223 protein-coding genes and 2 pseudogenes are annotated in these 230,686 nt (G+C 49.8%); 127 read left to right on the forward strand and 98 right to left on the reverse strand.

The annotated features are described in order from the left end of the window. Together B0475_RS00005 and B0475_RS00010 are read left to right on the forward strand one after the other, a co-directional pair. The coding region (locus B0475_RS00005) for a tetratricopeptide repeat protein (protein WP_157892529.1) at positions 1-1,401 on the forward strand (1,401 nt) is incomplete at its 5' end. 13 nt (positions 1,402-1,414) lie between these two features. Continuing rightward, positions 1,415-2,248: a hypothetical protein gene (locus tag B0475_RS00010; protein WP_157892531.1), complete on the forward strand. Its 834-nt coding sequence runs from the start codon at positions 1,415-1,417 to the stop codon at positions 2,246-2,248. Between the two features lie 63 nt (positions 2,249-2,311). On the opposite strand, the gene B0475_RS00015 is transcribed toward B0475_RS00010, so the two are convergent. Then, on the reverse strand, positions 2,312-3,877 hold the full coding sequence (locus B0475_RS00015) for an amidase (RefSeq protein ID WP_077409373.1): 1,566 nt from the start codon (positions 3,875-3,877) through the stop codon (positions 2,312-2,314). 234 nt (positions 3,878-4,111) lie between these two features. Here B0475_RS00015 and B0475_RS00020 point away from each other — a divergent pair, with 234 nt between their 5' ends. The 3 genes from B0475_RS00020 to B0475_RS00030 all read left to right on the forward strand — a co-directional run bounded on the left by B0475_RS00020 (position 4,112) and on the right by B0475_RS00030 (position 6,073). Continuing rightward, a complete protein-coding gene (locus B0475_RS00020) occupies positions 4,112-4,975 on the forward strand; it encodes an SPFH domain-containing protein (RefSeq protein WP_077409839.1) in 864 nt (287 codons plus the stop codon). 3 nt (positions 4,976-4,978) lie between these two features. After that, entirely contained in the window at positions 4,979-5,152 is a 174-nt protein-coding gene (locus B0475_RS00025; protein ID WP_077409374.1) for an Arc family DNA-binding protein, read from the forward strand. A 162-nt stretch (positions 5,153-5,314) separates the two neighbouring features. Continuing rightward, positions 5,315-6,073 (forward strand): DUF4097 family beta strand repeat-containing protein, encoded by a 759-nt coding sequence (locus B0475_RS00030; protein WP_157892533.1) that lies wholly within the window; start codon positions 5,315-5,317, stop codon positions 6,071-6,073. A 51-nt stretch (positions 6,074-6,124) separates the two neighbouring features. On the opposite strand, the gene B0475_RS00035 is transcribed toward B0475_RS00030, so the two are convergent. From B0475_RS00035 to B0475_RS00045, 3 genes are all read right to left on the reverse strand, one after another. Then, positions 6,125-6,469 carry a nuclear transport factor 2 family protein gene (locus B0475_RS00035; protein ID WP_157892535.1) on the reverse strand — a complete coding sequence of 115 codons (345 nt, stop codon included), beginning with the start codon at positions 6,467-6,469 and terminating at the stop codon, positions 6,125-6,127. A gap of 63 nt (positions 6,470-6,532) precedes the next feature. Continuing rightward, positions 6,533-7,786 carry an inorganic phosphate transporter gene (locus B0475_RS00040; protein WP_077409377.1) on the reverse strand — a complete coding sequence of 418 codons (1,254 nt, stop codon included), beginning with the start codon at positions 7,784-7,786 and terminating at the stop codon, positions 6,533-6,535. 15 nt (positions 7,787-7,801) lie between these two features. Then, positions 7,802-8,476 (reverse strand): TIGR00153 family protein, encoded by a 675-nt coding sequence (locus B0475_RS00045; RefSeq protein ID WP_077409378.1) that lies wholly within the window; start codon positions 8,474-8,476, stop codon positions 7,802-7,804. A 160-nt stretch (positions 8,477-8,636) separates the two neighbouring features. On the opposite strand from B0475_RS00045, the gene B0475_RS00050 reads away from it, so the two are divergent. Further along, positions 8,637-10,358 (forward strand): lysophospholipid acyltransferase family protein, encoded by a 1,722-nt coding sequence (locus B0475_RS00050; RefSeq protein ID WP_077409379.1) that lies wholly within the window; start codon positions 8,637-8,639, stop codon positions 10,356-10,358. Between the two features lie 154 nt (positions 10,359-10,512). Here the strand turns inward: B0475_RS00050 and B0475_RS00055 are convergent, their stop codons facing one another. The 7 genes from B0475_RS00055 to B0475_RS00085 all read right to left on the reverse strand — a co-directional run bounded on the left by B0475_RS00055 (position 10,513) and on the right by B0475_RS00085 (position 17,118). Then, positions 10,513-11,547, reverse strand: coding sequence for an MJ1255/VC2487 family glycosyltransferase (locus B0475_RS00055; RefSeq protein ID WP_077409380.1), 1,035 nt, complete (start codon positions 11,545-11,547; stop codon positions 10,513-10,515). Further along, positions 11,547-12,071: a phosphatase PAP2 family protein gene (locus B0475_RS00060; protein WP_077409381.1), complete on the reverse strand. Its 525-nt coding sequence runs from the start codon at positions 12,069-12,071 to the stop codon at positions 11,547-11,549. The genes B0475_RS00055 and B0475_RS00060 overlap by 1 nt, the downstream gene beginning before the upstream one ends. Before the next feature lie 76 nt (positions 12,072-12,147). Then, on the reverse strand, positions 12,148-13,491 hold the full coding sequence (locus B0475_RS00065; RefSeq protein WP_077409382.1) for a TRAP transporter large permease: 1,344 nt from the start codon (positions 13,489-13,491) through the stop codon (positions 12,148-12,150). After that, positions 13,491-13,985: a TRAP transporter small permease subunit gene (locus tag B0475_RS00070; protein WP_077409383.1), complete on the reverse strand. Its 495-nt coding sequence runs from the start codon at positions 13,983-13,985 to the stop codon at positions 13,491-13,493. Before B0475_RS00070 ends, B0475_RS00065 begins: the two co-directional genes overlap by 1 nt. Positions 13,986-14,050: 65 nt before the next feature. Beyond that, entirely contained in the window at positions 14,051-14,434 is a 384-nt protein-coding gene (locus B0475_RS00075) for an MAPEG family protein (protein ID WP_077409384.1), read from the reverse strand. A 39-nt stretch (positions 14,435-14,473) separates the two neighbouring features. Further along, positions 14,474-15,058, reverse strand: a complete 585-nt coding sequence (locus B0475_RS00080; protein ID WP_077409385.1) for a glutathione S-transferase family protein — start codon at positions 15,056-15,058, stop codon at positions 14,474-14,476. Positions 15,059-15,177: 119 nt separating this feature from the next. Further along, positions 15,178-17,118, reverse strand: coding sequence for a PKD domain-containing protein (locus B0475_RS00085; RefSeq protein ID WP_077409386.1), 1,941 nt, complete (start codon positions 17,116-17,118; stop codon positions 15,178-15,180). Between the two features lie 103 nt (positions 17,119-17,221). Here B0475_RS00085 and B0475_RS00090 point away from each other — a divergent pair, with 103 nt between their 5' ends. Genes B0475_RS00090 through B0475_RS00100 form a run of 3 tightly spaced genes read left to right on the forward strand, consistent with a single transcriptional unit; the run spans position 17,222 to position 18,621 of the window. Continuing rightward, positions 17,222-17,662, forward strand: coding sequence for a hypothetical protein (locus tag B0475_RS00090; protein ID WP_077409387.1), 441 nt, complete (start codon positions 17,222-17,224; stop codon positions 17,660-17,662). A gap of 40 nt (positions 17,663-17,702) precedes the next feature. Further along, positions 17,703-18,119 (forward strand): MAPEG family protein, encoded by a 417-nt coding sequence (locus tag B0475_RS00095; protein ID WP_077409388.1) that lies wholly within the window; start codon positions 17,703-17,705, stop codon positions 18,117-18,119. Positions 18,120-18,135: 16 nt separating this feature from the next. Then, positions 18,136-18,621 (forward strand): DUF4275 family protein, encoded by a 486-nt coding sequence (locus tag B0475_RS00100; protein WP_077409389.1) that lies wholly within the window; start codon positions 18,136-18,138, stop codon positions 18,619-18,621. Between the two features lie 20 nt (positions 18,622-18,641). Here the strand turns inward: B0475_RS00100 and B0475_RS00105 are convergent, their stop codons facing one another. From B0475_RS00105 to B0475_RS00120, 4 genes are all read right to left on the reverse strand, one after another. Next, positions 18,642-19,004, reverse strand: coding sequence for a putative signal transducing protein (locus tag B0475_RS00105; RefSeq protein ID WP_077409390.1), 363 nt, complete (start codon positions 19,002-19,004; stop codon positions 18,642-18,644). Between the two features lie 53 nt (positions 19,005-19,057). Then, on the reverse strand, positions 19,058-22,231 hold the full coding sequence (locus B0475_RS00110; RefSeq protein ID WP_198538043.1) for an efflux RND transporter permease subunit: 3,174 nt from the start codon (positions 22,229-22,231) through the stop codon (positions 19,058-19,060). A gap of 7 nt (positions 22,232-22,238) precedes the next feature. Continuing rightward, positions 22,239-23,231 carry an efflux RND transporter periplasmic adaptor subunit gene (locus B0475_RS00115; protein ID WP_157892537.1) on the reverse strand — a complete coding sequence of 331 codons (993 nt, stop codon included), beginning with the start codon at positions 23,229-23,231 and terminating at the stop codon, positions 22,239-22,241. Positions 23,232-23,361: 130 nt separating this feature from the next. Then, a complete protein-coding gene (locus tag B0475_RS00120; protein ID WP_077409393.1) occupies positions 23,362-24,522 on the reverse strand; it encodes a GGDEF domain-containing protein in 1,161 nt (386 codons plus the stop codon). Between the two features lie 91 nt (positions 24,523-24,613). Here B0475_RS00120 and B0475_RS00125 point away from each other — a divergent pair, with 91 nt between their 5' ends. Genes B0475_RS00125 through B0475_RS17550 form a run of 5 tightly spaced genes read left to right on the forward strand, consistent with a single transcriptional unit; the run spans position 24,614 to position 27,492 of the window. Next, the gene (locus tag B0475_RS00125; protein ID WP_077409394.1) at positions 24,614-25,117 is read left to right on the forward strand and encodes a GFA family protein; all 504 of its coding nucleotides are present in this window, start codon (positions 24,614-24,616) and stop codon (positions 25,115-25,117) included. Beyond that, positions 25,114-25,443, forward strand: coding sequence for a cupin domain-containing protein (locus tag B0475_RS00130; protein ID WP_077409395.1), 330 nt, complete (start codon positions 25,114-25,116; stop codon positions 25,441-25,443). The genes B0475_RS00125 and B0475_RS00130 overlap by 4 nt, the downstream gene beginning before the upstream one ends. 29 nt (positions 25,444-25,472) lie before the next feature. Then, entirely contained in the window at positions 25,473-25,904 is a 432-nt protein-coding gene (locus B0475_RS00135; RefSeq protein WP_109862313.1) for a GNAT family N-acetyltransferase, read from the forward strand. Between the two features lie 28 nt (positions 25,905-25,932). Then, positions 25,933-27,264: an amidohydrolase family protein gene (locus B0475_RS00140; protein ID WP_077409397.1), complete on the forward strand. Its 1,332-nt coding sequence runs from the start codon at positions 25,933-25,935 to the stop codon at positions 27,262-27,264. A gap of 60 nt (positions 27,265-27,324) precedes the next feature. Beyond that, the gene (locus tag B0475_RS17550; protein WP_157892538.1) at positions 27,325-27,492 is read left to right on the forward strand and encodes a hypothetical protein; all 168 of its coding nucleotides are present in this window, start codon (positions 27,325-27,327) and stop codon (positions 27,490-27,492) included. Between the two features lie 33 nt (positions 27,493-27,525). On the opposite strand, the gene B0475_RS00145 is transcribed toward B0475_RS17550, so the two are convergent. Together B0475_RS00145 and B0475_RS00150 are read right to left on the reverse strand one after the other, a co-directional pair. Further along, positions 27,526-28,059, reverse strand: coding sequence for a nuclear transport factor 2 family protein (locus B0475_RS00145; protein ID WP_077409398.1), 534 nt, complete (start codon positions 28,057-28,059; stop codon positions 27,526-27,528). 142 nt (positions 28,060-28,201) lie between these two features. Next, positions 28,202-29,665 carry a hypothetical protein gene (locus B0475_RS00150; protein WP_157892540.1) on the reverse strand — a complete coding sequence of 488 codons (1,464 nt, stop codon included), beginning with the start codon at positions 29,663-29,665 and terminating at the stop codon, positions 28,202-28,204. A 359-nt stretch (positions 29,666-30,024) separates the two neighbouring features. Here B0475_RS00150 and B0475_RS00155 point away from each other — a divergent pair, with 359 nt between their 5' ends. The 4 genes from B0475_RS00155 (at position 30,025) to B0475_RS00170 (ending at position 32,275) form a co-directional block, all read left to right on the forward strand. Continuing rightward, complete coding sequence (locus B0475_RS00155; RefSeq protein WP_077409400.1) at positions 30,025-30,909, forward strand: hypothetical protein; 885 nt, start codon at positions 30,025-30,027, stop codon at positions 30,907-30,909. Positions 30,910-30,979: 70 nt separating this feature from the next. Beyond that, positions 30,980-31,501, forward strand: coding sequence for a GTP-binding protein (locus tag B0475_RS00160; RefSeq protein ID WP_077409401.1), 522 nt, complete (start codon positions 30,980-30,982; stop codon positions 31,499-31,501). Further along, the gene (locus B0475_RS00165; protein WP_077409402.1) at positions 31,498-31,887 is read left to right on the forward strand and encodes a roadblock/LC7 domain-containing protein; all 390 of its coding nucleotides are present in this window, start codon (positions 31,498-31,500) and stop codon (positions 31,885-31,887) included. Before B0475_RS00160 ends, B0475_RS00165 begins: the two co-directional genes overlap by 4 nt. A 28-nt stretch (positions 31,888-31,915) precedes the next feature. Continuing rightward, on the forward strand, positions 31,916-32,275 hold the full coding sequence (locus B0475_RS00170; protein ID WP_077409403.1) for a hypothetical protein: 360 nt from the start codon (positions 31,916-31,918) through the stop codon (positions 32,273-32,275). A gap of 313 nt (positions 32,276-32,588) precedes the next feature. Here the strand turns inward: B0475_RS00170 and B0475_RS00175 are convergent, their stop codons facing one another. The 8 genes from B0475_RS00175 to hisG form a co-directional block, all read right to left on the reverse strand. Next, on the reverse strand, positions 32,589-33,491 hold the full coding sequence (locus B0475_RS00175) for a hypothetical protein (protein WP_077409404.1): 903 nt from the start codon (positions 33,489-33,491) through the stop codon (positions 32,589-32,591). A 317-nt stretch (positions 33,492-33,808) separates the two neighbouring features. Continuing rightward, a complete protein-coding gene (hisD, locus tag B0475_RS00180; protein ID WP_077409405.1) occupies positions 33,809-35,023 on the reverse strand; it encodes a histidinol dehydrogenase in 1,215 nt (404 codons plus the stop codon). After that, positions 35,013-36,257: a phosphoribosyl-AMP cyclohydrolase gene (gene hisI / locus B0475_RS00185; protein WP_077409406.1), complete on the reverse strand. Its 1,245-nt coding sequence runs from the start codon at positions 36,255-36,257 to the stop codon at positions 35,013-35,015. Before hisI ends, hisD begins: the two co-directional genes overlap by 11 nt. A 395-nt stretch (positions 36,258-36,652) precedes the next feature. Next, positions 36,653-37,441, reverse strand: a complete 789-nt coding sequence (hisF, locus tag B0475_RS00190) for an imidazole glycerol phosphate synthase subunit HisF (RefSeq protein WP_077409407.1) — start codon at positions 37,439-37,441, stop codon at positions 36,653-36,655. Continuing rightward, on the reverse strand, positions 37,428-38,009 hold the full coding sequence (gene hisH / locus B0475_RS00195) for an imidazole glycerol phosphate synthase subunit HisH (protein WP_077409408.1): 582 nt from the start codon (positions 38,007-38,009) through the stop codon (positions 37,428-37,430). Before hisH ends, hisF begins: the two co-directional genes overlap by 14 nt. Then, positions 38,006-38,578 (reverse strand): imidazoleglycerol-phosphate dehydratase HisB, encoded by a 573-nt coding sequence (gene hisB / locus B0475_RS00200; protein WP_077409409.1) that lies wholly within the window; start codon positions 38,576-38,578, stop codon positions 38,006-38,008. Before hisB ends, hisH begins: the two co-directional genes overlap by 4 nt. Continuing rightward, a complete protein-coding gene (locus tag B0475_RS00205; RefSeq protein ID WP_077409410.1) occupies positions 38,575-40,212 on the reverse strand; it encodes an aminotransferase class I/II-fold pyridoxal phosphate-dependent enzyme in 1,638 nt (545 codons plus the stop codon). The genes hisB and B0475_RS00205 overlap by 4 nt, the downstream gene beginning before the upstream one ends. A 3-nt stretch (positions 40,213-40,215) precedes the next feature. Further along, positions 40,216-41,064, reverse strand: a complete 849-nt coding sequence (gene hisG / locus B0475_RS00210) for an ATP phosphoribosyltransferase (protein ID WP_077409411.1) — start codon at positions 41,062-41,064, stop codon at positions 40,216-40,218. A 563-nt stretch (positions 41,065-41,627) separates the two neighbouring features. On the opposite strand from hisG, the gene B0475_RS00215 reads away from it, so the two are divergent. From B0475_RS00215 to B0475_RS00230, 4 genes are all read left to right on the forward strand, one after another. Next, positions 41,628-44,189, forward strand: a complete 2,562-nt coding sequence (locus B0475_RS00215; protein ID WP_077409412.1) for a trypsin-like peptidase domain-containing protein — start codon at positions 41,628-41,630, stop codon at positions 44,187-44,189. 299 nt (positions 44,190-44,488) lie between these two features. Further along, positions 44,489-45,934, forward strand: a complete 1,446-nt coding sequence (locus tag B0475_RS00220; protein WP_198538044.1) for a cytochrome-c peroxidase — start codon at positions 44,489-44,491, stop codon at positions 45,932-45,934. Between the two features lie 140 nt (positions 45,935-46,074). After that, positions 46,075-46,857 (forward strand): signal peptidase I, encoded by a 783-nt coding sequence (lepB, locus tag B0475_RS00225; protein ID WP_077409841.1) that lies wholly within the window; start codon positions 46,075-46,077, stop codon positions 46,855-46,857. A 66-nt stretch (positions 46,858-46,923) separates the two neighbouring features. After that, the gene (locus B0475_RS00230; protein ID WP_077409413.1) at positions 46,924-48,573 is read left to right on the forward strand and encodes a serine hydrolase domain-containing protein; all 1,650 of its coding nucleotides are present in this window, start codon (positions 46,924-46,926) and stop codon (positions 48,571-48,573) included. Positions 48,574-48,597: 24 nt separating this feature from the next. On the opposite strand, the gene B0475_RS00235 is transcribed toward B0475_RS00230, so the two are convergent. The 5 genes from B0475_RS00235 to B0475_RS00255 are packed head-to-tail and all read right to left on the reverse strand — an operon-like array spanning position 48,598 to position 51,520. Next, positions 48,598-48,975 carry a phage holin family protein gene (locus tag B0475_RS00235; protein ID WP_077409414.1) on the reverse strand — a complete coding sequence of 126 codons (378 nt, stop codon included), beginning with the start codon at positions 48,973-48,975 and terminating at the stop codon, positions 48,598-48,600. Positions 48,976-48,993: 18 nt separating this feature from the next. After that, positions 48,994-49,707, reverse strand: coding sequence for an arsenical resistance protein ArsH (gene arsH / locus B0475_RS00240; RefSeq protein WP_077409415.1), 714 nt, complete (start codon positions 49,705-49,707; stop codon positions 48,994-48,996). Further along, positions 49,700-50,719 (reverse strand): ACR3 family arsenite efflux transporter, encoded by a 1,020-nt coding sequence (arsB, locus tag B0475_RS00245; RefSeq protein ID WP_077409416.1) that lies wholly within the window; start codon positions 50,717-50,719, stop codon positions 49,700-49,702. Before arsB ends, arsH begins: the two co-directional genes overlap by 8 nt. A gap of 37 nt (positions 50,720-50,756) precedes the next feature. Continuing rightward, positions 50,757-51,185, reverse strand: a complete 429-nt coding sequence (locus tag B0475_RS00250; RefSeq protein ID WP_077409417.1) for an arsenate reductase ArsC — start codon at positions 51,183-51,185, stop codon at positions 50,757-50,759. Then, entirely contained in the window at positions 51,185-51,520 is a 336-nt protein-coding gene (locus tag B0475_RS00255; RefSeq protein ID WP_198538045.1) for an ArsR/SmtB family transcription factor, read from the reverse strand. Before B0475_RS00255 ends, B0475_RS00250 begins: the two co-directional genes overlap by 1 nt. 134 nt (positions 51,521-51,654) lie before the next feature. On the opposite strand from B0475_RS00255, the gene B0475_RS00260 reads away from it, so the two are divergent. The 6 genes and pseudogenes from B0475_RS00260 to B0475_RS00280 all read left to right on the forward strand — a co-directional run bounded on the left by B0475_RS00260 (position 51,655) and on the right by B0475_RS00280 (position 55,533). Next, positions 51,655-52,137 carry a DUF3291 domain-containing protein gene (locus B0475_RS00260; protein ID WP_077409842.1) on the forward strand — a complete coding sequence of 161 codons (483 nt, stop codon included), beginning with the start codon at positions 51,655-51,657 and terminating at the stop codon, positions 52,135-52,137. Then, positions 52,137-52,472 (forward strand): hypothetical protein, encoded by a 336-nt coding sequence (locus tag B0475_RS00265; protein ID WP_077409419.1) that lies wholly within the window; start codon positions 52,137-52,139, stop codon positions 52,470-52,472. Before B0475_RS00260 ends, B0475_RS00265 begins: the two co-directional genes overlap by 1 nt. Positions 52,473-52,590: 118 nt before the next feature. Beyond that, complete coding sequence (locus tag B0475_RS17555) at positions 52,591-52,809, forward strand: hypothetical protein (RefSeq protein WP_157892542.1); 219 nt, start codon at positions 52,591-52,593, stop codon at positions 52,807-52,809. Next, positions 52,793-53,422 carry a peptidoglycan DD-metalloendopeptidase family protein gene (locus B0475_RS00270; protein ID WP_157892543.1) on the forward strand — a complete coding sequence of 210 codons (630 nt, stop codon included), beginning with the start codon at positions 52,793-52,795 and terminating at the stop codon, positions 53,420-53,422. Before B0475_RS17555 ends, B0475_RS00270 begins: the two co-directional genes overlap by 17 nt. Before the next feature lie 132 nt (positions 53,423-53,554). After that, positions 53,555-53,904: pseudogene (locus B0475_RS00275) on the forward strand (MarC family protein). Between the two features lie 279 nt (positions 53,905-54,183). Further along, the gene (locus tag B0475_RS00280; RefSeq protein WP_077409421.1) at positions 54,184-55,533 is read left to right on the forward strand and encodes a mannan-binding protein; all 1,350 of its coding nucleotides are present in this window, start codon (positions 54,184-54,186) and stop codon (positions 55,531-55,533) included. Between the two features lie 179 nt (positions 55,534-55,712). Here B0475_RS00280 and B0475_RS00285 read toward each other — a convergent pair whose 3' ends face one another. After that, the gene (locus tag B0475_RS00285; RefSeq protein WP_077409422.1) at positions 55,713-56,729 is read right to left on the reverse strand and encodes a right-handed parallel beta-helix repeat-containing protein; all 1,017 of its coding nucleotides are present in this window, start codon (positions 56,727-56,729) and stop codon (positions 55,713-55,715) included. Between the two features lie 273 nt (positions 56,730-57,002). On the opposite strand from B0475_RS00285, the gene B0475_RS00290 reads away from it, so the two are divergent. From B0475_RS00290 to B0475_RS00300, 3 genes are all read left to right on the forward strand, one after another. Continuing rightward, entirely contained in the window at positions 57,003-57,290 is a 288-nt protein-coding gene (locus tag B0475_RS00290) for a molybdopterin-binding protein (RefSeq protein ID WP_077409423.1), read from the forward strand. Between the two features lie 3 nt (positions 57,291-57,293). Next, positions 57,294-57,701, forward strand: coding sequence for a gamma-glutamylcyclotransferase family protein (locus B0475_RS00295; RefSeq protein WP_077409424.1), 408 nt, complete (start codon positions 57,294-57,296; stop codon positions 57,699-57,701). 121 nt (positions 57,702-57,822) lie between these two features. Then, entirely contained in the window at positions 57,823-58,236 is a 414-nt protein-coding gene (locus tag B0475_RS00300; RefSeq protein ID WP_232781817.1) for a helix-turn-helix domain-containing protein, read from the forward strand. A 111-nt stretch (positions 58,237-58,347) separates the two neighbouring features. Here B0475_RS00300 and B0475_RS00305 read toward each other — a convergent pair whose 3' ends face one another. Beyond that, a complete protein-coding gene (locus B0475_RS00305) occupies positions 58,348-58,968 on the reverse strand; it encodes a hypothetical protein (protein ID WP_157892545.1) in 621 nt (206 codons plus the stop codon). Positions 58,969-59,043: 75 nt separating this feature from the next. Here B0475_RS00305 and B0475_RS00310 point away from each other — a divergent pair, with 75 nt between their 5' ends. Continuing rightward, positions 59,044-59,271, forward strand: a complete 228-nt coding sequence (locus B0475_RS00310) for a hypothetical protein (RefSeq protein WP_077409426.1) — start codon at positions 59,044-59,046, stop codon at positions 59,269-59,271. 51 nt (positions 59,272-59,322) lie between these two features. Further along, positions 59,323-60,027: an aspartate/glutamate racemase family protein gene (locus tag B0475_RS00315; RefSeq protein WP_077409427.1), complete on the forward strand. Its 705-nt coding sequence runs from the start codon at positions 59,323-59,325 to the stop codon at positions 60,025-60,027. Here the strand turns inward: B0475_RS00315 and B0475_RS00320 are convergent. Further along, a complete protein-coding gene (locus B0475_RS00320; RefSeq protein ID WP_077409428.1) occupies positions 60,024-60,707 on the reverse strand; it encodes an alpha/beta hydrolase family protein in 684 nt (227 codons plus the stop codon). The two genes, B0475_RS00315 and B0475_RS00320, sit on opposite strands and share 4 nt — an antisense overlap. A 78-nt stretch (positions 60,708-60,785) precedes the next feature. Between B0475_RS00320 and B0475_RS00325 the strand changes: the two genes are divergently transcribed. The 5 genes from B0475_RS00325 to B0475_RS00345 all read left to right on the forward strand — a co-directional run bounded on the left by B0475_RS00325 (position 60,786) and on the right by B0475_RS00345 (position 64,300). Then, entirely contained in the window at positions 60,786-61,115 is a 330-nt protein-coding gene (locus B0475_RS00325) for a hypothetical protein (protein WP_077409429.1), read from the forward strand. A gap of 12 nt (positions 61,116-61,127) precedes the next feature. Further along, entirely contained in the window at positions 61,128-61,619 is a 492-nt protein-coding gene (locus B0475_RS00330; RefSeq protein ID WP_077409430.1) for a hypothetical protein, read from the forward strand. Beyond that, positions 61,616-62,830: a winged helix-turn-helix domain-containing protein gene (locus B0475_RS00335; RefSeq protein ID WP_077409431.1), complete on the forward strand. Its 1,215-nt coding sequence runs from the start codon at positions 61,616-61,618 to the stop codon at positions 62,828-62,830. The genes B0475_RS00330 and B0475_RS00335 overlap by 4 nt, the downstream gene beginning before the upstream one ends. A 171-nt stretch (positions 62,831-63,001) precedes the next feature. Further along, complete coding sequence (locus tag B0475_RS00340) at positions 63,002-63,676, forward strand: hypothetical protein (protein ID WP_077409432.1); 675 nt, start codon at positions 63,002-63,004, stop codon at positions 63,674-63,676. A gap of 66 nt (positions 63,677-63,742) precedes the next feature. Beyond that, a complete protein-coding gene (locus B0475_RS00345; protein ID WP_077409433.1) occupies positions 63,743-64,300 on the forward strand; it encodes a hypothetical protein in 558 nt (185 codons plus the stop codon). On the opposite strand, the gene B0475_RS00350 is transcribed toward B0475_RS00345, so the two are convergent. Further along, positions 64,288-65,760, reverse strand: a complete 1,473-nt coding sequence (locus B0475_RS00350) for a sodium:solute symporter (protein ID WP_198538046.1) — start codon at positions 65,758-65,760, stop codon at positions 64,288-64,290. The two genes, B0475_RS00345 and B0475_RS00350, sit on opposite strands and share 13 nt — an antisense overlap. 67 nt (positions 65,761-65,827) lie before the next feature. Between B0475_RS00350 and B0475_RS00355 the strand changes: the two genes are divergently transcribed. The 6 genes from B0475_RS00355 to B0475_RS00380 all read left to right on the forward strand — a co-directional run bounded on the left by B0475_RS00355 (position 65,828) and on the right by B0475_RS00380 (position 73,276). Further along, complete coding sequence (locus tag B0475_RS00355) at positions 65,828-66,292, forward strand: (2Fe-2S)-binding protein (RefSeq protein ID WP_077409845.1); 465 nt, start codon at positions 65,828-65,830, stop codon at positions 66,290-66,292. A gap of 1 nt (position 66,293) precedes the next feature. Next, positions 66,294-68,534, forward strand: a complete 2,241-nt coding sequence (locus tag B0475_RS00360; protein ID WP_077409434.1) for a xanthine dehydrogenase family protein molybdopterin-binding subunit — start codon at positions 66,294-66,296, stop codon at positions 68,532-68,534. Positions 68,535-68,541: 7 nt separating this feature from the next. Further along, positions 68,542-69,441: a hypothetical protein gene (locus tag B0475_RS00365; protein ID WP_198538047.1), complete on the forward strand. Its 900-nt coding sequence runs from the start codon at positions 68,542-68,544 to the stop codon at positions 69,439-69,441. Next, the gene (locus B0475_RS00370; RefSeq protein WP_077409435.1) at positions 69,434-69,775 is read left to right on the forward strand and encodes a hypothetical protein; all 342 of its coding nucleotides are present in this window, start codon (positions 69,434-69,436) and stop codon (positions 69,773-69,775) included. The genes B0475_RS00365 and B0475_RS00370 overlap by 8 nt, the downstream gene beginning before the upstream one ends. An 11-nt stretch (positions 69,776-69,786) precedes the next feature. Then, entirely contained in the window at positions 69,787-71,148 is a 1,362-nt protein-coding gene (locus B0475_RS00375) for a patatin-like phospholipase family protein (RefSeq protein ID WP_157892547.1), read from the forward strand. Between the two features lie 196 nt (positions 71,149-71,344). Next, entirely contained in the window at positions 71,345-73,276 is a 1,932-nt protein-coding gene (locus tag B0475_RS00380) for an MFS transporter (RefSeq protein ID WP_077409437.1), read from the forward strand. Here the strand turns inward: B0475_RS00380 and B0475_RS00385 are convergent. Then, positions 73,210-74,445: a trans-sulfuration enzyme family protein gene (locus B0475_RS00385; protein ID WP_077409438.1), complete on the reverse strand. Its 1,236-nt coding sequence runs from the start codon at positions 74,443-74,445 to the stop codon at positions 73,210-73,212. The two genes, B0475_RS00380 and B0475_RS00385, sit on opposite strands and share 67 nt — an antisense overlap. 160 nt (positions 74,446-74,605) lie before the next feature. Here B0475_RS00385 and B0475_RS00390 point away from each other — a divergent pair, with 160 nt between their 5' ends. The 6 genes from B0475_RS00390 to B0475_RS00415 all read left to right on the forward strand — a co-directional run bounded on the left by B0475_RS00390 (position 74,606) and on the right by B0475_RS00415 (position 80,835). Continuing rightward, the gene (locus B0475_RS00390) at positions 74,606-76,072 is read left to right on the forward strand and encodes a TyrR/PhhR family helix-turn-helix DNA-binding protein (protein ID WP_077409439.1); all 1,467 of its coding nucleotides are present in this window, start codon (positions 74,606-74,608) and stop codon (positions 76,070-76,072) included. A 16-nt stretch (positions 76,073-76,088) separates the two neighbouring features. Then, positions 76,089-77,798, forward strand: a complete 1,710-nt coding sequence (locus tag B0475_RS00395; protein WP_077409440.1) for a bifunctional sulfate adenylyltransferase/adenylylsulfate kinase — start codon at positions 76,089-76,091, stop codon at positions 77,796-77,798. Further along, positions 77,798-78,700, forward strand: coding sequence for a 5'-3' exonuclease (locus B0475_RS00400; RefSeq protein WP_077409441.1), 903 nt, complete (start codon positions 77,798-77,800; stop codon positions 78,698-78,700). Before B0475_RS00395 ends, B0475_RS00400 begins: the two co-directional genes overlap by 1 nt. After that, the gene (locus tag B0475_RS00405; protein WP_077409442.1) at positions 78,697-79,920 is read left to right on the forward strand and encodes a sigma-54-dependent transcriptional regulator; all 1,224 of its coding nucleotides are present in this window, start codon (positions 78,697-78,699) and stop codon (positions 79,918-79,920) included. Before B0475_RS00400 ends, B0475_RS00405 begins: the two co-directional genes overlap by 4 nt. 8 nt (positions 79,921-79,928) lie before the next feature. Further along, positions 79,929-80,207 carry a hypothetical protein gene (locus B0475_RS00410; protein WP_109862314.1) on the forward strand — a complete coding sequence of 93 codons (279 nt, stop codon included), beginning with the start codon at positions 79,929-79,931 and terminating at the stop codon, positions 80,205-80,207. 88 nt (positions 80,208-80,295) lie between these two features. Then, a complete protein-coding gene (locus tag B0475_RS00415) occupies positions 80,296-80,835 on the forward strand; it encodes a cytochrome b (RefSeq protein WP_077409444.1) in 540 nt (179 codons plus the stop codon). 106 nt (positions 80,836-80,941) lie between these two features. Here B0475_RS00415 and B0475_RS00420 read toward each other — a convergent pair whose 3' ends face one another. Then, positions 80,942-81,487: an HNH endonuclease gene (locus B0475_RS00420; RefSeq protein WP_077409445.1), complete on the reverse strand. Its 546-nt coding sequence runs from the start codon at positions 81,485-81,487 to the stop codon at positions 80,942-80,944. Positions 81,488-81,675: 188 nt separating this feature from the next. Between B0475_RS00420 and B0475_RS17560 the strand changes: the two genes are divergently transcribed. Further along, positions 81,676-81,816, forward strand: a complete 141-nt coding sequence (locus B0475_RS17560) for a hypothetical protein (RefSeq protein ID WP_157892549.1) — start codon at positions 81,676-81,678, stop codon at positions 81,814-81,816. A 168-nt stretch (positions 81,817-81,984) separates the two neighbouring features. On the opposite strand, the gene B0475_RS17750 is transcribed toward B0475_RS17560, so the two are convergent. After that, positions 81,985-83,430, reverse strand: coding sequence for a NupC/NupG family nucleoside CNT transporter (locus B0475_RS17750; protein WP_198538048.1), 1,446 nt, complete (start codon positions 83,428-83,430; stop codon positions 81,985-81,987). Between the two features lie 267 nt (positions 83,431-83,697). Between B0475_RS17750 and B0475_RS00435 the strand changes: the two genes are divergently transcribed. From B0475_RS00435 to B0475_RS00445, 3 genes are all read left to right on the forward strand, one after another. After that, positions 83,698-84,528, forward strand: coding sequence for a LytTR family DNA-binding domain-containing protein (locus B0475_RS00435; protein WP_157892551.1), 831 nt, complete (start codon positions 83,698-83,700; stop codon positions 84,526-84,528). A 79-nt stretch (positions 84,529-84,607) separates the two neighbouring features. Then, positions 84,608-85,453 carry a hypothetical protein gene (locus B0475_RS00440; protein WP_157892553.1) on the forward strand — a complete coding sequence of 282 codons (846 nt, stop codon included), beginning with the start codon at positions 84,608-84,610 and terminating at the stop codon, positions 85,451-85,453. Further along, positions 85,450-86,448 (forward strand): pepsin/retropepsin-like aspartic protease family protein, encoded by a 999-nt coding sequence (locus tag B0475_RS00445; protein WP_077409448.1) that lies wholly within the window; start codon positions 85,450-85,452, stop codon positions 86,446-86,448. The genes B0475_RS00440 and B0475_RS00445 overlap by 4 nt, the downstream gene beginning before the upstream one ends. 579 nt (positions 86,449-87,027) lie before the next feature. Here the strand turns inward: B0475_RS00445 and hutI are convergent. Further along, positions 87,028-88,230 carry an imidazolonepropionase gene (gene hutI, locus B0475_RS00450; RefSeq protein WP_077409449.1) on the reverse strand — a complete coding sequence of 401 codons (1,203 nt, stop codon included), beginning with the start codon at positions 88,228-88,230 and terminating at the stop codon, positions 87,028-87,030. 64 nt (positions 88,231-88,294) lie between these two features. Between hutI and hutF the strand changes: the two genes are divergently transcribed. From hutF to B0475_RS00485, 7 genes are all read left to right on the forward strand, one after another. Beyond that, the gene (hutF, locus tag B0475_RS00455; protein WP_077409450.1) at positions 88,295-89,542 is read left to right on the forward strand and encodes a formimidoylglutamate deiminase; all 1,248 of its coding nucleotides are present in this window, start codon (positions 88,295-88,297) and stop codon (positions 89,540-89,542) included. Between the two features lie 52 nt (positions 89,543-89,594). Continuing rightward, entirely contained in the window at positions 89,595-90,143 is a 549-nt protein-coding gene (locus B0475_RS00460) for a shikimate kinase (protein WP_198538049.1), read from the forward strand. 2 nt (positions 90,144-90,145) lie between these two features. Beyond that, positions 90,146-91,231: a 3-dehydroquinate synthase gene (gene aroB, locus B0475_RS00465; RefSeq protein ID WP_077409452.1), complete on the forward strand. Its 1,086-nt coding sequence runs from the start codon at positions 90,146-90,148 to the stop codon at positions 91,229-91,231. Further along, on the forward strand, positions 91,228-92,016 hold the full coding sequence (locus tag B0475_RS00470; protein WP_077409453.1) for an SPOR domain-containing protein: 789 nt from the start codon (positions 91,228-91,230) through the stop codon (positions 92,014-92,016). The genes aroB and B0475_RS00470 overlap by 4 nt, the downstream gene beginning before the upstream one ends. Positions 92,017-92,092: 76 nt before the next feature. After that, entirely contained in the window at positions 92,093-92,614 is a 522-nt protein-coding gene (locus tag B0475_RS00475; RefSeq protein ID WP_157892555.1) for a TlpA family protein disulfide reductase, read from the forward strand. 50 nt (positions 92,615-92,664) lie between these two features. After that, positions 92,665-93,204, forward strand: a complete 540-nt coding sequence (locus B0475_RS00480; RefSeq protein ID WP_077409455.1) for a hydrolase — start codon at positions 92,665-92,667, stop codon at positions 93,202-93,204. Positions 93,205-93,316: 112 nt separating this feature from the next. Next, entirely contained in the window at positions 93,317-95,800 is a 2,484-nt protein-coding gene (locus tag B0475_RS00485; RefSeq protein ID WP_198538050.1) for a B12-binding domain-containing radical SAM protein, read from the forward strand. A 64-nt stretch (positions 95,801-95,864) separates the two neighbouring features. On the opposite strand, the gene B0475_RS17565 is transcribed toward B0475_RS00485, so the two are convergent. Further along, the gene (locus B0475_RS17565; RefSeq protein ID WP_157892556.1) at positions 95,865-96,044 is read right to left on the reverse strand and encodes a hypothetical protein; all 180 of its coding nucleotides are present in this window, start codon (positions 96,042-96,044) and stop codon (positions 95,865-95,867) included. Between the two features lie 113 nt (positions 96,045-96,157). On the opposite strand from B0475_RS17565, the gene B0475_RS00490 reads away from it, so the two are divergent. After that, a complete protein-coding gene (locus B0475_RS00490) occupies positions 96,158-96,382 on the forward strand; it encodes a hypothetical protein (RefSeq protein WP_157892558.1) in 225 nt (74 codons plus the stop codon). Between the two features lie 85 nt (positions 96,383-96,467). On the opposite strand, the gene B0475_RS00495 is transcribed toward B0475_RS00490, so the two are convergent. Further along, positions 96,468-97,040, reverse strand: coding sequence for an energy transducer TonB (locus B0475_RS00495; protein ID WP_077409458.1), 573 nt, complete (start codon positions 97,038-97,040; stop codon positions 96,468-96,470). A 212-nt stretch (positions 97,041-97,252) separates the two neighbouring features. Next, positions 97,253-97,888 carry an energy transducer TonB gene (locus tag B0475_RS00500; RefSeq protein ID WP_077409459.1) on the reverse strand — a complete coding sequence of 212 codons (636 nt, stop codon included), beginning with the start codon at positions 97,886-97,888 and terminating at the stop codon, positions 97,253-97,255. Between the two features lie 195 nt (positions 97,889-98,083). Between B0475_RS00500 and B0475_RS00505 the strand changes: the two genes are divergently transcribed. Beyond that, positions 98,084-98,620, forward strand: a complete 537-nt coding sequence (locus B0475_RS00505) for a pseudouridine synthase (protein WP_077409847.1) — start codon at positions 98,084-98,086, stop codon at positions 98,618-98,620. Positions 98,621-98,690: 70 nt separating this feature from the next. After that, complete coding sequence (locus B0475_RS00510) at positions 98,691-99,359, forward strand: DUF4097 family beta strand repeat-containing protein (RefSeq protein ID WP_077409460.1); 669 nt, start codon at positions 98,691-98,693, stop codon at positions 99,357-99,359. Here the strand turns inward: B0475_RS00510 and folK are convergent. Together folK and B0475_RS00520 are read right to left on the reverse strand one after the other, a co-directional pair. Continuing rightward, the gene (folK, locus tag B0475_RS00515) at positions 99,346-99,840 is read right to left on the reverse strand and encodes a 2-amino-4-hydroxy-6-hydroxymethyldihydropteridine diphosphokinase (RefSeq protein WP_077409461.1); all 495 of its coding nucleotides are present in this window, start codon (positions 99,838-99,840) and stop codon (positions 99,346-99,348) included. The genes B0475_RS00510 and folK overlap by 14 nt on opposite strands. Next, entirely contained in the window at positions 99,837-100,229 is a 393-nt protein-coding gene (locus tag B0475_RS00520; protein ID WP_198538051.1) for a SirB2 family protein, read from the reverse strand. Before B0475_RS00520 ends, folK begins: the two co-directional genes overlap by 4 nt. Positions 100,230-100,275: 46 nt before the next feature. Here B0475_RS00520 and B0475_RS00525 point away from each other — a divergent pair, with 46 nt between their 5' ends. After that, on the forward strand, positions 100,276-101,148 hold the full coding sequence (locus B0475_RS00525) for an SGNH/GDSL hydrolase family protein (RefSeq protein ID WP_077409463.1): 873 nt from the start codon (positions 100,276-100,278) through the stop codon (positions 101,146-101,148). Here B0475_RS00525 and ispF read toward each other — a convergent pair. Genes ispF through B0475_RS00540 form a run of 3 tightly spaced genes read right to left on the reverse strand, consistent with a single transcriptional unit; the run spans position 101,134 to position 102,618 of the window. Then, a complete protein-coding gene (gene ispF / locus B0475_RS00530) occupies positions 101,134-101,607 on the reverse strand; it encodes a 2-C-methyl-D-erythritol 2,4-cyclodiphosphate synthase (RefSeq protein WP_077409464.1) in 474 nt (157 codons plus the stop codon). The genes B0475_RS00525 and ispF overlap by 15 nt on opposite strands. Continuing rightward, positions 101,604-102,338 carry a 2-C-methyl-D-erythritol 4-phosphate cytidylyltransferase gene (ispD, locus tag B0475_RS00535; RefSeq protein ID WP_077409465.1) on the reverse strand — a complete coding sequence of 245 codons (735 nt, stop codon included), beginning with the start codon at positions 102,336-102,338 and terminating at the stop codon, positions 101,604-101,606. The genes ispF and ispD overlap by 4 nt, the downstream gene beginning before the upstream one ends. Then, the gene (locus B0475_RS00540; RefSeq protein WP_077409848.1) at positions 102,328-102,618 is read right to left on the reverse strand and encodes an FtsB family cell division protein; all 291 of its coding nucleotides are present in this window, start codon (positions 102,616-102,618) and stop codon (positions 102,328-102,330) included. Before B0475_RS00540 ends, ispD begins: the two co-directional genes overlap by 11 nt. A gap of 93 nt (positions 102,619-102,711) precedes the next feature. Between B0475_RS00540 and B0475_RS00545 the strand changes: the two genes are divergently transcribed. Genes B0475_RS00545 through ypfJ form a run of 4 tightly spaced genes read left to right on the forward strand, consistent with a single transcriptional unit; the run spans position 102,712 to position 106,982 of the window. Then, positions 102,712-103,623, forward strand: coding sequence for an ABC transporter ATP-binding protein (locus tag B0475_RS00545; RefSeq protein WP_077409466.1), 912 nt, complete (start codon positions 102,712-102,714; stop codon positions 103,621-103,623). A 2-nt stretch (positions 103,624-103,625) separates the two neighbouring features. Continuing rightward, positions 103,626-104,882 carry an ABC transporter permease gene (locus tag B0475_RS00550; RefSeq protein WP_077409467.1) on the forward strand — a complete coding sequence of 419 codons (1,257 nt, stop codon included), beginning with the start codon at positions 103,626-103,628 and terminating at the stop codon, positions 104,880-104,882. A 10-nt stretch (positions 104,883-104,892) separates the two neighbouring features. Next, entirely contained in the window at positions 104,893-106,062 is a 1,170-nt protein-coding gene (locus B0475_RS00555; RefSeq protein ID WP_077409468.1) for an ABC transporter permease, read from the forward strand. A 53-nt stretch (positions 106,063-106,115) separates the two neighbouring features. Next, a complete protein-coding gene (gene ypfJ / locus B0475_RS00560) occupies positions 106,116-106,982 on the forward strand; it encodes a KPN_02809 family neutral zinc metallopeptidase (RefSeq protein ID WP_077409469.1) in 867 nt (288 codons plus the stop codon). A 76-nt stretch (positions 106,983-107,058) separates the two neighbouring features. Here the strand turns inward: ypfJ and B0475_RS00565 are convergent, their stop codons facing one another. From B0475_RS00565 to B0475_RS00580, 5 genes and pseudogenes are all read right to left on the reverse strand, one after another. Continuing rightward, on the reverse strand, positions 107,059-107,820 hold the full coding sequence (locus tag B0475_RS00565) for a class I SAM-dependent methyltransferase (RefSeq protein ID WP_077409470.1): 762 nt from the start codon (positions 107,818-107,820) through the stop codon (positions 107,059-107,061). 77 nt (positions 107,821-107,897) lie between these two features. Next, complete coding sequence (locus tag B0475_RS00570; RefSeq protein ID WP_077409471.1) at positions 107,898-108,200, reverse strand: FmdB family zinc ribbon protein; 303 nt, start codon at positions 108,198-108,200, stop codon at positions 107,898-107,900. Positions 108,201-108,262: 62 nt separating this feature from the next. Beyond that, entirely contained in the window at positions 108,263-109,243 is a 981-nt protein-coding gene (locus B0475_RS18075; RefSeq protein ID WP_449288539.1) for a POT-type proton-dependent oligopeptide transporter, read from the reverse strand. A gap of 45 nt (positions 109,244-109,288) precedes the next feature. Continuing rightward, positions 109,289-110,500, reverse strand: a pseudogene (locus tag B0475_RS18080) (peptide MFS transporter); the annotation flags it as partial. A 31-nt stretch (positions 110,501-110,531) separates the two neighbouring features. Further along, positions 110,532-112,079: a peptide MFS transporter gene (locus tag B0475_RS00580; protein ID WP_077409472.1), complete on the reverse strand. Its 1,548-nt coding sequence runs from the start codon at positions 112,077-112,079 to the stop codon at positions 110,532-110,534. A 479-nt stretch (positions 112,080-112,558) separates the two neighbouring features. Between B0475_RS00580 and B0475_RS00590 the strand changes: the two genes are divergently transcribed. The 3 genes from B0475_RS00590 to ligA all read left to right on the forward strand — a co-directional run bounded on the left by B0475_RS00590 (position 112,559) and on the right by ligA (position 116,117). Further along, complete coding sequence (locus B0475_RS00590; RefSeq protein ID WP_077409474.1) at positions 112,559-113,254, forward strand: SDR family NAD(P)-dependent oxidoreductase; 696 nt, start codon at positions 112,559-112,561, stop codon at positions 113,252-113,254. 254 nt (positions 113,255-113,508) lie between these two features. Continuing rightward, a complete protein-coding gene (locus B0475_RS00595; RefSeq protein ID WP_109862315.1) occupies positions 113,509-114,102 on the forward strand; it encodes a cell division protein ZipA in 594 nt (197 codons plus the stop codon). Continuing rightward, positions 114,099-116,117, forward strand: a complete 2,019-nt coding sequence (ligA, locus tag B0475_RS00600) for an NAD-dependent DNA ligase LigA (RefSeq protein ID WP_077409475.1) — start codon at positions 114,099-114,101, stop codon at positions 116,115-116,117. Before B0475_RS00595 ends, ligA begins: the two co-directional genes overlap by 4 nt. Here the strand turns inward: ligA and B0475_RS00605 are convergent. The 3 genes from B0475_RS00605 to B0475_RS00615 form a co-directional block, all read right to left on the reverse strand. Continuing rightward, entirely contained in the window at positions 116,103-116,492 is a 390-nt protein-coding gene (locus B0475_RS00605) for a hypothetical protein (protein WP_077409476.1), read from the reverse strand. The genes ligA and B0475_RS00605 overlap by 15 nt on opposite strands. Before the next feature lie 82 nt (positions 116,493-116,574). After that, complete coding sequence (locus B0475_RS00610) at positions 116,575-118,740, reverse strand: patatin-like phospholipase family protein (protein ID WP_077409477.1); 2,166 nt, start codon at positions 118,738-118,740, stop codon at positions 116,575-116,577. A gap of 176 nt (positions 118,741-118,916) precedes the next feature. Then, complete coding sequence (locus B0475_RS00615) at positions 118,917-119,996, reverse strand: S1C family serine protease (RefSeq protein ID WP_198538054.1); 1,080 nt, start codon at positions 119,994-119,996, stop codon at positions 118,917-118,919. A gap of 287 nt (positions 119,997-120,283) precedes the next feature. Here B0475_RS00615 and petA point away from each other — a divergent pair, with 287 nt between their 5' ends. The 8 genes from petA (at position 120,284) to B0475_RS00655 (ending at position 129,716) form a co-directional block, all read left to right on the forward strand. Further along, positions 120,284-120,871, forward strand: coding sequence for a ubiquinol-cytochrome c reductase iron-sulfur subunit (gene petA, locus B0475_RS00620; protein ID WP_077409479.1), 588 nt, complete (start codon positions 120,284-120,286; stop codon positions 120,869-120,871). Next, entirely contained in the window at positions 120,871-122,118 is a 1,248-nt protein-coding gene (locus B0475_RS00625) for a cytochrome b (RefSeq protein WP_077409480.1), read from the forward strand. The genes petA and B0475_RS00625 overlap by 1 nt, the downstream gene beginning before the upstream one ends. Then, entirely contained in the window at positions 122,118-122,861 is a 744-nt protein-coding gene (locus B0475_RS00630; RefSeq protein WP_077409481.1) for a cytochrome c1, read from the forward strand. Before B0475_RS00625 ends, B0475_RS00630 begins: the two co-directional genes overlap by 1 nt. 114 nt (positions 122,862-122,975) lie before the next feature. Continuing rightward, positions 122,976-123,608, forward strand: coding sequence for a glutathione S-transferase N-terminal domain-containing protein (locus tag B0475_RS00635; RefSeq protein WP_198538055.1), 633 nt, complete (start codon positions 122,976-122,978; stop codon positions 123,606-123,608). Positions 123,609-123,615: 7 nt separating this feature from the next. Further along, complete coding sequence (locus B0475_RS00640) at positions 123,616-124,029, forward strand: ClpXP protease specificity-enhancing factor (RefSeq protein ID WP_077409850.1); 414 nt, start codon at positions 123,616-123,618, stop codon at positions 124,027-124,029. 7 nt (positions 124,030-124,036) lie between these two features. Beyond that, positions 124,037-125,200, forward strand: coding sequence for a mechanosensitive ion channel family protein (locus tag B0475_RS00645; RefSeq protein ID WP_077409483.1), 1,164 nt, complete (start codon positions 124,037-124,039; stop codon positions 125,198-125,200). A 15-nt stretch (positions 125,201-125,215) separates the two neighbouring features. Next, positions 125,216-129,022 (forward strand): ATP-dependent RNA helicase HrpA, encoded by a 3,807-nt coding sequence (gene hrpA / locus B0475_RS00650; RefSeq protein ID WP_157892562.1) that lies wholly within the window; start codon positions 125,216-125,218, stop codon positions 129,020-129,022. A 58-nt stretch (positions 129,023-129,080) separates the two neighbouring features. Next, positions 129,081-129,716, forward strand: coding sequence for a tetratricopeptide repeat protein (locus B0475_RS00655; RefSeq protein WP_077409485.1), 636 nt, complete (start codon positions 129,081-129,083; stop codon positions 129,714-129,716). Between the two features lie 37 nt (positions 129,717-129,753). On the opposite strand, the gene B0475_RS00660 is transcribed toward B0475_RS00655, so the two are convergent. Both B0475_RS00660 and B0475_RS00665 read right to left on the reverse strand, forming a co-directional pair. Further along, on the reverse strand, positions 129,754-130,971 hold the full coding sequence (locus B0475_RS00660; RefSeq protein ID WP_077409486.1) for a cysteine desulfurase-like protein: 1,218 nt from the start codon (positions 130,969-130,971) through the stop codon (positions 129,754-129,756). Between the two features lie 98 nt (positions 130,972-131,069). Beyond that, a complete protein-coding gene (locus B0475_RS00665) occupies positions 131,070-131,810 on the reverse strand; it encodes a LytR/AlgR family response regulator transcription factor (RefSeq protein ID WP_077409487.1) in 741 nt (246 codons plus the stop codon). 154 nt (positions 131,811-131,964) lie between these two features. On the opposite strand from B0475_RS00665, the gene B0475_RS00670 reads away from it, so the two are divergent. From B0475_RS00670 to B0475_RS00700, 8 genes are all read left to right on the forward strand, one after another. Further along, entirely contained in the window at positions 131,965-132,390 is a 426-nt protein-coding gene (locus B0475_RS00670; protein ID WP_077409488.1) for a nuclear transport factor 2 family protein, read from the forward strand. Positions 132,391-132,400: 10 nt separating this feature from the next. Then, on the forward strand, positions 132,401-132,544 hold the full coding sequence (locus tag B0475_RS17570) for a hypothetical protein (RefSeq protein WP_157892564.1): 144 nt from the start codon (positions 132,401-132,403) through the stop codon (positions 132,542-132,544). 79 nt (positions 132,545-132,623) lie between these two features. Further along, a complete protein-coding gene (locus B0475_RS00675; RefSeq protein WP_077409489.1) occupies positions 132,624-133,841 on the forward strand; it encodes a PDZ domain-containing protein in 1,218 nt (405 codons plus the stop codon). Continuing rightward, a complete protein-coding gene (locus B0475_RS00680; protein ID WP_077409490.1) occupies positions 133,838-134,374 on the forward strand; it encodes a YybH family protein in 537 nt (178 codons plus the stop codon). Before B0475_RS00675 ends, B0475_RS00680 begins: the two co-directional genes overlap by 4 nt. A gap of 63 nt (positions 134,375-134,437) precedes the next feature. After that, a complete protein-coding gene (locus tag B0475_RS00685; protein ID WP_077409491.1) occupies positions 134,438-134,911 on the forward strand; it encodes a DM13 domain-containing protein in 474 nt (157 codons plus the stop codon). A gap of 101 nt (positions 134,912-135,012) precedes the next feature. Further along, a complete protein-coding gene (locus tag B0475_RS00690; RefSeq protein WP_157892566.1) occupies positions 135,013-137,181 on the forward strand; it encodes a mechanosensitive ion channel domain-containing protein in 2,169 nt (722 codons plus the stop codon). Between the two features lie 276 nt (positions 137,182-137,457). Further along, on the forward strand, positions 137,458-138,024 hold the full coding sequence (locus B0475_RS00695) for an RNA polymerase sigma factor (RefSeq protein ID WP_077409493.1): 567 nt from the start codon (positions 137,458-137,460) through the stop codon (positions 138,022-138,024). Beyond that, entirely contained in the window at positions 138,021-140,603 is a 2,583-nt protein-coding gene (locus B0475_RS00700; protein WP_077409494.1) for a serine/threonine-protein kinase, read from the forward strand. The genes B0475_RS00695 and B0475_RS00700 overlap by 4 nt, the downstream gene beginning before the upstream one ends. 9 nt (positions 140,604-140,612) lie before the next feature. Here B0475_RS00700 and B0475_RS00705 read toward each other — a convergent pair whose 3' ends face one another. Further along, on the reverse strand, positions 140,613-141,737 hold the full coding sequence (locus B0475_RS00705; RefSeq protein WP_157892568.1) for a hypothetical protein: 1,125 nt from the start codon (positions 141,735-141,737) through the stop codon (positions 140,613-140,615). 175 nt (positions 141,738-141,912) lie between these two features. Between B0475_RS00705 and B0475_RS00710 the strand changes: the two genes are divergently transcribed. The 3 genes from B0475_RS00710 to B0475_RS00720 all read left to right on the forward strand — a co-directional run bounded on the left by B0475_RS00710 (position 141,913) and on the right by B0475_RS00720 (position 146,088). Beyond that, a complete protein-coding gene (locus tag B0475_RS00710; protein WP_077409496.1) occupies positions 141,913-143,451 on the forward strand; it encodes an AbgT family transporter in 1,539 nt (512 codons plus the stop codon). Positions 143,452-143,671: 220 nt separating this feature from the next. After that, positions 143,672-144,448, forward strand: a complete 777-nt coding sequence (locus B0475_RS00715) for a pilin (protein WP_077409497.1) — start codon at positions 143,672-143,674, stop codon at positions 144,446-144,448. Between the two features lie 149 nt (positions 144,449-144,597). Next, on the forward strand, positions 144,598-146,088 hold the full coding sequence (locus B0475_RS00720) for a PstS family phosphate ABC transporter substrate-binding protein (RefSeq protein WP_077409498.1): 1,491 nt from the start codon (positions 144,598-144,600) through the stop codon (positions 146,086-146,088). 45 nt (positions 146,089-146,133) lie between these two features. On the opposite strand, the gene B0475_RS00725 is transcribed toward B0475_RS00720, so the two are convergent. From B0475_RS00725 to B0475_RS00775, 12 genes are all read right to left on the reverse strand, one after another. Then, the gene (locus tag B0475_RS00725; RefSeq protein WP_157892570.1) at positions 146,134-146,658 is read right to left on the reverse strand and encodes a DUF3592 domain-containing protein; all 525 of its coding nucleotides are present in this window, start codon (positions 146,656-146,658) and stop codon (positions 146,134-146,136) included. 43 nt (positions 146,659-146,701) lie between these two features. Further along, complete coding sequence (locus B0475_RS00730) at positions 146,702-147,190, reverse strand: nuclear transport factor 2 family protein (RefSeq protein ID WP_077409500.1); 489 nt, start codon at positions 147,188-147,190, stop codon at positions 146,702-146,704. 158 nt (positions 147,191-147,348) lie between these two features. Next, on the reverse strand, positions 147,349-149,466 hold the full coding sequence (locus B0475_RS00735) for an AAA family ATPase (protein ID WP_077409501.1): 2,118 nt from the start codon (positions 149,464-149,466) through the stop codon (positions 147,349-147,351). Beyond that, positions 149,463-150,629 (reverse strand): hypothetical protein, encoded by a 1,167-nt coding sequence (locus tag B0475_RS00740; protein WP_157892572.1) that lies wholly within the window; start codon positions 150,627-150,629, stop codon positions 149,463-149,465. Before B0475_RS00740 ends, B0475_RS00735 begins: the two co-directional genes overlap by 4 nt. Then, entirely contained in the window at positions 150,616-151,500 is an 885-nt protein-coding gene (locus B0475_RS00745; protein ID WP_077409503.1) for an alpha/beta hydrolase, read from the reverse strand. Before B0475_RS00745 ends, B0475_RS00740 begins: the two co-directional genes overlap by 14 nt. After that, a complete protein-coding gene (locus B0475_RS00750; protein WP_232781818.1) occupies positions 151,472-152,254 on the reverse strand; it encodes an undecaprenyl-diphosphate phosphatase in 783 nt (260 codons plus the stop codon). Before B0475_RS00750 ends, B0475_RS00745 begins: the two co-directional genes overlap by 29 nt. Beyond that, on the reverse strand, positions 152,254-154,251 hold the full coding sequence (locus B0475_RS00755) for a tetratricopeptide repeat protein (RefSeq protein ID WP_077409504.1): 1,998 nt from the start codon (positions 154,249-154,251) through the stop codon (positions 152,254-152,256). Before B0475_RS00755 ends, B0475_RS00750 begins: the two co-directional genes overlap by 1 nt. Beyond that, a complete protein-coding gene (locus B0475_RS00760) occupies positions 154,248-155,207 on the reverse strand; it encodes a YheT family hydrolase (RefSeq protein WP_077409505.1) in 960 nt (319 codons plus the stop codon). The genes B0475_RS00755 and B0475_RS00760 overlap by 4 nt, the downstream gene beginning before the upstream one ends. Then, a complete protein-coding gene (locus B0475_RS00765; protein WP_157892573.1) occupies positions 155,182-155,940 on the reverse strand; it encodes a lysophospholipid acyltransferase family protein in 759 nt (252 codons plus the stop codon). The genes B0475_RS00760 and B0475_RS00765 overlap by 26 nt, the downstream gene beginning before the upstream one ends. Positions 155,941-156,054: 114 nt before the next feature. After that, a complete protein-coding gene (locus tag B0475_RS17760) occupies positions 156,055-156,360 on the reverse strand; it encodes a hypothetical protein (RefSeq protein ID WP_198538056.1) in 306 nt (101 codons plus the stop codon). Positions 156,361-156,382: 22 nt separating this feature from the next. Then, on the reverse strand, positions 156,383-156,919 hold the full coding sequence (locus tag B0475_RS17765) for an alpha/beta hydrolase (protein WP_198538057.1): 537 nt from the start codon (positions 156,917-156,919) through the stop codon (positions 156,383-156,385). Between the two features lie 35 nt (positions 156,920-156,954). Then, positions 156,955-158,028 (reverse strand): M24 family metallopeptidase, encoded by a 1,074-nt coding sequence (locus B0475_RS00775; RefSeq protein ID WP_077409507.1) that lies wholly within the window; start codon positions 158,026-158,028, stop codon positions 156,955-156,957. A gap of 138 nt (positions 158,029-158,166) precedes the next feature. Here B0475_RS00775 and mpl point away from each other — a divergent pair, with 138 nt between their 5' ends. The 4 genes from mpl to B0475_RS00795 all read left to right on the forward strand — a co-directional run bounded on the left by mpl (position 158,167) and on the right by B0475_RS00795 (position 161,318). Then, a complete protein-coding gene (mpl, locus tag B0475_RS00780) occupies positions 158,167-159,525 on the forward strand; it encodes a UDP-N-acetylmuramate:L-alanyl-gamma-D-glutamyl-meso-diaminopimelate ligase (RefSeq protein ID WP_077409852.1) in 1,359 nt (452 codons plus the stop codon). A 192-nt stretch (positions 159,526-159,717) separates the two neighbouring features. Continuing rightward, positions 159,718-160,200 carry an AAA family ATPase gene (locus B0475_RS00785; protein WP_077409508.1) on the forward strand — a complete coding sequence of 161 codons (483 nt, stop codon included), beginning with the start codon at positions 159,718-159,720 and terminating at the stop codon, positions 160,198-160,200. A 110-nt stretch (positions 160,201-160,310) separates the two neighbouring features. Then, entirely contained in the window at positions 160,311-161,018 is a 708-nt protein-coding gene (locus tag B0475_RS00790; RefSeq protein WP_077409509.1) for an MFS transporter, read from the forward strand. 9 nt (positions 161,019-161,027) lie between these two features. Beyond that, positions 161,028-161,318 (forward strand): hypothetical protein, encoded by a 291-nt coding sequence (locus B0475_RS00795; protein WP_077409510.1) that lies wholly within the window; start codon positions 161,028-161,030, stop codon positions 161,316-161,318. Positions 161,319-161,424: 106 nt separating this feature from the next. On the opposite strand, the gene B0475_RS00800 is transcribed toward B0475_RS00795, so the two are convergent. Both B0475_RS00800 and ppa read right to left on the reverse strand, forming a co-directional pair. Continuing rightward, entirely contained in the window at positions 161,425-163,077 is a 1,653-nt protein-coding gene (locus B0475_RS00800) for a ComEC/Rec2 family competence protein (protein ID WP_077409511.1), read from the reverse strand. Between the two features lie 161 nt (positions 163,078-163,238). Then, entirely contained in the window at positions 163,239-163,787 is a 549-nt protein-coding gene (ppa, locus tag B0475_RS00805) for an inorganic diphosphatase (protein ID WP_077409512.1), read from the reverse strand. A 330-nt stretch (positions 163,788-164,117) separates the two neighbouring features. Here ppa and B0475_RS00810 point away from each other — a divergent pair, with 330 nt between their 5' ends. Both B0475_RS00810 and cydB read left to right on the forward strand, forming a co-directional pair. Then, a complete protein-coding gene (locus B0475_RS00810) occupies positions 164,118-165,530 on the forward strand; it encodes a cytochrome ubiquinol oxidase subunit I (RefSeq protein ID WP_077409513.1) in 1,413 nt (470 codons plus the stop codon). 1 nt (position 165,531) lies between these two features. After that, positions 165,532-166,536: a cytochrome d ubiquinol oxidase subunit II gene (gene cydB / locus B0475_RS00815; RefSeq protein WP_109862317.1), complete on the forward strand. Its 1,005-nt coding sequence runs from the start codon at positions 165,532-165,534 to the stop codon at positions 166,534-166,536. Between the two features lie 143 nt (positions 166,537-166,679). On the opposite strand, the gene B0475_RS00820 is transcribed toward cydB, so the two are convergent. Both B0475_RS00820 and B0475_RS00825 read right to left on the reverse strand, forming a co-directional pair. Further along, entirely contained in the window at positions 166,680-168,185 is a 1,506-nt protein-coding gene (locus B0475_RS00820) for a YifB family Mg chelatase-like AAA ATPase (protein WP_077409515.1), read from the reverse strand. Between the two features lie 153 nt (positions 168,186-168,338). Further along, positions 168,339-169,103: a hypothetical protein gene (locus B0475_RS00825; RefSeq protein WP_077409516.1), complete on the reverse strand. Its 765-nt coding sequence runs from the start codon at positions 169,101-169,103 to the stop codon at positions 168,339-168,341. 384 nt (positions 169,104-169,487) lie between these two features. On the opposite strand from B0475_RS00825, the gene B0475_RS00830 reads away from it, so the two are divergent. Next, positions 169,488-171,632, forward strand: coding sequence for a GGDEF domain-containing protein (locus B0475_RS00830; RefSeq protein ID WP_077409517.1), 2,145 nt, complete (start codon positions 169,488-169,490; stop codon positions 171,630-171,632). 265 nt (positions 171,633-171,897) lie between these two features. Here the strand turns inward: B0475_RS00830 and B0475_RS00835 are convergent, their stop codons facing one another. The 4 genes from B0475_RS00835 to B0475_RS00850 all read right to left on the reverse strand — a co-directional run bounded on the left by B0475_RS00835 (position 171,898) and on the right by B0475_RS00850 (position 175,884). After that, a complete protein-coding gene (locus tag B0475_RS00835) occupies positions 171,898-173,166 on the reverse strand; it encodes a cation:proton antiporter (RefSeq protein WP_077409518.1) in 1,269 nt (422 codons plus the stop codon). Beyond that, on the reverse strand, positions 173,166-173,507 hold the full coding sequence (locus tag B0475_RS00840; protein WP_077409519.1) for a TraR/DksA family transcriptional regulator: 342 nt from the start codon (positions 173,505-173,507) through the stop codon (positions 173,166-173,168). The genes B0475_RS00835 and B0475_RS00840 overlap by 1 nt, the downstream gene beginning before the upstream one ends. Further along, a complete protein-coding gene (locus tag B0475_RS00845) occupies positions 173,500-174,330 on the reverse strand; it encodes an alpha/beta hydrolase family protein (protein ID WP_077409520.1) in 831 nt (276 codons plus the stop codon). The genes B0475_RS00840 and B0475_RS00845 overlap by 8 nt, the downstream gene beginning before the upstream one ends. A gap of 102 nt (positions 174,331-174,432) precedes the next feature. Beyond that, entirely contained in the window at positions 174,433-175,884 is a 1,452-nt protein-coding gene (locus B0475_RS00850) for an alpha/beta fold hydrolase (RefSeq protein WP_077409521.1), read from the reverse strand. A 132-nt stretch (positions 175,885-176,016) separates the two neighbouring features. Here B0475_RS00850 and B0475_RS00855 point away from each other — a divergent pair, with 132 nt between their 5' ends. Continuing rightward, positions 176,017-177,513, forward strand: a complete 1,497-nt coding sequence (locus tag B0475_RS00855; RefSeq protein ID WP_077409522.1) for a LytTR family DNA-binding domain-containing protein — start codon at positions 176,017-176,019, stop codon at positions 177,511-177,513. Positions 177,514-177,574: 61 nt separating this feature from the next. On the opposite strand, the gene B0475_RS00860 is transcribed toward B0475_RS00855, so the two are convergent. After that, the gene (locus B0475_RS00860) at positions 177,575-178,132 is read right to left on the reverse strand and encodes a hypothetical protein (RefSeq protein ID WP_077409523.1); all 558 of its coding nucleotides are present in this window, start codon (positions 178,130-178,132) and stop codon (positions 177,575-177,577) included. A gap of 107 nt (positions 178,133-178,239) precedes the next feature. Here B0475_RS00860 and B0475_RS00865 point away from each other — a divergent pair, with 107 nt between their 5' ends. Further along, the gene (locus B0475_RS00865) at positions 178,240-179,370 is read left to right on the forward strand and encodes a patatin-like phospholipase family protein (protein ID WP_077409524.1); all 1,131 of its coding nucleotides are present in this window, start codon (positions 178,240-178,242) and stop codon (positions 179,368-179,370) included. Positions 179,371-179,378: 8 nt separating this feature from the next. On the opposite strand, the gene B0475_RS00870 is transcribed toward B0475_RS00865, so the two are convergent. Beyond that, the gene (locus B0475_RS00870; RefSeq protein ID WP_077409525.1) at positions 179,379-180,248 is read right to left on the reverse strand and encodes a pirin family protein; all 870 of its coding nucleotides are present in this window, start codon (positions 180,246-180,248) and stop codon (positions 179,379-179,381) included. Positions 180,249-180,401: 153 nt separating this feature from the next. Here B0475_RS00870 and B0475_RS00875 point away from each other — a divergent pair, with 153 nt between their 5' ends. The 6 genes from B0475_RS00875 (at position 180,402) to B0475_RS00905 (ending at position 183,591) form a co-directional block, all read left to right on the forward strand. Continuing rightward, positions 180,402-180,791, forward strand: a complete 390-nt coding sequence (locus B0475_RS00875; RefSeq protein WP_232781819.1) for a VOC family protein — start codon at positions 180,402-180,404, stop codon at positions 180,789-180,791. 554 nt (positions 180,792-181,345) lie between these two features. After that, positions 181,346-181,660, forward strand: a complete 315-nt coding sequence (locus B0475_RS00885) for a hypothetical protein (RefSeq protein WP_077409527.1) — start codon at positions 181,346-181,348, stop codon at positions 181,658-181,660. A 31-nt stretch (positions 181,661-181,691) separates the two neighbouring features. Next, complete coding sequence (locus tag B0475_RS00890) at positions 181,692-181,928, forward strand: hypothetical protein (RefSeq protein WP_077409854.1); 237 nt, start codon at positions 181,692-181,694, stop codon at positions 181,926-181,928. A 49-nt stretch (positions 181,929-181,977) separates the two neighbouring features. Continuing rightward, complete coding sequence (locus B0475_RS00895) at positions 181,978-182,589, forward strand: HD domain-containing protein (protein ID WP_077409528.1); 612 nt, start codon at positions 181,978-181,980, stop codon at positions 182,587-182,589. Beyond that, positions 182,586-183,152 (forward strand): GNAT family N-acetyltransferase, encoded by a 567-nt coding sequence (locus B0475_RS00900; RefSeq protein WP_232781820.1) that lies wholly within the window; start codon positions 182,586-182,588, stop codon positions 183,150-183,152. The genes B0475_RS00895 and B0475_RS00900 overlap by 4 nt, the downstream gene beginning before the upstream one ends. Before the next feature lie 7 nt (positions 183,153-183,159). Continuing rightward, entirely contained in the window at positions 183,160-183,591 is a 432-nt protein-coding gene (locus tag B0475_RS00905) for a thiol-disulfide oxidoreductase DCC family protein (RefSeq protein ID WP_077409856.1), read from the forward strand. Here B0475_RS00905 and B0475_RS00910 read toward each other — a convergent pair. After that, positions 183,572-185,035: a DUF11 domain-containing protein gene (locus B0475_RS00910; RefSeq protein ID WP_077409529.1), complete on the reverse strand. Its 1,464-nt coding sequence runs from the start codon at positions 185,033-185,035 to the stop codon at positions 183,572-183,574. The two genes, B0475_RS00905 and B0475_RS00910, sit on opposite strands and share 20 nt — an antisense overlap. Before the next feature lie 203 nt (positions 185,036-185,238). After that, entirely contained in the window at positions 185,239-185,925 is a 687-nt protein-coding gene (locus B0475_RS00915; protein WP_077409857.1) for an alpha-ketoglutarate-dependent dioxygenase AlkB, read from the reverse strand. Between the two features lie 26 nt (positions 185,926-185,951). Here B0475_RS00915 and B0475_RS00920 point away from each other — a divergent pair, with 26 nt between their 5' ends. The 4 genes from B0475_RS00920 to B0475_RS00935 all read left to right on the forward strand — a co-directional run bounded on the left by B0475_RS00920 (position 185,952) and on the right by B0475_RS00935 (position 193,184). After that, positions 185,952-186,584 (forward strand): hypothetical protein, encoded by a 633-nt coding sequence (locus B0475_RS00920; RefSeq protein WP_077409530.1) that lies wholly within the window; start codon positions 185,952-185,954, stop codon positions 186,582-186,584. An 83-nt stretch (positions 186,585-186,667) separates the two neighbouring features. Beyond that, positions 186,668-187,294: an RNA polymerase sigma factor gene (locus B0475_RS00925; protein WP_198538058.1), complete on the forward strand. Its 627-nt coding sequence runs from the start codon at positions 186,668-186,670 to the stop codon at positions 187,292-187,294. Next, a complete protein-coding gene (locus tag B0475_RS00930; RefSeq protein WP_077409532.1) occupies positions 187,287-190,052 on the forward strand; it encodes an anti-sigma factor family protein in 2,766 nt (921 codons plus the stop codon). Before B0475_RS00925 ends, B0475_RS00930 begins: the two co-directional genes overlap by 8 nt. An 87-nt stretch (positions 190,053-190,139) precedes the next feature. Beyond that, entirely contained in the window at positions 190,140-193,184 is a 3,045-nt protein-coding gene (locus B0475_RS00935) for a hypothetical protein (RefSeq protein ID WP_157892577.1), read from the forward strand. Positions 193,185-193,227: 43 nt separating this feature from the next. Here the strand turns inward: B0475_RS00935 and B0475_RS00940 are convergent, their stop codons facing one another. After that, positions 193,228-194,001, reverse strand: a complete 774-nt coding sequence (locus tag B0475_RS00940; RefSeq protein WP_077409534.1) for a class I SAM-dependent methyltransferase — start codon at positions 193,999-194,001, stop codon at positions 193,228-193,230. 237 nt (positions 194,002-194,238) lie between these two features. Between B0475_RS00940 and B0475_RS00945 the strand changes: the two genes are divergently transcribed. From B0475_RS00945 to B0475_RS00960, 4 genes are all read left to right on the forward strand, one after another. Then, positions 194,239-197,184 (forward strand): HzsA-related protein, encoded by a 2,946-nt coding sequence (locus B0475_RS00945; RefSeq protein WP_077409535.1) that lies wholly within the window; start codon positions 194,239-194,241, stop codon positions 197,182-197,184. A gap of 218 nt (positions 197,185-197,402) precedes the next feature. Next, positions 197,403-197,657, forward strand: coding sequence for a hypothetical protein (locus B0475_RS00950; RefSeq protein ID WP_077409536.1), 255 nt, complete (start codon positions 197,403-197,405; stop codon positions 197,655-197,657). 424 nt (positions 197,658-198,081) lie between these two features. Continuing rightward, on the forward strand, positions 198,082-198,387 hold the full coding sequence (locus B0475_RS00955) for a hypothetical protein (RefSeq protein WP_077409537.1): 306 nt from the start codon (positions 198,082-198,084) through the stop codon (positions 198,385-198,387). Between the two features lie 284 nt (positions 198,388-198,671). Next, positions 198,672-202,547: a hybrid sensor histidine kinase/response regulator transcription factor gene (locus B0475_RS00960; protein ID WP_198538059.1), complete on the forward strand. Its 3,876-nt coding sequence runs from the start codon at positions 198,672-198,674 to the stop codon at positions 202,545-202,547. Between the two features lie 4 nt (positions 202,548-202,551). Here the strand turns inward: B0475_RS00960 and B0475_RS00965 are convergent, their stop codons facing one another. Further along, entirely contained in the window at positions 202,552-203,160 is a 609-nt protein-coding gene (locus tag B0475_RS00965; protein WP_198538060.1) for a TetR/AcrR family transcriptional regulator, read from the reverse strand. A 37-nt stretch (positions 203,161-203,197) separates the two neighbouring features. On the opposite strand from B0475_RS00965, the gene B0475_RS00970 reads away from it, so the two are divergent. After that, entirely contained in the window at positions 203,198-203,683 is a 486-nt protein-coding gene (locus B0475_RS00970) for a pyridoxamine 5'-phosphate oxidase family protein (RefSeq protein ID WP_077409540.1), read from the forward strand. 36 nt (positions 203,684-203,719) lie between these two features. On the opposite strand, the gene B0475_RS00975 is transcribed toward B0475_RS00970, so the two are convergent. After that, the gene (locus tag B0475_RS00975) at positions 203,720-204,160 is read right to left on the reverse strand and encodes an MAPEG family protein (RefSeq protein ID WP_077409541.1); all 441 of its coding nucleotides are present in this window, start codon (positions 204,158-204,160) and stop codon (positions 203,720-203,722) included. Positions 204,161-204,172: 12 nt separating this feature from the next. After that, positions 204,173-204,484, reverse strand: a complete 312-nt coding sequence (locus tag B0475_RS00980) for a YciI family protein (RefSeq protein WP_077409542.1) — start codon at positions 204,482-204,484, stop codon at positions 204,173-204,175. Positions 204,485-204,599: 115 nt separating this feature from the next. On the opposite strand from B0475_RS00980, the gene B0475_RS00985 reads away from it, so the two are divergent. Next, positions 204,600-205,199, forward strand: coding sequence for a TetR/AcrR family transcriptional regulator (locus tag B0475_RS00985; protein WP_077409543.1), 600 nt, complete (start codon positions 204,600-204,602; stop codon positions 205,197-205,199). A gap of 59 nt (positions 205,200-205,258) precedes the next feature. On the opposite strand, the gene B0475_RS00990 is transcribed toward B0475_RS00985, so the two are convergent. After that, positions 205,259-207,799, reverse strand: coding sequence for an adenosylcobalamin-dependent ribonucleoside-diphosphate reductase (locus tag B0475_RS00990; protein WP_077409544.1), 2,541 nt, complete (start codon positions 207,797-207,799; stop codon positions 205,259-205,261). A 444-nt stretch (positions 207,800-208,243) separates the two neighbouring features. Here B0475_RS00990 and B0475_RS01000 point away from each other — a divergent pair, with 444 nt between their 5' ends. Together B0475_RS01000 and B0475_RS01005 are read left to right on the forward strand one after the other, a co-directional pair. Beyond that, a complete protein-coding gene (locus B0475_RS01000) occupies positions 208,244-209,185 on the forward strand; it encodes a GAF domain-containing protein (RefSeq protein ID WP_077409546.1) in 942 nt (313 codons plus the stop codon). Positions 209,186-209,279: 94 nt separating this feature from the next. Then, positions 209,280-210,194: a hypothetical protein gene (locus B0475_RS01005; RefSeq protein WP_077409547.1), complete on the forward strand. Its 915-nt coding sequence runs from the start codon at positions 209,280-209,282 to the stop codon at positions 210,192-210,194. A 78-nt stretch (positions 210,195-210,272) separates the two neighbouring features. Here the strand turns inward: B0475_RS01005 and B0475_RS01010 are convergent, their stop codons facing one another. From B0475_RS01010 to B0475_RS01025, 4 genes are all read right to left on the reverse strand, one after another. Further along, positions 210,273-210,749, reverse strand: coding sequence for a LabA-like NYN domain-containing protein (locus tag B0475_RS01010; RefSeq protein WP_332835493.1), 477 nt, complete (start codon positions 210,747-210,749; stop codon positions 210,273-210,275). A 5-nt stretch (positions 210,750-210,754) separates the two neighbouring features. Next, complete coding sequence (locus B0475_RS01015) at positions 210,755-212,398, reverse strand: DEAD/DEAH box helicase (RefSeq protein ID WP_077409549.1); 1,644 nt, start codon at positions 212,396-212,398, stop codon at positions 210,755-210,757. Positions 212,399-212,626: 228 nt separating this feature from the next. Further along, the gene (locus tag B0475_RS01020; protein WP_077409550.1) at positions 212,627-215,023 is read right to left on the reverse strand and encodes a M14 family zinc carboxypeptidase; all 2,397 of its coding nucleotides are present in this window, start codon (positions 215,021-215,023) and stop codon (positions 212,627-212,629) included. Between the two features lie 11 nt (positions 215,024-215,034). Beyond that, positions 215,035-215,271: an accessory factor UbiK family protein gene (locus B0475_RS01025; protein WP_077409551.1), complete on the reverse strand. Its 237-nt coding sequence runs from the start codon at positions 215,269-215,271 to the stop codon at positions 215,035-215,037. 143 nt (positions 215,272-215,414) lie between these two features. On the opposite strand from B0475_RS01025, the gene rnr reads away from it, so the two are divergent. Genes rnr through B0475_RS01040 form a run of 3 tightly spaced genes read left to right on the forward strand, consistent with a single transcriptional unit; the run spans position 215,415 to position 218,747 of the window. Next, positions 215,415-217,724, forward strand: coding sequence for a ribonuclease R (gene rnr, locus B0475_RS01030; RefSeq protein ID WP_077409552.1), 2,310 nt, complete (start codon positions 215,415-215,417; stop codon positions 217,722-217,724). Then, a complete protein-coding gene (gene rlmB, locus B0475_RS01035; protein ID WP_077409553.1) occupies positions 217,721-218,479 on the forward strand; it encodes a 23S rRNA (guanosine(2251)-2'-O)-methyltransferase RlmB in 759 nt (252 codons plus the stop codon). The genes rnr and rlmB overlap by 4 nt, the downstream gene beginning before the upstream one ends. Continuing rightward, entirely contained in the window at positions 218,463-218,747 is a 285-nt protein-coding gene (locus tag B0475_RS01040; RefSeq protein ID WP_077409554.1) for a GNAT family N-acetyltransferase, read from the forward strand. The genes rlmB and B0475_RS01040 overlap by 17 nt, the downstream gene beginning before the upstream one ends. Before the next feature lie 7 nt (positions 218,748-218,754). On the opposite strand, the gene B0475_RS01045 is transcribed toward B0475_RS01040, so the two are convergent. Then, entirely contained in the window at positions 218,755-219,561 is an 807-nt protein-coding gene (locus B0475_RS01045; RefSeq protein WP_157892579.1) for a DUF5694 domain-containing protein, read from the reverse strand. 212 nt (positions 219,562-219,773) lie between these two features. On the opposite strand from B0475_RS01045, the gene B0475_RS01050 reads away from it, so the two are divergent. The 4 genes from B0475_RS01050 to B0475_RS01065 all read left to right on the forward strand — a co-directional run bounded on the left by B0475_RS01050 (position 219,774) and on the right by B0475_RS01065 (position 222,408). Further along, a complete protein-coding gene (locus B0475_RS01050) occupies positions 219,774-220,343 on the forward strand; it encodes a peroxiredoxin (RefSeq protein ID WP_077409556.1) in 570 nt (189 codons plus the stop codon). A 71-nt stretch (positions 220,344-220,414) separates the two neighbouring features. After that, positions 220,415-220,981 (forward strand): carboxymuconolactone decarboxylase family protein, encoded by a 567-nt coding sequence (locus B0475_RS01055; protein WP_077409557.1) that lies wholly within the window; start codon positions 220,415-220,417, stop codon positions 220,979-220,981. 131 nt (positions 220,982-221,112) lie between these two features. After that, positions 221,113-221,682, forward strand: a complete 570-nt coding sequence (locus B0475_RS01060) for a hypothetical protein (protein WP_077409558.1) — start codon at positions 221,113-221,115, stop codon at positions 221,680-221,682. Between the two features lie 258 nt (positions 221,683-221,940). Then, a complete protein-coding gene (locus tag B0475_RS01065) occupies positions 221,941-222,408 on the forward strand; it encodes a DUF1203 domain-containing protein (RefSeq protein ID WP_077409559.1) in 468 nt (155 codons plus the stop codon). A gap of 72 nt (positions 222,409-222,480) precedes the next feature. On the opposite strand, the gene B0475_RS01070 is transcribed toward B0475_RS01065, so the two are convergent. After that, positions 222,481-223,092 (reverse strand): hypothetical protein, encoded by a 612-nt coding sequence (locus B0475_RS01070; protein WP_077409560.1) that lies wholly within the window; start codon positions 223,090-223,092, stop codon positions 222,481-222,483. 361 nt (positions 223,093-223,453) lie between these two features. Further along, positions 223,454-223,906, reverse strand: a complete 453-nt coding sequence (locus tag B0475_RS01075) for a hypothetical protein (protein WP_077409561.1) — start codon at positions 223,904-223,906, stop codon at positions 223,454-223,456. Between the two features lie 87 nt (positions 223,907-223,993). On the opposite strand from B0475_RS01075, the gene B0475_RS01080 reads away from it, so the two are divergent. Together B0475_RS01080 and B0475_RS01085 are read left to right on the forward strand one after the other, a co-directional pair. Further along, the gene (locus B0475_RS01080) at positions 223,994-224,452 is read left to right on the forward strand and encodes a winged helix-turn-helix transcriptional regulator (protein WP_077409562.1); all 459 of its coding nucleotides are present in this window, start codon (positions 223,994-223,996) and stop codon (positions 224,450-224,452) included. 259 nt (positions 224,453-224,711) lie between these two features. Next, entirely contained in the window at positions 224,712-224,987 is a 276-nt protein-coding gene (locus B0475_RS01085) for a hypothetical protein (RefSeq protein ID WP_077409563.1), read from the forward strand. A 65-nt stretch (positions 224,988-225,052) separates the two neighbouring features. On the opposite strand, the gene B0475_RS01090 is transcribed toward B0475_RS01085, so the two are convergent. From B0475_RS01090 to B0475_RS01110, 5 genes are all read right to left on the reverse strand, one after another. Further along, positions 225,053-225,514 (reverse strand): hypothetical protein, encoded by a 462-nt coding sequence (locus B0475_RS01090; protein WP_077409564.1) that lies wholly within the window; start codon positions 225,512-225,514, stop codon positions 225,053-225,055. A gap of 117 nt (positions 225,515-225,631) precedes the next feature. Then, entirely contained in the window at positions 225,632-226,708 is a 1,077-nt protein-coding gene (gene leuB / locus B0475_RS01095; RefSeq protein ID WP_077409565.1) for a 3-isopropylmalate dehydrogenase, read from the reverse strand. Beyond that, positions 226,705-227,313 (reverse strand): 3-isopropylmalate dehydratase small subunit, encoded by a 609-nt coding sequence (gene leuD, locus B0475_RS01100; RefSeq protein ID WP_077409566.1) that lies wholly within the window; start codon positions 227,311-227,313, stop codon positions 226,705-226,707. The genes leuB and leuD overlap by 4 nt, the downstream gene beginning before the upstream one ends. Beyond that, entirely contained in the window at positions 227,310-228,704 is a 1,395-nt protein-coding gene (gene leuC, locus B0475_RS01105; RefSeq protein WP_077409567.1) for a 3-isopropylmalate dehydratase large subunit, read from the reverse strand. The genes leuD and leuC overlap by 4 nt, the downstream gene beginning before the upstream one ends. Position 228,705: 1 nt before the next feature. After that, positions 228,706-230,322 carry a homocitrate synthase/isopropylmalate synthase family protein gene (locus tag B0475_RS01110; protein WP_157892581.1) on the reverse strand — a complete coding sequence of 539 codons (1,617 nt, stop codon included), beginning with the start codon at positions 230,320-230,322 and terminating at the stop codon, positions 228,706-228,708. Positions 230,323-230,686: the final 364 nt, after the last annotated feature.

Below are 230,686 nucleotides of genomic sequence, written 5' to 3' on the forward strand. Positions count from 1 at the left end.
TCATCGGTGTGGATTTGGCAACAATCACAAACCATCATGGCCGAGCGTGACAAAGCGCTGACTGAGAAAAAAGTCGCCGAAGAGGTGACAGATTTTTTGGTGGAAACATTCAAATCAGCTGACCCCACCCAAACCCTGGGTACTCAAGTGACTGCTGGTGAAGTTTTGAAAAATGCTGAATTGAAGATAGACAGCAATGCCCTGAATAATGTGGTTAAAAACAGATTAAAAATGACATTGAGCGAAGTGTACCTGAATTTATCGGAACTTCCCAAAGCCGGTGAATTGTTGAGCCAGGTTGATGTACCTTCAGCAGATACTGAACTGTATTCTGATTTGTTGTTGTTAAGGAGCAAAGTCAATTTCAATTTGAACCATAATCAACAAGCGCTCGAACTGATCAATGAATTGCTTGAAACAGGGGAACCTGGTGATCAGGACCACTATGCCCATCTGATGCTGAAAACCCAGATTCTTGACGGCATGGATTTAGAAAGTGAAGCAAAACGATTGAGTGCTGAAATCGTTGACCAGACAAAGAAACAGTTTGGGTCTGAACACCTGCTCTATGCCAGGGCATTGATCAATATGGCAGAAATACACAAAGAGAAAGGCAATGCAGAAGCCATGATTGTCTTGCTGGAAAGTGCCGATCAGGTGTTGTCAATCCAGCCTGCTGAAGAAATGCTGTTAAGGGCTGACAATAATTTCAGGTTATCCAGGTTGTATTGGGTGCAAAAAAACCACCAGAAATCATTGGAATATGCTCAAAAGGCGGCTGCAACATACGGGGTGGTTTTTGATGAGAATCACATTCAGATGTCGAACATTGCATTCATGCTAGGTGCCATCAATACCAAACTGAAAAACTTTGATCAGGCCATAGACAACTATAACGATGCAATCGCCATCAAAGCCAGGCTGTTTGGTGACGATTCGGTGAAGTTGGCAACGCTGATTTATAACCTGGGATCGCTGCATCATTTGTATCGCGATGATGTACATAGCGGGCTGCCATATTATGAAAAAGCTTTGAAATTATTGGAGAAAGAAGGTGGGCAAAACAAAAACAACTATCAAATCATGCGGTTGAGTTATTCGTTGGCTTTGATTGAAACAGGCAAACTACAAAAGGCCGAGGAAATGCTGTTGATTTTGGTTCAATACTTTGTAGACAAGAAGCGGATTGCCAAAATCAACGAGTCCACTGCCAAAGCCTATTTGGCCACCATCTACATCGAACAAGGTAAGTACAATGAAGCCGCTATTCTGATGAATGAATCAATAGAGTTCCTCAGAAAAGGTCTGGCAAAAGAACATAAAACATTGAAGTTAGCAGAATCGAACATGAAAAAACTGAACAAAGAAGATGATTCTGCTCACATCACGACAAATTTTTAACAGAGGAACGTACATGAAAAAATTAATGACACTTTCGATGCTGCTGCTGGCGGCAGTTTCTACAGCAGATACTTGTTTGCCAGGAACCGTTGAAGGAAATATGGCCTGGATAAACCCGCCATTTTTGGGCAACATCAAATCAGTATTACCTGATGATTATAAAGGGGGTATTTGTGAAGATCAGGTGTATGTCGATGGGTTCAAAGGAACACGAGCTGATTATGCTTACTTTATGCCCGAGGTGGGAGACACATCGGCTGGGTATATTTATAATTTTTCGATCGATTTTGCTGAAGTTTTGTCCCAGATTGGCACCGGCAACAGGATCCAGTTCTATGAGCTGTTCGCAGATCTCGGTCCCAATGGTACCAGACCATTTGATTCTGAATTCAAGATTCTGAAAATCCGGATCAAGAAAAAGCCTTTGACCAAGGGTGGAATGAAATGGAAGGTTCATTTGTTGTGGCTGGACCGCCCAGATGCATCAGGAAATGTTCAACAATATCCGGGTCATTTTGTTTGGTTGCCAGGAGACATTGATCATGGTATTTTGAATTTTTCTGTTTATTCCAATCCACACACCATTTCAGGAACAATCACCAATGTGTCATTGCGGTCTGAGTTATTCACCCTGGGCAAAGATGGTAACCCAGTGCCGGTGTTGCTGGACAGAGGTCCTGATGCCAATGGAATATCTAATCCTGCAGACTTTGGCCAGACATTTCATTTTGAATCACCCTATCAGATCAAAAGTGCATATATTTCTCAGGCAAAGCTGGGAATCATATCGCATGATTTAGGGGTGAGTTTTGGTGATGGAATCACTTTTTATACACCATACAGGTAACAGCATGTTCAGCTTGCAATGAAAACCCGCTAAAACCGCCTCTTGAGGCGGTTTTTTTGACTGTTATTTTTCTGTCGCTGGTGCTTTAGAGCCAGTTGCTGCGAGGTGCGGATCAAAGCGTAAAGTTTGGCGGTGTAAAGTCAATTGTTCATATGCGTAAGCCACTTCGATGATTGTGGGTTCAGCAAAGGCCTCGGCAAAGACCGATAGCCCAACGGGCAGGCCGTGTACATGGCCCATGGGCACAGTGATATTGGGGTAGCCTGAAATCGCTGCCAGAGAGGAGGAACTGCCCATGAAGTGGTCACCGTTGATCAGGTCAGTGGTCCAGGCAGGTGATCCGGTTGGGGCAATCAATGCGTCAAGTTCATGAGCCTTCAGCAAGGCATCAATGCCGTCAGCCCGGGTGGCCTTTTGTACCAGTTGCAAAGCATCCCGATAGGCTTGATCGGTCAGTGGCCCTTTGGCCTGGGCTTTGCTGAAAATCTCCTGATCAAACCACGGCATTACCTGGTCACGGTTGACTTCATTGTAGGCAATCAGTTGTTCAAGGGTCAGCACATTCAACGCATTGGGTAAGCTGGCCAGATAGCGATTCAGGTCATGTTTGAATTCATACAGCAACACATCATAACTGGCTTGCCAGAATCCGTCAGGTGCTTGCCAGCTGAGCTCATCAATCACTTCGGCGCCGCCTTTTTGCAGGTCTTTGATGGCTTGTTCCAGCAAAGCATCTACTTCACTGTGAAATCCGGCTGTTGAGCGCAACACCCCAATGCGTTTGCCTTGCAGCCCTGCTTTGTTGAGAGACTCACGGTAATCCCGCTGTTGGTATTTACTGACCGTCAGTGACAGCTTGTCCTGATCATCTCCACCCTGCATCATGGTCAGCATCAGGGCGGCATCACTGACCGAGCGGGTCATCGGTCCGGCGGTGTCCTGGCTGTGTGACAAAGGCACCACTCCGGTGCGGCTGACCAGCCCCACCGATGGCTTGAGACCCACTACGCCATTGGCTGATGCTGGACAAACGATTGAACCGTTGGTTTCAGTACCCACAGTCAGTGGTGCCAGTCCCGCTGCAGCCGCAGCTCCTGAGCCGGCACTGGAACCGCAGGGGTTGCGGTGGAGGTTGTAAGGGTTATTGGTCTGTCCACCCAGGCTGCTCCAGCCGCTTGACGAGCGTTCGGAACGGAAATTGGCCCATTCACTGAGGTTGGTTTTTCCAAGGATGAGCGCACCGGCGTCACGCAGCTGTTTCACCAGGGTCGCATCCCGTCCGGTGATGTTGTTCTTCAGTGCCAGTGAACCGGCGGTGGTGGGGATTTGACCAGCGCTTTCGATGTTGTCCTTCAGTAACACCGGTATGCCATGCAAAGGCCCCCTCAGTTGACCCTTTTTACGCTCCTGATCGAGTTGTTGTGCTTCAGTTAGGGCATTCGGATTCACACTGATCACTGCATTCAGGCGGGGGTTCATCTGGCCGATTGCATCTAGTGACTGTTGGGTCAGGCGGACGGCACTGAGTGTGCCTTGCTGCATGGCCTGCTGCAGATCCTGAACGGTGGTTTCGGCGCTGCTGCTGATGGTTACACACAATAAGCAGATCAGTTTGAATGTGTTTGACATGACGATGTGACTCCTGCAGTTGGCTGAAGATGTTGAATCATTGTATACCTTTCGCCTGAATCATGGCGACAATGATCCGGCAACTGCTACACAATTTTCAGCAATTGGGCTTTATGAACAGCTGCGGTAGTGTTCCCTGGCGCCATGTCATAGTGACTTCAGGCACTGTTGAACTGGATCGAATTGATACATAATGATATCATTATGATACTAACAGAGCAGGAGAACCTCATGATTAAAGAAAAGAAAATTAAAGCCCTCAGTGGCATTCCGGTGTTGTTGCTGTTGCTGGCGGCATTGGTTGTCGATGTGTTTATGCTGATTTTTGCCGGCCAGAACAAAATCACCTGGTTATTGGTGGTGGCGATCATCATGATTCCAGTGTTGATCATCATGTTGGCTGGTTTGTTTATGGTCAATCCCAATGAATCCAAAGTGTTGCAATTGTTTGGTAAATACATCGGGACAGTTGCTGATCCTGGTTTGAGATGGGCTAACCCTTTTTACGGCAAAAAAGCAGTATCACTCAGGGTGAGAAATTTTGAAAGTGGGCAGTTAAAAGTCAATGACAGTGCCGGTAATCCAATTGAAATTGCCACTGTAGTGGTGTGGAAAGTGATCGATACCGCAGAGGCTATTTTTGAGGTGGATGACTATGAATCATTTGTCCATATCCAAACAGAAGCTGCATTGAGAAATCTGGCATCAGCCCATCCATATGAATCACACAATGATGAAAAAATCACTTTGCGATCGGACCCGCAGGACATTGCCAATCTGCTACAAAAAGAAGTTCAGGACCGGTTGGATAAGGCTGGTGTGGATGTCATTGAGGCCCGGATTTCACACTTGGCATATGCTCAGGAAATCGCTGCCTCAATGCTGAAAAGACAACAGGCTCAGGCAGTGGTGGCGGCTCGAACACAGATTGTGGCTGGTGCCGTAGGTATGGTTGAAATTGCCCTGGAGCAATTAAGCAGTAAGCAAATCATTGAATTGGATGATGAGCGGAAAGCCGCCATGGTCAGTAATCTGATGGTGGTATTGTGTGGCGAGGAGAATGCCAGGCCAGTGATCAATTCAGGCAGTCTGTATTGAATCATGGCCAAAAAGAAGTCATTTCCCCTCAGGGTGAATGAGGAGATCATTTCAGCAGTCCAGCAATGGGCTGCTGATGATTTGCGCAGTGTCAATGCGCAAATAGAGTATGTACTCAGAGAGGCTTTGCGAAAAGCCGGCCGGATGAAAAAGCCAGATCAGACCAGCAATCGCTGACCAACGGCCCTGGTTCACAGTCTGGATCATCAATGATTCACCATTGATTCATGCTGTTGTGTTGAAATCATCAATCACAGCATTGATCGACAACGGGTATGTAACTTTATTCCCAGTTGATCGTTTATGATCACACAAGCTTATCTGATGAGGAGTAAAACCATGAAAAGAATCGCCTTACTGGGTGCCATATGTGCACTCACTACGCCAGCTCTGGCAGACAAAAAACAATCATTCGAACGCACGCTGACATTGAACACTGACCGTATTTCCGCCATAGAGTTGAACACCGGTGCTGGTTCTCTGGAAGTGGTGGGAACTTCCGGAAATGACATTGTGGTGAATGCCACTGTGGTGTCAGATGATTATGATGACATGACTGAGTTCACCGATGCGTTTGACAAGAAGATGGTGTTTTCTATTGATCGACAAACCGAATATGCCGTCGTGACGGCCAAAGCCAAGAAGTCAATGTACAACTCACCAGACATTCAGATCAATCTGGAAGTCGCTGTACCCAGGGGACTGGATGTACTGATTGATGACGGTTCCGGATCGATCCACGTTGAAAACCTCGACGGTGAGCTGACCGTGGATGATGGATCAGGATCGGTGGTCATCAAAGACATCAATAACGATGTGAACATCGATGACGGATCTGGTTCACTGAGTATCAGCGGGGTTTCAGGAAACCTGGTTGTTGATGATGGATCGGGTTCAGTAGATATGAAAAACATTGCCGGTACTGTTGAAATTGAAGATGGATCTGGCAGCATCTCGGCCAAATTCATCGGCGGGGATTTTATCCTGGACGACGGATCCGGAGATGTGGTGATCAAAGAACTTACCGGTGATTTTGAACTGGTTGATGATGGATCAGGTACCATCAAAGTCAACGGTAAAAAGATCAACAAGCGCTGAGCGGCAGAAACAATCATTGATACCAGGGTGTGCGCTTTGTACACCCTTTTTTTATCGGATTTCGATGTGCCTGATCAGGCCGTCCTCTATAACCAGTCTTTCGGTACCAGATCGTTCAAATGATTCACCGGATTGATCAGTGCCCTCTAAGATGAAGCTGACCTCCACGATGTGTGTCGAAAGTCTGCTTAATTGGCTGACTTGCCAGTGTAATGATGTATGGCTGGAAAAAAAACCTTCCATCATGGCCATGATGTCTGCGATGCCATAATACAGGCCCGTGTGTGTTGAGCTGTAAGTCGCGTTGGGTTGAAAAAGGGCTTCAACGGCTTTCAGGTCTGCCCGGTTGGAAGCCGCAAAATAGCGTTCGGTGATGTCGGTGGTTGAAATGCTCATGTCAGTCATTGTGCCACAAAAAAGCCCGGACACAAGCCGGGCTTAAGAGGAATGGACTGCCGTTTATCCACCAAAAATGGCTTTCAGGATAAAGAAGAAGATGATCGATAAAGTGGCTCCGGCGGGGATGGTCACCACCCAGGAAGCGAAAATATTACGTACCACTTTCAAATCAATGGCTGAGATGCCGCGGGCCATACCCACGCCCAATACCGCCCCAACCAGGGTTTGGGTGGTGGAAATCGGCATGCCTGTTCCTGAGGCCACCACAATGGTGGTTGAAGCAGCCAGTTCTGCCGCAAAACCACGGGACGGTGTCAGGTGGGTGATTTTCTGCCCAACGGTGCGGATCACACGCACCCCGAAGGTTGCCAGGCCAATGACAATACCTATGCCACCCAACAGTAAAATCCATACTTCGACGCCTGCTTTTGCTGAAACAATGCCGGTGTGTGCCGTTGAGACAATGGCGGCTACAGGGCCTACGGCATTGGCCACGTCATTGGAACCATGGGCGAAGGCCAGGCCGGAAGCAGTGATCACCATCAACACAGCAAACACCCTTTCGACGGTGTAAAAGTGAAATTCTTTTTCTTTCTTCTTATCGCCTTTAATTTTGGAGATGAAGAACGCACCGATCAGGGCCACGACCACACCGGACAAGGCGGCATACGAATAGGCCTGAACATCTGACAAATCAAGACCCACGTGTTTCAGGCCCTTTTTAATGGTCACCAGGGTCAACACAAATGCCGTCAGGAACATGTATACCGGTACATAGCGTTTGGCTTTGGCCAGCGGGTCTTCTTGTTTAAGGATCAGGTGATGTACGGTCTGAAAAATCAGGAAAGCAATGAAACCCGCAATCATTGGGGTAATGACCCAACTCAATACGATGTCGCCGACTTTACCCCATTTGATGGCTTCGGTTCCAATACCAACGGCTGCGAAACCGACCACGGCACCGACAATGGAGTGCGTAGTGGAGACCGGCCAGCCGCGTTTAGAGGCCAATAGCAACCAACAGCCGGCGGCCAGCAATGAAGCCAGCATGCCAAATATCAGCAATTCAGGGTTGCCCTCAACCGAAGAGGAGTCAATGATGCCTTTGCGGATGGTGGATGTCACTTCACCACCGGCCAGCACGGCACCAGCGAACTCGAAAATGGCAGCGATGATGATTGCTTGTTTGATGGTGATCGCTTTGGATCCCACCGATGTGGCCATGGCATTGGCCACGTCATTGGCGCCGATACCCCAGGCCATGAAGCCACCGAACACGGCAGCCAGAATGATATAAGTTAATTCATATTCCATTTTTGTCCCCCTGGTTTATTTGGCAAGCAGCAGTTCAAGCCGGCGACCGATGCGTTCAGCCTGGTCAGCCACAGAGCCCATCATGTCGATCAGTTTATATAAAAACATCACTTCCACTGGTGGCAACTCAGCTTCCATTTCAAACAACATTTTCTGGATGTCATTTTGCATGTTGTCGGTTTCGGTTTCGATTTTATCCAGCTTGGCGATCAGTTTTTCAACCACTTTTACTTCGGCACCGCGAAAACCGGTTTCGTACAATTCGTCCAATTCATTGACGCTTTGTTTTGCTTTCTTGGTGGCGTCCACACAGCGTTCTGTAAAGGCCATAAAGGCATCCGACAAACCACCCGGAATTTGCATTTTGCGAAGACTGACCATTGACGCAATTGATTTACTGATGTTGGCTACTTTGTCCTGTACCAGGACCAGTTCCAACAAATCTTGCCGGGGTACTGGCATGAACAGACTTTTGGGCAAGTTAGAACGGATGTCATTCTTTTGCTCGTCAGCTTCATTTTCAAGCTGGTGGATTTGTTCGACCAGTTCATTGACTTTAATCCAGTCATTGAGGTTGGCGGCTTTGATCAGGTCCGGAAGCAAGGCCACGGCATCATAAGCCGTTTTGATGTGTTTTTGTAAAGGGTTGACTGGTGACCGGCCCAGCATGTCTGAGATGAATGATCCCATGATAATCTCCGCTAGTGATTTTGGGGTCACATTATAACCAGTTATATGGTGGTTGTTGGGGGTTTATCCCATCTATTGTCATCAAATCTTCACCCAAATGTCATAATGGCATGAAGCCTGCTGTCTAGAATGGGCGTTTTAATCACCAAACAAACTGCTGATGCTGGACATCCGTAAAAGTATCAAGACCCACTATCCGGCTTTGTCTGGCAAACTGGACAAGTACACTCAATTATTTCAATGGCTCGAAAAATGGCTACACACCAATGAGATCAATCAATTCATCAGCAGCAATCAGCACCTGACCAATTTTTTGTTTCTGGATGCGATCCTGAAGGAATTTGAGTTTGGATACAAACTGGCCAATCATCACCGGGCTCGAATTCCTGCTGAAGGGCGCTTGTTGATCGTGGCCAATCACCCCATTGGTTCACTGGATGGTCTGGCTCTGATGCGCATGATTTATGAGATCAGGCCTGATGTAAAAATCATTGCCACCCCTTTGCTCAGCACCATTGAACCCCTTCGCGAGTTGTTCTTGCCGGTGGATAACATCAGTCAGAACGCTCACCACAAAAATAACCTGGTGAACATCCACAATGCTTTACAGCAAGAACAAGCGGTGATCATCTTTCCGGCAGGAGAAGTGTCTCGGGTAACGGCCAAAGGCATCAAAGACGGTCGCTGGAAAGCCGGTTTCATTAAAATGGCTGAACGGACCAATACCCCGGTCTTACCGGTGTTGATCGAATCGCGTAATTCCGTCTTGTTTTATGCCGCTTCGATGGTGTACAAACCATTGAGCACGCTGATGCTGATACATGAGATGTATAAACAAAAAAACAACACCATTGAATTGATCATTGGCGACCTGATCGAACCGGCCAACTGGCAATCACTGGGCATCAAACGCAAAGCCTTGGCTCAACGGTTTCGACAACATGTTTTTGGGCTCAGGAAAAACAAATCACGGTTCACCACCACTGCGTCCATTGCACAACCGATACAAAGCCGGCGTTTACATGCTGAAATCAAACAACACATGCCGATCGGTAAAACCCAGGACGGCATGAGCATTTACCTGCTGGACTATCGCCCGGATTCGTTGCTGATTCAGGAAATTGGCCGACTGCGGGAACTGTCATTCAGGATGGTCAGGGAGGGGACCGGTTCGCGGGTGGATCTTGATTCATATGATGTGTATTACAAACACCTGGTGTTGTGGAATGACAAAGAGCTGGAGGTGGTGGGGGCTTACCGTCTGGGCTTTTGTGGAGACATCGTTGCTGATCGGGGTACAAGCGGTCTGTATTGTTCTACTTTGTACCGGTTTGATCAGGCATTCACCAGCTTGGCACCTGTCACTTTGGAGCTTGGCCGCAGTTTTGTGCAGCCCAAATACTGGGGGCTGCGGGGTCTGGAATATTTATGGTACGGCATCGGTGCTGTATTGCGGATGCACCCGGAGATCAAATACCTGTTTGGTGCCGTGTCTATTCCCGGTGACTATCCTGATGAAGTCTTGCATCAAATGGTCAGTCATTATGCCAGTCACTTTCCAAAGCCGCCATCAGCGCCTCGGATGACACCCTATCACCCTTACAACAGGCCATTAAAAATTAGTAAGACAGATCAAAAACAGGCGATAAAGCAATTATTGAGGTCACTGAAATCAGCAGGTGTTAAATTACCGGTGTTGTTCAAACAATACACCGATTTATGTGAGCCAGGTGGGGTGGGTTTTATCAACTTTGCCGTAGATCCTGATTTCAATGGTTGTGTGGATGGATTAATCTGGCTGGAGCTGGAACATATGAAAGCCCACAAGCGCAGTAAATACCTGGCTCCTTCAGAACCGGCAACAGCCAGTCAGTCAGCCTGATTCATTGGTTGTTCTGATCGCTGGGTCTTCACTGACTCGGTGATCAACATGGCTCCGCCAATAGTCATCATCAGTACCACAGCCAGAATCACCAATTGATTCATTCTGTATCGGTCAGAAGATTCTGAGCCGTGAGGTTGTTTATGACAGCAGTTCACAGGTGGACCACTTCAACTTGTTGCCACAAGTGTGCATACCAATCGGATTGGCGGTCTGGCAGGCCATTGGCCAACCATTGGCAAATGTGACCGGCCACGTCAGGAAAGGTGATTTTTACCCTGCGGTTTTTGTGTAAAAAGTGAACCAGGTCTTTGAGATTCAGGTCTTGAATGACGTGACCATACTGTAACTGTAACAAAGCCATGGCATTGGCTTGTTGTTCAGTTTGTCCTTTCAGTGGCCGAACCAATAGTTTTTTGCCAAGACTCAGGGCTTCTGAACTCAACTCAAATCCTGCATTGGCAATCACGGTATCACAGCTGTGCAGGTCGGTTTGAAATGTACATCTGGATAAAGGCTTGAAAGTCACGTGTTGGTAGGGTGAGCTGAGTCTTTCCGGGGTGTAAATAATGAACTGATGAGTGCGGATCTGACTGAGCAGATAGGCCACTTTTTGCTGGTTTTCAAAAGGCAGATAGACCAACACCCGATGATCGATGGTTTCACCAATAGGTTCATCGATGGCTATGATGGGTGGCAGGATCGGGGCGTCAAAATGATGCCAGTGTAACGGCACCTTGTGGGTGGTCGGGGCAAACCAGCGGGTGATCATTTTGGCCAGCCAGTGATTTTTGTTTTGTGGCACCGGATAGTCAAACACGTATTGGTGGCCAATACCAACGACGGGGACCTGCTGTCTTCGGCAGGCCCATGCGGTGATCGGTTCGTAATCACTGATGACCCAATCATACCCTGATAAGTCGCAATTTTTGACATCCTGCATAAACTGCCAGAGGTTATTTTTAAAAAGGGTTTTACGGTATTTGATTTCGCCATCAATGATTGCAAAAGTCAGCCCCCTGCGGAAGGTTTTTCGGGCAAACACAGCCATGTCAAAATAAGCAGTTTCCGGCCGACCTGAAAACAGATAATCAACCTGGCAATCGATTTTTTCAAGAGCCCTGGCCATGACCCTGGCGCGGGTGATGTGTCCATTTCCTGTGCCTTGCACACCATATAGAATCTTCATCAGTTTAGAGCGGTCAGCAGCACCGTCAGCTGACCAATGGACAATCCCAGAATGGCCCCGACCAGCGTATCAGTTGGGTAGTGCACGCCCAACACCACACGTGAAAAACCCACCAGTGAAGCCCAGATCAGCATCGGCGCCCACAACAGCGGCAACCAATGACAAACCAGGGTGGTATATAAAAAGGCCGCACAGGTGTGGCCCGATGGAAAACTGAACTGGTCATTTGGTTCCACCTGTTGGTTGATGGTCAAGACCCTGAAAGGCCGGTTGCGTCTCAGCAGGTTCTTCAAAAGCAGGTAAACCGGTCGTTCAATGGCAAAGCCCAGTAACAAACCCAGCAGCATCGGTGCGAAAGGGCCAGACCACAACACAGCCAATGCAGCAGTGCCCAGATACAGCCAGCCATCTGCTGTGGCAGAAATCAGCCGGGCATAGGGTATCAGTCCGGCATGGTGGCGGGCCTGAAATAGGCGTTTAATCAGCGACACAACAAGTGCCTGAATGGAGGCCAGTGGTTTCATGGGCTGTACCGATGTAGATTGGCGCCATTCTAGTGTGCCAATGTGACAGGCCGGTCATGCCCTGATGAATTTTGGGTTACAACCAGTCAACCAGTTGTGGAAACAAATACAGCACCACCAGCATCAACACCTGCAATGCGATGAAAGGCATGACCCCGCGATACAACTGACGCGTAGAAATGTCGGTCACGCCTCGCAGATAAAACAATGCAAAACCAAACGGTGGAGTGAGGAAAGAAGTTTGTAGGTTGATGGCGATCATGATACCCAGCCACACCGGATCAAAGCCCATCATCAGCAAAATGGGTCCGACGATGGGAATCACCACAAAAGTGATTTCAATGAAGTCCAGGATAAAGCCCAATAAAAACAGCACCAGCATCACCAGCAACAGGGCAGTCAGTTCACCCCCGGGTAGATGGGTGAGGAAATGCTGCACTGCCTCATCACCTTTGAAACCTTTGAACACCAATGAAAACAAAGCCGCTCCTATCAGAATCATGAACACCATGGCGGTGACTTTGACGGTTTCTTTCAGCGCTTCATTGAGTACTTCGCGGTTCAATGTGCGGTTAATGGCAGCCAACACCAGGGCTCCGATGGACCCCACCGATGCGGCTTCTGTTGGCGTGGCAACGCCACTGATGATGGAGCCCAGCACCGCCAGAATGAGCAGCAGGGGTGGCAGCAAGGATGCCAGTACAGTGGTCAATGATGGTGGATCACTGACTTCAATCTCTGGCATGGCATCAGGTCGACGCCACCTGACCCACAACAGATAGATGGCATACAGCAACACCAGCATCAGACCAGGTATCAGCGCACCGAGGAACAAGTCTTGTACAGAAACTGTTTTGGGGTTGAACACATTGAGCTTGAGCTGTGCCTGCTGATAGGCATTGGACAACACATCGCCCAGCAAGACCAACACAATGGATGGCGGTATGATTTGTCCCAGGGTGCCAGAGGCACATATGGTCCCGGCAGAAACTGCTGGGTCATAACCATTTTTTTGCATCACGGGCATGGCCAGTAGGCCCAGGGTTACCACTGTGGCACCAACAATACCGGTACTGGCCGCCAATAACATGCCAACGATCAGTAAAGCAAAGCCCAGCCCGCCTTTGCGACCGCCCAGTAAGGCAGCCATGTTTTGTAGTAAAGATTCGGCCAGCTTGGCTTTTTCCAGAACCACGCCCATGAAGACGAAGACGGGTACAGCCATCAGAGTGGCATTGCTGAGAATACCATTGAGGCGGTTGGGCAAGGCTGCAATGAAATCAGCATCAAACCAACCAGTGAGAAACCCAATCAGGGCAAACCACAAAGACACACCACCCAGGGTGAAAGCCACTGGAAACCCAGCCATCAGAACAGCAGTGACGGTAATGAACAGCAGCAAAGCCCACCAGGCTTCCATCACTTACCCTCCGATTGATTGGCTTTGGGAGTGGATCTCAGCCATTGGGTCAACACATAAGCGATCAGGGTCAGGGGCATCAGCACCAGCAGTGATTTGAACAAAAACATCAGCGGCAGGCCCCCGGTTTCACCAGAGCCTTCAAGCCGCAGCCAGGCATTGATCACGTACTCAAAGCAGGACCAAATGATGAAGCCCATCATCGGTAGCATCAGTAACATGGTTCCCCAAAAATTGACGCGGTTTTTTGTGGTGTCAGTATAACCCTGATAAAACACATCAACCCGCACATGCTTGTCATGATGCCAGGCATAGACCATGCCCAGCATCAAGGCTGTGGCATGACAATAAACGGCCAGCTCCTGAACCGGTATGAACACCACATTGAACAGGTTGCGGCTGACCACGGTGAAAAAACTCAGCAGCACCATCAACAAGGTGATGACACCCAGCAGCGCACCGTATTTTTCCATGAATCCGGATCGTTCAGACATGCGTCATTTTCTTCACAACAAGCTGTGCAGTGGTTTGACTGTGCGGGTCAGGTCAGGCGATCAGTTCAGAACAAGCGCCAGACAGCGCCACCCAAGCCGCCCAGTAACATCACGTGTGATGCCAGGAAACCAAGCACAAAGCCCATGCCTCTGGATTTGGGATCTTTCATGTAAGCGGTGAAATAAATAAAGCGGCTGATAAAAAACACCAAGCCCAGTATGGCAGCGGTCATGGGGTGTACATAACTGGCAAACAAAAACATCGAAGGAACCACTATGATGAGTTGTTCGAGGGTGTTTTGTTGAATGCGGTATGCCCTTTCAAAATACCGGTGCCCGCTGACTGCTGGTGCACTGACACTGTATTTGCCACGGGCTGCACCCACCACAAATGAAAAATAAGAGTACTGTAACAGCACCAATGACAAGACGATGGCCACATACAACATAATTCACCTCAATCGAAAAAAAAGAGCAATGATTGTAACCTAAAATGGTGCGCTTTTATTCACAAACTTGATTTCTGACAGGCGTTCCACATGAGCCTGCAGGTGGGGATAAGGCAGGTCAAACATCTGGTACAGTACCAGGTGGTCCCATAAGCTGACCAGATGAAATCCGGTGTAATTGGGTTCAGCAGCAAACAGGGTTGCGTGATTCTCCAGCCATTGCATCCCCTGATCAACAGTGAGTCTGAATTTATCGTAACGCTGGTATTTGTTGGCATCTATACCGGTGCGATCCGCCATCACCAGTTCCACTTCCGCAGTCATCACGCCATTCATAACGGCCCGGGCATTGAGCATGTCAGTATCGTTGGTCAAAACCTGAAAACGATCTTTGCAATCATGTTGCCTGACCAGGTAATCAGCGATGTGGTCCGATTCAAAAATCGCCTGGCCGTTATCGGTGATTAACGTGGGTACTTTCATCAAAGGATTACCGGCAAATAAATCGGGATTATGTGTAGCAACGTTACCGACATCAACCAGTTCCACCGACAGCCCAAGGGCATCAATCAGTATCCGGTTTTTGCGGGCAAAATGAGATTTGGGTGTGTAATGCAATTTCATTCGATTATTCTAACGGATGAAACTGCCCAGTGTCAGGCAGATTGAGCAATGGATGTTGCATTTATAAGCACTCAGGAAAGGAGCGGCCAGGGCCGCTCCTGTTGGGGTGATCTCCTCAGTTACAGGCTGATTTTGTAGGCCTGTGGGTAAGGTCTGGCAACACAGCCGGTGGCGGCACAAATGCGTACCGTGTCACAACTGGTGGTGGTCGATAGGCCACTGTTGTCCGTAACGGTCAGGGTCACCGGATAGCCAGTCATATATGTCACCGGCGGAAAATACTCGGTGATGATGCTGCCACTGCCCGTTGGGGTGCCACTCAAGGTCCATTCATAACTGACAATGCTGCCATCCGGGTCAAAACTGTCGGTGCCGTCAAAGGTTGATGTTACCGGTCCCAGGGAGAAATTCGGGGTGATGTCACAGTCGGCGATTGGATACTTGGGATCATTCATGGTCAGCGTACCGGTGCTGCTGCCACTGGCAGCGGTGCCGGTGTAGCCCAGTTCGGTGGCCAGGAAGGCGTTGATGTTACCAACCATGGTGCCATTGCTCAGTGGTCCGCCGGCACTGGCATAACTCCAGAATCCGGTCCGGTCCGGTGGAATCACCCCATCATCGCAGGAAAAGTTTTTCACCGCACCGGCCAGCCAGTAAGCGCTGTTGTAACGTCCCCAGCTCCAGGATTTGTTGCCACCCCAGCCGCGTGAGTATACCTGGCCTTTGCTGGTCAGTTCGAAGGTGTGGGTTTCTTCAGAATTGAGCAGGTAGGGCGCTGCGGTGTTGCTGTCAAAATCGACATAGAAATTTTCATGGTTTTCACCATCATTGCCGTTGTGTGAGATCAGACCAAGCAAGCCTTTTACGGTCTTGTCCACCAGGTCAAATTCGAGGTCAGCCAGCGTGGCCCCATCGGTGGCGATCAGTGCTGCGATGCCCAGGGCACCTTCCAGAAAAGTCACAAAGGAATCGGTGTTGAACGTGGTGTCCTGCGCCCGGCTCAGAACCACACCTTTGTTGAACAGGGTTTGTTCGCTAACCGGGCCCGGTGGGTCATAGGTCAGCATGCCTGAATCTGAAGCCAGTGAACGGGAGGCTGACAAAGGACCACCGGCAGCCGATGTTTTCACCCAGACTTTGGAACCGTATTCAGCTTGCAAATCCAATTCGCCGGTACAGCTGCCACTTTCACACTGCCCACCACTGCCAGACAGGCACAGGATGGTGGTGCGGGTGCGCAGGTAGCTGGTGTCAATCCGCGACACATCATTGGCGGCGTGCTGAATGTACCTGACCATATCAGCCGAGTGAGCGGCTTTGTTTTTCACTTGTTTGACATAGCGTTTGCGTTTCAGGTTGCCCAGCCAGTTGTGTTCTTCAACATTGGGGTTGATATTCACCGAATACCCTGATTCCTGAAAAGTGGTGACCACATCACAGGCACAATGATCACCGGCACCGCGGTTGGCATAGTGGTTCAGCAGGCGCTGGCCTTCGCCGCGCAACTCAGCCGATGGCTTGCTGGCTGTCAGGTAGTCGGCAAATTGACCATAACGGTTGTGGCTGGTAGGCAGCGCTGCAGCTTGTCGATACTGATTCAATACAGCCGGCTCATGAGTCCGCAGCCAGTTACTTAAATCAAGCCCTTTGGGTGCCAACTGAGACTGTTGCCAATCAAGCAATGTTTGTGGTGCCGAAACCGCTGCCCAATGCATCAGCAGATTGGCATTGACTTCGGTAGACAGGTCTATGCGGGCTGAATCATAAAACTCCGGATGTTGTTGTTTGAAGTAGTGAATGATGGTACGTCCGCCAAGTTGCTCTTCGACCTGTAGCAGCCATTGATCAAACAAGTCGGTGTGTTCGTTCATCAGCAGGTCTTCAAGTGAAACCGTTGTGGCATATCCCATTTGCCATTGTTCGATCACATCAAACAGTTGTGCTGATACTTCGAGTCCGCCAATGTCTGATTGCCGGTTTTCTGCCGCCCGCACTGAATCGGTGTGCAGCAGCCCACAGCCACTGATTGTCAAAGCGGCCAGCAAGGTTAATTTGTTCATACTCATTTCCTCATGGATTGGATTTCAATCACTCAGTCTGATGGTGCAGACTGAGACCCCATCAACCGAGATGAGGCCAATTCATGGTAGGATGTAAAGTGTCATGAGGGCACAACAGTTCTGGACAAAACTGGTATTTTCCAGTTTTTACCACATTGGAAAAACCCTCAATAACAGTAACATGGAGTTGGTGATGGCCCATAAAGCGAAGATTTTTCAAAGGGTACCGGTAACACGTTTAAACAGCCGAATACCGGCTGAATATCATTGTCTGGTCAACCTTGCCAGGTTGAACAAGCCGGTTTACACCCTGGTGGTGTTTCCGGTGTCAGCCAACAACAGCCACACGATTGTGACCTCCGCCCTGTTGCAAAAAACGCTGCGCAAGCGACCTGATTGGGCAGATCCGGTGATTGTGTTGGCTCATGCTTTGACCGATGAAGCGGCCAGCATGATCAGAAATGATGCCGACGTGCTGGTGTTCACCCAAACTGATTTTTTCTGGACCGATGCCTCAGTCAGGCGGGTCAGTCAGCATGGTTGATGTGACAACAAATGTAATTGATCAGATGGAGGATTAAGTGATGTATTCAAACACCATAATTGCCCTGTTGGGTTTCATTGGCTGGGCTTTGTGCCTGTTGCTGCTGATGGAAGTGATTCGCAGCTGGCTGGTTTTGACCGGTCAGCGGGCTGCCAATGACTTCACCCCGGACAACGCCAACCTGTCAACATTCATGCAACGGCTGGCCAGGGCCCATGCCAATTGCGTGGAAGGTTTGCCGATCTTTGGTGGGTTATTACTGGTGGCAACCCTGACCGGACAGTCATCGGTCACCGATGGCACCGCGCTGATTTTTCTGGCAGCACGGATTGGACAGTCTGTGATTCATCTGACATCAGTCACTCCCTCAGCGGTCAAAGCTCGGTTCCTGTTTTTTACCGTGCAATTGATGTTCGCGGTTTTCTGGTGCTGGGGTTTACTCATGGCAATGATTTGAGCCTGGGATGTGCTTGATGAATGATCTGCGAAAATACCGGGGATTTATTGAAGTCACGCCTGGTGCTGTGATTGACGTGTTGAATAAGCAACAGTGTGAGGTCATCCGACTCGGTTGGAAAAAACAATATGCGCCGCGTGCAGAAGGCATGCGTTTATCACAAAATTTGTGGCATGTATTCAGCCATGGTGGCTTTCCATCCGTCAGTGGTTTGGCGGCAGATGATGCGTATCAGTCTGAATTATCAGACAAGTATGTGGTGATGGATGATCAGATGACTGCGGGCCTGGTGACTGATCAGCGACCTGACAACCTGGCATACCATGATGTCCACGTGTTTCCATTGAATCTGGCCTGGACCATGGCCTTCACCCATGAAGACGGCAATCTGGGACCCTATTTTGCCAGGCACGAAAAATATGAAGCATTGTCGGCGGAGAACGCTGCACAGCTTGAAAAACAACAACAGATCAGGCGGGCCAGAGAAAACGGCTGGTTGTGAGACGGTTTATCAGCCCCGGATCACTGCCATACAGTCAGCCCAACCCATAACAACAACCCGCTGGTGATGGTGATCATCAGGACGTTGAGAATGCGTTGAATCATCATTCCCCTGGCGTTTTCGGCCTGTGCTGTCAGCTGTCGCATCTGGTCTTCTGTCAACGGATCAAACACCACATGTTCTGGGTTCTCATACAACAGCCGGGCATCTTCATATTGATCATCCAGAACCACCCACAAACCGACATTCAGCGGTCCGGCGCCGATGGCGCCGAGGTTCCTGGTGTTGCGGTTGGCGATGTGGATCATGATCCCTTTGGCGCGCATCTGATGGGCCACCAGCTCTGCTTCGGTCAGGTCATCAAAGGTCTTGAATAATCGCATCACTTATACTGTATCAAGCTCAGCTGGTGCAAAACATGCACCACAAGTCAGATTCAATGATGCTTCATAAACTGTCGGTACAAAACCGGAATCATAAACAAGGTCAGTAAACTGGAAAACGCCAGGCCAAACACGATGGATGATGCCACCGGACCCCACAACAAAGATTTGCCGCCCAATCCAGCGGCCAATGAGAACAGTCCTGCAATGGTTGTGGTGGTGGTCATCAGGATGGGAATCACCCGCCTTCTGGCGGCATACACCGTGGCATGCAGCGGGCGTTTGCCGGATTGGATTCGCTCGTTGGCAGCGGAAATCAATACAATGGCACCATTAACCGCAATACCGGTCAGTGCAATGATGCCATATAAGGTATACAGACTCAGTGGGTTGTTAGTGATGAACAAACCGAAGACCACGCCGGTGAACGCCATCGGCACCGTGACCATGATCAACAGCGGTTGGAAATAACTGCGCATTTCGGTGGCCAATATCAGGTAAATCAAACCCAGACCCAGAATGAACAAAGCGCCCATAGCCCCCAGGCTTTCATTGACATCATCCAGTTCACCGGAAAAATCCAGGTCGGTGTTGGGGTACTGGTTTTTCACCTGTTCCCAGGCAGCGACGATGTCGGCATTGATTTTCGTGGTGTTGGTCAATTCAGCATTGATTTCTGCCTCAATGGTGATGGCCCGCCGCAGGTTGTAGTGACGGATGGTGCTGCGACCTTTGTCGGTGCTCATGTGAAACAGGTTGGCAAAGGTGGTTTGTTCGCCGCCGGGGAGGGCCACCGGATCGTCCATGATCTCATCAATCGCCTGCAGGTTGCGTTTATGTGCCCGCACCCTGAGTTCAACTTTTTCACCTTCGTCACGCATCAGGGCCACGATTTCTCCGTCCAGGTGCAGTCTCAGCAAACGCGACACGGTTCCGGGATCCAGACCCAACCGGCGGATGTTCTGGTGGTTCAGACTCAACACCAGTTCGGAACGGCCAGGTACATCATTATCGGTGACATCCCGGGCGCCAACCACGCGGTTGGCGACGATGTCCTTGACTTCATCAGCTGCCAGGCGTAATTCAACAAAGTCATCACTGCGTACTTTGACACTCACCGGTTTGCCGGCCGGTGGTCCGCCGGAAATTTCCAGGAATGAAATGATCGCATCACCGGGTGTGTTCACCAGGGTTTCCCGCATGGTTTCCACCACTTCAGCCACCGAACGCATGTCCCCTTCTTTGGGCATCATGGAAACCTGAATCTGACCATACTGATCACCAAAAAGGATTTCCAGCTCAGTAAACTTAATACCGGCCAAAGAAGTGATGGCACGGATTTCATCGTCCTCGACAAAGGTTCTTAAGCGTTTTTCAACTTCGATGGTCTGCGCCAGAGTTTGTTCCAGCGGTGTGTTGGAGGGCATGTCGACATTGACATAGAACAGGCGGAAAGGATCAAAAGTGAAAAATTCAGTTTTGACTTTCTCCTGTTGCATGATTTGAATGGCGCCAACAAAACACAGGAAACCAAAGACCATGATCACATAAGGACGGCGCATCATGAAGCACAATACCTGGGTGTATTTGGTGCGTAGTTTACGGGTCCAGTTATGACGCCAGTTGGTGGTTCTGACTTCCCCGTGGTGTAATATGTTCCTTACTGGACGGGTGGCAACCTGCCAGCCAGCCGCTGCATATTTTACGGGATTGTAGCGGCTGCGGATTTTTTTGGGTTTTGGATGGGTTTTGTTGCGTTCACTGCCAATCACATGAGCCGGTAAAATCCAGAAGGCTTCAATCAAACTGATCGCCAGGCCCAGGGTGACCACGAAGGGAATAACAAACATGAATTTGCCCAGAATACCAGGCAGCAACATCAAAGGCAGAAACGCTGCCATGGTGGTCAGTACCCCGGCGGTCACCGGCGCACCCACTTCCCGCAATGAGTCAATGGCTGCCTGCAGGGCGGTGGCGCCGCGCTGCATGCGATAGTAAATGGCTTCAACCACCACCACCGCATCATCCACCAGCATACCCAGCACGATCACGATACCCAACAACACCGAAACGTTCAAAGTGTTGCCAGTCATGTTCAGTACCCATAAAGTGCCAGTGATGGAAAACACAATGCCCAGGGTGACAAAGAAAGCGATTTTGAAGCCGAGGAACAACCAGCAAACAAACAACACCAAAATCAAACCCAGGCCGGCATTGGTTTGCATGATGGACAGCGCAGCACGGGTTTGTATGGTTTGATCATCGGCCAGTACCAGCTGAATGCCAAGGCTTTCCAGTTGTTGATTTTTGCTGTCAATGTAGGCATTGATGCGATCCACCAGGTCCAGGGTATTGACCATTGATACCTTGGTGACTGCCATAGAAACGGCGGGCTTGCCTTGATAGGCTGCCAGTTGGGCGGCGTCCTCACGGCTGCGTGAAACCGTGGCTACATTGTCCAGAGTCACCGCGCTGACACCTGCCGCCGGCAATTGAATCTGTGCCACCAGTTCGGGCTGATCGGTGGTGCCGGCCACCCGGATCAGCCATTCGTTACCTGCCACTTTGGCACTGCCCGCTGATACGTCACGGAAGGCACCACGCACGGCTTCGGCCAGTTGCGCGGCATTCAACCCGTGAGCGGCCAGCAGATCTGGATCAAATTCCACATGTAACTCTGGATCCTGTAAACCAGATGGTGTGACCTGGTCGACCCCACGAATGCCTTCCAGATCTTCTTTGACTTTGCGGGCCTGTGAACGCAGGGTTTCGTCATCGGCCTGACCAGTAACGACTACCAGGGCAGTGGGAAAACCATTGGAAGTGGTTAACTCAATGATCAGCGGATCATCAGCATCATCCGGTAATTCAGCACTGGCTTTGTTCTGAATTTCACGACGCAGGTCATTGATGCGTTTATCGAAATTCCGTTCACCAATGTCCCGAAAGCGCACCAGGATATTAGACACCGATTCGCGTGAAGTGGAATTGGTGAAGCTGATGTCCTGGACGTTTTTGATGGCATCCTCCAGGGGGGATGTAACCAGTTTCTCAACATCTTCGGCGGATGCACCTGGTAAAACGGTACTGATGTTGACCCAGTAAAAATTGATTTCCGGGTCTTGTTCTCTGGGCATGATGAAATAGGACATCAGACCCATGGCCACAACCACAGTGAACAGGATGTTTACCAGTGGGTGATTGGTGAGCAGTCTGGACAACATCATCAATACCTCACTTTACCCGAATGGCTTGTTGATCCTGTAAGCGTTCGCGCCCACCGATGATGACCTGCCAGTCAGGTACCTCATTCAACGGTACCGGCCGGCCTTCCTGGGCTCCGGCTAAAGGCTGAAAGCGGGCCACTTCACCTTCGGCCAGAAATACCCCCAATTGACCCTCACGTTTAACCACCAGGTCGGCAGGTAATAACCGGCCTTTGAGGATCCAGACCAGTTCGCCGGTCAGGCCAATTTGGACTGACTCAGAGGAGCTGAATCGTGCGGTTTGGACACCGGCCAAATCATCAATCACGGGTGACAATTGCAACAGCTTTACGGGTGTTACCTGCTGTTGCTGAACAAACATCAGTTGATCCGCGTTGGGCAGTTCAGCGGCCAGATGGCTGGGTATTTTGGCCACGATTTGCGGTTCGCTGGTTTGTACCAAAGACAGCATGGGAGCGCCCACAGACAACCATTGACCTAATTGTGCCTGCCGGTCACTGACCACACCCTCAAAGGGTGCCAGGATACGGGTTTTGCTGAGGTTCCTGACGGCCACTTTCTGGGCTATCCTGAGGCTTTGCAAATCGGCTTTCAACACGGCCACATCGGTCTCTCTGGACAACAGGTCGTCGGCAGAGATGTATTGACTTTGATTCAATTGATTGGCGCGTTCCAGACGCAGTTCGGCCTGCGTCAGGCGTGCCCTGGCAGCCTGTAAATTGGCTTGGGCCTGTTCCAGTTGTAATTGGAGGTCTGTGTCATCCAGGCTGATCAGTAGCTGGTCTTTACTGATCGGGTCACCACTGTCCGCGTGAATGGCTTTTACCACCGCATTGACTTCCGCAGACAGGGTACTGGCATTGCGAGCAGTGACTTCGGCATTGGCCGTCAGCCGGCGCTCGATAACCACATCCTGTAATGACTGCGTGGTGACTGGAACAGGTGGGTTGTTTTGGGCCTGTACCGACAGGCTGAAAAGAATTAAAAACAGTTTTTTCATGACAATTCCTGATGACATGCAAGATACATTTTAGGGCTGACAGCTGATGATGTTTGGTGACAACCGGTGGCTGATTCCAGGCTGTATTTTAGCGGATTTGCTGTGACATTATGTTAAGCAAAACACTTTTTTAGCTGGCTGCTTTCAGCTGCAAGCGATTACGGCCCTTTTTCTTTGCGGTATACAAAGCCTGGTCAGCGGTTTTGATGGTTTCATCCGCATTGGCTTTGTGGATCGAATCTGTCAGCCCGATGGAAATTGTCACTTGTACGGTTTTTGGTTTCTGGTTTTTCCGCCGGTTAACCACAAAAGGCGTGTCAGCAACAGCATCAATCACCGCTTGTAAATGGTCTTTGATTTCTTTGGCACTGTGGTTGTTGAACACGATGGTGAATTCCTCACCACCATAACGGTAGGCTTTGCCACCACCGGTCACCTGATTGATTTTAGCGGCAATCATACGCAGTACATCATCCCCCACATCATGACCATAGTTGTCGTTGAATTTTTTGAAATGATCCACATCAACCATCGCCAGCGCATAGATACCCAGGCTGCGCTGTAGTTTTTCCTGTAAAGCACGGCGACCTGGCAGGCCGGTTAATTCATCCACATAAGCCAGATGCCAGGATTTCTGCAGCGCGCTGAATAAGAAACACAACAGGCCTGCAAACTGAGTCATGTCCCGGGCCGAATCGGGCACATGGAACAACACCGCCAACAGCAACAGCCCCAGTAAACTGTCAAATGTCCGTCGTCTTTGTTGTTTGATGAACCACAGCAGCAACAGCATGAATACCATCAACCACAGCAGTAATGACCATTGATTCAAAGATGTCCAGCGAAACCAGTTTGGTGGTAGCCATTGTGGATTCAGCCAACCAGCCACCAAATCCGGATAACGCAATTGCAAACCATAAGCCACCGCAGAGATACCCAGAACCACCAAATGAGTCAACCACCCTGCAAAACTCAGTAAACCTCTTTCACTGATCAATCCCAGCAAAGCCAGGATCACACAGCACGCACTCCAAAGTAACCACAACTGGGCCTCTGTCATGCCCTGAGTCCATCCCGGCAGCAGATATGCCAGCCAGCAAACCCAGGTCAGATAAAACAAACCACCCTGGTTGTAATACATGGCTACCAGCGTCAGGGTGGCCAGCAGCAGGTATGGCATCATCGGTAAAGCCTGTTGCAGAGGTTGAGGTATTTGGGCGATGAACAGCTGAGCCACCACAGCGAACACGCTGATGATCAATGGCGGGATGATGGCTTTATATGGGTTCAATAAATGCGGAGTTGTCAGGTAAATCAGCTATGATAAACACAGCGTGACAAAAATGCTATGATAAGTATGCAGCTGAGTGGAGGATTGTGTCATGGGTAAAGCATCATCAGACTTAACCGGTGGGTGTGGTTGTGGGCAGGTTCGGTATGAATTAACCAACAACCCGCTGTTTGTGCACTGTTGTCATTGTACCTGGTGTCAGCGAGAATCCGGCTCGGCATTTGCCCTCAACGCATTGATTGAAACGACTGAAGTTAACATCACAGCCGGTCAGCCAGTGTTGGTCAAGACACCCAGCGAGAGTGGTCAAGGACAGCTGATGGCCCGCTGTCCGGATTGTCAACTGGCTCTGTGGAGTCATTATGGTGGACGCAACACCCTGATCAGCTTCATCAGAGTGGGTACCCTTGATCACCCGGCTTTGGCTCCGCCAGATATTCACATTTATACCAGGTCTCAACAACCCTGGCTATCCATACCAGAAACGGCGATTCAATGTGAAGGGTATTACCGGCGTGATGAGCATTGGCCGGCAGACAGTCTGCAACGCTTTTACTCAGTGATCAGACAATGGCAGCAGGAAAACCCGTCATGAGTCGGCAAAGGATGACCATTTCTGGTGCCTTACAACAGTTGGACAAGCATGATCAGCCCTTCTTGGAATTGTTCAGTCACGGATCGCTGGTGGTGGAAATGTATCAGCCTGATGGTATTGATCACCAACAACCACACAGTCGAGATGAGTTGTATGTGGTGGCCCAGGGAACAGGTTGGTTCATCAATGGTGTTGATCGTCAACCTGTTGAACCAGGCGAAGTGTTGTTTGTTCCAGCCGGGGTGAAACATCGGTTTGAGGATTTTTCCGATGATTTTGCTACCTGGGTGATGTTTTATGGACCCGAAGGCGGGGAAGAACCATAAACAGCGAGGGCTTGCACATCCGTGAAGTCATGGCAGCGGACCTGGCCGGCTGGGCGCGGTTGCGTGGCCAATTGTGGCCGGCTGATGCGGCACAGCATATCAATGAACTCAATCAGTATTTTACAGGGCAATCAGTAGACATCATCAAGGCCTATGTGCTGGTGGATGACAACAGACAGGTACAGGGGTTCATGGAGCTGAACATTCGTAATTTCGCTGAAGGCAGTCGGTCCCCTCAGGTGCCTTATGTGGAAGCCTGGTATGTCAGTCCGGTGTATCAGGGACAGGGCTGGGGCAAACAATTCATGCACAAGGCTGAACAATGGGCTTTGAAAATGGGGCATCATGAATTGGCCAGCGACACCGAAATAAGTAATCAACTCAGCATCAACATACACAAGCATTTAGGCTTTGTAGAAACCGAACGCATTGTGTGTTTGCTGAAACAATTGAAACCCTGATTATTCAGGTAAAAACCAAGAGGAAGTTATGAAGAAAACCGTGATCATTCTGGCGGCCCTGCTGCTGCAGCTCAATGCACAGGCGGGTGAAGTGAAAGCCCTGGTAGGTGGTATGTTAATTGATGGTTTCAAAGACCAGCCGATACAGAATTCTGTGGTCATCATTGAGGGTGAAAGAATCACCGCAGTCGGTGAAATGGGAAAGTTGGCGATTCCTGAAGGTGCAGAGGTGATCTCCACTGAAGGGATGACGGTGATGCCTGGATTATGGGACATGCACGTGCACCTGCAAATCAATGGTCATGCCGATTATACGCATTGGCACAGCACCTATCCCCCCCGGTTCAAAGATGAGATCATGCCCGCATCAGCTCACCAACTGCTGATGGCCGGCGTGACATCGGCCCGTGATCTGGGTGCACCTTTGGATGACATCATTCATGTTCGTGATGCCATTAATCGCGGTGATATTCCAGGTCCTACCATGTACGTATCAGGCCCATTCATTCAAAAAAGACCTTATCCGGGTACTGATTTGTATCGCTGGGGGATCGATGGTGCCCGTGATGCACGTGCCAAAGTCAAAAAACTGGCCGATGGTGGGGTGGATGTCATCAAATTGATTGATCAGGATCAGATGACTGAAGCTGAATTGTTGGCAGTGGTTGATGAAGCGCATAAACATGGTTTGCCGGTGGTGGCCCATGCCCACCGGCCCAAAGAAATACTCCTGGGTTTGAAGGCCGGGGTGGATAATTTTGAACACACTGGATTATCAACCGCGCCTGAATACCCGCCCGAAGTGGTGGCCGGGCTGAAAGAACGTGCGGCTCAAATGAACATAGGGCCGTTGTTCTGGACCCCAACAGTTGAAGGTTTGTTCAATTATGATTATGTAAAAAACAACACTGAAAAGCTGGACAATGACAGTTGGCACCTGGGGCTTTCTGAGGACATCATAAAAGACATCAGAGCATCCATAGCACACCCGGAACGATTGCCTTATTTTCAGATCACCAGTAAGCGCAAGCCGACTCTGAAACGCAAAATCCATCAGTTGCTGGATGCAGGTGTGGTACTGATGGTCGGCACCGACAGTGGCATCCCATTGAAATTTCACAGTCAATCAACCTGGAATGAACTGGACATCTGGGTTCGGGAAATGGGCATCTCGCCAATGGAAGCCATTCGTGGTGCCACCTACTGGCCTTCAGTGATGATGAAAGTCGACGACCAGGTGGGTACCATCACCGCTGGTAAGTACGCCGACATCATTGCAGTTAAAGGTGATGTGTTGCGATACATCAATTTATTGCAACGGGTTGATATGGTATTCAAGCATGGGCAACGGGTTAAGTGAAACCATACGGTTATTGAATTAACTGGCTGAAAAGGTGGTTCAGGCGACTCACTGAGGGTCGTGGCTTGTGCCATCGTCACCAGATCCATCGGTCAAACGCAGCCAGCGGTGACCAGTGGCTTCGATGTGTATCGGCTTTCCGCAGTGGCATCAATGCCAGTGCTCGGTTTAACGGCTGGTGCAACACCAGGCATGGTCTGCAGTGGTTTATTGGTGATGGCAGAATAACCCACATACCTGGGATGAACAGGCCCCTTTGACCTATTGATCAGTGGCTGGTTTTTCTGTTGCCGGCGCCAATTGTAAACCGACCTGTTGCTGGTAGCTGTGGTAATCGGCATAATCGGTGTGGCTGATGATTTTATCCCCTTCAAACACCAGAATGGTGGTAATAGGAATGGCCACCAGGACAGGCCCAATGGCCCGTTCACCATACCAGTTTTTGGGCAACAGACTCTCAAAAGTTGATTGAATGACCACATGATCACCGGAAACAAAATGTTGACTGATTTTGAACACACTGTATTCAGGCCGTTGTTCAGCAAAGATGCCTTTGAGAAAATCAGCCACTTCCTGTTTACCTTGTTTTGCAAATGATCTTTTGAAGGCTTCGGTGGCGGTGGGGTCATTGAACTGAATGGCTTCATGATGCATGGCACTCATGGCATCAATGTTCCAGTCACTGTACGCCTTCATGTATTGATGAGCCTGCTCCAAAAGCCCGGTTACGCGTTTATCTGCCTGGGCGTTGAGCCCCATCAGCATGAGGGTCAGAATGATCAGTTTTCGGTGCATCGATGGGTTCCTTGGTTATTGAGCAACGATTGTAGAGCCCAATGAGTTTGCCCCCAACTGCCAATGGTCATTGGTTGAGCCAAAAAAAGGCCGGTTGATTTACCGGCCTTGCACTTCACTGGCTCAATAAAAGCATGTCAAATCAACGTTTACAGGCACTGATGGCTGATGACCAATTGCTGCCTTCTTTGATTTTTTTCTTAAAACACACCACGGTGCGGTTGGCATTCAATGTACCCTGACACAGTTTCAGGGCATTTTCCCACTGCCATTGAGTGCCCCCTCCCCAGTTAACATTGCCGTGCATCACCTTGTTAAAGCATTTGGCAGGTTGGTCAGAGTTGGTGGTGCCACACAGACGGTCCATGTTGGCTGTGCCCCAACGTTTATTACCTTTATAGTCCCAGGCCACTTTGTTTTGCAGACTGTTATGACAACGGTTACCAACGGGTCTGACGATGGGCGGTATGGTGGTATTCACTGTGGTGGCAGAGCGGTAATTGAGGTCAATCTGTTTGCTGTGGCGTCCTCCTTTGAATTCATACCAGGGTTGTCCCTCGACTGCTTTCATGTCCACTGCCCGACCATACTCAATGGCCTGTACCTGTACTTTGTTGACTTTCCAGTTGTCACCGGACATGCCACCGCCAAAAGCGGTCATCAGTTTAATGTGACTGATCTCGCTGCGCTCAACGGCCTGCCGGAGGTTCAGTTCAACGGTTTGGGTGTAGTGATCAATCCAGCGTCTGGAATTGTTGACGTTATTGAATCGTTGAGGGCTTTGTCCAAACACGCCAACTTCAATGTCTACATTGTCATTGCCACCCCGCAGGTCGTCGCCACCGGTGGTGATGTGAACGCGCAAGGTGCGGATTTTGCCATCGGTATGAACCCGGTTTTCTTCAATGGTTGGTGGGCTGTGACGACGGTATTTTTTATCCACAAAATATGACTGCCAGCGTTTTTCGCGGTCATCGATGTAGTACCAGTTTTCGGTCTGTGGATTGGCTTTGAGGATGCGTTTGGCGTTTTTCTTGTTGGGGTCATAAACGTGGATTTCAAAATCTGTCTGGTGTGCACCCAGATCACCCCGGTATCGGCCCATCTTGTAGCCAATGGCCAGTACCTGATGGTCTCCGCCTCTGTGATCATCGGCATGGAACAGGCCCAAAGGTACCGGAATACCACGATCAATCGATGAACGCAATTCATCTATGCGACCTCCGCGTTTGCCTTCCAGCCCCCACTTGAAGAATTCGCTGTTGCGCGCACCGCCCGGATTAAAGCCGAGTTCTGCCCATTTATCTACGTTGTCAGCAATGGAGTGAACCTGGCGATCATAAATGTAGTCATGCAACTGACTGTTGACTGCAGGCCGATAATCCTGAGAAGGGATTTTTTTGCCTGCCAGGTAATAATCCAAAGCGGCATAAACCATACCGCCACACAGGCCATTGGTGCGCCAGTCGAGTTCGCTGACAAAATCATTGGTGAAGGTGTTCTCAAAATTAAACCCATGTTCATTGGGGTCAAATGAAGTGTGCCGTTCCTGGGCATGTACCGAAAGGCTTAAAGCCATCAATAAGAAGGACATTAACTTGTTCATGATGTTACTCCGCTAATTAAAGAATGTATTTCATGCTACGGTAAGGTGCACAAATTCATGACACCCCAAAAGCAAATAAATCCATCCAGTTAACTGAATCAGCACACAGTCACAAAATGTTTTTAGGTGATGTTTAGTTTGTGTTCAGTTTCATTCGAATGGACTGAGTATTGGCAAAAATCAGTTGATGAGTCTGCATGTCCATATCACTTGCGAGTTGTCAGCAGCGGGCCGGAAAAAAACATTTGTCATATTGTGCAAAATATGCCAAACTAAAAATGCAAGTGTAAACATTAGTGATGTGTAAATATAATAAAAATCGCAATGGTTAGTTGCGCTGGCGGATAAAGAGGTGACACATGGAAATCAAGATAGCTTGCTCACTGGACGGTCGTGACCTGGCATTGATCCGGTCATTGATTAACATCAATAACATATACGGAGAACTGGTGCTTCAATATACCGAGGACGCCAGGTACTGTCAGATCCTGATTGCCAAGGACTATCACAACCATGGCTCAGTCTATTATGCCATGAATAGGGCGACCGGTGAAAAGACCCACATCAAACCAGAATTAAACCCCCAAACCGTCAGGGCTTTGTTCGAGCGGTTGTCAACTCTGATCCAGCCTCAACCGCTGGATGCCACTGGTCTTTATCGCCTGGAAGAATTGGTATTAAAACACACCGGTTCCTCAACCAATGACAACGTTGTTGTGACCACACCAGAGGTCAGTTTCATTATGGACAAGCTCAACAACACCTTATTCACCGATCAACCCATCACCGATGAGTGGCTGAATGCGTTCATCCAAACCCCACTGGATAAAGTGGAGTTTAGCATCTCCGGGGGCAAGGCCAATACAACGGATCACCCCTACACGGAAACCCTTGAATTGTTCAAATGGCAGTTGGGTTACAGCCTGTCTGACCGGTTAATCAACACAGATCACCAATCGCCCCTGAAAGCCTTTAAACAAATTTCCTGGCCGAATTATGGCGAATATCCTTGCTGCAACGAATTCATCCGGCTCAGTTCCATGTTGTGGAAGCGCAGTGAGTCATATGCTGAACTGATCGAGCACAGCGGATTTGAACAATCAGTCATCAATCGGTTCCTTAATGCCACGCTGATGTCCGGAAATGTGGTGGTGGTTGATGCCGCGCAATCACAGGAAGGACGGGTGATGAAGAACGGCAGCCCGTTTTTGGAGGGTTTGAAAAAACTGTTTAAGTTCAGCTGAATCAACAGCCAGAGCCGAATCAAACCGGTGAACGGCCGGTTGTTATTGACCAACTAAGAAGGAAGACATCATGCATAAGAAAGTGGCTTTTATTGGCTCGGTGGGCTCTGGTAAAACCACCATCATTGAGAGTCTGAGCAACATCCACACCATCAACACCGATGTGCAATCAAGTGTTGATATCGGTAAGGAACTGACCACAGTGGGCATTGATTATGGTCACCTGGTGGTGAATCAGGACACCACGCTGGGATTGTATGGTGTGCCCGGTCAACAACAATACTCCCTGGTTTGGGATTTCGTAAAAAAAGGTCTGTGGGCGATTTGTATTCTGGTGAAAAACAATGAGTCGGACTCATGGCAGGAAGTCAGTTATCTGATTGATTATTTTGAAATTCATAAAGGTATGCCCTGTGTGATAGGCATCACCCATGCAGACCAGGGCTGTGATCAGCACACGGTGCACAACATCAATCAGATACTGGCTAAACACCAGCTGAATATTCCTGTATACACCATTGATCCACGGCAACGAGACAGTGCCAACCTGATCATGCAAACCCTGATTGCTCTGGAGGAAGCCGTAACATGAGTCAGACATTTGAAGCCATTTTTAAAAACCTGGATGCCAAGTTAAAGAACGTCAGGGCGCTGAACCTGACCACCGCAGATGGTTTTCCCTTGTATTCCTACATCAATGGCAGTTTCAAAATTGAGGAAGACAAATTATCTGCCGTGACCAGTTCGCTGACAGCACTGAGCCATGCAGCAGCCAGACAAATCATGAACGATGATTATGAGTCGACGTGCATCGAAACCAGCATGGGCATGATGTTCATGGTGCAAACCAGGTATCAGGATCAGGATTGCATCCTCAGCCTGATCAGTTACGGCCAGCCCAATCTGGGACAGATCAGATACTACCTGCTCAGACTGGCCAAATACCTAACAACAGCCAAGCTGTCTGCTGAAAAATGACAGCCCATAACAAAAAGAGGTAATGATTATGTCAGATATCAATTCAAGTTTAGCGGAATTACTCACCATCGATGGCGCCAAATGTACGTCCCTGGTGGACTCTTCCTCGGGGATGGTGCTGGGAGAAGACGGCAGTGGAGTGGACATGGAATTGGCTGCTGCCGGCAACTCAGAAGTGGTCAAGGCCAAGCTGAAGACCATGAAAAGTCTGGGGTTTAAAACTGAAATCGAGGACATCCTGATCACCCTGGGTGATCAGTACCACATCATCCGGCCGATGGCCAAGCAAAAAGGCTTGTTCATCTACCTGGTGTTGGATAAAGCCAAAGCCAATCTGGCCCTGGCCCGGCGGAAGGTGCAGAATGTCGAAGAGTCAATGAAAGTTTAGGAATGACCTTGGGACTTGATTCACTTTTGTTCTTGACAAAAGTGAAAGCCGACTCTACGGATGGAGGAGTTAGGGTCTCGTCTGGAACAGAGACCGAGGCCTCGGCGATCATGTCGTGTGATCAAGCGCTCGACGCTCTGATTCGCTATCGCTCACGGCTTATCGATCATTCCATTATGGCTTCTTGACTTCGTCAAACCGCCATATCTGCATGATCTGCCTAACCAAGTCGGCGGGTCGAGCTGATCATCAGCTCTCCTGATTCAATGACCAATGCATTGATGTGTGGCGGGGACCGGTTCTTCGTTACACATCAATCCATATTGCTGGCAAAAATCACGTCCCAGCGAAAATCAGTGACGTGATAAATGGCGTTGAGCAGGATTTGCAGGTTGTTGCCGTTGGTGGCATGGGGTTGGTATTCGCCGGGTTGATAGGCCACCACCTTTGACTGCCAGTCAGGGCATTGTTTGGTGTAGCCCAGCAGATGTTGATTGCCCTGATCACTGTAATTGCTTTCAAACAGGGTTTCCAGTACGCACCCGTTGTTGGCGTTGTTGAAATCCATCAGTGGATAGCGTTCATCAGGCGTGTTGTTGAAAAAGGGATAGTTGGCAGCTGCCACGCCATGCGCCGGATTACTGTAGGTGGTGACACCAGAGAAATTGATTTGGTGAGCGCCGATGAAATGATCGCCACCCACGAAAATCACATCCTGACCATTGACGGTATCCCAGGGCACTGCTCCGGTGGCTTCAGCACCCAGCAGATCCTGTATGCCTTGTTTACCTGCGGTAAGATATAGGCCATGATGGAAGGCGATGACTCCCCCGCCATCCTGCAGGAATTGTTCCACGGCATTCACAAAAACCGCCTGTCGTCCGCTGGCATCATTGCCGTTGTTGGGTATACGATGGGCGAAATAGATCAATACGTCTGGCCGGCCCTCATCAAAAGGGTGAAAATTCAATAAAGCAGTGGCTTGTTCCAGGTCATTGGTAGACACTTCAACCACGCTGCTGGTGTGCAGCGATGGTGTATTGCTCAGCAGATCTGATAAATCACCTGGTTGCATGAGGTCACCATCAGGCAAGCCATGTGGGTTCACTTCATCTGAGACAATGAGGATGTCAATGGGGTCATGATCAGGCAATATCTGAGCATCAGCGTCGTGTGCGTTCAGTAAAATGATCAAGAGTAGCCAGCTGGTTTTCATGGTTTTATTGTACCTGATTAAATGCAATTGACATGCGCCTGATTCATCAAGGTGAATCAGCGTCAGTTCAGGTATCGGTATTGGCTTGGTTTTATCTCCTTAAAGGTAACAAAAACACAAGTGACGGCTGGCATCAATATGATCTTTTGCAGTCGCGGATCGGGGTGGCATGATTATTGTCTGTAACTTTTGTGCTGCAGGGTCGTTAATAAAAGTGACCTTGACTCAATGTTGTAAAGAAACCTCTACGCTCTCCTCTTATTTCTTTACACGCAATGAGTCAAAGGCCAAACCAGCGCGCCGGGTCAGGATGATGGTTACAGTTTCCTGATTTCGGCGCTTTGTTCGTGATAGGTCAACCCTTCGGCCGCAGCCAGCTTGGCGGATATGTTAGCCAGCACACCTCGACCGGTGTTGTTGATTTTCTGGGTTGACTGGACTTTCAGAAACTGGTGGACACTCAGCCCGCCGGAAAATTTGGCTGCTCCGGCAGTCGGCAGGGTGTGATTTGGGCCTGCACAGTAGTCACCAAAAGCCACGGCCGAATTTTCTCCGATGAACAATGAGCCATAATTTTTGAACAGTGCGGTTTTCATCGATTCATCGCAAACCATCAGGTGTTCCGGGGCATAGTCATTGATGAACGCCAGGGCTTGTGGTTGATCATCGGCCAGCAACAGCACAATGTTGTCATTGTTCAGCAGTTCTTTGCCTTTGGGGTGTTCATCCAGTAAATCATACAGGTTTTCCAGTAATTCAGGGGTTTCGCTGACCACCACACTGACGGCATTGGCATCATGTTCAGCCTGTGCCAGCGCATCAAACATCAGCCACTCAGGTTGTTTAATCTGGTTGCCGTAAATCAACAATTCGCTGGGTCCGGCAAGGGTATCAATCTGGGTGCGGTGCTGGACCTGCGCTTTGGCCTGGTTGACATAAGCATTTCCCGGTCCGACAATCAGGTTGACCGCAGGGGTTTGATCATATCCATAGGACAAGGCTCCTATGGCCTGGGCACCACCCAAGTGTAAAAACTGAGTGGCGCCGGCCAGGCTGGCAGCTGCCAGCAGTGCCGGGTGATCGGAAGGTGAACAAGCCACACGAACAGGACAGCCAGCGACCTGGGCTGGAATCAAGGTCATCAAAGCAGTTGAAATCAGCGGGAACTGGCCACCTGGAATGTATGCGCCGATGTGTTCGATGGGTTGGTAAACGAAACCAAAATCACCCATTTCATCGCTGAACTGGTCATTTTTCAGGTCTTTGATCTGAAACTGACAAAACTTTTTGATGCGTCGGTGGGCACTTTGGATCGCATCTTTCAATGATTGGTCAATGGGGTATTCATCGAAGGGTAATAAGTCAATGTATTGAGCATCCTGTTGATCAATTTTCTGGCTGATGGCCTGCACGGCGGCATCACCATGGTTTTTGATCTTGTCCAGAATTTTGGCCACGGTCTGTTCTATTTTCGACTGGTCTTTGAAAGCCGGTCTGATATAGTCAGTGACGTGGCTGTATTTATCGCTCATGGTTTCGACTCCGCAGGTCATTGATGATTTCATTGATGCTGACCCCCTTGGATTTGGCCATTACCAGGGTAAAAAACAACAGATCAGCTGCTTCCCAGCGCACGTGGTTGTGTTCGCTGGCTTCTATTAACTCAGCACATTCTTCATTTAATTTCTCAATTTGCAAGTTTTTATCGGTAAACAATTGCTGAGAAAACGATTTTTGTGAACTGTTTTGCGCTGCAGTCTGTCGTTCGGTCAATACTTCATCCAGGTAATCCAATGAGTAATTTTTGGTTTGACTGGCAAAACAGGAGTAACGATCAAAGTGGCAGGCGTGGTCGGTTTGTTCGACCAGAAACAACAAAGTATCACCATCACAATCCACATCCACTTGTGTCAGTTTCTGGGTGTTGTTGCTGGTTTCTCCTTTGGTCCATAATTGGTTTCGTGATCGGGAAAAATAGGTGCCGGTGCGGTGGGTTAATGCATGATTCAGTGATTCAGCAGAAGAATAAGCCATCATCAGTACTTTGCCTGTTTTGACATCCTGTACCACTGTTGGAATCAGGGGCAATTTGTCAAAATCAACCAGACAGCTGAATGCTTCAGTTAATGACATTTTGCCTGAATAGATGGCCATGCCGATCTGAGAATTGGCACCATGGCGATTGATCCATTGCAGATCCTCATAACTGGTGATGCCACCAGCGACCGTCACCGGGATCGGAGAAGCTTTGATGACCTCGCTGATTCGTGGTTGGTCAATGCCCTGCATCATGCCTTCTTTTTTGACCTGGGTGTACAGGAATTCGCCACAGTGTTGTGCCCAATCTGCAATGATGTCCAGTACTTTGATATCCTGGGTTTTCTTCCAGCCATGGGTGGTCAAATAATCATCTTTGGCATCGATGGCAAAAATCAGTGCCTGGCGGGGCAATTTCTTCACCCAGTCCTGGCTGGCGGATGTGCCAAGAATGATTTTGGTGGCACCAGCTGCCAGGTAGTTTTTGGCGGTTTGCAGGTCACGAATGCCTCCACCAACCCGGCAAGGTCGTTTCCTCAATAACTGTTCAATCAGCTCCCGATTGGAGCCCTTACCCATGGCCGCATCCAGATCAATGATGGCCACTTCACCATACATGGCAAACTCGTCCAATAAATCAAACACGTCCTCGCGTTCGATGATTTTTTTATCGCCTTGTTGTAGCTGGACGGCTTTGCCGTTCATCAGGTCGATGCTCGGTATCAACATATTCATTCTCCTTTCGTGATTCTGTCTGAGGCTCATAGCGGCGTTGTGGCAGTGCTCGCATGATCACGTATAAAAATACGCTCACATGCTGTGCGCTGGCATGCCTTGCTCTGAACCACAGCCCGAACCACTTGTTCAACTTTGGTTGTTGTTCATTGTCTGGCATGTCACGATCAGTGCTCGATTCACATGCCTTGCGTTGTCAAACCGGGCCTCGAATCACAGTTCAAAACCCGCATTATATCCATTGGTTCATCTGTCAGGCTCGGCGTTGTGGTTGTACTCGCATGATCACGTATAAAAATACGCTCACATGCTGCGTGCACCCACGCCTTGTCCTGATAAACAGCTCGAACCACTTGTTCAATGTGGTTGAAGTCTGTTGTTCTTGTTCTTCAGGTCTTTCTGATTTTGATGTCGTTGTCAATCAGAAAGTCTTTGATCTCGCCAACGGTGTATTCACCGCGATGAAACAAACCGGCAGCCAACACAGCATCTGCCCCGGCGTGGATTGCATCAAGAAAATCCTGTGGCCCTTTGGCGCCGCCTGAGGCAATCACCTGCACCGGAAAGTCGGCACCGAAATGTGCCAGCAAATCGGTGTCAAAACCACTGCCAGTGCCGTCTTTGTGCATTGCGGTGAGCAGGATTTCACCGGCACCCCGATCCACAATTTCTTCAATCCACTGGTGATAGTCCACATCAACGCGACGTGAACCGCCATGGGTATAAATGGCCAGTTCACCGTTTTCTTCATGATTGACATCAACCGCCACCACAATGCTTTGGGAGCCATATTGAGTGGAAATCTGATTGATCAATTCTGGTTTTTCCACAGCCATGGTATTCAAAGTGACTTTGTCAGCTCCGGCATGAAAAAATTGATGGACATCTTTAAGGGTTTTGATGCCTCCGCCAACAGCGAATGGAATTGACAGGTGAGTGGCCACCTGATAAACCATATCCAGGGCCGATTGCTGTCCATCAACAGAGGCTTTGATGTCCAGGAAAACCAATTCATCGGCGCCTTGTTGTTCATACATTTTGGCCAGTTCAACCGGATCACCCATATCGGTGAGCTGTTTAAAGTTGGTACCTTTGACCACCCGGCCATAAGCCACATCAAGGCAGGGAATGACCCGGGCCGTCAGGTCAGAGTTTGAGTTTGGGCTATTGACATACATATTTGATCAGCTCCCTACCGAATGATCCTGATTTCTCAGGGTGAAATTGAAAACCATACAAATTGCCTTTTTGTACCGAAGCACAAAAGGGTTGGCCATAGGTCACCTTAGAAGTGGCGAAATGACATTCTGTGATGGCAAATGAATTGACGAAATAAGCAAACTGATCTTTCAGGGACAGTTTGTATGAGTCCAGTTGTGCCCAACCGACCATGGGTGTTTTGGGATGCGGCAGTTTGTGACATCGACCAGGAAAAAACCCCAGTCCTTTGGCTTCAGGGTCTTCGTCGCTGCCTTCAAACAGCACCTGCATACCCACACAGATGCCCACCAGGCGCCGACCGTTGCGGTACCACTCAAGGAGAAAATCCCGCCAGCCTGAATCATCGATTTGTTTCATCACATAAGCAAAACGGCCTTGTCCGGGCATCACCAACACATCAATTGAAGTGAACAACGTTTCACTGGGTTGTTTAACCACGGTCAGTTCATTACCCGCCGCTTTAATCGCCGTGTTGATGCTCAGCAGGTTGCCTGAGTCCAGATCAATGACGCCCACCCGGCTCATAAGACCCCCTTGGTTGAGCGTTCACCACTGACCGGTTGTAAGGCTTCTTTGAGGGCGTATGCCAGGGCTTTGAAAGCGCCTTCAACCAGGTGGTGGTTGTTGCGGAAGTATTGGTTTTTAAGGTGCAGACAGATTTTGCTGTTGATTGCCAGGGTGTAAAAAAAGTGTTCCCACATTTCGGTGTTGATGCCGCCCAGCGTGGGCTGTGAAAAGGGCAGATCAATCACCGCATAAGGCCGTCCGCACAAATCAACTGCACATTGGGTCAGGGCTTCATCCATGGGCAGCAGGCGTTGGCCGTACCGCTGATTGGGTTTGGCATCCTGCCAGGCCTGATACAAAGCCTCACCCAGACAAATCGCCACATCTTCTATGCCATGGTGGTCATCGACCTCCAGATCTGCAGTGACTTTGAGGTTGAGGTTCCAGCCAGCATGCGAAGCCAGTTGGTCCAGCATGTGATCAAAAAAGGGCAGGCCGGTGTCTATGTCTTTGTCAGCTGGATTGCCTTTGATGTCAAGTGACAATGCAATCTGGGTTTCTTTGGTTGCTCGTGATACCTGGATCATAAGAGTGTCTCAAGTTGGTTGATGTTTTCAAGGACCACATCGGCCCCTGCCTGAAAGAGGTTGTTTTTGGCTTGCGTGGTTTTGGCACCAATGCCGATGCAAACACACCCCGCTGCCTGGCCGGCCTGCATGTCATCGACTGTGTCACCACAATACCAGGCCCGTTCTGCTGCGGTGTCTCTCATCACCTGCAACAGCCCTTGTGGATCGGGTTTTTGTTGGCTAACGTCATCAGCACTGACCAGCTCATTGGGGTTGATGTCCAGTTGTGCTGTTCCTTGTTCGGCTTCAGCCCGCGGTCTGCCGGTCACCACCGCTGTACGGTATGTGCTTGATTTGAACACCCGTTGGCGCATCGGGTCAAGCAGCAGGTTTTTTTCCTGACTGACCAGGCCCGGTTGTTCAGCCGTGCCCAGGTAAATGGACTGAAAGGTACTGACCACTGTGTCAAAATCCACCGCATTACCGGTTTGTTTGATCAGTTCGGCACAGAGCACCCAGTCATTGTTGAAGCCACCCTTTGCGCGCACCTTTTCGATGTCTTGTTGGGTGACCTGTTGTGGGGTCAAAGTCGCGACCGTTTGTCTGATGCATTCATCATAGCTGGCGGTGGTGTCGATCAACACCCCGTCCATGTCAAAAGCCAGCAGTTGCGGATCAAGAATTAACTGTAATGCATTCATCAGTGCTGTCGTGTTTTCTGGAATGGTCAGCCGCACGGCATTGGGCAGGTCAGCCAATTCAGTTTTGATCTGTATGCCTGATTTTTTCATCACCCGGTCAAACAGTATTTTTTGTCGGGGGTTGGTTTGAAACAACAAAAAATTGCCCCTGCTGGGAAAAGGCTGCAGGCCATTTTTGTCAAGAAATTGAGCAATCTGGGTGCGGTTTTCTGCAATGCGCTGGCAATATACGCTGACCTCATCCCTGGCCTGCCAGGCTGCTGTGGCCAGTTGTAAGTTGGCACGTGACACATTAAATGGCATGGCCAGTCGCCTGAATTCAGCAATCAGCTCCGGTTGGCCAAAGACATAGCCAATCCGTGCGCCGGCCAGGCCAAAGGCCTTGGAAAAAGTTCTCAGGGTTACCAGGTTCTGATGGGCTGCATAATCGATGCCTTCACCCTCATTGGCAAATTCAACATAGGCCTCATCAAGAAAAACCTTTGCGCCCACCTGACTGGCGGCTTTGATCAGCTCCAGCAGCCGACCGGACTCCAGGAATTCGCCCGTGGGGTTGTTGGGACGGGTGAGGATCACCCATTGATTCGGTTTCATGGCTGCGGTAATGGCTTGTGTATCGATCGACAAGTCTTCATTGGCTGGCACAAAAATGGTGTCATTCTGCCAGATCTTTTGGTTATGGGTATATTGGCTGAAACAAGGCTCAGGCACCAGCAGTGACTGATCAGTGAGCTTACATAATTTGTACAGCAGTTCGATGCTTTCATCACCACCATTGGTCAGCAGTACAGCAGATGGTGGCAACTGCAGGTCGGTGGCCAGTTGTTGTTCCAGCGCTGTACGGTCCGGGTAGCGCCACAGCTCATCGCTGTTCAAAGCAAAGGCTGACAACCAGGCGGGTGTGGAATCAGCCCGCTCGTTGAAATCCAGTTTGAGTGACACGTCTTTCATTGTTTACACCACTTTTCTGATGGGCAGCTCAAGGATGTCGGTGGCGCCGGCCTGCTTGAGTTTAGGAATCAGGTCTTTGGTCGCCATTTTGGGAATGGCGGCACGCACTGAATAGGCTTGGGAGTTGAACAGCTGGGCCACTGTTGGTGAGCGCATGGCCGGTAGCAATGCCACAATTTTTTCGATGTTTTCACTTTGGCAGTTCATTTCCAGCAACACCCTTTGACGGGCATTCATCACCCCGTTGATCAGCAGCAGCATGTCGTCAATCACGGCTTTTTTGGCAGGGTCTGCCAGGGCCGCTTTGTTGGCAAAAAACTGGGTGGCACTTTCATAAACCACATCACAGATTTTCAGACGGTTGGCTTTGATGGTGGTTCCGGTACTGGTGTTGTCAATCACCATGTCAGCATCTTCCGGGGGAAACACTTCAGTGGCACCATACGAGCGGATAAGCTGGGCATCGAAACCATTGTCATCAAGGAACTTTTGAGCCAGATTCATGTACTCCGTGGCTACAATGATTTTGCGTTGTTTCAGTGCTTCATAATCCCAGTCTTCTGGGATGCAGGCAACGATCTGTACCGGATTGTATCCAAGGGGTTTGATGATTTCCACATCAGCACCCTGTTCAGCAATCCAATCCAACCCGGCAAAACCAATGTCGTGCTGACCTAATTCCACCAACGAAGGGATGTTTTGACCTTTGAGCAATTTAATCTCAAAACGTTCATCGGAACAATTGGGCCGGTAATTGCGTTCACTGCCCATGATTTTGATGCCGATGTCGGACAACAGCCGGTCAATTTCAATTTGCAGTTTGCCTTTGGGAATGGCCATTTTAATTTTCATGTTTATTCTCAGTTTTTCAGTCTGTTACAGCCACATATCAATGGCCAAAAAAAACCCCGTATTTTCGACGGGGCTTCGTGAATTAAATGCGAACTTCAGCAGCGCCGTCTCCTTATGTCGGTCAAATGATGGTGGTTGGCTGTGATGTTGATGTTCATATAAAAGATCTGTTCGTTAAATGAAGCAAAAAAAAACCCCGTTTCGATGAACGGGGTTTTTAAGAAAACTTTTTTTCAAACCGGCACTAAGCCACCCCGTTGTCAAGCAACAAATGATGGTGGATGTGTGCGATTCGTGATGTCATGCTTGGCATGTTAGTCAGGTTTATTGTTAATGTCAATGCCTGATATTTAAAAAATTGAAGCTAAATTCTGTTTTTACTGTTTGCCGGGTCAGAAAAAGCAAATTGCTGTATATTCTGCTTTAACTTCGGCAGCTTTGGTTGTACTCTTTATTGCTGGGGGAATAATGAGAAGTGGTTGGTCGCAGTATGTGATTGAGCAGGCATGCTGACTGGCACAACCCAAGGATAAAAAATACTACAAAAAAAGAGGCAATGCCACATGAGCAGACATATTTTGATACTGTTGATATTGATGATATCAACTACCGGATTCAGTCAGTTTGAGATATTGGATGAATCCAACCACACCGTTTCTTTACTGGAAACATTTCAAAACAAACCAGCCAAACCCATCCGATCACAAAGTTTGGTGGCCAATGAAGCGGCCATCGTAGGAGAATACATCAAAGGATCTTACCAAACCCCTTCACCTTATCCAGGTAATCCATCCAGACAAGCTGCGCTGGTCTGGACTGATGTCATTCATTATGCCAGTGGTACATACATTGCACCTTACTTCAGTATGATGGATCTGGGACCTGGTGATTATGTGGTCTTACGTTCACCGGACAATTCCAGAAAATGGGTTTATGAAGGTACTGGCATCAATGGCCAGGGAACCAAAGGTGGTTTCTGGGGTATTCCGATTTACGGTAACACTGCAATCGTTGAATTGTATGTGGCTTCAGAAGATGGTGGCAAAGGTTATGCCATCAGTCAGTTTGCCCGTGGGTACACCCGCACAGAAATGGGCTTTGACAATGAGTCGATTTGTACCACTGATGACAGTCAGGAAGCCAAGTGTTTCATGAATTCAGAGCCTGAGGTCTATGACAAAGCCCGTGCAGTGGTCAGGATCATTTCCAATGGCAACGCCCATTGTACCGGTTGGTTGGTGGGTGACGAAGGTCACATCCTCACCAACGAGCATTGTGTTACCGATCAATCAGGCGCCAATAACCTGACATTGGAATTGATGGCTGAGGGCCCTGATTGTGCCACCAATTGTGCGTCATCATTGGGTTGTCCCGGTATCATTGAGGCTTCGGGACCCACCTTTATCAAAGACAGTGCGCCGCTTGATTATGCCCTGTTATTACCCACCAATACGGTCAATGACTTGCCCTCCACATATGGCTTCATGCAATTGCGAGCCACTGGCGCCGTGCTGAATGAACAAATCTACATTCCACAGCATCCGGCTGGTTGGGGTAAACGGGTGGCATTCAACTCATCATATCCAGATGATGTGAATGGCAACGCCGGCCTGGGTCAGGTCAACAGCGTGACGGAAGCAGCCTGTAGTGCAGGCGGTCCACAAGATGTTGGATATTGGCTGGATACGCAGGGTGGTTCATCAGGATCACCTGTTTTGGGCTACAGTGATCACAAGATTGTCGCTTTGCATCATTGTCGAGGCAGTGGTTCATGCACCACAGGTGGTGCTGGCGATGATCCAAACCGTGGTGTACCCATTCAAAACATCATCACTGATCTGGGCGCCGATTTACCCAATGGTGCAGTTTGTGATTCGCCAGACGCGCCTGGCGCGGTGACCGCAGCAGCCAATGGTGATAATCAGATTGATGTGACCTGGACAGCGCCTCCATCCGGCGGCCCATACACTTATGACGTATACCGTTCAGTGGGGAATTGTCAGTCGACTGCATATGAAAAAATTGCTGAAGGCGTTAATGGTACCGCTTTTTCTGACACCGATGTTTCAGGTGGTTCGGAGTATTCATACAAAATCAAAACTTATGATGTGGCAGAGTCATGCAGCTCCTCGTTCTCAACCTGTGATGCGGCAACTGCGACCGGTATTTGTACCCTGGCCCCGGCTTTTGCAGGTGTGGATCAGGCTTCAAACATGAAATCCGGAACCTGTGGCATTCAGGTCGACTGGTCACAATCGACGGCCAGCTGTGGCAATGATGTGGTGTATAACGTGTATCGTTCATCCACAGAGGCGTTCACACCGTCACCAGGGAACATGATTTCATCGTGTGAAACCGGCACTTCTTACAGTGATCTGGGAATTGCTCAAGGTCAGGAATTTTTCTATAAAGTCCTGGCTGAGGACAACAGTGGCAATGGCGATGGCCATTGTGCCAGCGGTAATCACCAGGGTGATTTGCCTGCCATGTCAGCATTGGCCACAGGTCCTGATTTGTTGTTGTTTGCCGATGACATTGAGTCTGGAACCAGTGATTGGAATGTCAATGCAGGTTCAGCCGATACCGGTACCGATCCCTGGGGGGTCACCACCGTGAATGCCAGCTCAGGAGCGAACTCCTGGTTTGTTTCTGATCAACCTGTCACCAAGGACCAAAACCTGGTAATGGATCAGGCGGTCAACATCACTGAGGTGGGTTACTCGCTGAAATTCAACCATTTCTATAACACCGAAGTCACCTGGGACGGCGGTGCCATAGAGTACTCTACCGATGGTGGAACCACTTGGTTTGATATCCTGGATGGCAACGGCGGTTCGGTGCCGGCCAATGCCAATCGATTTGTGCAAAACGGTTATTCGTCAGCCTTGCGAGGTGGACCCATGAGTGGCCGGGATGCCTGGAGTGGCAGCATCGCTGATTGGGAACAGGTGATTGTTAATCTGGATGATTTTGTCGGTGAAGCCGTGTTGTTCAGGTGGCGCATGTCCTGTGATTCATCGGTATCTGGTGAAGGCTGGTATGTGGATGACATCGAAGTGGCTGCACCAACCCAGTGCAGTGCCAACGATGTGATCTTTATGCATGACTTTGGAGCCAATAACTGAAGTCAAGCCAGGATGGAATCAAAGTAACGATTGACCATCTGTCAAATGATAACAGGTACACCTCATCAAAGGTGTGCCTGTTTTTTTTTGTCATTTCATTGGTGAATTCTTGTTTTATCAAGCGCAAGCTCTGTGGATATGGGTTGCTTTGTGGTTGTTGTTATATAAGTAAAAATTAATACTTGATAATCCATCACCATTGGCTCAAAATGATGATGTGAAAAAAGCGTGAAAGTGGCGGCACTGTCCTTCACTGATTAGTCCGAACACAAATCAAATAATAACCAAAAGGGGAAAATATGAAATTCAAAAGATCAGCCATCACTGTGCTGATGGCAGCCATGCTGTTCTCAGCTCAGGCCAATGCACAAACATCATTCTTTCAACAAATGCTTCAGGAGATTGTAGACATCATCAACGCCACCGCCACTCAGGTGCCGACGATGGATACTTTTGCTCAGTTGCCCGAGCCATTAACGGATGAAGACTTTCATTTGTACAGCGCCGAGAAAGTGGCACTGGGAAATCTGTTGTTCTATGACAAAATCCTCAGTGGAAACATGAATGACTCTTGCGCCACTTGTCATCATGGCATGGCGGCCACCGGAGATGGTTTGTCGCTGTCTGTTGGTGAGGGTGGCTCCGGACTTGGGGTTTCCCGGGATACCGGATTTGAGCATGATGAGGTTCATGAGCGGGTGCCCCGCAATGCACCGCATGTATTCAATGCCGGCGCCAAAGAGATGACCGTGATGTTCCATGACGGAAGGGTATTTGCCGATGCCTCTCAACCCAGTGGTTTTGTATCTCCTGCTGGTGATGACTTGCCGTTGGGGTTGGACAATACCCTGGCAGCACAAGCCATGTTTCCAGTCACATCAGGCACCGAAATGGCAGGTCAGACTGGTGAAAATGAAGTGGCTGATCAGGCAGCAGCAGGTAACTTGGCAGGGCCTGGCGGGGTGTGGGATTTATTGGCTACGCGCATTCAGAACATCCCGGAATACGTTGACCTGTTCAAAGGGGCTTTTGATGATGTGAATCAAGCCTCCGACATCACTTATGTGCACATCGCCAATTCACTGGCGGCTTTCGAAGCAGTGATCTGGCGGGCCGATAATTCAGCCTTTGATCAGTACCTGCGTGGTGACAAAGGGGCCATGAGCCCCAATCAGATTGCTGGCATGAATCTGTTCTATGGAGACGCGGGTTGTGCCGATTGTCACTCCGGAAAGCTGTTGGGTCCGGCGGATTCGTTCAAGTCAATTGGCATGATTCAACTGGGGCCAGGTAAAGGTGATAACCTGGATGGTTACAGTGATGGTCAGGACGATTTTGGTCGTGAACGGGTCACTGGTGACCCGGCAGACCGGTTTAAATTCCGTGTGCTGTCCGCCCGCAACGCATTGCTCACCGGTCCCTGGGGTCACGCTGGCGCCTATGATCGTCTGGAAGATTTGATCAAGCATCATCTGGATCCGATTGAAGCCACTGCCAACTATGATCGCACACAGGTTAAACTACCAACCAATGACACGCTCAATGCCATCGATTGGACGGTGCTGGATGATGATAACCGCACCGCTCAAATCCTGGCTTCCAGCGAAATCACACCCCGTTTACTGAGTGATGCGCAAATTGCCAGGTTGATTGACTTTCTGGATGCCGCCACTGACCGACGCAGTTTAAATTTACGCAACGAAGTACCGCTGACGGTGCCCAGTGGATTGCCGGTTTTTGATTAAACCGCCGATCTCAGCTTGAAATCAAAAAACGGTCTTTCGGGACCGTTTTTTTTGTGGGTATAAAGTCAGGTTTTGCTGACCACAAGGAACCTTTTAGTCAAAGCATACTCCATAAAGATTATTTCACAGCGGAGATGGTCATGAGTGGCTTTCATTGGGATTATGAGGTTTTTTTGTTTTTGGGTACTTGTCTGACATTGTTGGCATGGTTGGTCAGCAGGCACAAAAAATGGCGCAAGTCTGAACATCAAACGGTCAGAACCCTGGCCAGTGTGGGCAATTTCTTCCCACTGTTGTTATTGGTCCTGTCGGTGAGGTCATTTGCTTTTGAGCCGTTTCGCATCCCCTCCTCATCCATGATGCCGACGCTGCTGACTGGTGATTTCATTTATGTCGATAAAACCGCTTATGGTCTGAAAATGCCGGTGTTTCACAACACCCTGATGGAAACCGGTCAGCCCCAACGGGGTGATGTGTTTGTGTTTCGCTCAGTGGAGGATCCTTCAGAGGACATCATCAAAAGGGTGATCGGCGTACCGGGTGATCACATCCGTTATGATGAACGCAGCAAACAACTGTATGTCAATGGTGAATTGCTGGATGCGCAGTATGTTGGACCTTATACAGGCTTTCATGATGACATTGATCCACGTGGGCTGAACATGAAAAATGCATCCACCGGTGGGGTGGCGCACCACATCCTGCAGGCCAACGGCGTGCGGCGGCCATTTGCGCACACCGATCTGATCGTGCCTGAGGGGCATTACTTTGGCATGGGTGACAACCGCGATTATTCCAAAGACAGCCGGGTGTATGGTTTGATTCCTGAGAAAAACATCGTTGGACAAGCCAAATTCATCTGGATGCACTGGCGGCCATCGGCGTTTCTGGAAGGCTTCAAACGCATTGGTCAGACGCTCTGACACAAGTCACTTTACCTGCTTGCTGCGATGGCATAGAATCTTTCCTTCAATAATTAGGCCCCTGACATGAAATTATTCCCCATTTGTTTACTTGTTTTCGCCGCCTCAGCAGTGGCCAAAAAAGTACCTGATTCGTCAGTGGACGACTTGTTTGCTGATTGGCAGACTGGCACCCCCGGCGCCATTGTCGGGGTGATTCACCAAGGCGATTTGGTGTACGCCAAAGGCCATGGTATGGCCAATCTGGAATATGACATTCCAATCGATGCCGATTCGGTGTTCCGCATTGGTTCCACGTCCAAACAATTCACCGCCGCTTGTGTGGTGCTGCTGGCCGAACAGGGAGCATTGAGTCTGGATGACAGCTTGCACAGCTTCTTCCCGGACTTTCCTGAGTATGCCAAAAACATCACCGTGCGGCAGTTGATCCACCACACCAGTGGCATCCGGGATTACCTCACCTTGTCTTACCTGAAAGGTCTGACCGATGAGGACTATTACGAAGACAAAGACATCATGCAGTGGCTGATCAATCAGCAGGAACTGAACTTTGAACCCGGAACAGAACACCTGTACAGCAATTCAGGTTATTGGTTGTTGGGGCAGATCGTCAACCAGGCCGCCGGCATGAACATGGCGGATTACGCCAAAAAACATGTGTTTGAACCATTGGGCATGCAACACACCCACTTTCACAACAACCACAAAAAAATCGTTAAAAACCGGGCTTCCGGATATGTGCCTGTGACTGCTGGTGGGTACCAAATCAGCATGACCACCTTGAACATGATTGGTGATGGTGGCATCTTCACATCACTCAATGACATCCGCAAATGGGACGCGGCCTTTTACGACCGCACGGTGCTCAAAGAGTCATTCTGGAACACCATTACCACTGTAGGCACATTGCGCAACGGCAAGTCCATTGATTACGCCGGTGGCTTGCTCATCGGTGAACACCAGGGGCACAAGCTGATCAGTCATGGTGGGGCCTTTGTGGGCTTCCGTGCTGAACTCTTGCGTTTCCCTGATCAACAACTGAGTGTGGTGGTGTTCGCTAACCGGGGAGATGCCAGACCCACTCAAAAAGCCTTGCAGGTGGCTGAACTGTATCTGCCACAAGAGCCAGCCAACGCGACCATTGAGGAACAACCCAAGCCTGCATTGGTTGTTCAGGGTCCATCTGCGAGCCTGGATCAGTTGGTGGGCAGCTATGAGGTTCAACCCGGGGTCCAGCTGGAAGTCACTGCGGCCGGTGAGGTGTTGCATGTCAAACAAACCTGGAATGGCATTGAGTATGATTTGCAGAACAGCAAGCACGGTGGCAATGTGTATCAAATTGGTGAGGACGGGTCCATCACCTTCACCTTCACTGATTTCAAAAACCAACAGGCCCAGGCCATCGATCTGCTGCAGGCCGGTAATCCCTCGAAATGGCAACGCCAGGCCGACACCGATGCCTCAGCAGTGGTGCTGGCTGATTTTGTTGGTGATTACTACAGTACCGAACTGGATGTGGTCTACCAGCTGAAGATGGATGGCGATAAGTTGATGGTGCAGGTGTTGAACAATGAACCTGCGGAACTGAATGCCATGGACACCGATCAACTGGGTTACCAGGGCACCATCTGGGATTTCCAGCGCACCGATGGTCAAATCAGCGGTTTTAAACTACAGGCCGGGAGGGTGCAAAACCTGACGTTTGTGAAGCAGTGAACCCTTTGATTTAAATGATTTCAATCATTGCCGCTGATCGGGTACATCATCTGTTGACTGTTGTTGCCTGATCAGCCGGTTTTCGGGATGGTCAGGATTGAGTTGCACCGGTAACAACAAACCAATGACTGTCCACAACACGAATACCACCAACAGGGCCAAAGGCCAGGTGTGATTGTCCAGCAGCCAAAACAGTAAGAACACAAAGGGCACGGCCAATAAGGTGAATACCAACTCAAACAGGGTGTTGTAACAACCGGATTCCTCATTTTTCAATGGTTGATCAAACACACTCAGGTGGTGGCGGGCGCCGCACACATCACAACGCAATGGCCGGCCCCAGATTTGAGCGAATTTTTTCGCCCAGCTGAGCCCCTCCTGGTCACACAACTGACAGTTCATGCTCACCTTATGGTGTCATCAATCCGAACGCTGGCTGATGCGTTTTTTGAACGCTTCCAGGTCTTCCTTGCGTTCTGAATAACGGTCTACCAAATACTCCTTGATGTCACGGGTCAACCAGGTGAATTTCACCAATTCTTCCATCACATCGACGATCCGGTCATACAGTGAGGATGGTTTCATGCGGTCATCCTCATCAAATTCCAGCCAGGCTTTGGGCACTGAGGACTGGTTGGGGATGGTCAGCAACCGCATCCAGCGGCCCAGAATGCGCAGCTGATTAACCGTGTTGAAGGATTGTGAGCCACCATTGACCTGCATCACCGCCAGGGTTTTGCCCTGGGTGGGCCTGACCGAGCCAATGGACAACGGGATCCAGTCGATCTGGGCTTTCATGATGCTGGTCATCGAGCCATGGCGTTCCGGTGAACACCAGACCATGCCTTCTGACCAGTTGACCAGTTCATGCAGTTCTTTGACTTTCGGATGACTGCCATCATCGGTGTCTGGTTGGGGTAAACCCCGCGGGTCAAAGGTTCTGGCCTCCGCGCCCAGTTCCTGCAGGATGCGGGCGGCTTCTTCGGTCGCTAGCCGGCTGAAGGAACGTTCGCGCAGTGAGCCGTACAGCAACAGGATGCGCGGTGCGTGACTGGATTGGCGGTTGGCAAACAGCTGTTCCAGGTTGGTGTGCTGAAAGCTCTCAGCTTCGATGTTGATCAGTTCTTTATTCATGATGGGCTCCTTGGTCGAACCAGTGACGGGTGCGGTTGGCAAAGGCCACCAGCGACAGCATCACCGGTACCTCAACCAGCACGCCGACCACGGTGGCCAGGGCGGCGCCGGAATTCAGGCCGAACAGACTGATGGCCACGGCCACCGCCAGTTCAAAAAAGTTGGAGGTGCCAATCATGCAGGCCGGGGCGGCGATGTCATGGGTCAGCCGCAGGCGTTTGGCCATGAAGTAGGCAATGAAAAAGATGCCGTAGGTCTGGATCAGTAAGGGAATGGCAATCAGCACAATGGCGGTCGGCTGGTTGATGATTTTCTCGGCCTGAAAGCCAAACAGCAGCACCACCGTGGCCAACAGCCCAATGATCGACCAGGGTTTGAGGGTGTGCAGCAAGCCCTCAATGCGATTGTGCAGCAGTTTGCGGGTCAGTGCACCGGCCAACAAGGGCAGCAACACATACAACACCACCGACAGCACCAGGGTTTGCCAGGGTATGGTGATGTCATTGATGCCCAGTAAAAAGGCTGCAATGGGCGCAAAGGCAAAGATCATGATGACGTCATTCACCGAGACTTGTACCAGGGTGTAGTTGGGATTGCCTTTGGTTAATTGACTCCAGACAAACACCATCGCCGTACAGGGGGCCACACCCAGCAGAATCATTCCTGCAATGTATTCATTGGCGGTTTGTGGATCGACCCAGGATACAAAAAACACTTTAAAAAACAGATATCCCAGCGCAGCCATGGTAAATGGCTTTATCAGCCAATTGATTACCAGTGTCAGGATCAGTCCACGCGGATTTTTGCCCGAATCTTTGATCGCACTGAAATCAACCTGCACCATCATCGGGTAAATCATCACCCAGATCAGCACCGCGACCACCAGATTCACATGGGCGTATTCCAGGGCCGCAATGTGTTGAAAGAGGCCAGGGAAAAAATTACCCAGGATGACACCAGCGAGGATGCACAAGGCCACCCAAACCGATAAATAGCGTTCAAAAAGTCCCATTTGATTTCCTGTCAATACAATTGTTGAGGGTGGTCAGTCAGAGCCCCACCCTTTGTTCAAAGTCGTTCACGAATCTGCCAATATCATCACGCACCCTTCGGTAACAATCCAACCGGGCATCAGGGTCACTCAGCTCAGCAGCCAGTTTCGGCGGGTCATCAAAACCCACATGTACCACCCGGGTTTGGCCCGGGAACAAGGGACAGCTTTCTGCAGCATGTCCACAGACAGTGACCACCAGATCCAGGGGCTGACCGGCAAATTCGTCCAGCAGTTGTGATTGGTGACCGGAGATGTCGACCCCGGCTTCTGCCATGACTTTGACCGCATTGGGGTTTAAGCCATGGGTCTCTATGCCCGCTGAGAATACGCGGTATTTATCACCTTTCACATGTCGCAACCAGCCTTCGGCTATTTGTGATCGACATGAATTTCCGGTACATAAAAACAGGATGTTTTTTTTCATCAGCAACAGCCCTCTTTGAGGTAAGTGTTCAGCCGGCTCAGATCATCTGCAAAAGGATCTTCATGAGCCAAGGCTTGCATGTTTTTTTGAAGCAATGCGTTCCATGGGTCGGAGAGTTGCGGATGCAACTGATAATGCACCCACTGATCACGACGCTCATCCAGCACCAGTCCGGCATCACGAAGGTATTTGAAATGTCTTGAAATGCGTGACTGAGGAGCATTCAGAATGGCCATGAAATCGCACACGCACAGGCTGTCACATTGACTGAGCAGGTACAGACAGCGCAAGCGGGTGGGGTCGGCGAGGTTTTTATAAAATTCACTGGCGTTCATGACATTAACTATGTATATTCGTATATGCGAATAAGCTGCATTATTCATGGAGGCGGAACTTAAGTCAACCACTGAATGAACTTTTTAACTGCTCAGTGGCCTGATGGGTGGTCATTGATAACACCGGAGGAATCATGAAATACCAATTGGCTCAACTTAACATTGCCCAGTTCCGACTGCCACAGGAACATCCAGCCAATGCTGACTTTGTCAACAACCTGGATCGGGTCAATGCCCTGGCTGAATCACATCCGGGTTTCGTTTGGCGTTTTACTGGTGAAGGCAATGATGCCCTGGATGTGCAGGCCTTTACCGATCCACTGATCGCGGTGAACCTGTCGGTTTGGCAGGATGTATATTCTTTGGTTGATTTTGTTTACCGCAATGCAGGTCATACCCAAATCATGCGTCGCCGCAAAGAGTGGTTTGACAAGCTCGATGTTCACATGGTTTTATGGTGGGTAGAACAGGGGCGTATACCCTCCCTGGAAGAAGCCAAAATCAGGTTGGAATTATTGCGTATCAATGGCCCGACTGACGCTGCTTTTACTTTCAAACATGCCTTTGCACCACCCAACGGAAAACGCATTGATGTATTCAAAGATCACAGCGACTGATGAGTAAGACGCTACCCACCTGGCACTGCGAAGCGCTGGATCAGGGTTTGGATTATGTTGTATTGGTGTTTAACCACACAGCTGGCCTGGTGTTTGCGCCTGCCCATCTGAAGCAACCTTTCCGGGTCGGTGGTGGTTATGATGGAAACTGGCCGGTTGATGCCCAGGGGGCGCTTGAACACATCCGTGATGATCTGCCAAAATCCCACCGAGAATCATGCAGCTGGTTTATTCCATTTGTACAGAAAGTACATGATCAGCAGGACTTTTCATTGCATGATATGGGCCTTGATAAACGTGCGGTGAGGCTGATCAGAGGTCCATGGCCCTGGTGAGTCATGTGAACAGACTTGCCAGTCAGTATTGAAGATCAAAAATTGATTGGTTATGATGTGTTTATGATCATTGAAGATCGGAACATACATTGATTAAGTAAACAGGGAGTGAAGTCACATGAAATACAATAACTGGGCCTTATTTGTCGCATTGTTGATCGGTTTGACAACAAAACGGATTATCTTTTCTTATTATGATTTTCATTACAACTTCATTCAGGACCCGTTCCATTTGGGCTATTTGCTCATTGATTTGGGTGTGTATTTTGCGCTGTGTTATGGTGCACTTTTTGCCATCATGGCTTTGTTGCCATCAAAAAATGAAGAATCCAAATAACCCATCTAATCCCTTGCTGCTGAGTTGGTTTATGGCCGGAATGTGCAGTGTGTTTGCTGCCATGGCTAAAGAACAGCAGGACTGGATTAAAATCCATGCTCCGCATGACGAGGTATTCAGTTGTATTGAGCACTGGGATGGCCAGTTCAACCATGTTGGGGATGCGCTGGGTACCGATTGTGTGATTCAGGCCTGGTATCAACACAAAGATCGCATGTTCGTGCGTTCTTTTGAGAAACGTGGCCACCGAAACAAAGACTGGTTCGGCTATGGGAAAGCTGTATTGGCGCCCTGTGACTGTGAGGTGGAGGCCACGTTTACCAACCCCAAAACCAACCGGCCCGGCATCATGCAACCAGGGAAAGCCAGTACCATCACCTTTAAAAATGAAGCAGGCATTCGCATCTTATACGCCCACGTGGACGACATTCAGGTCAAACCCGGCGATGTGGTCAGGGCCGGGCAGACTGTGGCCAAAGTGGGCAACAACGGCTTTTCCCGTAACCCCCACCTGCACATTGGTGCCTGGCAGGGAGAACAACCCCTGCAAATCCGGTTTGACCAAAAGTCTTTACAGTTGAAAAGTCGTAAACAGTCAGTGGTCCGGTATTGATATTTAACCACTTACCACCAAATGAATCAGTGCATGTTATCTTAACTGAGGATTGATGTTGGACTTCCTGGCCATATTTATTGTATTTTTTCAGTGGTAGACCCGGTTGGCACCGTGCCGGTGTTCATCGCTGTGACTGATGGATATCAACAGGCCGTTAAAAGAAAGATTGCATTGATTGCATTCATGGCTTCAACCTTCATTCTGGCATTCTTTGTGGTTGCCGGCGAGTTGATCCTGACAGCGATGTCCATTCCTTTATCGGCCTTTCAGATTGCCGGTGGTGTGATTTTTTTTTGTTTGCTCTGAAGATGATTTTCGGTGACAGCAAGCCAGAAGAAGAGCTCAAGTTGTACGGAAAAGACTGTCATGAAACCGCTGTATTTCCACTGGCAATTCCATCAATTGCCAGTCCGGGTGCAATGCTTGCAGCGGAGTTGTTAACCAAAAATGATGTGTTTACAGTCTGGGAGCAGTTGTAGACCGGAATGTTCCTGGCTGCTGTTGCCACCACCAATATCCTCAAAGGTATCAGTGACTATTTTGGTTTTTAATGCTTTGCAGCACACTCAGTGATTGAGTTTGTGCTCAATCATGATGATTTCCTGATACACAAGTCAAGCTGGTCATTCTGGTAAGAACTCGGTAAGAAGTCTCAAGGCATGGGTAAGAACTTCGGTGTTGTTCATCCCGGATAATGATTGAAACAGCCACTGGTCTGAAGAGACTGGTGTTTATTTCAATCATAAGAGGAGACACACATGTACCGAGTTATACATACCGGACCATTCATCACCACCTTGATTTTCATCTTGATGCTGCTGTTCAGCGGCAGCAGTCAGGCCGGAAAAATCAATGCCGCTTACATCAACACCCAACCGGAACCACTGGGCAGTCTGACCCTCAGTACGGCACATATTTATGGGCAAACGGTGTTCACCCGTTTCAATATCATGGGTTTGACCTTGTGCCCGGGTGGGAACGGTAGCCAGTGTACCACCCCTGCTGAGCAGGCCAACCCAATCCATTGGGGAGGCGGTCAGCCGCTGGATGCCAGTTGGCAAGTACCCGCGAATATGCAGCCGGTACTGAGCGCTATTCAGGCATTGAACCCAAACGGGGATAAAAAGTTATTTGCTTCCATGATTGGCGGTCAGACCAACAATTACCTGGCCGGACTGGCCACCACCAGCATCACCGCCAATGCCACCAATTGCGGCCTCAATGGATCAGGTGTGGGTAACATTCATTGTGCTGTTTTCTACCTCGATCAGTTCTTTACAGCCTATGGTATTCATGGCCTGGACATTGATTTGGAGGGCGGTAACCAACAAGGTTTTGTCAACCTGCTCACAGCCATCGGTAACACCACCACCATCAAGAATAAATACCTGTGGTCGTTCGCGCCTTATGTGGATTATTCAGGTTACAGTGCTGTGGCCTTACAAGGTGGTAGCTGTGCCTTTCAGGACAATGGTTTGAGCTATATTGCAGGCAGACAATACTATTCAGGTGGTGCCATTGGTTTCCCGCCACAACAAGTTGATGACCTGGTGAACACCCTCGGTGGTGAATTACAACAGGCAAGTACCACCAATTGTGCAGCCACAGGTGCTTTGCAGTTGGGAGCCAGGCAAATGGTCATGGGTTTGGCGCCGTATTCTGTGCTGGGAGACCAGTTTCCTCACGGCCGGGGTTTCCCCAATACCTGTCAGTATTACTATCAGCGAAACAATCCTGACTGTGCGGCAATGATGACCAAGGTGATCAGTCAGTACCCTGATATCGGAGGAGCCTTTGTCTGGACCAGTGGTCTGATCGATCCGACATATTATGCCTGTTACATGGGCAATGCCCTGAACGGCACCAGTAATGACTGTGGTCAGCCTCAGCCAATACCCGGGAATGCCGGCTACTGCGGACCGACCCAACCGGCCAATTGCAGCAACCCCGATGCACTGGATATTCAGGCGGGTCCCATATGGAGTAACCAGGAGGCGCAGACCGTCTGCCCCCAAACCTGCGGTGATGTCAGCCTCAGGTGGAATGGCCAGTGGAACACCACCCAGCCTGGGGTGATGTCGGTTTGTGGTTGTGTGCCGAAATCATAAAACCAGTGATGCACACGGGCGAAGTGGCTGACAATCGCCCGTGTGGTTGCGAATACTGAGCCATTCACAGCAGCCAAAAACTGAATCAATGAACGCGGATTGAAGTCCGCGTTCCGTTGGCTTGTTGGCTCTGGTATCAGCCCTCCACTGAGGAATTTCCATGAGCCAGTCGATCAGGATCAATAACTGTTGCCCACCCCCACATCAACGATCGGAGTGGCGGTGCCGGTGTAGGCATTACCCACAGCATTGTTGTGGTGGGCGTCATTGTTGAAGAAGATGCCGGTGGCATTGTTGTAGATTTTGTTGTTATTGATCTGGTTTTTAAATACTTCGCTGCTGCTGAGGATGCCCAGACCGAGGATGATGCCGGAGTTGAAATCGATGGTGTGATTACCCTGAAAGGCGTTTTTGAAACTGCGGTTGGCGCCGGTGTGCAGGCAGCCACTGCCGCCATCAGCGTAGATCTCAAGGCCCCGGTCACCGACCCTCAATGAGTTGCTCTGCAACTGATTGTAGGAGGCATTGTCCAGGCGGATCGCGGTTTGGTAAGAATCCTGTACCTTGTTGTTGTGGATGGTGTTTTCATCGCTGCGGGACACTTTGATGCCGTAGTACCAGCTTTTCCAGATCAGGTTGTTGCTGATCACATTGCGGTCGCTGTCATCACCACACAATTCGACACCCAATGCACTCTCATAGAATTCATTGTTGTCGATGACGTTGTTGTTGGCCTCTTTGCCGGCCACAAAATTGGCCACAAACACGCCCTGTGCGTTGATGTAAATGAATTGATTGTCGGCGATCAGGGCATCGCTGCCGGAAGACACCACCACACCCACGCCAAGGTCGTAAAACACCACATTGGAAACGTTCAGTGCAGATGTGTCGGCGGTGTTCACCCCGGCCCAAAAGCCTTTGATGACCCCGCCATTGCCTTTGATTTGAACACCACTGCGTCCATAGACCACCACTCCGGCCAGGTCCGTGGTGCCCGAAAGGCTGTGACCATTGAGGTCCAGGGTCACCCCATCGGCACCGATTTCCAGCGCATACCAGCCGGTGGTGCAATGCAGATCCGCGGTCAGTGTGGTGTTGCTGGTCAGCACATCACCACAGCTGACGGCAAAGGCCTGAAATGACAGCAGCCACAGGAAGGTGGCGGTGATGAGCTGGTTGATTCCGCTTGGTTTCATGTTGTTCTCCTTGAGTGTGATTAAGTACAACAAGGGTTCGTGAATGCAGGCTGATTTATGACACGTCTGCTCAGTGAATTGTTTAGTTTGGAAGAGCTGATGATAAGCTCAACCCGCTGACCCGGTTGGTTAAACGCAATTTAATCAGAGGGTAGTGCGCTTGATTTAATGACATGATCGCCGTGGCCGCATTCAATTTTGTTGGGAACAAAATTGAATGAAGTCCCCAGATCATTCCTTATATGATGCACTGGTGTCATTCAATTCAATCAGATGAGTTTCAGGCAAGACAACAAAGACCCTGAGAGACAATGGCTCAGTCATAATAAGGGGTTGTTGAATGAGCTTGGTGTACCAGATGCAGCCATTGAGCATTGGAACTACGTGTTGCTCCATGGTGATGATGCGTTTGGATCAGGTTGGCATGCTGAAAATTTGTCAATCGAGGATGCCAAAGCACTGCTTGCTCTGCTGAAGTCTTTTTATAAGAATGAAACAGGATTGGATCTGATTCAGGTATTAAGGCGAGTGATTGCCCGTACTGAGAAAAGCGGGGTATAGCCAGTGAATGAACAGTCACAGCAGGTTTTTTTCTATGGTCTGTTTATGGACCCGGAAGTGCTTTTATCCATGGGGGTAGAACCACCTCAGGGCCAGCCAGTGAGTTTAGCGGATTATGCCTTACACATCGGTCAACGGGCGACCCTGGCTCCAGCGAATGGTGAGCGGGTTTATGGCATGTTGTACCGCTTGTCTGCGAGCGACCTGGAGCGCTTGTATGGCGCACCGGGTCTGGAAGATTATCACCCGGAATTGGTTCAGGTGGTTACTGAACCAGGAAACATAATCAACGCCCATTGTTACAACCTACCGACCATTCCCGGACCGGATGAGGGCAATCCGGCTTATCGTGCACAGCTGAAAGCCACTTTTCACAAACTGGGCTTGCCTGACATCATTGGAGCGGATTGACGCACTCAGGATGTCCGGTTCAGTGGGGATCTCAGCGCATACCAACATCACTGTCGGGCGAAAGTCGTGGCCGGTTTTAGCTAAAATATACATACTGACCCCTCACCACAAAGGAGCACTTATGATCATCAAAAAACTGCGCAATAAGAACAACTGGTCCCAGGAACACCTGGCTGCCCTCTGTGACCTTAATGTGAGAACCATCCAGCGGGTAGAAAGTGGCAACAAAGCCAGCCTGGAAACCTTGCAGTCATTGGCAGCGGTGTTTCAGGTGGATGTTTCTTTATTAACTGAGGAGGTGACTGTGATTGATAAACACTCGGAACACTGGAAGGCCCAACCCTGGTGGTTGAGGCTGCTCTTTTTTGGCGTACCATCGAGAAAAATGCAGGTTTGGCTGGAGTTGTCCTTGTTGCTGCTGGGCATGTTGGTGCTGTTTGTGTATGACAGCAAAATCGTGGCAGCAAGCATCTTCGTATCCACCTATATCACCGGTTTAAGCATCCGTTATGGTGATGATCGGGCGATTTGGTAAGCATGTTTTTCATTTGATTCCCGCAGTGATCCGGGGAATCGAAGGACTGTTCAACAACGTGGACTGAAGGCCGCAACTCAGTGTCATTATTCTTACAGGATTGGTTGACTTTTAGGTTGGTTTTTTCTGGAACAGTGCCCACAAAGCGATTAAGCCAAATAAACCCATCAGAATGAATCCTATGTTCAAGGGCACAGCAGGTACTTGTCCGCGAAAAACGAAACGGAAATAGTTGTTTAACTGATCAGGGTCCCATTCCTCGGCGGCTGGTATCCACCATAAAGTCTCCAGTTGTCCGCTTTGTTCAAAAGTCAGGTTTAGGGTACAGGTTTTGGTTTGGTTAACAGCGAGTGGACCATGCATGGTGAAACTTTGAACATACATGATGTCGTTGACAGGTGGTCTCGGGTCAATGTGTCGCCATTCAAAACTACAGTGGTTTTCGGATAAGGGACTTTCGAGCAACATTGTATATATCCAATAATCCTGTGTGACATTGAATCCTGGCATCACAGCTAATCTTGCATCCGGGTTGGTGATCGGATCGGGCCCATGGTTAGTCACTTGAAATTGCAATTGACCACTTTCGCCTGGCTCGATGCCATCGGCAAATTCAACGGAAGTAACGCGAACAGATAAATCAGTTTGAAAGTTTTGCCCAAAAACCAACTGACAGCTCATCAGCAAACCAAGGCAAAACAGGCGAATGCATAAAACAGGTGAATATTTCATGGGTACAACAGTATACACACTTGATCTTGTGAGGGTGTTAAGTTCAGGGTCAAAGTGGACTGACATACAGGATATATGGAGAAAAAAATTTCATGGCAGTCTTGGCGAGCCGCAGGCGCGGCCATCACCAGACGGCTTTCCAATTGTATGAGATTTATTCATGGTTTCAAGCCGTTCATCATCAGGCTGGGTGCGTTTGGTGAATTAGCATTGCAGCTTGTGAGATGCCACGCCACTGAAGTGGCTGGCAAAGACAGTCTGATTGACGTCGTCCCGGCCAGTGAGCCGGGATCCAATGTCTGATCCTGATCTGAGTCGCTTGTTACAACTGACTGTAAGCGGTAGACTGAACCCATGAGTCAAAAAATCAAAACCAAACACATCGGCATCGTCGGCTGCTCAGCCGAAGGGGCGGCGTTGTGTTACACGACCCTCTGCACCCAAGCACCCAAATTGATGGGGCCTCACGCGCACCCGGAAGTGTCGATGCACACCCATTCGCTGGCCGATTACGTCACCTGCCTGGAAGCCGCTGACCTCGATGGCGTGGCGGCCCTGATGCACTCATCGGCGGAAAAGCTCATCGGCATGGGCGCTGACTTACTGATTTGCCCCGACAACACCATCCATCAGGCCCTTGGCTTGATCAGGGAGCGGATATCTGTGCCCTGGCTGCACATCGCCGAAGTGGTGACACTGGAAGCGAAACGATTGGGATATCAGCAACCCGGTATCCTGGGCACCCGCTGGCTGGTCGAAAGCAGCGTGTATCCTAACGCACTCGAAGGGCAAGGCCTGAGGTGGCAAAAACCCAACCCGGTACAAACAAACCTGATGAGCGACATCATCATGGACGAACTGGTGTGTGGCACCTTCAATGAGTCATCCACCAGCCAACTGATCGACATCATTGATGACTTAAAAGACCGGGACTGTGACGCGGTGATCCTCGGCTGCACCGAACTGCCGCTGGTCCTGAATGATGACAACAGCCTCCTGCCCACCCTGAATTCCAACCGGCTGCTGGCAGAAGCCGCGCTGAGGGCGGCTTTGAATTAATCAATCACTGTGATCTGTTGGTGTTCCATGCTTTGCATGTAATTGAACTGGCTTAATGACCAGCGACCATCTTTGGTACCGGAAACCATGAACCCAGCCCTTTTATAAGAACCGATGCCGTTGTACAAATAGATGCTGCAGCTGTTTTGTGACACACTGAGCAGCTTGATGCTCAGGAATGACAGGGCTTTGGGGAAATCCTCAGAGAAGTGTTCTGACCTGCGGGATGGGTGTCCTTTGATCAATGGTATGCAGGTTTTGAGGATGCTGTTGTGTTGTTCCTTGGTCAATCCACCCTCCAAGACGTTCACCGCGTACTCGTAACCCAGGGTGTCTTCTGCCCAGGTTTGTGCCATCATTTCTTTCCACTCTGGTGCTTGCTCAAACAATTCCAAAAGGGCAATGATGCTGATGCCCTGAAGAGAGTGATAATCCCTGACATTGTTCAATGATTCATGCAGTGCATCCGGATCCTGATTGACCAGCTCCTCAAACAGTTCTGGCATGTATTTATGCATATCACGGAGGTGGTTGAGTAACTCATCATCACTCAGCGCATTGTTGTCCAGTGCGGCAGCGGCCACCTGTTCTTCCCAGGACTGACCTAACTCTTTAGTTTGGCCGAAAGCTGATGAACAATTGTAAATAAAAAGAACAACGGTGATGAAGCGGAGAATCATATGAATCCGTGAGAGATTGGGTGTTATCATCAGACATCAGAATAACAAGATTGTTTAAAATAGGCGGGAGATTAAACAGTGGCTTTATTGATAACCGGTTTTACTAAATGTGGCTTATGTGGCGAAGTCATCGAAGCACACCATCAGTTCCATTCATTTGCAGCCTTTATTCCTCCCGGTCACAGATTGCATGGTTTTTCAGATGCATCGGTTCATCAATCCTGTTTGTTGAACTGTGAAGATTATCAGGGATTGATGCACTTGTATGCTGGTTATCAGCAGATTTATGAGAGAAGGCCCTTACCTTCACCTGAAGAAGCAAAAAACTTCACTCATTGGTACAACAATTCAGAAGACATCAAATCATGGCAGGCCGAATTGGCTCAATTCTGGTCACAAAACAGTTGAGGTGAACACAAGATGACAATTGCACGAAGACCCACAATACCATTTGCCCAGTGGAAGCTGGCTGTCGATCTTAAGGCAACCAGAAAGCTCCAAAATCAGGCGGGCATGCCGGCTTTTGGCTGTGCCTGCGATGTGTGTGCGGACTGGAAAAAACTGTATAAAAAAATCATACCTGGTCAGATGTCTGAACAACTCAATCGCATAGGGGTTGACCAACAACACCCAACCGATATTTACGCATTTATGGAATCTGAAAATGACCGAGCTATTCGGGTTTTGTTCCATTTTATAGGAAAAATTCTGTCAGGACCTGGTGCACAGACGTTCTGCAACAAGGTCCATGGACAGATCATGAATTATGTGCCGCAAGGGTATGAAAATTTTTTCAGTATCATGGTGTTACCTGCCAATCAATCATTTGAGACCGCACCCAGAAGGTCTGATGGCAGCCACGATCAGGTGGTCTGCATTGACATGAGGTTGATGTACTCCTTACCGCAATGAACGTCATCACAACCCAAGCTGATTTAAGACGCCTGTGCCGGCTGGCCCTCAAGGCGCAGGGCTTGTTGCAGGTGGGGCCTTTTGGCCGGGGCATCAATGGCGCGCACAAAGCCATTGGACACTTGGGTTATGTGCAGCTGGACAGCATCTCGGTGATTGAGCGGGCCCACCACCATGTGTTGCAGGCCCGGGTGCCGGGGTTTCAGCCGGGGATGGCCGAACGCTTGCTGATTCGGGGCGACATCTTTGAATACTGGTCGCATGCGGCGGCGTTTTTGCCAATGGCTGATTTTCGCTTCTCATTACCGTATAAACACGCCATCAAAAGTGGCCAGACCCATTGGTTCAAAGACCCGGATCAGCAGCTGATGCAGGATCTGCTGACACGCATCCGTATGGACGGCCCCCTGCGCGCCCGGGATGTAGAAACCCAGCGCTCAGGCAACAGCGGCTGGTGGGATTGGAAACCGGCCAAAAAAGCCCTGGAGCAACTGTACATGCAGGGTGATTTGATGGTCTCAGACCGCACGGGATTTCAAAAAACTTATGACCTGACTGAGCGGGTGTTGCCGGCCGGTACCGACACGTCACCACCGTCAGCGGCAGAACTGGCAGCCCATCTGCTGGACCAACAACTGCGTTGTCATGGCCTGGTGTCAGGCAAAGGCCTGACCTACCTGCGCCGGGTGCCGGGGCTCAAAGAGGCCATGAAAGACCTGCTCGATGAGCGCCTGGCTGCCGGTGAATTGGCATCGGTACAACTGCACAACGGCGCGGTGTTTCACCTGTCAGCAGGAGCCCTGGATGGCCCGGCCCCACGCACCAGTCACCGCCTGCGCATCCTTTCGCCATTTGACAATGCGGTGATCCAGCGCGACCGGCTAAACAGCTTGTTTGGCTTTGATTACCAGATTGAATGTTATGTGCCGGCGACCAAACGCCGTTATGGCTACTTCAGCCTACCGTTGCTCTACCGTGATCATTTTGTTGGTAGGATGGATGCCAAAGCGCACCGCAAGACCGGCGTGCTGGAGGTCCGGCAGTTGCACCTGGAAGACCACCCGTTCGATACCGATGCGCTGATCGATGCGCTGGTCAAAGCCCTGGATGAATTCCGCGTGTTTCAGGGGTGTGCGCGGGTGGTGGTGAAGTCGGTGGAGCCTGATGAGATCAAACAACTTTTACAATTGTCTTTGAATGACATCCATTGAAGTTGGTATTAAGATGCCTTATTGCCATTAATGTGTTTAGTGCAGGATCGCTCACAAGGGACATGTCTCATTGAACACGATAAATTAACCACACCAATTGAAATACCCGTGTTGTCGGTTCATAATCGCTTTATATGATTCACATACCTCAACGATTTCAAGGAACGAAACATGAAGCACAACATCACATCAAGGGCCATGCACAGCACATTCCCTGAGCTGTATCAGGCGTTTGCCCGTCACCCAAAACCCAAGTCCATCGCCGTTTGTCCGTGTTGTATGGATCAGGAGGAAGTGGATGTGATGTTAAAAAAACAACGGGATGTGTTGACCGCAGATGAGCTGAGCAGCTATGCCAGTTCTGTGTTTCTGACCTGTGGTGACATCAGTGACTTCATGTATTTTTTTCCCCGCATACTGGAGTTGCAGTTGCTTGATGTCTTCAGTTGGCCCAATCCGGAAGTTTATTATCGTGCCATTGGGCAAGCTGAATTCAATAATTGGACAGATGCTGAACAGTCAGTTGTCATTCAACTGACAGTTGACAAGATCAATACCTTATCAATGCATGCTGAGAATGGAGCCGAGGTGGATACCTGGTTGTGTGCTTTGTCCTCCATCATGAATGACATCAGTCCTGTTTTGGATAATTTGGAGTCAACGGAGGTTTGGGGGGACTTCATTGATTGGAACATTAAAGCCTTGACGGAAGCAAAACTGACCAACAGTTTCTGGGATGATCGACCGGAGCAGGCCAAACAGTTGCTCAACAGACTTCAATCAAATTCTGTCAGAGCATTGTGTGGGGATAGGTATGGCATGGTGTTTGATGATGAAGGAGCATGAAAAAATTGCTCGATACACCAAATCCAAGTGGGTTGTTTTTACTGGTGTTCAATAACTGAGGTTGTTATGAATAAGTCTTGTTATTTCTGCGGTGTCAATGAGTCAGAATCAAAGTTTGATTTGTTAGAAGAAGGATACTATGAAGACATGCTTATCTGTCATGAATGTTGGTTTTCAGACACAGCACGTCGCTGGCGGCTCAAACAAGAAGAAAAAGACCAGGCCTATAAACTACACAGCGAACTTGTCACTGCTGGTTTTCCTGTGGACTGTGAACACTGTGGTCATCGGTCATTCCGACACCCGAAATACATAGGTCACTCACCTGACTGGGAGGTGATGTGTGATTCTTGTCATCGCTTCAAATGGGACATTGTGAAACCCAGAAAGCATGACCTGACAAAGTGGCATGAATTTTACCAGGCCTATATGAAAGGCCGATTGAATCTGCAAGCCAATCAGAAACAGTTGCAGGACATGTCTGGTCAGTTGGGGTTACCAGAGATCAGCTGTGAATGTGGTGGGCATTATTCTATGTTGGCCAAACCCAGATGCGAACGTTGTAATCACGTGTTAAGTGACAGTTTGTTTCATGTGTTTGACCAGCATTATCAGGACAACTGATCAGTTTCTAACCTTCGCCGACTCACCAGCCACAATCCCAGGTACACCAGCCCGCCATTGATCAGCAGTATTTCGTAGCCGAACTGGTAGCCGCCGAGCCAGTCAGAACCGTGGTTGGCCAGCAGCCAGGACAGCACCGGGGCGGCGATGGCGATGACTGGGATCAACCGGCCATTGGGTTGACGTTGGCTGGTGAGGCCGAAGGCGAACAGCCCGAGCAAGGGGCCGTAGGTGTAGCTGGCGGCTTTGAGCAGGGCGTCGATGGCGTTGGTCGCCATCAGGTAGTAAAACGCCACCACCAGCCCCAGTACCAGCAACGACATGCCGACGTGGATCCATTGGCGCTGGCGGCGGTGGTGGTGTTCGTCGCGTTCCAGGATGTCCAGATAAAAAGAGGTGGTCAGCGAGGTCAATGCCGAGTCGGCACTGGAGTAAGCGCTGGCCAGCAGGCCCAGCACAAACAACAAAGCCAGACCCACTGGAAAGTGTTCCAGGGCGATGGTGGGAAACAACAAATCGGCTTTCTCAGGCAGGGTTACGGCAAAGGCGTCGGCATACAGGTACAGGCCGGCACCGAGCAGCAAGAACACAAAATTCACCGCCACCAGAATCAGCACAAACACATACATGTTCTTCTGTGAAGCCCGCAGGTTTTTGCAGGACAGGTTCTTCTGCATCATGTCCTGATCCAGACCAGTCATGACGATGACGATCAATATGCCAGAGAGGAATTGTTTCCAGAAATTTTGTGGGTCGGTCCAGCCATCGGTGAAGAAAAACACCTGGCTGTATGAACTGTTGGCCATCTGCGCGATGCCACCGGACAGTGAACCACCCAGCGCGGTGGCCAGAAACCACAGCGCGCCCAGTGCCGCGATGAGCATGAATGCGGTTTGCAACAAATCGCTCCAGACAATGGTTTTGATGCCGCCTTTGACGGTGTACAGCCAGATCATCACGATGGCCAATAACGCGGTGCTCCAGAACGGCAATCCGAAATGGGACAGCATGAAGGTGTGCAGCACCAGGGCGACCAGGTAAAGCCGAAAGGCACAACCAATCAGCCGTGAGAGCAGGAAAAAGGCCGCCCCGGTTTTGTGCGCATGCCAGTCATAGCGTTCTTTTAAATAGGTGTAAATGGTGGTGTAGCCACCGCGGTAATACAATGGCAACAACACCTGCGCGACAATCACATAGCCGAGGATGTAACCCAGCACCATTTGAAAATAGGCAAATTGTGAATTCCCAACCCAGCCGGGAATGGAGATGAAGGTCACCCCGGACAAACTGGCACCGATCATGCCAATGGCCACCACTGGCCACGGCGACTGACGGCTGCCAATGAAAAAGTCCTGCTGGCTGCCGCGACCGGCGGTCAGCCGGGCGATCAACAGCAGAAAAGCAAAATACAGGCCGGCCACCAGGGCCAGGGTCATGGGTTCGATGCGCATGGCAGGCATGGTATCACATCCCCATTGATCTGAAATGGGTTAGAATAATTGTTTCTGAATGAAACAGGACCAAAGCATGAAGTTGACCGTCAATGGTGTCTCGCATGAAGTGGATGTCGAGGAGGACATGCCATTGCTGTGGGTGTTACGTGATGAGTTGCAGTTAACCGGCACCAAATATGGTTGTGGCATTGCCCAATGTGGCGCTTGTACGGTACACATGAATGGCATGGCCGTGCGCTCTTGTCAGGTCCCAGCCAAAGAAGCCGCGGATCAAACCATCACCACCATCGAGGGCCTCGGGCAGCCCGAAGCCCTGCACGCGGTGCAGGCTGCCTGGGTTGAGCATCAGGTGGCACAATGCGGTTATTGTCAATCCGGCCAAATCATGCAGGCCGCCTCATTCCTGCAGTTCAAGCCCAACCCCACCGATGAAGACATTGACCGCGCCATGTCCGCCAATCTGTGTCGCTGTGGCACCTATCCGCGGATCCGCGAGGCGGTGAAGACCGCTGCCAAATCATTGCGCGGAGGGGTCTGAGATGGGCAAACTGAAGACCTTCACCCGCCGCACCTTTTTGGTGGGTTCAAGCGCGATTGCCGGCGGTGTGGCTTTTGGTACCTTCCTGGCGAAAAAGCCTCACGATAACCCCCTGGCCAAAAATCTGAACAATGGTGAGGCAACCTTCAATCCCTGGGTGTTGATCGATGCCGACAAAATCACCCTGATCGTGCCGCACATGGACATGGGTCAGGGCGTGGCCTCAATCCAGGCGGCGATGATTGCCGAAGAACTGGATTTGGAGATGGACCAGTTTGCAATCAGTTTTGGCTTGCCTGATGCAGCCTATCACAACACCGCACTGGCTTCAGAAGCGGTGCCTTTTTTGTCCACCGATGATGGCATGACCGCCCAAGCCATGCGCACCGTGGTGCGCTCAGTGATGAAGATCCTCGGTCTGCAGGTCACCGGTGGATCGACCACCGTGCCTGATTCATTGAACAAACTGCGCATCGCCGGTGCCACCGCCCGGGAAACCCTGAAACGGGCCGCGGCCATTCAGGCTGATGTGGATGCTGCAGAACTGACGACTGCCCGGGGCGCGGTGGTGTTACCGGATGGCAAGCGCATCGCATACACCGATCTGGCGGCTGCAGCGGCGGCATTGCAACCGGTGCATCACAACACCCTGCGTGATCCGGCCAGCTGGCGCTTATTGGGTCAACCGATGCAGCGGCTGGACATCGTGGGTAAATCCACCGGCACCCTGGATTATGGCATTGATCTGCAGTTTGATGACCTGCTGTATGCCGCGGTGCAACTGAATCCCGGCAAAGGCGCGGCGCTGAAATCACACGATGACACACAGGCCAAAGCCATGCGTGGGGTGCAACAGATCCTGCCGCTGACCCATGGTGTGGCCGCGTTGGCCGACAACAGCTGGCGCGCCATGCGGGCTGCGAAGGCGGTGGTCTGTGACTGGGCCGAAGCCAGCTACCCGGCTGAGCAGGCAGACCATTGGCAACTAGTGGCTGACTCATTCACTGAGGAGCGATTGGACAAAATCTGGCGGGACGACGGTGATGTGGAACAGGCCATCACTGATGCCGCTGCCCATCAGGCCGAATACCGGGCGCCTTATGTGGCGCATCAGCCACTGGAACCTTTGAATGCGGTGATCCGTGTGACCAATGAACGGGCCGATATCTGGGTGGCCCATCAGATGCCCCGCTTTGCCCAACAAAAAGTGGCCGAGATCACCGGGCTTGAGGTGGATCAGGTGTACCTGCACAACCAATATGCCGGTGGCAGTTTCGGCCATCGCCTGGAGTTTGACAACGTCATCCTGGCTGCCGAGATCGGCCGGCAGATGCCTGGCAAGACCATCAAACTGACCTACACCCGGGAACAGGATTTTGCCCAGGACTTTACCCGCCAGATTGGTATGGCCCGTGGCCGGGGTTTGGTGAAGAACGGACAGGTAAAAGCCATGGATTTATCGGTGGCCACGGTGTCCTCTTCAGAATCACAGATGAAAAGACTCGGCCAATCAGCCCCTGGGCCAGACAAACAAATCACCGAAGGTGCCTGGAACCTGCCTTATGACATTGAACATTTCAGGGTTTCCGCTTACCGGGTACCCGAATTGGCCCCCACTTCTTCGTGGCGTTCGGTCGGGGCGTCTTCGGCCGGGTTTTTTGCTGATTGTTTTCTGGATGAACTGATTCATCAGGCCGGTGCCGATCCATTGGCCGAACGCCTGCGTCTGTGCAACCACCCGGTGGCCAAAGCGGTGCTGGAAACCGCCGGTGAATTGTCCGGTTGGGGTCGCCCACTGGCAGAAAACCAGGGCCGGGGCATTGCTTTTGTCGAATCCTTTGGGGTGCCGGTGGCTGAAGTGGTTGAGGTGACCATGACCGACCGTGGCATCCGCCTGGATCAGGTCACGGTGGTGGCCGATGTCGGCCGGGTGATCGATCCGGTGAATTTTGAAAACCTGATGCAAGGTGGCGCGGTGTGGGGTTTGGGTCATGCCATGAATTGTGAAATCACCTTCAAAAACGGTGCCAGTGAACAATTGAACTACCACCGACACGCCGGCATGCGGCTGTATCAGTGTCCGAAAATTGTGGTCAAAGGCCTGGAAAACGGAGCACAGGTCAGGGGCATTGGGGAGCCGCCGGTACCGCCGGCTGCCCCGGCATTGGCCAACGCCATTTTTGCCGCCACCGGTCAGCGCGTCCGTGAGATGCCGTTTGATCAGCACATCCGGTTCGTCTGAGGAGGTGATGATGAAAACTTTGTTGACCATGCTTTTACTGTCAGGCCTTTGGGCTGCCAATGCCGCGGAAGACATTCAACTGATCCCACCTGAGGCTGGCAGTGTGTCAACCAAGCAGGGGTTGCAACATTGGTCACGCATTTATGAAGTGACTTCACATCCCCGCTGTGCCAATTGTCATGTGGGCGACAGCCCCTATCCCATGTGGTCAGGGCCAAGCTATGGCGAAACCCGCCGGCATGACATGAACATCCACGCTGGGGCCAGCCGCATTGGCGTGGAATCAATCATGTGCAGTACCTGTCACCGGCAAAGCAACAGCGAGGAAGCCCATGGCGCACCGGGGGCCAATGCCAGCTGGCGACTGGCACCAGTCGAAGCCGCCTGGTTTGGCCGCAGTTCCAATGACATCTGCCAGCAACTGCGGGATCCGGCCCGCAATGGAGGCCGCACGTTCGAAGAGTTGGCCGCGCATTTGAACCACGATGAAATCCTGCACTGGGCCTGGACCCCGGGTGGTCAACGCAAGCCCGCGCCTTATTCGTTGCAGGAACACGTCAATGACTTGTTGAGCTGGGGAGTGGCGGGTATGCCCTGTCCAGCGGATCAGGCCGATGAAATAAGGAATGATCTTGGGACTTCGGCCTCCGATCCGGTCTCGGCTCTAACTCCTGTATCCCTACCGTCGTCATTCACTTTTGTTGCTGACAAAAGTGAAAGGCCAGGTGATGAAAGGTTGCTGATTTTTGCGCAGCAAAAGAAAGCAAGAATGCATACCGTAGACCGTGGCCACGGCGATCATGTCATAAATTCAAGCGCACGATCCTCTGATAATACTGCGTTTAACCAACAGGGTCGGCGGGTCGAGCTGAACATCAGCTCTCCGCTGGAGGTGGCCCATGAGTGATGTCAGGATGTTGTATCGCAGTGCAGCCCGCTGGATGTTGTACTGTGCGGCTTTACAAATCACCGTATCCTGGGTGGTGGGTTTTCATATATCCACATATCAGATGTTGTTTTTCGGTTTATTGGGGGTGCTCACGGCGCAGGGCTTACACCGGGGTTGGCGCTGGCTGGCATGGTGCTCGTTGTTTCCAGTGATGATGGTATCGATACTGGCCATGGCCCGGGCTTTTGACGCCACCGGGTTGGGCATTGGCTGGTTCGCCGGGATCGCTCTGACAGATTGTATTGTGGCGGTGTTTTTATGGCGAATTTTGTGGCGCTCTGTTGAACGCTGATGGGGTTATTGATGAAAGAAAAACGTATTTTGTGGTTAGTCTGTTTGGGTGTACTGACGGCCTGCGTGCCACAACCGAGGTATCTGAACCAACCCTTGACGGATGCTGAAAGGGAACAACCGGTCCCTGCCCGGTTTGAAACCCATGACCGCAATGATGACATCACCGTGATCCTGACATTTTCCGGAGGTGGCACCCGTGCGGCGGCATTTTCATATGGCGTGATGAGAGGCCTGCGGGACATTGATGTCGACATCAACAGCCGCCATTCAACCAGCCTGTTGTCTTTGGTGGATGTGATTTCTTCGGTGTCAGGTGGCAGTTTTACAGCGGCTTATTATGGCTTGTTTGGTGAACAGTTGTTTACAGACTTTGAAGCGGATTTTCTGAAGCTCAAAGTGCAGAGTTACCTGACCCGGCAATTGTTCATCAACCCAATCAACTGGTTTCGTTTCATGTCTGGTCAGTACAACCGCTCAGAATTAACTGCGCAATATTATCAGCGGGCCATTTTTGGTGGCAAAACCTTTGCCGACATGCGTATGGACGCTCCCGTGGTCATGATCAATGCCACCGACATCGCCACCGGAGCCGGGTTTTCTTTCACCGAAGAGCATTTTCGCTGGCTGTGTTCAGACCTGAGTGAATTTCCGGTGGGTAAAGCGGTGGCCGCATCGTCCGCGGTGCCGGTGTTGTTTTCGCCGGTGCTGGTCCGCAATCACCCTGGCTGTCAGCCCTATGAATTTCAACTGAGCCGGGTGCACGAAGATGTCCGCTTCAAACACCAGGCTTTGAAACTCAGGCAATTCCGTAAGAAACATAAGTACCCCTATCTGCATTTGGTGGATGGCGGGGTGGCCGATAACCTGGGGGTGCGTGCATTGCTCAATCAAATTTATGAGCAAGACAATGATTTTTGGCAAGCATTAAAAGCCTATCGGTTGACCAATACCAAGAAAGTTTTGTTTGTGGTGGTCAATGCTGCAGCGGTACTTGATGAAGGCATTTCACAATCCACCGATACGCCAAGCTTGTCACAAACCATCAATGCGGTCACCACCATTCAGTCACAAAACTACAACGCGGATACCCTTGATTTATTGGAACTCAGTGTTGCCCAATGGACCGATCAGGTGCGGGAAGGGCGGTGTGCAGAATTTTTCAAAGCCGGTTGTGATGATTTTGAATTTTACGTCACTGAATTGAATTTCTCACACATTGGAGAGCCGCATGCTTCAGAGTTGGCGGCCATTGAAACGGCCTTGCAATTACCTGAAACAGAAGTCGACCGCCTGATCCGGGCCGGGGAGCAGTTGGTGCGTGAGTCTGAAGTGATTGCACAATTTGTGAATCAGGTCAGTGAGCAACCATGAATCGGTTTTGGCAGCGATTGAGCAACGGGAATGATGTTCAAGTTGGTGAGCAGTCAGTCATTTGGGTATCATCTTCAGCCACCAATTGGTTATCTCATGCTGCTGAAAGAACAACCCATTGGTTGAGGGCAAAATGTTCACAGATGCCTGATGTCACAATGGTAAACTAAATATCAGTTAATCAATCAGTTCAATCATGTCAGACAAATCACAGTTTCATTTGCTTGGTCAACAACGGTTTTTGCCGTTTTTTCTCACTCAGTTTTTTGGCGCTTTCAATGACAATGTGTTCAAAAATGCATTGGTGATCATGATCGCCTTTCGGGTTGCTGAGGATCAGGTCAACATCCTCACCAACCTGGCTTTTGGTTTATTCATTCTGCCGTTTTTTCTGTTCTCGGCCTTTGCCGGTCAGGTGGCTGATAAGTTTGAAAAAGCCATGCTGATCCGGCGGGTCAAGATTGGTGAAATCCTGATCATGTCCCTCGCCACGGTGGGTTTTTATCTGAACAGTGTGCCGTTGTTGATCTTTGTGTTGTTTTTGATGGGTTCCCAATCGACCCTGTTTGGTCCGGTGAAGTATGGCTACCTGCCGGAAAAACTCAGCAACCATGAACTGATGGGTGGTAATGGGTTGGTGGAAGCCAGTACCTTTTTATCCATTCTGCTGGGCACCATCCTCGGTGGCATTCTGATCGCTTACGATTCCTGGGTGCCGATCTCGGTGGCGGTGGTGTGTTTTGCCGCTTCCGGTTACCTGTCGGCGCGCAAAATTCCCTTGTGTGAAGCCGCTGAACCGACCATCAAACTGGATTGGAACCTGTGGCGGGCCACCGCCGGTAACCTGCGCATCCTGCCGGAAAAACGGGTGGTGTTTTTGTCGGTACTGGGGATTTCCTGGTTCTGGTTTTTTGGTTCGGTGTTCCTTGCCCAGATGCCCAATTTCAGCCGCACTGTACTCAGTGGCAATGAGTATGTGGTGACGCTGTTGCTGACCATGTTTTCCATCGGTATCGGCCTGGGTTCTTTGTTGTGTGAAAAACTCTCCGGTCGACGGGTTGAAATCGGACTGGTGCCGGTGGGAGCCCTGGGCCTGGCCTGGTTTGGTTTTGATTTGTATTGGGTCAGTTCTCAATGGCCTGTTTCGGCGGTACAAAATCTGGGTATCACGGCAGTGATGTCGGTACCCGGTGCTTATCGGGTGTGCATCGATCTGGCCATGATCGGTGTGTTTGGAGGCTTATACATCGTGCCGCTTTATTCCCTGGTTCAGGAGCGTTCTGATGCCAATCAGGTGTCCCGCATCATTGCCGGCAACAACATCATCAATGCCATGTTTATGGTGGTGGCCGCGGTGCTGGGTATGGTGGTGCTTGGGGTGCTGGACATGACCATCCCGCAACTGTTTCTGATCACGGTCGGCCTGCATATCGTGGTTTGTCTTTACATCTTTAAGGTGGTCCCTGAATTCATTTTGCGTTTGATTGCCTGGTTGCTGGTGTCGCTGGTTTACCGGGTGAAGTACAAAGGTCTGGAACACATTCCGGCTGACGGCCCGGTGGTACTGGTCTGTAATCATGTGGCGTTTGTCGATCCGGCGATCATCATGGGCCGGGTAAGGAGGCCCACCCGATTTGTCATGCACCACAAAATCTATAACAAGTTTGGTATGAAGTTCCTCTTCAAATCAGCCAAAACCATCCCCATTGCCAGTGCCAAGGAAGATCCTGAAATGATGGAAGCGGCCTTTGCTTCAGTCAAAGAGGCGTTGGCCGAAGGTGATGTGGTGTGTATATTCCCTGAGGGTCGGTTGACGGCTGACGGGCACATTGGCCAGTTTAAACGTGGCATCGAACGCATATTGCGTGAGACGCCGGTACCGGTGGTGCCCATGGCATTGAACAACCTTTGGGGCAGCATGTTTTCCCGTTATGACAAGAAAGTCATCCACCGCCGGCCGCGCAAGTTCATGGCCACTGTGGAATTGTTGGTGGGTGAACCCATTCCGCCGGAACAGGTCACTGCTGAGTCGTTATATGAACAAGTGGTGGACCTCAAGCATCAGGCAGAAATCGACAACCCATTGTTGGAAAAGCCGGTACCTGAGAACACTGACTCAAATGCCTGATCCAAATCGGTGATGATGTCATCAATGTGTTCCAGACCGACTGAGATCCTGATCAGATTTGGGCTGATCAGGTGGGCCAACAGTTCTTCTTCGCTGTAGGTTGAATGGGTCATTGAAGCCGGGTGTTGAATCAGGGTTTCGGCATCGCCCAGGCTCACCGCACACAAAATCATTTGCAGGGCATCAACGAAGGCAGCAGACTGTGCCCGATCGGCATTGAGTTCGAAGGCAATCATGCCTCCGGCCTGGCGCATTTGTCGATCTGCCAGCTGGCGCTGGGCAAAAGTCTGTAAACCGGGGTAAAAAGTGTTTTTGACGTATTTGGATTGTTCCAGATAGGCCGCGACCTGGTGGGCGTTTTCCACGTGGCGGTCCATTCTGACGTGTAGGGTCTTGATGCCCCTGAGCAATAAAGCCACGTCGAAACCGGAAATCACTGCGCCGGTCATGTCCTTCAGTCCAAACATGCGGATGTGGTCCATGTCTGGTTTCGTACCGGCGACAAAACCGGCAATCAGGTCGCCATGTCCACCGAGGTATTTAGTGGCCGAATGCACCACCAGATCAGCGCCAAGGGTCAGTGGGTTTTGCAGATATGGGGTGCAATAAGTGTTGTCAATCATCAGTTTGCAGTCATACGCACGGGTGATGTCAGCCAATGCGGCAATGTCGACCAACCGCATGTTGGGGTTGCTCGGTGTTTCGCTGTAGACCAGTTTGGTTTTGTTTGTGATATGACGGGCCAGGTTCGCCGGATCGGATAAGTTCAAAAAAGTGACCTCAATGCCAAATGGTTTCAAGCCATGCGCCAGGAAGCTGAAGGTGCAGCCATACAAGCTCAAATCAGCAATGATTTCATCACCAGGTTTCACCAGTGACCAGATGGCCGCGGTGATGGCGCCCATGCCCGATGCAGTGGCCAATGCGGCTTCAGCCTGTTCGAGTTCTGCCAGGCGGTTTTCCAGCAGTTGTTGAGAAGGTGACCCCAATCTGGCATAAATGAAATGATCGTTCTCACCCTGAAACGCCTCACCGCCTTGTCTGACTGAGTCAAAGGCATAGGTTGAGCTGGTGTAGATGGGCGGTGTCAGCGCACCTTGATGGGCTCTGGGCTGGTAGCCGGCATGGATGGCCTGGGTGGCGAAGTGGCGTTGATCAGTGTTTTTCATAACCTTAGATGTATTTGTTATCGGGATGACTTTATTTTAAGTTGTGACCACTCGGCAACCAAGTTAGAATACGTAACAATTTCATTACATCACGACATAAGTGCATGCATAAATTACTGATAAATAAGAAAAAACATCTTGTACGGAATTTCTTACATTTATGAAACTGGCGATCACCACCGAAAATAAACTGGGCATCACCGATGATGTGTTGTCCTTATTGCGTAACCACCAGGCTGACTTGATCAAGGTCGAAGTTGAAGATGGCAAAATCTACCTGCATACCCGCGAGCTGGATAAGCCCACCCAAGGTACCATAGCCAGTTTGCTGATGAAAATTCCTGGTATCAAATGGGTCAATCAGATCGATGTATTGCCCGGTGTGGAAACCCAGAGCATGTTACATTCTTTGATGCAGGTGATGCCTGATCCAGTACTGGGTGTCAACACCAAAGGGCAAATTTCATTTGCCAATGACAAAGCCAGGGTATTGTTTTCTGCACACACTGAGCAGCAAAAAATGCCACAACAAATGAAGCAGATTTTTGTCTCCGAAGGCTGGCAGGAAAAGGTCAATGCAGCGGCCACTTCGCACATCCCGGTGAACATCAAGACCATCGCTGGCACGATGTTGCTGGAAGTACAGGGTATCAAGGATCAGGAAGGTAAGATGAATGGCGCGATGCTGCTGTTCAGGGATTATGACAAAATTCGTGCCAGCTCTTACGTGATGCAGGGTGAGGAAATTGATGGATTGCAGCGGTTGGTGTATCAATCTGATGCGTTTGCACAGGTCTTGCAAAAAGCCAAAACCGTGGCCAATGTGGATGCGCCCCTGAACATCGTTGGTGAAACAGGCACGGGCAAAACAATGTTGGCTCATGCTTGTCACAGCCTGAGTGACCGCAACAATGAGTTGTTTACGGTGGTGGATTGTCAGGCGATGAAAAGCGATGAAATGGAAAGCCTTTTGTTTGGTTCGGCCACCGGTCCCGGGATCTGGGAGCTCAACCAGTCTGGCACGCTGTTTTTCTCGCACCTGGAATTCATGGCACCTCATATTCAGGACAAGGTTTTACAGCATTACCAACAGGCCAAACCAGCGGTGCGCATCATGGTTTCAACTGCTCAGAAACTCAGCAGCCATCAACAGGCAGGCAAACTCAAGGCAGGTCTGGTTTTGTTGCTCGATGTGTTGCGACTGGATGTACCTCCTTTGCGAGACAGACCCGAAGACATTGAACCATTGATGCAACATTTTCTGCATCAGTTCAATGAACAACTGGGACAGGATCTGTCCTTTTCACTGGATGCGGCGGCGAAAATGAAACGCTATTACTGGCCGGGCAACGCAGGACAACTCAGGCATGCCATTTACAAAGCCATGATGTTGGCCAAAGACGGCATGATTCAGGCCTCTGACCTCGACCTTGAAGGGGCCATGAGTCTGGAAGCAGATCTGGAAGGCATGACCTTGAATGAAGCAGTCAGTGAATTTGAAAAACACTTTTTACAGCATTGGTATCAGAAATATCCGTCGACCCGGAAACTCGCCCGGCAACTGGGTGTTTCGCACACCACCATTGCGCAGAAAATCAATAAATATCAACTCAACCAAAACAACTGAAAACCAAGAGATTACTATGAAAATCATCGATGCCCATGGCGGCGAATTGATCAATTTGATACCTGAACAGGACGTCAAAGAACAGCGTCAGCAACTGGCCAACGAATCACCGGACTGGGACCTTTCTGCACGGCAGATTTGTGACATTGAGCTGTTGCTTAATGGGGCCTTCTCTCCGCTTCAAGGCTTCATGAATCAGGCTGATTACCAGTCGGTGCTCACAAACATGCGACTGGCAGATGGCACATTGTGGCCCATGCCAATCACCCTGGATGTCGACCAGCAAACCATGGAAAAAGCGCGCGAAGCCGGTCAATTGGCACTGCGTGATCTGGAAGGCGTGGTGCTGGCTGTGCTGCAGGTGGAAGATGCCTGGCCGATTGATAAAGCAGCCGAAGCCCAGGCGGTTTATGGCACCACTGATGAAAAACATCCTGCGGTCAATTACCTGATGAATCAGGCTGGCGATTATTACCTGGGAGGTACTTTGCTGGGTTTACAGTTGCCAACCCATTATGACTATAAACAACACCGCCATACACCGCAGGAAATCCGCACCAAGTTTAAAAAACTGGGATGGTCCAGGGTGGTGGCTTTTCAAACCCGAAATCCCATGCATCGGGCTCACCAGGAACTGACCTTCCGGGCTGCACAACGGGTCGAGGCCAACCTGTTGATTCACCCCGTTGTCGGACTGACCAAGCCAGGTGACATTGATCACTTCACCCGGGTAAGGTGTTATGAAAATGTCATGGATCGTTATCCGGAGCGAACCACGACATTGTCCTTGCTGCCCCTGGCGATGCGCATGGGAGGCCCTCGTGAGGCCCTTTGGCATGCCATCATCAGAAAAAACTATGGTTGTACCCACATCATTGTTGGCCGCGATCATGCTGGTCCGGGTGATGATTCAAATGGACAGCCGTTTTATGACCCTTATGCGGCGCAAGATCTGTTAAAAGAACATGAAACCGAACTGGGCATTGCCATGGTTGAATTTGAGATGATGGTTTACTCCCAGGATAAAGCCCAGTATATTCCGATTTCTCAGGTTGGTGAAAAAGAAAACATCCTCAATATTTCCGGTACCGAATTGCGCCGCCGGTTACAACTGGGCCTGGAAATTCCTGAGTGGTTTTCCTACCCTGAAGTGGTGGCTGAACTGCGCAAAAGCTACCCGCCCAGAAACAAGCAGGGCTTCACGGTGTTTTTCACCGGCTTATCCGGTTCTGGCAAATCCACCATTGCCAACGCCCTGCGGGTTAAATTAATGGAAATGATCAATCGACCAGTGACCTTGCTGGATGGTGATGTGGTGCGTAAACATTTGTCCAGTGAATTGGGCTTTTCCAGAGAACATCGCAACATCAATGTACAACGCATTGGTTATGTGGCCAGTGAAATCACCAAAAATGGTGGTGTGGCGATTTGTGCACCGATTGCGCCTTATGCCCGCATGAGGGAAGAAGTGCGTAACATGATAGAACCACTGGGTGGGTTTTTGGAAATCCATGTGTCCACCCCGCTGGAAGAATGCGAAAGGCGTGATCGCAAAGGATTGTATGCCCTGGCTCGTCAGGGAGTGATCAAGGAATTCACCGGCATCAGTGATCCTTATGAAGTACCGGAAAATCCGGAAATGGACATCAACACCCTGGACTTTTTGCCTGATCAGGCCACTCAGCGCATTGTACTCAAACTGGAAGCCATGGGACTGATTACCTGATGTCTGGTCAAAATCAACAAAAACCGACGGCATTTCTCATTGATTCGTCGGTTTTTGTGTTCCGCAGTTATTATTCCATGTCCACCGATCTGGTGGACCGCAATGGTCAGACCAATCATGCCGTTTACGGCTTTGCCCGCTTTCTGACCCGCTTCATTCGTCAAACCCAGCCGCGACTGATTGCCACCGCTTTTGACGAAGCATTGACCACCTCATTTCGGAATGAAATCTATCCGCCCTATAAAGCCAACCGGGATCCGGCACCGGAAGACCTCAAGCGACAATTCAAGGATTGTCAGCAATTGGCCCGCTTGCTGGGAATTTCGGTGTTCGCTGACAACAGTTATGAAGCCGACGACCTGATTGGCACCTTGCACCAGACCTATGCCCAACGCGGCCATGCCGTTTGTGTGGTCAGTGCCGATAAAGACCTGGCTCAGCTGATCAGACCCAGCGATTGGTGGTGGGATTATGGCAAGGGTAAACCGATGGGTTTCGAAGCGCTCACTGAAAAGTTTGGGGTGCGCCCTGATCAAGTGTGTGACTTCCTCGCTTTGGCCGGTGACCAGGTGGATAACATCCCCGGTGTCAAAGGGGTGGGTGCCAAAACGGCCCAGGCTTTGTTGAATCATTTCAATGACCTGGACAGTTTGTTGGCGCGGATGAATGAAATTGAATTCCTCAGTTTTCGTGGTGCCAAGTCTTGCCAGAAGAAAATCAAGGCCCACCAGGATGACGCGAGGTTATCGAAATTATTGTCACAAATTGTACTTGATGCGCCATTGGAAAATGATGATATAATGAAATCAAAAGCCAATCCTGAGGCACTGATAGAATTCATTGAAGCCATGAATTTCGGGCCCATGTTGAGAAGAGAGTTAATAGAAGCCGCATCCCTATGACAACAGAACAGAAAAAAATATTGGTGGTCGATGACGAACCCGATATTTTGCAACTCCTGGAAATTTCCCTGTCCCGCATGGGATTCAATGTTTACAAAGCAGAAAACATAGGCTCGGCCAAATACCAACTGTCTAAAACCACCTTTCATTTGTGCTTATCTGATTTCAAACTTCCCGACGGGCATGGCAGCGAGCTGGTCGAGCACATCAACCAAAACTACCCCAATACCCCGGTGGCAGTGATCACGGCATTTGGCACGATCAATCATGCGGTTGAAACCCTGAAAAAAGGAGCCTATGACTTCATCACCAAACCCATCAGTCTCGATACCCTCAGGCAGCTGGTCATTACTGGATTACAAAAGCACGAACAAGGTGGGGAAACCGAAGCCGAAGTCAGGACCATTGACATCAATACGGCCTATTTTGCAGGCATCAACGACCAAATACTCAAATACGCAGATAATCAACTGCCAGTGATCATTTTTGGGCCCAGGGGAACCTGGAAACAACGCATTGCCAAGTTGATTCATGAAAACAGCTCACTCAGAAATCAGTCCTACACGGAGATCGATTGCAGTGATGAGAATATTGACCTCACGCCAGTTGACGCCGGGACTCTGGTTTATCAAAACATTGAATCATTGTCACCCGAACGACAGAGCCAGTTGGTTAAATTCATCAAAGCTTTGGGTGATGAAAACCGCATCCTGGTGACCTCTAACTGGAGTGAAGATGAGTTCATGCATTCATTGGGAATTAAGAAAACCCTCATCCGGGTATTGTGTGTCGGCACCATCACCACCCGGTCGATGATTGACATGCTGGATGATTTACCGGAAATCAGTAAAACCCGTCTGGAACAGTTGGCAGAAAGTTGGAACAAATTGCCCTGCAAAATTCACCCAAGTGCCTTGAGCAAACTGAAAAGTCACGCCTTTGCCGGCAACCTCAAGGAGCTCGATCTGATCCTCTCCAAAGCTGCGGTCAATTGTCAGAATCAACTGATTCGCGAGGAAGATGTGCAGTTAGAAAACACCGGCTTCCAGCCACAGCTGAACAAAGAAATGAACCTGGAAAAATACATTGAGGAGATTGAAATCCGGGAAATCACCAACGCCCTGGCAAAAACCAACAACAACAAGACCAAAGCCGCCGATCTGCTGGGCATCAGTTTCCGTGCCTTGCGCTATAAGATCAAAAAACTGGGTATTGACTGACCAGGACGATGGGTGAAAAAAGTTCCTGCCAATTGTGCGGCAGTGATCAACAGATCACCTTTCACCACCTGATTCCAAGAACCTGTCACCGCAACAAGTGGTTTCGCAAGAATTTCAGTCGCGAAGAGATGCGCACCCGGGGCATCGATGTGTGTCGACCGTGTCACTCCTTCATCCACAAACAGTACAATGAAAAACACCTGGGTCGGGAACTGAACACCCTGGATCGGCTGCTGGCTGAACCAGTGATCAGTACCTATGTGGCCTGGGCCCGGCAACGGCTGTAAGTGCTTACCCAAACTTTGACCCATATCAAGGTTGCATGTAGCCCGGGATGATATATTAGTGTTTTCTTATGTTTCACGGAAGTCTGTTATGAACACCACAGAAGCTGATCGTTACAACCGCACCCTGATGGCCATGCACTGGCTGATGCTGTTGCTGCTGGCCGCCGTTTATTTGTGCATTGAGTTGCGCGAATTGTACCCCAAAGGATCTGACCCCAGAAATGCCCTTAAAGCCTGGCATTTTATGCTGGGTTTATGCGTCTGGTTGTTGGTAATAATCAGACTGGTTATTCGTTGGCGTTCGGTAATTCCACCGGTCAAACCGTCACCACCTGTCTGGCAATCCATGGTCAGCAAGCTGGTGCATATGATGCTTTATTTGTTTATGCTGGGGATGCCCATTGTGGGTCTGTTGGTTGTCAATTATGAAGGTCATGCGGTGTCATTTTTTGGTTTGGAGCTACCGGTGTTGGTGGCTGAAAACAGCCACATGGCAGAAACCCTGGAAGACTGGCATGAAACCGCAGGTGAAGCGGCTTATTGGTTGATTGGTCTGCATGCGGCGGCTGCCCTGATGCATCATTATGTATTCAAAGACAACACCCTCAAACGCATGATGCCCTGGTGATGACTCACCTGGTTGGTATTGGATGGTTTGGTTTTTTGTTCAGGGGGCAGTGTTCTGATGCTGCCTGAGTAGGGGCAACAGTAATGGGTGCAGCCTCAGTGCGTGCTTAGTTATACAATCTTCTGAACGGTGATTTTTTGGGGAAGTGGTTCATCAAAAAATCCATCTGATCGGCAATGATGTTTTTGTTCTGTAAGAAAATGTATTCAGCGTAATTGGGGGCAAATGGGATGGCCATCAATCGCATGTTGGCCTGTAATGGTGTGCGATCGGCTTTGTGGTTGTTACAGCGTTTGCAGGAAGTCACCACATTGGTCCACACATCTTTCCCGCCCTGGGAAACTGGAGTCACATGGTCACGTGACAATTCCACTTTGGTAAACGCGCCGCCACAATACATGCATAGGTTTTGATCACGTTTGAACAGGGTTTGATTGTTCAAAGGCGGTACATATTGAGCCAGTTGTTTATGGATGTGGTTGTTGTAACCTTTGGTGCCAATGATGGCAGGGATGTCGAAATAACTTTGTTCGCCGGATTGGGCGTTGATTCCGCCGTGCAGACGGGTGATGGTGGCGCCGAATTGGTATTGCACCATATCCAGGGCCATGAGTTTTGCTACTTGTTCACAATTCAGCCATTCGAGTGGCATACCTGATGCATCAGTTCTGAGGGTTTGATGCGCCCCAAGGTTGTGATCGTTAATTAACTTTCTCCTCAAGTGGTTTATATAATTACAAACCACGGCGAATCAAATTGCAACCCTTTATCGGTGTTGTCATTAAAAAAACATACTGGGTTCACAGATTTTTAATGTATTGAATCAATGTTTCCGGAGTCTTGTATAACAAACCATACACTGCGGCGACTGAAGTCAGTGCTCCAGTGCAGCTATCTTGGAGCGTGGACTTCAGTCCACGACATGGCCAGGCGGAAGCCGCAGCCATCAAAGACTGGCAAGAAGCCAGGGTTATGAATTGAACCGTCTGGTGTATAAGGAATGAATCAATGATGGAAATAGAATTGCCTTCATATTTAAATGACTGTGGCGCCAAAGCTCCCCGGTTCGGTCCCGGGGATGACGGTGAGTTTTCGTCATTGCCACGCCACTGAAGTGGCTCGCAATGACTTTGGTTTGATCTGGAGTCTCTACCCCACCAACATACCGGCCATGGTCGCTGAGAACAAGGAGGCCAGGGTGCCACCGAGCAAAGCCTTCATGCCAAATTCCGACAGGGTTCTGCGCTGGCCCGGGGCCAATGAACCGATGCCACCAACCTGGATGCCTATGGAGGCAAAGTTGGCAAACCCACACAGCATGTAGGTGGCCATCAGGATGGATTTGTCGTACATCAGGTGAACTTGATTGGCGGTGTCTTTCAGTCCGGCCAAATTTTCATAACCGACGAATTCACTGGCAATGATTTTAACCCCCAGTAACTGACCCAGTTTGGTGATGTCTTCAGTGGCGACACCGATCAGCCACATCAGGGGAGCAAAAAGGTGACCCAACAAAAATTCCAGTGAAAGTGTGCTGTACTGAGTGTTTGCTGCGATCAGTTGATTGTAGTTGTCGCTGACATCGGCAAAATTGTAATAGTTGGTACCAATACTCATCACAATCATATAAAGGGTAAATGTCAGCGTGGTCCCGAGGGTAATGGCCTTCCATCGGGCCAGGTCAGGGCTTAACTTTTGCCAAATAATTGTTAACAGAACAGAACCCGCGATCAAAGCCAGCAAAGCGGTTGTGTTTAAAATAGAACCAAGAAAATTGAATACAAAATTAACCAGGGCAATGAAGGAGAAAAACACCAGTAACATGGCACCAACATTCATGGCCAGTTTGAGGCCTTCGGATGTTCCATTGGTCAGGGCGTCTAAAAAGTTTGAACCCACTGCTTCATTCGAAACTTCGATATTTGATTCAATTTTTTCAGTTTGTGGATAAAGGATTTTAGCCACCACAATGGCACCTGGTGCCGCCATGACAGACGCGGCCAACAAGTGTTTGGCATAGAACAATTGTAAGGCTTTGTCTTCACCACCCAGAAAACCTACATAGGCCGCCAATACGCCACCGGCCACCGTGGCCATTCCGCCAATCATAACCAGTAAAATTTCAGATTTGTTCATTGATTCAAGGTATTTCTTGATCATCAACGGCGCTTCGGTCTGGCCCAGGAAAATGTTACCGGCCACAGACAAACTTTCAGCACCGGAAATTTTCAGGGCTTTGGTCAGTAACCAGGCCAGACCCTTAACGATTTTTTGAATAATGCCCAGATAAAACAACACCGAAGTCAGTGCTGAAAAGAAGATGATGGTCGGCAGGATCATCACCGCAAAATTGATCAATGGAGATTCAATCTCTCCGGTTCCGAATGAACTGAATAAAAAGCCTGTTCCGGCTTTGGTGAAGTCCATGATATTGATGAATATGGAGCCCACCCATTTAAAGCCATTTTGGACAGAGTCAATGTAGATGACTCCGATGGCCAATAAAAGCTGAATGGAAAGCCCAATGCCCACAACTTTCCAGTTGATTCCCTTGCGGTTGCTACTGAACGCGTAGGCGATAATGATTAAGGTCAATAACCCCAATGCTCCTCTGCTTAGTGATTCAAGTGAAAACCCCGCTGAAGGAATGATGTCCATGTGCTTCTACCCGCTTATTATTATCAAACCAAACGATTATAAACGAATGACCTCTGGACTTCATTGACTTTATTGAGGCCCGGTTGTCTTACTGTGGTACGTGTGTCCGGGATGCCGGTCGTGACCGATGGCTGATTGCAATTGAAGATCGCTCAACAGATAATGGTATTTCATTCATCACAGGTTATCGGATCATTTAATTTCATGGCCATACTGGGGGCACTCACAAAAAAAAACCGCAAGCTCATCCTGCGCTGGATGGTGGTTTCGGCAGGTGTTTACCTGGCTTTGGTGCTGAATTTTCTGGAGCCTTTTGGTATCCAGCTGATTCGGTTTATTCCGGTGTACCATGTTATTCTGAGCAGTTATGGGCTGGTCGCCTCACTGGTGGTGGGTTTGTGGGTGTACTGGATATTTCCCCGTTTCGGGCTACCCCGCTGGGATCAGACCGGTGGGCAGCTGACTGCCTGGATGACAATACTGGTGATTTTGATGAGCATCAGTTGCTGGGCTTACAGCTGGGTATTGCATTGGACCATCAGTGGCTGGCATAACATGTATGTGCCGGTGCGGGGTTTTTGGGAGCTGACGCCACAATTTTTGGCGATGCTCAGTATTTGGGGCCTGGTGTGGTTGGCCAATCTGCTGATCATGCGACATTTTCAGGATGATCGGCCGGCCTCAGAACTGTTGTTACTTGAGGCAGACAATCAATCCGATCATGTGCAAGTCAATCCACATCAGTTACTGTGTTTCAAAACCTGTGATAATTACCTGGAAATGTACTACCTGGATGAAGCCAACCAGGTGCAGCACCGGTTGATCCGTTCAAGCATGAAAAAAATGGCGGAACAACTGGCTGAGCAGAATTTTGTGCGTCCCCATCAATCTTATCTGGTCAATTGGCAGCACGTCCGCGGCCTGAAAAAAGCCCCACCTCATCTGTCGCTGGAAATGTCATATCTGGACTTTGATGTGGCGGTTTCCAGGAAACAAGCCAGGCACATCAAAACCAGGCTGACAGAATCTCCCTAAAATCTGACCGAATCTCCCCAGGCCCTTGTGTGTGGTGCTTTGCCGGGCACAATAAAGTTTTTACAACAAGAAAACATCCATGAATACAATGAATCGTAATGCCCTTTGGATCTGTTTCAGCTGGCTGCTGATCAGTCCTTTTCAATTGCTCGCCGGCCCCGAATATGCCAATCAGAAGACTCAGCAGCTTATCGAAGCCATGGTGACAGCCCATGGTGGCATTGAGCGTTGGCGCGAAGCCCCTGCCATCAGTTACCAAACGGTGATGCACAACAATTACCACGGCAAAAATGAACTGGCCTGGTGGGTGGCCAGAGAAACCATTGATCAGCAAACCAGACAAGTCCATCAGGATTGGTTTCTGGATGATGCGCACATCGCATATGACGGCAACCAGGTGTGGGCCAACAATTGGCAAAAAGCCAACCCACCCACCGCCATGTTGTATTTCTTTTATTACTTTGTGAACCTGCCCTGGCTGACCCAGGATGATGGTGTGCGGTTGTCAGCAGTCAGTGAATTTGTCTGGCCTGGTCATGGCGGTAAAAGCTATCATGAAATCAAAATGACCTTTAAAGACAATCCAGTGGTTGGTAAAAGTCAATTGGATTATTTTGTGTTGTACATTGATCCTGAAACCCATCTGTTGGCCGGTTACCAGTACGCGGTGGGCAACCGGGCTTTTCTGGATGCCCTGGGACAACCCAAAGAACGTCAGTTGTTTGGCCCGATGTGGCGTCTGATCACCAAAAACCAGACGGTCGATGGGCTGGTGTTTCCGGCGGCTTTTCGCACCATGCCCGAAGCCAATGAACGCATCGTTGGTAACCACCTGATCCTCAATGTTGACGTCACTACCCCTTTGAATTCACAGCAACTGGTACCGCCTGCCGGTGCCGTGATACAACCGGAGGCACATCGATGAACAGCTTGAAAAAAATCACAACTAATTTGACATTCGCCCTGATTGTGCTGACCTCTGCCACTCAGCAGGCAGTTGCCAGTTCTCACCATGATGCCTTGCACGCCATGGGTTATCAAACACTGGCGGTGAAAAAACTGCCCACCGGCCATGATTATCTGCCGGTTTCCTTTAACAACCACGATGGCCATTTTATCCTCGACACCGGTGCCACAAGCGTATTGAATGACCGCCTGGCAGAGCGTTTTGGCTGGGTGGCTGGCAGCAGTCACCGTTTCATTGATGCAGCGGGTATTGGTGGGCCGATCCGCATAGCCTATCACCGTCCGGATCAGGTATCGATTGCCGGATTACCGGTGGCTTTACCCGAAGTCGGCGTGACCGATTTGAATGCCGTCAGTCAGGGCTTATTTCAAGCCACCGGCGTTTTGATTGAGGGTTTGGTTGGCCAGGACCTGCTGCTCTCACAATCGGCCTTGCTGGACGTGGGGCAGTCACAACTGTACCTGTCTGGCAGCCAGGCACCGACCACACATCAGGTGCCGGGTGATGAAGTTGCACAGCTGTTGGCCGATCATGGCTTTCAACGGCTGCCGATGAAACGGCTGGTTTTTCGGGACTCACCACTGGTGTTCAATGCGGTGGAAGTGGTCATCAATGATCAGCCTGGCGTGCTGATCATGGACTCCGGTGCTGGCCGCAGTATGTTGCACCGGGAACACCTGGCGCATTTCAACCTGCCAGGTGAGGATGAACAAAACGGCTTCACCTCAGGGGCCGGTGGTCAACTGGCGATCAGTCTACGTGACCTTGATAACATCACCACCCATGGATTGAGCCTGCAGCTGCCAGCCATCAATGTCGGGGATTTGTCGGTGCTGATGGCCTACATCAAAAGTCAGACCGGGATCCAGGTCCATGGAGTGCTGGGTCAGGATGTGCTGCAGGCCCATCAGGCCATCATCCACGGCGTCGCTGATCAGTGGTTTGTGCGCTAGCTTTTGTCAGTGCCCTGCGTGTCAAAGGAATGATCCTGGATCTTTGGCTTTGATCCGGTCTCGGCTTTAACTCCTGTATCCCTAAGTCGGCATTCAATTTTGTTCCTGACAAAATTGAATGCGGCCACGGCGATCATGTCCTTCAATCAAGCGCGAATCCGCACAAGCTTTCTTTTGCACTGCAAAAACCAGCATGTGCTCCATGACTGTTCCGTCCCTCTGATAACACTGAGTATAACCAACCGGGTCGGCTGGTCGAGCTGATCATCAACTCTCCGTTGAGACAAAAAATTGTAAAGTGGATTGATGCTCAATCGCAGGCAGTGCATTGCCCCCCACCCGGAGCGTAGACTTCAATCCACGACGTGGATAGCTTGTCGGCTGCAGTCATCATCAGTTAAGGGCTTGGTGAGTGGATGAGCTGCTGAACCGAAAGTTTATTTTTCTGATGCAGATAAAAACAAGCCTTACGCTGACTGAAGTCGGCACTCCATTGACGGTTATACAGCCTGTGAGGTGAGTTGATTTACCAGCATACGCTCTGATACCTGGTCTGAATATGCCAGCTTTGCACTCAAATCAATTGAACACTGCTTTGACCTGATTGCCACCCTGCCAATACACCAGATCAGCCACTTCATCGGTGTCCCACAGCACCAGGCCGGGTTGTTTGCCGGGTTCGATGGAGCCTTGCTGATCATCGATGCCCAGGGCTTTGGCGGCGTTGATGGTGACGCCCAGGATGGCTTCTTCGACCGTCAGGCCAAACTGGGTGCAGGCCATGTGCAGACATTGCAACAGATTGGTGGTGGGGGCTGTGCCTGGGTTACAGTCGGTGGCTATGGCCATATCCACACCATATTGGCGAAAGGCATCAACCGGCGGCTTTTGGGTTTCCTGCAGGGCGTAGTAGGCATAAGGTAACAGCGTGGCCACGGTGTCACTGTCGGCCATTTTTTTGATGCTGTTCAGCGAGGTGTATTCGACATGATCAGCGGACAATCCGCCGTATTCAGCCACCAGCCCGGCACCGCCCAGGTCGCTGAGCTGGTCGGCATGTAATTTAACCGGTAACCCCCAACGGGCCGCGGCATCAAAAACCTGGCGGGTTTCATCAGGGGTGAAGCCAATTCCTTCGCAGAACGCATCCACTGCATCTGCCAGCTTTTCTTTGCTGACTTTGGGGATGATGTCCTGACAGATGTGGGTCACATAACCGGCCCGGTCATCTTTGAATTCAGGCGGCAGCGCATGGGCGGCCAGCAAGGTGGTTTTCACTTGTACACCGGTTTGTTCACCAGCCAGTCTGGCGGCTTTCAACATCTTCAATTCACTGTCTAAATCCAGGCCGTAGCCAGATTTGATTTCCACCGTCACCACCCCTTGTGATTTCAGGTGTTGTAAACGCTTGGAAGTGGACTCAGTCAGTTGTTCTACAGTGGCTAGCCTGGTGGCAGTGACAGTGGACAGAATACCACCGCCTGCTCGGGCGATTGCTTCATAATCTGCGCCAGCCAGTCGCATGGCAAACTCATTGGCCCTGGAGCCGGCGAATACCAGGTGGGTGTGACAGTCGATCAGCCCGGGTGTGAGCACTTTGCCATGGGCATCAATGCTTTCAATGGCTTTGAAATTGGGTGTGTTGCTTTCACTGCCCACCCAGATGATGCGTCCCTGTTCAACGGCCACAGCACCGAGAGCCAGGCGGCCCAGCGGCATGCCATTGTCGGCACAGGTAATCACCTGGGCATTGTGAATCAGTAAATCGCAGCGGTTTTTCATTGTGTTCACCAGCCAATTGGCCTACAGTTTGAATCACTTAGCATTATCTGAAAATAGCGTAACAATGAACAGTTATTTTTTCCAATCTGCCTTGTTGCCTGATGGCTGGCATGACCGGGTTCGGGTGTTGGTCGAGCAAGGTCAGTTTACCGCCATTGCCACAGGAGTGGAGCCTCTGGCAGGTGAACAACAATTGGGTGTGGTGATTCCACAAATGCCCAATGCCCATTCTCATGTCTTTCAACGGGCCATGGCCGGCCACAGTGAATACCGGTCCCAACAAGCCGATGATTTTTGGTCCTGGCGTGATCTGATGTACCGGTTGGCCAATGAAATGGATGATGATCAATTGTATCAGGTGGCGTTGAGTTGTTACCGAGAAATGAAACAAGCCGGATATCTGGCAGTGTGTGAATTTCATTACCTGCATCGGGCCAAAGACAGGCCTGATGATTACCTGACTCATGGCCAGATCCTGCTTAATGCGGCCGCTGATGCAGGCTTGAACATCACTTTATTACCCGTGCTGTATGCCTTTGCCGGTGTGGGTGATCAGCCTTTGGGTGAAGCCCAGAAGCGCTTTGAATTGAGTGTGGAAGAATACCTGGATTATTTCACTCAAATCAGTCCTCAGCTGAGACCTGGTCAACAACTGGGGATCTGTTTTCATTCTCTCAGGGCGGTGAACCAACAGCAGATGCAGGCAGTGCTCGATGGTTTGCCGGATGATCTGCCGGTACACATCCACATCGCGGAACAAACCGCTGAGGTGGAAGCCATCAGGCAACATTTCGGTATGCGGCCGGTGGCCTGGTTGCATGCGCATTTTGCCGTTAATGAACGCTGGAACCTGGTTCATGCCACCCACCTTGATGAAAGTGAAGTGCGGTTACTGGCCCGTTCCGGAGCGGTGGCGGTGTTGTGTCCACTGACCGAAGCCAACCTCGGTGATGGCATCTTTCCGATGCCTGAATACATGGCTCATCAAGGGCGCTGGTCGGTGGGGTCTGACAGCCACATTGAGATTAACCCCGGCCATGAATTAAAAATGCTGGAATATTCACAACGCTTACAACAACACAAGCGCAATGTGTGTTGTACTGCGACGCAGCCCCATGTGGGCAGTTGGTTGTGGTTGCAGGCGGTGGCTGGTGGAGCCCGTTCTCATCATCAGCCAGTGGCTGGTCTGGTCGTGGGTCATAAAGCCTCAGTGATTGAGTTGCTGCCTTCCGCGCAACTGTCCCCAGCCACTTGTCTGGATGCCTGGCTATTTGCCGATCAGGTGACTTCTCGGGTGATCGATTTCAACTAGCCGTATGCTTTTTGCTGAAGGTGATCATGCACTCCATGATAGAATGCCGGATATGACCAACAACTCACAAAACATCATCCTGGTTGGCCCAATGGGTGCCGGTAAAACCACGGTTGGAAAACAAATCGCCAATCAGCTGAAGAAGCGCTTTGTGGATGTTGATCATGAACTGGAAAAACGCACCGGTGTGTCGATCAATTTGATTTTTGAGATCGAAAAGGAAGCCGGGTTCCGGGCCAGAGAGACCGCCATGCTGGCTGAATTGTTGAGTTGTGAGAATACGGTGATTGCCACCGGTGGAGGCATCATCACCAATGAGCAAAACCGGGAATTATTAAAGCAAACCGAGGGACTGGTGATCTATTTGAAAACCGAAGTCAAACATCAATTAAAACGATTGCGACGGGATAAGCAACGACCCTTGTTACAGGGTGAAGGCCGGCGTGAGCGTCTGCTGAACCTTGCCAGGGCCAGGAATCCTTTGTATGAACAGGTGTCTGATGTGGCTTTTCCCAGCGGACGGACCAGCTCCTATGGCATGGCCCGCAAGATTGTGGCCTACCTCAAAGATCCCGAAAAGCTGAAAAAAAACCTCAAATAACCATGCGAACCGAACTCAATATTGAATTGCCAGGTGGCACTTATCCAATCATCATCGATGCCAGCCAGTTTGCCATCAGTGCATTGAAAAACCGCCTCAGCGGCAAGAAAATAATGATTGTCACCAATGATGTGGTGGCACCACTTTATTTGCAGGAAGTCACAGACCTGTTTGCCGGACATCAGGTCCACCATTGTGTGGTGGGCGACGGTGAAAACCACAAATCTGTGGACAGTTGGCTGCAGATCCTGGATGAACTGGCCCGATGTCAGTTTAACCGCAGCGATGTCCTGGTGTCGTTGGGAGGGGGCATCGTATGTGACATGACTGGTTTTGCTGCCGCCAGTTGGATGCGGGGTATGGATTTCATTCAGATTCCCACCACTTTACTTGCGCAGATCGATGCATCTGTGGGTGGTAAAACCGGGGTTAACCACCCGGCAGGAAAAAACCTCATTGGTGCTTTTCACCAGCCAATGGCGGTATTGATCAATGCCAGAACGCTGAAATCCCTGCCGGCCAGGGAGTTCAACGCGGGAATTGGTGAAGCCATCAAGTATGCCGGAATTAACCAACCTGAATTTTACAACTGGCTGAACATTCATCAGCAAGCCATTCGTGATCAGGATGAAGAGATTCTGTTGGAATTGATTGCCCGTTGTTGTCGTTTTAAGGCAGCAGTGGTGGAATCCGATGAGAAAGAACAAGGCATCAGGGCTTTACTCAATCTGGGACACACCTTCGGTCATGCCATTGAAACGGTCACTGATTATGCTTATCTGCATGGAGAAGCTGTGGCTGTGGGGATGGTGATGGCTGCTGAACTATCGGCGCAGCTGGGTCACTGTGGATCAGACATACGAAAAATGCTGGAAAACTTGTTGCAAGCCTTTGATTTGCCAATTATGCTTGATGCCAATGTACCCGCAGAAGACCTGTTGCAGCTTATGAAAGCAGACAAAAAAGTCATCAATGACCGACACCGACTGATTCTGATGAAAGGCCTGGGAGCGGCTTTCATTGCTGAGGGAATTGCCAATGAAGACATCCTGACCACCATCGAATCCTGCCAGGAAGGGCAATCATGATCATCCGTGTGACAACTTGGTTGTCCGGCCTTTGGTTGCCGTTCACCTTGCTGGCTCAGGAACAGCCAGCAGACCCGGACATTGAAAATAACATTGTGTGTTATGCTGCCAAAAGTAAATGGGTATGTGCCCCAGCTGACGATCAGGCCCAGGCGAGGGAAAAAGCCAGGAAACTGGCTGTGGGGGAATCGCTGGATGATCCGGATGAAATCGATCCGGATGTTGCCATTCAAACCATTGATTACAATGATACCCGCCCACAAAACCAACAGCCTGCTGCCGGTACCCAGGTCTATTCGGTCAATGATTTCGTACCCCGCGCCGATGCCCTGCAGGCGTTATCGGATGAGGAGACCACAGCCGCTGATTCCGTGACCAGCGAAGCCGCCGAAGTGACAGATAAGCAGGCCGAATCCAGACTTGAAACCAGTCAATCTGTGGTGGAACAAAACCCTGTGCGCGACGTCATCAGCCAACCGCTAACAAGCAGTGGCCCCAGTCGCTTTGCTGAATGGCAACAGCGTTACCCAAGGCAATGGAGTTTTCAGGTCATTGGAACATCCAATCGCCATAAGCTGGGTGAATTCATCAGTCGTCACCAATTGGGTTCGCTGCCTTACAGTGTTGTGAAGACCCAGGTCAATGGTGCTGATTGGTGGGTGGTCTTGGTGGGTTTATTCGACAGCCGTGACAGCGCGCTGGCGCAACGCCATCAGCTGCCAGCGGTGTTGGCGCCACAAGCCTGGGTCAGACAAATTGCCAGTATTGACGGCGAGTCTGAGTAAAAACTGACACAACTTCCTGTCAGCTATTCTCTCGTTTCAGGTCTTTATTGGTGAGTCAATCACAGGAAGCCAATACGTGCGAGTCATCTTTTTTATTTCATGTCTGCTGCTGTCACAGGCCCAGGCTGCGGAGACACATCAGTGGACGTTGACCGATCAACAGGGTCAATTCCATCATTTCCCACAAGATGCCATTGAACAGCAACAAGTGACTGTGGTGTTGTTTTGGGCCACCTGGTGCCCGTACTGTCAGCAATTAATGCCCCATTTACAAAGCCTGATCCATCAATATGAACAACCATTGGGCTTGCAGATTTACGCCCTGAACATCCATGAGGATGGTGATCCAGAAGCTTATTTGAAGCAAAATGGTCTACAGTTCACTTTGTTCCCGCAAGCAGAATCAGTGGCCGCCCAACTGACTGTTCATGGCACCCCGGTGGTTCTGATCTATGACCAGCAGGGACAACTGGTATTTGATCTTCGCGATCTGGACAGCCGTTCTGTGGCTAAAAAGAACGCCTCGCATGGCGCCAGATCAGTGCGGCTTGCTCCCTGGTGGGCAGCAGAGATCAGAAAGGTGTTGAATCAACTTTGATGTTGTGTGATGCTGTGTTTCGATCCTTCATTTAAAATTCAGGAGTCGATATGTTCCAAGCCGATCAGGCAGCAGTCGTTGTCATTGATGTTCAGGGCCGCCTTGCTCAGTTGATGCACCGCAAGAAGCAATTGTTCAGACACTTGCAAATCATGTTGCAGGCGGCGGACGTACTCCAATTGCCGGTATTCTGGCTGGAACAGTACCCCAAAGGACTGGGCCCTACAGTGTCTGAAATCAGTGATTTGATGGCTGACAACAAACCGCTGGAAAAACTGAGTTTTTCAGGTTGTGGTGAACCTCAGTTGCTGTCTGACCTTCGGGCTTCCGGTTGTCAGCAATTGATTGTGACTGGCATTGAAGCTCATGTCTGTGTGTATCAGACTGTACTCGATTTACTGGCAGAAAACTATCAGGTGGCAGTCAATCAGGATGCCGTTTCTTCGCGGAAGAAATCCAATAAAAAACTTGGTTTACAACGCATGCAACTGGCCGGAGCCTTGTTGACTTCCACGGAGATGGTGTTGTTTGAAATGATGCGTACCGCCAGCCATCCGCACTTCAGGCAGATTTCAGCCTTACTTAAATAACAGCCCATCACCGCCATGGCGGTGGTTTTACTGAATCAGGCGGTTAAATCCGCTATAATAATGCGTCTTTGATTGACCCATATTCTCAACCATGATATTTAATCAGGACTTCATGATACTGAGCCGTAAGGATCAGCTGTTGGTTTCACAGATTTCCGGTGGTGTACAGCCATTGTTGATTCATGAACCTGATGTGTTGTTGTTGTCATATTTCTTTCAGGAGCAGGACCCACAGCAGGCCGCTGATGCCTTTTTTAATCACCCATGGGTCAGGCGCTGGATACCCCAGTTACAACTCAATGGTGTGCAACAACGGCTGCAACAATTCCAGCAAGCAGGACTGTTTCAACCCAGTCATTATGGAAACCGGTCAGTCAATCCGGTCCCGCTGACCCTGAGCGATGATACTCAGTGCTCATTGCCTGCAGAACTGGCAATGAGCACACATGCCGCCCTGTCGATCCATGATCAAGGTTTTTTTGCCTGTGCAGGATTGGATCCCACCCCGTACCTGTTGCCCACTTCATGGGCCATACTGATGTTGGCTTTCGGCGATGGTAAGCCAGTGGATGCAGTGCTTGATGAGCGAGCCTTTATCCTGGAAGAGCCCGCAGAACAGGTGTTAAAAACGCTGTATCAAAAAGGCTTTCTGATTCGCCGGAAAAAGGCCGGCCAGGCGGTTGAGCAACTTGCTCAATTCGCTGAAGTCAAGCCCCAGGGACCGGTTGAAAGCTGGCAGGACTTGCAACCAGACGGACGTATACCGGTGTATTTTGTGCCGCACATGGAAAATCATTTCCCCCTGGCATTGGGAATCATTTACAGCGCTTTACAAAATCATCAGGAAGGGGTTTTGCTGGATCGGTTTCAACTCATCCCCATCACTTTTCTGAACCCCAATGATCTGCTCAATGGGCCTTACCGCAAATTCGGAACCGGGGTGTGGCTGTTTTCCAATTACATGTGGTCGATGGACGTTAATCTGCAGGTCAGCCAGGCCATCAAAAATCATGATCAGCGCAACTTGACCATTCATGGTGGACCGAGCACACCCGAGTACAAACAGGCCAGTGCTGATTTTATGGCTGCTAACCGGTCTGTAGACGTCTCTGTTCACGGTGAAGGTGAAGTGGCGATCACAGAAATTTTTGCTCATATCATCAAAAGTGCAGAAGGTGAAGTCACCTATGATCAGCCACTTTTGAGTGAAATCACGGGCATCACCTTCAGAGATAAACTGAACCAGGGTCTGATACGCACTGCCGGGCGTAAAAGAATGGCTGCACCGGATGAGGTGCCATCACCTTATCTGGCTGGCTTATTTGATGGTTATCAGGGCCGGGTTGAGGCCGCCATCATCGAATCAAACAGGGGCTGTCCTTTTGGTTGCACCTTCTGTGATTGGGGCTCAGCTACCAATCAAAAAGTCAGGAAATTTGATCTTGACCGGGTCAAAGATGAAATCGAATGGATTGGCAGAAACAAAGTACGGGTGATCTGGATTGCGGATGCTAATTTTGGTTTATATGACCGGGATATAGAGTTGTCACAATTCATCGTGGATACCAAGCAAAAATACGGATTCCCCCAAGAGGTGGTGGTTAATTACACCAAAAACTCAACCTGGCGATTGGTTGAAATCATCAAAATTTTCACCGCAGGGGGAATCATCAGTCAGGGCATTATTTCCATCCAGACCACCGATGAAAAAACCCTTGAGGTGATCAACCGCAAGAACATCAAAACTGAGAAATACGATGAGCTGACCAAGGTGTTCTATGATTTGAAGTTGCCACTGTCCACCGATCTGATGATTGGTTTACCAGGCATCACGGTGGAAGCTTTCAACAATGACCTGCAACGATATATTGATATGGATGTGTCGGTCAAAGCCTATCCTACCCAATTGCTGCCCAACAGCCCGATGGCAGATCCTGACTACATTGAAAAATACCAGATCAAAACCGATGAACAGGACTTTGTGATCTCATCCTATAGTTTTACCGAAGAAGACCTGCAGTGGATGAAAGGCATGTATCAGGTATATACCATGGCTGATGGGTATTCACTGTTGCGTTATGTGATTCGTTATCTGCAATGGGAACACAACATCAGAGCGATTGATTTTTTACAGGATCTGGTACGCCATGTGCGGCAGCACCCCAGTCAATTCCCGCAAATCACCTGGGCGATGCGTTATTTTAATCAGGAAAAAAGCATGCCAGGTGGCTGGACAATGTTTTATCAGCAGGTGGCCGACTACATCCGTATGGCTTGTGGTATTCATGCTGATTCAGGTCTGAACACCATCCTCAGGGTCAATCAGCTGTGCATGCCGGATGACACCGTCAGTTATCCTTTGCAAGTTCAGTTGGAGCATGATTTCACTGCTTATTTCACCGCCCGAACCAGTCAGGCGGCACACAAAGACAAACCGCTGACAGACTATCCACCAGCCAAGTTTCATGTCTCAGATCCGAATTCGATGGTCAGCATTGACCTGGATTATCTGCAATATGATTCCCATCAATACTTCTGGGAACTTCATTCGGAGGTGGCCAGACCAAAATCAGTCTCGGAGTTTGCTGACGGTTGATCGTCAGGTTTTCAGTCAATTCAATACCAAGTGCCTGAGTAAGGTGCTGATGAAATGATCAACTTCAATCACCAGTCGGGGGTAAATGAACGTTTTGTGGCTGCCTGGTGGTCAGTTCATCAGTTGAGTTTGCGCCGCCATATGCTGCGTCCAGTCTGGCCATACGCTGTATCACCAGACACATTCGCAAAATAATCAGCAGGGCAAAACAACCTGTATGCAGCATACGGACAAAGCAGCTCATGTGACACCTCAGTATTGATCACTGACTTCTGGCACTGCAAATTCAGGGCTGTATTTGCTATGGTGATTATGAAGGGTTGAATGGTTCAACCCATGGTCATACTGGTGGTAAACATGATTGAAGCATTCATCGGCATCCTGATGTTCCTGGTGGTACTCAAACTGCTGTTCTGGGTGTTTGTGTTGTTGTTCAGCCCGGTGATCATTGTTGGTGGTATTTTGTTGTCCATCGGTTTGTTGATCTTTACCGTGATTGGCGGGGCTTTTTTGTTGTTGTTTAAAATCCTGCTGTTGCCTTTGCTGTTGTTGCTGTTGTTGCCCTTTTGTTGGGTGTCATGAAGCGATTAAAATGAAACATCCATGTTTCTTGAGCTGTCCCTGGTCACCTTCCGTGATGGTGATACTTCCTGAATTAATCAGCTGATCATCGCTCAGCCACGTACTCACCGTTTACATTGATGTAATTGATTAATTTAAACTCAATGGTTTGACTGAGTTGGTAGGGTACCTGTTGGCCGGCCACTGTCATTGGTTTAAATTGCCATTTGTTGATGCTGTCAATGGCGGCTTTGCTGAAAGCCCGGGAGACCGGTTTGGCATCTGTCACCTCAGCTGAAATAACCTGGCCGTGTTCATCCACATTCACCAATAACTCAACCCAGCCTTCGCGACCTTCAAGGTGCTCCTTTCTGGGGTATAACGGTTTGATGGCAAGCAGTACTCTGCCCCCGTTGTCCGAATGGTCAACGCTCAGGTCAATGGTGGGCGCTTCCACTTCATTCAGTGATTGGGTCAAGAGTGCCGTTGTATCTACACCAGGCAATTCAACAAAGTTATCATCCGTACCTTCTTCTTCTGCTGTTTGTGGCTGGTAAAGGTAGGCGATTGGATTGTTGTGTTGCTGTTTGGTCGATTGATCTGCTTTGCCAAAGGCAGCGGTGCTGATCAGGCCCAGGCTGGTGATGCCGTAAATGAAGTGGCTTATCTGTTTGTTCATTGTTGTCTCCTCAAAATGTAGCTGTTGGTAAAAAGTATGACTTTTGGCCTATGCGAAAGGTTCCCAGTCTATGCAGTTGTGATGCTTGTCAAAATCAAGATAAAAGTCATAGGTTACTGATTTTAAGTGTTTAATTGATTTTCAGAAATTGATAACGGGCTGCCTGACTCAGTGGATGACGTCCATGTCGTATTCATTCCTGAGGTAATGGATCACTGATCGAGCTTGAATTCAATGGTTTGCGTGACCTGGAAAGGCATGGCCTGACCATCCTGAACTTTTTGATAAAAAGTCCATTTTTTAATCGCTTTCAGGGCCGCTGCATTGAAAACCCTGGCAGGTTCAGCATCTAGTACAGTGGCACTGCTTACTTTGCCGAATTCATTGACCTGAATCAGTAACTTTACCCAGCCTTCGGTTTTGCTGAGCAGGGGTTTTTGAGGGTACATCGGTGCAATGGCGGTTTTGATGGTTCCGGAACGATCGCCACCCTGTCCACCGGGTTCGCCCATCGAAGGCACTCCCAGCTCAGCCACCAGATTGGGTCTGGCATTGATGGCGGGGTTATCTGGCAATCCCAGATCGGCGAATTCATCACTGGCCATGGTTGGCATTTGAGGAACCGTTGGTGCCTGACTGACTTCCTGTGGTTCGGGTTTATCAGGTCTGATGTTTTCTTCTTGTTTGATGGGCTCAAAGGCTTTGACAAATGAAAAACGAATGTCTGTGGCATCGCCACCAAACATCGGCTTTTCGCCATCCAATAATTTCAGCATGCCGACAAATAATCCAGCAGTGATACCCATTCCTACCAGTCCTGACAGTGAAAATCTCATTATTTTTTGCATTTACGTTCTCCTTTATTGATCCCTTGGAGTAACCACTTCACTCCTTCATGGGTATAAAGTGTGACTTTTGGCCTATATGAAAGGTTCAATTAAATTAACGAATAATTTCGTAGAATAGTGCTTGGCCGCCGTCGATGCGTTGTTTCATGGGGGGTGTGAGGTTTGTTACAATGGGTCTTTTGGATAAGCTGTGGTGTGAATAAACTCATTGTTTTCAATAAGCCCTTTCAGGTGTTGTCGCAATTCACAGATCCTGAAGGGCGTCAGCATCTGGGTCATTTCATCGACCAACCCGGGTATTACGCAGCCGGTCGACTGGATTATGATTCAGAAGGCCTGATGCTGTTAACCAATGACGGTAAAGTACAACAACAGATCAGTGGTTCAACCTTTGAAAAAACCTACCTGGTGCAAGTGGAGGGCCGTCCTCAGGCAGCTCAGCTAAAGCGCTTACGGCAAGGTGTAAAGGTGCGGGATTACCAGGCCAAAGCTCTGGGTGTCGAAGTATTGGCCAAAAAGCCTGGTTGGGTTTGGAAACGCAACCCTCCGGTCAGACAACGGGTTAGCATTCCAACCAGTTGGTTGACGGTTACCATCAATCAAGGGAAAAACCGGCAGGTCAGGCGCATGTGTGCGGCTGTTGGCCTTCCTGTTTTGAGATTGATCAGAATCAGGATTGGCCCACATCAGCTGGCACAACTGTCTCCCGGAAGATGGTTTTTTTCTGATTGATAAAATTATTCGTAACATTTTCCACATACAGTCGTTTCAATGGCATCAATACACAAAACAGAGGTAATCAATGAAATACGTTTTAATCTTTTTACTGACCGCTGCAATCACCGTTCAGGCCGGTGTTTTTGGCAGTGAAAAAGTCGCCGCAGGTACCAATTCTCCCGAGAAAGACTTTGATTCCGTCAATGGCAGCATCACTGTGGGCGAAAACGCCCATGTCGATAATCTGGACACCGTGAACGGTTCAATCAAAGTGGGCAACAATGCCATTGTAGGCAAAGTTGAAACTGTCAACGGCAGCATCAAATTTCACAACGGGGTGACGGCTGATCATGCGGAAACCGTTAATGGCTCCATCAAGTTGGGGGAAAACTGTCTGATCAAGGGCCATGCAGAAACTGTAAATGGTTCTGTCACCGCCGAAGAGGGTTGTCTGGTTGAGGGCAAAATGGAAACGGTGAACGGCAAAATCACAGCCACAGGTGCTCAGGTTGGCGGTAACATTGAAACCGTTAATGGTAACATCAAACTGGACAATGGAACGGTGGTTGATGGTGATGTGATCATCGAAAAATCAACCGGCTGGTTCAACAGTAATAAAAAGGTCCCGGAAGTATATATCGGTGAAGATGTGGTGGTCAAAGGTGACCTGGTGTTCAAAAAGAAAGTTAAATTATACGTTGCAGATTCCGCTCAGGTGGGTGAAATCATTGGTGATGACATCACCGATATGTGACTGGTTTCAGATCAAACTCATTGGTCTGACAAAAGGCTTGCCATAAATCGGCAAGCCTTTTTTTTGCCACCGGATGCAGCAGATCCGGTGCCAGGTCCTGCAACGGTTTAAGGACATATGGCCGCTTGAGGATTTCGTCACGTGGCAATTGTACAAAGCCATCATCAATGATCAGTTGATCACACAACAATAAATCGACATCCAGGGTGCGGTCAGAGTACCTTGGTTTGCGTCGGTCACGACCATGCAGGTCTTCCAGTTGTTGTAGCCATATTTTCAGTTCAGTGGGGGTGAATGCCGTATCAATGCGTACCACCAGGTTGTGAAAATCAGCTCCTTTGAAGCCATAGGAAGGTGAAGCATAAACGGGTGAAGTTTGTAGTCTGGAAAACGCACAGCGCAAGTGATGCAGGCAGGAGGTGATGTGGAGTTGCCGGTCCACATTACTGCCAATCCCGAGGTAAAAGGTCCGGCTGTTCACCAGGGCCAGGCCGTTTTATGGATCGCGGTCCAGAGCATGTAGAGCACCGCCAGGGTGGCCAACAGATAACTGACCCATTGGGTGGAACCGGATTTTTTCATGGCCAGGGTGCCTGCCATGATGTAAACCAGCAAGGCAATGAGCTTAAAACCCAGCCAGGTGGCCACCAAAGGATTGAGGAGTGCCAGGACGGCCAGTGAGACGCCAGTGATCAGCAGCAAGGTGTCTACGGCGTGGGGCAGAATACGCACCACCTGACCCACCGGTTGTGCCCGAAATTTGAAATACCAGTATCTGAACTGGAAAAGTGTGATGCTGATCAACACCAGCCACACATGAATTTGTTTTACAATGGGATACATGGCTATGACACTGTCTGATGTGGGCATTGTAACAGCTAAAATCATCAAATAACTGAATAAAGAGGGTCCCGGAATGAATCAATTGAATTGGCTGGTCAGGCAGTCACTGTGCTGCCTGTTGTTGGCTTTGTGCTGCCCTGGTGTGGCAGACGCGCAAACCCGTAAAGTATTGTTGGTGGGGGACAGTTGGGCCGCTCAGCAGTGGGAAGATGGGGTGCACAACGCGGTTTTTGACCTCAATGGCTACCCGGATCTGGAAGCATTTGGGGATGTGGTGGCCATCAGTGGTTCCACTGCTGCCGATTGGGTGGTCCCGACAGAGTTGCAAAAGATCACCGATGCCCTGAATGCCAACCCGGAGATCAATACGGTGCAGCTGACCCTGGGAGGCAATGATTTTCTCAATCAATGGAACACCGGGATGACTCCTATGCAGGTGACAGACCTGCAAAATCAAATCATTGCAGACTTGCAGATTGTCATTGATCACATCCTGGATCTGGACATCAGCCTGGAAATCATATTGAGTTTTTATGATTATCCCAATTTTGTCGACACCACCTCAGGTGCCACAGGTATTTTTTGTTTCAACCTGCACAATGATCTGGGATTTCCTGATCCGACTGCCATGAATACCGCTGGCGTTGCCTTTGAAGAAGCCTTTGCTACCATTGCTGCCAGCCAACCCAGGGTTCAACACGTCAGCCATTTTGGTTTGATGCAAAATACCTATGGATTTCCGGGCCAAAACATTCAACCGGGGGATATTTTGCCACCGGGTGACATCAGCTTACCCAGTCCTGTCGAATCCATGCGGGTGACGGCAGGTATCTTTGTGGATTGTTTTCACCTGGGTGAAGATGGTTATGGGGTGTTGGTTCAAAACCTGTTTGATCGGTATTATCAATACCGTTTTGATACGGTTTTCAAATCATTGTTTGAGTAACAAGCAGGTGGCCTGAGCAGCCATACCCTCACCTCGACCAGTGAACCCCAGTCGTTCTGAGGTGGTGGCTTTGATGCTGATTTGTGTTGGCTGAATACCCAGGATCACAGCCAGACGCTGTTGCATGGCCGGTGCATGGGGGGTGATTTTGGGTTGTTCGGCGATGAGGGTGCAATCCAGGTTGCCAAGCACGTAACCGTGCTCCTGAATCAACTGGTGACAATGACTTAAAAATACCACACTGTCACACCCAGCCCATTGCGGATCAGAGGGTGGGAAATGCCGGCCAATATCGCCGAGGGCCAGTGCTCCGAGTAAGGCATCACAAATGGCATGAATCAATACGTCACCATCGGAATGGGCCACAAAACCCTGATCAAAAGGAACGCGGATGTTACCCAGCATTAAATGGTCCCCCGGACCAAAGGCATGCACATCAAAGCCAGAACCGATCCTCATATAATCCTCCCTTGTTGACGCAATATGGATTCAGCCAGGGCCAGATCCTCAAATTCAGTGATTTTGATGTTATGGCGGCTGCCTTTGACCATCAATGGTTGCTGTCCCTGGGCTTCGATGGCTGAGGCTTCGTCAGTCACCGTCCCGGCTTCAAATACGGTCAGGGCCTTAATCAACTCGCCACAACGGAACATTTGTGGTGTCAGTGCGGCATACAGGTGCTCACGGTTCATGGTGCGTTTGACTTGTTGGCCATTGGTGGAGCATTTGATGGTATCGGTCAGTGGCCTGACCAATAAACCACCCTGTTGCTGTTGCCGGCAAGTGGTAATCAGGTCATTGATTTCCTGCTGGCTGACACAGGGCCTGGCTGCATCGTGAACCAACACCCAGTCATTGGCTGCTGCGCCAAGTGACAAAATGCCATTGCGCACTGAATCGTGGCGTTGATCGCCGCCACGGGTAACCGCAATGTGATGTTTGATCGGCACGGCCTGTTGTTGCTCCCAATGTTGATCCTGAGGGTGCAGTACCACGGTCAGTCCATCCAAACTGATGTCTTCAAAGGCCATCAGGGTGTGGAACAGGACCGGGTGATCGCCAATCGGGCAATATTGTTTAGGCAGTTGGCTGAATCGGGTTTGCTGGCCAGGGGTAGAGCGACGGAACCGGTCACCTGAACCAGCGGCCACAATCACCAGAAAAACCTTTTGGCGTTGTTCAACGGCCATCGTCGTCGGTGGGGTTGATGACCTGGATAAAGGTTTCGTCCTGTTTGATCATGCCCAGTTCAGAGCGGGCGCGTTCTTCAATGGCTTCCAGACCGGTTTTCAGACTGCTCACTTCTGCAGCCAGCTTTTCATTGCGCTCAATGAGGACCTCAATTTCTGCTTGTTGGGTTTCCAACAGTCGTTGCTTGGCAAGTAATTCCTTACGACCACCATCGCCAAACTGCTGTTGGAACAAGGCCCACAGAATCAGAATCGCCAGAATGATGTTCAGCCACTTCAATGATGTTAACCCGGTCAACAGAAGGATCACATTGTAACATTATGATGTTAAGATAGTTAATAATCGTAACAACTAATCCATGGCACATCAGTGATGATAAAAACCGAGCAACTCAGCAAATCTTACGGTCAGTTTGTGGCCGCAGAAGACATCAGCTTTGAAGTACAACCAGGTGAGGTATTTGGTTTACTTGGCCCCAACGGTGCAGGTAAATCAACCACCATTAACTGCATTTCAGGGTTATTAAAACCATCTCTTGGCGAAGTATCCATCAATGGGTACTCAGTGCTCAGCGAAGCAGTGAAAGCCAAACAGTCGCTGGGCCTGGTGCCGCAGGACCTGGCCATCTATGAAGACCTGACCGGTCAGGAAAACCTGAACTTTTGGGGGCAGGCTTATGGCCTGTCTGGTCGGCAGTTAAAAGACCGCATGAGCACAGTTTTACAGCAGGTGGGTCTGGAGAGTCGGGCTGCTGATTTGGTCAGTACTTATTCAGGTGGTATGAAACGGCGACTGAATTTTGCCTGTGCCATTTTGCATGAGCCACGTGCCTTGCTGTTGGATGAGCCCACTGTGGGGGTTGACCCGCAATCCCGGGAACACCTGCTCAGTGCCGTTGAAAACCTGAAGTCGACAGGCACGGCGGTGTTGTATACCACTCACTATATGGAAGAGGCTGAACGTTTGTGTGACCGTCTGGCCATCATTGATCACGGCAAAATCATTGCCAGTGGTACCTTGGCGGAATTGCGCAGTCACATGGGAGAGAAAGACCTGATTACCCTGCAAGGCGATTTCAGTCAGGTCAGTGAACAGGTACTCAGTGATTTTGAAGTCATCGAGTGGCAGGATGACAGTATCCGCTTTATGGCCGCCGATGCGGCATCACTTTTGTCTGACATCCTGTCTCGGTTTGGTAAAGGTCAGGTCAAGCAAACAGCCGTGCAACAGGCCAACCTCGAAAGCCTGTTCATCAAACTCACCGGACGTGAACTGAGGGATTGATCATGGGTAAACTGAGTATGCCATTGAGTGTTGCCAGGATCCGCATCACCCGTGTATTGCGGGAAAAATGGGGGCTGATTTCCTGGTTAGCCATTCCGATGATCATTGTCTTTTTGATGAGTCTGATCGCGGGGACCGGCGGTGGTCAATTGACCGGTCGGTTGCTGATCACCGATCAGGATAACTCGGTGGTTTCGAATTTTTTATCAGGTGGTTTTAATCAGGGACCAATGGCGGAGATATTCACCACGGAACTGGTTGATGAGCAACAGGCAGCTACACTGATGGAAGCCGGTGATGCCAGTGCCTGGATCACCATTCCTGAAGGTTTTGGGCAAGCCTTTCTGGATAACCAGCCTACCCGGCTGCAACTGGTGAAAAATCCGGCTCAGAATATCCTTCCGCAAATGGTAGAAACCTCGATGGCATTATTGGTGGATGCGGCCACCTATCTACAGATTATTTTTTCTGAGGAACTGGCGGTGCTTAAACCCATGATCGAGGAATCCCAGTTCAATGATGCTGAATTGGTGGTCCTGACTTTGGGTGTCAAACAACAAATTGACCGATTGGAAGAGACCTTGTTTCCGCCACAACTGGAACTGCTGGAAAAACCTATAGAACAGTTGCCGGATGAAACAGCACAAAACCAGATCACTTTTGGATTGCTGATGTTTCCTGGGGCGATCTTCATGGCTTTGATTTTTGCCGCCAATGCCCTGGCAGTTGCGATCTGGGATGATGCCAGCAATGGGGTGATTCCACGGTTGGCAGCCACACCATCCGCTCTGGGAGGTTATTTCAATGGTCAGGTGATGTCTGCCATGGCATTGTTGGGCTTGTTGGCCACGGTCCTCAGTGTCTTAGGCAGCTGGTATTTTAACCTGCCCCTATCGCAGCTGCCTTTGATGATTGTCTGGCTGGTGTTTTCAGGTTTAGTGATCTGGATGTTGTTCACCGCCCTGGCCTTGTTGATGCCAACAGCAAAAGTTGCCAACATCACCATCAACGCCACCACCTTTCCCTTGCTGATGCTGGGAGGCAGCTTCTTTCCGATGGAGAGTATGCCACCCTGGCTGGCCGGTATGGGCCAGTTTTTGCCCAATGGCTTTTTGCTCAAAGGACTGAAAGATTGGATGGTAAGGGGTGAAGCATTGACTGATGCATTGTGGTTACCTTTGTTGCTGGGTGTGGCTATATTACTGATGTTTTGGGTGTTGAACCGGATGTTGTTGAATCAATTGGTACATAAGGTGTGAGGAGAGGCAAATGAAAAAAATCTGGTTGATAGCACAAAAAGACTTCTTATACACCCTCAAAGACAAAACCGTGTTGGTTTGGTTATTTGTTATGCCGTTGGTGTTTTTTGCCTTTATCGGCACCACCACGCAGGGTTTTGGTGGTGGTTCAGGTAGCCAGACCACTTTGGCAGTTTGGTATGAAGGCGATGTAGATGACCCCATGTTCAAACAAATCCAAAACCGCCTGGAAACAGAATCATTTGCCTTGCGGTTGTTTAACCCTGACCAGCTACTTTACCAGGAAAAATGGGCGTTTGATGATTATGACAGGCAACTGTGGATCCCGGCAGGTATGGCGCAGCAGGTTGCTGCCGGGGAGCAGGTGACCCTCAATTATCGGGTGGATGCCGAAGACATGGGCGGAGATTTTGCCACCTTCAAGATCAATAAAGCCATTTATCAGACCCTGGGTGATCTCTTGATCATCAAAAAGCTCAACACAACACAGTGGCAGGAACTGGACTTCAGTACCGCCAACGATGCCCCAAGAATGATTGATCTGCAGGTCAGCCAGGCTGGTGAACAACAGGAGATTCCTTCCGGTTTTAAACAAGCCGTGCCGGGAATTTTGGTGATGTTCATCATGATGATTGCCCTTACCAGTGGCGCATTGGCATTGTTCCTGGAACGTAAAACCGGTGTCCTCAGGCGGTTGGCGGCATCTCCCATCACCCGCCGTGAACTGATTCTGGGCAAGTGGCTTGGTAAATGGATGCTGGCTACCTGCCAGTTGATTTATGGCATGATCATGGGCAGTCTGTTGTTCAGTATTCACTGGGGGCCACACTGGCCCATGGTTTTTGTGTTGCTGCTCAGTTGGGCAGCGGCCTGTGCCGGCTTTGCCATCATGATGGGTTCAATGGCAAGAAACGAAGGTCAGGTCAACGGTATTCCGGTGATCGTATCCATGTTGCTGGCTGCACTCGGTGGTTGTTGGTGGCCCATCGAGGTGGCTCCCGAGTGGATGCAGCAACTGGCCATGTTCCTACCCACCGGATGGGTCATGGATGCGCTGCACAAACTGATGTATTTCGGTGCCGATCTGGGTGATGTGTTCAATCATCAACTGGCTTTGTATTCACTGGCTGTCATTGCCCTGATTCTGGCGTTCACAAAATTTAACCATGAAGTGAAATAACCACCATGCATTTTGCGTTATACTGATTGTTTTTCAGATTCAGGTGATTCCCTATGCGTTGGAAAGGACGAAGAAAAAGTACCCGTATTGATGACCGCAGGGGTCGTGGCGGTGTGGTCAGGGGCGGGGCAAAGTTATCAGGCACAATGATTGTCATCGCCTTGATTTATGCGGTGGTGACTGGTCAGAATCCACTGTCTTTGTTGGGCAACATCATGCAACAAGGTGGTGGCACCCAGCAACAAAAAGTACAGATTCCACGTCAGCAAACGGCAGCTGAAGCTGAAAATGCGGAATTTTCATCGGTGATCTTTGCTTCTACCGAAGACATCTGGACACAGCTGTTTAAACAATCAGGACAAACCTACCAACCACCGAGCATGGTGTTGTTTGATGGTCAGGTACAGTCTCGTTGTGGCATCAATTCCGAAGCCGTGGGGCCATTTTATTGCCCGGGAGATAACAAAGTATACCTGTCGTTGGGGTTCTTCAGACAGCTGGAGCGCATGGGAGCACCCGGTGATTTTGCCCGGGCTTATGTGATTGGTCATGAAGTAGGTCACCACATTCAAAACATCACCGGTACCGAACGTCAGGTTCGTCAGTGGCAACAACAGGCACGCTCTAAAGTGGAAGTCAATCAACTGTCTGTGATGATGGAATTACAGGCCGATTGCTTGGCTGGTGTTTGGGCGCATCATGCCAACCGCACGCAAAACATGTTGGAGCCGGGTGATGTTGAAGAAGGGCTGCGGGCTGCGGCATCGATTGGTGATGACACCATCCAGTCACGGGCTGGTCGCCGGGTCAATGTGGAAGCCTTTACACACGGCTCATCTGATCAACGGGTCAAATGGTTGAACAAAGGATTAAGGTCAGGTAGTTATGATGCCTGTAACCCTTTCAAAGATGGCGTCTGAAGACAGCAGCAGATGACATGTCTCCATAGAAAAAGGCCATCAATCGATGGCCTTTTTCATGCTTAGGTGAGCTGGATTATTTTTTTACTTTCTTGAATTTCAAGGTCCAGCGATCAGTGTTGCCAGTCACCGAGCGACGACCCACTTCATACTCCAGTTCGTCATCAGCGCGGTAATGAAGATCTGAAAAATCGACCAATTCAAAACCAGCAGCCTGAATTTCCAAAATGGCTTTAACCGGGTCAAAGCGTCTGCGGTTTTCATCATTGTCGCCTTCCATGTGACGTCGGGTGTGATCAACCACGCCGTAAATACCACCCATTTTCAGGGCATCCCAGGCGGCATCATTCATGGCTTTGCGGCCATCTTCAGCAAAATTGTGATAGTTTCTGAAAGTCAGCACCATATCGGCTTTTTTCTCACCAATACCGGCATTTTCCAGTGAATAAAAACGGGCGCCTTCCTTGCGATAGATGTTGGAATCTTCAGCGCCTACCTGAATGTGAGACAACCCTTCATGTGCTTCAATCAATGTTTGAACACGGCCGGTACCCAGCGCCACAATTAATTGACCTTTTTCTTTCAAAACCGGAGCCAATATCTTGGTATACCAACCACCACCAGGAACCAGTTCAATGACTTTCATGTCATGTTCCAGGCCCAGAAACTCGAGGGTCTGTACCGGTCTGCGATTGCGGTCCCGTTCTTTCTCAGCATCGCTTCGCAGCTCAGATTTTAAAGCCTCTTTGACCAAATCCGAAGTGGACATTTTATGATCGTCGGCCAGTGCCGAGACAGCCAAACCACACAGAATGGTGATCACCATTAATTTTTTCATGTTGTCTCCCAAATTAAAAAGACAATGATTCTACCATTGGATTGTGGATTATGTGTGAAATACTCAGTGGTGAAGCGTCAATCGTCTGCGCTGATGGTGTCCGGGCCTTTGCCGGCGGTTTTTTCATAGTGACCTTTGGCCACTTTGCGGTATTGCGTGAAGCCATTTTTGGCGATGTTTTTTTCACTCAGGGTGGATGAGGGTGAACCTGTGGTGCCGGTGTTGAGGTGCACCGCTGTGATGATTTTTTTTACAGGATGGCCACATTCCGGGCATGCCAACAGGCGCTCATCGGCGAGTTTTTGCATCACATCAAAAGGCAGCACACAGTTGCCACAGGCGCGGTCTTGAGAAATGGCTTGATACGTATATAGAGGCATGGCAATAAAAAAAGCACCAGTTGGTAGATCAATCTGGTGCTTTTACCTTGATTTTACAAGTCTCAGTGAATGCCTTTCATGCCTTTTTTCAGCAAGGGTGACACCAGTAACATGACAATGCCGAAGCCAACTCCCAAATACAACAGGGTGCTCCATAACTCATTGTACTTATCAAGTTGCTCGCTGACTGACAAAGTCACCAACTCGTCGGCATCAAGGGCAGCAATTTTGGCCAACAGCACAGCCACCACTTCTGACAATGAGGTGGCCAGGAACCACACGCCCATCACCAGACTGACCACACTCTTGATCGACAGTTTGGTGACTGCAGACAAGCCAACCGGAGACAAACTCAATTCACCAGTGGTGTGTAGCAAATAGGCCAGCATCAGCCAGACCCAGGCCACTTTACCAGCTTCATCTGGTGTCAGGGCCCCAATCAGCAGCGCCCCGAAACCCAGCCCGACCTGAATCAAACCCAAAGAAAATTTGACTGGTGTGGAAGGATCAAGGTTCAGCTTACCTAATTTCACCCACAAAGCCGCGAACACCGGTGCCAGGGTGAAAATAAACAAGGCATTGAGCGAGCCGTATTGTCCCGCTGTGGGTTCAAAGACCAAAGCTTTGATCTGGCCTGACTGCAGGCCTGACAATTCGGTGATGCCAAAATAAATGGCATAGCCACCAAGCAGAAACAAACTGATGGAAATGATGTTGATACTGGCTGCAGATGCACCGGCATCGACCCGGGAAATGCGGTTTGATTTGTCACGCTTGTAGAAAAAGCCGATCAGCACAAATGCCAGTGCGATGGCCACAGTCACGGCAGCCAGCAACAACAGAAAAATGCCCAGGTAAGACAAGTGGCCTAGCCAGTCTGCACCGCCTTGATACATGTTGAATGCCAGCAGTAGAATCACTGAAACAATCGCAACCATGAGGGAAGCTTTGAGGGATTCTGCCAAAGAGATGTTGTGCATTTTGCGGTAATTGCTGGCGGTGATAAAACCCCATATTCCCAGTATCAGCGCCACTGCTCCCATCAGGTAAAACCGCCAGGTATCACCTGCAGTCAGGCTGGCATCAACAATTTTCCGATCAATGACCCGGTCAGCGAATAATGTCATGGAGCTGGCTGATTGCTCAAACAAAGCCCAGAAAACGATGGTAGAAATGATCAGGATCAACAACACCACCATTCGAGAATAATCATCAGAGCTGGACTTAATAAAGCCATATATGCTGAAGCCAATGACCATGCCCAGCAGGACATAAGACATCCACACCATGTTGTGTGCGAGGGTATTGAAAATGGATACCGTGCCGAAAATCGAATCAGGGAAGTGGTCGGTGGTAAAGCCGAACACTGCCAATAAACCAAAGGCCACGATCACGGCGACAAAAATCTTTGCCAGACCTTTGTTCTGATCATCGTTTTTATAATACATGGCGTAGTAGATCAAACCCACCACAGCGGCCAGTAAAAACAGGTTTTGGGTAAAGAACACGATGGATATCTTTTGTACCAGAAACCAGACAATGACAAGGCTCAATACAGAGAACAGGTAAATGGCCCATTCTTTGTTCAAGGGACCGATGAAGGACTCTTTGAGCACTTTCGGGTTGTTGGGTTCAGCGTGTCCATAGAGGTACTTCTGGCCCCAGAGGAAGGTCACCAGACCAATCAGCATGCCCAATCCTGCGGCACCAAAACCATAACTCCAGCCATAAGTTTCACCCAGCCAGGCACAAATCAGGGTGGCCACAAAGGAGCCAATGTTGATGCCCTGGTAGAAAATGGTGAAGCCAGAATCCCGGCGCGGATCATTTTCCGGATACAGTTTTCCGACAATGGTGGAAATGTTGGGTTTCAAAAAGCCCACACCCACCACAATCAGCGCCAGCGCCAGATAAAACACATTGATGGCGAATTCATCGCGTACCACCTCACCGCCAACCATGGAAGCCTGTGCACCCTCCACCGCCATCAGCAAATGCCCCAGCACCAGCAGTATGCCGCCGAAAATCACGGCTTTGCGCATCCCAAGATAGCGGTCAGCCAGCAAGCCACCAAGTAAGGGCAGTGCGTAAACCAACCCGGCATAGGAACCGACAATACTCAAGCCGCCGGCGTCACTGAATAAATGGTATTTGGTTAAATACAGCAACAGCAGGAATTTCATCCCATAAAAGGAAAAGCGTTCCCACAGCTCAGTTGCGAAACACACATACAACCCGATGGGATGGCCCCACAGGGTTTCGTCGTTGTATGTTTCAGCTTGTTCGACTTGAGTATTCATAAGTTATCCTCTGATTGATTTTATGATTGTATTAATAGATGCCATGCATACGCTTCTTAAGGAACGGAGCCAGAACCAGCATCAATACGCCTGCACCAATGGGGATCGCAGTGAACACCAGGAAAAAGCCTGATAAACCGATCGCCGCATTGATCGAATCCATGGCGCTGGCGGTGAAACCGCCAATGATGTTGGCGAAGAAACTGGACAAGAACCACACCCCAAACATGATGCCCAGCAGGCGTTTTGGTGTGAGTTTGCTGACATAAGACAAGCCCACTGGAGATAAGCACAACTCACCTGCCGTGTGGAAGAAGTAAGCCGCTATCAGCCAGAACATGGAAACAGCTGCGGTTGATGCGCCCTGGGTGATGCCTGAAGCACCGTAGGCCAGGAAAGCAAAACCAACACCCAGCAGCATCAAACCCAAGGCAAATTTTGTGGGTCCTGACGGGTTGTATTTGGTTTCCCATATTTTCGAAAACAGGGGCGCCAGGGTGATGATGAAGAATGAGTTCAGGATGCCAAACCAGGAAGCGGGCACTTCAATTTCATTGGCTGAAGAAAATTCATTATAGACTTTCCAGATCACAATGGCCCAAATGATGGCAAAGCTGAGCCCCAGGAAAGAATTGGATAGTGGAATTTGTTTGTGTGTGGCTTTGAACAACAGACCCAAAACCCAGGTCACTACCAGGATGGGCACCACGGTCAGGAAGAAATTGGTCCAGATGTAGATGGTGGCAGAAGTGCCGGTTAAGACCCGTTGGGTGTAGTCTTTGGCAAATATGGTCATCGAAGAACCCGCTTGCTCAAAAGCCCACCAAAAGATGATGACGAAAAAGGCAAACACCCCGACAACCATTAATCGGTCTTTTTCAACGTCATTCAGTTTGGGTTTTTCATGCAGTTCTTGCTTGGCTTCTTTGTGCTCTGGTTTGGCACCATTGCTGCCAAAAACGCTTTGCGCAAAATAAAATTGCAGCAGGCCGAAAAACATGAACACACCTGCCAGACCGAAACCATAATGCCAGCCGACCGTTTCACCGACATAACCACACAGCATGATGCCCAGGAAGGCCCCGGCGTTGATACCCATGTAGAAGATGGTGTAGGCACCATCTTTTTTTGAATCGTCTTTATATAAACCACCGACCATCGAAGAAATATTGGGTTTGAACAGTCCATTGCCTATGATCAGTAACACCAGTCCCAGGTAAAATGTGGCATGGGTATCAAAGGCCAGTGACAGATGACCCAGGGTCATGAGTAAAGCGCCCATCACCACAGCCAGTCTGAAGCCGGTGAATCGGTCGGCAATCCAACCTCCAATTAATGGCGTGAGGTAAACCAGGCCGGTATAGAAACCATACAGAACACCGGCATTTTCACGTGACCAGCCCCAGCCGCCACCGTCTATGGCGGTGACCAGAAACAGCACCAGCAAGGCGCGCATGCCGTAGTAACTGAAGCGTTCCCACATTTCAGTGAAAAAGAGAATAAACAGTCCTGCCGGGTGATTGAGGACTTCGGGATTGATGTTGGAGGTGGAATTATCCAGCTGAGTAGTTGAGTTCATATAAGATGATTGTGCAGGGTTGAAGACACGCAGGCGACCCTTGTTGCCGGGTGCTCTACGACCAAAGCAGTAGATGATAACACAAAAAAACTGAATCAAGACTGACTGTTAACAAGATTGTAACGTCCGTTTAACCCCATAAAAAGACCGCTGAAATCATTATGTTTTCTTCTTTTGCCGTAAAACTGGTAGAATTCGTGCTTCGAAGAAGGGCTGATGATCGGCCCAACCCGCCGACTTGGTTAGGCAGTTCATGCCACCATGGTGGTTTGACACAGTCAATAAGCCTTGGTGAAATGACCCCCAGCCGTGGTTGCTTACGCATCCTGCTTTCGTGACTTGTCTGTATCCAGGCAAACGAAAGTGAACCGAAGAGTCGTGCACTTAGATTACATAAAATGATCGCAATGGCGGTTTCACATTTGTCAGGAGCAAAAGTGAATACAAGCCTGTGATCGTTCCATTTTTGGTGACTCATCATGGCTAAATATCCTGAATTGGCAAGCAAAACAATTTTTCTGACCGGTGCCTGCGGCGGGCTGGGATCAGCGCTGGCTTTGCGCTTATCGCAACAAAATGTCAACCTCATCATCAGTGACAAAAACCCACGTGGTTTGGATAAGTTGTGTGATGAATTGATCAAAAGGGATTTGCCCGAACCAGTGATCTATCCAATGAACCTGATCGGAGCCACCCCTTCCGATTACATGGATTTGGCCAAAGTCATTAAAAAACATTTCGGACAACTGGATGGCCTGATTCACACCGCTGCAGAGTTTGGTTCACTGACACCATTCCTGCTGTATGAAGCGTCCCGCTGGCTGAAGGAGATGCAGGTCAATGTCAATTCGCCGATTTTTCTGACCCAGGCGTTACTGCCGTTGTTATTGAAAAGCAAGGGCACGGTGCTGTTTACCTCAGATAACCAGGAAATGCTGGGTAAAGCCTATTGGGGGCAATATGGTGTGGGTAAAGCAGCCATCGAACAATTTGCCCGGATTCTTGGTCAGGAATGTGAAAACCAAGGCGTAACGGTTCAGACCATCACACCGCCACCCATGCACACCCAATTGCGCGCCAAAGCCTGGCCGGCTGAAGATGCTGGCCGCCTGGCCAAACCTTTGGATGTGGCTGACACCTATTTGCGGGCCCTGGCCAATCGGCCTGAAGACTGATATAAACTCATTTTTTTTGGTTTTTTTTGGACTGACGAAAAATACTGTGACTGAAAAAAAATCTGTGACTCAATAGACTGTTTGACAGCAAAAACAATGAACAGCTGTCATTTGATTGCGTTTGTGGCAGATGGTACGGAGAAAAACCCCTGTTGATGTATCTGTCGACCTGTCATTGAACCCACCCTTCTTCTTGCAGTCTGTGGTTGGTTTTTGTATCATTCACTCATCACATTCAGGATCTTCTTTATACCGTGTCTGCCCTCGAATTAAGAATCGTTATTGCTGTCATTGGACTGGTTGTCCTGGGGGTGATGTATTATTTTGGCACACGCAAACCCACCCACACGCGGACTGACATCACAGAAGAAGAATTGTTCCAGATTGAACCTGATGTCATTGAAGAGCCGGTCGTGGATGACACCGGTACGGTCACCACAGAGCGCAAAATTGTGACTTTGTTTTTGCATGCCAAAGATGGGCTACAGTTTGATTGGCACCAGATCAAGGACGCCGCAGCCAAAGCTGGGCTGGAATATGGTGAAGATCATTTGTTTTACCGATATCGTCGGGTAGGTACTGAGAAAAAAGCCCTGTTCCTGGTCGCCAATATGCTTAAGCCGGGGGTGTTTGATCCGGATTTGCGCACCACAGGACTGGTGTTCATCATGACCTTGCCTGGTGAAATGAATGCATTGGACTTATGGGATACCATGTTTCCGGTCGCCAAACGCATGCAGGAGTTGCTGGATGGTTCGCTGACCGATGAAAACCACAGTGTTTTTTCCCGCCAGCGGATTGCCTCAATGCGTGAAGAAATGAGGGCTTTTGAACACAGCTTGTCATGAACCAGCCAGCCAGTCATGAGGACTACGTCCGCTTAAAGGATGAGCTCAACGAGCACGCCTATCACTATTACGTTCTTGACGATCCGCTGATCTCCGACAGCGAGTATGATCGCCTGTATCAGCAGTTGCTTAAGGCAGAATCAGCACATCCTCAATGGGTGGCCGAAGACTCCCCCAGCCAGCGGGTGGCTGATCAGCCATTGTCGCATTTCTCCCAGATTACCCATGCCCTGCCCATGTTGTCTCTGGGTAATGTGTTCAGTGCCGAAGAATTGCAGGAATTTGACCAGCGAATTCATAAGATCCTTGACCAGGAGGTCAGTTCAGTCGGAGACATCAGTTATTCAGCTGAGCCTAAACTGGATGGTCTGGCAGTGAGTATCCGTTATGAAAATGGTCTGTTGGTGCAGGCTGCAACACGAGGTGATGGTGCAATTGGCGAAGACATCACGGCGAATGTCAAGACGATTCAGTCCGTTCCGTTGTCATTGCGAGGCGATGACCTTCCGGCAGTGCTTGAGGTTCGCGGTGAAGTGGTGATGCCTCGTGATGGATTCAGCCGATACAACACCTGGGCCCTGGCACACGATGAGAAAGTGTTTGCCAACCCACGCAATGCAGCTGCCGGATCATTGCGGCAACTGGATCCGCAAAAAACTGCACGGCGGCCGCTGGCCTTTTATGCCTATTCAATCGGTGAAGTACAACCGGCCCATCAACTGGACACCCACAGTTCTGTGCTGGCTTGGGTCAAACAGCTGGGACTGCCGGTGAATCACCTGTCCAGAGTGGTCGAAGGAGTGACCGGCTGTGCAGAATATTATCAGGAGATTGGCAACTTACGTGAGCAGTTGAATTTTGACATTGATGGCGTGGTTTATAAAGTGGATGACTTGTCATGGCAGCAGATCCTTGGTTTTGTCACCAAAGCGCCGCGCTGGGCCACCGCTCATAAATTTCCCGCTGAAGAAGCCACTACCCAGGTGGAAAACATTGATGTACAGGTGGGCAGAACCGGCAGCATCACGCCGGTTGCCAGACTTAAACCAGTCACCGTTGGCGGTGTCACGGTAACCAATGCCACCTTGCACAATGAAGACGAGATCAGGCGCAAAGATGTGCGGGTGGGCGATACGGTGTTTGTGCGTCGGGCAGGTGATGTCATACCGGAAGTGGTGAAAGTGGTGACCGCCAGGCGTCCGGCGGATGCCCGGCCTTTTACCATGCCCTCCCATTGTCCGGTGTGTGACAGTGAGCTGCACAAAATTGAAGGTGAGGCTGTGTTGCGATGCCCGGCCGGACTGACTTGTGATGCACAGCGCAAAGAGAGCATCAAACATTTTGCTTCGCGCAAAGCCATGGACATTGATGGACTGGGCAATAAATTAGTCGAGCAGCTGGTGGATGCCGGTTTGATTGAAAACCCGGCTGATTTGTATCATCTGAAAGAAGCTCAGGTTTCCGGGTTGGAGCGCATGGCACAAAAATCAGCAACCAATCTGCTCAAAGGCATTGAGCAAAGCAAACAAACCACCCTGCCCAGGTTTATTTATGCCCTGGGTATTCGTGAGGTGGGTGAAGCCACGGCATTGACTCTGGCCAATGAGCTGCACAACCTTGATGCCATCAAAGGTGCCGATAAGGAAGCGTTGATGGACTTGCCCGATGTGGGTGAAGTGGTTGCCAGCCGGATCCGTCAATATTTTCACAATCCACAAAACCTCGCAGTGATTGATGAATTACTGGCCGCAGGTATTCACTGGCCCCAGATCAGTCAACAGGACAGCGGGCCAAAGCCTCTTGAGGGAATGACCGTGGTGCTGACCGGTTCTTTGTCACAAATGACCCGCTCTGAGGCCAAACAAAAGCTGCAGCAACTGGGGGCCAAAGTCACTGGTTCAGTTTCAGCCAGGACCGATTTGCTGGTGGCAGGTGAAAAGGCTGGTTCCAAGCTCAGCAAAGCTGAGCAGTTGGGCATTCAGGTGGTGGATGAAGCCTGGTTACTCGGTCAATAGCTTCACTTCAAACCCATTGTCAAAAATGTCATTGATGAACAGGCCGTTTTCGCAAATCAGGTCGTTGCTTTCACTGATCATCCACAATTGTTTTTTTCTGGTGTCGTAACGAAAATAACTCAGTCCAATGAATTGATTGTTGGTGAACACGGCAAATTCACTGGTGTCAGTTGGTGGGCTGCCCCCGGCTTGCTGACAGTTGTTGATGTTGCTGCTGAAACTGATGATTTTATTGGTCAGGTCGATGGTCACATCACTGCTGAGCAGATAGGCATAACGGTCAATCACCGGTGTCACCGCCTGGCCTGATGACCAGGCAAAGGCGCTCACCAAAAAGACCAGCGACTTTGATTTGCTGAAGTTGGTATTGTTCATATCTCATTTCGGGGTTGACAGGCCTTCCATGATACCAAGCGAAATGTTGTGAATTCAGTAAGCAGACGTTAAGATTCTGTGTCTAAAAGCCAGTCCCCAGGCGCAAATAAAAGCGCGCCTCGCCATCATGGCTGTAGCCGGTGCCCAGGAACATCACGGTGTCCTGAACATCAAAAGAGATACCGGCTGAGAATCCGTAAATCATGTCTTCAATGTTGATGTTTCTCTGCCAGACGTTGCCCCAATGGGTTTTTACCGTCAAATCCGGCACCCCAACGATGGGCAGGTCGATGGAACTCATCGGGGTGAACCAGCCCAGCTCCAGTAAAAAGGCATTGAGGCCCAGCAGTGATTGTGTGGGGTAGCCGGCAAAATCATCCACTCCGCCATAGGCTTTGAAGTATTCGTTGTTATTCACCAGGTCAGTAAAGTCAAATTTAATCCGCAAGTGAGCTGCGCTGCTGTTGAAAAACGGAAAACGCCGGTAGCCGTCAAAGCTCAGGTATTGGACCCGGTCAAAAATGCCCAATTCTGCTCTGAGGTCATAACCAAAGCGAGGTGAAATGGCTTTCTCCAGGGTATCGTAACCAAAATTGATCTGTAATCCAGCGGTGCGGTTGATGGCGGTATCAAAATCAATGTCATTGATCACCGGCACCACGCTTTGGTCTTTGTACCACAAGCCTGCCCTCAATTCACTGTTGATGGTGGGGTTGTAGCCGAGGTTCAGTCCAAAGCCAAATTTCTTGTGGTCGTATTCACCAATGGCATCAATGCCCTGGTAAAATCGCCGGGTGTCTTTGATGGTGTCGATGTTGGCTGTGGCAAAGAATTTGTTCTCGAAATCCAAAGGTTGGTACAGTTCAGATTGCCAGCCCAGTACCGAGCCCACACTGAGGTCATTGACCCAATGGCCGCCCTTGCTGTTGATGTTGTATCGGTGGTGTCTGACCAACAATGATATCCGCGTATTGGAATCGAAATCATCAGCCACTTTCAGTCCGAACTTCAGGTAATCAGGACCCCATTGTTTTTCTTTGACTTTGAAAGCAATGCCTTTTTTCTGGCCAATCGATTCTACCTGGTAGGTAATCACCTGGATGTCTTCTTCAGTGGACACCACCTGGTCAACAAAATCTTGTACCAGGCTGGCGTTGAACGACTGGCCGATCAGTTCATTTGCACGGGTCATTAATCGTTCGGTGGCAGTGCGTTTATTACCGGAGAAGCTGACAAAGCCTATGCGGCTGGGGATGTCTCTGGGTAAAAAGTTTCGGCTTTCCAGGTGGGTGATGAAGTCATTGTCAGGCAGGCTGAATGATGACAGGGCATCAGACTGCCGATAGGTCGCTAAATAGCCATCATTGATCATGTCTTTGGCACGGTCAAACATGGAGGCATCAATGCCTTTCAGTTCAGGCTGAATGACCAGATCAGCCAGCTTGAGGGATTGTTTGGTGTTCTGGACCAGTGCCACATCCACACTCTGATAAGTCACGGCCAGTACCGAAGATTGTTCATTAACCGTAGCCAGTGGAGATGAAATGTTGACCGCGATGACAATGTCAGCGCCCATGGCCCTGACCACATCAACCGGCAGATTGTTCAGGATGCCACCATCAACCAACATGCGTTCCTGATGTTTGACCGGACCAAAGACCAGAGGTACAGCCATTGATGCGCGCATCGCCATGGCCAGATCGCCCTGTTCAATCACATAGGGTTCTCCTGCATTGAGGTCAGTGGTCACGGCGCGAAAAGGGATGGGGAATTTGTTAAAGTCCGTTTCATTGAATGAGCCCACCAGGCGTTGCAACTCAAGCATCACTTTGTGGTCGCCAACCAATCCGGTACCGGATTTGGCGCCATCTCTGGAGATGCCGATTTCAATGTCGGCAAAATAATCTTTTTCTTCTTGCTTCTGGCGGTAGTTTTTCAGCTTGCGCTTGTTCGATGGGTTGAGTGCATTGTCCCAATCAACCGATTTGATGGCCCACTCCAGGTCATCAGGACTCATACCTGTGGCATACAATCCTCCCACAATACTGCCCATGGAAGTGCCGGCAATGTAATCAATGGGAATGCGTTTTTCTTCCAGTGCTTTGAGCACACCAACGTGTGCCATGCCCCGGGCGCCGCCACCGGACAGTGCCAGGCCGATTTTTGGTCGTTCGCGCTGTTCTGCCAAGGCCTGAGAACAAATCAGCAGGCTCAGCAGCCATAATGTCAGGTATTTCAGTTTTAACATCCCTTCACTTTACCCTCATGGTCATGATCCTGTTCACAACGCTTTGTGGCCTGATGGTCAACCGGTTGGTCAGGAAATCGTGATTCATACCCCCGGTAAAATTTTAAACAATTCCGGCGGATAAAACCATCACCCAAATGATTAACTGTGAACCATGACCGGAATTGAATCAGGAATCACTGACCTTCCTGGAGTGTGACGCTGGGCGGTAATTCAATGGTCAGGTACATTTCAAAGCCGCCATTGTCATTGTATCCGGTCACTTTCACTGAATCTCCAACGGTGTTTTGTAACAGTTGGTTTTGGTATTCACTGAAAGAATTGACTGGTTTGTCATTGATGTGAGTGATGACGTCCCGCGGCTTGATGCCGGCCAGATCTGCTGAACTGCCTTCTCTGGTTTTGGACACCATGATGCCTATCACCGGTTTGGGAATCTGGTAAACCACATGTCCGTAGGGTTGGATGAAATAGATGCCCAGCCAGCCCCTCAGTACCTGTCCATAGCGGATGATGGAGTTGATGATTTGTACGGTGGTATTGGATGGAATGGCAAAATTAATGCCTTCGGCACCAATCTGACTGTAACTGGCGGTGCTGATGCCTACCACCTGCCCCAAAGGGTTGACCAGTGCGCCGCCGGAATTACCCAGGTTGATTGCTGCATCTGTCTGGATGAAGTTTTCCACCTGGCTTTCCGTCAGGCCCCGTCGACCAGTGGCGCTGACGATCCCGAGGGAAGCGCTTTGGTTTAAGCCATATGGGTTGCCCACTGCCAGCACCACGTCGCCGGTATTGAGCAGTTCACTGTCGGCAAATGCGGCGGGTGTCAGGTTGTCGGCATCTATTTTGATCAAGGCCAGGTCAGTCAGGGTATCTGCGCCGATGAAACTCGCTTCGTATAGTTGATTGTCCCACAGGTATACCACGACCCGGCTGGCGTCTTTAATGACGTGCTTGTTGGTCACAATGTGACCGTTTTCCGAAACCACCACACCTGATCCCAGGTAGTTTTTCGTGCGGTAGGGTGAACGTGGTGAAATACCAGAGCGACCATTGATCGGTTCATTGCTTTGGGTGTAGATGCTCACCACTGAACGACTGATGGTGTCAATGGCAGGGGCATAGGAAAACACCAGCGCCGGTTGCTGTTCATTGGTGACCCAGCGCAATTGTCCGGTCAGAAATAAATACAGCAGCCCAATCAACAAGCCAAGCAGGGCGTATTTAAGAAAAAAGGTGAGGTGATTCAGCATATCAGGTTTGCTTGTGGTGTTCTGTGTATTGTAAAGAATTTCAGGGCAAAATGTTTGACCCATTCGTAACGCACAGTGTTGGGCAGGAAAAGGAGCAAAAAATTCCCTTTGATTGAAATTGATTTGAATAAGCCGGGTGATCGTTGTCTGGATGATTATTCCTGAATTAATCGCAGCTTGGCTATGAAATAACATTAAAATCTTGTAAAATTGCGCCGGTTTAATAGTAGATTCAACTTATGGACAGTCATTGTCCATGAGTTTTTTATTCATTAGGGGTTAATTCAATGACTGATAATGTCAATAAAAGTCGGCGTACTTTGTTGCTCAGCACTGGTGCAGTTGGCGCCATTGGCGCAGGTTTCGCGGCTGTTCCTTTTCTTAAGTCATGGCTGCCATCAGAGCGGGCCAAAGCGGCCGGTGGACCGGTCAAGGCAGATGTTTCCAAAGTGGAACCCGGTCAGATGATCAATATTCTGTGGCGCGGACAGCCCGTATTTGTGGTCAACCGCACACCCAAACAGCTGGACGTGTTGGAATCATTAAATGGCAAGCTGAAAGATCCCACGTCTGAATCCAGTGTTCAGCCAGCTTATGTGGATAACATCAACCGCTCAATCAAGGAGAACTTGTTGGTGGTGGTTGGTATTTGTACGCATCTGGGATGTTCACCCAAATACTATCCGGATCTGGTACCGCAGACATTTGATGCTGAATGGAAGGGTGGGTTCTTTTGCCCTTGTCATAATTCACGTTTTGACATTTCAGGACGGGTTTTCGCTGGTTCACCAGCCAGTCGTAATCTGGACATTCCGCCATATACATTTTTAGATGAGAACACCATCGAAATTGGCAACGATGGGGAGCAAGCATAATGGGTAAAATAGCAAGTTCAGGCAGTAAAAATGCCGCTGGTTTCATGGGTTGGCTGAATGCCAGGCTGCCAGTCACACAATTTTATAAAGACCATTTATCTGAATACTACGCGCCAAAGAATTTTAATTTCTGGTACTTTTTCGGTTCATTGGCTCTGCTGGTATTGGTTAATCAGATCCTCACAGGTATCTGGCTGACCATGCACTACAAACCCGATGCAGACAAAGCCTTCGGAATGGTTGAATACATCATGCGTGATGTGCCTTGGGGCTGGTTAATCCGCTATCTGCATACCACCGGAGCCTCGGCCTTTTTTGTGGTGATCTATTTCCACATGTTCCGTGGTCTGTTATATGGGTCATACAAGAAGCCACGCGAATTGGTATGGATCATTGGTATGGTGCTCTATCTGGCACTGATGGCTGAAGCCTTCATGGGCTATGTTCTGCCATGGGGTAACATGTCTTACTGGGGCGCCAAAGTGATCACCCAGTTATTTGGTGCTGTGCCTTTTGTGGGCGAAGCGCTGGTCGAATGGGTGCGGGGTGATTACCTGATCTCTGATGCCACCTTGAATCGTTTCTTTGCACTGCATGTGGTGGCCCTGCCGTTGGCGATTGTGGCTTTGGTGGTGTTGCACATTGCAGCCCTGCATACGGTTGGTTCCAACAACCCTGAAGGCATTGACATCAAGCAACACAAAGATGAAAACGGCAAGCCGCTGGACGGCATTCCATTCCATCCATACTACACCGTGAAAGACATTTTCGGAGTGGGCATGTTCCTGTTGATTTTCCTCTTCATCGTATTTGTTAAACCCGATATGGGCGGTTTGTTCCTGGAACATGACAATTACGTTCCGGCTGACCCGGCAGTGACGCCACTGCACATCAAGCCGGTGTGGTACTTCACCCCATTTTATGCCATGTTACGGGCGGTGCCTGACATGCAGATGGGTGCGTTGATCATGTTATTGGCGATTGTGGTGTTGTTCTTCCTGCCGTGGCTCGATCGCTCACCGGTTAAATCAATCAGATACCGTCGCTGGCCTTTCAAACTGATGCTGGGCTTGTTCACCATCACTTTTGTGGTACTTGGTTGGTTGGGTATGCAAGCAGGCAGTGTGACGCTGACCCGCATAGCACAGGCCCTGACTGCATTTTACTTCTTCTATTTCATTTGGTTGTTCTTCTACAGCCGCAATGAAAAGTACCATGAAGTGCCAGAGAGAATAGAGGATCACTGATGAAAAAATTACACTTAATCACGCTGGGTTTAATGATGTTCTCTGGTTTGGCTTCTGCCGCCGGTGATGCCTACATTGGTGAACATGTACAAACCAACATCCGCTCAACCGACTCACTGCGTAATGGCGCGAGAACCTTCATGAATTATTGCATGGGTTGTCATTCCATGGAGTTCCAAAGGTACAACCGTGTTGCCGAGGACCTGGGCCTGACAGAAGATGAAATGATGAATGGCTTGGTTTTAACGGATGCCAAATTTGCCGACAAAATGACCATAGCCATGGATCCTCAGGATGCCGAGCAATGGTTTGGCAAGACCCCGCCGGATTTAACGGTGATTGCCAAAGCCCGTGGCCTGGATTGGTTGTATAACTTCCTGATCAACTACTACCTGGATCCAACCAGACCCACAGGCTGGAATAACCTGACATTTGAGAATGCATCCATGCCTCATGTTTTGTGGGAGTTCCAGGGAATGCGCAAAGCCAATTTCAACGTATATGAAGATGAAGATGGCAATGAGCACAAAGAGTTCATTGATTTTGAAGTCGTTGAAGCGGGTTCAATGAGTGAGCAGGAATACAAAGACATGGTCAGAGACCTGGTGAATTTCCTGGATTATTCATCCGAGCCGGCACAACTGATCCGCATGTCTTATGCACCCTGGGTGTTGTTGTTTGTGGCTTTATTCACATTCCTCGCCTACCTGCTGAAAGTGAATTACTTCAGGGACATTCACTGATTGTGCGATTTTGATTGCCTTAACAAAAGGCGCAAAATTTGATAATATGAAGGGTTTTTGCGACTGACCGTTGCGAAAACCCTTTTTGAGTTTACAGATAAGGAGAAAAAACAGGTGTCAATCATAGAACGTGGACGATCCGTCATTACCGTTTATTCAGAGACAGAGTCGTTTGATTCGCACAGAATCAGATTTCTGTTGGCGACCAAGAGCATCAATTGCAAAATCATCTCTGTTGATCGCAATAATCCACCTGAAGACTTACTGGCCAACAACCCTAAACTGGAGATTCCCACCCTGGTTGACCGGGACATGCACCTGTATGGTGTCAATGTGATCACCGAGTACCTGGATGAACGTTATCCTCACCCGCCGTTGATGCCGCCTGATCCCATGACCCGGGCTCGTCTGCGGTTCACTGTTTATCGGTTGGAACATGGTTGGTTTGAATACATCAGTAAAATCGAAAACAACACCGGTGAGATCAAAAAACAAGCCGTTAATGACCTGACTGCAGAATTGGTGGCAGCCGAACCTTTGTTCAGTGAAAATCCTTACTTCATGAACACCGATATGACCTTGGTTGATACCAATCTGGTGCCATTTTTATGGCGTTTGGAACACTATGGACTGGATTGGGAAGCACTGCCGAAATCACTGCGTAATTATGCCCACCGGATGTTCCAAAGCAAAGCCTTCAAAAAAAGCATCACTGAATCAGAGAGAGAATACCGCTTTGATTTTTGATCCTGACATGACATCAGTGAAGCCTTATTTCATTAAGGCATTGCATGAATGGATTTCTGATAATGGCTTGACCCCGTTGATTGTGGTTGATGCCGGTTATGAAGGTGTTCGTGTGCCTGATGGAGTGGTGGAAGATGGCAAAGTAGTGCTCAATATTTCATACGATGCCTCACAAAACCTCGTCATGGATGATGAGCTGGTGACATTCAATGCCCGTTTTTCTGGTACTTCTCATGCAATCATCATTCCAATGGAAGCGGTTTCTGCAATCTATGCCAGAGAGAATGGCAAAGGCATGATGTTTGATGTGGAACCCATGGCAGCATCGGATGATCCTGATGAACGGGAGACAGACAAGCCCAGCCCGGACAAACCGAATAAGTCCGGTAAATCCAAATCCCATTTAAAACTGGTTGATTGATCAGCTCATGAATCAGGACACTGGAAACGCAGAAAAGACCACCACCGACGAACAGCCAGTCAGTGATGTCACAGAATTGATCAGCAATTTTTCTGATTTATTGCCAAACGCTTGGCTGCCATATTGGGAGCAACTCCAGTCTGTACCCATGCTGGCTTTTATCCTGACTGTGATTCTGGGATATCTGGTGGCCAGAATCGGCCTGGCGATATTCACCAAGAGCCTCAGTCAAATCACCAAACGCACCAAAAGTGATGTCGATGATCAGTTGATTCAAGCCATCCGCAAACCTTTTTTCCTGACCCTGTTCTTTTTCTTTTTAGGCATAGCGGTAAAAACCATTGGCCTGTCAGCTGCGATGGAAAGCACAGTGATCAGGATATTGGCCAGTATTTTGGTGCTCAGTTGGATGTTCCGCGGATTTAAAATACTGCATATCCTGCTCAGTACCTTGTCCACCTTCAAGGATCGGTTTGAAATCATCCAACCGAAAACCATCCCACTGTTTGAACTGGTGGGGAAGATTCTGTTAATTGGTCTGGGCTCCTACATCTTGTTGACCATTTGGGGCATCAACCCGACAGCCTGGCTGGCTTCAGCCGGGGTGATTGGTATTGCTGTAGGTTTTGCTGCGAAGGACACCCTGGCGAATTTGTTTTCCGGCTTTTTCATCATTGCCGATACGCCCTATAAAGTGGGAGACTTTGTCAACCTTGACTCTGGAGAGCGGGGTATGGTCACTCATGTGGGCATGCGATCAACGCGTTTACTGACCCGCGATGACATCGAAATAACCATCCCTAATAACGTCATTGGCAATGCCAAAATCATCAATGAAAGCAGTGGTCGTTGGGAAAAAAGCCGCATCCGCATCAAAGTCGGGGCCGCATATGGAACCGATGCACAGCAAGTGGTTGAAGTATTGATGCAAGTAGCCAATGACCACCCTGAAGTGGTGAAAAATCCAGAAGCCAGGGTTCGTTTTCGGGCATTCGGGGCATCATCCATCGATTTCGAGTTGTTGGTGTGGATTGAACAACCCGTATTGCGCGGTCGCATCAGTCATGAATTACATCTACAGGTCTATGCGGCCTTTAATCGAGCGGGTATCGAGATCCCATACGCCAAGCAAGATGTATACATCAAAGAAATGCCGGCCAGTCAAATCTGATACCCACTTGTCATTGTGTCCGCCGATATTGATAAACTGATCAGCCAATTGCCGGGTCATGTATTGACTCAGGACCGGCATCGTCTACAGAATCAACTGAACAAAGCCAAAAAACAGCGGCAGATGTTGCCCGGTGTCTTGGCAGCATTGGAAGCATCGCAAAACGCTTTTGAACAACGAAAACACTCGGTTCCGCAGGTGGAGTTGGTGGCAGATTTACCCATCAGTCAACAAGCTGAAAAAATCAAAACCACCATACAAAACCATCAGGTAACCGTCATTGCGGGTGAAACCGGTTCGGGTAAAACCACTCAGATACCAAAAATCTGTTTACAGGCCGGACTGGGTGTGGCAGGACAAATTGCCTGCACCCAACCGCGCCGGATTGCAGCCAAGTCAGTGGCTCAGCGGGTGGCCGATGAATTGAATACACCATTAGGCCAACAGGTGGGCTATCAGGTGCGTTTCGATGAAAAATTCAGCCAGGATGGCTACATTCGTTTTATGACTGATGGTATTTTGCTGCAACAAACCCTGCGCGATAAATGGCTCAATGACTACGATGCCATCATCATTGATGAGGCTCATGAACGCAGCCTCAACATTGATTTTTTATTGGGTTTCATTAAGCAGCTGACTGCCAAACGCAGTGACCTCAAAGTGGTGATCACATCAGCCACCATTGATACCGAAAAGTTTGCCAGACATTTTGGTGATGCACCGATTATCAATGTCAGTGGCCGGTCTTTTCCGGTCACCGCACATTACCGGCCACTGGATGAACATAACCTGGAACTCAATCAGGGCATCATTCGCGCGATTGATGAAATCTATGCGATGAGTAAAGACGGTGATGTGTTGATTTTCCTGCCTGGTGAACGGGAAATCAATGAGGCAGCCGATCAGCTTCAGCGAAAACACCTGCCCAACACCGAAGTCCTCAAATTGTATGCCCGCCTGTCGGCTCAAGATCAAATGAGGATTTTTAAGCCGGGTAATCAGCGTCGGGTGATTCTCAGTACCAACGTGGCCGAGACTTCGTTGACGGTACCCCGTATTCATTATGTGATTGACTCGGGCCTGGCCCGAATCAGTCGCTATTCAGCGCGTACCAAAATTCAGGGTTTGCAGATCGAACCCATAGCCCAGGATTCAGCCAATCAAAGGATGGGCCGTTGTGGTCGGATTGCCGATGGTCATTGTTTTCGATTGTATGCCGAACAGGATTTTGACAGCCGGCCTGAACACACCGATGCAGAGATATTACGCACGTCACTGGCTTCAGTTATTTTACAAACCCATGTACTGAACCTGGGTCATCTGACAGAGTTTCCATTCATCGATCAGCCTGATTTTAAAATGATCAATGACGGCTATCAATTACTCATGGAACTGGAAGCCCTGGATGAGGGCCAGCAATTGACCCGAACAGGCCGCATGATGGCTCACTTGCCAATTGATGTGCAGCTCGGACGGGTGTTGATCAAGGCCAATGGTTTGGGTTGTTTACAGGACATCCTGGTGATCGTCGCCGGTTTGTCCATTCAGGATGTGCGTGAACGGCCGCTGGAATGGGCTCAGGCAGCCGATCAGGCGCATAAGAAATACCAGCATGAAAAATCTGATTTCATGGCCATGCTGAAGTTGTGGAACACGCTACATAAACAACGTAAAAAATTAAAAAACAGTGGTTTCAAAAAGTGGTGCCGTGACAACTTCATCTCCATTAAACGATACATGGAATGGAAAGATGTTTACCGGCAGCTCAGTCAGTTGGTCAAGAGGCAAAAAATGATCATTACCGATCAGCAGGCTGATTATGAACAAATCCATAAATCATTGTTGGCTGGTTTCATTGCTCACATCGGCATGCATCAGTCAGACAAAGAATACCTGGGTACGCGAAACAAGAAGTTCATGATTTTTCCAGGTTCAGGTTTATACAACCGCACACCCAAATGGCTATTGGCCGGAGAAATTGTGCACACCTCACAGGTGTTTGCCCGCATGGTCGCAGAATTGGATGTGATGTGGATCAATGACATCGGTCGTCACCTGATCAAAAAATCCTACTATGACCCGTTCTGGTCTAAAAAACATGGCACGGTAATGGGATATCAGCGGACGGTTATGCTGGGGTTGGTATTGCATGAAAAACACCAGATTCATTACGGTCCCAAAGATCCAAAAAATGCCAGGCATCTGTTCATCAGCCAAGGTTTGGTGGAACAATACATGAACACCCGCATGGCTTTTTTCCACCACAATGCCAAATTGATTGCGGCGATCCAGGCTGAGGAAGACCGCCATCGTAAGAAAGACCTGCTGATTGACCCGAACACCCTGTATGACTTGTATGACGCGGTGATCCCGGCCGGAATTTATTCTGAAGTTCAATTGCGCAAATGGGTGGTTAAAAATGGTGACCATGATTTGAAATTCACCGATGAACAACTGTACATGCGTCAGGTACCAAGAGACCGTGCTGAACTGTTCCCGGAGGAAATCACCATCAGAAACCTGACCCTGCGCCTGAGTTATGAATTCCAGCCAGGCACTGAAACCGATGGTGTAACGGCACACATACAGTTGCCCTGGCTCAATGCACTCAATGCCAATGATTTTGAATTTTTGGTACCTGGCTTGTTGACTGAAAAACTCGAAATGCTGATCAAAGGATTGCCAAAGAGTATCCGTCGGGGGCTGTTCCCGATCAAAGAATATGCAGAAATTCTCAGTGAATCAATGGATCATGAACAGGATTTTTATGAGCAACTGGTGCGTTGGGTGTTCCGCAAGAATGGCTTGCAAACCCGTCTGGAAGACTGGCAGTCGGTTGTGTTGGATGACCATTTGAAATTTCGTTTTGTGGTTTATGACAATCAAAAGAAGGTCCTCAAAACAGGCCGTAATTTCAATGACTTGATCGCTGATTTCAGTCGCCAGGCCAACAAAAGCTTTCAAAAAACCGCATCAAAAAAGAAAAAAATTGATGGTGCCACTGATTGGGTGTTCGGTGAGTTGAGCAGGCAGGTACAACTGGACAATGGTTTACAGGCTTATCAGGCGGTGGTTGACCAGGGGGATCAGGTCGGTCTGAGGATGTTTGAGAACCAGCACCAGGCTGATCTCAATCATGTGCAGGGCATCAAGCGATTGTTACACATCAAATACCCGAAAATCATCAAAGCGGCTCAGCGGGTCAATATGAACCTCAAAGCGGAGATCGCCTGGAATGCCCTGGACAGTGGAAAACAATTGATCGAAGAACTGATTGATTCATTGCTTGAGAAGCAGATTGTTGCCTATAACTGGGTGGGGAACCAGCAACAATTTGACCAATTGGCTGACCAGCTGGATAAGCAATTGTATAAAAAAACCTATGACTGGTCACAGCGTCTGACGCCGGTGATTTTACAGTGGTACGCGATTTGGCAACAAGTGGAAGAAAAATGCGACATGTTGACTGAAGCCAGCTATACGGACATGCAGTATCAGCTGGATTACCTGGTGTATGCCGATTTTCTGCATCATGTCAGGTATGATGATCTGCAACACTATGGTCGATACCTCAATGGCCTGTCCATGCGCCTGGAAACCGCCCTGCATTCACCACCCAAGGAAGCCGATAAGCTCAGGGAATTGTCGGCAGTGAGTAAGCCCTTTTATGATTATTGCAACCAAATTGATGAATTCGCCGATGCCCACCAGGATTTCCTCATGCTGCTGGAGGAATTGCGCATCCAGTTGTTTGCCCAAAGCCTGGGCACCAAACAAAAAGTCTCGGTGAAACGCCTGAAACAGGCCTTTAAAGTACTTTAAACAGGCAAATCATGGTGTCTGTGAGGTACAATCAAACCAGTTACCATCATCCATCATCATGTTGTTATTGATTTTTCTGACAGCGGCGCTGTCATCGTTGAATGAATCAGAAGCTGAGCGCTTGATCAGACAGGGACAAGCCATGTTAGAAGCTGAAAACTACCCTGAAGCATTGAAAATAACGGCTACGATGATAGCCGCAAATGACCGCATTGCTGAAGTCCACGTCATCAGAGCTGATATCCTTAATCGGCTTGACAGAAATACGGAAGCCATCGAAGCTTACACCACCGGACTTAAGCTCGACCCAACTTTTAAGCATGCTTACCACAACAGGGCTATGGTTTATTGGAGGTTATTGCAACATCAACTCGCCATCGAAGACTTTGAGCAAGCCATCAAAGTTGATCCGGAAAATCAACACAGCATCAACAACCAATCCATTTATAACAACATTGGGCTGGTTTACCAGGAAATGGGTAGCAAGAAAGCCGCCAGTGATGCCTATTGGATGGCCACTGTGGTTGATAAAAGCTATGCTGAGGCCTGGTACAACAGAGGCTATGTGGCTGAATTGCAATATGATTACGCCTCTGCCAAATGGAATTATGAACAAGCCGTTGAAGCAGAGCCAGATAATGAAATTTACCAGCTTGCTTTACTCAGGGCTGATTTTGGCTTGAACAGAGACTGAGGCAATCTAAAAAGTATTAGCACAAAAGCTGAGGCGTTCATAAGCTATCTTGCAACACCTTAATCAGCTGACTCACTTCTGCCTCAGTGTTGTAGTGCGCCAGACTGACGCGCACCACACCCTGCTGATTCCTGAGGCCCAGGTGATCGATCAATTTGACCGCATAGAAGTCGCCAAAACGAATGCCGATCCGGTGGGGATCCACCGCTTTCACAATGCTTTGTGAGTCTTTGTGTTCATGTACAAAAGACAAGGTCGCCACCCGGCGCTCAGGATCACTGGCAGGTTCTCCAATGATGCGCACCTGTGGATTGTGTTGCAGGACATCCACCAAGGGTTCCAGCAGCCTGGCTTCGTGGTCAGCGATTTGAGTATAGGCTGCCTGCAGGTGGTCTCTGCTGACCGTTGCATGTGCGCTTCCGGCACCCAGCTCACTCAGGTACTGCACCACCGCACCCATGGCGTAACACAGTTCGTAATTGACATTGCCGGGTTGAAACTTGTAAGGCACGGTGGTAATGAAGCCGTGATTGAAGCCAGGCAGGCCATTCAACAAATCAAATTTGCCGTACAGCACTGCCTGATGGGGGCCAAAGGTTTTGTAGGTGCTGAAGAAATAAAAATCCACATCCCAGTCCTGTACATCAATCAGCCGGTGTGGGGCGTAAGCCACCCCATCTACGCAGACATGAGCACCGTGTTCATGAATCAGTCGGGTCCAGTCTTTGACCGGATTGATGGTGCCGAGGATGTTGGATACATGGGTGAAACACACCAATCGGGTTTTCGCGGTCATCAATTCCAGTAAGTCATCAGTTTCCAGGCTCAAAGTATCTGGCCTGATGCGCCAGGTTTTGATGACGATGCCCTTTTTTTTCAGCTCCAGCCAGGCGGCCCGGTTGGCTTCGTGATCCACATCGGTGATGATCACTTCATCTCCGACCTGCCATGTTTCTGCCAGACACAAACTCAGGATGCGTATCAGGGCAGTGCTGCTTGGTCCCATCACCACTTCTTCGTTCTGTTCAGCGTTGAGGTAGGTTTGAATGTGATCGGTGGCCCGGGCCAGTTGTGCTGCAGCTGCAGCCGAAGTGGCGTAACTGGCACCCAGTTGCACATCATAATGGGTCAGGTAATCGGTGATCGCATGGATCGCATGACCCACAGTTTGCGAACCGCCGGCGTTGTCCATAAACACCATTTTAGTGTTGCTGTTAAATACAGGAAACTGCTCTCTGACCCATTCAATGTTCATGATTTGATCCCGAAAAAAGCACCCATTCTATCAGCATCGGTGTGCTTTGTAGGAGCTAAATACTGCGACGGCGGGGCGGTTGAAATGGGCGTGACCGGTCAGAAGATTGAGCTGAGTTTGTGCCGGTGACTTCTGCCAACCGGCAGAACAGTACCACAGTTGAGGGTGATGCAGTGGGTTGTCAGGTCATTGATGTGAGCCGCATTGGCCAAATGGGACCGATGAATCCTGATGAAACCGGCGGGGCTGAGTCGGCGTTCCATGTCGCGTAAGGTGGAGCGCAGGGTATACACTGCCCCGGCGCTGTGAATCTGCAGGTAATTGCCTTCGGCAGTGATGTGGCTGATCGCTTTGAGTTCAGGTTCAACAGTTTGGTTGCGGTGGTTATGACAGTTCAGTTTGAGGCTGTGTTCGTTTATATTTTGCTGTAGCCAGTGTGCACACCTGGGCAACAGCAGCACCAAAGCCAGGATCTTCAGGTTGGCCGGCAGATAACAGAACAACAGCGTCCGGCCAATACCAGGTTGATCACTGAACAGCCAGGCCTGACTGAGCGTACTGATCAGCACAGCAGCCAGCGACAACAGCAGATATGTCTGCATGGCCGTGGAATGGGTGGGCAGTTTCAGGCCCTGATCAGGCAGCCGCTCAAACAGCCAGGGCATCAACAGCAGCCAGATCAGCCAGGCCTTGGCACTGCTGATCAGGGTGCCAATCAAGCTCACATCTCGCAACACATACCAGCTGTCATAAAGGTAGAAATAAACCGATGTCAACAACACCAGGCAGCACCAGAACCAGTGATGGATATGGGCGGGACGGAGAATGGCAACACTCATGATGTATCCTCGATTGAAACATCCTGATTATAGGCGTTCGGGTTCTGCCAGACATCTGACGTTGGTCACATAAGGGTGGTTGTTGGTCACAATGCCAGGTTTTGACCACTTGAGTGCGCTAGATTGAACGCATTCAATCAACAGGACACCCATCATGAAAATCAAGTTAATCTGCGCCGCCATGTGCTTCATCTGCAACCTTGTATTGGCTACAGAAAGCAGTGATCTGGAACAGCTTAAACATTTAAAACTGACCTTGTGGCCGCAAGCCTATCGCGCCCAGGATGCGGCTTTACTCGATCAGATTCTGCACCCACAATTTCAGCTGATTGATGCCAATGGGCAAAGTTCCAATAAGCTTGAGGAGCTTGAATACGTCAAAAACCATGTCTGGCAAGCGGTTAATTTCAGTTATCAGATCGATCGTCTGGAGGTGTTTGATGAGCACACCGCGATCATCAGTGGTCGTGGTGAAACCGACACCTATCAGTATCATTCCAGTAATGTGTTGATCAAAAGCGAAGGTCGTTGGCAGGCCATTGCATCTCATGTGTCGGGTTTTCAACACAAAAAGCCATGACTTTGTAAACATGTCAGTCACGTCTGCAACGGGTATGCTGGGGGTATTTGATTTGAAAATGATTCGATATGAAAAAGCCATGACTTCTGTGGTGTCTGGTGTTGAGTGGTTGTGCGCCAACCCAACACATCAAACTCACCCACCTGCAGATTGATTTTGATTCACATGTGAGGCTATGATGAGCAGAAAAGCAGTGACTGCTGCATCAACCAATCACATTCAGAGGAAGAAATATGAACATCACCACACAATGGAATCTTGAAGTCGAAAAGTCATCCGGGTCAGTAAACAATGATCCGCAAAAGCATCAAATGCTGGTCAAAGTGGCCCCTGGTTCACCGGCGGATGAACTGGGTCTGTCGTCCGGAGATTTGCTGATCAGTGTGAATGGAGCACCCGCCAATGAGGTCGATGTGTTAGGTACATTGGTCCAAACCAATGTCATGACCTATGAGTTTTACCAGCCCCAAAGCCAATCAATGTTGTGTGTGGAAGCCAACAACATGCCACTGGGTTTTGTGGTTGAGGGGCAATCTGAGGGGATCACACAGTTATATGAACAACGGGGTATGTATGACTGGTCTGACCTGATGAAATTGTGGGAGCGGGGTGAATGGACTCTGCTGGCACGGGCCAGCCAAGCGGTCCATCAGACCGGGTTGTTGAATCGCCTGATCAGGTTGTTCAAGCCATCCCATCAAGCCAGCGGAGCAGTTTTACTGATGGGCGCTGCCATGTATGAACAAGGTCAGCCAGCTGAGGGCATGAACTGGATAGAGCTGTTCATTGATGAGTTATTTGCCGGGTTCACCACCGATTACCATGCGGTGGCGTTTTACTACAAAGCACGATGGGCCAAAGAATCGGGTGATTCAGATGAATTCATCCATTGGCTGGAACGAGCCAACCACAGCAATGCCGGCAGGTCTGCCCGGGTGAATGAACTGATCCGCACGGTTGAGCAAATTGAGTTAAGTCACGAACACCCCTGGCTTGGAATGGATTTTCCATCCCGCTTTGTGTTGCCACTTCTGGAGCAGGAAGGGTTGTTGTCTTTGCAAAATATGCTTGATGGCATGCAGGATGATCAGTTACTGCCTGTGTGTGTGATGCCCTCTTATCGGGGCAATGGCCCTTACAATGACAGCATGTTGTGTTACCGGGCGACCATCAAACACCTGGCAGAGCAATTTTTACCCATGGTGGTGATCACCGATCAGCCACACAAGAGGCCTGACCGCATGTGGTGGTATGAGCATGAGACAAAAGCCAGGCAACAGCACATCGAATTGCACCTGGTATATGATGAAACTGCTTCAGTGGCCAGACAATTGGACATGCAACGCACACCCATTTTTTATGTACTGAACAAGCAAAGCACCATCATTCATCAAGGTGCGCTGGATGAACCCTATGATTACTGGTGTTGTCTCAGTCAGGATGCTGTATGAAAGCAGTTGATCAGTGTTTATCCTGGCGCTTTCGTGGTGTGCTGCTCGGTTGTGTGATCACCTGCCAGCTGTTGATGGTGACCAGCGCACAGACAGATCAACCTTGCCGCATACATCCGGACAGTGTATTTCAGCCTAAAGATGTGCAGGCCATTGATCAGTTGTTGATGGACTGGAAAGCCGTGGTGCAAAACGGGGATCTGGAAGGCCTGGCCCAACTGGTCACAGAAGATGCTGAATTCTGGTCGCATGAAGCCGAACCGTTGCGTGGTCGGGATGCCCTGAAGCAGGCTTTCGAACCCTATGTGAACACTTACCGGTGGCAGCAGGATTACCAGTGCAGTGAGTTGATCATTGCAGGAGACTGGGCAGTGATCCGTGGAACGGAACACAATCAGTTTCAACACCTCACAACGGGTCAGCAAACCAGTAGCCGCCAGCGGGCTTTCAGTGTGATGCAGCGTGATCAAACTGGCCAGTGGCGGTTTGCCCGTGGCATGAGCCACCGGCCACCAGCCAGTGAATCTGAGTGAATGGGAGTCGACAAGATACCAATTGGCGGTAGAATAAATAACAGTTTATTTGAGCATTGACTGATGAAAAAAGCTGTTTTAATGATCCTGTCTCACCTGTTGATTGGCCTGGCCGGCTTTGCCGCCGGCATTTATGCCTTGCCCATCCTCACCGCCCCGGACGCACCTTCTGCTGAGCGCATTGCGCAAATGGCCGAGGCTGCGGTGTTCACGGCTCAATTTCGCAAAGACCTTGAAGACAGTGATTTTCTGCATCAGGGTGAAGGCGAGGTGACGGTGGGTAAACAGCACATCACCTTTGCCGGTTCCATCTCACCGGGACCGGATTACCGCCTGTACCTGTCACCTGAGTTTGTCGAAACTGAACAGGCATTTGCACGGCTGAAACCGCAGATGGCTGAGGTTGGCCGGGTTAATACCTTCAATAATTTCCTGTTGTCGGTGCCCAATACCATTGATATCAGCCAATACAACACCGTGATCGTGTGGTGTGAATCTTTTGGTGAATTCATCACAGCTGCACAATATCAACCCTGAAGGGTCGGCAGGTCAGGCTGATCAGCCGCTGTGTGAAGACAAATATGCCAGCTTCACTGGTCTTCTGTTACACTGTTTATTCATCAAGAGTTACTGGACGCATGCGGGTTAAATTGATCATTCAAATATGGATGTTACTGGTGTGGGTATTGCTCCCACCAGTTGCCATTGCGCAGCCAAATCTGAATTTCCTCAGTCAGGAGCCGGCCACTGAAAACGTCTGGAATCCCCCGGAAATCAATCGTTTGACCACCAACTGGTGGGCCCGGGCCATCGATGCTGCCCCAACTGAGCAACCTCATCAACAGCTCAAAACCTGGAGTGACCAGCTACTGGAGGGCAGCCAGCAGAATCAGGTCCAGCTGTCTGCCGCTGATCTGCAGGCGATTCGTCAATTCAACATCAACCTCACTGAACTGGCAGAACACACCGCCATCACCGTCACTCAGGCACCTGAACAGTACGATGTCCAGGAGTCTTACGGCCTGACAGCAGCATTGGAACGCAGGCAACAACTGAGAACCCTGCGGCAGCGGTTGGAAGAGGAGCGTGCTGCAAGAGATGAATTACAGGTTGACGGCACTTTACAACGGCAGAACATTGATCGCCTGATCATTGAATATCAGGGCATGGGTTTGGATGATCCGAAAAAAGCATCACTGGGCTATCAATGGTTGGAAGCGCGATCCTGGGTGGCCATTTACGAATCACAAGTCAATCAGTTCGAATCACAAATTGATCAGACCCAGGCGCGGATTGATGGATTGCTTGAACACCTGGCAATCATGCGGGAGCGTTTGGTTCCTGATGTGGATGCCATTGATGGCCTGAAAAAACAAATCGACATCAATCAGGATGCATTGGTCACCGCACTGCAACAGGCTCGGCAGGCCAGTCTTAATATGGCACGTACTACCGATACCCTGAACAGTTCTTTGCTCGACGTGAATAAACTCAATCTGGCCCTCAGTCTGATGGCGCAGAAACGCCTTGAACTGGCCATAGCCCGCGACCAGTCCCACATACACTGGATTGCCAACAGTGTCAGTGAGCCGGTCGAACTACAGGTAAAAACCCGGCAGTTGGTGGATCAGACCCAGGCCCTGATCAGTGGTAGCAAAGAACGCATCAGACAATGGCAAACACTGGCTCAGGATGTTCTGTTGTCTGCCGCAGGGCAACAGGAAGATGGTGCCGATCAAACAGCCAGGCGCACTGAGTTGGCTCAGCAGGTGTTGTTAAAACTGGGTGCGCTGGAATGGCAGGCCGAAAAAGTCAGTTTCATCAACACCCTGATCAGTGATCAGCTGCTGGTGCCATCAGGTGGCTTCAGTCGATTCTGGTATGGGTTGGGTGAAACTACAACTTCGGTGACTGAGGGCTTTAAGTCAGTGGTCAATCAACCCCTGTTCAGGATCAATGAAACACCGGTGACCCTACTGCCGTTGTTTAAGTTGTTGTTGATTGTACTGATTGGCTACCTGGTGTCCAAGCTGGTCAGGGCGGTGATCAAACGCATGGAATCCAGGCGTGATCAAGACAAATCGCCGGTGTTTTTCATGCTGGACAAGCTGATCCACTACATCATCATCATTGTCGCCACCCTGGCAGGTTTCAGCGCTTTGGGGATCGATTTTACCAACCTGACATTGATTGCTGGTGCCTTATCGGTGGGTATTGGTTTTGGATTACAGAACATCGTCAGTAACTTTGTTTCTGGACTGACCATCATGTTTGAGCGCACACTGAAAGTGGGTGATTACATTGAGATTGAAGATGGCATCACCGGAACAGTTCGCGAAATCAATGCCCGCAGCACTCGCATCAACACCAATGACAACATCGATGTGGTGATACCAAACTCAGACCTGGTAACCAATCAGGTGATCAACTGGACCCTCAGGGATTCAATTAAACGGGTCAAAATTCCTTTTGGAGTGGCTTATGGTACGGACAAAGAACTGGTAAAAAAGGCTGCCACCGAAGCGGCTGAAAAAGTTCCCTACACACTGACCAACATGAAAGGCAAAGAGCCTGAAGTCTGGATGACCGCTTTTGGTGACAACAGCCTGGATTTCGTACTGCTGGTGTGGGTATCCAAATACGGTGTACGCCGGCCAAACAGAATCAAAGCGGCTTTTTTGTGGGAGCTGGATAATGCCTTCAATCAATACGGCATTGAAATACCCTTCCCGCAACGGGTGTTGCATGTCGCCAGTGACAGTGATCAGTCAACGGTCTTCGTGCAACCTGACGACGGCAAAGACTGAACAGCTACAATCGGATCAAGGCGGTTTGGTGTACACTGATGCCGTGAGACGCGGGCATCAGGCAGGCTTCGGCCTCAAAAAACCATGGGCTCCAACTGATCCATGTTGTGGTTTCGCGGTGCTGAATCCAGGATGAGCAGAAGCTGCACTTCACTACATGTTTCTCAGCAATGCCAGCCCCGGATTTTCAGGTCCGGTCAGATGATTGATAGGTTGATCATTATTCAACCAATGGGGCTGTGTTAAACTGATGTTCTTTGTCATTTTGATTGACCGATGAAGGAAAACACCGAGTCCACATCCACGTTGTTGTTGCGCATCAAATCCGGAGATGCAGCCGCCAGAGATCGCTTGTTCAAAACCTACCTGCCAGTAATCAGCCGTTGGGCACATGGCCGGTTGCCCCAATATGCCCGTGATTTGTCTGAAACGGCAGACATGGTGCAGGCGTCATTACTCAAAGCGTTGGAACATGTGGACCGCTTTGAAGCGGTCAGAGAAGGAGCGTTTCTGGCTTACCTCAGGCAAATCCTCTTGAATCACATCCGCATGGAAATCCGCCGTGTTTCCAGGCGACAAAAGCATGGTCATGCAGATGCAGAAATTGAAGTGGCTGATATGGAGGCTTCTGTGATGCAGCAAGTGATTGGTGATGAAGCCCTGGAACGTTATGAAAAAGGTTTGTTGGAGCTAAAACCACAGGCTCGCGAAGCAGTGATTTTGCGCATTGAATTTGGCTATACCTTTACTGAAATTGCCAATGCCGTGGACATGAATTCCTCCAATGCGGCCAGGATGCTGGTTTCCCGGTCATTGGCTCAGGTGGCGAGGCACATGGCATGAGCCAGGAAGACATACTGGAACAACTGGCCGACAGTCTGGCCGATGACCTGGTGATTGACTGGCAATTGGCGACCACACTGGATGATCAGAGTGAAACAGTCATCCAAAACCTCGCTGTGCTGGGTCAGATTGCTCAGTTACAGGGGCAAACCCGCGTGTTCAGTGACACCAAACCTTATGGTCAGGCAGTTGATTCTGCATTTCGGTGGGGACATTTGCATGTGCTGGAATCCATCGGCAGTGGAGTTTATGGTGAAGTTTTCCGGGCACACGATGATGTGCTGGATCGCCAGGTGGCACTTAAACTACTGAAAACAGAAGTCAAATCTGTCGTTGAATCGATGCGTTTTATTGAAGAGGCTAAACGCATGGCAAGGGTACGACACCCTCATGTTCTGGCCATTCACGGCGCCGATGTTCACCAGGGACGGTCGGGTTTTTGGGCTGACTTGATTGAAGGCCAAACCGTCGACCAGCTGGACCCGGAGCAGGTCATGTCTGGGCAGGCTTTGTTCCTGATGTGTGACCAGCTTTCTGCGGGTCTTGCGGCCATTCACCGGGCCGGGATCATCCATGGTGACATCAAGCCGGCTAATTTGATAAGGGATGATCAGGGCAATTACCTGATCATGGATTTTGGTGCGGGAGAGCGCATGGATGAACAGGGCCATGGAGTGTCCGCGTGGCAGGGCACCCCGTTGTTGATGGCACCAGAACAGATGCTGCATCAGCAGTCCGGGCCGGCATCTGACATCTATGCATTGGGGGCTACCTTGTTTAAACTGGCCACAGGCAGGTATCCGGTCCCAGGTGAAACCCTGGAAGCCATTCGCCAGGGGCATTTGTCAGGTGGCATCTCAAGCTTACAGGTGCAAAGACCTGATATGGAACAACCGTTGGCCAGTTTGGTGGATGATATGTTGCTGGCAGACCCCGATAAGCGTCCGAATACCGCCCAGATACAAAAGCGTTTACGCGAACTCGAACAATTGCCACAACGCCGCAAAAACCGGCGGGCTGTGATCAGTATCATCACTTTGCTGGTGATGGGTATGGTTTTTTCAGGTTGGGGTTTTTTTCGCGCAGAACAAGAAAAAGCCCAGGCGTTGGTTGCCAGAAGTCAGGCAGAGGCCATCAGTGGTTTTTTACAGGACATGCTCAATGCAAGTTCAGAACTCGGCCGGGGGAAAGACATCACCGTTGCTGACATGTTGGACATTGCCAGTCCTGAAGTGGACCAGAAGTTCGCTGATCAGCCACAAGTGGCGGCGGCACTTCACCACGCCCTGGCCAATTCTTACAATGCCTTGCGGGAGACTGGCAAAAGCCTGCAACATGCCCAGAGCAGCCTGACCATCAAGCGTGGCTATCTGGATGAAGCGGCACCTGAGTTGTTAAAAACCAGACTGGAACAAATTCAGGGTCATCAGTTGCAGGGTGATCATGAACAGAGTCTGGTCCTGATCGATGACTATTTGCAGGCAGCGGTCCCGGTGCTCGGTGATGACAACCGCTATGTACAATTGGCCAGAAAACACCAAATCAACAACTTGTTTTCTCTGTCCCGGTTCGAGGAAGCCAATGCCATCCTGGAACAGTATTTTGCTGAGATTGAGGATCCGGCCACAGCAACGCATAATTTTGGCTTTGAAATTCTACAGGCCAAAGCCAACGCCTTGACCTTCAGCGGGGATTACGCGGGTGCTTTGGAAATGGCTCATCAGGCCATTGAGTGGCTGTCAATCTATCCCAACAAGAGTCCAATGAACGAAGCCGGGATTCGCACAGTGAAGGCATTGAGTTTATTACAGTTAGGTCGTGCTGATGAGGCTGAAAAATTATTTCAGGACGTGTTGCTCATCACTGAACGGGTTTATGGCAAAGACAATCAGGAATACCTGGAAACCCTGAATAACTTATCTACCGCACAAAAAGCCCTGGGCTGGAATGCAGAAGCCTTACAAACCAATCAACAGGCATTTGCCCTGGCCAAACAGATTTATGGTGACCAAATCAACCTGACGGTCATTGCATTGGGTGGTAACCTGGCTAATCTGCAGGTAGAACAAGGCGAACTTCAGGCCGGTGAGGCCACCATGCGTGAAACCCTGGCGATGGCCATCGAACATCTGGGTAACCAACATGTGGAAACCCTGAAACTGGAATACAATCTGGCCGAATTATTAAACAACCAGGGTTTACACCAACAAGCCGAGGCCATGGCCAGCCAGACTTATGCCATGAAAGCCGAGGTCTTGGGTGAGGCTCATCCCTATACCATCCTGAGCATGGATAACTGGGCCATCAGTCTGGCTGGACAACAACGATTTGCACAGGCTTTGGTTAAACACCGGATGGTGGTGGAAGGTCTGGCCTCAGCATTGGGCGCTGCACATCCTTATACCTGGCTGGTGATGAAACATGAAATTGAAAGCCTGCAGTCAGCCGGTGAATTGACCCTGGCCAAACAGCGGTTGTCAGACATGCTAACACATCAACGACAGACCCTGCCAGTAGATGATTTGCAATTGCAGGCCAATGAGCAGTGGTTACTGGATTTGCAAGACTTACCTGATTGAGCACAGCTGTCAGTCATCAAAGCCATCGGCAAAAATGGGCCCTTCCCAGGGGGCTTCTACGGCACCGATGTCCACTCGCCCAAAGGCCACCCGGGTGGTGAAACCGCCATCAAAATCCTCAATGCCATGATCCCAGGATTCTAAAAACGCGGTGGGCAGGGGTAATGGATCATCCATCGCCAGGCCTTTGCCATTCAATGGAGAACCTGGTGCAGGGGTGAAATTCAGCAACTGTGGCTCCAGTCCTGGTGGCAAAGAAAGGTTGTTCGCGGTGTCGGCAAAGAATCCACTGCCGTTTTCATAATTGTTGTTGTACAGCATGGTATTTCCACCTGAAAAGGTCACATAAAAATCTCGGGTGTTTTGGTCCCAGAACAGATTGTTGGCGATCAAGGCATCAGGTGTGTCGCCATTGTCCCAGTTTAAATTCAGTAACAGTCCGCTGACATTGGTTACAGCAGTGCTTGCTGAGCCCGAATTGTTGAAGACAAGCGTGTTGTTGATGAAGTGCAGCCCGGCTGCTTCTGCATCCATGCTGAAATAGGCAGATCCGTTGCCATTTTGCGTGGTGTTGAACATAAATACACTGTTGCGAATCACTACCTTGCCTCTTCCTACCTGATACAGGGCCGCACCATTGTTTCCCTCGTTGCCCAAAAAAAGGACCCGATCGATTAAAATTTCACCTGAGTATTGGCTGTTATGAGTGTAAAACATCAGGCCTCCACTGATTGCGGTGTTATCAGAAAAGCCATTGGCAATGGTCATATTTGATACCGTGAATTTGGCAGAGCTGACGGAGTTGTTTTGCAGGTAGAGTACCGGTGAGTTGTCATTGCCATCAATGGTGGTGTCCAGGGGGGTGCCCAGTTGAAAAAAGCAATTGATCTGATTAAATGGTGTCCAGCCACCTGAAATGGTGAGGTCGTGATCTTCCTGGTTGAGAAAAGCAAAGCGTTCATTGTTGATGGTCAGGTAATCACCGGGTTGGATGCGGATGTGGTCATCCTCACCATTATCCTCGGCAGTTTCCAGTGCGTTGGCCAGTTCTGCTGAGCTCGAGACACAAAAGGTGGCAGCAAAAGACGACAGGCTAGTCAGTATCAGGGTCACGGTGATGAACAGGTATTTCATGTTGATTTCTCTGGTTTGCAGTATCACTTCTACAATGCCAGCACAGCACAAAAACACACAAAATGATCACCCTTTGCGGATTATGACGGATTGCTTCCGAATGAGCTGTGTCGATTCAGCTTGATTCAACCGGCTGAATTGGGTATAACCTTTGGAGCTAAACTGGAGGATTGAAATGACTGAAAACACCAAGCCGGGTGCTGTAGCCCGTTTCTTAAACGCAATTGAACGGGTGGGTAATAAATTACCAGATCCGGCGATCATTTTCTTGTTCGCCTTGTTATTGATCTGGGTGTTATCCTGGGCGCTTTCAGGCATGGACTTCAGTGCCATTGATCCGCGCACCGGTACACCCATCATCATCAACAATCAACTGACTGGCGATGCATTGGCAAATTTCCTTTCCACCATGGTGACAACCTTCACCGGGTTTGCACCCTTGGGTGTGGTGTTGGTAGCAATGATGGGTGTTGGCGTGGCCGAACATTCGGGCTTCATCAACACCGGCATCAAGCTGATGTTGCGCCGCACACCGCAGTTTTTGTTGACCCCAACCATTATTCTGATCGCCATTGTCAGTCACACGGCAACCGATGCCGGTTATGTGTTGGTGATTCCGTTGGCCGGGGTGATTTACTACGCCATGGGTCGCCATCCTCTGGTAGGTATTGCCGCAGCTTTTGCCGGTGTGAGTGGTGGTTTTTCCGCCAACTTTGTGCCCTCTGGTATTGATCCATTGCTACAAAGTTTCACTCAATCTGCAGCCCAGATCATTCAAACAGATATGGCGGTCAATCCGTTGAATAACTGGTACTTTACTTCAGCGTCGAGCCTGTTCATCATTCTGGTAGGTTGGTTCATCACTGATAAAATCATTGAACCACGGCTGAAAGACACGCCACTGGACGGTGAGCTGGAAGATTTGCCAAAAATGGATGAGATTTCTGATCAGGAGCGCAAGTCATTTTACCTCGCTTCGGGGGTGATGTTGCTGGGCATTTTGTTGCTGGTGTGGGCCGCCTGGCCTGCAGATTCTCCCTTGCGCCATGAAGGTCGGCTCGAACGTTTTCAAGCCCCGATGATGCAGTCCATTGTGCCATTGATCTTTCTGTTTTTCTGGATACCAGGTGCGGTGTACGGTTTTGTTTCCGGCACTTTCAAAAACACCAAAGACATGATCGATGCCATGACCAAAGCCATGAGTGGTATGGCCTATTACCTGGTGATGGTGTTTTTCTGTGCTTTGTTTGTGGCCGCTTTTGCCAAATCAAACCTGGGTGCACTCATGGCAATTGAAGGTGCCCAGTTACTCAAAGCCATGGCACTGCCAGCAGGTGTGACCATCACCGGTATCATCCTGCTGACGGCATTCGTGAATTTGTTTGTTGGCTCTGCGTCCGGTAAATGGGCTTTACTGGCGCCGATTTTTGTACCCATGCTGATGCAATTGGGTATCTCTCCTGACCTCACTCAGGCAGCTTACCGGGTGGGTGATTCCAGTTCCAATATCATCACTCCGCTGATGCCTTACTTCCCGCTGGTGGTGGTCTATTGTCAGAAATACGTCAAGGGCACCGGAGTGGGTACTTTGATTGCATTGATGATTCCGTTCTCGATCGCCTTTCTGATCGGATGGACGGTCTTCCTGATGATCTATTGGGGTCTGGATATTCCATTGGGTCTTCAAGCCAGTTACGTTTATCCGGCCGGATAAGAACGCTTAGCAGGCCACAGGGAAGTGGCTTGCTGCCTGCCTGCTGTTTTCAGCGCAGATTATTTGAATGAGCCTGCTTTATGCGGCTCCCTACGTGGAAAATGACGGCAAGCTTTGTCTGTACAGTCAATGGCCATGAATCATCACAAAAGGAACATCATCGCGACAGAAGGCTGATTTATAATGAAAACTTAATTCGGCAAAATACGGTAATTTTTTCATGCAACACAACATCCTCATTGGTCTCCTGGTGCTGTTGGTGGCTTATCTGGTATACAGCAATCATGTTGACCAACAAGCCAGGCTACAGGAGCAACAGCAATTACAACAATCATTGGCTCAATTCCAGCATAGTGTTGAACAACAAAAAGCCGATGCCCTGAACCGGCAACAGGCCTTGCTGGAACAGGAAGCGGAGTTGTTGAAACAACAACAGGCTGTGATCCAACAGACCCGGTCACAAAGCGCACAGCTCGAAGAACAGTTGGCTGCCAGTGAACAGCAAAGCCAACAATTGGAAATGCGGTTGCAGGAATCGGCTGAACAAACCGAGGTCCTCAACGAACAGCTCAATACCCTTGATTTGGTGGTGGAAGATCTGGCTGAAAAACAGCACCAGGAAGCGCAGTTGCGCAAAGAGTATGAGGCCATGGCTGAGCAGGCGCTGCAAGGCAGTTACCGGGCCCGTGGCTTACAAGCGGCCAGTATGATCAAAACCATGGTCGCCGAGTTTTATCTGACCGAAGGTCGTTTCCCCCGTTCCAATACCATTCTGGGTCTGCAACAACCCACCGCATATGCCAATGAACAGGTTAAATCCATCACCGTCGGTAAGGGAGGTCGGATCACCATTGTCTATACGGCGTTGTCCGGGAAAGACAATGGGGCGATCAACCTCACGCCAAAAATCAAGAATGGTCAGTTGGAATGGCGATGTTCCAGTTGGGATTTTGAGGACATCAGAGACACCATGCCAAGTTGTTTTTATGGAGGGTGAATGGTTACCCGGACATACAAAATGGGGTGACACTTTGATGACGGATGATCATTAATGTGTATAAATGCATAAATAAATCGACCTGTCATTGAATTGCCATCTGACAGCGTCACACTGTTCAGCAGTCTGTTAACCGCTGAATCATTATCATGAAAACCCTCAATAATTACCTCTTTGAAATTCTGATCTCTGTTTTTGTAGCGCTTGCCTTGCTGCTGTTGTTCACCGATGGTGGTGAACCAGAAGCCACCAACAGGTCTGATCCTGGTGTTGAATCACCAATGAGCAGTCAGTCCCAACAGCCAATCCAGCCTGCTGTTGTACCCGCCCCTGGGCTGGCACCTGATTTATTGGCCACCGAGCCTGAGGTGATTTTGCGATTACATGGATCCAATACCATCGGTGGAAAACTGGCACCTGCCATCGCGGCAGCATACCTTCGACAGCTGGGTTCTGAAGTCACCGTTAGTCGACCTCTGGAACAACCCAACGAAGTCGAAGTGATTGGTTACCTGCCTCCTGAAAACACCGTGGTTTCAGTGCAGGTCAAAGCCCACGGTTCGAGCACAGGATTCAAAGCGCTCATCGCAAAGCAAGCCGACATTGCGATGTCTTCCAGATCGATCAGGGAAGCTGAAAATTTACAATTGTTGCTGGATCAGGGTGACATGACACAGCCGCAAAGTGAGCATATTCTGGCTTTGGATGGTCTGGCCATTGTGACTCATCCAGATAATCTGACAGCTTCCATCACGGTCAAACAACTGGCGGATGTATTCAGTGGCCGGATCACCAACTGGCAACAATTAGGCGGAGCTGATTTAGCCATTACCCTGTATGCCCGAGATGATCAGTCGGGGACTTTTGATACCTTTGCTGCTTTGGTATTGAATAAATACGGGCGCCAGTTGGCATCGGCCAACAGGTATGAATCCAATGCCAGACTGGTGGCCGCAGTGGCTGATGATCAGGGAGGCATTGGCTTCACCGGGCTGGCTTATGCCAAACCGGGTATGCTGATCAGTGTGGCAGCTGATGAAGGACTGCCAGCCATCAAACCCAGACAGTTCAGCATCAGTTCAGAGGATTATGCCCTGAGTCGTCGTTTGTTCCTGTACGCCAACAAAAGCCTGAGTGGTAACCCACATGTCGGTGATTTCATTGATTTTGCGCTGTCTGATCAGGGCCATCAATTGGTTGAACATGTCAATTTCATCCCGCAAAAAATCACCAGCACCTTGCCATTGGTGACCCATGAACACCCAGCCAGATACCAACAATTGGCCCTGAATGGAGAGCGCTTGTCTGTGACTTTCAGGATGCGTGCTGACCGGGCAGAGATTGACAATAAATCAGCGCAGGACATTGAACATTTGGTTGAATACCTCAAACAAACGCCGCATCAGAAAGTGGCGCTGATTGGTTTTTCTGCCGTTGAAACAAATGATGAAGCCGATAAACTCCGCTCGCGGATTCGCAGTCAACTGTTGGCATATGAGTTGAAAACCCGGGGTATTCATGCTGTTGAGATCATTGCGCTGGGCAATCAGTTACCGATTGACAGCAATCAACATGAATGGGGGCGATACCGCAATAACCGAACAGAAATCTGGGTGATTAAAGGGCAGAACAATTCCTGAGTTATCACTCAGGTGCGGGGCAGGTTCCGCACCTGAACAGATGGCTCAGCTTTGGTTTTCAGGGTCATCCCGGTTGACGAAGATCACACCAGTGATCAAACCATGGATCACTGCAGCCAGGAACATCAAGCCCAGAAAGGCGACCAGGCCCCGCCAGGAAAGGCTGCCCAGGCTGCTGTTTTTTTCCAGTTGGTTGAGCTTCCCCGATAAGGCAGGATTGGATTTTGCATAGGCCACTGGAATGGTGGTGGCATCGACATATTTATCTGCGTTGCTTTCGCTGGTGGTGAAGCTTTGTGCGAAGGCTTGTCCATCTGCTTCATATGAATAGGTGAACTCATAAACACTTTTGGTGCGCCCCTTGCGGCCTTTTTCAAAAGTGACATCGGTCAGCATCAGTTCTGCATCAATGATTTGTGCATCATTCAGGATCGTGGTTGCCTGCCGGTAATTTTGAACCATGGTGTATCCAAAAAAACCAACAGCACCAATGAATCCAAGGATACACAGGTATTTACTGATCACAGCAATGGTTTGGTGAGTGCGCTCTTTGACTTTGATTTTAAGCATGTGTTTTCTCCTGGTGTTGTATTTGGTGAAGACCGGATATGTATCAGTATCCGGTGGTGGAAATGATTTCATCACTGATGGACAGGATCTTGATGGCCCCATCAATCAAACCATATACCGTTGTGCCCCTGGAGACTTCAGTCACTTCAGTACCCAACATGGACATTTGAATGGTGCTTTTTGAAATCAGTGTCGCCTGATCTCCGCTGGCATTGATTTCAATGGTCAACAGTTCATCTTCAATATTCAGTTCTTCGACCATTTGCAAAGACATTTCTGCCAATTGCCTGAAATCCTTGAGTGCCAGTTTCTGCAGCTCGTTGTCAGGAGCGGGATCGAGATCGACATAGACCTGGGTACCTTCAAATAAAAAGGGTTCATAGACCGAAAAATCTCTGTTGTGCATGGCCTGAATGAATGACTCATGAATGGCTATTACACGTTCTTTGGTGATTTCGGTGGTTTGAGCTGAACTCAATGGAGACATCAACAGACCCATCAATAATCCGCTCACTGGTGCATGGTTTTTCATTGTTTCTTCCTGTGATTGGTGGATAAAAATAGTGTCCTGACTGATACAGCATGTTAAGTAAGTTACGGTGATCAGTCATCGTGGAGCATTGTATGACGATCACTGACGCCCGTCGTGGTGAGCTTGTCCAGTGTCACAGGCCGGTACTTGACAAAACGTCAAGCAGGCAAAGATAACAGTTCCTGGCGAAGCAAATTGTTGGCTTCGGCGGGGCTGTGCTGAGTAGCGAATAACGGAACCGCAAATTGATATTGTTGATTCTGGTGAGTAAGGATATGTGCCAGTCGCAGGCGATGAAATGCTTGTTTCAATCGCTCTGATTCAACCCTTTTACCGGCTTGTTCCAGATGATCCAGAACCATGGATACATCGATGAAGCTATGGATGAAGGTCAGGTAAACCAGTATTCGGTCCAGTGCTGAGTCCAGTGGATCACTGCTCAGGTTGTTCCAACCCTGCATGGCATCGAACAATGGCTGGCTGCGCAGCGCTTGTTGTACCAGATTGGCGTTGATGATTTGCGGTTGTTGGGCAAGTTGTTCGACCAGGTACGCTGCGGCCAGATTGATCAGGTTTGCCCGTTGACCAGTTTGTGCCAATAATGCCGGGACCACCTGATCATCACTGAATCGTTGATTGAGCAGTTGCATGGGTTCGGTGATCAGTTTACCGGCCGGTACCTCTTCCAGAGCACCCACTGTTAGGATGTCAGCAAAATTTTTCAATGGAGAATGGTAATCGAGGACGGCACTGGCATAGAGGTCCCAGAATCCGGCAAACACCATTTGCCCCAGTCCCTGTTCAGCACAAGACCTGATTTCTGCCATCAGCCGGAAACCATTCTTCGCCTCAGTGCTGATAAAACGGTCAGTTTCATCGAGCAGAATCACCAATTGCCGACCTGGGTTTTGCTGGTGATATTGAGTCAACATATCGGTCAGGTCACGGTACCGGGAGATGTTCAATTGATACCCCAGTCTGGGCAGCAGGCGGTGGTCAGACATGGATATGTAACAGCTGGTTTTGTGTGGTGATCGTTGCAGGATTCTGGCGTAAGCTTTGAGGATGCTGGTCTTGCCCAACTGTCTGCCGCCAACCAGTAAAAAGCATTTGCTGGGATTGTTTTGCAGTTGAGTCAGGATGTGATCCCGGCCATAGAACTGACTGGCTTTGATGACTCCTCCTTTGCCCTGAAACGGCGATAACAGATTGATGGGGAGGTGTGTGGTGAGCAAGTCCAGCAAACATTGACGGGCCAGATTGGGTACCAGCATACGGGTCATTTGTTGTTGGTTGGGAATCAGATGGCGGGCTTTGATTCTGGAGTGATTGACTTGCAGCAGCTGGTTCATTTCAGTGTTTTCAGCCCAGATGACGACCGGAATCTGATCTTCACTGAGTTGTCGTAAATGGTTGTTGATGCGGCTGATCGAAGTGGTGGCTGAGGCGGTATACCAATAAAGGGCATCGACATTCAACGGGAAGTCGCCGTCCAGTTGCATTAAATGTACGGAGCGATTGGTTTTTTGTAGTTGTTTAACCGGCAAAGTACGACACATCCAATTGAGTTTCTGACGTTCGTCAGCTCGCCCAAAAGTGATGATTTTTTTCCAGGCTTTGGGATTCAGTTCATTGGCGGTGATCACTTGACTCTTTAGCCCTCCCCACTGAATCAGCCGGGCCAGTTTTGGCAAGTCAGTCAGTCTTTGGTTAACCAACTTAAAATCCGCTTTGCGCAAAGTGCGTAGCACCGGATGGTAAAACACCACGGCAATGACAATCGCTATCAGGGCAAGGTATGCCACCATCAGGAAAAAACCCTGATCCGGAACAGAGCGGGTCAGTGCGGTGAGCTGCCCGCCACAATAGGTGGGCTTAAGTGCATCTGGAAGGGTGGTGAGTTCTGGTACACATTGCCAGCTGAAATCCAGCCTGAACACCACCACCTGACCACGGAGTTCGACGGTGTCTGTTTGTTGACTGATGGTGCTGGTTAATTGATAAGGCACAGATAAATCAACAGACTGACGGGTTGATGAAGACAGTCCCATGGCGATTTCTGACAATGAATCAGGCCAATCGCCAGTGCTGCCCAGGTGTTGAGTGATGAGCCGTTGAAAGCCTTTGAGTTCGGTAAATATTTCGTGGCTTTCAATGACCCCGCCATCTGGAAATAAAGGTCCACGATTCATGAAAAGCTGGAAGACATATGGCAATGCCAGCACGCAAATGATACTGATCAGTGCAATGCGTTTAAGTGAAGTGTCGCTGTTCAAGTTTGGTGTTCAGTCAGCAGCCTGAGGCCCAGTTGACGGATGGGTTCAGATTGCCAGTGTAGTTGGTGATCCGGGCCCCTTCTGAGCAGGTTCAACCAAAACAGTTTTCTCAGTACCGGATCCTGAAGGTGAGGTCGGTAAGGGCCTGGCTCAAGACAGTTCAGTTTCTCTGCCAGCTCGGTTGGTGACGTGTTGCGAATAACCTGATTAATGTCACAATACAATAGTTCGCTGTTGATCACCATTGATCTCAGTTCTGCAACAGTCATTCCTGGCTTCATAGATCTGGCCATTGATGAGGCCAATGCGGGGTGGTGACCAATCAGTTCATAAAGTACCTGACTGAGCTGTTGTTGAGAAGCGACCTGTGCCGCTTCAGGCAGGTTGTTTTGTAGCCAGTGATCGAGTTTAAACTCCAACAGACAGGCAGTGGCTATATTCAGCAATGACAAGTCGCCCTGAGCGTATTTCAGTGCTGACAGGTGTTCTCCACCGCACAACACCAACTGAATCTGTCCCACATGCATTTCCGTCAAATTGCGCAGGATTCCGGCCAATTGTTGTCGACAGGCGGCATTACCTTGTTCAAAACGTGAAATGACCAGGGTGATTTGACGGGTTTTTAATAAGTCACTGAGGGCAAATTCAAAGCTGAGCTCATCATGCACCTCAGGCAATTTGAGCTGGGTGCCGATGAAGGTAAAAAAATCAGTGATTGAGGTGTTGGTTGAATAAGGCAACTGAACCGGTAATATCAGGCGTTGAGGATACCGATTTTTCAATGCTTCAATGATGAGTTGTTGTTGCGGGGGTTGGTCCATATGGGCCTGAGACAACAGCATCAGAATCGGATAAGGTCTGGCTTGTTCCAATTGTTCCAGGATGTGATTGTATTCACGACGGGAGACCTGTCCATGCCAGGCATACTCATCTTCAAACCCGACAGCTGCCAGTAACTCATTGCATTCGGTTTCGCTCAGCCGCAGGTAGTGAGAGCAGGCCACCACTTTATCGCGGTGTTTTTTGCTGGGTTTTGAATAGCCCCTTCTCCAGTTATTAACGGCCTCTCTGCTCATGCCAATTTCGGTGGCCACGGCAGCTGCACTGGCGCGGATTCTGCGCATGTGTTGGTCCAGTAAATCCGGGAAATCAGCCCGCATCATGGCTACAGTCCACCTCCTGTTCAATAAAGCTCAGGATGGCATCGGCCACGGATTTGGCCTGCGTCATATGCAAGTGGTGATCGCCAGTCAATTCATCATACCGACGTGGATTCAAGGCCGTGAGCCGGTCCTTCACGGCTGGATACTGCAGGGCATAGGTTTTGGGTTTGGCCAGAATCAGCTGTGTGGGTTTAACGGTGGCCGACAGGTATTCCTGAATCTGTTCTTCGGTCATGCGGAAAAAACTGCGTAATCTGAGCCGTTTGTCAGAGCGCCAATGATAACCTTTGGTGGTTTCGCACAGGCTGCGTTCAACCAGAGGGCGGATGATCTCTGCCGGCATTGGGGTGGCTTCCTGTCTGGCTGTTATGGCCTGATCAATGTTGTTGTAAAACCGCTTGTGTTGCAAGCTGTGCTTGCGCCATAAGTTCAGGGCTTCGCGCAGCGCACCAGCGGCCTTGCCGGGTTGGTGAGCCGGAACCGGTCCAAGGTTTTCCAGCATCACCAGATAACGCACCTGTTCGGGGTAAGCCGCGGCATACATGGCGGCAATGGCTGCTCCCATGGAATGGCAAATCATGCCCACAGGTTGGTCCATTTGATCCATCACTGCCTGTACATCCATCACGTAATCGATGAAGCCATAATTGTGTCCCGGTGCCCGGTGGTCGGAATGTCCGTGCCCCGGGAAATCGATGGCAGTCAGTTCGATGTCATGATCGGCCAGCAGTGGCGCCAGGTGCCAAAAGCTCGCGGCGTTGTCCAGCCAGCCATGCAGGGCAAGTACTTTGTGCGTATTGCCTGTGCCCCATTGCAGGGCGGCAATGTTGCCAAAGCGAGCTTCAAAATTGAGGGTTTTGGGGGTTTGCATAAATCATCCAGATGATCAATAAGGCGAGTAGAACACGGTAGTACATAAACCACTTAAAGTCTATTTTTTCGAGGTATTTCATGAACCAGAAAATAGCTGCCAGGGCGGAGATGAAACTCAGTCCAACAATGATGATCACGCCGATCAGGTCATAGGCCTGTGGTGATTGCCATAACTTCAGTCCGCCGTAGGCCGATACCATCAGGATGGCCGGGATGGCCAGTAAAAATGAAAAGCGGGCTGCGGATTGTTTACTCAATCCCAGGGCCATACCGGCGGTCATGGTGACACCTGAACGTGAAGTTCCGGGAATCAGTGCCAGACATTGGGCCAGGCCAATGAACAGCGCAGATTTGAGCTGCAGCGATTGGTTTCGGGCCATTCTCTGGGTCCACCACAACAACACACCGAAGACCACTGAGGTGATAACGATGACCCAGGCTGAACGTAAATGTGTTTCGATCAGACCGGCAAACAACAGGCCACTGAAGGCAATGGGCAGGCTGGCGATAAGCAGTTGACTGAACAAGGGCCAGTCCCGGCCACTGAGCAGATGGATGAGGTCATTGCGGTAGTAGACCATCACGGCCAGTAATGAACCAAAGTGGGCAGCAATGTCCATCACCACCCCCTGATCCTGCCAACCGGCAAATTTTGATGCCAGAATCAGATGTGCAGAGGATGATATGGGCAAAAACTCAGTGAGCCCCTGAACCAGTGACAGCACCACCCATTGAAGCACATCCAGCAACATTATTGATTCAGGTACTGTTGATATTTTTTCCAGTGCATGTAGGGAAACAATAATCGGTCCAGAGGTTTGGTTTCGCCAATCACAAACGGCTCACTGGTGGGACCAAATACTTTCTCAACCGATTTAATGGCGCTCTCATCACCACTGTGCCAGCCATCGATGTCAATCATGGTGACATTGGGATTCAGGCCGATCATCTGGTTGGTGACTTTTGAAAACTGAGAATAGTGAACCTGGTAGCTGCCAAACACTTGGTTGTGTAGCCTCAGATCGGCAAAGTTGCGGTTCAGGATGATCACGTGAGCCTGTGGAAATAGGCGTCTGATGACCGCCACATTGATGGGTGAAAATGGCATAAAGTCAACCGCTTGTTCAACCCCGTCATCGACCACTTGCTGCAAGTATTTGGTGTATTTTTTACGCAACAGGTGAATTTGCTCATCGGTCAGTTGATCGAGCATGTCCACAGTCCATTCCCGGGTGAATAAATCAGCACGGGCTTGTTTGGTGAACCGGTCGGTCAAAGGTGCAATCTGATTGGCTTCCAGCCAGTTAACCAGATGATGGTGTCCTGTGGCCGGATCGGTGAAAGCAAACCGGAACACAGAATTGGTTGGAGGAGATGGCCAGTTTTGTGTCACTTTCTCTTCACTTGCGCTGAGCATGGGTGCTTCAAACCGGGGTTTGGGGTCCAGTTTTTTAAAGTGCTCCCAGGCATCTGCATAGCTGCCATTGGCGTCCTGCAACAAGCCACCATAAAAATGCATCAGTTGATTAAAGTCTTCGCTCTGTTGCTCGCTATTGATGCTGGCTATCACCGCCAGTGCCTCATCGTATTGTTCCAGTTTGGACAGGGCGTTTAGTTTAAGTTTCAGTGCACCGTTGTGGTCTGATTGCAGTTGTAACAAGTCATCACAAAGACTGATGGCCTCTGCATACTGGTCCTGCATAAAAGCACATTCAGCACGCAACTGCAGGGATTGAGCGTATCCCGGACTGTCTTTGCCAATCCGTTTCAGGGTTCTCAGTGCTGCTGGCAGGTTGTCATTGACCTGGTGAATCTGTGCCAACATCAACAAGGCCCTGGGGTTATCACCACGTTTCAATACTTCATTGATCACTGCCATTGACGAGTTGGGTTGGTTGTTGGCAGAGAACGCATGGGCCAGGGCCAGTAACCAACTGGGATAAGCCAGACCAGATTGACACACGGGTTTCAGGAATTTGATGGCTTCAACCGGGTTGTTGTCTTTGGCATACAGTAAACCCAACGCCACCATCAGTTCCGGACGCTGGATCTGGTCTTTGACCAACTGTTCGATCATTTGAGTGGCTGCTTTCGGGTCGCTGTTGATCAGACTGATGGCCAGGTAGATTTTCGCCAGTACATGACCGGGTTCACTGTCCAAAAGCTGCTTGAAGTAGAGTTCAGCAAATCCATCCTCGCCTTGTTCCAGTCGCAGGATGCCTGAGTGTAGCTTCAGCTCCGGATCGGTGGGGAATTGCAGTTCGGCCTGTTGCAGTTCATCGGTGGCCGCTGAAAAATCACTTTCCAGCATCATCAGTTTGGCCAGTTTGGTGATTGCCGGAATGCCTTGTTGCTGTACCTTCAGTGCCAGACGGTAATTGTCTTTGGCTTTACTGGATTGGTTACGCATGGCGTGGATGTCACCAATGGCCAGGTATGAATAAAACAGGTTGGGGTTTTCCTTGAGTGAACGCTTGAAGGTTTTCAGGGCTTCATCAATCTCATTGTTGGCCATCAGCATCTGCGCTTTGAATTGCAGATATCGGTCAGAATTGGGCACCAGATTGACCGCTTCTCTGGCGTGTTTGAGGGCGGTATCCAGCTGGTTCAGTCGGCTGCTGGCATGAGCCAGGCCGAAATGTATTTCGTCGTTGTTGGGTTCTTCTGCCAGCAGGGCCTGATAGCCTTCGATGGCTTGTTGATAGTCGCCCTGGTTGTGCAGGGATTTGATGTTTTCTAATTGGCTCATTGTGTTATCTCGTTGATGATGTGGTCTTCGATCCAGGAGCGCATGCGCCAACCCTGAATAAAGCCACAGTGTCCACCATGGGCGGTGGTCAATAGTTTAATCTGTGGTAAGCGATCGATGGTAGTGAAATCTGCAAACGGTATCACCGGGTCATCCCAAGCAGTGATGACTTGGGTAGGGCAATTGATGCTGCGAATGATGTCAGGGGTGATGGCATATCCAGCAAAATAATCATCGGTGGTGCTGAAATCAGTGTGATCCAGAATAAGCATTTGAGTCAGCCGTTCGAGGTCTTCTTCCTGTTGCCAGCGCTGATCATCAAAAATATGCGGAAATAACTGATTTTTGATGTGCAGCGATCGTTTCCATTTCTTCAGGAAATAGGTGTTATACAGTTTTGAGTCCTGAATGGCTGCCATGCTGTTTTTGGGGATCACCGGTGGTGACACCGCAAACACCTGCTGGAATGACAGGCCAGCCACTGCAGCCTGGCTGGCGATCCTCAGGGCAAAGTTGCCCCCCAGTGAAAAACCACAAAGGATGAACTGCTTGTTTGGAAATTGTTGCTGGATGTCTTGAACCGCGTGCACCACTTCTTCTATCCTGCAGGAATGAAACAGGTCTTCATTGAGGTGATGTGAATCACCATGATCGCGGAGGTTCAGGCGGTAAATGTCCAGGCCATGCTGATACAGGCTGTTGGCCAACAGTTGGATGTAGGTTGATTGCGAACTGCCTTCCCAGCCATGCAACAAAATGGCCATGGTATCGGCTGAATCAGGTTGCGGGGTGTGGTAACCCAGCAAGGTGGCATGGGGGTTGGTCAGTATTTGCTGTTGCTGGTTTTCAACCACTGGATTGGCTTTTCGCAATCGCAGCAAGCGGATTCTGGCGCTGGCCAGAATGGATTGCAGGTGTCTGTTTTTGGGTTTAATCCCGGGCTGACAGATAATCATTGCTCAACAACTCCTGTTCAACATAAGACCGGGCCTTAAGGGTCACAGCCCGTGCCCCTTCATCAAAATTGGTGACCAGTTCGCCACAATGAATTTCCACCACAGAGTTCGGCAATGACAAGATGCGCCATACGTGGGTAAGGAAGTACTCATTGTTCAAAAAGCCCACCTGGTCATTGCGGGTTCCGTTTTTATTGAGGAACTTGATTGCCACTGGCAGTACGGGTGTTCGGGTTTCCACCGCGGCATGCACCAGTTGGCGGTGAAACGTCCGCAGGTAACTGCCATCGGTCACTGTGCCTTCGGGAAAAACGGCTACCGAGCGACCATCCATCAGGCGTTGTTTGATCTGGTTGAGCACCCCTTTGCGTGATTCAGCGTTGCCGCGTTTAAGGAACAAGGTGTCACCTGCCATGGTTACCCAGCCTATGACAGGCCAGTATTTGATTTCACTTTTGGCCACAAAACCAGCCAGCATCAGGGAATGAATGATGGGAATGTCCAGCCAGGAAACATGGTTGGCCACCAGGAAAACCGGTGATGCTGGTTTCACTCCATGCACATAGACCTTCAGACCACAGATGAAGCACAGCAACCTTGACCAATAAATCAGCAGAAATTCATTGGTGTCCCGGTTGCCAGCCAACTTAGCCAACAGAATTCCCATGATCACAAACGGTAAAACAAACACCAGTGCCAGCACGAAACCGATGATTCGTAACAAAAAACGCATTGTGTGGATGATGATGTTCAAACCGCAGTTGACCCAAATTTCAGACAAGCGGGACATTATAGAAGAAATGCCATTGGTTTGCATTCTGCGTCATGTTTTTCTTGTGTTTGCGACCTAATTCAGTGGGCTGTCGGGTGCACCAATGGCAAAAATGAACTGCAATCCATCATATGCAGCCAGGTGTAGGGTGTCACCATGATTCAATTGTGGGTAAAACCGGTGAGTCATTCTGCCAGCAGCGCTCTTGTGTTGCCTGATGTAATCGGCCAGGTCTTTGGCAGCTTTGATCATCACCGGCCCTTCGTTACCCACCGCAATGAAGACAGTTTTTTCACTGAAATCATGGTTTGGTCTGGCCTGGAGTAATGAACCATTGTCCCACCATAAACTGGGGCTGACGATCAGGTACCGGGTAAACATATCTGGTTGTTTAAGCAGTATTTCAGTGGCCAGGAGACCCCCCCAGCGACTGACCAATCAGGGTGTTTTGTGCAGTGGTTCTGTAGCGTTGACTGACCAGGGGTTGCAACTCATCCCTGATGAACCTGATGAATCGGGCTGATTGACCGGTCGTTGGAAACGCCTTGCGATCTGCTTCGATGCTGGTGGGGTGAGTGAAGTCCTGTTTGCGGTCTATATTGGCAATCCCAATGACGATGCTCTCCGGTACTTTGTTGATCCAGGAAAAAGCATTGAACTGAACCAGGCCGGCCAGGTGGATAAAGTCTTCATCGGCGGAGCCATCCAACAGGTAAATCACCGGATATTTTTGAGACGGGTTGGTCTGATAACCGGCCGGCAGGTAAACGTTGATGGTGCGTTGCTGTTGCAGTATCTCAGAATTGAAAGACACGGTTTCCCCAATCGCAAATGGTTTGGCAACCGGCGAAGCAGGAAGGGTGTTTTCAGTCTCAGCAAAAGCCAGAGCGGACCACAGCATCAACAGGCAGGTGAAGGTGTGCAATTGATCAGAGGACATGTTATGAAAGCTGGAAAATTAAACCAGTAAGCGTATCACAACTCCATCAGTCGTCTGGGGAATTCTGTGAGGCATTGCAGGCCTTCATTGGTGAGTACCACATCGTCTTCAATGCGAATACCACCCCAACCGGGGATGTAGATACCCGGTTCGATGGTGATGACACTGTGTTGATGAATGGGCATGTCAGGTCCCATGCCAATGAAAGGCAATTCATGCAGATCCATGCCCAGGCCATGACCCAGACCTTCACCCTGATGGTTGGCGTAGGGTGATTTATTGAGCACCGCCTGAGCCACTTTGAACAACTCGTCGGCAGACATGTCGGCTTGCAGGGCATCCATGGCCGCCTGCTGGGCGTCATAAACTGTCTGATAGATTTGTTTTTGTTGTTCATCGGCCTGACCAAGCACAAATGTGCGGGTCATGTCTGAATGATAGCCATTGATCACGGCACCAAAATCAACCAACAACAGATCGCCGTTTTGTAGTGCCCGATCACCGGGTACACCATGGGGCAAAGCACTGCGTTCGGCGGCCAGCATGATGGTTGGAAAAGAGGGTGCTTCTGAGCCCAGCAGCGCCATCTGGTACTCCAGCTCTATGGCCAGTTCACGCTCGGTGACTTCGGGTTTGATCTGACTGACCAACTCAGTAAGCGCCTGATCGGCAATGTGGGCAGCCAGGCGGATGGACTGGATTTCAGACTCGTCTTTTACATAGCGCAGGGATTCGACCCAGCGGGATGCTGGAATACATTCAAAATTTGGCCAGTCGGCCTGCATGTTTTGCCACACCCCATGGCTGATGTGGTCTGCTTCAAAAGCCAGGCTGGTGACTTCATGTTGCAGGCTAATTTCATTGATCAGTGACGCCAGGGATTGTTTGATCCGGTCACGACAAACCACCTCAAAATCAGAGCACTGGTCCCTGGCCTGCTCAAAATAGCGGTAATCAGTCAGCAAAAAAGCCCGGTCTGCCAATACCAGGGCGGTGGCCGCATGCCCGGTGAAACCACTGAGGTAGGTGATGTTGTGGTCATTAAAAATCAACAGGGCATCCACCCCTTCCTGGTTGATCCTTTTGCGGATCTGCTGCAATCGGTTCATGTTCTTAACGGTTCTCTCTCTTGGCCCGATTGTAATACCAAATGAAGACTTTGTGCTGATTAATGCGGGTATTATTGTGCGTGAATATTGAGGGCTGAAAAACTTAAATTATTCGGTTTGCATGATAAACTCAGCGCCATGAAGATTCACATTCTAGGAATTTGCGGCACCTTTATGGGGGGCATTGCGGCCATTGCCAGACAACTGAACCATCAGGTGACCGGTTCGGACCAACATGTGTACCCTCCGATGAGTGATCAACTGAGCCGGCTGGGCATCGACATTCACCAGGGCTATGACGCCAGCCCGTTGCAGGATACAGCTCTTGATGAAGTCATCGTTGGCAATGTCATGACCCGCGGCATGCCTGCCATTGAGTATCTGCTGGAACATCCATTGCGCTATCTTTCCGGGCCGCAATGGCTGGGTGAGCAGGTACTGCGCCATAAAAAAGTTTATGCAGTGGCAGGAACCCACGGCAAAACCACCACCTCATCAATGCTGGCCTGGATTCTGGAGGACCAGGGGCTGGCCCCGGGGTTTCTGATTGGCGGGGTCTGTCAGCATTTTCCGCAATCTGCCAGGGTCACTGACAGCGACGCATTTGTCATCGAAGCCGATGAGTATGATTCAGCCTTCTTTGACAAGCGCTCCAAATTTGTTCATTACCACGGTGATGTGGTGATCCTGAATAACCTGGAATTTGATCATGCAGACATCTTCAAAGATCTGGACGCCATCAAAACCCAATTCCATCATTTGGTCAGAACGCTGCCAGCCAATGGTCGCATCATTGCCAACAGTGATGATGACAACATCAGGGCGGTGCTGGAGATGGGCTGCTGGACACCTGTGGTGACCTTCGGCAGTGATGCCCAAGCTGATTATTGGGTGGTGGCTGATGATCATCAGCCGAGACACTTCACCATCCACGATAAAACTGGCCAGTTGGCCAGCATAGAATGGTTCATCACGGGCCGCCATAATCAATTGAATGCCCTGGCGGCTATGCTGGCAGCTGGTGAAGCCGGGGTTTCATTGACTGATGCGGCCGATTCATTGAGCCGCTTTGAAAACGTCAAGCGCCGCATGGAGCTGATAGGCGAAGTCAACGGGGTGCACATTTACGATGATTTTGCCCATCACCCTACCGCGATCGAAACCACCCTGGCCGGCCTGAAAACGGTGACTCGTGGCCGCACCATCGCAGTCCTGGAACCCCGCAGCAACTCGATGCGCGCCGGAGCCCACGCCGCTGCCTTACCAGCTGCGCTGTCCGGTTGTGATGCGGCCTATGTGATGATTTATCCGGAAATGGACTGGGACCCGGCCATCAAAGCACAATTGGCCCGGCAATGTCAGGTGATGACTTCAGTGAATGAACTGCTGGAGCGACTACCCCAGGAACTGCGGTTCGGTGACCAGGTGGTCTTTATGAGCAACGGCAGCTTTGACAATGCCCCCCGAAGGTTATTCGGGTTGTTGCAGTCCCGGTGAAAAGCCGGTCACTTAGTCAGTCATTACATTACTCGTAATGACGAACTTTGGCCGGAATGGGTTATCCACCGCTGGGTTTGAACCCACCAATCGGAGATGCCGACGAATGCCGGAACCCAGTGACTTTCGGTTCAGGAAGTGAGCGCGGGTTGTTGGTATACTGATCCATTTATGCTGAACTGAAAACATCACATGACCCCAGGCACACTCACATTATTCACCGGTAAAATGGGTGCCGGTAAAACCACCTGTTCGAAACTCCTGGCGGCTCAGCACCATGCGGTCCGGCTGTCTGAGGATGAGTGGCTGGCGGCCGTTTACCCAGATCAGATTAAAACGCTGAAAGATTACCTGGTGTACTCAAACCGCCTTAAACCGCAAATGAAAAAGCTGGTGCAATCGATGTTGTCCGTCGGCACCAATGTGGTGATGGATTTTCCCGGAAACACCCGCCAGCAAAGGTCGTGGCTCAAAAACCTGGCTGATGAGGTCAATGCCACACATCAACTGGTGTTCCTTGATGTGCCGGATGGGGTTTGTTTGCAGCGGATCGAACAGCGGCGGAATAATCAACCTGAACGGGCGGCCACTGACACCGCTGAGGTCTTTCATCAGGTAAGCCGTTTTTTTGAACCACCTGATGAAGATGAAGGGTTTGATGTGGTCAGGTTGTGAATTTACCCGATCAGACTGGTCATCTGCCTGATCAAAGGCCTTGGTTTTGCGGTCAGGGACCTGGACGAGGGTACATTAGGGAGTATTAGCAGCTTGTATAATCAATTACGATGAACACCGAATCAGCCACATTCAAACCCGGATACTGCACACCTGAGGACTTGCCGGAACCCTATTGTGAGCATTTTGCCAGAGGAACTGTCAAACAATTGGCAGGGCAGTTTTTCCCCGCTGCCACCCCGAACAACGTGATCAGCATGGCCGTGTTGTTGGGTTTGATGTATCTGTTGCCGACCCTGTTTTTATTGTATTCAGGTTTGTTGGCCTGGTACAGCCGGGCGCCATGGCTGGCGCGCATCAGTGAGGACTTGTCGGGCAGTTGGGGAAAGCAGGCGGTGGGCCTGGTGATCCTGGCGGTGATTGTGATTGGTATGGCCTGGATGTTGCGCATGAGCTGGCTGGCCTGGTTGCGGTTCAACACCTGGCAAACAATCAAACACAGCACACCGGACAGTGATCACCATGGCCTGCTGTTGGATGATCAATATCTGGTGTTTCGCCATGGCGAACATTTTGATGAACACTGCTGTGGTTGGGTACCGAAAAGCAGCATCACCGGGTCTCGGGTCAAAACCATCCGCCATTGGTTTCCCAAGCACAGTTATGACATTCAGGTGGTCAGCCTGACGTACCTGTCAGATGATCATAACAAAGAACTGGTCATCAAAGAACGGTTTGGCATGTCGGCGGTTGAGATGGTAAATGAAATTGAACGTTGGCTGAAAAAAGGAGTTCAACCCGATGTGGCTGGTCAGTAAACTGGTGATATGGGTATCGAATTGTCATTGTTATTTGTTATCGTACCAAGCCTGTTGATTGGTTTGGATGTGGTGCGCCTGATTTTAGGGCGTGATGTCGTGATCCATTTGATCCTGCTGCTGTTGGGTTTGCTGATGTTGGGCAGCTTGATGCTCAACAGTTACCTGGATGGCTTTCACCCGCAACAAGGACTGATCATCGGCAGCGTGTATTACCTGCCAGCTTATGTGCTGACCTGGGGTATATTGTTTGCAATCAATGCCAGAATCACACAGCACAAGTATAACAATACAGATTAGGCTGTATTAAGATTCATCATCTCAACAGCGTGGACTTCAGTCCACGCTCAAGGATACCTATCAGCAGTTTGCAGATGAGCATGCAGCATCGTCTCCGGTCTGGTGGCTAATGCCCGCCGCTTTTGTGGTATTCAAATTCCTGGAGTTTTTCGTTCCAGAACAAATCGTAGATGTCCCACTTCTGACCAGCAGATCGTTCTTCTTCGAGTTTTTGCGCGATGATCACCCGTTCGCCGTCGGTGCGGATGGTGATCATGCCATAGCGGGCCACGTTGGAATCGCGGAATTCTTCCATTTTTTGTTGGATGGCTTCCTTGTCCTTTTTTGTGGTGGCGGCCAGTTTTTCAGCATCCAGGGCTTTGAGTTTTTCGTAGGATTTGATCGGATAGGAGAACTCATGGGAGCTGCGGGCCAGCTCGGTGCTGAAAATCAAAGGTCGGTGACCGCGACTGGCTTTACCGAAAGCACCCAGCGCATCCGGACGTGGGTGAGAATGCGATTCCTGATCGCCACTGGAGATCACTGTGGCCACCGGGTTGATCGCCTTGAGGAAGGAGTCGAGCACATCGCTGGCACCGTGGTGACAGGCTTTGGCAATGTCGCACTGGAACACCCCACGGGTTTTGGTGATGATCAGGTCGAGCAGTTTACGGTGTTCATCCAGGCGTTGTTCCATGGCTTTGCGTTCGTCGATGCTCAGCTCCTGGCTGATCAGTTCCTCGCGTATCTCACGGATTTCTGCTTCCAGATCGCTCATCCGGGTGTCGATGCCAGAGTAATACTGAGCGATGTAGTCCTGTGAGCGGGCATTGAGGTCGCCACCCAACAGCACCTTGAGCTTGCCAAATTTTAACTTGAAAACCACAGAATGCCCGTTTTTGGTTTCTGATTCGCTGCCCAGTTTTCGCAGACAATCACGGGTTTCACCGTTGAACGTCACGTCTTCAGTGATCGGCGCCAGCACTTCCAGTTGCAGGTCATGATTGTGGTTGTATTTGGCGAAAAATTTTTGTGATTGATCAACGAATTTAAAGCGAATATCGGGATTGTTCTCGCGGGCTCCACGCAATGTTTTCAGGTAATACTTTTGGGTGGTGGGATGAGCGTCCAGCAGATCATTCATGGCTTCATGGGTGGTGACTGTATCCCACAAGTGATATGTCTTTTTGCGGGGTTCGGGCGGTATTTTGCGACCCAGGTCGGCAAACCAGTCTTTTTGATTTGCACCGGCCAGCGGCCGTTCGACAATGCCGTTGTGGGAGATGCTGTTGATTTTCAGTTTTGGGTGGCAAAACAGGCTGTAAAATCCATAGTAATGATCCATGTCCGGGTGGGTAATCACCGCGTGATCTATGGCAAAGGGCGGTTTGTGTTCATCCCGGCAACGCAGATTATAGCGCCAGCTGATGAAACGAGCCATGTTATCACCGCCTTTACCGCCCAGACCTTTGCCTTCCCCGGCATCGATCAGGATCACTTCATCATCCGGGGTCACCAGGTGACAGCCATCTCCCTGACCAATGTCTACAAAATTAATTTCCAATAACCGTTGTTCAGCAAACCAGTCTTGTTTCAGCCAACCTTCATCGCCCCGGCATTTGACCTTGGCCCACTCACCCTGGGTTTCTCCCAGGTAGCGCAGGTAATCACCAAGAATCAGATGATTGGCGGCATTTTTGCTGGTTTTTTGTTCTGGCCTGAGGCGCAGAACCACATCGCGCTGACTGATGAAATAGGCTTTGGCGGTATCGAGACTCATGATCGTTCCTGATGAATGAATACTTTGAAGAAGATAGCACCCTGACCAGCGTGAAGCAATCACAAAGCCATTTAATTTGTGAGTTGATGAACAATCGCTGATGTTAACCACAAAAAAAGCCCGGTCACTGCCGGGCTTAATCTGATTTTATTCTGAGCTAATCAGAAGTTGGGCTTATCTTCTGCTTGTTCAAAGTTTTTCACCGAGTCGAGGATTTCCTGTTTGGCTTCTTCAACGCCACCCCAGCCATCAATTTTCACCCATTTGCCTTTTTCCAGGTCTTTGTAGTGCTCAAAGAAGTGGGCAATTTTATCCAGGGTTTCTTCGTTGATGTCACGCACGTCAGCAACGTGACGGTACAGACCGCTGACTTTGGAAGTTGGAACTGCAATGATTTTGGCATCTTCGCCACTCTCATCGGTCATTTTCAAAACGCCAACCGGACGACATTTGATCACTGAACCTGGCAACAAAGGCACAGGCATGATGACACAAACGTCAACAGGGTCACCATCACCACACAGGGTATGGGGTACAAAGCCGTAGTTACAAGGGTAACGGAAAGCAGTGTTCAGTACACGATCAACCATGATCATGCCCGAATCTTTATCCACTTCGTATTTAATGGCTTCCCCATTACGTGGAATTTCAATCAATACATTGATGTCATGCGGTACATCATGACCTACCGGTATTTGTTTTAAAGACATGTGAGATCCTTAAGCGTGTTCAAAAGCCGCGTATTATAACGATCTCAGTGGCAAAGTACATGATTTTCCCAGTCAATCTGGGCAGATCAGTCTTTGCGGCAGTGATCAGCTCAAGCCCATGTCATTCAGTTGGATGCCATCAGCGCCTTGTGTCCATTCCTACAGGTACCATGATCTTTCACAATGGCTTCATGGCAAAGGCCCTATAATTGTTTCATTGAATGTCGGTATTCACGGTTCAATTTTTCAGGTATTGACACCGCTTTTGCTTGAGTTTCAAGACCTGAAACACCATATTTCAGTCAGCATAAAACCCACAGGAGAGTCCTCATGTTTGAGTTCTTTGATGCGGTGCTCGCCGCGCGTCTACAATTTGCTTTCACCATTGCTTTTCACATCATATTTCCGGCTTTGTCCATCGGTCTGGCCTGGTATTTGATGGTGCTGCAGGGACTGTGGCTGAAGACCGGACGGGACATCTATCGGCGGGTCTGGCGTTACTGGATCAAGGTCTTTGCTGTGGTGTTTGGTATGGGGGTGGTTTCAGGCATCGTGATGAGTTACCAGATTGGTACCAACTGGTCGGTGTTTTCTGACAAGACTGGTCCGATCCTCGGGCCGCTGATGGGCTATGAAGTACTGACAGCGTTTTTTCTGGAGGCCGGCTTTTTAGGGGTGATGTTGTTTGGTTCAAATCGGGTGGGGCGAAAACTACATTTTCTGGCCACCATCATGGTGGCTGTGGGAACCATGATATCCGGATTCTGGATACTGTCGGTGAATTCATGGATGCAGACCCCGGCAGGTTATGCCATCAATGAGGTGGGTCAGTTCATTGCCACAGACTGGTGGCAGGTGGTTTTCAACCCTTCCTTTCCTTACAGGTTCGTCCACATGATGTTGGCTGCCTTTCTGTCTACCGCCTTTTTGGTCGGTGGTGTGGCGGCCTATCACATCATCAAAGATCGCACCAACTCTGCGGCCCGACTGATGTTTTCCATGGCCATGTGGATGGCGTTGATCGTTTCACCCATCCAAATTATGGCTGGTGATCTGCATGGACTGAATACGTTGGAACACCAGCCCATGAAACTGGCTGCCATGGAGGGCCATTACGAGAGTCAACATGGAGCGCCGTTGATCTTATTTGGCTTGCCGGACAATGCAGCCAAAACCGTACATGCCAAAGTGGCCATACCCAAACTGGGCAGCCTGATTCTGACCCATGATCCCAATGGATTTTTACCTGGTCTGGATGCGTTTCCTGAGGAAGACTGGCCCAATGTCCCACTGGTGTTCTGGTCGTTCAGAATCATGGTGATGATCGGCATGACCATGGCTTTGGTGGGTTTGTGGTCGGCCTGGGCCCGCTACCGGGGGAGGCTTTACGAACCCGGGTGGCTGCACAAAGCAGCAATGCTGATGGCACCCAGCGGGACCCTGGCAATTTTGGCAGGCTGGATCACCACAGAAGTGGGCAGGCAACCCTGGACCGTGTATGGCTTGTTGCGAACGGCCGATTCGGTCTCACCTCTGGATGCACCGGCGGTGAACGCCTCTTTGCTGGCATTTGTGTTGGTTTATTTTCTGGTATTCGGTGCCGGTATTTATTATCTCTTCAAATTGTTCAAACGCACGCCAAGCCTGAATGAACGGGACATCAAACTGGGACAGCCCAGACGGGCGGCTGGTATCACTCCGATCCAGGGGTTGGATGATCACCAGACTCAGGAGGAGAAGTAATATGGACTATGTATTGATTTGGGCCGGCCTGATGGCCTTCGCGGTGTTTGCCTATGTGGTGCTGGATGGCTTTGATCTGGGTATTGGTCTGTTGTTCCCATTGCTCAAACGACCAGAGGACAAGGCCACTGCAATGAACACCATTGCGCCGTTCTGGGATGGCAATGAAACCTGGTTGGTGCTTGGAGGAGGCGGGTTGTATGCCACTTTTCCTTTGGCCTTCGCGATCATCATGCCGGCCTTGTATGTGCCTTTGATACTGATGTTGCTGGCTTTGATTTTCCGTGGGGTGGCGTTTGAATTCCGCTGGCGGGCAGAGACGGCCCGTGGACAACGACGGTGGGATCTGGGGTTTACCCTGGGTTCATTCCTGGCGTCCTTCACCCAGGGTGTGGCCCTGGGCGCCTTGGTACAAGGCATCGAGGTGGCTGACCGGGCATATGCCGGCGGTTGGTGGGACTGGCTGACACCATTCACCCTGACCACCGGACTTGCGGTGGTGATCGGCTATGCCTTATTGGGTGCCTGTTGGTTGATTTACAAAACCGAAAATGGTTTGCAGCAATTCAGTCGCCAGGCAGCCTGGGTGTTGACCTGGTTGCTTGGACTGATGATTGCGGTGGTCAGCGTGTGGATGTTGTTTAAACAGGACCCATACATGAATCGCTGGTTCACTTACCCCAATTACTGGTACCTGTCTCCGGTTCCGTTGCTGGTTTTGGTGTTGGGATTGTACCTGCTCAAAATGATTCGTTCAGGCGGTGAATTATCACCATTTCTGTCTGTGATTGGTTTGTTCTTTTTGAGTTACTTTGGTTTGTGCATCAGTTTTTATCCGCAAATTGTGCCCCCTTCGGTGAGTATTTGGCAGGCGGCATCGCCCGAATCCAGTCTTAAATTTCTGCTGGTGGGAGCCGGGGTGTTGATTCCCGTCATCATTGCCTACTCGGCTTACTCTTACTGGGTGTTCCGTGGCAAAGTGAATGAACATGATGCGTACCACTGAAATGCAAATCACTAATAAAGCATGAACAAGCGAAGCAAACAATTACTGTGGTTCATTGGCCTGTGGGGTGGTGGTGTACTGATCCTGCTCAGTATCAGCCTGCTCATTCGACAGGTTTTGTCCTGACCTTGGCAGCACCATTTTCAGTCGCGGTCAAAGCCACGGTAGCTGATGGCCTCCGCCAGGTGGTGTTGAGCCACCTGTTCGGCACCTTCCAAATCCGCAATGGTGCGTGATACTTTGATGATGCGATGATAAGCCCTGGCTGATAGCCTGAGTTGTTCAACCACTGATTCCAGAAAGTCGAGCAGGCGGCTATTCAATGGAATACAGCGATCCAATTCTTTGCCTTGCAGTCGGGCGTTGCATTTGCCGCCATTGCGTTGCATTTGGAGCCGTCTGCTTTGCATAACCAAGGCTTTGATTTCACGGCTATCGGGTCCGCTTGGACCCGCCTGGCGCAATTGTTTGTGGGGGATTCTAGGCACTTCAACCTGTAAATCAATGCGGTCCAGTAATGGGCCGGAGATGCGATTACGGTAATGCTGAATTTGGCCCGGAGCACAATGGCAGGCACGGTCAGGGTCACCATGGTAACCGCAAGGACAGGGATTGAGGCTGGCCAGTAGCTGAAAGTTCGCCGGAAATTCAGCAGAGCGGACTGCCCTGGCAATGACAATGCGCCCAGATTCCATGGGTTCACGAAGTACTTCAAGAACGTGGCGGGAAAATTCCGGCAATTCATCCAAAAACAAGATTCCATTTTGTGCCAGGCTGATTTCGCCTGGCATGGGATGTGATCCACCGCCAACCAGGGCCGCTGCAGAAGCGCTGTGGTGTGGTGCCCTGAATGGTGGTTGGCTCCAGTTGGCCGGATCAAAACCGCTGGCACTGATGGATGCCACGGTTGCTGTTTGAAGTGCTTCGCTTTCGGTGAGTGCTGGCAGAATCCCGGGTAAGCGGCTGGCAAGCATGGTTTTGCCGGTGCCAGGCGGGCCATAAAACAACAAGTTGTGTTGCCCGGCTGCGGCAATGATCAGTGCCCGCTTGGCGTGTTCCTGCCCTTTGACTTCAGCCAGGTCCGGACAAGTTTTGGTTGCCGGAGGTGGTTGCTGGTCGGCTGCAGGTAATTCCTCAGCTCCATCCAGCCAGGCACACACTTCCAACAGGTGACGGGCCAGACGACAGTCGCAACTTTTTACCAGCGCTGCCTCAGTACCGTTGTTTATCGGGCACACCAATGAACGGCCGGCATTGGCTGCAGCACTGACCACCGGCAATACCCCGCGAATGGGCCTCAGCTCACCGCCCAGGGCCAATTCGCCAATCAGCTCGGTTGCAGCCAGTTTTTCCGAACTGACTTGTCCGGTTGCAGCGAGCACTCCTATCGCAATGGGCAGGTCATATCGCCCACCCTGCTTGGGGATGTCAGCAGGTGAAAGGTTGATGGTGATGCGGTGATGTGGGAAATCATAGCCGGCATTCATGATGGCCGCCCGGACCCGGTCCTTGGACTCTTTGACGGCAGTTTCTGGCATCCCCACGATACTCAGACCAGGTAAGCCCCGGGAAATGTGTACTTCAACGCGAACCAGTGGCGCCTGGATTCCGAGTTCTGCCCTGGAAAGGGCCACTGCCAGTTTTTTCATACAGAGGGAGTTTGATTAAAACCTCACTATGTATGAAAGAATGAACTCAATCCTCAGTGGATCAGGCAGAAGGGATCAGAAAAAATAGACAGGCATAAAAAAACACCGCATGTTGCGGTGTTTTTAATGTCAGTTGACAGTTGGGTGGTGCAATCAGTATCGGCGAACCAATACAGAGCCCATCACCAGCATGCTTAACAGCAACAATATGGTGGCTGGAGTTGACAAAGCATTCACAGCTGGAGGAGGTCCCAATGGTTGGGTACCACCAAAGATCAGGTTACTGAGCAAATCGCCACCGTCACCAGCGGTCTGTAAGGTCACACGGCTGATGGGTACCGGTGAAGTGAAACCGGTGAACCGGCTGTCTGGTAAAGCGCCAATGCCGCTGACGACATAAGAACCAATCAGGGCGTCCGAAGCGTCAAAGGCAGAAATTGTCAGGTCAGCTGGGGTGAAGCCGATGTAAGCATCAAAGCCAACACCTTGAACATCACCACCTGGAAATGTGATTTGGGTGACATCTGTAAATGTATCCGCGCCGACTGCATTTGAAGTGATGCCATTGAAGCCCACTGTCAGCACAACCACGTCTCCGGCAGCTTCGGTGTTTACATTGAAGCCATCAATCACTGCGCCCGCATTGAAACAAGCGCTGGCTGTGGTGCTGTTGATCACCGGGCCACAACCACCAACGTCACTTGGTCCGATCAAGGTGTTGCTGAAATCTTCGGTGAAGCTGGTGCTCAGTGCATTTTGTAAATCAGCCAGCGTGGTGAAAGTGGTCAGACCACCCAAAAAGGCTTCAGGTGCCTCAACCGGAGGTTGGTTGTTGGGAGCTTCGTTGTTGTTTGTCCAGGATTGGGCGCCACAAGTGGCTGCCGACAGGATCAGTCCCAGCGTCATCAGTTTTTTCATAATGCTAATTCCCTCATTGATTCAAAAATGGAACAGTATACTTGAAAACACAATAAATATTAATGTCGAAGTGCCCAAAATGTATGAATATTCTGCAAAAAAGTCTTCACAATGACCGGGTTGGCGTTAAAAGCCCCAATCATGCATTGTAAACCTGTTCATCAACAGCACATTGACTTGCCTGATGATTGTCTTGCAAACAGTTTTTCGCTCAGTGACCGATGGTCAGGTTTGTTTAAAATGTGACGCTGCTTGTCAAATTCAGCAGAATGTCAGTGGTGGTCGTGATCAATGGCTGCTCACCATCTGTTGTGTGGTTTTATTGTGTGCTGATTTGATTGTCTATGTACTATAATCATTGGACTGAATAAGTGTGTGTGAAAGATGTTTAAGATCAAAAATCTATGGCTCTGCCTGAGCCTGAGTTGCGTGTTGTCGGTTGCTCAAAGCCAGCCAATCATTGAAGAGATTCAGGCGTTGATTGCTGATGATCCGGAGTTGGCTTTAACACAAGCCAATGAATTATGGGCCAACGGTCCGGTCGACGCTGACAGAATCGGTGCTGGACTGCTGTTGATGAATGCCCGGATTGCCAATCAGCAATTTGCATCCGCCGGCCAGTTACTTGATCAATTCCTGACTTTGACTGATGTCAGTCAGAGTGACAGGCTCAGGCTGCTGGCACAAAAGATCATCTGGGCCAGGAAATCCAAAAGTGATGAAGACCTTGGGCCAGTCATCACTCAAGCAGAAACCATCATGGTCCAATTGTCTGATCGAACGGGTGAACCATCGGTGGCTCAGGCTTTTTTTGAGTTGAATCAGGCCGTCGGTTACCGGTTATATTTTGCAGGATCATTTGCCGAAGCTGAACCCTATTTTTTTCAGGCCATTAAATACCTGGCCGATGACAGGCACCAAAAACGCAGTGACTTAAACAACAGCATAGGCGTGGTCAAAGCCCAGCAAGCAGATTTGGCCGGTGCTGCAGAATACATGTTGAAGTCCATCAAAATTTTGGAAAACCATGACCTGCCAATCGCGGCATCACGTTATCAGAACCTTGGTTCTCTGAGCTTCATGCTCAAAGATTGGGATAAGACCGTTGAATATTCAGAGAAAGCGCTGACCTTGCCGATCAATGATCCAGTCATCCGCGCCTCGTTGTTGAGTAACATCGCAGCGGCTTATGTTGAAATGGGTGATCTTGAACAGGCCATTGAAAAACTCATGAATTCGATCAGCGTCAGCGAGCAAAACGGCACCTCTGCGTCATCAGCCCGTAATAACCTGGGGTATATTTTTAACCAGATGGGTGAATACGATAAAGCCCTGGAACAGTTGGAGTTATCGAGGCTCGAGTTCATTGAGCATAACAAAGGAGCCGAGCTGAATATCATTTATAAATCAATGGCCGATGTATATGCCAATATGGGTGATCATGACCGGGCTGCTGAACTTTATGAACAAGCCTATGAGTTACACAAAGGGCACGACATCAAAATGAAGCGTGTTGAGCTATACCCCAAGTGGATCGACGTCCTGGTCAAAGGCCGCAACTACCAGCGGGCTTATGAATTGATGGTTGAATTCAAAGCGCTGAATGATGAAATCATTGATGTGGCTTCTACCGAAAAGGTCAATGAGCTGATGACTGCTTTTGAAGTTGAAAAGAAAGAACAAGCCCTGCAAAACTCAGAAATGTTGCGCAGCGAACAGCAAAAGAACATCGCGCTGCTGGAGAGCAAGGCTGCCTTTAATGAACGCATTCGCATGCTGATGATGTTACTCATGGTGGGGTTGGTGGTGATCCTTTTGCTGGTTTATCGGTCCTGGCGTTTCAGAGGTCGGGTCAACCAATTGTTGCTGGATAAAAACCAACGCATTGAAAAGCAGCACGAACAACTCCAAAGCCTCAATGATCAGCTCAAAACCCAAACTGAAATCGACACCCTGACTGGTCTGAAAAACCGCAGATATCTGACCCAGTTGATCGCCACAGAAAGTGCCAAAAAGAGTGCTGCACAAAAACAATGGTGCCTGGTGATCATTGATATCGATGATTTCAAGCACATCAATGATACCTACGGACATCAGCGTGGTGATGAAGTGTTGGTTCAGTTTGCCAGATGCCTGCAACAAAATCAGGCTGAGTCAGATGTGGTTGCCAGATGGGGCGGCGAGGAGTTTTTGTGGCTCACTGAAATTGATGATGTCACTCAGGGAGCTGAGCGTTGTGATGCCTTTCAACAAGCCCTGACCCGGGAAAGTTGGTTTCGGGATGATGAAGTCAAAGTCACTTGTTCGATGGGTTTTTCATCATTTCCATTGGTGAATTTGAGTTTTGCTGATTGGGAAGCGGCTCTGAAACTGGCCGACTACGCCCTTTACCGGGCTAAAAATGGCGGAAAAAACCAGTGGTATGGTTTTAAAGTAATCGACCACCATCTGGCCTATGATGACATGGATGATGTGGATGATTTACTCAAGGGCAACCGGCTCAGTTTGCTCAGCAAGAAAGCAGAATGAGCGCAACATAACCAGGGAATGATCTTGGGACTTCATTCACTTTTGTTCCTGACAAAAGTGAAAGCCAACTCTACGGATGGAGGAGTTAGGGTCTCGTCTGGAACAGAGACCGAGGCCTCGGTGATCATGTCGTGTGATCAAGCGCCCGACGCTCTGATTCGCTATCGCTCACGGCTTATCGATCATTCCATTATGGCTTCTTGACTTCGTCAAACCGCCATATCTGCATGCTCTGCCTAACCGATTCGGCGGGTCGGGCTGATCATCAGCGCTCCCAAGACCGATCTGATTTGTTGGTATTGATTTTTCTCAACAGGAGCGGAACAGTCGGAGCCTGGACAAACAGCGTGAACAAAACCACACCAAAGGCCATGGCCTGGATGGTCCACCAACTGGAGAGTTCAATGGGCAATGACAAGGCCAGTGCGACGGTGACTGCACCCCGTGTTCCACCCCAAAAAAGAACATGGCGGGTGTTCAGGTCGGTTCGTTGAGTGCTGCCGGGGCAAAACAACGGTAGCAGCACATAAATGGCCAGCAGACGCACCAACAGTACCGAACCAATGGCAATCAGCATGGCCAGCCAGCGCTCGGTGAACATGCTGGTGGTGATGGTGACGCCCAATAAAATAAAAATCATGGCATTGGCAAAAAAACTCAGCACCTCCCACCAATAATGAACAAATGTGCGGTCTTCAGCGGGAATAAATCGTTGATGAGCTCTGTTCATCATCAGTCCGGCCGCCAGAACAGCCATCATCCCAGATACGCCAAGGTAATCTTCGGCGATCAGGAAGGAGCCATAGGCCACCGACACCAGCAACACATTTTCCAGAATCCTGGTTTGAATCACATAACTGAAAAAAGCTCCCAGGCAACCCACCAAAAAGCCAAACAGCAAGCCACCAAAAAACAGCTTCAGAAAATTGATGACTTGAGCCACTGGATCAATACCACTGCTACTGTCTTGTTGAACAGCCATGGCCAGAGACAACAAAGTGGTGAACAGCACCACAGCAATGGCATCATTGAACAGGCTCTCTCCTTCGATCAGGGTAGTGACTTTGGCTGGGGCTTTGATGCGTTTGAGGTGGCTGACCACGGCCATCGGATCGGTGGCCACCAGCAAAGCCCCGGCCACCAGCGCGGTGTATATGGGGAAGCCAGTGGCATGGCCCACACCCAGGAATATGAACACCGCAGCCAATCCCGCAGAGATCAGCATGATTGGCATGGCCAGCATCAGAATGGGCCAGAGGTTTTGTTTCAATGATTGTTGATCAATGCGGTATGCGGACTCAAATATAATGACTGGAAGAAAGACATAAAAAACCAGTTCACTGAAATTGGCTGCACGGATACCGGTGTCATATCCCAACCACACAACCCATTCTGAGCCGATGAAGCCAATGACAATCAAAATGGCCACAAAAGGTAAGCGGATCAAGCGGGACAAGGGTTCTGCCAGCAGGCTGGCAGCAATCAGAATAACCAGTGAAAAAACCACATTTTGAATCAGCACAGGACCTTGCATCAAGGCTTCTCGCTGCAACCAACACAACGGGTCAGTGTGGGGTCAAAGCGCAATCGTTCAGAGGCAATCTCATCCTCACAAACAAAACACCGGCCAAAATCGCCCTGCTCAAGACGGTGCAAGGCGCCCGTAATCTGCTGCAATTTGAGTAACCTGCGGCGTTCGGCTTCCTGCGCCATTTGTTGATTTTGCAAGGCGTCCATTCTTGACAGCCTGCCGACCCGGTTCTGATCCAACGTCACCGTTTTCAGCGCATCCTGGTTGTGAGTTTCCCGATCTTGCAGCTGTGACTGTAATTCGAGCAGGCGCTGTTTGAATGCCCTCTTTGTGCTGCTATTCATCAGCAAGTCTGTTCAGTAATAACTCAAAAGCCGGGCTGCCCGGATGAATCCAGTCAAAATGTCCTGCACCTGCAAGCACTTCATTGGCCGTTGCAAACAGTTTGGATTGAAGCTCCGGCACAATCTGATCGGCATCGCCGTGCAGCAGTACTACCTGATTGGACAATTTCCGATAAAGCAGGTTGGCCTGCTGATAAGCCTCGGCTTGTTCATGAGGTAAGCCTGCCATGAATTTTGCTGTGGCCTGTTGACAGCTGTTGCTGCCCAACGCATATCGACTGACGTCGGTGATGGCTGCTAAACCGATGATTTTGTGCCAGTTGATTGCCGGCATTTCATTGGCTGCCAACAAAGCCAGGTGTCCACCGGCTGAATGGCCCAACAGGACCACCTGGTCGGTTTGAATGTCATGACCATGCAATACTGACAACTGATTCAAAGCCAGTATGATGTCATTCAGACTGCCAGGCCAGCCACCACCAGGGTCTCCGGTGCGTCGGTATTCCAATGACCACACCGGGTACCCGGCCTGCGACAAAGCGGTGGCCATTGCCTGGCTGTGATCTACCCCAAAGGCATTCAGCCAGCAGCCACCATGGATCAATACCACCAGTGGTTTGGGTTCATTAGACCTGCCATACCACAATAAGCCAAATTGTAGCTGATCACTGCCATAGCTGATGCGTGCATCGGGCTTGCGGAAGGGCAGTTGAGTGACCGATTGATAACTGACCTGACTTGTGACTTGCGGATATTGGATGTTTGTCTGGCTGGCCCAGCCGATGGAGGAACAGATCAATAACATAAGGGTGATGTTTTTCATGGTATACGTAAAAGCAACAGTCAATCACTATAACAAACATCATTGATTGAAGACAACCCAATGAGCCGTTTGTGGTCATTGGGTGATTGATTGTGTGGTTGTTCAGTCAGGTGTGAATCCCAGTGGATTGGTGTTGATCACTGGATCAGTGATGACCTGGTCCTGCATGAACAGCAACATGTTCTTTATCACCAGAGGTGATGATTTGAACAGATTGTGTCCGCCATTGATCACTTTGATGGTTTGCCGGTTTGATAACCCATCGGTGGCTTCCAATTGGCTCTCAATGTAGGTTCGACCATCCAGGGTGCCGGAAATCAGCAAGGTTGGTATATCACTGACTGGCAGACTGCGGAAAGACTCATCCAGATCCAGGTGATGTTGTTCTGCCAGTTTGGTGAAGTACAGGCTGAAATTCAGATAACCACCCAGTAAGGAAGACTGGCTTTGTTCTTCAATGATTTTGAGTCGTTCAGGAGATATTCCGGAAGCCAGATCCATGGCGGTGCTCATGGGGTGAAAGCCGATCGGTTGTTCAGGGCTCATGTAACGCTGGATGATGTTTTGTACCGGCATGTGAATGCCAGCCTGCAGCGCATGATAGAGCTGCAACAGCTGTTGTGCCCTGCCAGGGTCAGATATCATTGCTGAGGCCAGTTGTTTCATGTCCCGTGATTGCAGATGATAGCGTATGGTTTGCTGCTGATCGTTCTGCCATTCCAGTCGCATAGGTTGTTGATCCAACTGCTGATGTACCTGGCGCATGAGTTTAAGGTAATCGAAAGGGTCTTCTTTGTGGCTGTTAAGGTAACTGTTTAAGCGCTGGAAATAAGCGTCGGTCCTGGCCGGATATTTAATGGTCTGCGCCAGACCTTCGGCACTGGCTATCATCACTTTGTGTAAAATTTGAGGACGGGTTTTGATGGCTGCCAAGGCCAGGTGGCTGCCATACGAAATCCCCCAAAGACTGATTTTTTCTGCGCCCAGGTGCTGTCGCAGGTCATCCAGATCATTGACGCTTTCCAGGGTGTTGTAAGCTTTGAGGTCAACCCCTTTTTGTTGCCAGTAAGTCAGACATTCAGCCAGTGCCACTTGGTTCAGCCGGATGTATGCGTCGTCATCAATGGCCTGATCCTGTGGTAGAAATTGGTTTGATTCACAATGCGGCAGGTCATTGGACTGCCCGGTACCCCGTTGGTCCAGGGCGATGACATCAGCCACTTCCCGCAAAGCCATGAATAAGCCGTAGCGCCGGTTTTCTGCGGTTGAGATACCAGAACCTCCTGGCCCGCCAGCCAGGTAAACAATCGGTGGGCCTGGGTTTTGACTGGTACTGGGAAACCGCACATAGTGCAACTTGATTTTTCTGCTCGATTCAGCAGACCGGTTTTCAGTGACCACAAACTGACCGGCATATGCGCTTACCTGTTGCCCTTTGCTGTCGCTGTCACCGGAGGTGAAGGTGATGATGGTTTCTCCGTCTGGTGCGGCCGCTGAGTACTCTGCAAGCAGGGTGACTGACAGCAGAATGAAAAGTAAATGAATGTGTTTCATGGTACCTGTTTTGATTGAATTGATTGCAGCCTAGCAGAGCAAACGCAGCATAGACAGGGGCATTCGGTCAACGGTCAGGAATTTTCGGTCAGCGGTCTTGGTTCACTTGCAGAAAACCAGTACCATGAACCCATGATCAGAATGACTCCCGATAATTGTATTTTTTGGCTGTGGCTGCTGATGGTTTGTTCAGTGACTCAGGCGCAGTCATTCAAGCCCTCAGAAACGGTGCGGGTTTGTGCTGTTGATGGCCGATACGTATTGGCTAATGAGCCACCGGATTTTTCGCAATCGGTTTGTCAGGATCAGGCCCTGCATTCACTGGATCCACAGGGTCAGTTGCTGTGGCTTGAATTGCGCTGGCAAGTTGTCGCATTGGGAGATCAGCCATTGTCGTTGTTCATCTCAGGCAAGCAAAGTTCACGGGTTTACCTCAACGGACAATTGGTTGGGCACAATGGCCAGCCGGCTCGTCTGGCTGAAGATGAGGTGGCAGGTATGATGGATGCAGTATTTTACCTGCCCGAGAGGTGGACTGTAGCAGGCGAAAACCGTATTCAATTGCTGCTTTCAGCACATCAGGGATTGTTTACCCTCAGCCAACCGATACACCGGATATTTGTCGGCAATCATCATCGACCGACCAATGAAATACTGCGTCACTATTGGCCTTCGCTGCTGCCTTTTGGGGTACTTGTGTTGGGCTTTTTCTACCTGGCTTTGGTCGCTTGGCTTAATCATCTGCCCAGTCATGCTTGGTTGTTGCCGGTGATGGCCATGCTGGCAGCCACACAACTGTTTGCCGAGGTAATCAGGGGCATCGTGCCTTACCCATATCCCTGGCATGACATCAGGTTGATGGTTATTTTATTGTGTTCGATCGGATTTGGATTGTGTTTACTCAGTTATGTGTTGCACAGCATCTCCATAAAGATGCGGTGGCTGCATGTGTTGCTGTTTGGTGCGGTATCGGCGCCGCTGCTTTGGTGGGTGCCTGGTTTTGACAGCAAGAGTGTCCTGGCATTGGTATTACCAGTGGCTGCAGCAATGACCTATTTGTTGATTGCCAGACGCCGCCAATCAGGCCAACATGATTTGGTTCTGCTGTTATTTGCTGGTTTTTTGTTGATGGTGTTGCTCAATGCCTGGCGCTTCATTGATACCATATACTATTATTATGTGGCATTGCTGGTCTTTCTGCTGATGGCCAGGCAAGCCAGACAGGCCCGCCGTCGGCAATTGGCTTATCAGGCCAGGGCTCAACAATTAGAGCAGGTGATTGAGCAACAACAGCTGCAGCAAAATTCCGATCGTCTGACTGTTCGCAGTGCAGGAAAAACAGAATGGGTGTTGGTCAGGGAACTGGCTTATTGCAAAGGCGCCGGTGATTATGTTGAACTGGTGGCGCTGAATGGTCAGGTTAAGTTGTATCACGGCAGCCTCACTGAACTGACCAAGCGATTACCCTCTGTTTTTATCAGAACGCATCGCTCATATCTGGTGAACAGTGGCTTGATAGAATCGCTGGAACGCAGTCCCACCGGAGTTGGAGAATTGATACTGACCAATCATGTCCGGGTGCCTGTGAGCAAGCGCATCATGCCACACCTCAGGACACAATTATCATGAACATGTAAAAAGGGCATTGACCCGGTTTGGTTCAGTGCCCTGTGCAGCGTTTATCTTTCGGTTAGAATTGGTTGCCGGTTCGTCTGGTTTGTCGCAAGCTCAGTCCGTACAGCAGCAGGATCATACATAATAAAGCCCATTGAGACAGGGTTGGAACCGGTATGGCTGTGCTGCCTCTGACCAATAATTCTTGACTGAAATCATTATTGGTGCCATCTGAGACAACCGCACAATCTATGCCAATGCCGCACTCATCAAAAGGTCCGGGACCGGCGGTGTAGTTAAAGTTGGTGTCATCTGCTGCAACACCTTCAATACCCAGTAACAACCCATCACCCAGTGGTCCGCCATTGTTATCATAGACCAAGCCTTGTAAGTCAGCGAGACCAAGTGTGAAAGCAGGCACGATGGAATTACCAGAAAAACTCATTGAAAAGGCAGTGATTTCACCGTCAAATGATGTAATCTGAGTATCGGCATTGTTGTCTGTTCCACTGAAAGACAGGGTGACAACAGCACCTTCAGAAAAACCGCTTTGGGTGAATTCAAAGGATTGAGCCAGCACTTGACTGACGGAAAATAAGAAGATCAGACTGATCAGTATTTGTTTGATTTTCATGGGGCACCTGACGTAAAAAGTGTTACTATCATATTATATATATCAAATAAAATGAATGGTTTACAGTAAATTAATGAAAAAATACATTAACAATAAGACGCAACCTCATGAACTCGGCTGAACAATCATCAGGTCTCACAGCACTGATGCTGCCCGGTGGTGGTGCCCGTGGTGCATACCAGGTCGGCGTGATGCAGGCCATCATGGACCTGATGCCTGAAGGATTTCATTTCCCCATCATCAATGGCACGTCTGCGGGTGCCATCAATGCCGTGGTGATGGCCTGCCATGCCAAAAATCAACAATATGGCGTGGCCCGATTGCAGCATTTCTGGACTTCGATTCATTGTGCTGATGTCTATCGCACCGATGCCCGGCAAATCATGAAGACCATGGCGCGGGTGCTGGGTGCTTTGTTGTTTGGCAGGTTGGGGGTCACCCCTCCCAGGTCATTGCTGGATAACAGCCCGCTGGCTGCTTTACTCAGCCGTGAACTGAAACTGGAGCAGTTACAGCCAGCCATTGATCAAGGGGTACTCAAAGGCTTGTCAATCACTGCGTCTTCTTATGACACCGCCATGGCTAAGTGTTTTTATCAGGCTCATCATGACGTGATTCCCTGGCATCGCACCCGTCGTGTTGGCTTGCAGGAAGACATCACAGTGGATCACATCATGGCATCCACGGCATTACCATTTCTGTTTCCGGCGAGATTGATAGGCAACGAGTATTATGGTGATGGTGGTCTGAGGATGACCGCACCATTGTCACCTGCCATCCATCTGGGTGCAGATCGGATTTTGGTGATCGGAACCCGGGACGAAAGTCCGATTCAGGTGCCCGAAGAGCCTGGCAGTTATCCCAGCATGGGCGAGTTGGGAGGTTACATGCTGGATACTTTGTTTATGGATACCATGATGGCTGATTTGTCACGGCTGAGAAGGATCAACAGAACCCTTGAGCTGGTGCCTCATGAACGGCGACAAAAAACACACCTGAAACCCATTGATACCCTGATCATCAAACCCAGTGTCGATGTCAGGAAAATCACCGAGGCCCATGCCGGTCACATTCCCCGTCCGGTGAAGTCGTTGCTGAAAATGATTGGTGGCTGGGGCAAGGACTGGCGGATGCCCAGTTATCTGTTGTTTGAACCTTCTTATACCAAAGCGTTGATTGAACTGGGCAGGCAGGATGCCGTCAATCAAGCGGATGAAATCAAGGCTTTTCTGGGATGATGTCTTCCTTATTCAGGCAATGGAATGTACTCATCTTCATCGCCTGGAACCCGTGGGAAACGTTGTTTTTTCCAGTCTGATTTGGCTTGCGCAATGCGTTCAGGCCGGCTTGATACAAAATTCCAGTCAATGTAACGCCGGGTCATTACTTCTCCGCCAATCACTGCGATGCGGGTATCATGTGCAGTGGCAGTGATCACTGCCGGACCTTGATCCAGCACCGCCATGTGGTAACGGTCCAGCAGTTGACCGTTGATGCTCAGTTGTCCCTCTGCCACATATAATCCCCGCTCTGCGGCATCAGGTAGTTGCAGGCTTTGACCCTGGTTCAGCGCCGCTTCGATATAGAGGGTCTCTGCATAAACCTTTACTGGTGAGTTTAGCCCATATGCTGAGCCCATCATCACCCGTACCGGCACCCCGTCAACAGTGGTTCCTGGGATCTCTTGTTTGTCATAATGGTAAAAAGCCGGAGCGGTTTCCTCGACGGCCTCAGGTAATGCCAGCCATAATTGTAAGCCATGTAACTGATGTGCCTGATTGCGAACCTCGTCCCGTTCACGTTCAGAATGAACAATACCGGAACCGGCTACCATGAGATTGATGTCTCCAGGTTCGATGGTTGCGCATGATCCCAAAGAATCACGGTGCAGGATTTCTCCTTCAAACAGGTAGGTCACGGTGGCCAGGTTGATGTGGGGGTGCGGCCGCACATCAATGCCTGTGCCAGCAGGAAATTCAGCCGGGCCCATGTGATCAAAGAAAATCCAGGGGCCAATGAGTTTTTGCCGGGCAGCTGGTAAAACCCGACGTACTGAAAACCCGCCCAGGTCTTTGGTTCTGGGTTCGATGAGTTGTTTGATGGTTGCTTCAGTCATGAGTTAAAGTTGATGGATAACCAGGAAATTCTAGCATGCATGCCAGCGTAAAAAACGTCAATAACGACAGATTCACCCAACCGGGTGATGCGTTCAGCGGATTTTCTGGTTAGGATATTCAGGCAATTCAGATCAATTTTTGGAGACAACATCATGCATCAATCCAACAACCTGCCACTGGGTGCTTTTTCTGTCAGTCTGGCGGTGAAAGACCTCGAAACCTCGAAAATGTTTTACCAAAAGCTTGGGTTTTCAGTGATCGGCGGCGAACCGGAACATCGCTACTTGATCCTGCGCAACGGCGAACACACCATCGGCCTTTTTCAGGGTATGTTCGAAGGCAATATTCTGACCTTTAATCCGGGCTGGGACAGCCAGAGCAACAACCTGGAGGAGTTCACTGATGTCCGTGAGATACACCAGCGTCTGGTCAAGGCAGGTGTCAAGATCACCGATGCCAATCTGGCCAGTGAATCCGGTCCGGGCCACATCAGTTTTGTTGATCCGGATGGCAATGCAATTCTGATTGATCAGCATCGGTAGAATCTCGCTTCCCTTCTTTTTTGCTGGTGCAAAAAAACCGGCTGCGCTCGATAAAAACAATGAGTCTGGCTCTGGCAGACTGCGTCAGCCAACCGCCATCCATGGGCGCATCTCGCTGCCTTTCATTTTATGGCGCAAAAAAACCGGCTGCGCTCGATAAAAACAATGAGTCTGGCTCTGGCAGACTGCGTCAGCCAACCGCCATCCATGGGCGCATCTCGCTGCCTTTCATTTTATGGCGCAAAACAACCGGCTGCGCCCAATGAAAACAATGAGTCTGGCTCTGGCAGACTGCGTCAGCCAACCGCCATCCATGGGCGCATCTCGCTGCCTTTCATTTTATGGCGCAAAAAAACCGGCTGCGCCCGATGAAAACGATGAGTCTGGCTCTGGCAGACTGCGTCAGCCAACCGCCATCCATGGGTGCATCTCGCTGCCATTCATTTCTTTGGCGCAAAAAAACCGGCTGCGCTCGATAAAAACAATGAGTCTGGCTCTGGCAGACTGCGTCAGCCAACCGCCATCCATGGGCGCATCTTGCTGCCTTTCATTTTATGGCGCAAAAAAACCGGCTGCGCTCGATGAAAACAATGAGTCTGGCTCTGGCAGACTGCGTCAGCCAACCGCCATCCATGGGCGCATCTCGCTGCCTTTCATTTTATGGCGCAAAAAAACCGGCTGCGCTCGATAAAAACAATGAGTCTGGCTCTGGCAGACTGCGTCAGCCAACCGCCATCCATGGGCGCATCTCGCTGCCTTTCATTTTATGGCGCAAAAAAACCGGCTGTACTTGGGATGATGTTTTCGGCATTTCGTCTCGCGTCAGTGTGACTTTTGATTCAGGACACAGGTTCCATGCTGTGTCATAATGATAAGTTGTTAACACAACGTGGAGTCAGCATGGAATCAAGAGATTATCTGGAAATGAGTTTTCGTTCGATTGAATGTTTCACCAATGATGGCAAGCTGGATGCCAAAGAGTTGGGCAGGATTCTGGAAATTGCCGAACGGGATGGTGAAATCGATCACAATGAGATCAGGGTATTGCGCAACATTATCTCCAAAATCACCCCGGAAGAACTGGACGATGACATGAAGAAAATGTTGCAGGTGGTGCACGATAAAATCAATGGCTGAATCAAGGGTGATAACGATGTTCACTTGATTGACAGAGGATGGCTGACTCATGAATGAAAAGCGTTGGCTGCGGTTGATGAAATTATTGGGATTCGCGCCTTCATTGGACTGCTTCGGGGCCTTGAATGCTGCCTATGCAGAAAAGCACCGTCAATACCATACCGGGGCACACATTGATGCCATGCTTCGTCATCTGGATGATGTGGTTCATCTGGCTGATAGGCCCGTTGAACTGGAAGTGGCCATTTGGTTTCATGATGCCATATACAAACCCTTCTCAAGCCATAACGAAGCCGACAGTGCGAATTGGGCAGCGGCCTTTCTCGCCGGCCATGATTTTTTACCAGCAGGGGTGGAACGGGTGAAGGACCTGATTATGGCAACCGTCCATGAGGGTGAAGTGGCTTCAGGAGATCAGGCTTTGCTGGTTGATATTGACTTGAGTATTTTAGGGGCGCGTGAAGAGGTATATGATCAGTATGAACAGCACATACGCAAGGAGTATCATTGGGTCCCTGGGTTCATTTATCGAAAAAAACGCCGGCAATTGTTGCATGCTTTTCTGCAAAAACGGACCCTATATCACCTCGATGTATTTCAACAGCGTTTTGAAAAAAAGGCCAGACATAACCTGCAAAGAACCATCGTCTTGTTGTCATGAAAGAACGTAAATACATGATAAAAAAGCCGCAACACCGGTTACTCAGAGAAAGGGACGCCTCAAAAGTTATTAATCTGCTTGCCCGGGTATTCAAGGCTGCAGAGGGTCCCGCTGAAGGCCAGGTTATAGGTCAATTGGTCTCACGTCTGATTGCCGAGACACCTGCTGATGACTTGTTGGTTTGTGTGACGTTTGATCAGGAGCAGTTGGTTGGCGCGGTGTTTTTCAGTCGTTTGCAGGTGCCGGGAGGTGACAAAGCTTTTTTGTTGTCACCCATGGCAGTGGCCACCGAAGCTCAGGGAAAAGGGTTGGGTCAGGCCCTGATTCAGTATGGTTTGGATCTGTTGCGGTCACATGAAGTGGCCTTGGTGGTAACTTATGGAGATCCGGCCTTTTATAAAAAAACCGGTTTTCAGCCCATCACACAGGCACAGATTCCACCACCATTCCCACTCAGTCAGCCCATTGGATGGCTGGCACAATCGCTGATTCAGCGAAGCATTCCTGAATTTCGCAACGCCATTATTTGTGTGCCGGCTTTCAATGACCCATCACTTTGGTGATCATTTGATGAGTCACCATCACCTGATTATTTTTGATGGAGTTTGCCTGTTTTGCAATGGGGCGATCAATTTCATCATCAAAAGAGACCCTGGAGAACAATTCCTTTTTGTGCCTCTGCAAAGTCCTGCAGCCAAATACCTCATTGAACAACACCAGGCAGAAAAAGTGGGCTTTGATACCTTTCTGCTGATCAAAAACGGCCGTTGTTTCTACCGCACCAATGCCGCGTTTGAAATCTCCAGGGATCTGTCCGGTGGCTGGTTTTTATGGCGAATTTTCAGGGTCATTCCCAGACCGGTCAGGGACTGTTTTTATCGCTTGTTTGCCAGAAACCGGTATCGTTTATTTGGCCGGACAGATCAGTGTATGGTGCCATCAACGGCACTGAAGTCCCGGTTTCTGTGGGCGGTTACTGACATCACTGAGCGGGCTGAATAAAAATATTTTTAACATCACTGCGGTTGTTGCGATAATTGGATTCATTGAGTTCAGATACTGCGGCATAGTTATACAGTGACTCGCCAACCGGACCAACCACATCAAATTCCATGGTACAGGTAATCACATCGCCCGGTGCCATGGTGGTGATCCGCGTATCCCGGTACCGCCATCCTGCATAGACATTGAATTCCTGCATATTGCATTGATCTGAGACCAGCTGGATGTTGTTCTCATACCCGTCCAGAAAACGAAAATCAGTGGCGGTGTCAAGCCCAAGGTTCTGCAGCACAATCTGAAAAGTGATGCGCTGACCCAGTCGAATCGGCTCGGGAGTCAACAAACGCTTACTCACCCGAAGATCGCTGGCACTGCCGGGAAACAGTTGAGCGGTTGACACGAATTTACCCTCTTCAGCAGCGGCCATGATGTCCACCTGAGCGATTTGCCCCCCCCTGGAATGACGTGCCGCAGAATCAAAACCTTCGGCAAAAATCAGATCCGGGGGATTGATGATGGCCAACAGGTCACTCAAACCGGGTGTGCCATTGGGTAAGTTGGTGTCTTCAGTCCAATTTTGACCGTCATATAACCAGATAACACCGGTGTTGCCACCCATGCCATCTGGTTTGAAACCAGTGGCGATGATGTTGTTTCGACTTGTGCCACTGAGCCAGGTCAGGGTCTGGTCACCTGGGATCGAGATGTTCATGTCAGACCATTCAGCACCGTCAAAATACCAGAAATCATTGCCATTGCGGATGGCAAACAATTCCAGCGGTTCAACCGAACCAGGCAAGCAGGTCTGTGGCGGTGACCAGATAGCGGTCAGCGACAAGGGCACTGGCTCAATGTGTATTGGCCCGTTGTTACTCAGGTCATTGAGAAAATTGTTCACGTGTTCAATGTTGCCACTGCCCATCAATAATTTAATGTCATTACTTTCTCCGCAGGCAGTGATCATGGGTTGTTGATAGGCTCGGCAAAAAGGTTGGTCCTGAGCGCCGGGATGGTATGGACAAATGATGTTAAATTGACCCAATGATTCATACAAAACCACATCTTCCTGAGGAGATATCCAGGTTCCGGTATAAACCGTGTTGGTGTTACTGGTGAACAAATCACTCCATTGATTACCATCCCACAACAGCACCACATCCTCACCTGCGGCAACGGCAAAGTCGTTCGATGACACATAGACATCATACAGTTCTTCGGTGGTCCCGGATGGTATCACGGTACCCGAATCATTGTTTTGAAAATGCACTATGGTGCCGTTTTCACCAACGGCGACAATGAAGTCACCGTCTGCTGAAGATATGCCATTGAACAGTTCGCTGGTGGGTGTGCTGCCTAAAGTCCAGATGGAGCCGGCCCAGGCCACTGATAAAGACAGCATCAGAATGATAGCGCCGGTTGTTTTGTCTCGTTTATTCTTATTCATGGAGTCACTTTATGATTGAGCTTAAAGTTGTATGCGTTAATTGATCTCATGATGCGCCACATTTATTGTTATTTGGTGATGGGTATCAAATCACCAAAGATCAATGCAGAAACATGGCAAAGGAAGGCTTGAATGGGTGGCACTGAGTATCCTGGCCTGGCTCATATGTGTTCGAGTGTTCTGTACACCCTCATTGAGCAGTTTTACACCTGACGTAGGGTCAGGTTAAACCGGTGCAGTCCCAATTGTGGGTGGGGAATGGAGCGGTTGGTTTTGACCCCGTGATAAATCAGCCGGGCTGTGCGTCCCCAAACCATCACATCGCCATCATACAGTTCAACTTCAACGGGTTTGCCGTTGCGTGAATCACCATACATTTGAAACCGCGCACTCATGCCCAGTGACACCGAGACAATGGGTTGTGATAGATCAGGTTCATTCTTGTCCTGGTGAGCGGTCAGCTCCTGCCCCGCCTGATAATGGTTTACCAGACAAGCGTTGGGATCGAAGCCGGCAAAACCGCATAAGGTGGCTGCCTGTCTGGCCAGTTGCCTGAACGCATCGGGCATTTGTGGCCAGGGTTTTCCTGAAGTGGGGTCGCGGTGGGCGTAGCGGTAGCCATTGGGTTCGCTGATCCAGCCCAGATCACCACAATTGGTCATGGAAATATGCAGGCGTTTACCCCCTGGGGTGTGCATGAACCGCAGCGGTGCCTGGGTAATGACCTGCTTGATCACAGGCTGCAATTGGTCCAGCCTGGCCAGCGATCTGATCAGGTAGACATCTTTGATGAGTTCTTCGGGAAGTTGATCGGTTTGGCTGAACAGGTCACTCACGGGTTGGTTTATATTGAAGTCAAAAGAATATTTTAATCGATGTGCTAGAATCATGAGCAACAAATCAATGCGCATTCATCATGTCAAAACAAGCAGACATCCCAGCGACACCTGAATCGGTTCAAAAGCAGTCACCACCTCGCGAACGATTGAATTTCATCATCGCCGTGTGTGCCATTCTGATTTCAGCGGCATCGTTTTATGCCACTTACCTGCAGGCAGATGCGGCCAACAAACAAGTAAAAGCCATGACCATGCCGATGCTTCAATACGGTCATGGCAATGTGCTCAATGATGATGAACGGGTGGTGAATTTTTCTCTGATCAATGCCGGTGTGGGACCGGCACTGATCAACAGCGTGACTTTCTCTTATCAGGACAGGTCTTTTGATACGTTTTTTCAGGTCTTAAATCACTGTTGTCAGCAGGTGGTCAAAGATTTTCTGGCTGCCAGTGAACAAAGGGATGAAGAAGTACCTCAATTCATCACCAGTCCGGTATTGAATACCATCCTGCCGGGTCAGGATCGATTGATGTTTATGCGCCTGAAATGGCATGAGAGTAATCAGGAGATGTGGAACCTGATCAACGAATTGCGGTTTGAAGTGACATTCCAAGCTTGTTATTGTTCATTGCTGGATGAATGTTACCAAACCGATGAACAGTCACGGATCAAAGCAGTGGCCAGTTGTCCCGTAAACCGGAAAAATTAAGTTTTTTCCGCTCTGGATGAAACCTTTTTGACCAGACTGGGTATAGTGGGGTATGAACAGTTTGAAACAACACCATGCGCATCATGACCCAGACAAAGGCCGCTGATACCCGGCAAAATCGGGTGGCCGACCTCGAAGAACGCAACTGGCTGGCGGCGCATCTGGGTGGCGATCAGCAGGCTTTTGCCCAACTGATGCAGGCTTATCGGAAGCCCTTGTATTCATTTCTGGTGCGTCATGGCCTGGATACCAGGCACTGTGATGATTTGTTTCAGGACATTTTTCTCAAGATTCATAAATCAGCTCACCAATACCAGGCCAGCAAACCTTTGAGTCCATGGATATTCACCATTGCGATCAACACACTGCGAGATTTTCAGCGAAAAAAGTCATTGCACCTGACCGTTGTGGAGGTCGCTGAAACCATTGAAGATGAACGGCCTGACCCGGAGCAATCCGCTCATTTGACTGAAACCATGGACTGGTTAGAAGAAGCGTTGGCCAGCCTGCCCAAAGCGCAGGCCGAAGCCATGACCCTGTCGATGGTCAAGGGGATGAAAATCAAAGACATTGGTGCAATGCTTGGGTTACCAGTGAACACCATCAAATCCCAATTACGACGGGCGAAACAAAGTCTTATGTCAGCCTTCCAGGCCAGACAAACCCAACACCGGACTCAATCCAGTCCATCAGGAGTTACCCATGAATAAATGCGATCACATCAAAGCCCGGTTGCTTGATCTGGATGTGTCGTTACCCATCCGGGACGCCACCCTGAAGCAACACCTTGAACAATGTACAGATTGTGCTGCTTATCATGCTGAATGGGTGGCATTGCAACAACAACTGGATCAACTGCCTGAGCATGACGTCAGTGATGATGTATTTGCCCGGACCCTGGCAGCTGTCAATAAAAATCAGGTGGCCAAGCCTCAGCGCCGCCTTAACCCCGGATGGGCCACAGGTCTGGCTGCATCATTTGTGTTGGTGGCGGTTGCCGGCCTGTTATACAACAACCAGCTGGGTGAGTTTCAGGCCGATTTTTCACAGGCCCCGATCGATGGTGTCAATCAGTCAGTCGAACGGGAAGAAGCCGAAACACAGAATTCTCCGTTGGTGACGTTCAGTGCTGATGCGGCCCCTGAAGCCAGTGCCGATGGATTTTACCGGCAACGCAATCAGCCAATTGAAGAACCAGCATCCATGTCGGAAAAAACCGCAGCGCTGGCTAAAGAAGAGCAGCTTGTTGGTGATAGGGACCAGGATGAAGACTCTTCAGCTGAACGGATCGTGATCACCGGATCACGGATCAGTCGTCAAGATGTGGCAGCAGATTTGGTCGAAGAGGAAGTCGAGATGCCAGCAGTTGCTGTGGCCCCGCCGTTGATGGATGAGTTGCAAGCGGATCATAACAGTATGACAACGGCGTCAGATTCGGTTGTTGAGCGACTTACAAAAAACAACGCCCATCCGGACAATGTGTCGGCAGATAAAGCTTTACGCAGAAAACCCAATTCTGAAGCATTGCTGGAGCAGTTGGAAGTCTCCAGAGCTGCCTCAGAAAGCCCCTTTACGGATGATGACAAACTGGATTCAGCGCACAAGGAACAGCAGCAAATACCGGCAGGTCCTGTGGTTGAACCGGCCAAACCACAACCCAGGCTATTACAGGAACTGGGCTATGAAGTACCAGCTGAGTTGGACAGAATGGGCAGAGAAAACCGCTTATCGGCTGCCGCTCACATGACAGAAGGCAAACAAGCAGCGAGCGCTTCAGCATTCAAACCTGGCAGCAGAGGCGAGATAGACCGGGTGAAACAGAAAAAGGATGTCTCGAAAAAGCAGGTTTCAGGCGCTGGATTGCCAGCACCCACCGGGCCTGACGGTTCCCAAAGAGGTCTTCACGCCCAGGCTGCAGATGCCTGGCTGGAACAGCGGCAAAATACCTCAGGGCTGAGTTTTAAACAAGCCACTGGTTATTGGGCCAATACCTATCTGCCGGGTGATCCGCAGATGCGTTGGATTCAGGCTCAGCTGCTGGCCTCAGGGCTGCAGGATTTGCCTCAGCCAATGGATCATCTCCAACCTTTCGATACCCCGCAAAACGCTCCATTGGCACTGTATGTCAGCAGTGATTTGGCCGCTGTTGATCCAGTCTCAACTAACGGAACCCGGATGCGACTTCAGGTGGGTATCCAGGCCAGTGAACACCAGGGTGGTCACCGCACTGCATTGAACCTCGCAGTGGTGCTCGACATCAGTCCACAGACCAGTGAGTCGGCGGTCCGCGCATTGTTGGCCGCTCTGCTGAAACACAAACAACCTGGTGATCAGATCAGTGTGTATCACACCGGCCCGTCCGGACAGCAGGGTAGTCTGTTGTTGAAACCAGTGGATTTCCGTCATGGACCGGTTCAATTGATGCTGAATCAATTGTTCAGTGAACCAACAGATGCTTTACAGTTATTCTGGCCGCTTGAACAGGTTTTGCCCGCAGCCGGCGCCTGGCTGCAGCAGCATGACAACCCCAAAGCTGTGTTGGGTTCCAGTGCCTTATGGTTGATTACTGACAAGGATCAGCAAGCATTGCCAGCCATGGAATACTGGGTACAACAACAGGCCACCAATGGCATCAGTTTCAATACCCTGTCGCTGAGCAATGATGACCCGGGCAGACAGTTACAGCGGCTGGCTCTGGTTGGTCAGGGTCACCACCATGTGCTGGCCGGTATAACAGATGCGGATCGGGTGGTTCAGGCTCAATTGAAAGCGGCTTCGCGAGCAGTGGCCAGGGCTCTGCGTCTGCAAATCCGTCTGGCAGACGGGGTAGAACTGATTGATGTGCTCGGTTCACATGCGCTGAACGAATTGCAGGCCAGACAAGTCAGGGCAGCTGAACAAAGTCTGGATCAACGAATGGCGGCCAACCACGGTATCCAGGCAGACCGGGGTGAAGATGATGAAGGCATTCAGATCATCATCCCCAACTTTTTTGCCGGAGACACCCATGTGATCATGTTGGATGTGCTGGTCAAACAGCCTGGTACCGTGGCTGATGTTAAGTTGAAATACAAAGACCTGATCCAGCTGCGCAATGCGCAAATCTCCCAACAGTTCAACCTTGAGCGTGGTAGCCGAACCATGGGTCAGCTGGAGCGGAATGTATTGAAAAACCATCTGGCTCATCACTTTGCTGAGGCGTTTACCCATGCGGCATCACTCATCCGGGCCGGACATACTGAACAGGCCATTCAACAGCTGCAACAGCTGCATGATGTCTACCGTGGTCTGCGACAACGGATCACCGGCTGGCAAAGCGACGATGAACTGCAGGCCGATGAACGGGTCATTGAACAGTACCTCGCATTGCTCCGCCAGCAAGCCATGACCAACGACGGTTCAGCGGTCTGGCTGGCCCAAGCCTTGCAGTTAGCCGGTTGGTATAAACACCCGGGGCATGGCCCATGACCAAATTCACTGCATAAACACTGATTTTTATTCTTTTTTACACCATTAACCAGGATGCTTTGCCATCCTGAACAGGAGGGCTTTGCCATGAAAAACCTCACCTTTTTATTATTCACCATACTGATGTGGTCGTGTCTGACAGCTACAGCAGATGATCAACCCATCGAGTCCGGTGACGTACGGGTCAATTTGCAGCATTACATTCAGTTGATTGAAGCGGCCAGGGACCCTCAGCTGCCTGCACCGGTGGCCTATGCCATTGGGCAAGCCGACCTTGAGGTTCAACTGACCGAACAGCCTGACCGCACAAATGCCAGGATCAAATTGCAAACCACTCTGGAAGTGTTTGCAGATGAATGGACCGTGGTGCCCTTATTACCAGTGGGTACGGCCATCAGTCTGGTGGCCATCGATGGTCGGCCTGTGCAATTGACACAGCGTGCTGAGTGGTTGTCCTGGAGTACACGACAGTCAGGCACCTATACCCTGTTGCTGGAATACGCCATTGATGCGGTGCGTTCACAGCAGGGATATGTGTTGCCTGTTCCGGTACCGAGGTCTTCTTCGGCAGCGTTGCGTCTGAACTATACAGGTGATCCGTTGGATGTGGCAGTGATTCCGGCCACTGCTGTGCAGTCTGGTCAAGCAGGCGAACAACAACAGATCACTGCCAGGATTCCCAGCACCACGGCTTTGTTGCTGACCTGGCGGGTGCCGGAACAAAGTGGTTATGTGATCAGCCGGGCCAACTATGCCGGAGAATGGCATGATGATGCGTTGACCCTGGTGGCCGATTACCAGGTGGATGTGCTCAGTGGTGAGCAGATGCAATTACCGGTACTGGCCAATACTGTGGTGTTGCATGATGTACACATTGATGGTCAGCCGGCCACTGTGCTGAATAAAGACGACCACTTTCAGGTGATGTTACAGGGCCGTGGGATGCACCAGATACAAGTCACTTTCCAGGTGCCGGTCGAACAACACTCCGGGCCACCCAAAGTGGTGATTCCGACACCGGAAGTGGCGATTTCTGCATTCAGTCTGCAATTGCCAGGACGCAAAGAAGTGAGTTTTTTTCCGGCAACTCAGGTCACCAGTGAACAGCAGGATGAACACACCATTGCCAGAGGTTTTGTGCCCTTGACCAATGAAGTTGAGATCAGCTGGATTGATGCGGTGCCCAATGACATGGCCACCGGCTGGCGCGCCAATGCGAACATTTATCATGCTTTTTCAGCCGAAGAAGGGGTGCTCTATGGCCGTGGTTTGCTGGATTATGAGATCACCCAGGGAGAGACTTCGGTGTTGTCTTTCACAGTGCCGGCCGACAGCCAGATCAACCGCCTGTCGAGTCAGACTGCGGCGGTATCTGATTGGCAGGAAAGCGTTGATGGAGAATTGAAAACCATCACCGTCTATCTGGATCGAAAAGTCAACGGTGCTTTTCAATTGCAACTGGCATATGAACAATTGCTGGCCACTTCCGGTGGCGAAGGCCAACCGGGCGTTGCCATCAAGGTGCCATTGATCAAAGCATTGGAAATGCACCGGCAACGAGGCATCGTGGCTTTGCTGGTCGGCCAGGAATTGACCCTTAAGCCGGTGAATGAACAGGGGGTAACCCGGGTCGGAGAGAATCAGATCCCCGCCATATTCAGAGACCAGATCGCTCAGACCATTGCCCACACCTTTAAGTATGCCATTGAGTTGCCTCAGTTGTCAGTGATCACCATGGCGCCCGAACGTCAACAGGGTAAATATGATGCTCAGGTAGACACCCTGATCTCTTTGGGTGAAGTGACGCTTCGGGGCAGTGCTGGTATTCGTTTGGATGTCAAGTCTGGCAGCCTGGTGGCGGTTTCATTGAGTCTGCCTGAGGGCGTTAATGTGTTGAACGTTTCCGGTCCGTCTATCCGCCAACACCGCATTGTGGACCAACAGGATCAACAACACATCGAAGTCGAATTTACCCAGGAAATGAAGGGACAGTTTCAGCTGGAGGTAAATTACGAACACATTTTATCCGATCAACAATCTGCTGTTGCGGTGCCAACCATCACCGTTGGTGGTGCAGAGGTGCAACACGGCCGGATTGCGGTTGAAGCATTGACTGCGGTGGAAATCCAAGCAACGAAGACCAAACACCTGTCTACGCTGGCGATCAATGAGCTGCCTCAGCAGCTGGTGTTAAAAACCACCAATCCGATCCTGCTGTCTTATAAATACGTCAATGCCGATCAACCTCATCAACTGAGCCTGAGCATGACCCGTCATGAAGAATTGGCAGTCCAGGTGGCTGCGATTGAAACCGCCCGCTATCAGACGCTGATCACCAGTGATGGTCTGGCAGTTACCACAGCGCGTTTTCAGGTGCGCAACAGCCGGCAGCAGTTTTTACGGCTGAGTTTGCCAGCAGGCTCTGATGTGTGGTCAGTGTTTGTTGATGGTCAGGCGGAAAAACCTGCCAGAGCGGGCGCACACGGAGCCGGAACCGATCACGATATCCTGATCAAAATGCTCAATGCCACCACGGGATTTCCGGTGGAAGTGATTTATGCCACACCACTGGATTCACTGGGCCTGATGGGCCAGATTCAAGCCCGTTTGCCGCAGCCGGATATGGTGGTCACCCAATCTGAATGGGATGTGTTCCTGCCACAGGGGCCGGATTATTATGGCATTGACAGCAATCTGCAGGTGCGTTTACAGAACCGCCAGGTTAACCCCAGGGCATTGACCGCGGAATCAATGGCAGACCGGCGGCACCAACCTTTGCGTTTACAGGTGCCACAACAAGGGGTGCAGTTCAGTTTTGAAAAACTGTATGCCAACCAATCAAGTGATGCGGCTTATGTGCACATTCGCTATGCAGCAGCAGAAGCAAGCCGCGGCGGGCAGGTGATCAGTGTTTTGAGTGTGTTGTTGATTTGGCTGGCCATCTTTGCCATGCATTCAGGACGCTTCGGCTGGCCGGTGTTGGCCCCTGTGTTACTGGCCGGATCGATGGGTCTGATTGGGTCTCTGGGCTTTTTACCTGCCAGTCCCGTTGTGCCTTTGGTGTTGATCCTGATCGGTGGTGTGATGTTTGTCATACATCTGGTCTGGCCACGGCTGCGGAGACGGGCCTGAGCAATTTGCAACCAGTCATCCCACAACGTGTGGGCTGACTGGTTCATTCTGGTTTGCTGGCCAGGATACTGTACACCAGAGGGGCCCGGTGGTTTTGATGGATCAGATAATAGCGGCCGGGTTGTTGTTCTTGCATATCGGCAAAACAATTGTACGGACTGTAATCAAATTCTTCCACCCGTTCAATTTTCAGTCCAGCAGTCACCAGTGCGGTGATCACTGAACCCATGGGGTGGGCCCACACGGCAAATTCATGTTCACTGCCATCACAGTTTTCCGTATAGGTGTCTTCCTGTGATACATCGGGTTCGGTTTTATGGAAATACTCATATCCCGCCAGTAAATCTATCACTGGATGAAATTCTGCCAGATAAAGACGTCCACCAGGTTTAAGGCATTTGGCCACCACCTGTGCCCAATGGTCCATGTCCGGCAGCCAGCACAAGGCGCCATAGGAAGTGTAAACCACATCGAACAACTGTTCATTGTGCCTGCCATAATCGTACACATCGGTGCTGATGAATTTGGCATCCAGACCGGTTTGTAATTGTAACTCCCGGGCTTTGTCAATCGCAGTATCGGAAATGTCCACCCCGGTGACCGATGCGCCCAGGCGGGCCCAGGAAAGGGAGTCCAGGCCAAAATGACATTGCAGGTGCAACAACGTCAGGCCATCAACGTCGCCCAGCCCGTTCAGTTCGATTTCATTGAGTGATGTTTGTCCTGCCAGAAAGCCAGGCACATCATAAAATTTTGAATTGAAATGGGTTTCAACCCGTTGATTCCATGATTGTTTGTTGGTTTCAAAATAAGACATCAGGCGGTCGGCAAAAAACCAAATTTTAACACATGATGAAATGGGCTCAGTTGTGGAATTGTGATTGAGGTCTCTTTTAAACCTGTCTGTTGGGGCTAGAATGAAATGGAAGGGTTGGCTTCAGGCGATGTTTTGACCATCGCTGATTAATACAATCATCAATGCACGATCCTCCGTTGGGCGGCTGTTCTCCAGCCCGGCTGGAGGATCGTTTTGCGTTAAGTGGGATAGAAAAATATGAAACACAATTCAGTATTGTGGGCGCTGTTGCTTCTGTGGTGCTGTGTCCAGGACACCAGGGCGCAGATTGAATACGACATTGTATATGTCAGGCAAGCGAGGTTTGGTGACGTGGTGAACACCACCTGGCCGGAAATTTTTCACCCGGCCCGCATGGATCCCGGTGCTGATCTGATGTTGCTTCACCCGGATGGCAGCGAAGAAGTGCTGGTTAATTGCGAAATCTGCGGAGTCACTGACCCGGTGATTTCCTTTGATGCTCAGTGGGTGTATTACAGCCTGTTCCATGATCTGAGTCCGGGCAGCCTGAATGGCCAGAGGGGTGATTTACCCCACCAGGGTGCTGATATTTTCAGGCTCAACCTCTACACCCGGGTCATTGAACAATTGACCTTTGGTGAATTTACCCCCAATACCGGAGCAGGCAACTGGGATGAAAGCAATCCGCTTAATCCAGGCTCGCAATACAACCGATTGGGTTATGGTATTTTAAACTTGGGCCCCATGCCATTGCCCGAAGGTCGCCTGGCATTTACCAGCAACCGCAATGGTTTTGTACCAACCAAAGGATTCACCAACCCCACCTTGCAGTTATTTGTCATGGATGTGGATGGCAGCAACATCGAAGCCATTGCGCCTATGACCATTGGCAGTGCTCTGCACCCGACCATCCTAAATGATGGCCGCCTGATGTTCTCCAGTTACGAAGCCCAGGGCATCCGTGATCGTCGGTTGTGGGGCATCTGGACGATTCAGCCCGATGGTCGTCGCTGGGAACCCCTGGTCAGTGCCATGACTTCGCCAAATGCATTTCATTTCATGACCCAGAATTCCGCCGGTGAAGTGATTGTTGAACAATACTATAACCTCAATAACAACGGCTTTGGCGCATTGTTCAAAATGCCATTGGAGGTACCACAAGGCACCTCGGGGTTTGGCAGCCCGTTTCCATCACAAAATCCATCCATAGAACAAACCGTCAGTCAAAGCATAGGCTTGCAACCGTTTCAGATGTCTTTTACTCCCTGGGGTTATGAAGCCGTGACGCCGATGACTCATCCGGGTGACAGTGCTGCGCCAGTGGGTGACAATAACGGAGACCGCGTGGGTAAATTCACCCAGCCATCGGCGGCACCAGGCAATGATCTGCTGGTCGTCTGGACACCGGGGCCTGCCAATGACCTGAACCGGCCGACCACCATTCCTTATTATGATGGTGGCTTATACGTCATTGAAAACAGCGATCAGATCTGGCAACCGGAAGATCTGGTGCTGATCAAAAACGATCCAGATTACAATGAAGCCTGGCCAAGGGCGGTGGTGCCCTGGCGGGCCATTCATGGTGATGTTGAGCCTGCCAGTCTGGCATGGTTGCCCAATGATGGCAGTGATCATCCGTCACTGGAACCAGGTAGCCCGTATGGCCTGGTCGGCTCCAGCAGCCTCTACAAACGGGACACCTTTCCGGGCCGTGGTGACAGTGATTTTGCTGGTCTGGACCCTTTCAATACCTCGGAAAACCGCAGCAGCAGTAACTGGGACTGGCAAGGCGCTGATGCCGGTGTTTATCAGGACAGCGACATCTGGGCAGTGCGCATCGTTGGCATGGAACCCAACACCGATCGCCGCTATGGGCCTGATGCCGCTCATCACGGCACCGCCACCGATTTTTACAACTTTGCCAATGAGCGCTTGCGCATCATGGGTGAAATCCCAGTACGCAAATTTAATCAGGATGGTTCGCCGGTACTGGACGCCGAAGGCCAGCCCGACACCAGTTTTCTGGTAAAAATACCTGCCGATACACCGTTCACTTTCCAAACCATTGACCGCAAAGGCATGGTGCTGAACATGTCACAAACCTGGCACCAGGTACGACCTGGGGAAATGCGTGCCGATTGTGGTGGTTGCCATGCCCACAGTCAGCAGCCGCTGGAGTTTGCCTCCACAGCCGCTGCTTTACCAGCGTACACCATTGCAGATCTGGCTGCCATGACACCCATGGTCACCCGCGATGAAACCGGTGCCAACGGTCTGGATGACATACCGCAAGCCATGGTCGATGTGGAATTTTTCCAGGACATCAGGCCGATTTTGCAAAACCATTGTGTCAGCTGCCACAACGGCACGCAGCAGGCCGGCCAACTTGACCTGGCAGATCACAGCCTGGACGATGATCTGCCCGGTGACTACCGGCGCCTGGCCAGGGATGAAAGCGCGCAATTCGGTTATCCTCCGGTGATAGGCAATGGCGTTTGGCGTCAGACCAATGCCAGCCGCTACATCCGTAAGTTTCAAAGCCGCCGCTCGCTGCTGACCTGGAAGTTGTTCGGTGAACGTCTGGATGGCTGGACCAATGCCGATCATCCAACCGAATCAGTTCCCGGTGATGCCACCACCCTGCCGCAGGGCGCCAATCCCAATGATGCGGATCTGGATTACATCGCCACCAGTGAACACCCGGCTGGTGGATTGCCTGGTTTGAGCATGGCAGACAAGATGACTGTGGCCAGGTGGATTGATCTGGGAGCGCCAATTGATTTGTCGGTGATCAGGGGCAGTCCGGGCATGGGCTGGTTTCTGGATGACCTCAAGCCCACCCTGACCATCAGTCAACCCCGGATTAATTTCAATGCCGGTCTGGTAAACCTCATCAGGCTGGGCATGGCCGACGGTAATTCAGGCCTGGATATGAGTACGCTTTCGGTGATGGCAGATTTCACAGTCAATGGTCGGCCTGCCAACAACGAACTGGGTGATTTATTGGTCAATACCAGTGACGGCGTTTATGAGCTGGCCCTCAGTCAGCCGGTGCCGGTAGACGATCTGGAGCGACATGTTCGTGCCGAAGTGGCGGATGTTCAGGGTAACATCACCCGGGTGGATGTGCGGTTTTATACCAGCGATCCAGACATCATATTTACCGATGACTTTGAACCATGATCTGATGCGGGAAACTTCAGCCAGATGATTTCATCCGGTTGCTTACCAATGGCTGCTGATATTTGCAAATTGATGTCCTGTTTTTACTCACTTCTTTTCTGGATCAACATTAAACTATGTAGATCAGGTCATGCACTACGGAGGAGATGGCAAGCAGGTTATGAATGATTTTCAGCACAATGTGATCAGGGTTCATTGATGGTTAAAGGACGTTTGCCATGAAATTTTATATGGGGTACAGACTCAGTGGACTGGCATTGCTGGCTTTGATGCTGGTATTGTTGTGCTGGTTGTTGGGTTTTTTGACACTCAAAATTTATCGCAGCTTCAAACCAATTGAGGCTGAAGAGCATGATGGTTTTCTGACCCATGTACCGCGGGAAGGTGACGGGGTCATCAAAGCGGTGTTGGTTGGTTTGGTCTGGTTGGCACTGATTGGTGCTGTTTTGATCTTCGGATTCGGCTGGTATTGAGTTCAGAAAGGCTGTTTATATCAATGGAATTGTTTGGTTTTTAAAAAATAAGCCAAAAAATCTCAATTTAATGCCATTGAGCATTTATTCTTCTGACAATCACATACAATGCGCAGGGTGAATCAATTCAAGTGTGTATGTATAATGATGCCTAACCCTGACTGCGGGTCAGCCTGCTGCCAATCAACTGAACTCAGTCCACTCTGAGGCCAGCATGATTGGTCTGTCCATATTCAGTATGAATCCGTGTGTGTACAGTCATTTGAGTCAATCAATGAAACTTACATCGTATCTGGCTTAAAACACTCATCAGGCTGCCTTGCCTTTCTTGTTTTACAGAAATGATCGCTTAAGAATATTTGACAAGCTTTTGCCACAATTCACGTTTGAATAACTGAAAACATTTATTTAGGAGTGCATGTTTATGAAAAAAATTAAACTTTCTTTGTTGGCTTTGACGGTGGTTTCTGCGTCGACTTTCAGTTTTACCTCAAATTCAGAGCCAGGGATTCGTCAACAATATATGTGTTCTATTCATCATGATATGCCAGCCATCAGACATGGTGGTGGAATGACCGATAACACAAGTTTTTCAGCCTGTGTGGCTAATGTCCGTAATTCGCCTCACTTTGCAGAAGTGGCGAAAGATTATCAAGATGGTAAAATCACGCTGTATGAAAAAGAGCTGCACATTCCGGAAAATTGTGCCACTTTAGAGCCTTTTGATTGAGTTTGTAAATGGCTCAGTGTATTGTGAAGAAACTCTGGATCTTTCCGGGGTTTTTTCTGTGTTAATGTTACGACCTTACATTCAGAATGATGTTCTAGGAAATTACATTGAAGCAAATGCAAAACTGCAATCATTATATCAATCCCAACAGACCATTTGCCAGGTTTCATCGCAGGCAGTTATTTCTGTTTATTGTACTGCTGTTGGTCAGTGCTCAGCTCCTGGGAAATCAGTTCAAGCATGTCTCCTCTGATCATGGGTTGAGAAGCTCTATCATCAGATCAGTGATTCAATCCAGCGATGGCCTGGTCCTGTTGGGAACATTGAAAGGCTTATACCGATATGACGGATATCGCGTTTCACAGGTTAATATGCCTAATGGATTGCCCTTTAATTCAGTCAGAGCGCTGGCGGAAGATGGCAACGGTGTGATTTGGATAGGGACCAAAGAAGATGGGGTTTTCTACATCAAATCTGGTCTGGTCTTTCAACTCGGTGGTTTGGAGCATATCGATTACAGTTCCTTTCAGGTCATGGCTCAATCAGAAGCACATGTTTATTTGATTTTTGATCATGTTGTGATCCAGGTTGACCAGGAGTTACAAACCACTGCATTTAACAATCCAATCAAAGAAACCATATTTTCAGCCATTGTATTGGGCCAGGACCAGTTGACAGCCGGATTAAAGGACAGTGTTGTGTCATTAAACCTTGGTACTTCAGCCGTTTCATCGGTTGCAGTCAGATCAGATGTTCCGAACAGACAAAAACACCTTGTCCATCGTGACCCTCAGGGCAGGGTCTGGCTGGGAAGATCTGATGGTCTGTATCAGTACGATCCTGAATGTCATTGCTTCAAAGGACGTGATGATGTGTTGCATGGTGTTGAAATTCATACTTTGGGATCAGATTCAAAAAACCTGTGGATAGGAACCAATCAAATGGGGGTTTATGGGTTTGATAGCGTATCGGGTAAAACAACCCACTTCAATTTCGACAGCTCCAATCCCAAAGGTATCAATGACAAAGCCGTCATCTCTGTGGCCACTTCTCCGCTGAATGATCTGTATTTGGGTACCTTCAATGGAGGCTTGAATCACATCAACTTAGACACCCTGAAATTTGGTGCTGTTCCGGGTGTGGGTTCTGGGGTTAACTGCTTACCAAGTGAAGTGATCTATGGGATGTATGAATTGAATACAGATGAACTTTTGGTGGGGACCAACCAGGGGTTTACGCTCTTGAATACCACGCTAAAAACCTGTGTCGATTTCTACAGTCAATCCAATGATTCTTCACTGAATACAGGTCAATATGTGTTTTCCTTTTTCCCCAGAGGTGATCAAGTATTGCTCATGGGTTTAACGGGTATTCATTTATTGGACACTTCATCCAAGAGCATCCGCAGGTGGTCAGAGTTGATTCCAAACGTGCCCGTCTTTTTCCTGTATGAATTGGATGATGACTCATACTTGTTTGGAACTGACCAGGGGCTTTATGCGTTTAATGAAACGGAGCAGAAACTGGTTAAGTATATGTCGGAGGATGGTGATGAAATATCCTTGCGTTTTTATCATGCCGCAGTAACTTCAGGTGGCACTTATGTAAGCGGCACCGGTGGCTTATTCAAATTGGCCGGGAATCGGCTGCAACAGGTAACGATTCAACTGGAAAATGGTCACTTTGTCCGCGACATCACGGGTTTGTCTACAGATGGAAATGATGGCTTGCTGGTGGCAGCGGATAAACAATACTTGCTGCAGTTCAGACCAGGAGAAGATGTCAGAGATTTCAGTCACTTAGTCAATGAAAAAACCTTTAATGTGACTGTCTTTGAAATCATCCAGGATGATTTTGGTCGGTTTTGGATGTCCAGTGACAACGGCTTGTACCAGTTGGATCTGGAGGATCAGCGTGTTCATCGCTACACTGAGTCAGATGGCTTGCAAAGCAATGACTTTTTATTGATTTCCAGCCATAAGGGTGCCTCTGGTAAGTTGTATTTTGGCGGTCGTCATGGTTTGAATGCGTTTAACCCGGAAGACATCAGCATCAATGAAACACCTCCGAAAGTGGTGTTGACTGAAGTGTCACAGTTGAATAAAACCATTGGTCTGGGTCAACAAACAATGGGTGGGTTTTTGCTGGAGCAGCCAATTGAGCAACTCGATTTTCTGGAGCTGAGTCACAATGATCTGGACATTGGTTTCGAGTTCGCTGCCCTTGATTATGCCGCTCCCGCCCGCAATCAGTTTGCTTACCGGCTGTTGGGGTTCAATGATGACTGGCAGTATGTAGGAGCCGATAACCGGCGGGCTAACTTTACAAACCTCAGCCCGGGAAACTACACATTTGAAGTCAAGGCGGCAAACAAAGACGGGGTGTGGAACCCGGAACCCAGACAGCTGGCCATCACCGTATATCCGGCGCCCTGGTTTTCGCCATGGGCATATGCAGCTTATGGGCTGATCATTCTGCTTTCGATCTGGGGGTTTGTTCATTACAAAACCATCGCCAGCCGCAACCGGGCCAGAGAGTTACAGACTCAGGTGGCAGAGCGCACACAGGAAGTGGTCAGGCAAAAGCAAATGGTGGAATCCTTGCTGGATCATAAGAATGAAGTCTTCGCCAATGTCACCCATGAGTTCAAAACCCCTTTGTCGCTGATTGTGGGTCCGCTTGACCAGTTGGCAGATTTACCTGTGCTTGATCAACATCAGGACAAAGTGTCTATGATCAAACGCAATGCGCAGCGTTTGTTGTTGATGGTCGGGCAAATCCTGAAACTGTCTGAGGCCGAACAGGACAAAGAAGTCATCAGAGAAGTGCAGGCCGTGCAACCGGTTTGCCTGATGCTGTTTGAATCGTTCACGCCCTTGGCCAGAGAAAAAGGCATTGATTTGAGGCTGAACAACGAACATGATGTGAATGTGTATGCCACCAGTGAATGTCTGGAAATGGTGATTGGGAATTTACTGTCCAACGCCATCAAATACACCCCCCAAGGTGGACGGGTGCTAATATCAACTGAGATCAACAAGGGGCATGTGAGTATCAGCGTAAGCGATACCGGACCAGGTGTCTCTGACCAGGACAAAGGTCGGATATTCAATCGGTTCGTGCGTTTGGACGGCCACCAGGGTGTGCAGGGTACCGGCATTGGTTTGGCTGTGGTTAAAGAAGTCACAGTGGCCAACAAAGGACATGCCCAGGTGCTTGATCCTGTTGATGGCGGTGCTGAATTTGTGGTCACTTTCCCAGTCACTGATCAGCAGGTGGACGGAGGTTTGACTGAGGCAATGACCGAACAACTGGTCAGAAATACCGGCACCGAAATCAATCAACATGTGGTGGTGGAACAACCTGATGCACAGGATGACGAACAGCGGCCAACAGTGCTGATCATTGAGGACAACCCAGACATGCAGCAACATACCCTTCAAGTGCTTCAGGGAGGGTATCAGTGCTTACTGGCCAGTCGCGGCGATGAAGGCATTGGTCTGGCATTGAAAGAAATTCCTGACATCATCATCTGTGATGTGATGATGCCAGGTATGGATGGTTATCAGGTGACCCGGGTGTTACGCAATGACAGCAAAACGTCCCACATTCCGATCATTTTACTGACGGCATTGAATACCAGGGAGAGCCGCATCAAGGGCTGGCGGGCAAACATTGACCGCTATGTCACCAAACCATTTGATGCCCATGAACTGCACGCCCAGTTACAGAACATCCTCTCGGTTCGCCAACTGCTACAAAACCAGACGGCACAAATCATTGAAAACAAGGGTGATCTTGAACACCTGGACCTGACCAAACAGGACATTCGATTCCTCGATCAGCTGAAGGCAGTGATTGTCGAAGTGTTTGGCAATGAGTACATTCAAAAAGCCGATCTGGCTTCGCGCATGGCGATCAGTGAGCGTCAGTTACAACGCAAGGTCAAGGCTTTGATTGGGGTGGGGCCATTGGATTTATTGCGTGATCATCGTTTGGAACATGGCAGGGAAAAGCTCAGGGAAGGGCTGCAGGTGAGTCAGGTGTCGGACCTATGTGGTTTCAGTTCGGTTTCATATTTTGGCACCTGTTTCAAGAAAAAGTTTGGGATGACGCCCAAACAGTATCAGCAACTGGGTCGTTCAGGAGCCAGTGGATGATGACTCAGACCAGGTAGTCGGCAAAGATCATTTCCAGTTCTTCGCGACTGAGTTGGCGGTAGAATAAATCGATACCTATGACCAGGCAATAGAGCATCAGGCCGTGACGTTTAACTTCAGCAGGATCATCGTATATACCTTCCAGTAAATGCAACAAATAACCATGGCGTTGCTCATAAACTGAGGTCACAAAGGCTTTGACCTGGTCATCAGCCTGTGACCAGGCGTTGATTTCAAACTCCAGCCGGTTCCCTTCAATGCACCCATCGATGCATTGTTGACCCAATAATGACAGTTTTTCCCTGGCATTCTGGCCGGTCTCAGCCTGTTCAATGAACCCTTGAGTGAAGCGTGATTTCCAGTAAGCCAGTACCTGCCACTCAAAATCCCGCTTGGATTTAAACCAGTGATAAAAGCTGCCTTTGGTAACGCCCAGCCGATCACCAATGGTTTTGATCTTCATCTCCCGCCAGCCTTCCGTATCAAGGATGCGGATGGCCATTTTCAGCCAGGCCAATTGACTGTCGTTGTCATTGTTCATCTCTTTTTGCATGGCGGTTTTTTCCGGTTTTTGTTGCTGCATACCCAAAGGTATGTTACATTGGCGATCCACATACCTCAAGGTATGTTTGTTCTAATTGGAGGAAAATATGCAAGTCAATGATCAGTTATTTCTGGAAAAGGTTAAACCATTGTTTTCACAAGCCGTGTATTGTTCAGTAGCCACCGTGGATGAGGCTGGTGAGCCTCATGTGTCACCCATTGGCAGCGTGGTGCTGAAAGACAAAGGATCTGGTTGGTTTTTTCAGAAGTTCACCAAAAGCATTCCCAAAAACGCGGTGTCATGTGAATATGCCACCCTCATGGCGGTGAATGATGGTAAATGGTTTTGGTTGAAATCCCTCTTCAAGGGGCGGTTTAATCAACCTCCAGCGCTGCGCATAAAGGTCAGACTGGGTGTCTTGCGGGATGCCACCGAAGACGAAATGGCTCGTTTTCAGCGACGGGTTAAACCGTTCAGGTGGACCCGGGGCCATGCCCTGATGTGGCAGGACATGGCGCAGGTTCGCGAATTTGAAATCATTGAATACCTGCCGGTCTATATAGGTCAGATGACGGCGGTGCAATTCAAATAGTGATTTCCAGAAATAATGCCAGATCACCAGAATGATTCAATAGAACATGGTGGTGAATACCATGATGATGAGTATCAGGTTACAGCTCAGGCCGCCGACAAAACTCAGGGTTCTGGGTCCACCAGCCACTTTGCCAATACCGCTGTAATAGATCAGCCAGAACAGCAAGCGGAATGCCACATGGGCCATGGCCAGACCATTGACCCATTGAACCGATGCATTGACTGAGATGGCCAGCAGTAAGGTGAGACCAAATGGAGCCAGGCTTTCCGCTGAGTTGGCATGGGTGCGAAGAACCCTGAAACTGAGCAATGAATGATCACCTTGGAGTGGCATGCCGGGAGCCTGTTCATTGCGCAAAAAGGCCAGGGGGGCACTCAGTAAAGACTGTATCACCACCATCAGACACAACAAAGCCAGGCTGACAAGTGCGGGTAGATAAGCTTCCAATGAGCCGGTTGTGAAGATTGGATTCATGGGTGTCCTCCCTCAGGCCATGGGTAGGTTCATGGCTTCAGCCACTTCAATGCCACCGCCAATACGGAGGTGCGGACAAGGCCGGATCAAGGCCATCGCAGCTTCCAGGTCAACCGCTTTGATGATGCTGATTCCGGAAATTGGATTGTCGCTGCGGGTGTCTGAGATGCCAGAAGCGGTGATGGTTTTTGAAGGCAGGACAGGTATGCCGGGATCGACCATGGCATCGCCCAGATCTTTCACCCAGGCCATCCAGTCAGCCATGTGTTGTTGACCGTTTTCAGGTTGAACAGCGCCACGATAGACCAATAAATATGTGTTCATCAGTAAACTCCAAATTGCTTAAAAGGTGCTTTTATTGTGCCAGTGAATTAAATATGTTAAAGAACATATTAAAGTTCTTTGTTACACTCATGATGATTCACATTGAAGTAACAACATGCCTTACAGCAAAGCCCATAAAAACCAAGTGAGAAAGCAAATCACTGAAACCGCGCGCATCCTCTTCAATCGGTTTGGTTATGAAAAAGTCACCATCGATCAGGTCATGCAACAAGCCGGTTTGACCCGGGGAGGTTTTTATAACCACTTTCGCAGCAAAGAAGAGCTGTTCAAAGAGGCAGTTGATGGTTTTCTGATGGGCAGAGGGGCACAGTGGCGTGCAGGAGCTGGCATTGACATGTCACGGTTGGATCAGCAAGCGGCACGACAAATGATTGACAGCTATTTGTCCAAATCACACCTGGATGATCTGGATGGTCAGTGCCCCATGATAGCGCTGCCATCTGATGTGGCCAGGAGTCAACCTGAAGTCAAAGCGGCTTATCAAAAACTGTTGGAGGGCATGGTTTTTCTGTTTGAGTCCAGTCTGAGTCAACAGGTCATGACTGCTGGTGGAGGGTCTCCCAGAAACAAAGCGTTGTCTTTGGCTGCTTTGTGTGTTGGTGGGATGATTCTGGCAAGGACTTTACCGGATTCTGAACTGGCAGAAGAGGTTCAGCTGGCAGCACATCAGATGGCCAGTGATTTGACCGCATAATAACTCATAAAAAAAGCACCCTCATGGGTGCTTTTTTTGTGGTGGTCAGATGGTCAACATCAGCCACATTTAGATGAGCCGCAGCTTTTACAGGTGAGGCAGCCTTCCTGGTAGATCAATTCCGTTGACTGACAGTTCTCGCAGGTTCCCTTGGTCACTTCAGTACCGTCCTCAATGTACCTCTTGAGGGCCCGTGTTACCCCGTTTTTCCAGGTATTGATCGATTCACTGTCCAGTTGTAAGGTGTTGATCAGCTCCACAACTTTTTCAATTGGCATGCCGTGTCTGAGGGTGCTTGAAATCAGTTTGGCATAATTCCAGTATTCCGGATTAAACTTATGTGACAGGCCTTCAACGGTGGTTTTATAACCTCTTTTGTTGGTGAATTGGAAATCATAACGGGAAGATCCGTCATCCATAAAGCTTTTGATGATGAGTCCGTTTTCAACCGAGCGTGGAAGGAAAATGCCGTCTTCGTCATCTGCAAGACCTGTAAAAATCTCATAGGGCTTGCCACCAATGGTACCGACAAAAGCGATCCATTTTTCTTTGTTGTTATGAAACCTGACCACATCAGCTTCAAGAATTTCAGGACGCTTGGTGGGGAAGTCAACCAGCTCGTCTGCCGAAGATTCTTCATTGGAAATCAGCACGCCTGATCGTGAACCATCCCGGTAAACCGTCACTCCTTTACAGCCTGCTTTCCACGCTTCGAGGTAGAGTTTACCCACCAGTTTTTCACTGACGTCTTCAGGTAAGTTGATGGTTACACTGATGCTGTGATCGACCCATTTTTGTACCGCGCCTTGCATTTGTACCTTGCTGAGCCAATCGACATCATTGGAAGTGGCTTTGTAGTAGGGAGATTGTCTGACCAATTTCTTGATTTCTTTTTCAGAGTAATTTTTTGAGGTGTCATGCCCGTTCACCTCCATCCATTGTTTAAAACGATGGTGAAATACGGTGTACTCTTCCCAGGAATCGCCAACCTCATCAACGAAATCAACCCGGGCATTTTTGTCGTTTGGATTGACCTTGCGGCGGCGCTTGTAAACCGGTAAAAACACCGGCTCGATGCCGGATGTGGTTTGTGTCATCAGGCTGGTGGTACCTGTGGGAGCAATGGTCAGCAGGGCGATGTTGCGCCGACCATGTTTGACCATGTTTTCATACAAGTCCTTGTCGGCCTTTTTTAACCTTTGGATAAAGGGGTTGTCGGCCTCCCGTTGGGCATCATAAATCCCAAAAGCGCCCCGTTCTTTGGCCATGTTGACTGATGCCCGATAGGTTTCCACAGCGATGGTTTGGTGAATCTGTTCTGTAAATGCATTGCCTTCTTTGCTGCCATAGCGGATACCGAGGGCAGCCAGCATGTCTCCTTCGGCGGTGATGCCGATACCGGTACGGCGACCTTCTTCGGCTTTTTTGCGGATGTTCAGCCAGAGGTTCTTTTCAATGCGCTTGACTTCAACTGACTCCGGATCAGCATCAATTTTACTCAGGATGTCATCAATTTTTTCCAATTCAAGATCGATGATGTCGTCCATCAGGCGCTGTGCTTTGGCAACGTGCTCTTTGAACAGTTGCTGGTCAAAGCTGGCTTGTCCGGTGAATGGTTTTTTGACATAAGAAAACAGATTGATGGCCAGTAAACGACATGAGTCATAGGGGCACAGTGGAATTTCACCACAGGGGTTGGTGGAGACGGTGCGGTAACCAAGATCTGCATAGCAATCAGGTACTGACTCACGGGTGATGGTGTCCCAGAACAGAATACCAGGTTCAGCTGACTGCCAGGCATTGTGGATGATTTTGTTCCACAGTTTCTTGGCTTTGATGGTGTTGGTGAATTGAGGTTGGTCACTGAAAACCGGATATTTTTGGGTGTAGTCACTGTTGTGGGTTACCGCTTGCATGAATTCATCGTCAATGCGGACCGAAACATTGGCGCCTGTGACTTTACCTTGTTCCATCTTGGCATCAATGAAATCCTCGGCGTCCGGGTGGTTGATTGAAACTGATAACATCAAAGCCCCACGTCGACCATCCTGAGCCACCTCACGGGTGGAATTGGAATAGCGTTCCATGAATGGCACAATGCCGGTAGAAGTCAGGGCTGAATTTTTCACCGCAGAGCCACGAGGACGGATGTGTGACAGGTCGTGTCCGACGCCGCCACGACGTTTCATCAACTGGACCTGTTCCTGGTCAATTTTCATGATGCCGCCATAGGAATCAGAATCGCCGTCGTTGCCAATCACGAAACAATTGGACAGTGAGGCAATTTGATGGGGGTTGCCGATGCCAGTCATGGGGCCACCCTGCGGTACCAGATATGCAAAATCACGGATCAGGGCAAAGATGTCAGACTGGTTCATTGGGTTGGGGTACTTTTGTTCAATGCGGGCCAGCTCACTGGCCAGGCGCTGATGCATGTCATCTGGCGTCAGTTCATAAACGGTGCCGTGAGAATCTTTGAGGGCATATTTATTGACCCAGACCCGGGCGGCCAGGTCATCACCTTTGAAGTATGAAAGTGAGGCCTCATAAGCTTCATCCTGGGTATATGTGCTGTTTTTTATGTTGGGCGAAGGTTGCATTTATTGGGTTTCCTGAAAAGAAAAAATTTTCAAAAAAAATATTTTTTACCATTTGAAATCATCAAAATGAAATAAAAAACACAGTTGTTTGGTGAGCTGGAATCAGCGGCGAATTTCATAGCGATTGATATATAATCATATATATCAGTAGCATAGCAGGTTTTCAGTCCCCGTTGAAGCTTGCCAGCCATGGTGAAATATAGCATAAAAACACCTGATTGAGCCATCGTTAATGGGAAATTAGTGGTCTGTTAAAATGAAAAAAGTTTACAAAAAGTGAGTATGTATTGGCCAATGAACCTGTTGATTGTTTGGCCGGCTGCTGGATGACTGATTTAACAGGATCATCATATTAATTTATTAAAAAATTAATGGACAAAAAGGAACAATTTACGAATCCATGAGTAATCATTGCTAAAAAAACCAACAACCAGGGAGTTCACAATGGATGAATCACAGCACCTTTTGATCAAAAACATACATCAGCACATGTTGCACCATGGCCTTTATGCCAGTTCTGACCCATTACAACAACTGCCGGTCCTGCTGGGCACGCTTGGCTTTGAGGATTGTGTGGTTTACCAATGCCGGGATGAAAGGCTGACCCAGGTGGCGGCTTTTGGGCCGAAACATTGCCAGCATGCCGGCGTGATGCAACCTATTTCTTTGCCATTTGATCTAGGCGTGGTTGGTTACACTGCCAGGCACCAGGTCATCACCGTGATCAATGAAGCGTCATATGACAGCCGGTATGTGGTTGATGATCAGCACCGCCAGTCCGAACTGGCCATGGCTTTGGTTCGCCATGGACGATTGATAGGCGTGGTGGACAGTGAACATGAACAACCTTATTATTTTACCCGGCAACACATTGACTGGTTTTTGGGTGTTCTGGTGGTGCTTGGTTTTGAACCGCCCAAGCAAGGTGCGAACTCACCCGGACCTGTGGTCAGTAAGGTCAGCCACATCACGCTGAAAAGTAAGTCCTCACAGGCCAAACAGGTAATGCTCATTAAAGCCGCTATATTGAGTGGTTTGAAATCGTTTACCGACAGTGCGCAATTGAAAAGTCTGTTGATCCGGCAACCGTTGCTGAGGTCTCACATCCAGGTTGTTGAACAATTCAGAACCCTCCTTAGGCGCATGGCTAAGCGTTATACCGAACAAGCAAAAACCAGTAAATACCATGCCATTCTGACACACACATATTTTGCCCCCATGTCCAGCGGACAGCTGATTGCTGAACGCTTGCACATGGGCTACAGCACCTACCGCAGACATCTGGCCAAAGCCAGGGATATGTTGATCACTGACGTGCTGGAAGAGCTGTTAAACGCTCAACCAGGGGATGTCAGGCCGGTTCCAATTCAGTCAGCAGTCAGTTGAGCACTTAATGAGCAGTTTGTGAGCACAGGCTGCCGATACACTGTCCCTGTTTTCAATGGAAAACACCATGAATTAACTTATCTAGGAGAAAAATATGAAAATTAAAAACATGATGTTGACAGTGGGATTGGGAGTGGCTTTGATGGGTAATGCCAGTGCCACAGATACACCCCAGTACGGGCTGGAATACACCGCCAAAGGGTTTACCCTGGCGGAAATAGAGTTGTCCAATGGCAACACCGTTAAATTCATCGAAGTGCCTGAGCTGGAAACAGTGATGATGGGTGAAATTGTGCCTGTCGGAGATCAGGAGCAGTTCGTCATGGACCTGATCGATGGTGACTTCCTGCAGAAATACCTGCAATTGACACCTGAGTCTGTACCGGTACCACAAAAACTCATTGACATCAGTTTATCTGAGGCCAGCATGGAAAGCCCATATTATGGTCCGGTGTTGTCTGAGTCAGACGCTAATCTGCCGCTGTCCATGCATGCCATGTTGGGAGAACATACTGCAGACTTACTGGTCCATCGCACGGTGACTGCTCAGTTGAATGAGCCGGTGTTTATTGACTTGTTTGAACTGGGTTTGGAGCTGCCTGCCAGTACCCAGTCCGGTGGTTCAGGATCGTGTAATAACAGCACTGGGTATCAGTATTTCAAAGACAATCATTGCGGCACATCAGGCAATCAGGGTTATGGTAAAAGTGAAGGGTATTGTTACAATGCCATGAGTCAGAATCTGCAAAAAACCAGTGCCAAATCGATGCGCACCACCTACACCCGTCATGCGACCTGTGGAAGTGGTCAGGGTCGGGTGCGCCATTCGAGGAACTCAGCAGGTGGATTCTTTACTTTCTTTGATGCCTATTCAGCCCCCAATACAGTGGAGAAATGGCAGTCCAAGAAATCTGGTGTGGCATGGAAGCGTCGTGTGGCATTCAATAAGATGAGTGGCAATGGATATGTCAGAGGTTGGGTTAAATACTATAAACAGATCGTTCAATGATCCAGCGTGAAGCTGTCGGTAAAGGTCTGCCTGGGGCAGGCCTTTTTTTTGCAGCCATCATGTCATATGGATGGCTGATTACTGGTTTTGTAACCAACGGCTGCGGATTGGGGTGTATTGATTGCTGGCCTGAATCAGGGCGTCAGCAGTGAGGGCTTCGACACTGATCACTTCACTTTTCAGTTGGTGTTTTTGCCTGATGTGCTGTAACAGCATGGCAAAATCACCGTCTCCGGACAACAGCACCAGCAGATCCAAATCATGCGCAGCTTCCATGATGTCGATGGTGATGCCCACATCCCAGTCACCTTTGGCTGAACCGTCCTGACGTTGAATAAAGGGTTTCAGTTTAACCGTAAAGCCGATATGCCGGAGGGCGTCCTGGAATTTGATCTGACTGTCATCATTGCGCTTGATGGCATAGGCATTGGCGACAGTGATCTGGCCTCTGGCAGATAATTCCTGCCAGAAGGCCCGATAATTGAATGGCCGGCCCAATGCTTCACGGGTGGTGTAGTAGATGTTTTGCACATCAACAAAAACCCCGATCTTCATGACCATTAACCCGCTGAACGGTGACGCGATGGTCTGCTGTTGCCGGAACGGTTGCTTTTATTGCGTTGATTGCCGGAGGGTTTACCGGAACGTTGGCCTGCTGATTTGGCTTTGCCCTGGTAACCGCCTTTTCCTGAACGGGCTCCCTGACCACTGCGCTGTCCTTGAGTTGGTTTCTTACCTTTGAAGGGTTTGCGTTGATTGCCACGGTTGTCGTCATTGTCATCTCTGTTTTGAGATCTTGGCTGACCTTGCTTGGCTTTTTGGCTGCGAGCTCTGGCTGCCTGGTTTTCTTCTTCTGAACGGTTGGCCCATTTTTCTTTCACAGCGGCTTTGACAAAGGGGCGTTTTTTGGGCTTTTTGATTTTTTTCTTCTGTTCAGCATCCCAGGGCCGTTGAGTGGATTTTGCTGCTTGTGTGTTGTTGGGTTTTTTGCCTGGCTTTTGTGGGCGTTTATGGGATGCTTTGGTGACACTTTGCTGTGTACGCATGGCCTTTTTAGAAACCGGCACATCGTGTGTGGGTTCATAGTCATCCACATATTCACGTTTCAATGGGTGGCCCAGCAGTTTTTCGATGTCAAACAACTGTTGGTATTCATCGGCACTGACCAATGAGACGGCTTCGCCATTGGCACCGGCACGGCCGGTCCGGCCGATGCGATGTACATAATCTTCCGGTACATTGGGTAAATCAACATTGACCACATGAGGTAACAGGTCGATGTCAATACCGCGGGCCGCGATGTCAGTGGCCACCAGTACCCTCACTTTACCTTGTTTGAATTGTGCCAGTGCTTTGGTACGGGCACCCTGGCTCTTGTTGCCGTGAATGGCCATTGAAGAAACACCGAATTTGTTCAGGTAGTCAGATAACTTATTGGCACCGTGTTTGGTGCGGCTGAAGACCAGCACCTGTTGCCATTGACCGTTGGCCACCAGATGCAGCAACAATTCCTTCTTGCGTTTTTTATCCACCGGGTGCATCACCTGGGCCACTTTTTCAGCCGTTGTCACTTCCGGATTGATGGCTATTTCAATGGGGTGGTGGGTGATGGTTTTCGCCAGTTGTTTGATTTCTGGAGAAAAAGTAGCTGAAAACATCAGGTTCTGACGTTTTTTAGGCAGCAGTTTAATGATGCGTTTGATGTCGTGAATGAACCCCATATCCAGCATGCGATCGGCTTCATCCAGCACCAAAACTTCCAGGTCATCAAAATGCACAGCGTTTTGACTGTACAAGTCCAGCAGGCGGCCAGGAGTCGCCACCAGTACATCTACGCCACGTCGCAGCCGCATCATTTGGGGGTTGATTTTAACCCCGCCAAAGACCACGGTCGATCGGATGTCCAAGTGCTTGCCATATGTCACTACGCTGGCTTCGACCTGAGCGGCCAGTTCACGGGTGGGGGTTAATATCAAAGCACGAACCTGATTGAATCTGGCTGATTGGCCCTGACTGAGGCGTTCGAGGATCGGTAGGGTAAAGCCGGCGGTCTTGCCGGTACCGGTCTGGGCTGCTGCCATCACATCTTTACCAGTCAAAACGGCAGGAATGGCTTGAGCCTGGATGGGCGAGGGGGTGTCATAGCCTTGTGCTGCAACCGCTTTTTGTAAGGGCGCAGACAGACCGAGTTCGGTGAATTTCATCTGTATATCCGGTTAATGAGTCAGGCACGTGGTGCCATGAGCTCGCAGGGTCACAGTGTTGTTGAACTGGCCCTGGTCATGGGTTTGTGCGGGAAATATCAGAAGAATGTTTGAGACGCTGTTATTCGACGCACGCTTATAGACTTTCGTCTTCCGCTTGTTGTGCGGGTGGCGTACTTTAACTGAAGTGGCGTCAATTAGCCAACGTTATTATGATAATAATTGTGTCTAATCGACAATGACCTCAAAATTATTGGCAAAGATCAGGTCATTAAACAGGCCTTCGCAAGCTGCACCTGAAGTCCTCAACCGAAAATCATCCAGGTACCAGCCATCACGGGTGACCGAGCCGTCGGTTTCCAGCCGAAAGCGGATTCGCAACTGGGTACTGTTAACAGGCGGTTCAATGAGGTGGGTTTGTGGTTGCCAATTGTTTTGATTGTCACAGCGGTTCAATTGTTGCCAGTTGCCACCGTCAAACTGCACTTCGGTGTAACCGTAATCATAACCTGCTTCAGTGTCACACAGACTCATGTAAGACAGTTCCAAACGGTCCGTTGAGGCAATGTTGATTGATTGGGACATCAGACTGATGTTCAGGTCATCGCTGTAATTCCCTCCCGGGCTGTCGGTCCAGGCATGGGTCGGACTGGCGCTTTGTTCGTTGCTGATGGCCCAGGGGTTGTCGGACTGCCACAGCTGAGAACCGCTTTCCACATCATCATTCAGCACATCGCAGAAAGGTTGTAATTCAATGTTTTGGGTTAACTCATCACCTGCTGACAGGGTCAGGTTATCCAACGTTAAGGTGGCATATTCTGCTGCACTTACCACCAGGTCAGCAGTGCCTGGTTTGATGAATTGCTGATAACTGCCATTGGCTTGAGAAAGGGCCTGAGACTGATTGATGGTCAATAAAGCCTGGTCAATGGGTAAGCCAGTGAGGGCATCGGTGACTGATCCGGATAAACGGGCTACCTGACTTGCTTCAACCACATCTACAAACCTTGCATAAGTACCGCCTTCGTGGGTGCCGTCAGAGGCTTGTACATATATGAGGTGCTGCCCCAAAGGCAGACCTTGACTGTTGATGGTGCCGGAAAAAGCTTCGGCGGTTTCATCAAAAGCACCATCCACAGCAGTCAGTGCCTGGCCGGAAATCGCCTTGATTGGTAATTGGTTGAGGTATGCAGTGACGGTTTGTACATTGCCGGTGGTCTGTGCACCGTTGCTTTGGTTGTAGCGGTCATCATTGGCCACACCACTGACGAGTAGCTGGCTGGCTGATGTGACGACATTGGGAATCACGGTCAGTTGTTCTATGTCAGGGCCCAATGGCTGCTGATAAGGCAGCTGAGCAACCCTGGCCAGATAGATCAGGGCCTGCAGGTTATCCGGATATATGGTGCTTTCAAAAGTAGCACAATCCTGAAAAAAAGCAGTGCCCAGTTCAAATGCCAGCGAAGCCACGCCCAATTCACCATAAATGGCATCAATGGAACCGCCGCCGGTAATCACCAGGTCATTGACTGGTTGCGGACGGTATTGGTTGAACCAGGCGGTGCGTTTACCCAATGCCTGCAATTGGTTGTCATTGGCGGTGTTGTTGTTGGTGTAGCCCCATGGCCACAACATCAGCTCACTGAAACTGTGGATGTCAATAAATATGCCCGGTGTGTCTGCCGGCGCAGCGTCGTTGGGGCCGGTTCCCCGGTTGTCATCAAAGATTTGTCTCAGGTGATTCATTTGCGCACTGATTTCCGGCTCGGTGGCAGCAGCCGGTCCCCGATAGGTTTCACTGCACTCGTTGGATGAGCCGCCTATGTCCCATTGGAAGGGATAATTGCGGTTGAGGTCTACCCCGCGGTCATTGCTGTTTGGTGAACAATAACTCTGGTTGGTGTTTTTGCGCCATAAGATGCCGGTCTGGGCTTGTTCACGGCCGTCCGGGTTGGTGATCAGTGACAATTGAATTTCGTGATGATCGAGAATCCAGGTGACATCAGCATCCACCCCATATTGACTGAGTAAGTGTTCGGCAAAACGGGTATTCAGTTCAGCGGTGGTGTATTCCCTGGCGTGAATTGAAGAAGCCATAAATAATATGGGTTTATCGCCGGGGATGTTCTGATTGGTTAACTGCAGGACTTTCAGGTCTGAACCAGCGTTGCTGAGGTTTTGTTTCTCCCAGCTATCGCCGATGTCAATGATGGCTGCCAGATCGGGATGATCGTTCACCATTTGGTCCATGCGCTGAAAAGTTTCAGCCACTGTTCCATAGCAACTGAAGCCCGGTATGCCGCTGCCATTGGTCGCCCGGGTTGACTGCTCCAGTCCCTGCTGCCAGTTGTTGATCATGTGCTGATCTGCTCTGAGTGGTAAGCCTTTCGCCAGTAGCCAGTTGAGCTCCTGTTCATCTTGCAGATAAACAACAGCAAAACGCTGATCGGCATTCACTGCCCACATATCCAGCCGGTCAGACACCGGTTGAAGTTGGGCGGCTTCCTCAAAATATACCCGCACAATGGTGGGAAATGATTGGTTCTGGGTGGACGTCAAAACAGGCGATTCGATGCCCCAGCTGATGGTGGTCCAAAGTATCAGGCACAGGAAAGTGTGTTTCATGACAGGGATGCTCAGTTGTCCAGTTCGTCCACTAATTTTTCCAGGGCTTCCAGTTTGGCCCGGGTTTTGGCCAACACCGCTTTTTGTACTTCAAATTCTTCGCGGGTGACCAGGTCGGCTTTTTGCAGACTGGCTGTGAGGATGGATTTCATGTTTTTGGCGAAGTCCTGACGCATGGTTTTCAGGTCTTCCGGAATAAACTGTTCAGCTTTATTGACAATGTCTTCTACGATTTCGGCTTTGATCATGTGAGTCTCTATTTTCTTGTGGTCCTATTTTAGCACCAATGAAAGTGTCTGCAGTGAGTCATTGTGCCTGGCTTCAGGCAATCATTTTGTGACACTGTGGTTATTTATGTGAAAGTCAGCGGTCATTCAACTATAATGGCGCCATGAAAAACCCTTTTAACATCCCTGATCCGGAGTTTTCCGAACAGGTCAAAAAATACGAACATCCCATCCCCAGCAGAACCGCCCTCATTAATTTCCTGGAACAGGAACAAAAACTGCTCAAACTTGAATCCATTGCCATCAAAATCGGCATTCAGAACGATGATCAGCTGGAAGGGCTTAAACACCGCCTGCGCAGCATGGTGCGTGATGGTCAGCTGCTGGTCAACCGTCGAGGTGGTTATGGTGTGCGCACAAAACTAGAACTGACCCAGGGGCGCATCAGTGCCCACCCCGATGGTTTTGGGTTTCTGGTATCAGATGAGCTGGATGAAGATGCTTTCATCACACCCAAACAAATGCGCAGCGTCATGGATGGTGATGTGGTGTTGGCTGATGTGCAATCTTCCCACAAAGGCGGTGGCAAACTGGACGCCTTTATCGTTGAAGTGCTCAGTCGGGCTCACGCCACTGTGGCTGGCCGTCTGGTAGACGAAGAAGGCCTGGCTTATCTGAAAGCAGATAACTCAAGGATTGGTGACATCATGATTCCCCGTGAAGCCATGGGTACCGCTACTCACAATGACTATGTCACGGTCAGTATTAAAAAATACCCGGAAAAACACCGTCCGGCTTTTGGCGAAGTGATTGCCATATTGGGTCAGCAGCTGAATCATGAATTGTCGATGCAACTGACCATTGTCAGTGAGGGCCTGCCACATGAATGGCCCACGGCGGTCGAGCAATACCGGAATCAGATTCCCACAGAGGTCAAGGCATCACATCTGGGGCCACACAAAGACATCAGACATTTGCCACTGGTTACCATTGACGGCGCTGATGCCCGTGACTTTGATGATGCGGTTTACGCGGAGCCCACCGACAATGGCTATAAATTGTTGGTGGCGATTGCTGATGTGTCTACTTATGTGCGACCGGAATACCCGCTGGACAAAGAAGCGTTCAACAGAGGTACTTCGGTGTATTTTCCAGGCCGGGTGATTCCCATGCTGCCGCTGGAGCTGTCCAACGGCATTTGTTCACTGAACCCTCATGTTGATCGTCTGAGCATGGTTTGTGAGATGCACTTTAATTACAGTGGTGAGATTCAGTCCTATGAGTTTTACCGGGGCTTGATGCATTCCCATGCCCGCATCACTTATGATGAAGCCTGGCATTATCTGGATCAGGGCGAGGCGAAAGCTGATTGGCCGGCATCGGTCACTGAATCACTGGATCACCAGTATCAGCTGTTCAAAATTCTGCAACAGGAAAAACATGCCCGTGGTGGTATTGAGTTCAACTCAACCGATGTGTTCATTCACATTGGCGAGGATGGTATGGTCGATGACATCCAGCCCTACACCCGGAATGATGCCCACAAATTGATAGAAAACTTCATGATTTCTGCCAATGTGTGTGCAGCGAAATTCATCGAAAAGCATGGTGTACCCGCTTCATTCCGCTGTCACAATCCGCCACCGGAAGGAAAAATCAAAGACCTGGTGACGTTCCTCAAAGGCTTGGGTGTGAAACCCGATTTTCGCGAAAACCCGACGCCCAAGGACCTGACCAAGCTGCTCAATCAGATCAAACACAGGGAAGACAAGAACCTCATTGAGCAGGTGGTTTTACGTTCTCAGTCGCTGGCCACCTATGAAGCTGAAAATGCCGGCCACTTTGGCCTTGCACTGACCCATTACGCTCACTTTACTTCACCCATCCGTCGTTATCCGGACCTCATGGTGCATCGTGCCATTGATCACATTGTGTATCACAAAAATGAGCCTTATCAATACTCCGAAGCCCAGGCAATAGACATCAATAAACAATGTTCAATGACCGAGCGCCGGGCAGAAACGGCTTCCAGGGAGGTGGACGCCCGGTTGAAATGTTTGTTCATGCAACAATTCATTGGTGATGAAATGTCTGGAACAGTCTCAGGTGTGACCCGCTTTGGTTTGTTTGTGCAGCTGGAAAATTATCAGGTTGATGGTTTGATTCATGTGACTTCATTGCCCAATGACTATTACCATTATGATGGCATTAAACATCAGTTGACGGGTGAGCGCGGTGGCAACGAGTTTCGCCTGACCGATCACCTGATGGTTAAGATCGCAGCAGTGGATCTGGATGACCGGCGCATTGATTTTGAGTATGTGGGCAAATTGAATGCCAAAGGCGAATTGAAAAAACCCAAAGCAGACAAGTCCGTTGATGGTCGCAGCAAAGGTACCGGGAAAAAACCCGAGAAACCCAAAAAAGGTCAACCCAAAGGAAAGAACAGGCGTCGCCGCAAAAAGCAATCATGAGTGATGACAAGCCTCAATTGATCTTTGGTATTCATGCGGTTGAACTGGCGCTGAAAGCAGGAGAGCAGGTCGCTGAAATCTGGTTGCAGAAAGACGCGCAAAACAAACGGTTGCTGAATTTACTCAAGCTGGCCGAACAATCTCGATTGCCATTGAGCCGGGTTTCCCTACAAGACTTGGATCGCCTGGTGAACGACCGTCATCAGGGCGTCGTGGCACGTATTCGTGGCGTTCAGCTGAAGACAGAAAAGGACCTCAAAAAGCAACTCGTAAACTGGCAGAATCCGCTGATTTTGGTATTGGACTGTATTGAAGATCCACGCAACCTCGGCGCCTGTCTGCGCAGTGCCGATGCCGCCGGAGTGACTGCAGTGGTGTTCAGCAAAGATAAATCCGCTTCCATCACCGCCGTCACGCACAAAACCGCAGCCGGAGCGGTTGAACACCTTGAAATCTTTCAGGTCACCAACCTGGTACGTGCCATAGAAGCCATCAAGCAGGCCGGTGTCTGGGTATACGGCACCGCACTGGATGAGACCAGTCAGAGCATTTACCAGACTGACCTGAGCGGCCCTGTGGCCATTGTCATGGGTAATGAGGGAAAGGGCCTGAGACACCTGGTGAAACAATCCTGTGACCACCTGATTGATTTACCCATGGCCGGAGCGGTGCAAAGCCTCAACGTGGCGGTGGCCACCGGGGTGACCCTTTTTGAGGTGGTCAGACAGAGGAGTCTACATGCTGACACACATTGAACACAACACCGACGCCCACCGCTTTGAAGTCCACCTGGATGACCATGTGGGTTACCTGTCCTACCTGCTTGAAGACGGGGTGATCAACTACAACCACACCATTGTTCCAAAAGCCCTTGGCGGCCGTGGCATCGGCACCGAACTGGTCAAATACGCCCTGGCTTATGCCCGGGTCAATCATTTAAAGGTCATTCCAGGCTGTTCTTTTGTTGAAGCCTACATCAGCAAACACCCCGGGCATCAGGACTTACTGGCTGATCACACTTGAATCATTCTCAGCGCTGACCTTGTAATACGGGCAACACCGGCTGTTCAGTCAAGCGGCGGTCAATGTTCAATAATTGTCTGAGGATGGCGGTGTGGCCCTGACCGCCCAAAACAAACAGCCTGGCGCCCGGTGAAGCGTGTTGCTGCATCTTTGCGTACATGCGGAAGTTGCGGTGCCACCAACTGGCTGTGGCATCTGCACCAACAAAATCCTGTCCAGCGCCCACGGCATTGGTATACAGGTAAAAATCCATGTTGTGCTGATCAGTTTTGGCCTCATTGTTTTTCACCAGCAGTTGTTGCAGGCTGAGTGACTGATGGTCGGCCTGCATCTCAGCCGTGACTTCGGCAATTTTCTGTTGCAGTTGTTGCATCACCTCAGGTTCGTGGTTACTCAGGTGGTCCATCAGGCGTTGCCCCTGCCAGTGCACTTCACGTTCATCAAAACTGTGGACCTCCCTGAGGCCAGCCAGTTTGGCTACCCGGAATCCCAGCTGATAGATTTCATTGGCCGGTAAGGTAAAGTTTCCGGCCAGATACTGCTGATACTCGTCATTGATTTTTTCATGACTGGCCGGGTTGAATTCCAGCAATACCACGGTTGGGTGGGTGGCAGCGATGCGTTCACTGAGCCTGATCAGATAGGTCTGGCTGGTCTCATCCATGACATTGATGTGTTCTGTTTTGACCACGTCAAGGCCTGGTGAGTCGAAATGAAAAGTGCCCATCAGCATGACCCTGGCTGGTTCAGCCACCGCATTGAATGCACACATCAGCGTGGCGATCAGGCAGACCCTGAAAATGATTTTGATCATCGGTATTCCTCTTGTTTGGTCTTCATGTAACTGACCAAAAGCCTGAATGTTACAAAACAAGTTGGTTTTTCAACCCGGTCACATTGTCATCTAAAAATCAGAACACTGTGATTTAATCATTCAATTTTACAAATCACACCGTCGCATCTAACATACACCCATCGTTTCAATTTATTAATTCATTTTTACCCACTAAAACAGGAGTACACAACATGATCAGCGTAGGTGACCAATTTCCCGCTTATAACTTAACCGCCGTCGATGGCAAACCATTTGATGACATCAACATCGACAATGTATTTGTGAACATCAGTAATGAGAGTTTCCCTGGCAAATGGCAGGTGATGTTTTTCTACCCGAAAGATTTTACTTTTGTCTGTCCGACTGAAATCGCTGCTTTTGCTGAGTTGAATGAAGATTTCGCTGATCGCGACGCACAGCTGATCACCGCCAGCACAGATACAGAATTCACCCATTGGGCCTGGCGTAAACACCAGGAAGAATTGCGCGATTTGCCGATTCCCATGCTCGCCGATGTGAAGCGTGAGTTGACTTCAGCTTTGGGAATTCTCGATCAAGCGGAAGGTGCGGCCCAACGTGCGGTGTTCATCATTGATCCTGATGGTATTGTGCGCTTTTCCATGGTGACTGACCTGAATGTCGGCCGCAATCCCAAAGAGGTACTGCGTGTGCTGGATGCTTTGCAAACCGACGAGCTGTGTCCCTGCAACTGGAGCAAAGGTGACGACACCATCGACCTGCAACAAGCCACCGCAGCCTGACAATTAATTTTATCTTACCCACAACGAATGGCCGGTGCTGACCGCCGGCCTTCACTGATGAGGAACATATCATGACCATTCAAACACTCAAAGCGGCGTTACCGGAATACGCCAAAGACATCAAACTCAACCTCGGCAGTGTACTGACCGAAGAAGGATCCGCAGGACTGACTGAACAACAGATCGCCATGGTAGCCCTGGGCTCGGCCTACGCCACCAAAGACGCAGATGTGATCGGCGGAATCACCGGTTCTGCTTCCACCGTGCTGTCTGCTGATGAGATCAAAGCCGTCAAAGCCGCCACCACCATCATGGCGATGAACAATGTGTACTACCGCTTCACCCATCTGGTGAGCGATCAAAGCTACAGCACCATGCCGGCCAAACTGCGCATGAATGTGATGGCCAACCCTGGCATTGAGAAAATTGATTTTGAATTGATTTCTTTGGCCGTATCTGCCATCGAAGGCTGTGGCCTGTGTATCGACTCACACGTCGCGGTGATCGGCAAACATGGCATCAGCAAGGAAGGCATCCAATCATCGATTCGCATCGCAGCCACCATCAATGCGGTGGCACAGGCTTTGGACATTGAGCGTCATGCATCTGACGAGACCAGTGGCAGCATAGCGGCTTAATACAACCCGTTTTTTCATTTATTATCCTCCCCTGACCACTCAGTCGTTCATTCGATTGGGTGGTTTTTTTGTTATGGCATGGGTTCTGTGTCTGGCTTGTTTTATAATAAAACCAGTTAACCGGATGATTGATGATGAGGTATTTGGGTTTATTGGTGTTGTTGATGAGTGGCTGTGCCACGGGTCCTCAGCCCATTGAGTGTGATGAAGCTGAACCTTGTGAGGGCAGCACCATTGAAGAAGTGGCCAAAGAACACGAAGTGCGCTTCACGCGCGCGATGCGACTGGTGCTGGAACAACTGACCGCCAACAAAGCCAAAGGCACCGATGATCCCCAAAAACTTCAGGCCATGCGGGTGCTGGCCAAAACCGATGCGGCGAAAAGCTATGCCTTTACCCGGATTTATGCGGTGTCTGCTGATCATTGCCCGGATGAGGTGCGCCAGGCCCTGATCCATTATCAAAACCAGGCCGCACCCATCATCCAACTCGGTCATTACTATTATCAACACGGCATTGATGCAAAATTGGGTGATCAGGACTTCAGTCAAACCGGCGAAGCCCTGACCCAGGGATTGGAAGAGATGCTGGAGCGATTATCCATGGAACACCGGCAGGCCAGCCCGGCCCAGCTGAGCAGCAAATGTCAGGAAGCCAAAGCGGCGCTGGAAAGCCTGGCCTTTTTGTATGGGGCTTATTGAAGCAATGGTCAAGAAAAACCAACGGCCTCTTATTTAGCAGGTGGCTAGCTGTTGGTTGGTTGGGTGTTGTCCCCAACGCAGCCGAGGGACCTGCTTAAGCTGGCAGAGGTGGTGACTAAGAGAAGCTCTTTTTCGTCAGGAGATCGCCGCAGCCTGCACTCCTCGCAATGACATAAAATACCAATACCAATTCCGTAACTGGCCAACATCATGGACTGAACCGACCGATAATGACGGTTTTATAAAGGAGCCGCTGACATGCCTGTTGCCTTTCAATTCACCGCATTGGATCCCAAAGACTTCCCCGCAATCGACAACCCTCAATCCGCATCAGCAACCAGCCGCTGGTTAATCGCTGATCAACATCCGGGATTTCCCTGTCGGGTGTCCTTAAAAGACGCCCAACCCGGCGAGCGGGTATTGGCCATCAGTTACACCCACCACCCGGTAGCGTCACCATACCGCGCCAGTGGCCCGGTGTTCATCAGGCAAGGCGCCATCCAGGCCACGCCTGCGGTCAATGAGGTGCCGGCCTTTTTACACCACCGTCTGTTGTCGGTCAGGGCCTATGATGCAGCCGGTATGATGGCCGATGCCTGTGTGGTCAAAGGAAGTGAATTGAAAGCGGTCTTGCAGCGTTTGTTGCGTGATGATCAGGTTGATTACCTGCACATACACAACGCCGGACCGGGGTGTTTTATGTGTGGAGTGGGTCGGGTGGATTAATTGAAAATTATAGAAAATTCAGGGAGTTTCCTTACAACAGAGAATTGAGCCTCAAGCTTATGTATTGATTAGTTAACTGATAGTGACTTTGCAATCGTATTTTTCAAACTCAATATTTTTGAGTACTTTTTGTAAATCGGTATCATTGATGGGTTGGCCATCTAATATGGATTCATCAAACAATATATATATCTCATTAGCTGTGTATACCTTTCGTGGTATTTTTGACATCAATGTAAGAACAGCACCAAAAGAGAATGAACTGACGAACTCATGTCCTTCTTTAACAGTTACCAATGTTAATTCCTTGCAGAAAGCAGACAGGAAACCGCCAATTTCACACAAATGCCCATATTGAATGAAATTAGGGGGTTCGCGCAGGAAAAAAAACGGCTGCATAATTGATTTGTATACGATCGGATGCATAATTCCATGCATCTCCTCAAGCTCAGTAGGCATTCCTATTCCATCATATCTGATGATAAGTCCTCCCTTAGAGGGTACTTTGAGTTCTATCGCAGTCGCTTGACTACAGAATTTGGTGTCAAGGATAGAAGTTAAGGTCTGTTCCAAAAGGTATATGGCGATGCCTCTGCCAGTTGTGGGAAAGTACATACCAGGCCGATTTCTGATTAACTCCAGGCCGCGAAGAACTTTTATATCATCAGTGGTGTACTCTGGCATTCAGCATCCATATAAGGTTTTTTGAGTGCTCTATTGGCTGGATTTATGATCGGTATTAAGTGGTAATAGATCTAAAAAAACCAGCTGACAACTTGAGCAATTTCTACTTCTTACTTTCATATTAAGTCATTGTTTTATTGAATTAAAGAATAATTGAGTTCTATGAACAGTTATAAGTTTAGTATCGTTGGAGTCCTGTATTGAATGAACATTAATCTTAACTATTAGGGCCAAAGCAATAAGGCTGGGGAATGAGGTTTTGAGATCAAAAGATCAGTGTAAAACACCACACAGCGATCAGGTATGAAGTTATCAGGGGGGACTGACCTGAGGTGCTGTGTGGTGTGTTTTGCTCTTTGTCTCAGGCCAGCGACCACAGCTGTCTGACGGAAGGGAATTCAGGGGAAAACAGTTCAAACATCAGGCCAAACAGCCAGCCACTGATGGTGAATCCCAGGACATATAAACCGGTCAGTGGTAACAGTGATTCAGCAAAGAAGCCATAATCAATGGCTTCAACCTGCCACATCATGTTGAACAGCACCAACAGGGTGAACAGCCATCCGGTGATGACCCCAAACTGAATGCCGCCTGCCATACCCTCTTCAGGTCTTAGGTAGACAAAGGCTGCAAATCCCAGGACCAGACCTTGTGCGATCCAGGTCAAAATGTGGCTGACACTGAGGATTTCGGTATGGATCAGCCAGTTGTATCCGGCATAAGTGCGAAAGCCACTGTCGGCTGACATGATCAACTCAATCAAAAAGAACACCAGGACGAATGACAAGGTGGAAAAAGTGAGATACTGTTTCATGGGAACCTCTAATACTTGCAAAATGAAAGTAATTCCAAGTTTACTTAATAACTTGCAAAAAGCAAGTATTTTGTTTATTATTTACCAATGACACAAAACAAAACCTATAAATTAACCGTTTGCCCAATGACTTATGTGCTGGAAATACTGGGCGATAAGTGGAGTTTCCTGATCATTCGTGACATGTTATTCCGCGGCTGTTGCCGTTATAAACACTTCATAGAAAGTGATGAGGGCGTGGCCACCAACATCCTTGCCAACCGGTTAAAAAAACTCACGCAACATGGCTTGATCACCCAATGCAAAGACCCGGAAAATGGCCGGCAGAAACTGTATCACCTCACTGACAAAGGCCTTGACCTGATTCCTTCTATTTTGCAGCTGGTTAAGTGGAGTGGTCATCATGATCCTCATTCGGTGCTGTCAGAGAAAATCATGCATTACCTGGATGACCGTTTTGATGAGGCGGTAGACATTGTCAAACAGCAATACCTGCAGGCCTGTGATCATGAACAGGTCAGTGCCGAATGTCATCCTTTTAATTAAGGCTTGATCTGGGGACTTCGGCAACGGCTTACCGACCCTTGCATCATTTGCCGGCCAGTTCGGCGGGGCAACCTGCTCACCAGCCCTCCAAAGAACAAGGTTCATTCAGCTTGTTGGTTATTATTTCATTAAAAATCAGTGAGATACGGGTTAAATCCTATGTGGTAAAATCAAACTGTGACCGGCTTCAAGCTTTTTTCTCAGTTTGATGTGATAACTTGAAGCTCCTTTTAATAAGCCAACCAACCGGGAGCTTAGTATGAAAAAAATGACCATTATAGTGTTGATCATGGTAACTGGATTCTGTCATGCCATGAGCGCAGCAGAACTCAAAGAAGCCGCACTGAAGGCTTGCAATACACAGCTGGAAAGTGTGCCCAAAGACATGCGCAAACAAAGCAAAAAGATCTGTGAGTGCAACGTTGAAAAAACCGATTACGAGGCGGTACTGGCAGCCCAGAAATCCGGTAACACAGAACAAATTCAAGCCGATGCCATTAAAAATGCCCAGGCATGTGCTGAAGAAATGATGTGATGCCTGTCTGCATCAGAGCAACCACCCACGTGCCTGTACTCCGGGTACGTGGGTGGTTTACCTTTTCAGGTTTGCTCATCAATGATGAAGACAATATCTCCAAAGCCTTCCTGACCTTCGATTGCAATGGGCGGACAACCTGAGTTCTTGCTGTCAAATGCATACACACATTCCTCAACAGTCACCTCAATCGTTAAGTCCTTGCAGGCAATGAATTCATTCAATACACTGATGGTTTCATCTGCCATTTTCAGTTGAAATGGAATTGAACCAATTTGCCGGCCTTGTGGGTCGAAATACCGCGTATCACCGCGGATGATATAAATTTCATTGGTTGGCATGCCCTGTTCATTCAACTGGGTGCGTGCCTCATACCGGGGCCGGCAACTGCCCTGATCATCCTGATTAACCTGGTAAGTCACTTCAATCACACCTGGTGCCAGGTCAGCGGTTTCAGTATCGTTGCCGGCAGACTGACACCCGCTGGTACATACCAACACTACGGCCAAAGGCAAAACTTGTTTCATGGGATTTCCTGAATAAAAAAAACGTCAAGCATACAAGTCAGGTATTGGCCTGACAAGTGCACGATCCATGACATTTGTGCGGTTGTGTGATGCATCACAAAACAACTGAATGTTCGTTCAGCTTGGGCTCAGTCTGGCGATCACTTCATCGGTGAATGCCCGGGTGCCGATGGCTTGTTCACCTGTCAGGCAGATGTCAGCGGTGCGAATACCGGCATCCAGGGTTTGTTCAATGGCGTGTTCGATGGCTGAAGCGGCCTCATTGCGTTGCAATGAATGACGCAACAACAATGCCAGAGACAACAGTTGGGCCATGGGATTGGCCACGTCTTTGCCCTGCAGTTGTGGTGCCGATCCACCTGAGGGTTCATACAATCCAAAACCATCGGCATTGAAACTGGCCGACGGCATCATTCCCAGGCTGCCGGGCAAGGCGCTGGCGGCATCGGATAATATATCACCGAACAGGTTACCTGTGGCAATGACATCAAACTGAGCCGGGTTGATGATCAGCTGCATGGCACAATTGTCGACCAGCATATGAGTCAGTTCGACCGAAGGGTATTGGCTGGCTACCTGGGTAAAAATCTGGCGCCACAACCTCGAAGTTTCCAGTACATTGGCTTTGTCCACCGAGACCAGTTGAGCTTTTCTTTGGGCGGCGGTCCGAAACGCTTCATGAGCCAGGTGACGAATCTGATTGGTGGTATAAGTGGCGACATCTTCGGCGATCAGCCCTGCATCTGATTCGAACGTGCGTTTTTCACCGAAATAGATGTCTCCGGATAATTCCCGTAGAATCAACACTTCATCACAACCTTCCAGGCGGGTATTCTTCAGCGGTGATAAATTCCGCAGGGCTGGAAAAATCCGGGCCGGCCGGTGATTAACTGATAAGTTCAGGTATTGACGCAAGGCCAATATGGAGTTCACTTCACAACCATGCCATTGTGGCAGATGAGACTGATCAACTGGGCCACCCACTGAACCGAATAACACCGCATCACTGCGATCAATCAATTCACGGGTGGCTTTTGGAAAATGGTCATTATGCTCAGCCCAGGCAGCGCCACCGATCAGGCCTGACTCATGAGTAACATCGGGTGCAACGGTTGTCAGAACCCGCAGGGTTTGTCTCATGACTTCCGGACCAACGCCATCGCCGGCCAACACCGCCATGTTAATCCGCTTCATGACAGTGCCCCAGCAAGTTGCAGAAAACACTGGCGTTGATCGGCATTTTGATGGTGTCTTTTGATGGCTGCCAAGTGATTCATCAGGTAATCCAGCTCATCCAGCCCCGCGGTGAGTACGTGTTGAAAAAACGGATTGATGGTGAATGGATGTTGCTGACCTCCGGCACAGAGGGTGGTTGTCAGTAAGTCGATGGTGACAGGGTGGTTGTCTTTGTGAGCCAGTGCCACCATCTGAGCACATACTGATTGATCAACGGTGATTAAAGGTAAATGATTTTTTTGCGCGTTGTTACTGAAAATATCAGCAAAAGAGGGCGCCACCACTGCCTGGATGCCAAGTTCCTGAATGGCCCAGACGGCGTGTTCACGGGATGAACCGCAACCAAAGTTATCACCGGTCACCAGGATGGTGGCGCTGGCAAAACGGGGCTGATTGAGGACAAATTCCGGATCAGCCTTTTTCAGCCGGGCAAAGGCGTGTTGACCGTAACCAGCCCGGCTGGTTTGAGTCAGGTGTTGTGCCGGAATGATGATGTCAGTATCGATGTCATTGAGCGGCATTGGTATGACGTTGCCGGTGATGGTTTTGATGGCAGCTTTCATGAGGCCTCCTGTTGATTCATTGTGGTGAGCTGGGTGGTGATGTGGCCGGCCACGGCACTCATTGCCACGGTGGCCGGAGAGGCCAGGTGGGTGATGCTACCGGTACCCTGCCGACCGATGAAGTTGCGGTTGGTGGTGCTGATACACCGGGCGCCAGCGGGCACCTGATCATCGTTCATACCCAGGCACATGGAGCAGCCGGGCATACGAAAATCAGCACCGGCCCTGGTGATGATCTGATCCAGACCTTCTTCAATGGCTTGTTGACGAACTGCTTCTGAGCCGGGGACCACATACATGGTGACATGTGGGGCGATGGTTTTTTGGTTGAGGATGCTGGCCACCACCCTGAGGTCTTCTATGCGGCCATTGGTACAGGACCCCACAAAGGCCCAATCAACGGGAACACCAGTCAGGGATTGTGCTTCTTTCAGACCCACATAATTCAATGCTGCCTGATCAGAACCAGGCCCATTGGGAATGCGCTGATCAATGGCAATGCTTTGTTCGGGGTTGGTACCCCAGCTGATCATGGGGGTTAATTGACGGATGTCCACGGTGACCGTTTTGTCATAGCCACAACCGGGATCACTGGCCCGGGACTGCCAGTGTTCAACGGCTTGTTGCCATTGCGCATCCGGCGGAGCGTAGGGACGTCCCTTGAGGTACCGGAAGGTGGTTTCATCCGGTGCGACCAAGCCTGCGACCGCCCCGCATTCAATGCTCATATTGCACAAGGTCATGCGTTGTTCCATGGATAAATCACGCACTGCCTGACCGGTGTATTCGATCACATGCCCGGTGGCGCCATCGATGCCTATATCGGCAATCAGCCGCAAAATCATGTCTTTGGCATAAACCCCCTGTGGCAATTCGCCATGGAATGCGACCTGCATGATTCCAGGCCGATTCATCAACAACGCGCCGGTGGCCATCACATGTGCCAGGGTGGAGGTGCCAATACCAAAAGCCAGCGCACCAAAAGCACCGTGTGTGGCTGTGTGAGAGTCGCCGCAAACCAGGGTCATGCCGGGCTGGGTAATGCCCAGTTCGGGGCCAATGACATGCACAATGCCTTGTCCTCCACTGTCAGGTTCACACAAGGTTATCTGCTGACGCTGACAGTTCTCACGCAGGGCGGCGATTTGTGCCCGGGCCTGTGGGTCTGTGATTCTTTGCCGGTCTGATCGGGTTGGAATGCTGTGATCTATGGTGGCCAGAAAACGACGGGGGTCATGTACCCCCAGGCCTCTGTCACCGAGCATCTGAAAGGCTTGAGCTGATGTTACTTCGTGCAGTAAGGCAAAGTCAATGGCCAGTACATCCGGAAAACCTTCCTGTTGATTGACCACGTGTTGTTGCCAGATTTTTTCAACTATATTCAAAGCCATATCAATCCCTCAACCCCACAGCCGCATGGCGTTCAGTCTGTATTGGCTGGCGGTAATGCCGCTGCACCAGAAATTGATTATAGGCATCAATCAGCGCTTTCAGGGCGGCCGTTTCGATGTCCTGGTCCTGGGCTTTGCCCTGGAAGTACTCATCGTCTGCAACCACAGTGATGGTGGCATGAGCCTTTGCATGTCGCCCGGGTTCGCGGGATTCGCTGCGGTATGATTGAATCTGACATTCACCAAACCGCTGTTGTAAAAACTGATGTAAAGCGGTGATCGCAGTGTCATCATCCTGGGCGATGAAGTGGATGTCCTCGGCTTGATCGAAGACCTTGGCCTGCATGGCAAAATGTTGTTTGTTTTTGATTCGTTCAAAGCCGATTTTTGCCACTTTGATGGGCGCACGAAAAGCAAAATATGCGGCCATGAATTCATCATCAGTCAGTCCTTTGCGTCGTTCTTTGTGGTGATCTTTGATGTATTGCATGATGGTTTGTCGCTCATCATCGGTGCAAACATAGCCGTGTTTTTGAATGATGGCCTGGGCATGGTTACTGCCACTTAAGGGGCCAAACACAAAGGAGATTTGCTGACCCACTTCGCTGGGGTTGAACGGCTGGTAAATGTGTGCATTGCGCAAGATGGCATTGGTGTGACCACCCGAAGAATGTTTGGCGGCGTTGTCGCCTCCGATGGGCCAATGCGGTTGCCGGGGTAACATGTTCTGGTGAACAAAATCAGAAATCCGCCGGATGTGTTTGCTGCGACATTGGCTGCGGTAAACTTCACCGGGCTGGCTGTGGCCAAAGGCATTGAGGTACATGATGCATTGTTCCAGGGCAACGTTTCCGGCACGTTCACCAATGCCATTGAAACAGCCTTCAATTTGGGTTGCCGGTCCTTCAAAAACTGCCCGCATGCTGTTGTCCAGTGCCAGTCCGAAGTCGTTATGACAATGCACCGACCAGGTGATGTCGCGATCAGGAAATTGTTCCCGCATGATGTGGGCATGCTGATTCATGTGGTTGACAAAATAGTCATCTCCCTGCAGATAACAGGCCCGGCCTATGGTGTCCGGACAATTGATGGTACTGGCTCCGGCATCAATCGCAGCACTGATCAAGTCAGTGGTGAATGCAAAATGATCACCCATTTGTGAATAAGCTTCCGGGCTGAATTCAACTTCCATACCCGCACCAACAGCCAGTTCTATCATGCCTTGAACATCGCGAAGGATTTGATTTTTGTCGTCGGCATAGGCACCCAAAGAGGCGGCCATTAACTCCGGCGCCACTGGCACGTACAGGTGCACAATGGCGCGCTGGCTTTTGACCAGTGGCGACAAAGCTTCAATGGTTTGCTCCACCTGAGCTTCGCGCAATTGACTCAGTGCTGCTACCTTGGGACTGCGGTTTTGGTGGGCATACATGCGGGCGATCTGGCTGACAATGGCATGGTCCTGTTCGCTGGCGCTGGGAAAACCGGCTTCCAGCACATCCACTTTGATCAGGCTGGCTAACTGAGCGTATTCAATGTTCTTGCTGTGGCTCATGCCGGCACCAGGGCATTGCTGTCCGTCACGTAAAGTGGTGTCAAAAATTTTAATCTGTTTCATCTGTTGTGCTCCTGCCATATGACGGAAATACCAAGATACGCATGACCTGGACTCAAGTCATGAATCTTCGAAAGCCCGTATTGGCTGGTTGGTTAATTAATTGGTTTTAAAGTGATGTTCTGGCAGGCAGAACAAGCCTTGTCTGGGGAGTTCGAAGATCAGATTCGAATCAGAATAAGTAGGCTTAGCAGGAGAATCAGGAGGGGAGTGTAAACAGTGGTGCTGGCATTTTGAGGGGTTTGGTAAACAGTTGGGCAGGCGGATGCCTGACGGTGGCTGGTGGTGCAATCGGGTCGTTTCATGACACGGCTCCTTGAGAAAATGTAATCAAAATGATGATGTGTTTGGCCATCCAAAACACATC

This window comes from Marinicella sediminis (genome assembly GCF_002000055.1).
GTDB lineage: Bacteria > Pseudomonadota > Gammaproteobacteria > Xanthomonadales > Marinicellaceae > Marinicella > Marinicella sediminis.

What these genes read in the sequence shown, in the direction of transcription:
- B0475_RS00260 (WP_077409842.1), top strand. Translation starts at nt 51,655, where the DNA reads ATGAAATACCAATTGGCTCAACTTAACATTGCCCAGTTCCGACTGCCA.
- B0475_RS00795 (WP_077409510.1), top strand. Translation starts at nt 161,028, where the DNA reads ATGGGTATCGAATTGTCATTGTTATTTGTTATCGTACCAAGCCTGTTG.
- B0475_RS00645 (WP_077409483.1), top strand. Translation starts at nt 124,037, where the DNA reads ATGAATCAGGACACTGGAAACGCAGAAAAGACCACCACCGACGAACAG.
- B0475_RS00355 (WP_077409845.1), top strand. Translation starts at nt 65,828, where the DNA reads ATGAAGTTGACCGTCAATGGTGTCTCGCATGAAGTGGATGTCGAGGAG.
- B0475_RS00230 (WP_077409413.1), top strand. Translation starts at nt 46,924, where the DNA reads ATGAAATTATTCCCCATTTGTTTACTTGTTTTCGCCGCCTCAGCAGTG.
- B0475_RS00135 (WP_109862313.1), top strand. Translation starts at nt 25,473, where the DNA reads ATGGCAGCGGACCTGGCCGGCTGGGCGCGGTTGCGTGGCCAATTGTGG.
- mpl (WP_077409852.1), top strand. Translation starts at nt 158,167, where the DNA reads ATGAAGATTCACATTCTAGGAATTTGCGGCACCTTTATGGGGGGCATT.
- B0475_RS01090 (WP_077409564.1), bottom strand. Translation starts at nt 225,514, where the DNA reads ATGAAACAAGTTTTGCCTTTGGCCGTAGTGTTGGTATGTACCAGCGGG.
- B0475_RS00655 (WP_077409485.1), top strand. Translation starts at nt 129,081, where the DNA reads ATGTTGTTATTGATTTTTCTGACAGCGGCGCTGTCATCGTTGAATGAA.
- B0475_RS00875 (WP_232781819.1), top strand. Translation starts at nt 180,402, where the DNA reads ATGCATCAATCCAACAACCTGCCACTGGGTGCTTTTTCTGTCAGTCTG.
- B0475_RS00125 (WP_077409394.1), top strand. Translation starts at nt 24,614, where the DNA reads ATGGGTAAAGCATCATCAGACTTAACCGGTGGGTGTGGTTGTGGGCAG.
- B0475_RS00360 (WP_077409434.1), top strand. Translation starts at nt 66,294, where the DNA reads ATGGGCAAACTGAAGACCTTCACCCGCCGCACCTTTTTGGTGGGTTCA.
- rlmB (WP_077409553.1), top strand. Translation starts at nt 217,721, where the DNA reads ATGAGTGATGACAAGCCTCAATTGATCTTTGGTATTCATGCGGTTGAA.
- hisH (WP_077409408.1), bottom strand. Translation starts at nt 38,009, where the DNA reads ATGAGCCGGGTGGGCGTCATTGATCTGGACTCAGGCAACCTGCTGAGC.
- B0475_RS01070 (WP_077409560.1), bottom strand. Translation starts at nt 223,092, where the DNA reads ATGCCAGAGTACACCACTGATGATATAAAAGTTCTTCGCGGCCTGGAG.
- B0475_RS00980 (WP_077409542.1), bottom strand. Translation starts at nt 204,484, where the DNA reads ATGAACACATATTTATTGGTCTATCGTGGCGCTGTTCAACCTGAAAAC.
- B0475_RS00520 (WP_198538051.1), bottom strand. Translation starts at nt 100,229, where the DNA reads ATGCCCACATCAGACAGTGTCATAGCCATGTATCCCATTGTAAAACAA.
- B0475_RS00955 (WP_077409537.1), top strand. Translation starts at nt 198,082, where the DNA reads ATGAAAAAAATTAAACTTTCTTTGTTGGCTTTGACGGTGGTTTCTGCG.
- hisG (WP_077409411.1), bottom strand. Translation starts at nt 41,064, where the DNA reads ATGAAAATTAAAATGGCCATTCCCAAAGGCAAACTGCAAATTGAAATT.
- B0475_RS00055 (WP_077409380.1), bottom strand. Translation starts at nt 11,547, where the DNA reads ATGAAGATTCTATATGGTGTGCAAGGCACAGGAAATGGACACATCACC.
- B0475_RS00745 (WP_077409503.1), bottom strand. Translation starts at nt 151,500, where the DNA reads ATGCAAACCCCCAAAACCCTCAATTTTGAAGCTCGCTTTGGCAACATT.
- B0475_RS01010 (WP_332835493.1), bottom strand. Translation starts at nt 210,749, where the DNA reads ATGAAGATCGGGGTTTTTGTTGATGTGCAAAACATCTACTACACCACC.
- arsH (WP_077409415.1), bottom strand. Translation starts at nt 49,707, where the DNA reads ATGAATAAAGAACTGATCAACATCGAAGCTGAGAGCTTTCAGCACACC.
- aroB (WP_077409452.1), top strand. Translation starts at nt 90,146, where the DNA reads ATGCGAACCGAACTCAATATTGAATTGCCAGGTGGCACTTATCCAATC.
- B0475_RS00850 (WP_077409521.1), bottom strand. Translation starts at nt 175,884, where the DNA reads ATGAAACACATTCATTTACTTTTCATTCTGCTGTCAGTCACCCTGCTT.
- B0475_RS00840 (WP_077409519.1), bottom strand. Translation starts at nt 173,507, where the DNA reads ATGAATAGCAGCACAAAGAGGGCATTCAAACAGCGCCTGCTCGAATTA.
- B0475_RS00095 (WP_077409388.1), top strand. Translation starts at nt 17,703, where the DNA reads ATGTATTCAAACACCATAATTGCCCTGTTGGGTTTCATTGGCTGGGCT.
- B0475_RS00350 (WP_198538046.1), bottom strand. Translation starts at nt 65,760, where the DNA reads ATGCCTGCCATGCGCATCGAACCCATGACCCTGGCCCTGGTGGCCGGC.
- B0475_RS17555 (WP_157892542.1), top strand. Translation starts at nt 52,591, where the DNA reads ATGAAATACAATAACTGGGCCTTATTTGTCGCATTGTTGATCGGTTTG.
- B0475_RS00420 (WP_077409445.1), bottom strand. Translation starts at nt 81,487, where the DNA reads ATGCCACTCGAATGGCTGAATTGTGAACAAGTAGCAAAACTCATGGCC.
- hisD (WP_077409405.1), bottom strand. Translation starts at nt 35,023, where the DNA reads ATGAGCGATAAATACAGCCACGTCACTGACTATATCAGACCGGCTTTC.
- B0475_RS00215 (WP_077409412.1), top strand. Translation starts at nt 41,628, where the DNA reads ATGAGCAGACATATTTTGATACTGTTGATATTGATGATATCAACTACC.
- B0475_RS00705 (WP_157892568.1), bottom strand. Translation starts at nt 141,737, where the DNA reads ATGAAATACCTGTTCATCACCGTGACCCTGATACTGACTAGCCTGTCG.
- B0475_RS00080 (WP_077409385.1), bottom strand. Translation starts at nt 15,058, where the DNA reads ATGAAATTGCATTACACACCCAAATCTCATTTTGCCCGCAAAAACCGG.
- B0475_RS00320 (WP_077409428.1), bottom strand. Translation starts at nt 60,707, where the DNA reads ATGATTCTCCGCTTCATCACCGTTGTTCTTTTTATTTACAATTGTTCA.
- B0475_RS00150 (WP_157892540.1), bottom strand. Translation starts at nt 29,665, where the DNA reads ATGAACAAGTTAATGTCCTTCTTATTGATGGCTTTAAGCCTTTCGGTA.
- B0475_RS00720 (WP_077409498.1), top strand. Translation starts at nt 144,598, where the DNA reads ATGAAAACCCTCAATAATTACCTCTTTGAAATTCTGATCTCTGTTTTT.
- B0475_RS00090 (WP_077409387.1), top strand. Translation starts at nt 17,222, where the DNA reads ATGAGGGCACAACAGTTCTGGACAAAACTGGTATTTTCCAGTTTTTAC.
- B0475_RS00165 (WP_077409402.1), top strand. Translation starts at nt 31,498, where the DNA reads ATGAGTCAGACATTTGAAGCCATTTTTAAAAACCTGGATGCCAAGTTA.
- hisF (WP_077409407.1), bottom strand. Translation starts at nt 37,441, where the DNA reads ATGTATGTCAATAGCCCAAACTCAAACTCTGACCTGACGGCCCGGGTC.
- B0475_RS00330 (WP_077409430.1), top strand. Translation starts at nt 61,128, where the DNA reads ATGACAATTGCACGAAGACCCACAATACCATTTGCCCAGTGGAAGCTG.
- B0475_RS01020 (WP_077409550.1), bottom strand. Translation starts at nt 215,023, where the DNA reads ATGAAACACACTTTCCTGTGCCTGATACTTTGGACCACCATCAGCTGG.
- B0475_RS00920 (WP_077409530.1), top strand. Translation starts at nt 185,952, where the DNA reads ATGTCAAAACAAGCAGACATCCCAGCGACACCTGAATCGGTTCAAAAG.
- B0475_RS00250 (WP_077409417.1), bottom strand. Translation starts at nt 51,185, where the DNA reads ATGAAAAAAAACATCCTGTTTTTATGTACCGGAAATTCATGTCGATCA.
- B0475_RS01005 (WP_077409547.1), top strand. Translation starts at nt 209,280, where the DNA reads ATGAAAATTAAAAACATGATGTTGACAGTGGGATTGGGAGTGGCTTTG.
- B0475_RS00820 (WP_077409515.1), bottom strand. Translation starts at nt 168,185, where the DNA reads ATGAAAAAACTGGCAGTGGCCCTTTCCAGGGCAGAACTCGGAATCCAG.
- B0475_RS00610 (WP_077409477.1), bottom strand. Translation starts at nt 118,740, where the DNA reads ATGTTAAAACTGAAATACCTGACATTATGGCTGCTGAGCCTGCTGATT.
- B0475_RS00860 (WP_077409523.1), bottom strand. Translation starts at nt 178,132, where the DNA reads ATGAAAATCAAACAAATACTGATCAGTCTGATCTTCTTATTTTCCGTC.
- B0475_RS00175 (WP_077409404.1), bottom strand. Translation starts at nt 33,491, where the DNA reads ATGAAAACCAGCTGGCTACTCTTGATCATTTTACTGAACGCACACGAC.
- B0475_RS01050 (WP_077409556.1), top strand. Translation starts at nt 219,774, where the DNA reads ATGATCAGCGTAGGTGACCAATTTCCCGCTTATAACTTAACCGCCGTC.
- B0475_RS00885 (WP_077409527.1), top strand. Translation starts at nt 181,346, where the DNA reads ATGGCGCAAAAAAACCGGCTGCGCTCGATGAAAACAATGAGTCTGGCT.
- B0475_RS00365 (WP_198538047.1), top strand. Translation starts at nt 68,542, where the DNA reads ATGATGAAAACTTTGTTGACCATGCTTTTACTGTCAGGCCTTTGGGCT.
- B0475_RS00115 (WP_157892537.1), bottom strand. Translation starts at nt 23,231, where the DNA reads ATGAAAAAACTGTTTTTAATTCTTTTCAGCCTGTCGGTACAGGCCCAA.
- B0475_RS00045 (WP_077409378.1), bottom strand. Translation starts at nt 8,476, where the DNA reads ATGGGATCATTCATCTCAGACATGCTGGGCCGGTCACCAGTCAACCCT.
- B0475_RS00445 (WP_077409448.1), top strand. Translation starts at nt 85,450, where the DNA reads ATGAACAGCTTGAAAAAAATCACAACTAATTTGACATTCGCCCTGATT.
- B0475_RS01065 (WP_077409559.1), top strand. Translation starts at nt 221,941, where the DNA reads ATGCCTGTTGCCTTTCAATTCACCGCATTGGATCCCAAAGACTTCCCC.
- B0475_RS01085 (WP_077409563.1), top strand. Translation starts at nt 224,712, where the DNA reads ATGAAAAAAATGACCATTATAGTGTTGATCATGGTAACTGGATTCTGT.
- B0475_RS00630 (WP_077409481.1), top strand. Translation starts at nt 122,118, where the DNA reads ATGAAAAAATTACACTTAATCACGCTGGGTTTAATGATGTTCTCTGGT.
- B0475_RS00525 (WP_077409463.1), top strand. Translation starts at nt 100,276, where the DNA reads ATGAATCAATTGAATTGGCTGGTCAGGCAGTCACTGTGCTGCCTGTTG.
- B0475_RS00140 (WP_077409397.1), top strand. Translation starts at nt 25,933, where the DNA reads ATGAAGAAAACCGTGATCATTCTGGCGGCCCTGCTGCTGCAGCTCAAT.
- B0475_RS00050 (WP_077409379.1), top strand. Translation starts at nt 8,637, where the DNA reads ATGCTGGACATCCGTAAAAGTATCAAGACCCACTATCCGGCTTTGTCT.
- B0475_RS01080 (WP_077409562.1), top strand. Translation starts at nt 223,994, where the DNA reads ATGACACAAAACAAAACCTATAAATTAACCGTTTGCCCAATGACTTAT.
- B0475_RS00865 (WP_077409524.1), top strand. Translation starts at nt 178,240, where the DNA reads ATGAACTCGGCTGAACAATCATCAGGTCTCACAGCACTGATGCTGCCC.
- cydB (WP_109862317.1), top strand. Translation starts at nt 165,532, where the DNA reads ATGGACTATGTATTGATTTGGGCCGGCCTGATGGCCTTCGCGGTGTTT.
- B0475_RS00255 (WP_198538045.1), bottom strand. Translation starts at nt 51,520, where the DNA reads ATGAACGCCAGTGAATTTTATAAAAACCTCGCCGACCCCACCCGCTTG.
- B0475_RS00065 (WP_077409382.1), bottom strand. Translation starts at nt 13,491, where the DNA reads ATGGAAGCCTGGTGGGCTTTGCTGCTGTTCATTACCGTCACTGCTGTT.
- B0475_RS00725 (WP_157892570.1), bottom strand. Translation starts at nt 146,658, where the DNA reads ATGCTTAAAATCAAAGTCAAAGAGCGCACTCACCAAACCATTGCTGTG.
- B0475_RS00870 (WP_077409525.1), bottom strand. Translation starts at nt 180,248, where the DNA reads ATGACTGAAGCAACCATCAAACAACTCATCGAACCCAGAACCAAAGAC.
- B0475_RS00830 (WP_077409517.1), top strand. Translation starts at nt 169,488, where the DNA reads ATGTTTAAGATCAAAAATCTATGGCTCTGCCTGAGCCTGAGTTGCGTG.
- B0475_RS00370 (WP_077409435.1), top strand. Translation starts at nt 69,434, where the DNA reads ATGAGTGATGTCAGGATGTTGTATCGCAGTGCAGCCCGCTGGATGTTG.
- B0475_RS00145 (WP_077409398.1), bottom strand. Translation starts at nt 28,059, where the DNA reads ATGCACCGAAAACTGATCATTCTGACCCTCATGCTGATGGGGCTCAAC.
- B0475_RS00130 (WP_077409395.1), top strand. Translation starts at nt 25,114, where the DNA reads ATGAGTCGGCAAAGGATGACCATTTCTGGTGCCTTACAACAGTTGGAC.
- B0475_RS00710 (WP_077409496.1), top strand. Translation starts at nt 141,913, where the DNA reads ATGACTGAAAACACCAAGCCGGGTGCTGTAGCCCGTTTCTTAAACGCA.
- B0475_RS00665 (WP_077409487.1), bottom strand. Translation starts at nt 131,810, where the DNA reads ATGAGTGTTGCCATTCTCCGTCCCGCCCATATCCATCACTGGTTCTGG.
- B0475_RS00925 (WP_198538058.1), top strand. Translation starts at nt 186,668, where the DNA reads ATGACCCAGACAAAGGCCGCTGATACCCGGCAAAATCGGGTGGCCGAC.
- B0475_RS00315 (WP_077409427.1), top strand. Translation starts at nt 59,323, where the DNA reads ATGAGTCAAAAAATCAAAACCAAACACATCGGCATCGTCGGCTGCTCA.
- B0475_RS00070 (WP_077409383.1), bottom strand. Translation starts at nt 13,985, where the DNA reads ATGTCTGAACGATCCGGATTCATGGAAAAATACGGTGCGCTGCTGGGT.
- B0475_RS01000 (WP_077409546.1), top strand. Translation starts at nt 208,244, where the DNA reads ATGGATGAATCACAGCACCTTTTGATCAAAAACATACATCAGCACATG.
- B0475_RS00890 (WP_077409854.1), top strand. Translation starts at nt 181,692, where the DNA reads ATGGAATCAAGAGATTATCTGGAAATGAGTTTTCGTTCGATTGAATGT.
- B0475_RS00825 (WP_077409516.1), bottom strand. Translation starts at nt 169,103, where the DNA reads ATGAAAAAACTGATGACGCTGGGACTGATCCTGTCGGCAGCCACTTGT.
- B0475_RS00340 (WP_077409432.1), top strand. Translation starts at nt 63,002, where the DNA reads ATGAAGCACAACATCACATCAAGGGCCATGCACAGCACATTCCCTGAG.
- B0475_RS00790 (WP_077409509.1), top strand. Translation starts at nt 160,311, where the DNA reads ATGAACACCGAATCAGCCACATTCAAACCCGGATACTGCACACCTGAG.
- leuC (WP_077409567.1), bottom strand. Translation starts at nt 228,704, where the DNA reads ATGGCTTTGAATATAGTTGAAAAAATCTGGCAACAACACGTGGTCAAT.
- B0475_RS00785 (WP_077409508.1), top strand. Translation starts at nt 159,718, where the DNA reads ATGACCCCAGGCACACTCACATTATTCACCGGTAAAATGGGTGCCGGT.
- B0475_RS00440 (WP_157892553.1), top strand. Translation starts at nt 84,608, where the DNA reads ATGAATACAATGAATCGTAATGCCCTTTGGATCTGTTTCAGCTGGCTG.
- B0475_RS00660 (WP_077409486.1), bottom strand. Translation starts at nt 130,971, where the DNA reads ATGAACATTGAATGGGTCAGAGAGCAGTTTCCTGTATTTAACAGCAAC.
- B0475_RS00905 (WP_077409856.1), top strand. Translation starts at nt 183,160, where the DNA reads ATGAGTCACCATCACCTGATTATTTTTGATGGAGTTTGCCTGTTTTGC.
- B0475_RS00755 (WP_077409504.1), bottom strand. Translation starts at nt 154,251, where the DNA reads ATGAGCCAATTAGAAAACATCAAATCCCTGCACAACCAGGGCGACTAT.
- B0475_RS00410 (WP_109862314.1), top strand. Translation starts at nt 79,929, where the DNA reads ATGGGTGAAAAAAGTTCCTGCCAATTGTGCGGCAGTGATCAACAGATC.
- B0475_RS00155 (WP_077409400.1), top strand. Translation starts at nt 30,025, where the DNA reads ATGGAAATCAAGATAGCTTGCTCACTGGACGGTCGTGACCTGGCATTG.
- B0475_RS00940 (WP_077409534.1), bottom strand. Translation starts at nt 194,001, where the DNA reads ATGTCTTATTTTGAAACCAACAAACAATCATGGAATCAACGGGTTGAA.
- B0475_RS00675 (WP_077409489.1), top strand. Translation starts at nt 132,624, where the DNA reads ATGAACATCACCACACAATGGAATCTTGAAGTCGAAAAGTCATCCGGG.
- B0475_RS00375 (WP_157892547.1), top strand. Translation starts at nt 69,787, where the DNA reads ATGAAAGAAAAACGTATTTTGTGGTTAGTCTGTTTGGGTGTACTGACG.
- ppa (WP_077409512.1), bottom strand. Translation starts at nt 163,787, where the DNA reads ATGTCTTTAAAACAAATACCGGTAGGTCATGATGTACCGCATGACATC.
- hisB (WP_077409409.1), bottom strand. Translation starts at nt 38,578, where the DNA reads ATGATCCAGGTATCACGAGCAACCAAAGAAACCCAGATTGCATTGTCA.
- B0475_RS00550 (WP_077409467.1), top strand. Translation starts at nt 103,626, where the DNA reads ATGGGTAAACTGAGTATGCCATTGAGTGTTGCCAGGATCCGCATCACC.
- B0475_RS00715 (WP_077409497.1), top strand. Translation starts at nt 143,672, where the DNA reads ATGCAACACAACATCCTCATTGGTCTCCTGGTGCTGTTGGTGGCTTAT.
- B0475_RS00380 (WP_077409437.1), top strand. Translation starts at nt 71,345, where the DNA reads ATGTCAGACAAATCACAGTTTCATTTGCTTGGTCAACAACGGTTTTTG.
- B0475_RS00170 (WP_077409403.1), top strand. Translation starts at nt 31,916, where the DNA reads ATGTCAGATATCAATTCAAGTTTAGCGGAATTACTCACCATCGATGGC.
- B0475_RS00485 (WP_198538050.1), top strand. Translation starts at nt 93,317, where the DNA reads ATGATACTGAGCCGTAAGGATCAGCTGTTGGTTTCACAGATTTCCGGT.
- B0475_RS00220 (WP_198538044.1), top strand. Translation starts at nt 44,489, where the DNA reads ATGAAATTCAAAAGATCAGCCATCACTGTGCTGATGGCAGCCATGCTG.
- B0475_RS01075 (WP_077409561.1), bottom strand. Translation starts at nt 223,906, where the DNA reads ATGAAACAGTATCTCACTTTTTCCACCTTGTCATTCGTCCTGGTGTTC.
- B0475_RS00625 (WP_077409480.1), top strand. Translation starts at nt 120,871, where the DNA reads ATGGGTAAAATAGCAAGTTCAGGCAGTAAAAATGCCGCTGGTTTCATG.
- B0475_RS00205 (WP_077409410.1), bottom strand. Translation starts at nt 40,212, where the DNA reads ATGAAAGACGTGTCACTCAAACTGGATTTCAACGAGCGGGCTGATTCC.
- B0475_RS00310 (WP_077409426.1), top strand. Translation starts at nt 59,044, where the DNA reads ATGGAGAAAAAAATTTCATGGCAGTCTTGGCGAGCCGCAGGCGCGGCC.
- B0475_RS00740 (WP_157892572.1), bottom strand. Translation starts at nt 150,629, where the DNA reads ATGATGCGGGCTGATTTCCCGGATTTACTGGACCAACACATGCGCAGA.
- B0475_RS00280 (WP_077409421.1), top strand. Translation starts at nt 54,184, where the DNA reads ATGTACCGAGTTATACATACCGGACCATTCATCACCACCTTGATTTTC.
- B0475_RS00695 (WP_077409493.1), top strand. Translation starts at nt 137,458, where the DNA reads ATGAAGGAAAACACCGAGTCCACATCCACGTTGTTGTTGCGCATCAAA.
- B0475_RS01040 (WP_077409554.1), top strand. Translation starts at nt 218,463, where the DNA reads ATGCTGACACACATTGAACACAACACCGACGCCCACCGCTTTGAAGTC.
- B0475_RS00570 (WP_077409471.1), bottom strand. Translation starts at nt 108,200, where the DNA reads ATGCCTCTATATACGTATCAAGCCATTTCTCAAGACCGCGCCTGTGGC.
- B0475_RS00400 (WP_077409441.1), top strand. Translation starts at nt 77,798, where the DNA reads ATGTCTGGTCAAAATCAACAAAAACCGACGGCATTTCTCATTGATTCG.
- B0475_RS01045 (WP_157892579.1), bottom strand. Translation starts at nt 219,561, where the DNA reads ATGATCAAAATCATTTTCAGGGTCTGCCTGATCGCCACGCTGATGTGT.
- B0475_RS00945 (WP_077409535.1), top strand. Translation starts at nt 194,239, where the DNA reads ATGAAACACAATTCAGTATTGTGGGCGCTGTTGCTTCTGTGGTGCTGT.
- B0475_RS00040 (WP_077409377.1), bottom strand. Translation starts at nt 7,786, where the DNA reads ATGGAATATGAATTAACTTATATCATTCTGGCTGCCGTGTTCGGTGGC.
- B0475_RS00565 (WP_077409470.1), bottom strand. Translation starts at nt 107,820, where the DNA reads ATGAAAAAATTAATGGTGATCACCATTCTGTGTGGTTTGGCTGTCTCG.
- ispD (WP_077409465.1), bottom strand. Translation starts at nt 102,338, where the DNA reads ATGGCCGTTGAACAACGCCAAAAGGTTTTTCTGGTGATTGTGGCCGCT.
- ispF (WP_077409464.1), bottom strand. Translation starts at nt 101,607, where the DNA reads ATGAGGATCGGTTCTGGCTTTGATGTGCATGCCTTTGGTCCGGGGGAC.
- B0475_RS00680 (WP_077409490.1), top strand. Translation starts at nt 133,838, where the DNA reads ATGAAAGCAGTTGATCAGTGTTTATCCTGGCGCTTTCGTGGTGTGCTG.
- B0475_RS00845 (WP_077409520.1), bottom strand. Translation starts at nt 174,330, where the DNA reads ATGAAAAACATCACCCTTATGTTATTGATCTGTTCCTCCATCGGCTGG.
- B0475_RS00075 (WP_077409384.1), bottom strand. Translation starts at nt 14,434, where the DNA reads ATGTTGTATGTGGCCATCGTCTTGTCATTGGTGCTGTTACAGTACTCT.
- B0475_RS00915 (WP_077409857.1), bottom strand. Translation starts at nt 185,925, where the DNA reads ATGATTCTAGCACATCGATTAAAATATTCTTTTGACTTCAATATAAAC.
- petA (WP_077409479.1), top strand. Translation starts at nt 120,284, where the DNA reads ATGACTGATAATGTCAATAAAAGTCGGCGTACTTTGTTGCTCAGCACT.
- B0475_RS01060 (WP_077409558.1), top strand. Translation starts at nt 221,113, where the DNA reads ATGATGAGGTATTTGGGTTTATTGGTGTTGTTGATGAGTGGCTGTGCC.
- B0475_RS00415 (WP_077409444.1), top strand. Translation starts at nt 80,296, where the DNA reads ATGAACACCACAGAAGCTGATCGTTACAACCGCACCCTGATGGCCATG.
- B0475_RS00270 (WP_157892543.1), top strand. Translation starts at nt 52,793, where the DNA reads ATGAAGAATCCAAATAACCCATCTAATCCCTTGCTGCTGAGTTGGTTT.
- B0475_RS00285 (WP_077409422.1), bottom strand. Translation starts at nt 56,729, where the DNA reads ATGAAACCAAGCGGAATCAACCAGCTCATCACCGCCACCTTCCTGTGG.
- B0475_RS17570 (WP_157892564.1), top strand. Translation starts at nt 132,401, where the DNA reads ATGTCAGTCACGTCTGCAACGGGTATGCTGGGGGTATTTGATTTGAAA.
- B0475_RS00265 (WP_077409419.1), top strand. Translation starts at nt 52,137, where the DNA reads ATGAGTAAGACGCTACCCACCTGGCACTGCGAAGCGCTGGATCAGGGT.
- B0475_RS00895 (WP_077409528.1), top strand. Translation starts at nt 181,978, where the DNA reads ATGAATGAAAAGCGTTGGCTGCGGTTGATGAAATTATTGGGATTCGCG.
- B0475_RS00765 (WP_157892573.1), bottom strand. Translation starts at nt 155,940, where the DNA reads ATGCGTTTTTTGTTACGAATCATCGGTTTCGTGCTGGCACTGGTGTTT.
- B0475_RS00835 (WP_077409518.1), bottom strand. Translation starts at nt 173,166, where the DNA reads ATGCAAGGTCCTGTGCTGATTCAAAATGTGGTTTTTTCACTGGTTATT.
- B0475_RS00160 (WP_077409401.1), top strand. Translation starts at nt 30,980, where the DNA reads ATGCATAAGAAAGTGGCTTTTATTGGCTCGGTGGGCTCTGGTAAAACC.
- ligA (WP_077409475.1), top strand. Translation starts at nt 114,099, where the DNA reads ATGAACCAGCCAGCCAGTCATGAGGACTACGTCCGCTTAAAGGATGAG.
- B0475_RS01110 (WP_157892581.1), bottom strand. Translation starts at nt 230,322, where the DNA reads ATGAAACAGATTAAAATTTTTGACACCACTTTACGTGACGGACAGCAA.
- B0475_RS00100 (WP_077409389.1), top strand. Translation starts at nt 18,136, where the DNA reads ATGAATGATCTGCGAAAATACCGGGGATTTATTGAAGTCACGCCTGGT.
- B0475_RS00800 (WP_077409511.1), bottom strand. Translation starts at nt 163,077, where the DNA reads ATGAGTCTCGATACCGCCAAAGCCTATTTCATCAGTCAGCGCGATGTG.
- B0475_RS00670 (WP_077409488.1), top strand. Translation starts at nt 131,965, where the DNA reads ATGAAAATCAAGTTAATCTGCGCCGCCATGTGCTTCATCTGCAACCTT.
- B0475_RS00970 (WP_077409540.1), top strand. Translation starts at nt 203,198, where the DNA reads ATGCAAGTCAATGATCAGTTATTTCTGGAAAAGGTTAAACCATTGTTT.
- B0475_RS00435 (WP_157892551.1), top strand. Translation starts at nt 83,698, where the DNA reads ATGGCCATACTGGGGGCACTCACAAAAAAAAACCGCAAGCTCATCCTG.
- B0475_RS00855 (WP_077409522.1), top strand. Translation starts at nt 176,017, where the DNA reads ATGATCAGAATGACTCCCGATAATTGTATTTTTTGGCTGTGGCTGCTG.
- B0475_RS00305 (WP_157892545.1), bottom strand. Translation starts at nt 58,968, where the DNA reads ATGAAATATTCACCTGTTTTATGCATTCGCCTGTTTTGCCTTGGTTTG.
- B0475_RS01025 (WP_077409551.1), bottom strand. Translation starts at nt 215,271, where the DNA reads ATGATCAAAGCCGAAATCGTAGAAGACATTGTCAATAAAGCTGAACAG.
- arsB (WP_077409416.1), bottom strand. Translation starts at nt 50,719, where the DNA reads ATGGGACTTTTTGAACGCTATTTATCGGTTTGGGTGGCCTTGTGCATC.
- leuB (WP_077409565.1), bottom strand. Translation starts at nt 226,708, where the DNA reads ATGAAGCGGATTAACATGGCGGTGTTGGCCGGCGATGGCGTTGGTCCG.
- B0475_RS00110 (WP_198538043.1), bottom strand. Translation starts at nt 22,231, where the DNA reads ATGATGTTGTCCAGACTGCTCACCAATCACCCACTGGTAAACATCCTG.
- B0475_RS00730 (WP_077409500.1), bottom strand. Translation starts at nt 147,190, where the DNA reads ATGAAAAACCATGCACCAGTGAGCGGATTATTGATGGGTCTGTTGATG.
- B0475_RS00025 (WP_077409374.1), top strand. Translation starts at nt 4,979, where the DNA reads ATGGCCAAAAAGAAGTCATTTCCCCTCAGGGTGAATGAGGAGATCATT.
- ypfJ (WP_077409469.1), top strand. Translation starts at nt 106,116, where the DNA reads ATGCGTTGGAAAGGACGAAGAAAAAGTACCCGTATTGATGACCGCAGG.
- hutF (WP_077409450.1), top strand. Translation starts at nt 88,295, where the DNA reads ATGAACAGTTATTTTTTCCAATCTGCCTTGTTGCCTGATGGCTGGCAT.
- B0475_RS00985 (WP_077409543.1), top strand. Translation starts at nt 204,600, where the DNA reads ATGCCTTACAGCAAAGCCCATAAAAACCAAGTGAGAAAGCAAATCACT.
- B0475_RS00510 (WP_077409460.1), top strand. Translation starts at nt 98,691, where the DNA reads ATGAAATACGTTTTAATCTTTTTACTGACCGCTGCAATCACCGTTCAG.
- B0475_RS00085 (WP_077409386.1), bottom strand. Translation starts at nt 17,118, where the DNA reads ATGAACAAATTAACCTTGCTGGCCGCTTTGACAATCAGTGGCTGTGGG.
- B0475_RS00685 (WP_077409491.1), top strand. Translation starts at nt 134,438, where the DNA reads ATGAAAAAAGCTGTTTTAATGATCCTGTCTCACCTGTTGATTGGCCTG.
- B0475_RS17765 (WP_198538057.1), bottom strand. Translation starts at nt 156,919, where the DNA reads ATGTCCTCTGATCAATTGCACACCTTCACCTGCCTGTTGATGCTGTGG.
- B0475_RS00580 (WP_077409472.1), bottom strand. Translation starts at nt 112,079, where the DNA reads ATGAACTCAACTACTCAGCTGGATAATTCCACCTCCAACATCAATCCC.
- B0475_RS00060 (WP_077409381.1), bottom strand. Translation starts at nt 12,071, where the DNA reads ATGAAACCACTGGCCTCCATTCAGGCACTTGTTGTGTCGCTGATTAAA.
- B0475_RS00300 (WP_232781817.1), top strand. Translation starts at nt 57,823, where the DNA reads ATGATCATCAAAAAACTGCGCAATAAGAACAACTGGTCCCAGGAACAC.
- B0475_RS00105 (WP_077409390.1), bottom strand. Translation starts at nt 19,004, where the DNA reads ATGCGATTATTCAAGACCTTTGATGACCTGACCGAAGCAGAGCTGGTG.
- B0475_RS00545 (WP_077409466.1), top strand. Translation starts at nt 102,712, where the DNA reads ATGATAAAAACCGAGCAACTCAGCAAATCTTACGGTCAGTTTGTGGCC.
- B0475_RS18075 (WP_449288539.1), bottom strand. Translation starts at nt 109,243, where the DNA reads ATGGGAGCAGTGGCGCTGATACTGGGAATATGGGGTTTTATCACCGCC.
- B0475_RS00335 (WP_077409431.1), top strand. Translation starts at nt 61,616, where the DNA reads ATGAACGTCATCACAACCCAAGCTGATTTAAGACGCCTGTGCCGGCTG.
- B0475_RS00605 (WP_077409476.1), bottom strand. Translation starts at nt 116,492, where the DNA reads ATGAACAATACCAACTTCAGCAAATCAAAGTCGCTGGTCTTTTTGGTG.
- B0475_RS00950 (WP_077409536.1), top strand. Translation starts at nt 197,403, where the DNA reads ATGAAATTTTATATGGGGTACAGACTCAGTGGACTGGCATTGCTGGCT.
- B0475_RS00930 (WP_077409532.1), top strand. Translation starts at nt 187,287, where the DNA reads ATGAATAAATGCGATCACATCAAAGCCCGGTTGCTTGATCTGGATGTG.
- B0475_RS00500 (WP_077409459.1), bottom strand. Translation starts at nt 97,888, where the DNA reads ATGCAAAAAATAATGAGATTTTCACTGTCAGGACTGGTAGGAATGGGT.
- B0475_RS01015 (WP_077409549.1), bottom strand. Translation starts at nt 212,398, where the DNA reads ATGAAATTCACCGAACTCGGTCTGTCTGCGCCCTTACAAAAAGCGGTT.
- B0475_RS00775 (WP_077409507.1), bottom strand. Translation starts at nt 158,028, where the DNA reads ATGAACCGATTGCAGCAGATCCGCAAAAGGATCAACCAGGAAGGGGTG.
- B0475_RS00975 (WP_077409541.1), bottom strand. Translation starts at nt 204,160, where the DNA reads ATGAATCCAATCTTCACAACCGGCTCATTGGAAGCTTATCTACCCGCA.
- B0475_RS00615 (WP_198538054.1), bottom strand. Translation starts at nt 119,996, where the DNA reads ATGCTGAATCACCTCACCTTTTTTCTTAAATACGCCCTGCTTGGCTTG.
- B0475_RS00810 (WP_077409513.1), top strand. Translation starts at nt 164,118, where the DNA reads ATGTTTGAGTTCTTTGATGCGGTGCTCGCCGCGCGTCTACAATTTGCT.
- lepB (WP_077409841.1), top strand. Translation starts at nt 46,075, where the DNA reads ATGAGTGGCTTTCATTGGGATTATGAGGTTTTTTTGTTTTTGGGTACT.
- B0475_RS00385 (WP_077409438.1), bottom strand. Translation starts at nt 74,445, where the DNA reads ATGAAAAACACTGATCAACGCCACTTCGCCACCCAGGCCATCCATGCC.
- B0475_RS00460 (WP_198538049.1), top strand. Translation starts at nt 89,595, where the DNA reads ATGACCAACAACTCACAAAACATCATCCTGGTTGGCCCAATGGGTGCC.
- B0475_RS17565 (WP_157892556.1), bottom strand. Translation starts at nt 96,044, where the DNA reads ATGAGCTGCTTTGTCCGTATGCTGCATACAGGTTGTTTTGCCCTGCTG.
- B0475_RS00010 (WP_157892531.1), top strand. Translation starts at nt 1,415, where the DNA reads ATGAAAAAATTAATGACACTTTCGATGCTGCTGCTGGCGGCAGTTTCT.
- B0475_RS00390 (WP_077409439.1), top strand. Translation starts at nt 74,606, where the DNA reads ATGAAACTGGCGATCACCACCGAAAATAAACTGGGCATCACCGATGAT.
- B0475_RS00405 (WP_077409442.1), top strand. Translation starts at nt 78,697, where the DNA reads ATGACAACAGAACAGAAAAAAATATTGGTGGTCGATGACGAACCCGAT.
- hisI (WP_077409406.1), bottom strand. Translation starts at nt 36,257, where the DNA reads ATGTTGATACCGAGCATCGACCTGATGAACGGCAAAGCCGTCCAGCTA.
- B0475_RS00235 (WP_077409414.1), bottom strand. Translation starts at nt 48,975, where the DNA reads ATGAACTGTCAGTTGTGTGACCAGGAGGGGCTCAGCTGGGCGAAAAAA.
- B0475_RS00935 (WP_157892577.1), top strand. Translation starts at nt 190,140, where the DNA reads ATGAAAAACCTCACCTTTTTATTATTCACCATACTGATGTGGTCGTGT.
- B0475_RS00490 (WP_157892558.1), top strand. Translation starts at nt 96,158, where the DNA reads ATGATTGAAGCATTCATCGGCATCCTGATGTTCCTGGTGGTACTCAAA.
- B0475_RS00290 (WP_077409423.1), top strand. Translation starts at nt 57,003, where the DNA reads ATGAGTTTCAGGCAAGACAACAAAGACCCTGAGAGACAATGGCTCAGT.
- B0475_RS00015 (WP_077409373.1), bottom strand. Translation starts at nt 3,877, where the DNA reads ATGTCAAACACATTCAAACTGATCTGCTTATTGTGTGTAACCATCAGC.
- B0475_RS00990 (WP_077409544.1), bottom strand. Translation starts at nt 207,799, where the DNA reads ATGCAACCTTCGCCCAACATAAAAAACAGCACATATACCCAGGATGAA.
- B0475_RS00345 (WP_077409433.1), top strand. Translation starts at nt 63,743, where the DNA reads ATGAATAAGTCTTGTTATTTCTGCGGTGTCAATGAGTCAGAATCAAAG.
- B0475_RS00035 (WP_157892535.1), bottom strand. Translation starts at nt 6,469, where the DNA reads ATGAGCATTTCAACCACCGACATCACCGAACGCTATTTTGCGGCTTCC.
- B0475_RS00690 (WP_157892566.1), top strand. Translation starts at nt 135,013, where the DNA reads ATGCGGGTTAAATTGATCATTCAAATATGGATGTTACTGGTGTGGGTA.
- B0475_RS00555 (WP_077409468.1), top strand. Translation starts at nt 104,893, where the DNA reads ATGAAAAAAATCTGGTTGATAGCACAAAAAGACTTCTTATACACCCTC.
- rnr (WP_077409552.1), top strand. Translation starts at nt 215,415, where the DNA reads ATGAAAAACCCTTTTAACATCCCTGATCCGGAGTTTTCCGAACAGGTC.
- hutI (WP_077409449.1), bottom strand. Translation starts at nt 88,230, where the DNA reads ATGAAAAACCGCTGCGATTTACTGATTCACAATGCCCAGGTGATTACC.
- B0475_RS00470 (WP_077409453.1), top strand. Translation starts at nt 91,228, where the DNA reads ATGATCATCCGTGTGACAACTTGGTTGTCCGGCCTTTGGTTGCCGTTC.
- B0475_RS00700 (WP_077409494.1), top strand. Translation starts at nt 138,021, where the DNA reads ATGAGCCAGGAAGACATACTGGAACAACTGGCCGACAGTCTGGCCGAT.
- B0475_RS00640 (WP_077409850.1), top strand. Translation starts at nt 123,616, where the DNA reads ATGACATCAGTGAAGCCTTATTTCATTAAGGCATTGCATGAATGGATT.
- B0475_RS17760 (WP_198538056.1), bottom strand. Translation starts at nt 156,360, where the DNA reads ATGTTTACCCGGTACCTGATCGTCAGCCCCAGTTTATGGTGGGACAAT.
- B0475_RS00900 (WP_232781820.1), top strand. Translation starts at nt 182,586, where the DNA reads ATGAAAGAACGTAAATACATGATAAAAAAGCCGCAACACCGGTTACTC.
- B0475_RS00480 (WP_077409455.1), top strand. Translation starts at nt 92,665, where the DNA reads ATGTTCCAAGCCGATCAGGCAGCAGTCGTTGTCATTGATGTTCAGGGC.
- B0475_RS00495 (WP_077409458.1), bottom strand. Translation starts at nt 97,040, where the DNA reads ATGAACAAACAGATAAGCCACTTCATTTACGGCATCACCAGCCTGGGC.
- B0475_RS00030 (WP_157892533.1), top strand. Translation starts at nt 5,315, where the DNA reads ATGAAAAGAATCGCCTTACTGGGTGCCATATGTGCACTCACTACGCCA.
- B0475_RS00750 (WP_232781818.1), bottom strand. Translation starts at nt 152,254, where the DNA reads ATGTTGCTGGATGTGCTTCAATGGGTGGTGCTGTCACTGGTTCAGGGG.
- B0475_RS00590 (WP_077409474.1), top strand. Translation starts at nt 112,559, where the DNA reads ATGGCTAAATATCCTGAATTGGCAAGCAAAACAATTTTTCTGACCGGT.
- B0475_RS01055 (WP_077409557.1), top strand. Translation starts at nt 220,415, where the DNA reads ATGACCATTCAAACACTCAAAGCGGCGTTACCGGAATACGCCAAAGAC.
- B0475_RS00910 (WP_077409529.1), bottom strand. Translation starts at nt 185,035, where the DNA reads ATGAATAAGAATAAACGAGACAAAACAACCGGCGCTATCATTCTGATG.
- leuD (WP_077409566.1), bottom strand. Translation starts at nt 227,313, where the DNA reads ATGAAAGCTGCCATCAAAACCATCACCGGCAACGTCATACCAATGCCG.
- B0475_RS00395 (WP_077409440.1), top strand. Translation starts at nt 76,089, where the DNA reads ATGAAAATCATCGATGCCCATGGCGGCGAATTGATCAATTTGATACCT.
- B0475_RS00760 (WP_077409505.1), bottom strand. Translation starts at nt 155,207, where the DNA reads ATGATTATCTGTCAGCCCGGGATTAAACCCAAAAACAGACACCTGCAA.